The 230,686-nt window shown below is 32.9% G+C and carries 193 protein-coding genes, 3 pseudogenes and 1 other annotated feature (2 of these 197 cut by a window edge); of the genes and pseudogenes, 40 read left to right on the top strand and 156 right to left on the bottom strand.

Annotated elements, in window-relative coordinates:
- The 10 genes from AB1282_RS23755 to AB1282_RS23800 form a co-directional block, all read right to left on the bottom strand.
- A protein-coding gene (locus AB1282_RS23755; RefSeq protein WP_429900712.1) for an AAA domain-containing protein crosses the window boundary here: on the bottom strand, nt 1-4,445 show its 5' portion. It extends 424 nt beyond the left edge of the window; only the first 4,445 of its 4,869 coding nucleotides appear in the window; its start codon is at nt 4,443-4,445; the stop codon falls past the left edge of the window.
- Between the two features lie 533 nt (nt 4,446-4,978).
- A complete protein-coding gene (locus AB1282_RS23760; protein ID WP_429900714.1) occupies nt 4,979-6,181 on the bottom strand; it encodes a DGQHR domain-containing protein in 1,203 nt (400 codons plus the stop codon).
- Nucleotides 6,178-7,572, bottom strand: a complete 1,395-nt coding sequence (locus AB1282_RS23765; protein ID WP_429900716.1) for a hypothetical protein — start codon at nt 7,570-7,572, stop codon at nt 6,178-6,180. Before AB1282_RS23765 ends, AB1282_RS23760 begins: the two co-directional genes overlap by 4 nt.
- Before the next feature lie 372 nt (nt 7,573-7,944).
- Nucleotides 7,945-9,975 carry a protease Lon-related BREX system protein BrxL gene (gene brxL / locus AB1282_RS23770; protein WP_429900718.1) on the bottom strand — a complete coding sequence of 677 codons (2,031 nt, stop codon included), beginning with the start codon at nt 9,973-9,975 and terminating at the stop codon, nt 7,945-7,947.
- Nucleotides 9,976-9,993: 18 nt separating this feature from the next.
- Complete coding sequence (pglZ, locus tag AB1282_RS23775) at nt 9,994-12,543, bottom strand: BREX-1 system phosphatase PglZ type A (RefSeq protein WP_429900720.1); 2,550 nt, start codon at nt 12,541-12,543, stop codon at nt 9,994-9,996.
- 64 nt (nt 12,544-12,607) lie between these two features.
- On the bottom strand, nt 12,608-16,171 hold the full coding sequence (gene pglX, locus AB1282_RS23780; RefSeq protein WP_429900722.1) for a BREX-1 system adenine-specific DNA-methyltransferase PglX: 3,564 nt from the start codon (nt 16,169-16,171) through the stop codon (nt 12,608-12,610).
- 69 nt (nt 16,172-16,240) lie between these two features.
- On the bottom strand, nt 16,241-19,831 hold the full coding sequence (gene pglX, locus AB1282_RS23785) for a BREX-1 system adenine-specific DNA-methyltransferase PglX (RefSeq protein WP_429900724.1): 3,591 nt from the start codon (nt 19,829-19,831) through the stop codon (nt 16,241-16,243).
- Between the two features lie 55 nt (nt 19,832-19,886).
- Nucleotides 19,887-23,462, bottom strand: coding sequence for a BREX system P-loop protein BrxC (brxC, locus tag AB1282_RS23790; RefSeq protein WP_429900726.1), 3,576 nt, complete (start codon nt 23,460-23,462; stop codon nt 19,887-19,889).
- 16 nt (nt 23,463-23,478) lie between these two features.
- Nucleotides 23,479-24,072, bottom strand: a complete 594-nt coding sequence (locus AB1282_RS23795) for a DUF1788 domain-containing protein (RefSeq protein ID WP_429900728.1) — start codon at nt 24,070-24,072, stop codon at nt 23,479-23,481.
- A complete protein-coding gene (locus AB1282_RS23800; protein WP_429900730.1) occupies nt 24,069-24,677 on the bottom strand; it encodes a DUF1819 family protein in 609 nt (202 codons plus the stop codon). The genes AB1282_RS23795 and AB1282_RS23800 overlap by 4 nt, the downstream gene beginning before the upstream one ends.
- A 640-nt stretch (nt 24,678-25,317) precedes the next feature.
- Between AB1282_RS23800 and AB1282_RS23805 the strand changes: the two genes are divergently transcribed.
- Nucleotides 25,318-25,683 (top strand): hypothetical protein, encoded by a 366-nt coding sequence (locus tag AB1282_RS23805; RefSeq protein ID WP_429900731.1) that lies wholly within the window; start codon nt 25,318-25,320, stop codon nt 25,681-25,683.
- A 297-nt stretch (nt 25,684-25,980) separates the two neighbouring features.
- Here AB1282_RS23805 and mngB read toward each other — a convergent pair whose 3' ends face one another.
- The 16 genes from mngB to AB1282_RS23885 all read right to left on the bottom strand — a co-directional run bounded on the left by mngB (nt 25,981) and on the right by AB1282_RS23885 (nt 43,144).
- Nucleotides 25,981-28,581 carry a mannosylglycerate hydrolase gene (gene mngB / locus AB1282_RS23810; RefSeq protein WP_429900733.1) on the bottom strand — a complete coding sequence of 867 codons (2,601 nt, stop codon included), beginning with the start codon at nt 28,579-28,581 and terminating at the stop codon, nt 25,981-25,983.
- 15 nt (nt 28,582-28,596) lie between these two features.
- On the bottom strand, nt 28,597-30,534 hold the full coding sequence (gene mngA, locus AB1282_RS23815; protein ID WP_429900735.1) for a PTS 2-O-a-mannosyl-D-glycerate transporter subunit IIABC: 1,938 nt from the start codon (nt 30,532-30,534) through the stop codon (nt 28,597-28,599).
- Nucleotides 30,535-30,666: 132 nt separating this feature from the next.
- A complete protein-coding gene (locus AB1282_RS23820) occupies nt 30,667-31,410 on the bottom strand; it encodes a MurR/RpiR family transcriptional regulator (protein ID WP_429900737.1) in 744 nt (247 codons plus the stop codon).
- A gap of 90 nt (nt 31,411-31,500) precedes the next feature.
- Nucleotides 31,501-32,241 carry a rod shape-determining protein MreC gene (gene mreC / locus AB1282_RS23825; RefSeq protein WP_429900739.1) on the bottom strand — a complete coding sequence of 247 codons (741 nt, stop codon included), beginning with the start codon at nt 32,239-32,241 and terminating at the stop codon, nt 31,501-31,503.
- 271 nt (nt 32,242-32,512) lie between these two features.
- Entirely contained in the window at nt 32,513-32,908 is a 396-nt protein-coding gene (locus tag AB1282_RS23830; RefSeq protein WP_335474115.1) for a VOC family protein, read from the bottom strand.
- Nucleotides 32,909-33,112: 204 nt separating this feature from the next.
- The gene (gene mutT, locus AB1282_RS23835) at nt 33,113-33,502 is read right to left on the bottom strand and encodes an 8-oxo-dGTP diphosphatase MutT (protein ID WP_429900741.1); all 390 of its coding nucleotides are present in this window, start codon (nt 33,500-33,502) and stop codon (nt 33,113-33,115) included.
- Nucleotides 33,503-33,583: 81 nt separating this feature from the next.
- A complete protein-coding gene (locus AB1282_RS23840) occupies nt 33,584-33,706 on the bottom strand; it encodes a hypothetical protein (protein WP_429900743.1) in 123 nt (40 codons plus the stop codon).
- 190 nt (nt 33,707-33,896) lie between these two features.
- Nucleotides 33,897-34,679: an ABC transporter permease gene (locus AB1282_RS23845; protein WP_429900745.1), complete on the bottom strand. Its 783-nt coding sequence runs from the start codon at nt 34,677-34,679 to the stop codon at nt 33,897-33,899.
- Between the two features lie 6 nt (nt 34,680-34,685).
- Nucleotides 34,686-35,489, bottom strand: coding sequence for an ABC transporter permease (locus AB1282_RS23850; protein ID WP_429900747.1), 804 nt, complete (start codon nt 35,487-35,489; stop codon nt 34,686-34,688).
- The gene (locus tag AB1282_RS23855) at nt 35,486-36,463 is read right to left on the bottom strand and encodes an ABC transporter ATP-binding protein (protein WP_429900749.1); all 978 of its coding nucleotides are present in this window, start codon (nt 36,461-36,463) and stop codon (nt 35,486-35,488) included. Before AB1282_RS23855 ends, AB1282_RS23850 begins: the two co-directional genes overlap by 4 nt.
- Before the next feature lie 169 nt (nt 36,464-36,632).
- The gene (locus tag AB1282_RS23860) at nt 36,633-37,844 is read right to left on the bottom strand and encodes an exo-beta-N-acetylmuramidase NamZ family protein (RefSeq protein ID WP_429901218.1); all 1,212 of its coding nucleotides are present in this window, start codon (nt 37,842-37,844) and stop codon (nt 36,633-36,635) included.
- A 216-nt stretch (nt 37,845-38,060) separates the two neighbouring features.
- Nucleotides 38,061-39,431, bottom strand: a complete 1,371-nt coding sequence (locus AB1282_RS23865; protein WP_429900751.1) for a PTS transporter subunit EIIC — start codon at nt 39,429-39,431, stop codon at nt 38,061-38,063.
- A 436-nt stretch (nt 39,432-39,867) separates the two neighbouring features.
- Nucleotides 39,868-40,605, bottom strand: a complete 738-nt coding sequence (locus tag AB1282_RS23870) for an IclR family transcriptional regulator (RefSeq protein WP_429900753.1) — start codon at nt 40,603-40,605, stop codon at nt 39,868-39,870.
- A 244-nt stretch (nt 40,606-40,849) separates the two neighbouring features.
- Entirely contained in the window at nt 40,850-41,551 is a 702-nt protein-coding gene (locus tag AB1282_RS23875) for an amino acid ABC transporter permease (protein WP_056475896.1), read from the bottom strand.
- Nucleotides 41,552-41,611: 60 nt separating this feature from the next.
- Nucleotides 41,612-42,343, bottom strand: coding sequence for an ABC transporter substrate-binding protein (locus AB1282_RS23880; RefSeq protein WP_429901220.1), 732 nt, complete (start codon nt 42,341-42,343; stop codon nt 41,612-41,614).
- Between the two features lie 78 nt (nt 42,344-42,421).
- Complete coding sequence (locus tag AB1282_RS23885) at nt 42,422-43,144, bottom strand: amino acid ABC transporter ATP-binding protein (protein WP_429900755.1); 723 nt, start codon at nt 43,142-43,144, stop codon at nt 42,422-42,424.
- Nucleotides 43,145-43,376: 232 nt separating this feature from the next.
- Here AB1282_RS23885 and AB1282_RS23890 point away from each other — a divergent pair, with 232 nt between their 5' ends.
- Together AB1282_RS23890 and AB1282_RS23895 are read left to right on the top strand one after the other, a co-directional pair.
- Entirely contained in the window at nt 43,377-44,759 is a 1,383-nt protein-coding gene (locus tag AB1282_RS23890; RefSeq protein WP_429900757.1) for a hypothetical protein, read from the top strand.
- 308 nt (nt 44,760-45,067) lie between these two features.
- The gene (locus AB1282_RS23895) at nt 45,068-45,541 is read left to right on the top strand and encodes a hypothetical protein (RefSeq protein ID WP_429900759.1); all 474 of its coding nucleotides are present in this window, start codon (nt 45,068-45,070) and stop codon (nt 45,539-45,541) included.
- Between the two features lie 639 nt (nt 45,542-46,180).
- Here AB1282_RS23895 and AB1282_RS23900 read toward each other — a convergent pair.
- The 10 genes from AB1282_RS23900 to AB1282_RS23945 form a co-directional block, all read right to left on the bottom strand.
- Nucleotides 46,181-46,873, bottom strand: a complete 693-nt coding sequence (locus AB1282_RS23900) for a hypothetical protein (RefSeq protein ID WP_429900761.1) — start codon at nt 46,871-46,873, stop codon at nt 46,181-46,183.
- Between the two features lie 443 nt (nt 46,874-47,316).
- Nucleotides 47,317-47,757: an exosporium protein C gene (locus AB1282_RS23905; RefSeq protein ID WP_390312496.1), complete on the bottom strand. Its 441-nt coding sequence runs from the start codon at nt 47,755-47,757 to the stop codon at nt 47,317-47,319.
- Nucleotides 47,758-48,904: 1,147 nt separating this feature from the next.
- Entirely contained in the window at nt 48,905-49,423 is a 519-nt protein-coding gene (locus AB1282_RS23910) for a hypothetical protein (protein ID WP_429900763.1), read from the bottom strand.
- 15 nt (nt 49,424-49,438) lie between these two features.
- Entirely contained in the window at nt 49,439-49,843 is a 405-nt protein-coding gene (locus AB1282_RS23915; protein ID WP_429900765.1) for a hypothetical protein, read from the bottom strand.
- 217 nt (nt 49,844-50,060) lie between these two features.
- A complete protein-coding gene (locus AB1282_RS23920; protein WP_429900767.1) occupies nt 50,061-50,639 on the bottom strand; it encodes a hypothetical protein in 579 nt (192 codons plus the stop codon).
- Between the two features lie 1,127 nt (nt 50,640-51,766).
- Nucleotides 51,767-52,354, bottom strand: a complete 588-nt coding sequence (locus AB1282_RS23925) for an ATP-binding cassette domain-containing protein (RefSeq protein WP_429900769.1) — start codon at nt 52,352-52,354, stop codon at nt 51,767-51,769.
- Between the two features lie 1,506 nt (nt 52,355-53,860).
- On the bottom strand, nt 53,861-54,142 hold the full coding sequence (locus tag AB1282_RS23930) for an uberolysin/carnocyclin family circular bacteriocin (protein WP_429900771.1): 282 nt from the start codon (nt 54,140-54,142) through the stop codon (nt 53,861-53,863).
- A gap of 1,162 nt (nt 54,143-55,304) precedes the next feature.
- Nucleotides 55,305-55,541, bottom strand: coding sequence for a hypothetical protein (locus AB1282_RS23935; protein ID WP_429900773.1), 237 nt, complete (start codon nt 55,539-55,541; stop codon nt 55,305-55,307).
- On the bottom strand, nt 55,542-55,925 hold the full coding sequence (locus AB1282_RS23940; protein WP_429900775.1) for a hypothetical protein: 384 nt from the start codon (nt 55,923-55,925) through the stop codon (nt 55,542-55,544). It abuts the gene before it with no gap.
- 129 nt (nt 55,926-56,054) lie between these two features.
- Complete coding sequence (locus AB1282_RS23945) at nt 56,055-56,699, bottom strand: hypothetical protein (RefSeq protein WP_429900777.1); 645 nt, start codon at nt 56,697-56,699, stop codon at nt 56,055-56,057.
- Nucleotides 56,700-57,387: 688 nt separating this feature from the next.
- Here AB1282_RS23945 and AB1282_RS23950 point away from each other — a divergent pair.
- Both AB1282_RS23950 and AB1282_RS23955 read left to right on the top strand, forming a co-directional pair.
- Nucleotides 57,388-58,281, top strand: a complete 894-nt coding sequence (locus tag AB1282_RS23950) for a hypothetical protein (RefSeq protein ID WP_429900779.1) — start codon at nt 57,388-57,390, stop codon at nt 58,279-58,281.
- Nucleotides 58,282-59,609: 1,328 nt separating this feature from the next.
- Nucleotides 59,610-61,316 carry a hypothetical protein gene (locus tag AB1282_RS23955; protein WP_429900781.1) on the top strand — a complete coding sequence of 569 codons (1,707 nt, stop codon included), beginning with the start codon at nt 59,610-59,612 and terminating at the stop codon, nt 61,314-61,316.
- A 42-nt stretch (nt 61,317-61,358) separates the two neighbouring features.
- Here the strand turns inward: AB1282_RS23955 and AB1282_RS23960 are convergent, their stop codons facing one another.
- The 6 genes from AB1282_RS23960 to AB1282_RS23985 form a co-directional block, all read right to left on the bottom strand.
- The gene (locus tag AB1282_RS23960; RefSeq protein ID WP_056475972.1) at nt 61,359-61,835 is read right to left on the bottom strand and encodes a GNAT family N-acetyltransferase; all 477 of its coding nucleotides are present in this window, start codon (nt 61,833-61,835) and stop codon (nt 61,359-61,361) included.
- A 58-nt stretch (nt 61,836-61,893) separates the two neighbouring features.
- Nucleotides 61,894-62,241 (bottom strand): DUF6054 family protein, encoded by a 348-nt coding sequence (locus AB1282_RS23965; protein ID WP_056475975.1) that lies wholly within the window; start codon nt 62,239-62,241, stop codon nt 61,894-61,896.
- Nucleotides 62,242-62,280: 39 nt separating this feature from the next.
- The gene (gene pyrE / locus AB1282_RS23970; RefSeq protein WP_056475976.1) at nt 62,281-62,808 is read right to left on the bottom strand and encodes an orotate phosphoribosyltransferase; all 528 of its coding nucleotides are present in this window, start codon (nt 62,806-62,808) and stop codon (nt 62,281-62,283) included.
- A gap of 528 nt (nt 62,809-63,336) precedes the next feature.
- A complete protein-coding gene (locus AB1282_RS23975) occupies nt 63,337-63,864 on the bottom strand; it encodes a DUF3916 domain-containing protein (RefSeq protein ID WP_390312422.1) in 528 nt (175 codons plus the stop codon).
- Between the two features lie 171 nt (nt 63,865-64,035).
- Nucleotides 64,036-64,230 (bottom strand): hypothetical protein, encoded by a 195-nt coding sequence (locus AB1282_RS23980; RefSeq protein ID WP_429900784.1) that lies wholly within the window; start codon nt 64,228-64,230, stop codon nt 64,036-64,038.
- Between the two features lie 337 nt (nt 64,231-64,567).
- On the bottom strand, nt 64,568-65,080 hold the full coding sequence (locus AB1282_RS23985) for a DoxX family protein (protein ID WP_056475996.1): 513 nt from the start codon (nt 65,078-65,080) through the stop codon (nt 64,568-64,570).
- 229 nt (nt 65,081-65,309) lie between these two features.
- On the opposite strand from AB1282_RS23985, the gene AB1282_RS23990 reads away from it, so the two are divergent.
- Together AB1282_RS23990 and AB1282_RS23995 are read left to right on the top strand one after the other, a co-directional pair.
- Nucleotides 65,310-66,038, top strand: coding sequence for a TIGR02206 family membrane protein (locus tag AB1282_RS23990; RefSeq protein ID WP_056475999.1), 729 nt, complete (start codon nt 65,310-65,312; stop codon nt 66,036-66,038).
- Between the two features lie 158 nt (nt 66,039-66,196).
- Nucleotides 66,197-67,441 carry an NAD(P)/FAD-dependent oxidoreductase gene (locus AB1282_RS23995; RefSeq protein WP_429900786.1) on the top strand — a complete coding sequence of 415 codons (1,245 nt, stop codon included), beginning with the start codon at nt 66,197-66,199 and terminating at the stop codon, nt 67,439-67,441.
- A gap of 453 nt (nt 67,442-67,894) precedes the next feature.
- On the opposite strand, the gene AB1282_RS24000 is transcribed toward AB1282_RS23995, so the two are convergent.
- The 8 genes from AB1282_RS24000 to AB1282_RS24035 form a co-directional block, all read right to left on the bottom strand.
- A complete protein-coding gene (locus AB1282_RS24000; RefSeq protein ID WP_429900788.1) occupies nt 67,895-72,022 on the bottom strand; it encodes a S8 family serine peptidase in 4,128 nt (1,375 codons plus the stop codon).
- Nucleotides 72,023-72,710: 688 nt separating this feature from the next.
- Nucleotides 72,711-73,652 (bottom strand): IS3 family transposase, encoded by a 942-nt coding sequence (locus AB1282_RS24005; RefSeq protein ID WP_429901222.1) that lies wholly within the window; start codon nt 73,650-73,652, stop codon nt 72,711-72,713.
- The gene (locus tag AB1282_RS24010; RefSeq protein WP_429900790.1) at nt 73,574-73,903 is read right to left on the bottom strand and encodes a transposase; all 330 of its coding nucleotides are present in this window, start codon (nt 73,901-73,903) and stop codon (nt 73,574-73,576) included. The genes AB1282_RS24005 and AB1282_RS24010 overlap by 79 nt, the downstream gene beginning before the upstream one ends.
- A 153-nt stretch (nt 73,904-74,056) precedes the next feature.
- Entirely contained in the window at nt 74,057-74,566 is a 510-nt protein-coding gene (locus AB1282_RS24015) for a DinB family protein (protein WP_429900792.1), read from the bottom strand.
- 297 nt (nt 74,567-74,863) lie between these two features.
- Nucleotides 74,864-75,427, bottom strand: coding sequence for a GNAT family N-acetyltransferase (locus tag AB1282_RS24020; RefSeq protein ID WP_056474284.1), 564 nt, complete (start codon nt 75,425-75,427; stop codon nt 74,864-74,866).
- Between the two features lie 70 nt (nt 75,428-75,497).
- On the bottom strand, nt 75,498-75,860 hold the full coding sequence (locus tag AB1282_RS24025) for a hypothetical protein (protein WP_390312413.1): 363 nt from the start codon (nt 75,858-75,860) through the stop codon (nt 75,498-75,500).
- A 166-nt stretch (nt 75,861-76,026) separates the two neighbouring features.
- Nucleotides 76,027-76,485 (bottom strand): GNAT family N-acetyltransferase, encoded by a 459-nt coding sequence (locus AB1282_RS24030; protein WP_390312412.1) that lies wholly within the window; start codon nt 76,483-76,485, stop codon nt 76,027-76,029.
- A gap of 106 nt (nt 76,486-76,591) precedes the next feature.
- Nucleotides 76,592-77,122 (bottom strand): hypothetical protein, encoded by a 531-nt coding sequence (locus AB1282_RS24035; RefSeq protein WP_429900794.1) that lies wholly within the window; start codon nt 77,120-77,122, stop codon nt 76,592-76,594.
- A 479-nt stretch (nt 77,123-77,601) separates the two neighbouring features.
- Between AB1282_RS24035 and AB1282_RS24040 the strand changes: the two genes are divergently transcribed.
- The 4 genes from AB1282_RS24040 to AB1282_RS24055 all read left to right on the top strand — a co-directional run bounded on the left by AB1282_RS24040 (nt 77,602) and on the right by AB1282_RS24055 (nt 81,244).
- A complete protein-coding gene (locus AB1282_RS24040; protein WP_429900796.1) occupies nt 77,602-78,999 on the top strand; it encodes a tetratricopeptide repeat protein in 1,398 nt (465 codons plus the stop codon).
- A gap of 162 nt (nt 79,000-79,161) precedes the next feature.
- Nucleotides 79,162-80,346 carry a COG4705 family protein gene (locus AB1282_RS24045; protein WP_056474294.1) on the top strand — a complete coding sequence of 395 codons (1,185 nt, stop codon included), beginning with the start codon at nt 79,162-79,164 and terminating at the stop codon, nt 80,344-80,346.
- A 183-nt stretch (nt 80,347-80,529) separates the two neighbouring features.
- A complete protein-coding gene (locus AB1282_RS24050; RefSeq protein WP_056474297.1) occupies nt 80,530-81,015 on the top strand; it encodes a DUF2975 domain-containing protein in 486 nt (161 codons plus the stop codon).
- Between the two features lie 10 nt (nt 81,016-81,025).
- Nucleotides 81,026-81,244: a helix-turn-helix domain-containing protein gene (locus AB1282_RS24055; protein WP_429900798.1), complete on the top strand. Its 219-nt coding sequence runs from the start codon at nt 81,026-81,028 to the stop codon at nt 81,242-81,244.
- A 149-nt stretch (nt 81,245-81,393) separates the two neighbouring features.
- Here AB1282_RS24055 and AB1282_RS24060 read toward each other — a convergent pair whose 3' ends face one another.
- The 11 genes from AB1282_RS24060 to AB1282_RS24110 form a co-directional block, all read right to left on the bottom strand.
- Nucleotides 81,394-81,846: a GNAT family N-acetyltransferase gene (locus tag AB1282_RS24060; RefSeq protein WP_429900799.1), complete on the bottom strand. Its 453-nt coding sequence runs from the start codon at nt 81,844-81,846 to the stop codon at nt 81,394-81,396.
- 149 nt (nt 81,847-81,995) lie between these two features.
- A complete protein-coding gene (locus tag AB1282_RS24065; RefSeq protein WP_429900801.1) occupies nt 81,996-82,892 on the bottom strand; it encodes a LysR family transcriptional regulator in 897 nt (298 codons plus the stop codon).
- 334 nt (nt 82,893-83,226) lie between these two features.
- A complete protein-coding gene (locus tag AB1282_RS24070; RefSeq protein ID WP_429900803.1) occupies nt 83,227-86,343 on the bottom strand; it encodes an Ig-like domain-containing protein in 3,117 nt (1,038 codons plus the stop codon).
- A gap of 408 nt (nt 86,344-86,751) precedes the next feature.
- Nucleotides 86,752-87,990 (bottom strand): MFS transporter, encoded by a 1,239-nt coding sequence (locus AB1282_RS24075; protein WP_429900805.1) that lies wholly within the window; start codon nt 87,988-87,990, stop codon nt 86,752-86,754.
- Nucleotides 87,991-88,056: 66 nt separating this feature from the next.
- Nucleotides 88,057-88,307, bottom strand: a binding site (T-box leader).
- A gap of 139 nt (nt 88,308-88,446) precedes the next feature.
- Nucleotides 88,447-88,722, bottom strand: coding sequence for a hypothetical protein (locus tag AB1282_RS24080; protein WP_429900807.1), 276 nt, complete (start codon nt 88,720-88,722; stop codon nt 88,447-88,449).
- Between the two features lie 140 nt (nt 88,723-88,862).
- Nucleotides 88,863-89,378 (bottom strand): hypothetical protein, encoded by a 516-nt coding sequence (locus AB1282_RS24085; RefSeq protein WP_390312398.1) that lies wholly within the window; start codon nt 89,376-89,378, stop codon nt 88,863-88,865.
- A 646-nt stretch (nt 89,379-90,024) separates the two neighbouring features.
- On the bottom strand, nt 90,025-90,927 hold the full coding sequence (locus tag AB1282_RS24090; protein ID WP_429900808.1) for a PfkB family carbohydrate kinase: 903 nt from the start codon (nt 90,925-90,927) through the stop codon (nt 90,025-90,027).
- Nucleotides 90,928-90,942: 15 nt separating this feature from the next.
- Entirely contained in the window at nt 90,943-92,091 is a 1,149-nt protein-coding gene (locus AB1282_RS24095; RefSeq protein WP_429900809.1) for a hypothetical protein, read from the bottom strand.
- Nucleotides 92,092-92,110: 19 nt separating this feature from the next.
- Complete coding sequence (locus AB1282_RS24100) at nt 92,111-93,457, bottom strand: amino acid permease (RefSeq protein WP_429900810.1); 1,347 nt, start codon at nt 93,455-93,457, stop codon at nt 92,111-92,113.
- Nucleotides 93,458-93,711: 254 nt separating this feature from the next.
- A complete protein-coding gene (locus AB1282_RS24105) occupies nt 93,712-94,443 on the bottom strand; it encodes a GntR family transcriptional regulator (protein ID WP_429900812.1) in 732 nt (243 codons plus the stop codon).
- Nucleotides 94,444-94,550: 107 nt separating this feature from the next.
- Complete coding sequence (locus AB1282_RS24110) at nt 94,551-95,300, bottom strand: BtpA/SgcQ family protein (protein ID WP_429900814.1); 750 nt, start codon at nt 95,298-95,300, stop codon at nt 94,551-94,553.
- Nucleotides 95,301-95,656: 356 nt separating this feature from the next.
- Between AB1282_RS24110 and AB1282_RS24115 the strand changes: the two genes are divergently transcribed.
- Complete coding sequence (locus AB1282_RS24115) at nt 95,657-96,616, top strand: carbohydrate kinase family protein (RefSeq protein ID WP_429900816.1); 960 nt, start codon at nt 95,657-95,659, stop codon at nt 96,614-96,616.
- A gap of 22 nt (nt 96,617-96,638) precedes the next feature.
- The gene (locus AB1282_RS24120; protein ID WP_429900818.1) at nt 96,639-97,121 is read left to right on the top strand and encodes an ureidoglycolate lyase; all 483 of its coding nucleotides are present in this window, start codon (nt 96,639-96,641) and stop codon (nt 97,119-97,121) included.
- A gap of 210 nt (nt 97,122-97,331) precedes the next feature.
- On the opposite strand, the gene AB1282_RS24125 is transcribed toward AB1282_RS24120, so the two are convergent.
- The 3 genes from AB1282_RS24125 to AB1282_RS24135 form a co-directional block, all read right to left on the bottom strand.
- Entirely contained in the window at nt 97,332-97,802 is a 471-nt protein-coding gene (locus tag AB1282_RS24125) for an NUDIX domain-containing protein (protein ID WP_429900820.1), read from the bottom strand.
- Between the two features lie 112 nt (nt 97,803-97,914).
- On the bottom strand, nt 97,915-98,376 hold the full coding sequence (locus AB1282_RS24130; RefSeq protein ID WP_056474319.1) for a GNAT family N-acetyltransferase: 462 nt from the start codon (nt 98,374-98,376) through the stop codon (nt 97,915-97,917).
- Nucleotides 98,377-98,709: 333 nt separating this feature from the next.
- On the bottom strand, nt 98,710-99,516 hold the full coding sequence (locus tag AB1282_RS24135) for a protein phosphatase 2C domain-containing protein (RefSeq protein WP_429900822.1): 807 nt from the start codon (nt 99,514-99,516) through the stop codon (nt 98,710-98,712).
- A gap of 264 nt (nt 99,517-99,780) precedes the next feature.
- Here AB1282_RS24135 and AB1282_RS24140 point away from each other — a divergent pair, with 264 nt between their 5' ends.
- From AB1282_RS24140 to AB1282_RS24150, 3 genes are all read left to right on the top strand, one after another.
- Nucleotides 99,781-100,893 carry a zinc dependent phospholipase C family protein gene (locus tag AB1282_RS24140; protein ID WP_429900824.1) on the top strand — a complete coding sequence of 371 codons (1,113 nt, stop codon included), beginning with the start codon at nt 99,781-99,783 and terminating at the stop codon, nt 100,891-100,893.
- Nucleotides 100,894-101,009: 116 nt separating this feature from the next.
- Nucleotides 101,010-101,639, top strand: coding sequence for a hypothetical protein (locus AB1282_RS24145; protein WP_429900826.1), 630 nt, complete (start codon nt 101,010-101,012; stop codon nt 101,637-101,639).
- Between the two features lie 331 nt (nt 101,640-101,970).
- Entirely contained in the window at nt 101,971-102,513 is a 543-nt protein-coding gene (locus tag AB1282_RS24150) for a DUF1003 domain-containing protein (protein WP_056474329.1), read from the top strand.
- A gap of 463 nt (nt 102,514-102,976) precedes the next feature.
- Here the strand turns inward: AB1282_RS24150 and AB1282_RS24155 are convergent, their stop codons facing one another.
- The 4 genes from AB1282_RS24155 to AB1282_RS24170 are packed head-to-tail and all read right to left on the bottom strand — an operon-like array spanning nt 102,977 to nt 107,639.
- Complete coding sequence (locus AB1282_RS24155) at nt 102,977-104,557, bottom strand: hydantoinase/oxoprolinase N-terminal domain-containing protein (RefSeq protein WP_056474334.1); 1,581 nt, start codon at nt 104,555-104,557, stop codon at nt 102,977-102,979.
- On the bottom strand, nt 104,557-105,651 hold the full coding sequence (locus AB1282_RS24160; protein ID WP_056474338.1) for a DUF917 domain-containing protein: 1,095 nt from the start codon (nt 105,649-105,651) through the stop codon (nt 104,557-104,559). Before AB1282_RS24160 ends, AB1282_RS24155 begins: the two co-directional genes overlap by 1 nt.
- Nucleotides 105,652-105,680: 29 nt before the next feature.
- Nucleotides 105,681-107,000 carry a purine-cytosine permease family protein gene (locus tag AB1282_RS24165; protein WP_390312384.1) on the bottom strand — a complete coding sequence of 440 codons (1,320 nt, stop codon included), beginning with the start codon at nt 106,998-107,000 and terminating at the stop codon, nt 105,681-105,683.
- Between the two features lie 45 nt (nt 107,001-107,045).
- Nucleotides 107,046-107,639, bottom strand: a complete 594-nt coding sequence (locus tag AB1282_RS24170) for a TetR/AcrR family transcriptional regulator (RefSeq protein WP_056474343.1) — start codon at nt 107,637-107,639, stop codon at nt 107,046-107,048.
- Between the two features lie 697 nt (nt 107,640-108,336).
- On the opposite strand from AB1282_RS24170, the gene AB1282_RS24175 reads away from it, so the two are divergent.
- A complete protein-coding gene (locus AB1282_RS24175; protein WP_429900828.1) occupies nt 108,337-108,516 on the top strand; it encodes a hypothetical protein in 180 nt (59 codons plus the stop codon).
- A 136-nt stretch (nt 108,517-108,652) separates the two neighbouring features.
- Here AB1282_RS24175 and AB1282_RS24180 read toward each other — a convergent pair whose 3' ends face one another.
- Together AB1282_RS24180 and AB1282_RS24185 are read right to left on the bottom strand one after the other, a co-directional pair.
- Complete coding sequence (locus AB1282_RS24180; protein WP_429900830.1) at nt 108,653-112,414, bottom strand: S8 family serine peptidase; 3,762 nt, start codon at nt 112,412-112,414, stop codon at nt 108,653-108,655.
- A gap of 494 nt (nt 112,415-112,908) precedes the next feature.
- On the bottom strand, nt 112,909-113,439 hold the full coding sequence (locus AB1282_RS24185) for a hypothetical protein (protein WP_056474349.1): 531 nt from the start codon (nt 113,437-113,439) through the stop codon (nt 112,909-112,911).
- A 173-nt stretch (nt 113,440-113,612) separates the two neighbouring features.
- On the opposite strand from AB1282_RS24185, the gene AB1282_RS24190 reads away from it, so the two are divergent.
- A complete protein-coding gene (locus tag AB1282_RS24190) occupies nt 113,613-113,987 on the top strand; it encodes a hypothetical protein (protein WP_056474350.1) in 375 nt (124 codons plus the stop codon).
- A gap of 100 nt (nt 113,988-114,087) precedes the next feature.
- Here AB1282_RS24190 and AB1282_RS24195 read toward each other — a convergent pair whose 3' ends face one another.
- From AB1282_RS24195 to AB1282_RS24215, 5 genes are all read right to left on the bottom strand, one after another.
- Entirely contained in the window at nt 114,088-114,831 is a 744-nt protein-coding gene (locus tag AB1282_RS24195; RefSeq protein WP_056474354.1) for an AlbA family DNA-binding domain-containing protein, read from the bottom strand.
- 159 nt (nt 114,832-114,990) lie between these two features.
- Complete coding sequence (locus AB1282_RS24200) at nt 114,991-115,947, bottom strand: hypothetical protein (protein WP_056474357.1); 957 nt, start codon at nt 115,945-115,947, stop codon at nt 114,991-114,993.
- Nucleotides 115,948-116,136: 189 nt separating this feature from the next.
- A complete protein-coding gene (locus AB1282_RS24205) occupies nt 116,137-116,289 on the bottom strand; it encodes a hypothetical protein (RefSeq protein WP_156339722.1) in 153 nt (50 codons plus the stop codon).
- A gap of 1,023 nt (nt 116,290-117,312) precedes the next feature.
- On the bottom strand, nt 117,313-117,744 hold the full coding sequence (locus AB1282_RS24210) for an AbrB/MazE/SpoVT family DNA-binding domain-containing protein (RefSeq protein ID WP_286131747.1): 432 nt from the start codon (nt 117,742-117,744) through the stop codon (nt 117,313-117,315).
- A gap of 289 nt (nt 117,745-118,033) precedes the next feature.
- Complete coding sequence (locus tag AB1282_RS24215; protein ID WP_056474362.1) at nt 118,034-118,234, bottom strand: alpha/beta-type small acid-soluble spore protein; 201 nt, start codon at nt 118,232-118,234, stop codon at nt 118,034-118,036.
- Between the two features lie 311 nt (nt 118,235-118,545).
- On the opposite strand from AB1282_RS24215, the gene AB1282_RS24220 reads away from it, so the two are divergent.
- Entirely contained in the window at nt 118,546-119,484 is a 939-nt protein-coding gene (locus AB1282_RS24220) for a patatin-like phospholipase family protein (protein WP_429900833.1), read from the top strand.
- A gap of 86 nt (nt 119,485-119,570) precedes the next feature.
- Here the strand turns inward: AB1282_RS24220 and AB1282_RS24225 are convergent, their stop codons facing one another.
- The 3 genes from AB1282_RS24225 to AB1282_RS24235 all read right to left on the bottom strand — a co-directional run bounded on the left by AB1282_RS24225 (nt 119,571) and on the right by AB1282_RS24235 (nt 122,061).
- Complete coding sequence (locus tag AB1282_RS24225; protein ID WP_429900835.1) at nt 119,571-120,884, bottom strand: DUF4179 domain-containing protein; 1,314 nt, start codon at nt 120,882-120,884, stop codon at nt 119,571-119,573.
- Nucleotides 120,877-121,398 (bottom strand): sigma-70 family RNA polymerase sigma factor, encoded by a 522-nt coding sequence (locus AB1282_RS24230; protein ID WP_390312376.1) that lies wholly within the window; start codon nt 121,396-121,398, stop codon nt 120,877-120,879. Before AB1282_RS24230 ends, AB1282_RS24225 begins: the two co-directional genes overlap by 8 nt.
- A 192-nt stretch (nt 121,399-121,590) precedes the next feature.
- Nucleotides 121,591-122,061, bottom strand: a complete 471-nt coding sequence (locus AB1282_RS24235; protein ID WP_056474373.1) for a hypothetical protein — start codon at nt 122,059-122,061, stop codon at nt 121,591-121,593.
- 650 nt (nt 122,062-122,711) lie between these two features.
- Between AB1282_RS24235 and AB1282_RS24240 the strand changes: the two genes are divergently transcribed.
- A complete protein-coding gene (locus AB1282_RS24240; protein WP_056474376.1) occupies nt 122,712-122,921 on the top strand; it encodes a hypothetical protein in 210 nt (69 codons plus the stop codon).
- A 273-nt stretch (nt 122,922-123,194) separates the two neighbouring features.
- Here AB1282_RS24240 and AB1282_RS24245 read toward each other — a convergent pair whose 3' ends face one another.
- From AB1282_RS24245 to AB1282_RS24255, 3 genes are all read right to left on the bottom strand, one after another.
- Nucleotides 123,195-124,496, bottom strand: a complete 1,302-nt coding sequence (locus AB1282_RS24245; protein WP_429900837.1) for an ankyrin repeat domain-containing protein — start codon at nt 124,494-124,496, stop codon at nt 123,195-123,197.
- Between the two features lie 241 nt (nt 124,497-124,737).
- Nucleotides 124,738-124,965 (bottom strand): hypothetical protein, encoded by a 228-nt coding sequence (locus AB1282_RS24250; RefSeq protein ID WP_056474382.1) that lies wholly within the window; start codon nt 124,963-124,965, stop codon nt 124,738-124,740.
- Between the two features lie 46 nt (nt 124,966-125,011).
- Nucleotides 125,012-125,152 carry a DUF3953 domain-containing protein gene (locus AB1282_RS24255; protein ID WP_353611587.1) on the bottom strand — a complete coding sequence of 47 codons (141 nt, stop codon included), beginning with the start codon at nt 125,150-125,152 and terminating at the stop codon, nt 125,012-125,014.
- An 825-nt stretch (nt 125,153-125,977) separates the two neighbouring features.
- Here AB1282_RS24255 and AB1282_RS24260 point away from each other — a divergent pair.
- Complete coding sequence (locus AB1282_RS24260) at nt 125,978-126,463, top strand: DinB family protein (protein WP_429900839.1); 486 nt, start codon at nt 125,978-125,980, stop codon at nt 126,461-126,463.
- Between the two features lie 309 nt (nt 126,464-126,772).
- Here AB1282_RS24260 and AB1282_RS24265 read toward each other — a convergent pair whose 3' ends face one another.
- From AB1282_RS24265 to AB1282_RS24280, 4 genes are all read right to left on the bottom strand, one after another.
- Nucleotides 126,773-127,660: a virginiamycin B lyase family protein gene (locus tag AB1282_RS24265; RefSeq protein ID WP_056474386.1), complete on the bottom strand. Its 888-nt coding sequence runs from the start codon at nt 127,658-127,660 to the stop codon at nt 126,773-126,775.
- Between the two features lie 254 nt (nt 127,661-127,914).
- Nucleotides 127,915-128,406, bottom strand: a complete 492-nt coding sequence (locus AB1282_RS24270; protein WP_429900841.1) for a hypothetical protein — start codon at nt 128,404-128,406, stop codon at nt 127,915-127,917.
- A 159-nt stretch (nt 128,407-128,565) separates the two neighbouring features.
- Nucleotides 128,566-128,874, bottom strand: a complete 309-nt coding sequence (locus AB1282_RS24275) for a hypothetical protein (protein WP_390311766.1) — start codon at nt 128,872-128,874, stop codon at nt 128,566-128,568.
- 352 nt (nt 128,875-129,226) lie between these two features.
- Complete coding sequence (locus AB1282_RS24280; protein ID WP_429900843.1) at nt 129,227-129,373, bottom strand: PH domain-containing protein; 147 nt, start codon at nt 129,371-129,373, stop codon at nt 129,227-129,229.
- Between the two features lie 250 nt (nt 129,374-129,623).
- Between AB1282_RS24280 and AB1282_RS24285 the strand changes: the two genes are divergently transcribed.
- From AB1282_RS24285 to AB1282_RS24300, 4 genes are all read left to right on the top strand, one after another.
- On the top strand, nt 129,624-130,979 hold the full coding sequence (locus AB1282_RS24285; RefSeq protein WP_429900845.1) for an alpha/beta hydrolase family protein: 1,356 nt from the start codon (nt 129,624-129,626) through the stop codon (nt 130,977-130,979).
- A gap of 412 nt (nt 130,980-131,391) precedes the next feature.
- Nucleotides 131,392-131,721 carry a hypothetical protein gene (locus tag AB1282_RS24290; protein WP_429900847.1) on the top strand — a complete coding sequence of 110 codons (330 nt, stop codon included), beginning with the start codon at nt 131,392-131,394 and terminating at the stop codon, nt 131,719-131,721.
- 24 nt (nt 131,722-131,745) lie between these two features.
- Nucleotides 131,746-132,624: an ABC transporter permease subunit gene (locus tag AB1282_RS24295; RefSeq protein ID WP_429900849.1), complete on the top strand. Its 879-nt coding sequence runs from the start codon at nt 131,746-131,748 to the stop codon at nt 132,622-132,624.
- The gene (locus tag AB1282_RS24300) at nt 132,621-133,640 is read left to right on the top strand and encodes an ABC transporter permease (protein WP_429900851.1); all 1,020 of its coding nucleotides are present in this window, start codon (nt 132,621-132,623) and stop codon (nt 133,638-133,640) included. The genes AB1282_RS24295 and AB1282_RS24300 overlap by 4 nt, the downstream gene beginning before the upstream one ends.
- A 267-nt stretch (nt 133,641-133,907) precedes the next feature.
- Here the strand turns inward: AB1282_RS24300 and AB1282_RS24305 are convergent, their stop codons facing one another.
- Nucleotides 133,908-134,366 (bottom strand): hypothetical protein, encoded by a 459-nt coding sequence (locus AB1282_RS24305; RefSeq protein ID WP_429900853.1) that lies wholly within the window; start codon nt 134,364-134,366, stop codon nt 133,908-133,910.
- Nucleotides 134,367-135,166: 800 nt separating this feature from the next.
- On the bottom strand, nt 135,167-135,982 hold the full coding sequence (locus AB1282_RS24310; RefSeq protein WP_429900855.1) for a leucine-rich repeat domain-containing protein: 816 nt from the start codon (nt 135,980-135,982) through the stop codon (nt 135,167-135,169).
- Nucleotides 135,983-136,428: 446 nt separating this feature from the next.
- Between AB1282_RS24310 and AB1282_RS24315 the strand changes: the two genes are divergently transcribed.
- Nucleotides 136,429-137,664 (top strand): IS110 family transposase, encoded by a 1,236-nt coding sequence (locus tag AB1282_RS24315; protein ID WP_429899390.1) that lies wholly within the window; start codon nt 136,429-136,431, stop codon nt 137,662-137,664.
- A gap of 161 nt (nt 137,665-137,825) precedes the next feature.
- Here the strand turns inward: AB1282_RS24315 and AB1282_RS24320 are convergent, their stop codons facing one another.
- The 4 genes and pseudogenes from AB1282_RS24320 to ftsZ form a co-directional block, all read right to left on the bottom strand.
- The gene (locus tag AB1282_RS24320) at nt 137,826-138,230 is read right to left on the bottom strand and encodes a hypothetical protein (RefSeq protein WP_429900857.1); all 405 of its coding nucleotides are present in this window, start codon (nt 138,228-138,230) and stop codon (nt 137,826-137,828) included.
- 292 nt (nt 138,231-138,522) lie between these two features.
- Nucleotides 138,523-138,663 carry a hypothetical protein gene (locus AB1282_RS24325; RefSeq protein ID WP_286131720.1) on the bottom strand — a complete coding sequence of 47 codons (141 nt, stop codon included), beginning with the start codon at nt 138,661-138,663 and terminating at the stop codon, nt 138,523-138,525.
- 39 nt (nt 138,664-138,702) lie between these two features.
- Entirely contained in the window at nt 138,703-139,269 is a 567-nt protein-coding gene (locus tag AB1282_RS24330) for a hypothetical protein (RefSeq protein ID WP_056473063.1), read from the bottom strand.
- Between the two features lie 540 nt (nt 139,270-139,809).
- Nucleotides 139,810-140,874, bottom strand: a pseudogene (gene ftsZ, locus AB1282_RS24335) (cell division protein FtsZ); the annotation flags it as partial.
- A 598-nt stretch (nt 140,875-141,472) separates the two neighbouring features.
- Here ftsZ and AB1282_RS24340 point away from each other — a divergent pair.
- Both AB1282_RS24340 and AB1282_RS24345 read left to right on the top strand, forming a co-directional pair.
- Entirely contained in the window at nt 141,473-141,925 is a 453-nt protein-coding gene (locus AB1282_RS24340) for a matrixin family metalloprotease (RefSeq protein WP_429900859.1), read from the top strand.
- Nucleotides 141,926-141,938: 13 nt separating this feature from the next.
- The gene (locus AB1282_RS24345; RefSeq protein ID WP_429900861.1) at nt 141,939-142,730 is read left to right on the top strand and encodes a hypothetical protein; all 792 of its coding nucleotides are present in this window, start codon (nt 141,939-141,941) and stop codon (nt 142,728-142,730) included.
- 178 nt (nt 142,731-142,908) lie between these two features.
- On the opposite strand, the gene AB1282_RS24350 is transcribed toward AB1282_RS24345, so the two are convergent.
- The 20 genes and pseudogenes from AB1282_RS24350 to AB1282_RS24445 form a co-directional block, all read right to left on the bottom strand.
- Nucleotides 142,909-143,889: a cation diffusion facilitator family transporter gene (locus AB1282_RS24350; protein WP_056473055.1), complete on the bottom strand. Its 981-nt coding sequence runs from the start codon at nt 143,887-143,889 to the stop codon at nt 142,909-142,911.
- Nucleotides 143,890-144,433: 544 nt separating this feature from the next.
- On the bottom strand, nt 144,434-145,075 hold the full coding sequence (locus AB1282_RS24355; protein WP_056473053.1) for an FMN-binding negative transcriptional regulator: 642 nt from the start codon (nt 145,073-145,075) through the stop codon (nt 144,434-144,436).
- Between the two features lie 264 nt (nt 145,076-145,339).
- Nucleotides 145,340-145,702 (bottom strand): lipoprotein, encoded by a 363-nt coding sequence (locus AB1282_RS24360; RefSeq protein ID WP_056473050.1) that lies wholly within the window; start codon nt 145,700-145,702, stop codon nt 145,340-145,342.
- A gap of 461 nt (nt 145,703-146,163) precedes the next feature.
- Nucleotides 146,164-146,826: a hypothetical protein gene (locus AB1282_RS24365; RefSeq protein WP_056473047.1), complete on the bottom strand. Its 663-nt coding sequence runs from the start codon at nt 146,824-146,826 to the stop codon at nt 146,164-146,166.
- 308 nt (nt 146,827-147,134) lie between these two features.
- On the bottom strand, nt 147,135-148,403 hold the full coding sequence (gene pbp4b / locus AB1282_RS24370) for a penicillin binding protein PBP4B (RefSeq protein ID WP_286131722.1): 1,269 nt from the start codon (nt 148,401-148,403) through the stop codon (nt 147,135-147,137).
- A gap of 556 nt (nt 148,404-148,959) precedes the next feature.
- A complete protein-coding gene (locus tag AB1282_RS24375; RefSeq protein WP_429900863.1) occupies nt 148,960-153,012 on the bottom strand; it encodes a S8 family serine peptidase in 4,053 nt (1,350 codons plus the stop codon).
- A gap of 521 nt (nt 153,013-153,533) precedes the next feature.
- A pseudogene (locus AB1282_RS24380) lies at nt 153,534-153,680 on the bottom strand (GNAT family N-acetyltransferase); the annotation flags it as partial.
- 288 nt (nt 153,681-153,968) lie between these two features.
- Nucleotides 153,969-155,063, bottom strand: a complete 1,095-nt coding sequence (locus AB1282_RS24385; RefSeq protein ID WP_429900865.1) for a HupE/UreJ family protein — start codon at nt 155,061-155,063, stop codon at nt 153,969-153,971.
- A 308-nt stretch (nt 155,064-155,371) separates the two neighbouring features.
- Nucleotides 155,372-158,413: a LamG-like jellyroll fold domain-containing protein gene (locus AB1282_RS24390; protein ID WP_429900867.1), complete on the bottom strand. Its 3,042-nt coding sequence runs from the start codon at nt 158,411-158,413 to the stop codon at nt 155,372-155,374.
- Between the two features lie 484 nt (nt 158,414-158,897).
- Nucleotides 158,898-159,104: a hypothetical protein gene (locus tag AB1282_RS24395; RefSeq protein ID WP_056473036.1), complete on the bottom strand. Its 207-nt coding sequence runs from the start codon at nt 159,102-159,104 to the stop codon at nt 158,898-158,900.
- Nucleotides 159,105-159,519: 415 nt separating this feature from the next.
- On the bottom strand, nt 159,520-160,902 hold the full coding sequence (locus tag AB1282_RS24400; RefSeq protein WP_429900869.1) for an L-cystine transporter: 1,383 nt from the start codon (nt 160,900-160,902) through the stop codon (nt 159,520-159,522).
- A gap of 141 nt (nt 160,903-161,043) precedes the next feature.
- Nucleotides 161,044-161,511 carry a DUF3291 domain-containing protein gene (locus tag AB1282_RS24405; RefSeq protein ID WP_429900871.1) on the bottom strand — a complete coding sequence of 156 codons (468 nt, stop codon included), beginning with the start codon at nt 161,509-161,511 and terminating at the stop codon, nt 161,044-161,046.
- A gap of 250 nt (nt 161,512-161,761) precedes the next feature.
- On the bottom strand, nt 161,762-161,998 hold the full coding sequence (locus AB1282_RS24410) for a hypothetical protein (RefSeq protein WP_429900873.1): 237 nt from the start codon (nt 161,996-161,998) through the stop codon (nt 161,762-161,764).
- Between the two features lie 60 nt (nt 161,999-162,058).
- Nucleotides 162,059-162,442, bottom strand: coding sequence for a YkvA family protein (locus AB1282_RS24415; RefSeq protein WP_429900875.1), 384 nt, complete (start codon nt 162,440-162,442; stop codon nt 162,059-162,061).
- 90 nt (nt 162,443-162,532) lie between these two features.
- On the bottom strand, nt 162,533-162,871 hold the full coding sequence (locus AB1282_RS24420; RefSeq protein ID WP_056473024.1) for a DUF3147 family protein: 339 nt from the start codon (nt 162,869-162,871) through the stop codon (nt 162,533-162,535).
- Complete coding sequence (locus tag AB1282_RS24425; protein WP_429900877.1) at nt 162,855-163,280, bottom strand: MarR family winged helix-turn-helix transcriptional regulator; 426 nt, start codon at nt 163,278-163,280, stop codon at nt 162,855-162,857. Before AB1282_RS24425 ends, AB1282_RS24420 begins: the two co-directional genes overlap by 17 nt.
- Nucleotides 163,281-163,653: 373 nt before the next feature.
- Complete coding sequence (locus AB1282_RS24430; protein WP_429900879.1) at nt 163,654-164,109, bottom strand: SRPBCC family protein; 456 nt, start codon at nt 164,107-164,109, stop codon at nt 163,654-163,656.
- 98 nt (nt 164,110-164,207) lie between these two features.
- Entirely contained in the window at nt 164,208-165,764 is a 1,557-nt protein-coding gene (locus tag AB1282_RS24435; RefSeq protein ID WP_429900880.1) for an MFS transporter, read from the bottom strand.
- A gap of 64 nt (nt 165,765-165,828) precedes the next feature.
- On the bottom strand, nt 165,829-166,158 hold the full coding sequence (locus AB1282_RS24440) for an ArsR/SmtB family transcription factor (protein WP_390311740.1): 330 nt from the start codon (nt 166,156-166,158) through the stop codon (nt 165,829-165,831).
- Between the two features lie 167 nt (nt 166,159-166,325).
- Nucleotides 166,326-166,925 carry an MFS transporter gene (locus AB1282_RS24445; RefSeq protein WP_429900883.1) on the bottom strand — a complete coding sequence of 200 codons (600 nt, stop codon included), beginning with the start codon at nt 166,923-166,925 and terminating at the stop codon, nt 166,326-166,328.
- A gap of 1,203 nt (nt 166,926-168,128) precedes the next feature.
- Between AB1282_RS24445 and AB1282_RS24450 the strand changes: the two genes are divergently transcribed.
- On the top strand, nt 168,129-169,424 hold the full coding sequence (locus tag AB1282_RS24450; protein WP_429900885.1) for a purine-cytosine permease family protein: 1,296 nt from the start codon (nt 168,129-168,131) through the stop codon (nt 169,422-169,424).
- Nucleotides 169,425-169,879: 455 nt separating this feature from the next.
- On the opposite strand, the gene AB1282_RS24455 is transcribed toward AB1282_RS24450, so the two are convergent.
- From AB1282_RS24455 to AB1282_RS24560, 22 genes and pseudogenes are all read right to left on the bottom strand, one after another.
- Nucleotides 169,880-170,326, bottom strand: a complete 447-nt coding sequence (locus AB1282_RS24455) for a hypothetical protein (RefSeq protein ID WP_429900886.1) — start codon at nt 170,324-170,326, stop codon at nt 169,880-169,882.
- Between the two features lie 281 nt (nt 170,327-170,607).
- The gene (gene ltrA, locus AB1282_RS24460) at nt 170,608-171,936 is read right to left on the bottom strand and encodes a group II intron reverse transcriptase/maturase (RefSeq protein WP_429899052.1); all 1,329 of its coding nucleotides are present in this window, start codon (nt 171,934-171,936) and stop codon (nt 170,608-170,610) included.
- A 764-nt stretch (nt 171,937-172,700) separates the two neighbouring features.
- Nucleotides 172,701-173,486, bottom strand: coding sequence for a GNAT family N-acetyltransferase (locus AB1282_RS24465; RefSeq protein ID WP_390311736.1), 786 nt, complete (start codon nt 173,484-173,486; stop codon nt 172,701-172,703).
- 82 nt (nt 173,487-173,568) lie between these two features.
- Nucleotides 173,569-173,967, bottom strand: a complete 399-nt coding sequence (locus tag AB1282_RS24470; RefSeq protein WP_429900887.1) for a S26 family signal peptidase — start codon at nt 173,965-173,967, stop codon at nt 173,569-173,571.
- 713 nt (nt 173,968-174,680) lie between these two features.
- Nucleotides 174,681-175,043 carry a YciI family protein gene (locus AB1282_RS24475; protein WP_056472999.1) on the bottom strand — a complete coding sequence of 121 codons (363 nt, stop codon included), beginning with the start codon at nt 175,041-175,043 and terminating at the stop codon, nt 174,681-174,683.
- A 92-nt stretch (nt 175,044-175,135) separates the two neighbouring features.
- Nucleotides 175,136-175,486: pseudogene (locus AB1282_RS24480) on the bottom strand (GNAT family N-acetyltransferase); the annotation flags it as partial.
- Nucleotides 175,487-175,498: 12 nt separating this feature from the next.
- The gene (arsC, locus tag AB1282_RS24485) at nt 175,499-175,906 is read right to left on the bottom strand and encodes an arsenate reductase (thioredoxin) (protein ID WP_056472994.1); all 408 of its coding nucleotides are present in this window, start codon (nt 175,904-175,906) and stop codon (nt 175,499-175,501) included.
- 23 nt (nt 175,907-175,929) lie between these two features.
- Nucleotides 175,930-176,973: an ACR3 family arsenite efflux transporter gene (gene arsB, locus AB1282_RS24490; protein WP_429900888.1), complete on the bottom strand. Its 1,044-nt coding sequence runs from the start codon at nt 176,971-176,973 to the stop codon at nt 175,930-175,932.
- 19 nt (nt 176,974-176,992) lie between these two features.
- Nucleotides 176,993-177,430 (bottom strand): ArsI/CadI family heavy metal resistance metalloenzyme, encoded by a 438-nt coding sequence (locus AB1282_RS24495; protein WP_429900889.1) that lies wholly within the window; start codon nt 177,428-177,430, stop codon nt 176,993-176,995.
- Between the two features lie 58 nt (nt 177,431-177,488).
- Nucleotides 177,489-177,806 (bottom strand): ArsR/SmtB family transcription factor, encoded by a 318-nt coding sequence (locus AB1282_RS24500; RefSeq protein WP_429901224.1) that lies wholly within the window; start codon nt 177,804-177,806, stop codon nt 177,489-177,491.
- Between the two features lie 409 nt (nt 177,807-178,215).
- On the bottom strand, nt 178,216-179,523 hold the full coding sequence (locus AB1282_RS24505) for an MFS transporter (RefSeq protein WP_056472983.1): 1,308 nt from the start codon (nt 179,521-179,523) through the stop codon (nt 178,216-178,218).
- A 69-nt stretch (nt 179,524-179,592) separates the two neighbouring features.
- A complete protein-coding gene (gene hutI, locus AB1282_RS24510) occupies nt 179,593-180,849 on the bottom strand; it encodes an imidazolonepropionase (RefSeq protein WP_429900891.1) in 1,257 nt (418 codons plus the stop codon).
- Nucleotides 180,849-182,525: a urocanate hydratase gene (gene hutU / locus AB1282_RS24515; protein ID WP_390311726.1), complete on the bottom strand. Its 1,677-nt coding sequence runs from the start codon at nt 182,523-182,525 to the stop codon at nt 180,849-180,851. Before hutU ends, hutI begins: the two co-directional genes overlap by 1 nt.
- Before the next feature lie 260 nt (nt 182,526-182,785).
- Nucleotides 182,786-183,313: a DinB family protein gene (locus AB1282_RS24520; protein ID WP_056472973.1), complete on the bottom strand. Its 528-nt coding sequence runs from the start codon at nt 183,311-183,313 to the stop codon at nt 182,786-182,788.
- 73 nt (nt 183,314-183,386) lie between these two features.
- Nucleotides 183,387-183,911, bottom strand: coding sequence for a CbrC family protein (locus tag AB1282_RS24525; protein WP_056472970.1), 525 nt, complete (start codon nt 183,909-183,911; stop codon nt 183,387-183,389).
- 132 nt (nt 183,912-184,043) lie between these two features.
- On the bottom strand, nt 184,044-185,510 hold the full coding sequence (locus AB1282_RS24530; protein ID WP_056472968.1) for a response regulator transcription factor: 1,467 nt from the start codon (nt 185,508-185,510) through the stop codon (nt 184,044-184,046).
- A 190-nt stretch (nt 185,511-185,700) separates the two neighbouring features.
- Nucleotides 185,701-186,207 (bottom strand): protease inhibitor I9 family protein, encoded by a 507-nt coding sequence (locus AB1282_RS24535; protein WP_429900894.1) that lies wholly within the window; start codon nt 186,205-186,207, stop codon nt 185,701-185,703.
- 126 nt (nt 186,208-186,333) lie between these two features.
- Nucleotides 186,334-186,564 (bottom strand): hypothetical protein, encoded by a 231-nt coding sequence (locus AB1282_RS24540; RefSeq protein WP_056472965.1) that lies wholly within the window; start codon nt 186,562-186,564, stop codon nt 186,334-186,336.
- Nucleotides 186,565-186,854: 290 nt separating this feature from the next.
- A complete protein-coding gene (locus AB1282_RS24545) occupies nt 186,855-190,973 on the bottom strand; it encodes a S8 family serine peptidase (RefSeq protein ID WP_429900896.1) in 4,119 nt (1,372 codons plus the stop codon).
- A gap of 266 nt (nt 190,974-191,239) precedes the next feature.
- Nucleotides 191,240-191,422, bottom strand: a complete 183-nt coding sequence (locus tag AB1282_RS24550; protein ID WP_056472960.1) for a hypothetical protein — start codon at nt 191,420-191,422, stop codon at nt 191,240-191,242.
- Between the two features lie 55 nt (nt 191,423-191,477).
- The gene (locus tag AB1282_RS24555; protein ID WP_156339692.1) at nt 191,478-191,621 is read right to left on the bottom strand and encodes a hypothetical protein; all 144 of its coding nucleotides are present in this window, start codon (nt 191,619-191,621) and stop codon (nt 191,478-191,480) included.
- Nucleotides 191,605-192,165, bottom strand: a complete 561-nt coding sequence (locus tag AB1282_RS24560) for a hypothetical protein (RefSeq protein WP_156339691.1) — start codon at nt 192,163-192,165, stop codon at nt 191,605-191,607. Before AB1282_RS24560 ends, AB1282_RS24555 begins: the two co-directional genes overlap by 17 nt.
- 348 nt (nt 192,166-192,513) lie before the next feature.
- On the opposite strand from AB1282_RS24560, the gene AB1282_RS24565 reads away from it, so the two are divergent.
- On the top strand, nt 192,514-194,190 hold the full coding sequence (locus tag AB1282_RS24565) for a M4 family metallopeptidase (RefSeq protein WP_056472956.1): 1,677 nt from the start codon (nt 192,514-192,516) through the stop codon (nt 194,188-194,190).
- Nucleotides 194,191-194,417: 227 nt separating this feature from the next.
- On the opposite strand, the gene AB1282_RS24570 is transcribed toward AB1282_RS24565, so the two are convergent.
- The 9 genes from AB1282_RS24570 to AB1282_RS24610 all read right to left on the bottom strand — a co-directional run bounded on the left by AB1282_RS24570 (nt 194,418) and on the right by AB1282_RS24610 (nt 203,203).
- Complete coding sequence (locus AB1282_RS24570; RefSeq protein WP_056472950.1) at nt 194,418-195,188, bottom strand: Cof-type HAD-IIB family hydrolase; 771 nt, start codon at nt 195,186-195,188, stop codon at nt 194,418-194,420.
- Nucleotides 195,189-195,235: 47 nt separating this feature from the next.
- Entirely contained in the window at nt 195,236-196,183 is a 948-nt protein-coding gene (locus AB1282_RS24575; RefSeq protein ID WP_429900899.1) for a LacI family DNA-binding transcriptional regulator, read from the bottom strand.
- 35 nt (nt 196,184-196,218) lie between these two features.
- A complete protein-coding gene (locus AB1282_RS24580; protein ID WP_429900901.1) occupies nt 196,219-196,524 on the bottom strand; it encodes a hypothetical protein in 306 nt (101 codons plus the stop codon).
- A gap of 203 nt (nt 196,525-196,727) precedes the next feature.
- The gene (locus AB1282_RS24585) at nt 196,728-198,446 is read right to left on the bottom strand and encodes an alpha-keto acid decarboxylase family protein (RefSeq protein ID WP_429900903.1); all 1,719 of its coding nucleotides are present in this window, start codon (nt 198,444-198,446) and stop codon (nt 196,728-196,730) included.
- A 247-nt stretch (nt 198,447-198,693) separates the two neighbouring features.
- Complete coding sequence (locus AB1282_RS24590) at nt 198,694-199,455, bottom strand: SDR family oxidoreductase (protein WP_429900905.1); 762 nt, start codon at nt 199,453-199,455, stop codon at nt 198,694-198,696.
- A gap of 47 nt (nt 199,456-199,502) precedes the next feature.
- Entirely contained in the window at nt 199,503-199,868 is a 366-nt protein-coding gene (locus tag AB1282_RS24595; RefSeq protein WP_082459519.1) for a MerR family transcriptional regulator, read from the bottom strand.
- Nucleotides 199,869-200,021: 153 nt separating this feature from the next.
- Nucleotides 200,022-200,441, bottom strand: coding sequence for a hypothetical protein (locus AB1282_RS24600; protein ID WP_216600080.1), 420 nt, complete (start codon nt 200,439-200,441; stop codon nt 200,022-200,024).
- A gap of 41 nt (nt 200,442-200,482) precedes the next feature.
- Nucleotides 200,483-202,141 (bottom strand): FAD-binding dehydrogenase, encoded by a 1,659-nt coding sequence (locus AB1282_RS24605; protein ID WP_056472936.1) that lies wholly within the window; start codon nt 202,139-202,141, stop codon nt 200,483-200,485.
- Nucleotides 202,142-202,324: 183 nt separating this feature from the next.
- Nucleotides 202,325-203,203, bottom strand: coding sequence for a YitT family protein (locus AB1282_RS24610; protein ID WP_056472933.1), 879 nt, complete (start codon nt 203,201-203,203; stop codon nt 202,325-202,327).
- A 174-nt stretch (nt 203,204-203,377) separates the two neighbouring features.
- Here AB1282_RS24610 and AB1282_RS24615 point away from each other — a divergent pair, with 174 nt between their 5' ends.
- Together AB1282_RS24615 and AB1282_RS24620 are read left to right on the top strand one after the other, a co-directional pair.
- A complete protein-coding gene (locus AB1282_RS24615) occupies nt 203,378-203,821 on the top strand; it encodes a MarR family winged helix-turn-helix transcriptional regulator (RefSeq protein ID WP_056472930.1) in 444 nt (147 codons plus the stop codon).
- A 2-nt stretch (nt 203,822-203,823) separates the two neighbouring features.
- Nucleotides 203,824-205,008 (top strand): MFS transporter, encoded by a 1,185-nt coding sequence (locus AB1282_RS24620; protein ID WP_429900907.1) that lies wholly within the window; start codon nt 203,824-203,826, stop codon nt 205,006-205,008.
- 38 nt (nt 205,009-205,046) lie between these two features.
- Here AB1282_RS24620 and AB1282_RS24625 read toward each other — a convergent pair whose 3' ends face one another.
- From AB1282_RS24625 to AB1282_RS24635, 3 genes are read right to left on the bottom strand one after another with little or no spacing between them, the layout of a single operon-like run.
- Nucleotides 205,047-206,168, bottom strand: coding sequence for a Ger(x)C family spore germination protein (locus AB1282_RS24625; protein WP_056472926.1), 1,122 nt, complete (start codon nt 206,166-206,168; stop codon nt 205,047-205,049).
- Complete coding sequence (locus AB1282_RS24630; protein WP_056472923.1) at nt 206,165-207,262, bottom strand: GerAB/ArcD/ProY family transporter; 1,098 nt, start codon at nt 207,260-207,262, stop codon at nt 206,165-206,167. Before AB1282_RS24630 ends, AB1282_RS24625 begins: the two co-directional genes overlap by 4 nt.
- Before the next feature lie 20 nt (nt 207,263-207,282).
- On the bottom strand, nt 207,283-208,737 hold the full coding sequence (locus AB1282_RS24635; protein WP_429900909.1) for a spore germination protein: 1,455 nt from the start codon (nt 208,735-208,737) through the stop codon (nt 207,283-207,285).
- Between the two features lie 160 nt (nt 208,738-208,897).
- On the opposite strand from AB1282_RS24635, the gene AB1282_RS24640 reads away from it, so the two are divergent.
- On the top strand, nt 208,898-209,644 hold the full coding sequence (locus AB1282_RS24640) for a hypothetical protein (RefSeq protein WP_429900911.1): 747 nt from the start codon (nt 208,898-208,900) through the stop codon (nt 209,642-209,644).
- Between the two features lie 16 nt (nt 209,645-209,660).
- Complete coding sequence (locus AB1282_RS24645; RefSeq protein WP_429900913.1) at nt 209,661-210,008, top strand: DUF952 domain-containing protein; 348 nt, start codon at nt 209,661-209,663, stop codon at nt 210,006-210,008.
- 43 nt (nt 210,009-210,051) lie between these two features.
- Here AB1282_RS24645 and AB1282_RS24650 read toward each other — a convergent pair whose 3' ends face one another.
- Complete coding sequence (locus AB1282_RS24650; protein WP_429900915.1) at nt 210,052-210,786, bottom strand: AAA family ATPase; 735 nt, start codon at nt 210,784-210,786, stop codon at nt 210,052-210,054.
- Between the two features lie 205 nt (nt 210,787-210,991).
- Nucleotides 210,992-211,330, bottom strand: a complete 339-nt coding sequence (locus AB1282_RS24655; protein ID WP_156339690.1) for a hypothetical protein — start codon at nt 211,328-211,330, stop codon at nt 210,992-210,994.
- Between the two features lie 222 nt (nt 211,331-211,552).
- Here AB1282_RS24655 and AB1282_RS24660 point away from each other — a divergent pair, with 222 nt between their 5' ends.
- The gene (locus AB1282_RS24660) at nt 211,553-212,605 is read left to right on the top strand and encodes a GIY-YIG nuclease family protein (protein ID WP_429901226.1); all 1,053 of its coding nucleotides are present in this window, start codon (nt 211,553-211,555) and stop codon (nt 212,603-212,605) included.
- A gap of 217 nt (nt 212,606-212,822) precedes the next feature.
- Nucleotides 212,823-213,557, top strand: a complete 735-nt coding sequence (locus AB1282_RS24665) for an alpha/beta hydrolase (protein WP_056472902.1) — start codon at nt 212,823-212,825, stop codon at nt 213,555-213,557.
- Between the two features lie 160 nt (nt 213,558-213,717).
- Here AB1282_RS24665 and AB1282_RS24670 read toward each other — a convergent pair whose 3' ends face one another.
- The 9 genes from AB1282_RS24670 to AB1282_RS24710 all read right to left on the bottom strand — a co-directional run bounded on the left by AB1282_RS24670 (nt 213,718) and on the right by AB1282_RS24710 (nt 227,426).
- The gene (locus tag AB1282_RS24670; RefSeq protein WP_429900917.1) at nt 213,718-215,013 is read right to left on the bottom strand and encodes a uracil/xanthine transporter; all 1,296 of its coding nucleotides are present in this window, start codon (nt 215,011-215,013) and stop codon (nt 213,718-213,720) included.
- Between the two features lie 19 nt (nt 215,014-215,032).
- Nucleotides 215,033-215,938 carry a DMT family transporter gene (locus AB1282_RS24675; protein ID WP_056472899.1) on the bottom strand — a complete coding sequence of 302 codons (906 nt, stop codon included), beginning with the start codon at nt 215,936-215,938 and terminating at the stop codon, nt 215,033-215,035.
- 392 nt (nt 215,939-216,330) lie between these two features.
- A complete protein-coding gene (locus tag AB1282_RS24680) occupies nt 216,331-217,575 on the bottom strand; it encodes an amidohydrolase (protein WP_429900919.1) in 1,245 nt (414 codons plus the stop codon).
- Between the two features lie 33 nt (nt 217,576-217,608).
- Nucleotides 217,609-218,850 carry an amidohydrolase gene (locus tag AB1282_RS24685; RefSeq protein ID WP_429900921.1) on the bottom strand — a complete coding sequence of 414 codons (1,242 nt, stop codon included), beginning with the start codon at nt 218,848-218,850 and terminating at the stop codon, nt 217,609-217,611.
- A 23-nt stretch (nt 218,851-218,873) separates the two neighbouring features.
- Nucleotides 218,874-220,145, bottom strand: coding sequence for an amidohydrolase family protein (locus AB1282_RS24690; protein ID WP_429900923.1), 1,272 nt, complete (start codon nt 220,143-220,145; stop codon nt 218,874-218,876).
- A 929-nt stretch (nt 220,146-221,074) separates the two neighbouring features.
- Nucleotides 221,075-222,640, bottom strand: coding sequence for a glutathione ABC transporter substrate-binding protein (locus tag AB1282_RS24695; protein WP_429900925.1), 1,566 nt, complete (start codon nt 222,638-222,640; stop codon nt 221,075-221,077).
- A 125-nt stretch (nt 222,641-222,765) separates the two neighbouring features.
- A complete protein-coding gene (locus AB1282_RS24700) occupies nt 222,766-224,253 on the bottom strand; it encodes an amidohydrolase family protein (RefSeq protein WP_056473121.1) in 1,488 nt (495 codons plus the stop codon).
- Between the two features lie 31 nt (nt 224,254-224,284).
- Nucleotides 224,285-225,763, bottom strand: a complete 1,479-nt coding sequence (locus AB1282_RS24705; RefSeq protein ID WP_429900927.1) for an amidohydrolase family protein — start codon at nt 225,761-225,763, stop codon at nt 224,285-224,287.
- A gap of 106 nt (nt 225,764-225,869) precedes the next feature.
- Nucleotides 225,870-227,426: a glutathione ABC transporter substrate-binding protein gene (locus tag AB1282_RS24710; RefSeq protein WP_056472881.1), complete on the bottom strand. Its 1,557-nt coding sequence runs from the start codon at nt 227,424-227,426 to the stop codon at nt 225,870-225,872.
- Nucleotides 227,427-227,637: 211 nt separating this feature from the next.
- Here AB1282_RS24710 and nikC point away from each other — a divergent pair, with 211 nt between their 5' ends.
- The 4 genes in view from nikC to AB1282_RS24730 are tightly spaced (at most 12 nt apart) and all read left to right on the top strand, a layout consistent with a single transcriptional unit that may run on beyond the window.
- Nucleotides 227,638-228,540, top strand: coding sequence for a nickel transporter permease (nikC, locus tag AB1282_RS24715; protein WP_056472879.1), 903 nt, complete (start codon nt 227,638-227,640; stop codon nt 228,538-228,540).
- 12 nt (nt 228,541-228,552) lie between these two features.
- Nucleotides 228,553-229,473 (top strand): ABC transporter permease, encoded by a 921-nt coding sequence (locus tag AB1282_RS24720; RefSeq protein ID WP_429900930.1) that lies wholly within the window; start codon nt 228,553-228,555, stop codon nt 229,471-229,473.
- Nucleotides 229,474-229,485: 12 nt separating this feature from the next.
- Entirely contained in the window at nt 229,486-230,514 is a 1,029-nt protein-coding gene (locus tag AB1282_RS24725) for an ABC transporter ATP-binding protein (RefSeq protein WP_429900932.1), read from the top strand.
- Nucleotides 230,514-230,686, top strand: the 5' end (the start) of a protein-coding gene (locus tag AB1282_RS24730; protein ID WP_056472869.1) for an ABC transporter ATP-binding protein. The gene runs 814 nt beyond the window's last position; only the first 173 of its 987 coding nucleotides appear in the window; the start codon lies at nt 230,514-230,516; the stop codon falls past the right edge of the window. The genes AB1282_RS24725 and AB1282_RS24730 overlap by 1 nt, the downstream gene beginning before the upstream one ends.

Genomic DNA, 230,686 nt, shown 5'->3' on the forward strand with positions numbered 1-230,686 from the left:
TGCTCATGTTCATGAACTATATAACCCGTTTCTACTTTATCATTTTGAAAATTAAATGACTCATTTATTTCGGTAATACTAGTAACTGTTCCTTCGTCTTCCTGGTTTAAACCATACATATCCAATAAACGCCAAAGTGATTCCATTGCTTGTTCTGGATTAAAGTAATAATCACTACCTCGCACTCTCCAAAAAGTCCAACCACATCGCTCTAACATTCGCTGACGATTCATGTCATATTCATATCGATCTGGTCCATGCCAGTGATCTCCATCACATTCAACAGCAATGCGACCCTTTGTACCTTCGATTATCATATCAATTCTAAATCCAGATACTTCATATTGAGGAATTACTTTATATCCTCTGTTAACAATTTGATCAAAAACATCTTTCTCAAAGACAGACTCACATTTTTCACGATTGCTTATTAATTCTAATTGATCAGGATTTTCACAATAAGTAATTAATTGGTATCGTAAACATTCTTTATTTTTAAAATCGTTTACTGTAGGTGTATGGAACAACCATAATTGCTCCTTAGCACGACTTACAGCAACATTAAATCTTCTACGATCTTTTTCAGAAGTTAAGGCTCTCATTCCAGTATCACCTGGGGCCGCTACTAAACTAATGAAAATTACGTCCCTTTCATCACCTTGAAAAGCATAAGAATCACCACAAATTAAGCTTCTTTTTTCAAATTCTTCAGCACCTATTTGTTTTAATAGCATTGATTCAATTTTCTTAGCTTGACCTTCTCCCTGTAAACTAATAATCCCAAAAGTTTTTCCATCATATTCTGGTTTTGCTATGCAGTTTATTACTTCTTCTGTAATTGCTTTCGCTTCAGGCTCATTATATATTTTTTGTCCTTTACCAATTCGATTTCCATTTTGTATATGCCGAGTAATAATAGGTTCTAATCGATTTGGTGGATATTGTTTTAAAGGAATCAATGGTGTATTACTATAACTGATCTTATTAGAGAACCCTATTATTTCAGGCATACACCTAAAGTGCTCCCGCAATGTAATACGTCCACGGAAAAGTGAATTTGCTAGATCAAAAAACGAATTCTCTATATCTAATAAATCACCCAACTTAAAGTCAGAAATGTATTCCTTTCTTAAATATTCTACTTTATCTCTATTAATTCCCACATACTCTGGACTAATCTGTTTATCGTCACCCACAACAATTAATTTTTTGGCTAAATATTGTAATATTACAGCTTCTGGTCCAGATTGGCTCGCTTCATCTATTATTACTACATCAAATATGTTTGGTTTTATTTCAAAATTATCAAATACTTGATAAAGTGGCATTATCCAAGCAGGGATAGCATCTCGGCATTCATCCATATGTTTTCTTGCATCACGTAAATGTTTAGGAGCATTTTTTCCTGTTTGTTTTCCAGCTTTTCTTCTAGCAACTGACCAAGCGATTAAGTGTGTACTTTGTTTATCTGTCATTTTTGATAGAGAAGAATCCCAAGATTTTAATTCGCATAACTTTTTAATTGTATTACTTATTTTCTCTTCTGTTTCATTTAACTGACTAGATAAAGCCCACTCTGATCGATTTAAAAATTCTTTTAACCAAGTATTAGCTTTTCCATAATCAAATGCATCAGAAATATTATTAAGTCGACTTTCCCAAATTTGCGGTTCCGGGTTAATTAAGATAGATTCATATAATTTTGGCAATGATTCTTTTACTTTATTCATAAGCATTTCACATCTTTTACTTGATTGAACTAATTCATCCAATTCAACAAGCTTTGTTAGAGCTTTATTATATGAATTAAAATCTCTATTTTTGAAAGAGCTTAATAATTCCTGAACAACTTCATGAGAGGTATTATCAAATTGTTTAAGAAAATTTATTTGGCTATTAAAAATATTATTTAACTCATCAAGTTCTCTTTGTGAAATAATTAAATTTGCTTCATTAATAGTTTTTTTATAATTTAATGAATCTATTTTATTATTTTCAATTACTGTGTTTAATAGGTCCTGATTTTCATATGAATCAATAATATTTTTCAATTGAATAAGCTCAACAAATGGCTTTACTAATTCCCCAATATATACTAATGTTGTTAATCTTGATGGCTGTTCAGGTATTGTTATTTCCATTTGTTGTTGAATATATGTTTTACATGATTCAATATAATCATCTAACTCTAAGGTTCCGATTAGTTTTTCAAGAGTTTCGATTGTATCGCATTTAGCCCCATTTACCCTAACACTATCAATAATATAATGAGATTCTTTAATAACTTTATTTTTAAAAATCCAAAATCCAAAACCATTTCCTTCTAGTAAATGATTTTTAAGAGCATTCGCATCACTTATAACTTGTTGCCTTGGTCTATTTATACCTTGTATATCTATATTATTAAAATGTTCCATCAAAATTTCAGCTTGATTTATTTTATTATCTAATTCCTTATAAAAACTTTCCCATAATAGAAACTTGGAATCAACTAAATCAATTAAAGCATTATTTATCCACGAGACATTTTTACGTGTAAGATTATTTAATATTAACTGACATTCTATTGAAAAATTAACGAGATCATTTAATTCTGAAGTTGAATAATTATTAAAGAATGGATTATTAAAATGAGATAGCTCATTTTTCTTTTCAATTAAACTATTTTCTAGTTCTGTTAATTCTTCAAATTTTTCTTTAGGCAGCATTAAATCATAATCTGGAAAATCAGTCTCGATTTCTACTTTAATTTCATCGTTTAGTTTTTCTAATAATGTAATACTTTCAATTAATTCAGCCTTAGTTACTTTTAATTCCCTATCTATACCAATTGAATCTTTAAACCAAATATAATTCAAGCTATTTTTATGAAGTATATTAGCAATATTTTGAGCGGTTCCCTCATATTTATCTTTAACTATTTGATGTTTAAATGTTTCCTTTTCACGTATTGATCTTAGCTGGAATTGTATATTTGCTTGTTTCTCTCTTAATAATTGTAAATTTTCTTCTTCTGTTTTAATTTGTTTTTTTGCTTCATTACTAACCCAATATTCTTTCTTATTAGATATACCTTGAACTACTTCTTCTAAATCTTTAAATGATTTTGCATCACTACCTAATAAACTCACGCATAAAGCTCTAAGTTCTTCTGGTAAGTTGCCTTTTAATACCTTTAGTGCTCTTGCAGTCTGACTTGTAATTAAAACACGTTGTCCAGTTGCAAGAAGATGTGATACTAAATTAGCAATTGTATGCGTTTTACCAGTTCCTGGTGGTCCCTGTACTAGTACCCCATCTCTCGATTTAAAATTAGTAATAATTTGTTTTTGTTCATCATTCGCTAATAGTGGAAAATAAATTTCCTCATTTTCTAAATTAATATTTGAATTATGTTTATCTACTTCGATAAAATCATTTATTTCTTCAAAAATTCTAAAAATTCCTTGTGGCAAAATTGTGTTTTCTTGTTCTATTTGCTCTAATATTAAAGAACATGCTTTTTGAAAACCTTTTTCACTTCTTTTTCTAAGAATAAGTGCTGGAGAATAGTTAACTACAGGAAAATTTTCAAATTCTCTATAATTCCCTACAAACTCTTGATTAAATCCCCCCTCTGATGATATAGATTGAACAAATGATCGTAAAATTTTAAATTGAACATCTTCATCCCAGAAATTTTCTTCTAATTCTAATAAACTTTCCTTAATTTGAGTCATCATTTTTAAATCTAATCTATTATCAACTTCTAACATATCTTGTTCAATTTCTATTAATTCTCCACTAGAAGAAGGAACAACAGTAAAAATGCCTTTATCTGAATCAAAATGTAATTCCACTTTTTTTACTAATATATGACGATGAATTAACTGATTTCCACTTGTTTTCCAATTTAACAAACCAGTTGCCACAACTAATTCAATTTGTTCACCCATCTTTTTTACAGATTGATGAATTGAAAAAAGTTTATCGTAAATTTCTTGTACTACATTATATTTTTTTACTTCTTCATACCACTGTTCCCAAACAGAGTAATATTCTTCAAATATTTTGGTAATTTGAGGATAATCTGAAATATATAAAAGTTCAGGTTCTTCGTTATCATTATTTTCAATATTAAAAACTGGATTAGCTATTGTCTCTAATAATATAGGTTTTTCGTTCTCAATAAAATCATAATTCGCTAACCAACTTATCAGCTCTATAGGAGTAAATATTTTTTGAGGTTTACTGGGTTTCTTGATTTCTAGCCAAATATCTGTATTTGAATTATCTTTGCTGTGAAGAGGTGAATGACATTTTTCTTCATCTTGAACTTCATTAAAAAAAAGTACACTCTCATATTTGTTTAAGTCACGTACTAATGGTGTTTTGAGTTCTGATATTCCTTTTAAATATTCAAACAATCGCTTTGCTTTATCTTTTTGATCATTTGTTACTTTCATTTAGATATTCTTCCTTTCTAGGTAACAGTTCCAGGACAAGTATGCCACTATTTATTACTACTATATTAAGTATATTCATATACCATTCCATAAAAAATACTTTTATTGAATATGGGAATAACTACTAGATAAAATTAAATAATAAAAAAGCGCAGTCCCATAATCCAGTTAAACGGTCTTAGGGAAAGCACTTTTTTTAACTTATTTTGAAAAATTTATATATTGAATCCTTAACCTGAGCCCAACTTTCATTCATCTCAACTCTATACTTGTTTTTCTTAGTAACTTCTAATATCTTTTCAAATATTAAACTCATTTAAAATTCATTAGAAGGTTCATACACCCCAAAATATCGGGATTAAAAATTAATTAGATTAATTTATTGGTAAAGACTAGATTATCGATATTTAGTTTATTTCTTAGATATTTATTCTTAAAGAACGCTTATCATAACTCTATTTTATGACTCTTCTTTGTACTATTTTATACCAATCTAAAGTAATTATCACCTGTAAATATTGTTTGTCAAAATTCTATCTATCTTTTTTATTTAGTATTATATTTTCAATATGTTTAAAACCAGCCTCGGAACTTAAACCTTTGAATCTACCTGCTTTTTTCCAATCCTTACTACTTAAAGTAGAAAAATTAATTACGTTATTGAACTCCTCAAGTAAAACATCATAATTCAATTTACTACTTTCATTTTTTTTAATAATCTCTATCATTATATGATGTAATGGTCTTAACCCCATATTCTTTTGAATGTAGTAATCTTCGTCAAAATATACTTCATTCTCATAAGATAATTTGTTAATCGTAAAACACTCATTCCATTTATTACTAATAATATCCCACATTGGAATAAATAAATTAAAAGTTAACTGATCAGACAAATCATTCAATAAAGCATCTAAATATTCAAAAGTAACTTCATTCAAAATTTGGGATCTAATTTCTTCAACATAAAATTTACATATAGGTTCTATTGATTTATAAAATGCACTATAACCAATCACACCTATTTCATCATCATTATTAATATCAATTTTTATTGCATTTTTCCATACATTAGTCTTATTTTTGATAAAATCTAACTTTTCATTCTCATCATATGATCCGTTATCATTTAAACTAAATATTATTCTATTCGCTAAATGTTTTGAATAATCAATATTGGTTAACCTTTCTAACTCCTCATATCTAATTAAAGCTAATTTAGTAAGATCAGTTTTTAATGGTTTAGCTTTAGCATTTATAGATTGAAATACTTCAACTTCGCGTATTCGATTTTCTGTTCCGATTGGCATAATAATTACAGAAAATTTATACTCTTCAATTTCTTCTATATCTTTATAAAGATTTTTATCCATTAATTCTTGAATATATCTCTTTATGGACATTATTCTATGTTGACCGTCGATAATTCTGAATATGTTTTCATCTTGACTTTTAGTAAATTCTAACGAAATTGTATCATTATTAAACTGCTTAATATTAATATTATCTTGGTCAATCCCTAACAAAATTGAAGTTGGTGATATTGGACTTTCCTCCGTTTTTAAGGATAAGACTATTTTCTTTAGATGTCTTTCATTTAATGCCCTTTGATAACCTAGTCTATTTTCTCTAGAGTATATTGAAACTATGGAACTATTAATTATTTCTTTATAAGAAAAGACCGAAGAATAGAATACTTGATTCCCCTGTGTATAATGAAACGCCTCCTTAATCACTTGTTATTCCACCTTTCTGATATATACTCTTGAATTGTTTCGCTTAAATCAAGATCAATTAACTCTTCTTTTTCTTGAGTCTTAAAATACTCTTCAACCTTGGGACCAATACTCATTTTTAGTTCTGATCTATCTTTTACTAAACTTGGAATAACTAAACATGCAATTACAAAGTTTAATATATCTTCTTCTATTTCCTCATTATCCAATAAATCTTGAAATTTCTCATCAAAATGTTCAGTTAGATTAACAAATACTTCAAATATTTTTTTTATTTGCATATTTTTTTCTAATTGTAATGATTTAAAAATTTCAGTGTCACTTATATACTCCAAGCTTTTTAAATATCTTATTAAATAATCATCAATAAGATGTATTTTCTCATGATAAGATGGATCGTTCTTTAGTTCAGTATATAAATAATTTCTAAAAAAGTCTGATTCATCATCTAGGATCGTCGATATTACAAAATATGGTATAGAATCACTATACAAAAATTGTATTATCTTAAGATCTCTACATTCTGCCATTCCCTTTGGTGTTTTTGATTTATCGAACATTTCATCTTTTTCTTTATAATAGACATATAAAAGTTCTGTTGCCCTACTAAGAATAAAATTTAATCGTCCTCTATCCTGTTCTTCTTCAATAGAAAATATTTGTGACTTATTACCATTTAAATATTCATAAATTTCTGTCTTTAATAACTCTGATTTTATGTATTTTTTATCATGCGTATATATTCCATGTAAGATTTCCTCTAAATCTATTAAGATTGGTGCTAAAGAGTGCATAATCTTTTTATTATAACTTTTTAATTCATGAATATCATGGTCTTTATAAAACAAGGAATGATCAATGTCTGCAAAAGCACTTAAAAAAATACTTTTTATTTGAATTTCAACTGGATACCCATTATAGATTAATTTTATATGATAGTATCCTATTCTATCATTTTTAAATAGTGATTTCTTTTCATCACTACTACTTACCAATTTTATTGTTTCCTTATTTTCTTCGATAAAACTTTGTAGAAATTCCAGAGCTAAATCTTGGTATCCCATAGTTGTTGTGAGTATTGTTATTCCAATTAAATCATCAAATTTTTCCAAAATCACATTTTCATTGATGCTCTCCAATTTAATATCATTTCTAATTATTTTTTCCTCTATAGATAATTTTGACTTGATTCTTGTTTTATATGAGAAAGGAAGAATTGATTTATAAACAGAATTACTTAATACTTTATTCTCTTTTAAACATTTTTTTTCGAAGTACTTTTCTAAATCATTTATTAATATTTTTAATTGGTTTTTTAATTTGTCCTCTAAATTGGCTAAATAATATTCACCTAGTTCTTCTGACAAATTTAATAGATCAATTACTTTCAAAACAACACTACCTCCCTTGAATTAAACTAAAACATATCCATTATATTAATAATTTATTGTATAAACGTTTTCCCAATTTTTTCCCATTTATTATTATAAACTAAATTTAATAAGTAAGAAAACATAGATTTAGCTCACACTAAATTTAATAATTTTTTACTAAGTTTCTACTTTTAGGTCCAAAATTACAAATTAAACTCTGAATATCAAATTTTAGTATATTAAATACGCTAACTATTGTTAAATTAATTTTGTTTGGACCTATAAGATATTTAATATATAATGTATGCAAAAAGAAAAAGCACCCGAAAGTGCTTTGACAAATACCAAACTAAAGATAAGTATATCTACCTCTTATTACAAGTGTTAATTTCACTCAACGCCAAGAGCTTTAAAAACCGCATCTTCTGCCGACTGATAAAAACTAATTTGAAACTTTGCAAATAATTCTGCAGGTACAGTTTGAATATCTATGGCAGATGACATTGGAAGTAAAATTTTCTTTGCACCACTGTCGAAACAAACTTGAAGTACATTTGCTAATTCTTCTACTTTATTTATTGTTCCACTTATACTTATTGATCCAAGAACTACGAGTTGACTTTGAACAGGACGACTCATTGCTCCAGAACATAAACCCACAAATGATGCAAGTGATAATTCACTCGTTAAGCCTACTCCCTGCATATCTTGAATATGCATTAAATAATCCTTTGTTGTCGTACTTATTGTTCCGCTAATATTTTTATTATTGGCTTTGAAAAAACGGTATGAAGTATCAATGCTTTCTTTTGCTTCACGGTCCGTCCCTAATCCTGTTTTTTCAAACTTACCGTTACCACTTACTACTTCTATTTCTAGTTTATAAACACCGATCATACCTGATTTACCTCGTGCTACTGTATATACGTGACCAGGTTTACCCATTCCTTCTGGGATAAGTTTACCTCCCCCTTGTTCAGAGACTGAAACAAACTCTTCATTTAATGATCCATTATCAATATAAGAAAAATGGACATCATAGAATTCCATTCCACCAATTTTCTTCAGTTGTTCTTTTACTCGGCGACGACCTTCAAGTGCGTAGCGTAATACTTCTTCTACATCTTCTCGAGTAAACTCACCATTTGGATACAATAGTTTTATGAATCCCGATACCGTTTTACGAACTGCAATTACATCACGTTGATTTAAATTATTTCCTAACTTGAAATATTTGTCTAACGCATCTGAAAAAGAGCGTTTTCGCATTTCTCGTAAATATTCCGCCAAATAATCAGTGATAAAGCCATAATCATTTGTAAAAAACTCAGGACGCATCTTTGGAACTTCCCATCCTGGTAAATAATAATGCATACGATCAAAGAATGCTGAATCATTTGCTATTGCTTCAGGGAACGGATCAAATAAATGTGATGTTTTTAACAGTACATCTACACTTTGATTTATATTTCCTACAAATACCATTGATGCACTTGCATTTTTTTCTTCTCTGCCACGTGCAAATGATCCTGATGCCATGAAATCTTTCATAATCTGAATGCCATCTTTATCTTTAAAAGTAATACCTGCTACTTCATCAAATGCAACTGTATCCCACATTCCAACTAGTCCAATTTGCTTACTTGCCATGTTATAAAACAAGTTTGCTACAGTTGTTTGTCCACCTGAAACTAATATAGAATTTGGGGAAATCTCCTTATAGACATGAGATTTACCTGTACCACGGGGGCCTAACTCACATAAATTATAGTTATTTTCTGTTAAAGGTACTAATCGTAGAAGCATATGCCATTTTACTTTTTCATCTAGTTGCGTTGGTTCCATTCCAATAGAACGAATCAAAATATCAATCCATTCACCTTTAGTGAAATGTTGGCGTTGATTTAATAAATCTTGCAGGTCCATATTTGGCATTTGAATTGGGTCTAGTCCGGCGATAATAAATGGACTTACACCTTTTACTTCTTCATCAAAGAAATATTCCATTTTCAAAATGCACCATATACCCCCTGCTAGTAACTTTTCATATTTTTTTAAATAATGCGATGAGATAGGTACACTTTTTAGCCCTAAGTTAGAAAATTCAGCTTCATACACATCTTTTTTCTCATTTAACTTTACGTTAATTTTATCAATAATAGTATATTGACGTAGCTCTTTAATTTTAGACTTAATCTTTTCTGCTTCATCTGGGCGTACAAAATTATCGGACAGAATTTTTTTTACAATTTCTACTCCATCTTGTATGCTGCTTTCCTCATCTGTTGCACAATACATTCCAAGCAAATATTCAAGTACATATACTGGAACATTTGCCCCAGCTTTAATCTTTTTAGTTAAGTCTTTCCGTACAACTTTACCAGCAAAATGAGAGTTCAGTTTTTTATTTAAGTCTTCCATTCTCGCTTCTCCTCATGTCTAAAATCCGAAATCATTTGTAAATGTAATATCGATTGTAAATGGGTATTTGTTGTATACTTTTTCTACACTTTCTTCTTCATCCTCAAGTATTAGATAATAACGCTTCGTTTTATCATACGTCATACTCTTAAGTACAAATTTCTCTTTAAATGTACGATCGTCTGGCTTGTCTGAACGTTTATCTGCAATAATAATGTTCTCGTTTGATACTCGATTTCCCTCTTCATCTGAGATGTAAATTTTTAAGCGAAGTGGAACTTTTTTATCTTCTACTTTTTCTGTTTGGAAAAAATCTAAATAAGTTATACTATTTGTGATTTTACGGGTCAAGCTCGTTAGCTGAACATCAACCTTTTTAATATCATTCTTAGTGGTCTTACTACGATCATTTTTAAATTTTATTACTGGTATAACAATCTCTTGAAGCATTGCACCGCCATGAACATAATTAGCACCAGATCCCTGCTTAGCAAATCTCTCCGTCCCACGAGGAACAGTTACGTATGTATCACTATTATCACCTAAAATATAATTCATTGAATATGTTAATGTTCCTTGAATATCCTCTGCTTGTTTAGTTACTAAAAAGCGACGATTATCAATGATAGCATTATTTATTGTTTTAATAACTTTGTCATAAGATTCTAATGAACTACGTTGATATAAGAATCCATGATCTGCTGTAATATAAATTGTAGATGCACTTACATGATTAATTAAATTATTTACTAATTCACGTAATTCATTAAACGTTTCATTAACTGCATCGAATACTTTACGTTCTGTTACTGCATGATCACCATTAGCATCAATCGTATTGTGATAAATATAAATTACTTTCTTTCCAGTAAACACATCACGATATTGCTGACGATTATAATCAACCACATCTTTGTATTGAACTGCAATTGCATCACCAGCATGCCTATCTAATACTGAATTTCGATTTTCTGTATTAGAAGCCTTCAATCCGTCGATATATACACTATCCTCCACTAAATTTAGTTCTTGAAATGGTAAAAGGGAAGCCATTCCTAAATCTGTATATGACGGTAATACTCCTTGCTTAGCACTAATTTCCGTAGATCCTTTACGCTCTACATTTAATAACTCACTCAGTTCCTTAGCGGCTTCATAGCGAAGTGCATCAGAAATAATAACAAAAACACGTTCCCCTTTAATAACATGACTTTTTATTTGATTGTTAAAAAATTGATGTTGTTGCGGTAATCCTATTATTTCCCATTTATTATTCAGATTCTTTTCAATTGCTTTTGACCATTGAATAGATAACTCATTCAAGTACCAATTTGTATAAATATTTTCTATAACATCTCTTAAATCATGGAATTGTTCTTTTAAATTTACTTTATCAAGTGCTACATAGAATTTACGATATGCTTTATCTATAAATGAGTAACTATCACAATAAGATTTAAACATATCCTCTGCTTCTGCGTAAGGAATCGTTTGTTCAAGATCTTTAACCTTTTCTAAAAGAGAAATTGCCCAATATATCGCACCTAGCTCATACTTATAGATAGGATACCAATGTGATTTTCTCCTTTGATTTACAATTCCTTTATATGTTTCAAAATCTTCAAGACCTTCAACTAAATCTGTAGAAAGCTTATTAATTATATGAAAATCAAAATATCGGAATGTATCACAGCCAATAAATGAAGTAAGCTCCCAATTTGGTATATACTTTTCAACATTGATACGTTCCGCAATTTTGTCTGATAATACCTCGTATTCTTCTTTATTGTTCATAAAGTGATCGATAAATACAACACTATTTGTTACATTTCGTGCGACGAATGGTGTCCATGTTGAAGGAAGTTCTTCTTTGAAACTCTCAGAAAGATGTGAAATACTGAAGAATGTAAATAGATTCTTTAATGACTTTTCCGAAAGTTGGTATCCAAAGACTTTCTCCATTAACATCCAGAATGTTTCTTCATTACCAAACTTTAGAATACTTTCCCAATACTTATTTGTTTCTTTACATTCATTGCGGAATAATACCTTTAATACTTCTTCTAAGCTTACATATGTACACTTACAAAGAGCGGATAATACTGCAATATCAACAGTCTGCTCAGTATACTTTTCTACACAGTAGCTTGAAAAGAGTGCATAGCGGTCTTTATTATTAAAGAACTTCGCATACTTTTTAAACACAGAACGAAGACTATCATCTGCCACACCTAAATCACGCATAATAACTGTAATTTTATCTGTTGCAAACTCAAAACTATACTTATATGTATCTAACAACCAATCTTCTCTTGGAGATGGTTTTGCCATTACCGAATAGATTAAAAAGTGAGATGTTGGGTCAACTTTTTCAATTTCATATTTTGTAGCAAATAAATTATTCTGCTTCATTTCCCAAATCCGAACATTTTCAAATGAAAGTCCTTGTATATCTTCCTGAAACTCTCCTGCTTCATCATACCAAAAGACAATATGGCGTTGCTTTCCATCACCTAGTGGACGAGCAAACATCTCCATTAATGTTTGTTGCACTTCCTTCAAATTCATTATAATCTTCTCCTTCAAAAAATGGTTTAGCCGCTTTTGGCTAAACCATTTTTAATTGTACGACTTACAATTTAATTGGTGATAGTAGATTCGCCTTCAACGGCTTCTTCCCTTCACCTTGAGGTACTTCAACATTTTGAAACTTCATATAGTTTACCTTTACTCCATCATCTAAATCAATGCTAATACGTTGATTAGCAACATGTGCAATTACTTGGTCATACTCTCTACATTCTAATAATTGCTTCTGAATCTTTTCTTTTTTCTTCTTCGCATCTGTCTTATCACGAGCAGATACATTTGATGTACTTATCATTTCTTGACGAATCATCTCAGCTTCATACTTACGTTGTAGCATATGTAAATAATCCGTCCTAACCTTCGCTACCATGCTTTCATCATAACGATGCATGTAAATCAATGCTTTAAATCCATCCTGCTTGCCACTTTCAAACAACCAATAAATTGGGCGTTTTTGATATGTTTGCACATGATCTTTGTAGAAATCTTTCATAAAATAACGACGAATCGACTGACGTGATGTTTCATTCCCTTTACGACCTAACGCTTCAGCAATAAAATCAAGATTCTCTTCCAATGTCTCTTCACTGAATGTCATGCGCACAAAATTAATAAATCGACTGACAATATCATCTTCAAAATACTCATCATCTGTAATCGGAATCATGTTATCAATATCAATTTTGAATGTAACATACTTAGTTTCATCAAACTCCCCTCCAGCAAACACTAAACCTCGTTGATCAAGAGAGTATCGACCAAACATACATCCAACTGCATAGGAGATGAAAGATTTCAAATCACGTAATTGCTCGGCTTTTCGTACGGTCACTTCTTTATATTCCACTTCAGGTATTAATTCATTTTGCAAACCATACAAATCAATGAAAATACGATTTAACTCTTCTTCATTGATTTTCAATCGATTGAAACGTTTTTCTGCCTCTTTAGACCAAGTGTTGTATGAAGTTTTAATCGAATTTTGACCTTCTTGGTAAGTAAGAAATGGATGTTGTTCAAAATCCCATGAAGTTTCGAAAGAATTCCAATCGAATTTAGATATTTCAATATTTTCATTTACAATTGATTCAATTTGGACTTTTTCTACATTCCCTGTTTCAACATATGGTATTGCCAACATATTTCCTGGCTTAAAATGATAGGTTGAAGTGATCAGTTTTTCAAACATACTAATAGTTTTTGCGTTCAACAAACCCATGAAATATTTAATATCACTTTTAGGTAAAAACAACATATTTCCCACATCACTAAAAAACATTCCCTCTTTAGAGTATCTTACTGATAATGCGAGACTAGTTATATCACTCCAAGTAATCCCTTCCTTTAATTGATAACTTAAATTTCTCGGGTAAGATTTTGGTTTACCATTTTCATCTTTAAAATTTTTCAAAGCATAACCATTTTCTTCCCAATCAATTACATATTCATTGTTCCCATACCATTTACGATACGGACCACCTTTATTAATAGGTATCCATTTGATACTAAGCTGATTTAAAATACAATCCTCTTTTAACTCAAATGAAATATCCATAGAACACACTTCAAACCACAATTTTAAAAATCTATCTGTATCCCCAGATCCAATTCCTACTTTTGCCTCTCCAGCTTCAGAAATTTTCTTTTTACTGTGAAAGATTTGTAAAACCTGTTTACTTGCCCAATAAGCAATAGGGGAGCCCGGGATGTCAGAGAACCCATCTTGAGTAGTAATAAAATAGTGCTCTTTATTAAAGAATTCTTTTGCTTTTTCTTCAGCATTATTAATATCTGTCAACCGAATATATATGGTTTTGTAGTTATTAGTTTTTACTTTGCGTAATACAAATGTTGTATTCTGCACTACTTCCCCACCAATTTCTGCGAATGCTCGTGTACCTAAGTGAATCATATTGATGATTTCTTCTTCTTGAATCAATTTTGCACGTAATTTTTCATAGGAAGATAAAAACATCCAAGAATGTTGGTTAATCGTGGCTGTATAGTAGTATTCTTTAGTATAATTTTTAGTTACGTCCATAAATACTGCAAACAAATCAGCCTTAGCATCCGTATAATATTTCTTCACATAGTTAGTTAACTTTGGATTCATTCCCTTACTTCCCATATATGGTGGGTTTGTTGTTACAATTTCATATTTTTCACTCATTATTCTTGCTTGTTTAATAATAGTAGGAATTCTTTCTAGTAAAACATCTCTGTGCTGAAGATAAAATATATCTCCTATTTCCTCATTTTCATGAATTTCTTCCATTCTTCTTTCTAAAAATTCAAGATCAACTGCATTCACTTTTAGTATAGAACCATATTCTTTCGCATTTTCAAATGTTTTAATGAGATACACAACTTCTTCTCGATTTAAGACATCTCCTATAAAATAATCAATCGCTTCTTGAGATATTCCATTACTTTCCTGGATAGCAACTAAATTGGTTTCTATTGTTTGTTTAAAAATACGACGGTTATAACTACGTGCTTTCATCATAACTGCGAAATATGCTAATTGTGCTGCACGATCATCAATATCAAGACCATATAAATTCTTTTCAATGATTAATTTAGGAATATCACGCTCAGAATATCCTGCATCTTTGTAAATTTGATACAATACATCAAAAGCATAGACAAGGATATGTCCAGAACCCATGCAAGGATCTAATACCTTTATATCTTCAGGACTCAATTCTTTGTTTTTCAGCTTTTCTAATTGTTCCTGCACTTCTGTCTCTTGCTCTGCTTCTTCAAGGTAATATTTCCATTGCTGCTGTAGTTCTTCATTCGGATGTGCTTCTAGCCATAAACGTCCTAATGAGTTTTCAACCATATATTGTACAATCCATTTTGGAGTAAATAATTGAGTAGCTGCTGGAATGTTTTCTTTTGTGATTTTCTTATTTTTCTTTAAATCAGCAAATACTTTATCTTTTTTCTCAGAGATATAGTATTGATACAACCAACCAATAATTTCTACTTGCTCTGTCCAGCCTTCTTCTGGGATCATTGTAACTAAATCACGTACTACAGATCCTTCTTGAAGTAAGTTATCAGGTAACAATAATTCTGAGTAATTCTCAATCTTTTCAAACATGTATGGTAGTATATCATTTAGCTTATTACATTGTTTTACTATTATGTACTTGAATAATTCTTCTGAATTGTTTTCATCTTGTAAACGATATACAAGTTCAATATCTAATTCTAAGTCATCTGCAACATTTGTTACTTCTTGAATAACATCGGGTTCAATTTTCCCTTCTTGTTGAGAAGATAGGACACGAATGCCAATTGGTAAATATTCATTCACTTCCATGAAACGTATGGCAATAAAGCGGTTAAACCATGTATAAGCTACCTCTTCTACTACCTGTTCATAACCTTTTTCACGAATCTTTGCGACTAATGTATCGTATTGTTTCTTTTGATTTTTGTTAAATAATCGCTCTCCAATACGAAAGCCATCTTGATATATTTCAGGTTCTTTAATTTCATCTTTTGTTATGCCTAATTCATATGCCTTTTGCATGACATTTCCCATTAACTTCACGCGTGCAGAGATGGCGAAGTTTTTAATTGCCAATTTATTCATGCATTGTCCTCCCAAATGATTTACTGTTAATAGAATAAAAAAACTATTAACAGCAAATATTATTCTGAGTTAAAGTTTAATTTGGGAAAGTAAGTTCGCCTTCAACGGCTTCTTCCCTTCACTTTGTGGCACTTCAACACCTTGAAACTTCATATAGTTTACTTTTACGCCCGCATCTATATCAATACTTATTCGTTGATTCGCAACGTGTGCAATCACTTGATCATACTCTCTACATTCTAACAATTGCTTCTGAAGTTTTTCTTTCTTCTTCTTCGCTTCTGTTTTCTCACGAGGTGAAACATCCGAATCAATAATGGCATCTTGACGATTCATCTCAGCCTCATACTTACCTTGTAACTGATGGAGGTAATCAGTACGTACCTTTGCAACTGTACTTGCATCATAACGATGCATATATATTAATGCTTTAAAACCATCTTGTTTCCCACTTTCAAATAACCAATATATTGGACGTTTTTGATACGTTTGCACATGATCCTTATAGAAATCCTTTAAGAAATAACGACGAATTGCCTGTCTTGACGTTTCATTTTCTTTACGTTCCAATGCCTCAGCAATGAAATCAAGATTTGCTTCTAAAGTTACCTCACTAAACGTCACCTTCAAAAACTCCACAAAACGACTTACCATATCGTCTTCAAAATACTCATCATCTGTAATTGGTATTATATTATCAATGTCAACTTTGTAAGTCTCATACTTTCGTGAATCAAACTCTCCACCTGCAAATATTAAACCCTCTTGGTCGATTGAGTAACGACCAAACATACAACCTAGTGCATAAGAGATGAAAGACTTAATATCTCGTTCTTTATTAGCTTTTCGTATGGATACTTCTTTATTTTCCACTTCAGGTATCATCTCATCTTGCAACCCATATAAGTCAATAAAAATACGATTAATTTCTTCTTCATTCGCCTTCAACTGATTAAATCGTTCTGTGGCAACCACAGACCATTCATTAAATGTTTCCTCAATAGAAGAACTTCCATCACGATAAGTAATAAAGGGATGTTCCGCAAAGTCCCAAGACGCCTCGAATGCGTCCCAATCAGTTTTAGCCAAGTTAATATTTAATGCGGCCAACTGTATTAAATGGTTGTTATCAACATTTAAAATAATTGGTATTTTCTTAACGGCAACTAAATTAAAATCTAGTGTTGGTGCTAAAATATTCAAAAAAACTCTAATTACATTAGAATTCAACAAAGATAATAATAAATAATAATCTATATCTTTATTTTCCGTTTTGAATAACATAGGTCCCTTAGTATCAAAAATAAATCCTTTTTCACTATATCTGAATGATGTTTCCCCCGAAGTTAGTGCAGACCAAGTAATTCCAGGTTTAAAATAATACTCTTTACTTTTCAATCGCACGTTTGATCCTTGAGGAAGTTTAGACGTGAATTCTATCATCTCTTCACCATCATTTTTCCAATTGACTACATAATGATTATTACCGTACCATTTTCTATAAGCTCCACCCTTGTTATAAGGAAACCATTTTTTACCACTTTGTCTAGCTTGATCCCTGTTTACCATATTTAATCCTACATTATCTGTACCAACCTCATACCAAAAACGTAAAAATCTAGGATTATCTGATGTAGCCATCCCTTGTCTAGGCAAAACTTTACTATCTAACACATCTGCAAAATTAAATATATGCATAACTTGTTCACTTGCCCAATAAGCAATAGGCAGATCATCTATTAATTGAAAACTATCCTGCTTACCTCTATAAATTCCCAAGTCATTAAAGAACCAACTTTCTTTTTGCTCTAAGGAATCAACTGCACCTTGTTTTTTAAACAACCTTCTGAATGTTGATATATAATCCTTTGTACTAACATTTCTTAATACAAAAGCAACTGTTCCAAAATCCGATCCAAAAACCCCTCTACCTAGATGAAGCATGTTATAAAAAGTAGTATGTCTTAATAGTTGCTCTCTTAATTTTTTATATGTAGACAAAAACATCCACGATGGAATATTGAGCATCGAAATATATCCATCTCTCTTTGTGAAATTAACACATTTCTCCATAAACATTGTACTAAAATCCGTTTTTGTATTAGGATAGTGTTTTTTTCCATAATTAACTAACATTGATGACATTCCACTATTCCCCATATAAGGGGGGTTAGTAACAACTACATCAAACTCAAAGCTCATTATTTTTGCTTGTTTAAGCAAAAATGGAATTCGTTCTAAAATCAAGTCCCTATACTCCAAAAAGAACATATTTTCAACGCTTTCTTCTTCACGAATTTCTTCTAAGCGCTGCCCAATAGCCTCGAGATCAAATGTCTTTACATCAAGAATTGATCCATATTCTTTTGCATCCTTAAATACTTCAAGCAAATATTCCAAATCTCCATGATGAGCTGCTTTTTTCATTTCTAAAGTATCTTTATGGATAAAATAATCGATAGCATCTTTTGGAATTCCATTACTCTCTTGAATTGCCACTAAATTAGTTTCAATTTTATGTCTAAAAAATCGACGATTATAGCTTCTTCCTTTCATCATTAATGCAAAATAGGCTAATTGTGCAGCACGGTCATCTATATCAAGTCCAAACAAGTTCTTTTCAATGATTAACTTAGGAATATCACGTTCTGAATATCCTGCTTCTTTGTAGATTTGATACAATACATCAAATGCATAAACAAGGATATGTCCAGAACCCATGCAAGGATCTAATACCTTTATATCTTCAGGACTCCAATTTTGAGTCTTCTGTTGTTCTAGTTGCATTTGAACTTCGGACTCTTGCTCTGCCTCCTCAAGATAGTACTTCCACTCTGCTTTTAATTCTTCATTTGGATGAGATTCTAGCCATAGGCGCCCTAGTGAATTCTCAACCATATATTTTACAATCCACTTTGGTGTAAATAATTGCGTTGCAGCTGGGATGTTCTCTTTTGTGATTTTTTTATTTTTCTTTAAATCAGCAAACACTTCATCTTTTTTGTCAGAGATATAGTATTGATATAACCAACCAATAATTTCTACTTGCTCTGTCCAATCTTCTTCTGGAATCATTGTAACTAAATCACGTATGACTGAACCTTCTTGGAGTAATATCTCCGGTAACAATAATTCTGTATAATCCTCAATCTTTTCAAACATATATGGAAGAATTTCGTTTAGCTTATTGCATTGTTTTACTAATATGTACTTAAATAATTCTTCTGTATTGTTTTCATCTTGTAGACGATATACAAACTCAATGTCTAATTCTAAATCAGCTGTAATATTTGTTACTTCTTGAATAACATCGGGTTCAATTTTCCCTTCTTGTTGGGAAGATAATATGCGAACACCAGTCGGTAAGTAATCATTTACTTCCATAAAACGAATGGCAATAAAACGGTTAAACCATGTATAAGCAACTTCTTCCACTACTTGTTCATAGCCTTTTTCAATAATCTTTGCGATTAAAATATCGTATTGTTTCCTTTGATTTTTGTTAAATAATCGTTCTCCAATACGAAAGCCATCTTGATATATTTCAGGTTCTTTAATTTCATCTTTTGTTATGCCTAATTCATATGCCTTTTGCATGACATTTCCCATTAACTTTACACGTGTTGACGTCGCAAAGTTTTTAATTGCTGATTTATCCATCACGTAACTTCCCTTTGACTTTGGATTTTGAAAGAAAAGGGAGAAGTGTCTCCCTTTAGATTAGCTTGATAACTTTGTTCTCTTCTAATTTTGCTTCAAGCTTTTGACGAATATTATCAATAATTTTTTCAACATCGTCTTTTGATTTAATCTCTATTGTACCTGTAAGCAAACTACGCATACTAATATTTACGGTTTCTTTTAATGGTACAACAATAACGGGTGTTGTTTTATCATCGTCGTCTACTATATCTGGTTCAATCACTCGTGGCTTACTTCTTTCTTCTTCCAATGTAAATTCATTGAACAATCTAGTTTTAATACGATCACTTTCTTCTTTCATTGCAATTACTTGTGAGAACTCATTGGCAATTTCTAATTTTTCCAAAAGATTATCGAAAGCAACTTTTACTTTAGCGACAAATTTGTCTTTAAACTCATACTTCTCAAGTTCCTCCATTACTGTAGAGAAATCTCCTTTAATAATGTCACGAACGGGTTCAGATTCTTTTTCAAGTAATTCTGTATATTTTTCAACAAATTTGTTAACCAAAGCAGGTAACTTATGAATATCTGAATATGGCTCTGCTTTATTCAAAATAACTTTCATATCTTTTATTATCGTTCTTGCTTCTTGATCAGTTACATATGTTTGACTCTGTTCAAAAATAACTTCTTTTTCTTTTGCTTTATCATAGGTTTCTTTTTGATCTTTAAAGAAGCTTTTTACAACACCCACATCTTCTCCATAATCAAGGAAGTTGTCTCCTTCTTCTTTGAGTTTTGAATAGAATGTTGCAGTATCTTGAATAGGTAGTATCGTTTTAAATGCTTCTAACCCATTTTCTAATACTTGTTTTCCAGGATAATATCTCTTATATTGATAATTTACTAAAAGAGATTCTACTGCACTCTTTTCTTCACGAACTAAATCTTTTAAACGATTCATTAATCCATCTTCATCATTAGGTAAAGAAGAAATACCAAACACCTCTTTACAAATGCCTTTAGCTAAATTAATTAATGTATTTGAGATACGTTCACGCAGTTTGACAATCACTCTGTCAACTTGGTCACGTTTAGTTAAATAATTGATAAGATTTTTATCTGTAGGTGATAACATCTCACTTGCTAATTCGAGTTTGATTTCTTGGACCTTTAAAAGCTTAATTAGGATAGCTATAATATCAAGTTCATTCCATCCATAGGGTTCTTTACCAAATTGTGTTGTGATGAGTTTCACTGTTAGTTGTTGTTTACGTTCTTTTGCACGATTGATGAAACTATTTACTGCTTGAATTGCTAAGTGATTTGGTTCTTCATTAGCCACTTCTAATGACATTTGAACAGTTTTTTCATCCAACAATGCCTGCAATTCTCTAGGTGATTCCATAAACGACTTTACATAATTCAACTTGTTATAAAGGGAATCTATTAATAATTTAAATCCATCATTGATTTTTTCAATTGGATTCTTCTCTTTTGCTTCTTGTAATGTACCATTCACATATACATGCGCCTGACGAAGAGCTTCTTGTAACTGAACCGTTAAACGATGTTTACGTTCTGTTACTTCACGTCCTTTTCGGGATTTAATATCCTCAATAGTGGCAGATGATACTGTCCCACCTTTCTGCTTTAGGTAAGCTTGAATCTTCATGATTTCTTCCATTTCTTCTAAGTAAGAAGTATCAGGAGGAAGATGAATAATAACGTTCTTTTCTCTTGTAGACATTGAACGTAATTCTGACGTGTTCAAGTCACTACCGTTATCAAAATATGGTGTTAATATTTTCAGTCCAATCTCATTATTTTGTTGTCCACGAGTTCGGTCATCAATAATCGAATTGAATCCAAAATTATAACGTTTTGAATATCGATATCTCTTATCTGTAAGTATTGATTCGAAAATCTCCTCACCGATTTTTTGAATCAATTCACCGGAATCAATACTCATATTTTTGATTTCACGATTTACATCTTGTTCGTCATTTGTTAAAAAAATATACTCATCACCATTTTTTTGGACTAATGTTTCTTTCACAAGACGATTTAGCGATTTTTCAATTTCCTTTTTCAAGTCAATTTTATCTTCATCAATATGTTTAACCATTAGGGTTGCAATGTTTTCTAATGTAGATGGAACTTCTTTAACATACTTGATTAAGAATAATAGTTTTAATATTTCAACATCATCTGCATTTAAGCGTTCATTGATTTCAGCATGGATAATTACTGTACGGATTGCAGCATCTAAGAATGAATAGACTGTATCAAAGAAAGAAGCTACTGGGACTAACGAACCTACTACTTTGTCTGAATATCTCATTGCTGTTTCTTGGAATGCTGCTAGTAGCGAACGTTCTCCTTCAGATAAACTTTTTCCTGAAGCACCATGTGTACGGATACCATTAAAAATATGTTGTAATAAATTAAATTGATACGGCATGAATGGATATATGTCTACAAAATCATCTTCACTCTTGAACATTTTCATTTCAGCTGTATTATTTGAGAATGTAATTAAGTTCTTTAAGATAGAGCTCTTTTCTTTATAAAGCAATTCAAGTGTTTTCCTTGCGACGCCTGTTTTTTCAAGGATACGCTTTTTGATAACTTCATCGACATTTGCACTTGATAAGCTTAGACGAGTGTTAAAACGTCCTGTGATTTTAGAGAAGTCATTCCCTTTTACTTTTGTAACAGCATCAATGTCTTGTTGACTCGTGACAATGACCCACACTTTTCCTGCACATTGGACTCCTAATTCTTCAACGACTGTTTGGAGATTTAACATTAACTGAGAGTTATCACCAATATATTGTCCAATCTCATCGACTAAAAAGATGACATGGTGGTTCCTACCCTTGCTTTCCACATATTCTCGAACTTTTTGAGCAAAACGATCTACACTTAATGAATAATTCTCTTCTGCTTTGTTATACCAATTTCGTGCTGCTTCTTCACTCATTTTAGTTGTCTCAGCAAGAGCACCTACTACCCCGTCTTCTTCATAGTATATATCATATCGAGCTTCTTCCCATGAAGAACCAGATAACTCTTCAAATTTTGTTTTAAAGGCATCATATGTATTGTCCTTTACCATTTGTCGCTCTAATTCCGCAATCCATGGAATTGAGCCACAAAATCCTTGCATTTCATTGAATACTTTATTAAATACATTAACGATAGCATCTTTTTGATTCTTTGAGTCTGATTCACTCTTTGCATCAATATTAAAGAGAATTACATCACTTGTAACATCTCCTGCTTGCTTCATATTCGCGAGCACCATCGGATCACTGATTTTTTCTCTGAAGAAATCGATTGCTTTCTTAGTTTCTTGATCAATCATTACTGTTTTGTTTTCTAATAAATAAGAAAGGATTTTTAGGAAGTGAGATTTACCAGAACCGAAGAACCCAGATATCCAGACACCCATTTTATCAGTGTGTCCTACAATACCGTTTTGATATGAAGAATAAAAATCACCAATATGTCGTAATAATTCTTTCGTTACAACATATTCATCTAATTCCTGTGCAATATTTTCTTCATCTGCTTGACCTACTTTAATAACACCTTTAATGTCACGATCAATTGGCTTAACAAACATCTCTTTTAAAAACATATCCTAACCCTCTCCTTTAAAATCCTTTATACTTATCTATTAATTGAAATGCCCGATAATAGTTATCATCTTTTATCTCATTAAATAAAACTAGTTCTTGTCCATCATATGAACCAGGAAAAAACATAATGACAGGAACTGAATCAACTGCACTATGTAAATTATTTAATATTGTATGCGAACGAATAATTGGATAAACCTTACCAATCCCTGTAAGAAACACAACATCATTTTTTTGTACACTCTGCGATATATACTCAACAACTAAATCGCCATTTAAGGTTAATCGTAATGCTTTCTTTGTTGCATTGAGTACAAAATCGCTTCCACGTTTTTGTTCCATATCAAAGTTTTTCTGTAAATAACCTTTATTATCTAATATCTCTAATACTATTTCGTATAAATCAAACTCGCGAATATATATCGTTGAATTTGAGGTATTAATTCGTTGCTTTAAATAGCCAATATATTCACGAACCTTCATTTCTTCCTGCGGATCGTAATCAAAAATGTAATAGCCAATTTCATTTCCTAATCCTTTACTTTCACGAAATGAAGGATCTGAAATTTTATCTTTAATTTGATCTAATCGTGCTTGAATACTTATCATGCTGTTTCACCTACTAATAAATGAACGAAATGTTCATCACCAAATTCCTTTAAATGATTTTTTACATCTTCATTAAAGAATGGTACTTCGATTTCTCTTTCGTCTTTCTGATTCTTCAAAATGCCCACTTCAAATAAAATTCGTATATATACTTGTTGAAGCTTATAAAACGTATAGTCTTGCCACCTGCTCACTACTTCAGATTCCTCACGTTTTCTATGGAAAAAGATATTGAAATCTTTATCAGTTAACAGATAATCCTTCAAAGTGCGTTTGTCTTTTATAACCTCATCCAGAAATTCGAAAAACAATCGATCAGTTTTTAAAACTGAATATAAAACAAGTAATTTACTTGTTTCTACGTCAGCTTCAGCAATTTGTTGGATTAAATAATCATCTAATTTTTCCAATCGTCCTATCACTGTTGATGCAATTTCTTTTTTTCTAGCTTCTGTATTCACTTGAAAAATATTTTCATTAATTACTAGATCTTTTAATTGAGCTATACTAATACCTTTATTTACAAGAGATGCAGCCTTTTTCATCTCAAAAAAGAACAAAGGTCTAGACTTAATTGTTGAACGATATTTCAAATCTTTTACCATTATTTAACATTCCTTTGGTCCAGTTTTTTAATTATGTTTATTTTAGCATTTTCTTACTAAATTTGAAAATTCAACTGACTTTTTTCGGAAAATTATTCTAATTAAGATTTAAAATATTAGCTTAAAGTATATTAAATTTTAGGTATAGCAAATATTAATAACCCATTATTAGTAATTGATTTGTTTAGCATACCAGGACTCCTTATCAAATTTCTGCATAGGTCAAACTAAGGATGTCCTGTACTGCATCGATTTCAAAGAATTTAGCATTAACTGATCGTGTAGTGCATGAAGCATTGAATAGTACTTTAACACAGGTGAAAAGAAACCCACACCAAATTAATATCTTATAATATAAAAATTACTCGATTGCTTTTTGGGGATTTAGTTAATACATTATTAGTAAAAAAAGTATTTTTTAATGAACGAAATTATATTCGAGTTAAGAAAATGGTCCAACTGATTATGTTGAAGTACTTTTTCCGATTAATGCTAAAACTTATAACTTTAATGAAGTAGCAAACTTTTATACAAATATCCAACTCGGATCTCAATCAATTTTTCGATTTACTGTTACAACTTTTATGACTTCTTCTTTTATTATTTTAAGTATTATTTCATTATCGCGGCCTTTTTTACGATGAAAGATATATTTGTTCATTTAGACGGTGCATTAAAAAAGTTGGTGATTGTATATAACTGGATATTTAATGAGCGATTTTTATTTAAAAAACATAAAAATGATAATGTTGAGGACTTGAGAGAGCAAATTAATATCATCTTACATCGAGCGGAACGAGCAATTCTCTCTCAGAAACAAAGTGCACGTGAAATTACACACCAAATTCGAACACCACTAATGTCCATTCTGCAAAGAGTAGATTACTTTCATATGTATGGTTTCATAATGAAAAAGAGAGAGGAAATGTTGAACATTATTGAATCACGAGTTGACCGAATCACTTTTATCCTTTATGTAATATCCCTCAAAAAATGGATTCACTGATCGAAGATAATCGTCTGTTGAATCAAAAATTCATATCTTAGTAACAAATCGGAGAGTGGAAATACCAAAGATGAAATCAAAAAGATTTTTGAACATTCTTATCGAGCAAAATCATTTTTCTTATTTTTTGTAGCTCAATGCCTCCGTAACCTCCTCTTCACTATGCTCATCAGGGAATGAATAGCCAATGAGGAGAAATTTCTTTTATATGAATCTATCACAATTAATACATTCATAGTTCTACTTCCTTCCATATAAAAAAGACACTAAAAAGTTAGTGCCTTCTTTACTTCAGGTTTAAAATAAAATCGATTTAACTTGATTTGTTCTAACATTTATTCTTACTTGCTGATCATTTACAGAAACCTCTTCTTTTACTTTTTCATTTAAATTAACTGTGTATACCTGATCAATCTCATCATTAAATTGCAAAAAAGCATACTCTTCATTTTCCGATGAATTATACAACCGTATAATAAATTTATTGACTCTTTCAGCCTTTTTCAATGTACTTAAAACAACATTTTGGGAACGCTCTTTAAAAAAGCTAAACACCTCTGGAGTCTTCACACCCGATTCATTCAACTTCATAGCATCAAAAGGAATCTTATTATAAGCAACAATCGGAGTTAAATACTCCTTAGCAATCCTCGCAACATTCTCTTCCTTAATATATGTCGCAATTGCAAATTCCAACGACAACCTTCCAATCATCTGAGAATCCGGAGTAGGCAACTTAATCCCAGAAGGTCTCCCTGGTCTACGAACCATCTCTTCCTTCCCAAGAAAACCAACACTCCTAAACAGAGTAATAGCGATCGTATCAAACTTTTCACCAACAATCTCATACTCCCTCGTACTATTTGTTAAAACACTAACTCCGTATTCATCGTTTACTAAACCAACATAACTCAACATAGGATAAATCGAATCTGGGCGTTCGTCCCAACTTTCTTCCTCCCAGACATGAATTGCTGGATCTACAACATCTCGTTTTATTGAACCAAATTGGTTATCCGATACTGAAAAAGCTGAAGCAATACCCGTTGGAATTAATACTCTTAATCTATGATCCTTTGCTTGATTATTCACTTCTAATTTAATATCAAGTCTCGGTTTATGATTCGGAACGTTGACTACAATACAAATATCAACAGAACCATCCATTATTTGTTCTTTACGTTTTTCTATATTAGAAGGAACAGCCAAGGTATATTTAATATCAATCGTTGCGTCATATCTATTTTGCTGAACTTTAGTCTCGGCATGAACTGAATCACTATAAATTAACTCCTCATTTAGAAGTGGAGAGTAATCGTACTCATCTCCATCATCGCCACCATTTTCTAAAAGCAGGACATTAGTAAAACTTTGCTCATGTTGCTTATCAAAAATATTCAAAGTTCCATTTGAATTAACGCTAATCTTATAATAATCAGTTTCAATCTCATTCGTAGAATAAGTTATCTTCTTTAAACCTTCATCACTTTCTTCTACAAAATATGTTTTATAACCCATTGATGGAATCGTATCCTTTAGTTGGATTGTATACTCAATAAAAGGATCATAGTCCCCATAATGAACTATTTGACGATCGATTAACCCTGGATCAGTAATCTTACTTTCGATAATCTCAAAATCTACTTCATTAGACTTATGGTCTACTAACTTAAATGATTTTAATTTTGTCATAACACTAGTAGTCACAACTTCAGTTCGCTCATAAGGAAGTAAGTTAAATAGTGTCACACGATCATGTTCATTAGAAGTATCCATCGAGTCAACAATTTTACGTTTATAAAAGTTGATTAATTGATCAACTTTTTCTTCAGCTAAATAAAAACGGTTTAGAATTTCTCTATGTACTTTATCTGAACAGCAACAGCCAATACTATCATGCGCATGGTTTTTCATAATCTCTTTCCAAATTAATTCAATCAAACCATGGTGATACTCAAATCCTAAACGATAGGCGATTGATGCAAGTGGTTCTAAAATATTGGTGATTTTATTCTCAATTCTAGTATTCGCTGCTTTAATATCCATTCTAGTCGAGTAAATACTACGATGAACACGCATGTACTTCCCATCTAAAAATTCACCTTTCAATGTATCAAGGTCTTTTTGTGCTTCTAGATTTTCAAAAACATTTTCATATTTACTTAAGAAAAATTCACGCTCTGGATATAGTTTTTTTAGCTTTTCGATAACGGTAAGAATATTCTTTTGAATAGGCATTTGATCATGACCATTCGGTAAGATAATATGTTCCGTTGTTGCACCACGATCCAGTACCGTAAAATACTTATCAATTCTATTTTGCAGTGCTTCCTCATCCTCTGGTAAATACTTGCCAATCGCATAACCAAGCGGAAACAATTGAACTAACACTTTTGAACCATCATCTGTCTCCCAATAAAATTCTGTTTTGTCTGTACCATGACGTTCAGATGTCCCTCTCCAAAAAATTGAATACTTAATATCAAACCCGTTTAAAATCATCGGCATTTGAGCTGATTGTCCAAATGAATCTGGAAGATAACCAATTTTCATCGGTACTCCAAACTCTTCGCAATCCTTCATTCCATACAATAAATTACGAACGATTGACTCGCCACCAACAATCATTTCATCAGTTTGCGTATACCATGGTCCAATAATTAATCGACCTTCTTGAACTAGCTTTTTTACTCGCACTTTATTTTCTGGTTTTACCGCGAAATAATCTTCTAAAATCGCAGTTTGCCCATCTAATATATAGTAGGGATAATCTGAATTTGTTTCTAACATCTCCATAATTTCTTCCATATTATTAACTAGTAGAATTCTAGATTCTTCTGTTGTAAAATACCATTCTCTGTCCCAATGCATATGTGGAACGATATGAACTTTTTTCATTTTATGCCTCCACCCTTACGCTACATTTTGTTGTGATGATTTTACTTGTATGTCTTTAACGATTTTTTGTTTTCTTGTCATGATTAGTAAAATTGTAGAAATGACTGCTCCAATTAAGGCCGCTCCAAACCAAATACTTGCAGCTACTATAGCTGGTTTTCCTTGAAGTAAAGCTAATGAAAAAATCCCAGCACCTGGAACATTTAAACCAATATTAAAGTAAGCAACAATCGCCCCTGTTACTGATGAACCAGCAATTAATGAAGGAATCACTCGAAGTGGATCATTAATCATAAATGGAATTGCCCCTTCTGTTATTCCAGCTAATCCAAGTAACCAAGTTTGTTTACCAATTTCTTTTTCTTGTTCAGAAAATAGATGTTTACCTATTATCGTTGCTCCTGTTACCGAAAACGCTGAAACCATTTTGACAGATGCAAATGCTGCATAAGGTACGATATTTCCGCTCGCCATTGCACCAATACAGAATGTGTAAGCAGCTTTGTTTACTGGACCACCAAGGTCAAATGAAACCATAGCTCCCAAAATTGCTCCAAGTATGATCGCGTTTGTCCCACTCATTCCATTGAGCCAATCAATTAATCCTTCGTTTAAGAAAGCTAATGGTTTACCAATTACAAATAGCATAATTGAACCAACCACTAGTGTTCCTACTACAGGATAAAACCAGAAACTAACAAAGCCCGCAAAAGTCCCTTTAGGTTTAACTTTAACTTTTAAATATTTTAAGAAGTACCCTGCTAGTAATCCTCCAAGCATACCTCCTAAAAATCCACTGCCGATTAAATTAGCCGCGACCCCTGCTGCAAAACCTGGCCCTAATGCTGGTTTATCCGCAATCGAGTACGCCATGTACGCTGATAAAATCGGAATCATGATTTGTCCTAATAGAGAACCACCTAATTGGCGTAATAACCATAACCATGATCCTTCTGCGGCATATACATCTTGAAGTCCAAATGCTTGAGCAATAAAGACTGCCGCTGCTAATGTCATACCACCCGCTACAATGACAGGAATAATATGAGAGATTCCTGTTAAAAGAGAATCCTTAATTTCTATTTTAATAGATTTACTTTCAATTTCATGCGGTAGCTCTTCCATTTTACCCACTCCAGATTTAGGTGTAGTTTCAACTTTTTGGAGAGCTTGTTCTAAAATACCTTTTGCATTTCGAATTGGTGCAGCTACAGATGTTTTAACTTTTGGAAGATGCTTGAATCGCTCTTCATCTTTTACCGCAACATCCACCGCAAATACAATCGCATCAGCCTTTCTAATCAAATCAAACGAATGGCGATCTTCAATTCCATTTGCGCCTTGTTTTTCAACGAATACATTAATGCCTAATTCATTACCCGCTTTCACAAGTGCTTCCGCTGCCATATATGTATGTGCAATGCCAGCTGGACAAGCTGTAATAGCTAATACTGTTTTATCACCATTTGGAGAGACTTTCAGATTAGTAGGTTGTAAAGGTGCATCAAGACGATCAAATAGTTCTTTAGTTGTTCTTGCATGAAGTAAATTATTTTTATACCCTTCATCTGATAATCTTGTAACCAATTCAGCTAATAAAGTAAGATGCGTAGTGCCTTCCTCTTCTTTTGGAATCGCCAACAAAATAACTAATTCAACTTGATTACTTGGATCAATACTTACCCAATTATTCATTGGTTTCTCAAGCGTAACAACCGCAAACGAAGACTCTTTAACAGATGATGATTTGCCATGTGGAATTGCTAGCCCACCTTCAAATCCAGTAGGTGATAAATCTTCTCTTTCCATCACCGCATTGTAAAACTCTTCTTCAGAATGGATTTTCCCTTCTGTTGCCAACTTTTTAACTAAATATTTTATGATTTCTTCTTTAGATGAAAATGACATTTTTGTACTGATTAAAGCTTCTGAAGTTAACTTTTTTAATCGCATTCTTGTAACCCCTTTCATTAGTTAGTGGACTACTTTTGTTTCATCATAGCAAAAAAAAAATAAGAAGCCGGAAACTTCTTATTTTTACACAGTTTTTAGTAAATTTTTATTTTTAGTGTGTATTTATACACATCATTTTAATGTTTTCCAGTAATACTCTGATAAGGATCTAATAACGAACAATAAAGGTGTTTTATCCGTTACATTGTATTCATTCATTTTTTTATTAGGAGAATAACAATACAAGTTAACGTCAGCAATTTGTTGTAAAGGATTTTTACTAAAATGAGTAAGCGATATTAACTTTATTCCCTTAAACTTTGCTAATTCCGCAACATCTAATACTTGAGCTGTTTCTCCAGATAATGAAATTAAAAAAAGTAGATTATTCTCTTTAGAATCAAATTTAGAAAGCTCATATAAGACATCGTGTCGATGAATATAATACTCCGCCTGTTTACCGACTACTTTCAAATTTTTTATCATCATCTCACAAAATGGCGCAGTATCCCCTACACCAAAGAAGAGTACCCTACGTGCTTCCTGAATCATTTTTGTCGTAAGAGAAAGCGTTTTTTGGTCAATTAGTCCAATTGTTTTATGAATGTTGTATGTGGGACTATCTTCCTCTGAAAAATTATCTTGCTGAATTATTTCCTCTTTTAAACTATTCTTCATCTGAGAATATCCATCAAAACCTAATTTTTTGGATAATCTCGTAATCGTATTCGGAACCGTAAAAAGCTGAGCAGCTAAATATTGAATTGAAAAGCTAATAACTTCCTCTTTGTTATTAAGGATGAACTCGACTATTTGATCATCCGTATCGTTTAGCTTATATTCATATTTTTGAATCCTTTCCTGGAATTGTAACATTAACATACACCTACTTTTATGTACTGGAATTATTTATGCAAAAAAGAGAACAACTCTAACATTGTTCTCTTTTTCTATTGTTCTTCCTTTTTATTTTTTACTTAATAATAAAATTACGTACTCTATGTCGTTTAAATCAAATAAAGGTTCAATATACGCTGTTTGATTTAGACCTAAATTATCAATTTTAACTTCTTTTACTTTACCTATTTCAATACCAGGTAAATAGATTCCACCTAAACCAGAGGTAACAATAATTTCATCAGTCTTTAATTTATCATTTACATTGAAAAGAGTCATTTTTAAATTGCCAGTTTTCTCATCTGCTCCTTTAATTAGACCTTGTAATTGATGATTATTTTTTGGTTGGACTGAAATATATGAGTTATATTTCACCGCACTTAATAATTCTACTATTGAACTATTCTCTGAGACTCCGATTACTTTACCTACTAGGCCTTGAGATGTTATTACATTAGTATTTATTTTCACACCATTTTTAGAACCTTTATTAATTTCAACAAAGCTGTTCCAAGTATCAAAATCTCTTTTTGTGACGATCGCTACATCAGGTTTGTAACTTTGACTTTCTTTATTTAGTCTTTCTTTTAGCATTTTTAATTCTTTATTTTCAATATTAAATTCAGTTATATTTGCTTTTAAAGATGTTTCATTGCTCATTTTTTCTTTTAGATGATCATTTTCTTTTTTTAATTTGAGTAAATCACTTATATTGTTAGTGTAATTTTTGAATGTGTTGGTTTTTGAGAATAAATACACACTTGAAATAAGAATGACGATTAACACCGTAATAAAAATTAATTTTTTCATCGGATTATCCTTTTCTTACTTGTTATTAATATGAAGCAATGCAATTTAAATTTAAGAATACCATGAAAAATATCCTAAATAAGAAGGGGAATATGGCAATTTTGTGTTTGAACAATTTTAATAGAATCTGCTATTTATTATTCCCAATTGTTACCAAAATTTAAGAATTAAAAAATAAAAAGTCAACTGCCGACAGTTGACTTTTGTTGCTGTAAGTTATATAAATTATAGTTCAAATCAAACTTTTGAATTATCCAACACCCAAAAAAAATTACTTTGCATTAGCATCAGGTTGATGAATTCCAAAAATATTACCTTCAGTGTCAATGAAGTATCCTTGCCATGCCATTCCAGGAAGTGCATATTTAGGCATTGCTACTTTGCCACCATTTTCAACAATTTTAGCTTCCGTAACGTCGTAATTTTCTACTCCCATGGTACATGCATATCCATTTAATGGTTGGTTTGCTTCAGGAGGAGCACTTTGGCGCTGCATTAAGGCACCGTTAATTCCCATTTCGTCCTCATTGCCTGTCACTGCGCCAAAGTATGGCATCCCTGCATATTCACTCCAATCTTGAAACGTCCAACCAAATACCTCTCCATAAAACTTCTTTGCACGTTCCATGTTATCAACGTGAATTTCGAAATGAACTAATCTTCCCATATTTTCCTCCTATGTTTTACAAGAATTTTCCTTAACTCATCTAGTATGTACACTTTAGTTGCTTATTTATTATTATATGGGATATGGAAAAAAATTCAAATTCACATCGAGATATTTCTTTTATCATTTGTTCGACATCATTCTATATTACTTAGTTTTATCGTTAATCGATCAGCAATGACTTATATAATGGTAATTGATATTTTATATAATCAATTTTTCAACTGTAGGAAGGTCAGCTGGAGCCCATTCAAGTTTTTTTAACTCAGAAATTTCTTTCCATTCGATCTTCGCATGCTCATTAGCTACTGGCGTACCGCTTATAATCTTGGCTTCGTAAGTTATCAAATTTACAATTATATTTGGATACTCATGAATGACATTCTCAACTAATTCGGCTATAGATATTTCACAGCCTAATTCTTCATGTATTTCACGAACCAACGCCTCTTTAGGTTTCTCATCCTTCTCGATTTTTCCACCAGGAAATTCCCAGCTGTTTGGCATGCTCATTTCTGGTGAACGTAAGGCACATAGTATTTGGTTTTGATCGTTTCGAATGACTGCTCCGACTACTTTAATTTGTTTTTTCATTGTTTTCTAATTTCCTTTTTATTCAATTATATCTTATTATTCGCACAGTGCATTAGACAGCCTATCTAATTAATCATAATTCTATTTCTTTTCTAAAATTCGAATTACTTTTTCAATTTTAGCTAAAGTCTTACCCATTCCAAAATCTATTACTTTTGTGTGTGGCTGAGTGGATTTTCTTTTATTTTTTCGGTTTAATCCCATAATGCTCCTCCTTTCTTTATGATTTTTTTATATTTTAACAAAGAAGAAGTAAAGATTTATGCAAAAGTAAGGAGATAATGGGAACTTTTTAAACATCTTGTGTTTACTTTTAAAAGGTTATACTAGATTACTTACATTATTTCTTCCATTAAAAAACGCAATCCCCATAACTGGATTGCGTCCTCAATCTTTACGAACCTGTCGATCTATAATGTCTCACACCAATTTCCCATACTACTAAACAAGGTATGATAAAAATGATTCCTGCAACTGGAGCTAACATATATAAATATGCATTTCCCTCCGTTTTATCTAACAAATACATTAAAGGTAAGTAATTCACGCATCCAAAAGGAATAACAAATGTAAAAAACTTTGTTATCCATTTCTGATAAATATTTAATGGATATTGCGCCATCTCTCTTCCACCGTCTGTAAAAATATTAACCACTTCGAGACCTTGTATTGTCCAAAAGCACATCGTAGCAGCAAGGATAAAGATTCCGGTAAAAATAAAGACCCCGCTGATGATCATCAAAATAACAGTTACAACTTTCATTATGCTCCATTCAATGGAGAGATTATTTAATGCCCAAATCAAAACAATTAAACTCTGAAGCAATCTACCAATTCTAGTAAACTCGAATTTAGAACCCATAACCTGAACAATTGTACTTCTTGGACGAACAAGCACTCGATCAAAGCTACCGCTAGCTACTAGGCTAGAGAAATTATCAAATCCACGGGCAAAACATTCACTTAATGCAAAGGCCATATGGATAATCGCAAAACAAAGCGCAACCTCATAAAAAGTCCATCCTTTTATTTGTCCAAACCGTTCAAATAAAAAGTATAGACCAGCAAACATTGAGAAAGGGATTAAAAACTGACCAATTGTTAGTAGCCAAAAAGATGTGCGGTATTCCATTTGTGATTTAAAGAGAATAAGTAGATATTTAAAATATAGTCTCATATTTGGTCAACCTCCTTGGACCACGACTCTTCGTAAGGCTTTATTAAAGGCGATTCTTCCTAGCCAAACAAGTAAACATAGCCAAACAATTTGTACAACGATACCGATTAAAGCATCATTTTGTGGTATATTACCAGAGTACACTCGAAACGGAAAATCAGCTGTCCATCTAAACGGTAGGAAATTAGCTAAAGTTTGAAGCCACGTTGGCATTAATGGAATTGGAATTGTTAATCCAGAAAAAAATTCACCAATTACCCCAAACAGTAGCAAGGAGCCGATAGGAGACATTGTCACAAATACTGAAATATAAATGAACATAGAAATCGAAACAAGAAGAAGTAAGCCAAAAATAAGGGCAAACAAAAATAACACAAAGGTTAAAACACTTGGTGGTAACGTCATTTTATAAGGTTGAGGTAATAAGAATGCAACAAGTAGGATCGGGAAACACCGTAGAATTGCACTCGACAAGCGTTGGGCTAAAAGTTTTGAATACCAAAATCCGTATATTTCGCATGGTCTACAAAGCTCATATGCGATATTCCCAGTTGTAATTAGATCAAAAAGCTCATTATCACGAAACCACAGCATAATGAAAGCTAAAAAGGATTGTTGTAACCATAAGTATGTAATGATTTCTTTTAAGGAGAGTGGTTGAGATTGTACTGTTTGACTATAAAAAGCTTCAAAGATCATGATGTACATAAATCCCCAGAAAAACTGTGTTGCTACCCCCGCCAATGCTGCCGAACGATATTGCATTCCGTTCAATAATCGTAGTTTTAGTACGGATACGTATGGCTTCATATTTGAAACTCCTTATATAAATCTACGATAATTTCTTCAATCGGTTGTGCCTCAATTGTCACGTCAAGTAGATCAACCTTACTGGATAAACTGGAAATCACGTCAGATATTTTAACTTGTTCAATATCTAAACTTAAAATTGCCCTTTCAGGAGACCATGAAATCATTGTAGTTCCAGGAATTTTAAATGGATTTTGGTCCTCCTTATAATCTACCGTAATTGTTTTATGTGTCCCAAAATGTTTTCGTAATTCAGTCAAGTTACCATCGAATAATAGACTTCCTTTACCAATTAAGATTACCCGATCAGCTAAAGCTTCAATATCATTCATGTCGTGTGTTGTAAGGATAACGGTAACGCCCTTTTCTTTATTTATCCTTTTAATGAACTCGCGTACGGCAATTTTTGAAACGGCATCTAGCCCAATTGTCGGTTCATCCAAAAATAAAATTTTAGGACTATGTATCAATGATGCTGCGATTTCACAACGCATCCTTTGTCCTAAGCTTAATTGTCGTACAGGTGAGTGTATAAGACTTTTTAAATCGAGTGTTTCAATCAGTAGATCAAGATTTTCTTGATATTCGTTTTGAGGAATTTTATAAATATCACGGAGAAGCTCAAACGAGTCTATGACGGGTACATCCCACCACAATTGAGATCGTTGCCCAAAAACAACGCCAATATGTTTAACATAGGAAGCTCTTTCCTTCCATGGAGTGTATCCCATTATGTTACACGTCCCTCGATCTGGAACCAATATTCCGCTCATGATTTTTATCGTCGTTGACTTCCCTGCGCCATTCGGACCAATATAACCTACGATTTCCCCCGGTTCAATAGAGAAAGAAATATCATTCAACGCTTCAACAATCGTATGCTCACGATAAAAAAGCCCCTTCACTGCCTGCTTCAATCCAGATGAACGTTTCGCAACCTTGAAGGATTTACTTAAACCATCTACTGTAATCAATTTTTTCGCCTCCTAACATTTTTTGACTGGAAGAAAAATACTATCATCATAATATCGGCACGTCAATATTTTTTTCAGTTTATTCGGTAATTTTAGAAAAATAAATTTTTACAAGTAGATGGCAACAAAAAAAGCATGAAATCAATTAATCTCATCCTTTTTTAGGAAATCACTTATATATCAAATACTTTTTTCGAATCTTTTTAAATTGATCCAGTTCGCTTTGGTATTTATTCATGATGTCTGTAACGGAAGCTCCTTCATTAATCATTGGTCTAATCCAGTCGTTTCCGATTGATTTATCAAAGAAGTTGTTTGATAGAAATTCGAAGTCATTCGGGTACATGTCATGAATTGTTTTAATGATATGAAGTCCTGTTGAGGCCGCTTCAAATTTATCACGATCAGTGACAAAGATTTCAACACCATGGCTTAGTATTCCCGTATGTTTCGAGAATGTTGGTATAAATGAAGCCGCTCTGAATTTCACACCCGGAAGTATTAATGCGTTTAGCTTAGCTGCAAGGTCTGTTCCATTAATATATGGTGCGCCAATTATTTCAAACGGCTTGGTTGTTCCGCGTCCTTCTGACACATTTGTGCCTTCTATTAGACCTGTTGCTGGATAAATAAATGTTGTTGAAACTGTCGGCATATTAGGTGATGGTAAAACAAAAGGTAATCCTGTATCGTCGTAATCCATGAAACGTTTCCAGCCTTTCATTTTGACGACTTTTAAATCTGCTCCAATTTTATATTCTTTATTGAAGAAAGTAGCGAGTTCTCCAACTGTCATTCCATGCTTCGCTGGAATTGGGTACATCCCAATAAAGGATGAGGAGTCAGATTCGAGAACAGGACCATCAACTGAAAGTCCACCTAGTGGATTCGGACGATCAAGTACTACAATTGGAATGTTATTTTCTTTAGCCGCTTCTATTGCATAAGCCATAGTGTAGATATATGTGTAGAGGCGAGTACCTACGTCCTGTATATCAAAGAGAAGTAAGTCTACATTTTTAAGCATCTCAGCTGTTGGTTTATTTGTTTTTCCATAAAGACTGTAAACAGGTAGTCCTGTTTTATCGTCAATATACGATTCGACATAACTTCCAGCCTGGGCATTACCGCGAACGCCATGCTCAGGCCCGAATAAAGCTGTTAGTTCGATAGCAGGGTCCTCGTACAACAAATCAACAATGCTGTTTAGTTTTGAGTCAATACCCGTTGGATTGGTAATTAAGCCGACTTTCTTCCCTATTAAAAGTTCTTTCTGATCAGCTAAAAGGACTTCAATTCCAGGAGTTACTTTATTCTTTTTCTTATTTGCAGAAACATCTTTTTCGATAGGCCATGCACAAAGGGTAAGTACTAGAATCATAATCAGCAAATATACTCTTTTCAATCTCTCCCCTCCTTTACTTATCGGGTAACTGATATAGATTTTGATAAACTCAAATTTTTAATTATAGCTGTAGCTAACATTCTTCACTTTTTTCTCGTCTTTTATGACAAATAGGGCTGCTAAATCAGCAGCCCATTCTTTTTCAAATCATCTATAGTACCGTTAGTTCTCCTACTAACATGTTAGCTTAAATTACTTGAATTCAGCAGCCATCTCATCTTTAAATCCAAATAAGTAAGTAAAAATAAAGCCAGCTACATAAGAGATAATAACTCCTGTTAAGTATAGTAAAATTTGATTCGTATGAACTAAGAATGATAATGGAAGTCCTGAAACACCGACTGCAATTGTAGCGATATGGAAATGAGCCTGAAATGCTCCGCCAACTCCGGCACCTAAACATGCAGTTAAGAATGGACGTCCTAACGGAAGCGTTACACCAAAGATTAATGGTTCACCGATTCCAAGCATTCCTGATGGAAGTCCCCCGCCGATTGCACGTTTTAAGCTTTTTTTCTTCGTTTTAAAGTAGATTGCAAACGCTGCTCCTACTTGACCCGCTCCACCCATTGCAAGGATTGGAAGTAATGGGTCATCTCCAATTTTGTTGATTAATTCAAGATGAACTGGGGTTAAACCTTGATGAAGCCCTGTAACTACAAGAGGCAGGAACGTCGCGCCAAGCACAAATCCAGCTACTACTCCACCAAAATCAAGAACATGTAGCAAGCCTTTTGTGATTGTATCCGATACAAATCCGCCAACAGGCATAAACACTAGGTACGTAAGGATACCTGTAATTAATAGCGCTATGGTAGGTGTGAGAATAATATCTAAAGATTGCGGTACAAATTTTCTTACTTGCCTTTCAACTAAAGCAATGAAGATTGCAGCAAACAGCACTCCAATTAACCCTCCACGCCCAGGAATAAGATTGTGCCCAAATAAAGAGATAACCGCAACTCCAGGGTTAATGACAAGAATACCTGCCAATGCTCCAAGCGCAGGTGATCCACCAAATTCCTTTGCTGCGTTTATTCCGACTAAAATTCCAAGATAGGCAAACAGACCCGATCCGATAACAGTTAAAATAATAGCTAATTTTGAGTCTGCAGCAAGCCATTCTGCTTGAACAATTGCTTTTGTAATACCAGTTATTAAACCTGAAGCTACAAGAGCTGGAATTAACGGAATAAATATACTTGCGATTCTACGTAAAAACAATTTAAAAGGCTTTGCATTCTTTCTATCAATCTCTGATTTGTTTTTGGAAGCTACTTCATTCAAATCAAAATCATCAGCAGCTGCAAGCAGTTTATCAAACTCTGCTGCAACTTTATTTACAACACCAGGTCCAAGTATGATTTGAATCGTTTCTTCTTCTACAACTCCTAGAACTCCTTCTGTCTTTTTAATCGCCTCTATGTCTACCTTTGAATAATCTTTCGACGCTACGCGTAGTCTTGTCATACAATGAGTGGACGACGAAACATTCTCCGCTCCACCCAAATGCTCTAATAATAGTTCAGCAAGTAATAAATATTTGCTAATCCCCTTTGCCATCTTTACATCTCCTTTTAAATTAATAAGTCAATTAGTTTAAAAGATTTAATCTAACCCCTTAAATAGATATGAATTAATTATGACAATAGTCGATGTTGCTAGATTGATAGTCTTTCAAAAATCGTTTATCCCCTCTCTTTCTTATCAATTTTATTTGTTCCAATTAATACACCGTAAAAAGTAAGTTTCATAGGTTATTTACCATAAACAAAATTTCGAATTTTATATTAAAGATATTGAAATTTTATTTTAAATTTTACGCTATTGATATCGCTTTTATGACAAGTTATTAATAGGAAAAAATATTAAATGGAAGAATTGATCATTTGGAAGAGGGTGAATCTTATTTAGATGCTTAAGGTAGTTTCCGATGAAGTATTGTTTATAAAAAAATAAACGCAGCCCATGTTACTGGAATGCGTCTATAAGGTATCTTCTATATTTTCCCTATTTTCTTTGAAATTTCTTCGGCTGCTTTTATGACTTCTTCGATTAAGAACGGTATACGTTCCTGAGTAAAACGAAATCCTGGTACATTCACGCTTAAAGCAGCAAGTACTTTGTTGTTATATCCAGTAATTGGTGCCGCAATAGCTGCCGTATCTTCTGTTTTTTCACTTTGACTGATTGCATATCCATTTTGCCGGATTTCAACTAGTTGCTGTTTTAAAGTTGAGATTGAATTAGGTGAAAGATTTAGCTGATCTAGTACTTGTTGAATTTCATACTCTTTCATATAAGCAAGAATGGTTTTATTGGGAGCACCAATATGTAGTGGAATTCGGATACCCAGATTTTCAGCAATTCTAATTTTTAAAGGACTGTCAATTTTATCAATTACAATTCCATCGATACCACTCTCAATGTTTAAATAGATACTTTCCTCTACATGGTTCGCCAAACGCTCCATTACTGGTCTTGCAACTGATCTGAAATCCAGTTTATCCAATTGACGGAGGCCAAGTTCCATCCATTTATACCCTAATTTGTAATGCTTGGTTTCAGGTATTTGGACAACAAGTCCATGTTGGATTAAAGAGTTTAGTAACCGGTGAAGCGTACCAAGAGATAGAGATGTTTTTTCTGCTAATTCGGTGATTTGCCAATTACTTTTGGATTCATCCGAATTTAGGATATCAATAATAAGCATAGCTCGGTCAATTGATTGGACCATGATCATAACTCCTATGACTCTTCACTTCTTATCTTGGGGAGTCTGTTCAAAAATCTGGGAATATTCCTCGTTAGGTGGATTCCCGTTCATAACGTACTGGTAATATATGTTACGTTTATTAAAAGATGCGTTGACTTGAATATCTCAGCTCTTCTTGTTTTCATTTCGAACTTGCAAATGAATAATTGTGAGAGTAATTTTTTACATCTATCATACAAGTTTATCGTCTGATTTTCCAAGTAATTTACAGCTTTATTGATTCTAATGATGTATTAGACTTATTTTTTCTAGTTTTTCGTTTTTTACCACGACTCACATCCAAAGAATCTTCAAGCTTTTTAACTCCAAACGTAATAATTAGTACAAGCGCAAGATAATATAAACCTACTACAATATATGTATTCATCTGTTCAAAGTTAGAGGCAGCCTCACTTAGTCCTGCTCCCCATAAATCTTGCATCCCTACATATGCTACAAGTGAAGAATCTTTTAATCCAATGATAAATTGATTACCAAGAGTAGGAATCGCAATTTTAAATGCTTGAGGTAGTACGATTCTTCTCATTGCTAAAGGTTGGGACATCCCAAGAGAACGGGCTGCTTCCAATTGTCCTTTGTCAATTGATTGAATTGAACCACGAAAGATTTCAGCAATATATGCTCCACTATGCACACCTAGTGCAATTGCACCAGCCCAAAACTGCGAAAATGTAATAATACTAGAAAGTCCGAAATATAAAATTGCGATTTGAACAATAAGCGGTGTCCCACGAATGACCGTGATATAGAGATTTGCAATATAATTAAGCACTTTAATACGGGAGAGTCTGAAAAATGCAAAAATAAGTCCTATTCCACTTCCCAAAATAGTAGATACGATTGTCAATTTTAATGTTAATAAAGTTGCCACTAAAAATACATGAAATGTATTTAAAAGTATATGCATGATGAACCTCACCCCTCATCTTGTCCTAATAGGCTCTTATTTTACGCTAGTATTCTATTATTATTTATCTTCAAGAATATTGCGACCAAACCACTTTTGACTAATTTTTTCATAAGTTCCATCTTTAATAATTTCATCTAAAGCCTTATTAATTTTCTTCTCAAGTTCTTTATCATCTTTCCTTACAGCAATTGCTTGATTATCGTGAGTTAGTGGAGTGCCAACATCTTTAATCTTAGCCTTTCCTTCTTTAATGACTCTAAAGCCAACCATTTGATCCGTAATGACAGCATCTAGTCTACCAGTTGGAATATCCATAATAGCCGTTAGATCACTATCGTAATCAACTACATTTTCTTTACCAGTATATTTAATCGCTAAATCTTTATATGGACTTGCTTTTACAACGCCAATTTTCTTTCCTTTTAAATCCTCAGCAGATTTGATTTTCTGATTTTTATCAGCAACAAAAATCTGAGAACCTGAAATATAATATGGATTACTGAAATCAACCACTTTTAATCGTTCATCAGTGATCGTCATACTCCCCAAAATTGCATCATACTTATTTGATATTAATCCTTGTACAATTGTTTCCCATGGGTTTGTTACTGGTACAGCTTTCATTCCCATTTTATCTGAAAGTGCTTTACCAATTTCAACATCAAATCCAGTAAGCTTGCCATCTTCTTTAAAATTAAATGGTTTATATAAACCACTCATCGCATAATGAAATTCTTTTGAACTCGCTTGATTACTGGTTTTATCTGCCCCACATCCACTTAGAAACATTGCCCCTGCTATCACTGAAGATAATAAAACACCATGCCAATTCTTTTTCATTACACATACCTCCATTATTTTTTAAAATTATAAAATACTATTAAGAAATTGTTTTGTTCTTTCATTTTGTGGATTTTCAAAAAACTGTTTAGGTGTACCCTCCTCTAAAATTAAACCTTCCTCCATGAATAAAACTCGATCCGCTACACCTCGAGCAAAACCCATTTCGTGAGTGACGACAACCATTGTCATTCCTTCACTTGCTAACTGTTTCATAACCTGAAGAACCTCTCCAACCAGTTCAGGATCCAAGGCTGAGGTAGGCTCATCAAACAGCATCACCCTCGGGTTCATAGCAAGTGCACGTGCAATCGCAACCCTTTGTTTTTGTCCCCCTGATAACATTTCTGGATATTCATCAGCCTTATCTGTCAGCCCAACCTTCTCCAACAAAACATAAGCAATCTCTTTTGCTTCACTCTTTTTCATTCCTCTAACATAAATAGGAGCTTCAATTATATTTTCTAAAACAGTTTTATGCGGAAAGAGATTGAAGTGTTGAAAAACCATACCAACCTCCGACCGTATTTTATTCAAATCTGTTTTGCCAGGTTGAACCAACACACCTTCAAAATAAATTTCTCCCTTATCATTAATCTCTAAGAAGTTTAAACATCTCAAAAGGGTACTCTTTCCCGATCCGCTTGCTCCTAATAAAACAACCACTTCTTTTTCTTTAATCGTTAAATCAATTCCTTTTAATACTTGTAAAGGCCCAAATGATTTACTTACACTTTTGATCTGAATCATATTGTTTCAACCCTCCCATCGAGTAATTAACAACACTTTTTTCCACAATGCGGAAACCATTTCTATTTTATTAACATTATACATAATTCTGATTATTCCGTCATTAAGTAATTTTATTTCGACAATTTAGTACAATTTTCATAAGTAAATGTTACAAATCTTTCCAATCACCCTAATCTAGGCGAATGCATATATTGTTATCCAATATATGTATCGAAAGGAGGCTATTCTCATGCATGTCGATTTAACAGCCATACATTGGCTTTATGTAGCATTTATAGGTTTAATTATTTTATTTTTAATTCTTAGACGTGACACTAGCTTAGTCTGCCTCGCAGGCATTTTCCTTCTTGGCCTAGTAGCAACTGAGTCACTATCTAGTTCAGTCAGCATCTTGTTTTCAAGTTTTATATACGCCATAACTGAATTACTTTCTACTATATTAGTAATCTCGATTATCGTTTCTATGAGTAAAGCTTTAACTGATAGTGGAGTGCATCAGGCACTCATCAGTCCATTTACAAAGGTGATGAGAAACGCCACACTTGCTTATTGGACGATTGGTATTGTGATGATGGTTGTCTCTTGGTTTTTCTGGCCATCTCCTGCAGTAGCTTTAATAGGTGCGGTTTTACTTCCAGTTGCTTTAAGAGTTGGGTTACCTGCTTTAGGTGTTGCGATGGCAATGAATTTATTTGGTCATGGTATTGCTCTTTCAAGTGATTATGTAATTCAAGGTGCCCCGAAACTTACAGCTGATGCAGCTGGCATTCCAGTTTCAGATGTTATACACGCTAGTATTCCACTTGTGATCGTAATGGGTGTTGTGACAACTGTGGTTGCTTTTTACTTCTTAAAACGTGATATGAAAAGAGGACTTTTAACAGTAGAAATACCTGCAGAAGATACGAAAGCTGAGGAGTATTTACTTTCTTCTACGCAACAAAAATGGATGGCCGCTCTCGTTTTCATTTTTTTCGCAGTAGATATTTGGGCAATGGTTCATTTCAATTTACAAGGTGGAGATGCAACAGCATTAATCGGGGGTACTTCACTAATAATCCTTTCGATCCTATCCATGTTTGGACATAAGAATAAAGGCTTTGAAGAAGTAACAAATTATTTAATTCATGGATTTAAATTTGGGTTTAAAGTGTTTGGCCCAGTTATTCCAATTGCTGCTTTCTTCTATCTTGGGGATAGTGGATTTACGGCGATTATAGGGGATTACTTGCCAAAAGGGTCGAATGGAATTGTGAATGATTTAGGTTTTGCTTTGGCGCATGCAGTACCAGTAAACCCTGGAGTTGCGGGAGTGACATTGACTACGGTTGGGGCAATTACTGGGTTGGATGGATCTGGATTCTCTGGGATTTCTCTTGCAGGTTCCGTTGCATCGTTATTTGCTACGGCGATCGGTCATGGGATTGCAACTTTGACTGCTATGGGGCAAATTGCGGCGATTTGGGTTGGTGGTGGGACGTTGATTCCTTGGGCGTTGATTCCTGCGGCGGCTATTTGTAATGTTAGTCCGTTTGAGTTGGCTAGGCGGAATTTAGTGCCTGTTTTGATTGGGTTGGTTGCTACTACTGTTGTTGCGATTTTCTTGATATAAAAAGTCTAAAATATAGAGTATCGTTCTCTGTGCACTTAACAGTAGCTGTTAAGTGCTTCTTTTTACTTTTCTATCCCCGTTTTTCCAAAAGTAAAACCCCAATTATCTATGAAAAGAAAAATATGACAATTCTATGAAAATACTCTATAGTTTATCACTTTGACACAACTATCTGAATTATCCCTTCGATATTCATGTTAAATTTAAATTGTGATATTACCTCAAATTCGGTTAGATAGAATCGAAAGAACATGCAAATGCAAAACCACATAAATTCACTAAAATATTAAAGCTATTGAGGTGATTAAATGACAAACTATATTGAATTAGAAAACGAAGAGATAATGTATCATGTATATAATTTAAATTGGTTACTTCCAAAAGATATTCAAGAAGATTCATTTGAAATTTTATATCAAATTAACCCCGACAAGACACATTTATTAATACCTAAGTATGGTAAATCCTGTTGGTTAAATGGTGTGTTATTAATTAAAAAAATCGGTTACCCAAATAATAAAATGGCCTTACCAAAATTAGCTAATTTATTACAAGATCGTAATTGGCCAGGTGCATTAGAATCGATAGAAATTTTTAGAGAAATTGGTAAAGAAGTAAGCGCCCCTTATATTAAAGTAGAAATTGAAAATGCTCTACAATGTAATGACGCTGATTGGTTAGAGCATCTTTTTTTCGCTTGTAATAGTTTATGTATTGAAAGAGATGATTTTAAAAACAAGTTAAATTACGACCAGATTGTAGATTTAGTAAAAGAATTATAGTATAAGAAATAAAAAAAACGATGAATTAAAATCGCCTCTTTTATTGAAGAGTTATATAAAAGTTAATCGTGAACTATAATAAATCCTAATAAAATGGCTGAGGTAAGTCCTATTTCTAGGATGATTTCTACCAACTGTAAATGAAAGGTATGAAAAATATATGGAAAACAACAAAATAAAATATATATCCTCTACTCTTGTTTATTTACTATTAACTTCAATATCAATGGCTATTCCTTTTTCAATTTTAATCCAACTTGAGCCAAATCAGCCGGAAACAATAAGGCTAACCGCTTTCGAGAGCCTAATTTTTTTTCCATTCTACTTAACTTGTATATTATTCCCATATACTTTTTTGGTACATTTAGCATCTTATATTGTTAAATTAATAATTAATAGGTTTATTGAAAAGATGAGGTTTTTGTTTGATATATTAATATTTGGTACAATTTCGATATTTTCTATATTTTTCTTTCCATTCGAATTTCAAAATCTAATTATTAAAACAGAATATCATTATTTGATTAATCCATATTTATTTATTCCTTTGTTGGGTGCAATTATAATGTCTTTTTTAGAGAAGAAAAAGTACAGAAATTGGAAAATAAGTAATTTATTCCATCTTAAATCTAAATAATTTTAATTTTTATTAATTAAACGTATTATATTAAAAATATATCTTTCTTTACCTTTTTTGGTATATTCTTTACATTGCATAGATGTAGAGCCTGACCCATCTAGTACAATTGAGTTAGTTGAATTTAAACCTAAAGCTTTAATATAATTTTTTAAGCTTGGAATGCTTTGTGGAATTTCAGTAACAATTAAATATACATAGGTATTATCCCAGGCTAATACAGTTCGATTAATAGGTAACTTATATGCTCCCCCTCCCCATGAATCTGAAGAATAATCAGTTCCTCCAATTATTTGAGTATATGTGGGATATTTTGAACTAATATCTTTTCTTTGTTTTGCATACATATAAGCCATTTTTTTCTTTCCGCCTGAAGTATAAATCACCGCTGTTTTCCTAGAAATTAATTTAGAAGAAGTGCCGTTGTAATTATAATTTTTAGCAAACTTTTTCCCTTTTACATTTAAATTAACATTGTTCTCAGCTATATCTACACAAATTGACCGAGAACCTATAGGTATATTATTATAATTACTACTCTCAAAAAAACCTCCGTTTATTCCATAATAAGATGTGTCTGTAAGTGGTTTACAGATTGTCTCTGTGCAAATATTACTAATTTTAGTTTTGATTACATGAAGTGTTGGTCTTCCCATTATCATTAGTTCTTTTGAATACTTGTAATTTGTTGCCATAAGTTCGATCCCTCCAAATTTTTATATCTTACATTTTGTAAGTAAATAAATTAGGTAGGAATCTATTAAAATAATTATGAAAAATCTATGACACCTCTTCAAAGTTCAGTAAATCAAAAAAATAACTATATTATGTATCTCAAATAAATAGTTTTGTTTTATGTATTAATTATCTAGTTCATTATAGTTCTGATTAAAAAGACTTTGCTTAGTACTTACCAATGCATAAAAAATAAAGAACTAAAAATAGTCTTTTCCATTTGTTTTTCTGCTATTTTATTACTACGGCTATTTTGCAAACTATTCATAGGATAGGACGATTTAAAATTTCAATTGCGATATCGATTAAGAAATATAAATATAAATATAAAAAAATACCCCTTAACAAAAAGGGGTATTAGATGACCTTACGATTACGGGTAGTCTAAGGTTGCCTTGAAACTTTAATCATCACAGTCATCACGACCTACTGCTAAACCACTAAACGAGATTGGTCCTACAACAGCTGCTTCTGTGCCACTTGTAATATTCTCAGCTGTTACTTGATAACGATGTCTTCCCTCTCCTACATTCTTATCAATAGCTTGGAATGTCACAATATAATTAACCTCTGATGTAGGATCAGATTCAATTCCATTTTGAGCTCTAAAGATTTCTTTACCATCACGAAAGATTTTAAATAAAATTTGTGATGTTTCAATTAACCCTTGAACACCTACTGTCGCAATTAATTCCACATGATTTTTACATGCATTTCTACAAGGTATTTTTATATCGATAGATGCTAGTACAATACGTTTCGGAGAATGAGGAATAGCAATTGGTTTATCATTGTTAACCATGCGAATTGGTTCTGTTGCTTGATAATCAACAATACGAAACATTATATCACCCCCTTAATTCGTATGATATAAAGTATGTGGATAAGAGAGATTTAGATTGGACAAACAGGTAGTGATATATTTAAACCTTTCTTATCCTAAAAAATAAGTCTATTTGTTTATATGCAACAAAAATAGTTAGAGTGATGTCCTACCATTTCGGTATGTCAACCTAAGGGTGTATGGCTCCCCAAAACTGAGGTATCATATTTCGTACTCTATCTACTAGCGCTCCTTTATTGCTTCAGTTATTTTTTAAACTATAAATTCAGACATTACAAATCTATTATTCATTAGAGATAGTACTAGGGTAGCAAATGGTTCAACTGGTATTGCAGTAATTGCAGGATATTTTAGCGTTGGGATTAGTGCAGCCTTATGTGGTTTAAATGTTGCATACTATTATAATTTTGTTAATGATGAAGGCTACAGAAATTCAGAACATAGTCGTGGCATAATTCTAAATTGGACATGGCCTGGACCTTATTGGACAGAAAAACAGTAGAAATGAAGTGATAATATTGTTAAAAATTATTCTTATTTTATTAATGATATATGCAATATACTGGGCTAATAGTGGTAAACCAAAGCTTATCGATATATGTTCTAAAATAACTTTTAGATATGTTTTATTATTTTTACTTCTGTTTATAATTTTTATAAATCTTTCAATGTTTATTCAATTGTAAACAAAATTGAAGGGTTCTGTCTAAGTCAGCCCCTATGCGAATGCCCGTCCACAAAAAGAGCCTAATCCCAACCGGGTAGGCTCTTTTTAAATATAAATTGTATTAATGTTAACAACTGGACTTTAACAAACAATTTCTACCTCTCAAAGTAGATACCTATAACAACTTGAAGTAATGTAACCAACTAATGAATAATGAAAATGATATAAAATAAACAATATATAAATTTATAATTAAAATAATAATACAGATAATTTTATTACTTGTTAAAAATGCTGATATAAAGCCGATTAAAGGTAGGAATATCAATGCAATTTGTAGAGTAATATTTTCAAAATTATGCATTCCCCAAGGACTAACATGAAGCATTGAATTTTTAAAATACATAAAATAGTAAACTAACCAAGCTATCCAAATGGCCAAATTATAAATATATATGAAAAATGTTTTTTTCATAGTGATCACCAAGTTATGCTAGCGTGGGTATCCGGATGAAATGAAAACTTTTTAGCCGGTGATACAGAAAAACTAATCCCTGATAAAGCTATTGAAGGTGTTAAAGTATAAGTACTTTGTTCAGAGGTAGGAAACATTCCTTTGTCTTTAGTTGTCCATGTTGTTTCGTCTGCAGGAACATCCCAGTTGGAGTGCACAGAACCGTTAAATAATATAATTTGATACTTTGTAACCCCCTCAATTGGCTCCCAAGAAATATCTAAATATCCTGTCTCTGTACCATCTTCATTAGAATATGCTTCAACTGCAGGCATAGGCATCTGAGTATACTTAGTATTTACCACTCTACCTTGAATAATAGACGGTGCTGTTAAACTAGATTGTGTACTTACTTGATTAATAGTTTTTTCGTTTATTGATTTCGAAATCTCTTCAGCATGGGATTTCATGGGAATAATGGAACCTAATATCGTTGCAGCTATTGTTATAATAGTTACGCTTTTAATTTCCAACAAATAATTCATAGAAAATTGTCACCTTTAACTTTTATTCGAATGCAGGGATCTATTAATAGATTTATCTTTAATTAATTTCATTATGTGATTGTTATCACTTAATCCTGTAACAAAATTCCAATTAACGTAAAAGTAAATAATTTCATCATTTATTAATGACATCTTTATCGGTTTCGCTGATTCTAAGAAGAAAAGTCTAGATTGAGTCATGAATGAATTTGAACTAACTATTCTATCATTTTCTAATTTCAAATCAATAATATTGTGCCATTTAATAACTTTCCAATCTTTAAACTCAATTCCATCATCATGAATAACTAATTCTCCATGATGTGGAAGTAAGTTTTTTACATGAACTCTAGTCATTAATGATAATTTCTGTTTTTCAATTTCAATATTAGTTGCACCATGAAAGATTAATTTTTTCATTTTCTCAACTCCTAATACTTTTTTGATAAACCAATATATCAGATATCAGCCGTTTAACACGCTATTTTCTGGAGCAACATCTCTTAGATCTAAAGTAAAGTGTTATTAATATCCTTTATTATTAATCTAAAAAACTCTTCCTTGAGTCCATTTTGCTTAATCATATACTTGGCAAATATGTAACGATATTTAATCTATTTAACCTGAACTATATTAGTTAATTATTATACTCAATAGTCTTTTCTATTTGTTCTTCTTTAATTCCCAAGCCATACCATGTTGGTGGTGGAAGTAAAACTCTTTGTTTGTTTCCATCTGAATAATGTATTGATGGCCTTATCACCGTGACTGCATAAGGTGATTTTTGAAAATCAAATTTAATAGGAAATTCTTCATCTTTTTGTTTATTTGCATCAATAACAAATGGTTTAATATTTAATACTTGTTTACCATTTAGTTCCGAATCAAATTTGTTTATTACAATTTTATTGTTACTGTTATTTTGTAAACTATAGATGTAATTATTTTCTTCACCTCTAATAATAGGATAATTGTTACCTACTTCCAGCGGCTTATCCGAAGTATCTTTAATTACATTTATTCCTAATGCTCCGACATCATATTTTTTCAAACCACTCTTAGTTAATATGGTTATTTCCCTTATTGCTGTTTTTCCTTCAAACTTACCGACAATATTAAGCACCAAATTTTTCACATGATACTTTCCAATCTTAGCTCTTCCATTAACTTCAAAGCTTTCAATACTAATAGAATTTTCATTTTCATTACTTAACATGATTGAATCAATTTTAGTAAAAAAGTCTTTCTTATCACTTGAATAAATATAGGTAAAATTCAGTGGTGTTTCTTCTCCTACTCCAAGACTATATGACCCGTTAATAGGAAGAAATGTATTTGATATTGGTATAACTACATTAGCTGGGTATGATTTACTTTTCTTTTAAAAAAACATTATTTGACCTGTCAATAAAACTAGTAGAAAGATTGAGACAATAAATAATAAAATAATAAATAATATTTTTCTGCTATTCATGTTTTTTACTTAAATAGATCTCCTATTTTTTTAGTAAACGTTTACAAAACTATCTTAACATTATAAAAGGTAAAATTTACTAATACTCATTGTCATTATTGTGAACATTTTCACATCATATGACTATGGAACAAGACTTTAATTCTTTGAATAATGCTTCCTACAATATTCAATCTCATTTTTGTAATTTCACTACACATTTTATCTCTTCTATAAAATAAAAAAGTACTGATTAATCAGTACTTTCAGCTTTGATTAGAACTACTATTAAGTTATTTACTCAAATTATTCTCTTAATCAAAAGAATTTTTCATAATTTACATCTTTGATCAAAATTTATCCACTTTTGACATAATATCAACCATATTAATGAATCAATTAAAAAGATTTGATTATAAATAGGAAAAGTTTCTGGGAAATCAAAAGAAAAATATTTGCCGAAATTATCCCTACGTTGAAATATATTATATCTTTAATTTTTAATCCCAATAGAACAGAAAATAATAATGAAAAAATAATAGGTGTAATATATTTATAATCTTGTAAGGTAAAGAATAATTGATTATTAAATAGTAATAAAAGATACGTTATTAAAAATAATATTTCATTAACTAAGAAAATAGTATTTAAAACTTTTTCTTGATTTTTTTTATAATCTAAATTATATGATGTAAATCTGTCTAAAATAAAGTTAAACAAAATATTAATAAAAAGAATTAATATTAGCATGACAAATAATATAGCAAATATAGCTATTATTATATTTGTTTGTGACCACTGAATTTTATAAAAGTTCTTTATTTCTATAAATAATAGAAAAATGATCCCAAATAATAGAGAAAAGTTCATAAAAAATATTCGTTTTGAATTCATAATACTAATCTCTTAATGTCATATATATTACTTAATAATTGTTCTTTGTGATTTATAATAAACACAAAAGTTTCGCCATTGAAAATTCTTTCCTTTACCAGTTCGCAAGTAGCCATGTCTAAATGCTCAAAAGGTTCATCCACGAACAAATATTCCCAAGGATAATCAGTAAATAAAGCTGATATGATTATTTTTTGCTTAGTTCCTTTAGATAAGTCCTTGCAAGAAGTGTGTCGGTTACTCTCTAGTCCAAGTAGTTTTATTAATTCGTCAAGATTGATGAATTGATTTGGAATTTTCAACATCTTATTAAGGTAAAAAAGTAGAAAATCTTCTAAAAGCATATAAGGTTCGTAAAACGGGGTTGATGGAACAAAAAGGGTTTTACTTTTATTGTAATTTAAGTAGCAATTACCTTCATTGACCTTGTTTATTCCCAATATAATATTTAATAGTGTAGTTTTTCCTGATCCGTTTTTACCTTGTAACCAGTATTTTTTATTATCAAATAGGGTTAAACTAAAATCTTTAAAGATATAGTTTTCCTCATGATAGAAAAAATCAATATTTTTTAATTCAATCAAAAAAAACACCTCTCAGTAGCTTCAATTGTTGCAGATATAATTAAAAGAACAATAGAAAAAAAGATTAATTTAATATAATTAGTATAATTTAACTCTTTTTCTATAAAAATATCTCTGAATAAAACCCATGACATATAAACCCATATTGTCATAGCATATAATTCAAATAAAAAATGGGGAAGAAATAAAAATAATGTATTTTCAAAATTATATTGTAGAATGTAGATTTTTAATGATCCCACTGTAATATATAAGTCTAATAATAATTTTCCAACTCCTAGTATTGGTATTATATAGAAGATAACAGCCATTAAATTGTTGGAAAATATTTTAAACACATTTTCTGGTTTGCATGCAGCATTCTTATATACTGAATCAGAATTTATATTAGATGGTACATCCACTAAAATTAAAAATAGAATAAATAAGCAAATTATACATAAAAAATAGATATTTAATTTTTTAATAAAAATCACCCAATGTAAATTATGTTAAATGCAATAAAACCAAAAAACAATTCCATGAAAAAAAAGTAAAAGAAATAATTTTTTTGTCCTTTAAATGATTCATACATTACTATTTTATATGTAAATAGTAATAAAAGATAAAAAGCAAAGGCATTTACTGCAGTAAAAGTTAAAATGTGTATATGATAAAATCCTTTATTTATTAAAAAAAGAATAATAAAAATATTCATGCCTATAAAAGAATGGAAAGTATTCCTGTATAAAATTGTTTTCTTATAAATCTTTATAAAAGGAACTCTTAAATATTTGAATTGCATAAACAGTTGTCTGTAGTTAGCATTTGCATATATTAATTCCGAGTAAATAAATAAATTGGCACATAAATAAAATAATGGAATATTTATCACTGCGTATAGAGGAATACGTCCAAAGCCAGACCAATTAAAAGAAATGAATATCAGAAACATCCCAAATGCAAATAATAAGAAAAAGAGTTTTAAAACTTTTATAAAGTTCTTTTGATTTTTATTCTTTATATTTACAAGATAAAGTATGTTTAATGTGATAAATAATAATATAGATACAAGTGAGCTAAAAAAACTAGTTAAAGAAATGTAAGAGAAAACGTAGCTTAAAAAAACAAAGATTAGGACGATTATCATCCAAATAAATACCATAATTTTCTCTTTTAAATAAAAAAACAAAAATAAATATCTATCTCCGTAAAACTTATAGAAATCATACTGTAAGGTTGAAATAATATTCTTGTTCCCGCTAATCATTGTCACCAATGTAAACAAAAATAGTATATTAATATCCAATGATATAAAAAAGACATTAAATCTATTAAATAGATACAATAGCTCAACTGGATAACAAATAATAAGAAAAATACATAGGAATAGTAAAACTATCCCTATGAATTTAACTAATAATTTATTTATTTCAGATTTTATTAACAAGCTATTAAAAATAGTTTTAACCTCTTCACTTTTTAACTTTAAAATAGCTTTTAACATATATCTCTATTTAGCTACTTTTACCAAGTAGTTGCATAACCTTTTCCATATTTTGAAATAATTTTTTTAGCGGTAATAACAAGTGCGGTTGAAATAACTCCATATCCAACAATAATCGCAACTAGACTAATGATCGTTGTAATAGTACTAAATGTATCAATAACGGTTATAACTTTGCCAGCTACTGTAGTCGAGATACCCAAGTTAGCTGCAAGAAATGGCAAAGAAATAGTTAAAATTGAAAGCAATACAGCCATTCCTAATACATACAAAATTGTTTTTTTATTCATCACTAAAGACATGATAATGCCCCCTTTTTTAATTGGTAGAGTCTAATATCCCTGCTAGTGAAATTGATCCATATGTGAAAGACTATGGTATCAACTTCACCATTAACATGAGCAAGATCGAAATACAATTACCATTGCATCTATAAATGAACCTTGCTTGTCAAAGAGAATGCGGTGGGGTTAGTGCTTTGCGGGTGTATAGTAATATCCCCCTTACAAACTCAGTTGAAAATTTTCTTAAATGTAAAATGACGTCATAGCATAAACTAAAATGGTTATTTATTATACTCAATTGTCTTTTCTATTTATTCTTCTGTAATTCCCATACATGTTTTATTTCATATCATATCTCCTAATTTTTTTAGTAAACGTTTACGAATTTAGCTTAACACCTTAAAAGGTAAATTTTACTAAAATACAGTGTCATTTTTGTGAACGATTTCACACTTTTATCTACGGCTGAGTTTACTCCTATTGAAACCCCATGAAAATTCAACAACTATGAGCTATTAACATGCATTATTCCTATATTATTTTTAATCTTCACAAAGGTACTTTTAAAAGTAAAAATCTGTAACGTTTTACTAAAACATTCACAAAAATTCCACTAAATTTCATTCCGTAGATTACTATAATTGAAAACATTATATAGTACATAAAGAGGTGATCGATTTGATAGATAAGGTTTCTAATCAATTCAAAATATAGTAATGAAATATTTTGTTTTCTTTGGTAGATTAGACTAAAAAAGGAGTAATTGAAGATTATGGATGAGAATATTTTTCTAAAGGATGAGAAAGATTTTACTTTTTATAGAATACTATCTATTTCATCTGGGATGCAGTCTTTTTTTCTTATGTTAAATACTCGTTTTATGATTGAAAGTATCGTGAATGTAGTTGTAATATGTTTATTTTTTTTAAGTTACTTAATTATTTTTATAATAATGCCTAAAACTAAACGAAATTATCTATATATTATTTTTAGTTTTTTATTATTTGTATGTATTTCAATATTTGCTATTAAATAAAATAGCGGAGGTCAGCATTGAATAATTTGATGCTAACCTCCGCTATTTTAAATTGTTTCAGTCCAGTAAGATTTTATTAATTTTGTACGCGCTGAATCGCTGTATATATATATTGTATCTAAGAATACAAATTGGTAATCCATCCTATTGAGGCCGCTTAATCTGTATCATTGTTTTTATATATTCATTATGAGGTTTGTCTTTCTTATCAACCCAACTTACTTTTATAGAAATCTCATTTAATTTCGCTATTGTGTCTTCGAATGTCTCTTCAGGGAATAAGTTAAAACTTCTACCTGCCGAAATACCTCCTGGAGATTTAATAGATGGAGAAATTGTAAACTCCTTAGAAACTGCTTTATCTGAAAAAGATTTTTTCACTTAAATGTTCGTAATCAACAAATCGAGAGTATACAATACTTCATAAGCATTAATTGGTAATTGACCTGAGACGATGACATTTTTCATGTATGTTTTTGCTTTTGAAACTCTAACATCAATCTCTATTCTTCCCTCAGCAGAATGATAAGTTTCAGCTCCAACTTGAAAGTTTTTACTATTTGATAGGAAATCAGATGGATTTTTCTTCAAAATATCTGCGGATTCAACTTTCATCGTATTGTCACCATTTTTCTTTGTTAAAAAAGTTTGTTCTGTAGTGGTTGGTGTAGAAACAGGTTTCGATTCTAGAGGTTCTATTTTTTCACAAGCTGTGAAAATCGAGATAGTTAAAACTATAGCAATTAATATAACTAGTTTTTTCATTTTATGAGAACGATATAGGGTCCCCCTATTCCTCTCCTTCTTTTTTAGTTTTTGTCCTTTATAAAGATCTCCATTATAAATTAAAAGTTAAATTTAGCTTACAAATTCAGGTGTTTTATAATAGTTGTATCATTTATACCAGTTTGTCCAAGCCCGATCAGAAATAGCTTTATTATTTTTGTAGTAAGTTGAATAAGCAATTTTAATCGCAGAGTATCCTTTAGATGGTACATAATCAACGTGTACAGTTCTAGTTTCATTGTATTTTTTTGAACGATAAGCATTTAAAGCATGTTTAAATGTTTCTTCTTGTTCTGCTGTATAGTAAGTTCCCCAGCTCTTACTAGTTTTGTAGACTTGGCCATTTTTTTCTGTGTAACGGTATGATTTAAATGTTTGTACAGACGCCCCAGCAGTTTTATCAACTGAATCTAGCGCAAGTGATAATCCATCTTGAATAAAACAGTAAACAGTACCAACTAGTTTTCCTACGATATACATACTCACGTTCCATATTGAATTCGCAGTAACTCCACTCTTTTTCTCAACAAAATAAAGACTTCCGCTAACAGGATATTGGTAAGTAGTAACCCTTGTTGTTCCCGGTTCTATCGCTTTTGGTGTAACAACTGCATTTGTTTTAATTGTTGGAGCTGTAGTTGCTGAAGATGCTTTTAATTTCGCCTTTGATTCTTGCACATGAGAAGTGTCATAATACACGACAGACTGTACTGGTTTTTCCAGTTTGTATCCCTCTTTTTTAATGTAATTCAATTGTGAATTTTCCTTTTTAGCCTAATCGATTTTATACTGAACTGGGCTTGCTGCAAATGTAGGTGTTCCTCCACATAAAATCCCTGCTGTCAGTATGGCTACTCCTAACTTCTTAAATCCTAAGTACTTTTTCATTTTACCTCCCCTTTCTCCGTGTCCTTACTAAATCATTAGAAATTTTCTTAAATGAAGTAATCTTTTTTATATCGTAACTACTAGTTTTTTAGTAAACGTTTACGGAATTAGCTTAACTTTTTAAGAGGGAAATTTTACTATAACTCATTGTCATAATTATGAACGTTTTACACTTCATTGATTTTACTACTTCAATCGCTTCTATGGGAAGCCTATAAACGCTACGAAACTATGATTCCATTAACGATATTATTAATACTAAAAACTATATGAATTTTCACTATGGTACTTTTTTTAGTAAAAATATGTAAAGATTTACTAAAACTTTCACAAAAATTCCACTGTATATATTCTCCAGATAACTACAATTAAAGACATAAATAAAATATTTTCATAAGAGGTGATTGTTTCGGTAGTTAATCTAGTAAATTAGTTTTCTAATAAATTTAAAAAAATAATATAGGAGGGAAATTTACTATTCGGTTTTTAAAATGTTCTCATTTCTTAATTAAAAAATAAAATTTTTGTATTTTAAAAAAAAACGGAGGTCAATATGAATATTAAACGAAGATATAAACACAGTTTTTTATTACTATTAAGCACACTTTTATTTGTTGGAGGACTTTCAAATGTCTTTGCTAATGCTGAGGAAATTCAAAATAAATCCACCGAAGAAATACATATTTTATCTGAAGAACTAGTGAGTCCAGTTCAATTTAATACTTTAGAAAGCATAAAATTACAAAATTTAGGTTTTTCATCTGATGAAATTAATAGTATGTCAGTTGAAGAATATAATGGTTTCAAAGATTTATACGGATCAAATTTAACTACAGATGAAAACTACTATAAGATAACACAAGAGATTCCTTACTCCGAGCCTTCTGTTGAAGAAATCTCAAAAGCTCAAGCAATTAATGAGATTAATACAACAAAGTTAGCTCGAGGTACTTCCTCTAAAACAACTGGTTATTTAAAAATGACGACTTCTTCTTCAAAATTAAGTAATGGAAATACTCTATTAAAAAACTCGTTCACGTGGCTAAAATCCCCAAATATGAAATTAACTGATGTAGTTGCTATTACCCATTCTGCAAGTTCTGTAAAAATTCCAAATACCGATAAGTTTAGTTATAAATACACAGATGGTAAAGGAATACATTCAGTTGGAGCAACAAGTACCACAAAAAATAACAAAGGAATCGCAAAAAAATTCAAATTAAAAGATTTGGGGATTAATGTGGCACCATATAATCACAACGGTTATCTTTCAGTTGAGGTAACTAAAGGAAATAAAAATGATATAACTGCTAATGCTTATGGTCACTATACACATCTTACTTTGGGTGTAACATCATCAATAGACATTAAAACAGGAAGTATAGGAGTTGGGATATTTTGTACCAGTACTGATATGGATGAAACTATGATTAAATTCAATTATTAGTATTAAAGAGGTTACTCAAATGAAAAATATTTTTATTTTTGCAATTGCTTCACCTATTGTATTTTATCTTTTATCATTAATACTATTTTTACTTAATTTTGATGAAATAACCTCGTTCTTTATTACTCTATCTATATATTTAGGGGTAATAATTGGACTTTTATACAAAATTTATAAAAATATAAAATAGTTTCTAATTTAGTTTGGCGTGGTTACCCTTAATTAAGTAACTGGGTAAGTGCCTCAATAAGGGTAAAGCCGGTGAAGTATTAGAACTAGATTTTGAAAATAACAAAGAAGCATTACAACTGTTTTTAAATTAATAAAAGGACGCAAAATGCGTCCTTTAAAGTAAATAATCATTATAAACTTTTATCTTACAGTCTCCAATTTAGTATAACTCAAATTCTTCCCTAAAAATCCCTTAAGCTCACCAACTAACTCCTGAAACACAGGATGCTCATGATACATAAAATCATTATGCTTACCATCAATTATATACAACTCTTTTGGTTCTGCTGCCACCAAAAAAAACTGAACCGACTCATCAACCGGATGTAAAGATTATCCTTACCATGCGCTACAAACGATTCACAGTCAATATCCTGTGCAATCTTATCTGCATTCATATTAATAATCGAATCAGTAAACTGCAACTGAGTCAACTTACCAAACGGTGATAAAATAGCAAGCTCCTTCTGAACATAGAAATAGTTTACTAGTCATTAGAGGTCTTTGAAACATAAAAAAAGATTGTCCAATAATTAGACAATCTTAATCCCACTATTTAAGACTTCATTATACTAAACTATTAATATTCGGTTCTTCAGAAATCAATAGAATCCTAAAGGTGTACTCTAAGACATCAATAATAAGAAAGGTGAATTGAATGTTGAATGAGGAAAATAGAAGAATAAATAATTGTAAAAGAAATAAGGTGTTATGCAAACAATTCTACTGCTGCTGTCAAAACAACCATTGGTGATCGAACTTTTGTTGCAAAAGATAATTCACTCGAAAGTGTTATTGGCGAAGTACGAAAACAACGCCATGATCGATTAGCTCAAAGTAGAATTCAAACTGCAAGATTTATGGAAAAATTAAATAGTATTGGATGCAAATAGGAGTAATTTTAAAACTTCAACAACAATGATTTGATACACAAAAAAGCCTGAATTCACGATTATCAAGTAATCGATGATACAGGCTTTTATTTTATAACTCAGTATATTTTTCTACTATTTAACAGTGGCTATCTATCCGTATTTCAAATAAAATTAAAATATTGTTAGAAAGTATAACTTACAATTAGATATCGGAGGATTATTGTGTCAAATTATAAATCACAACTGAAACGCATCGTCGAAGGATTAAAACAAACAGATTCCACTATTCGCCATGATGCAATTTTTGAATTAATCGAACTATCAGAAGTCGATGACCTACAATTTAATTTATTAACTCTAGAATGGTTAGCAAAAGAAGCTGCTTATCCATATCCAACATCATTTAAAGGATGGGATGAACCTAGTTACCACTTGATCAAATTCATCTCTCATTTCGAAATACCTGAATTAACAGAAGCCTTAATCAAATATTACCCTGAATATAGTAAGGCTGCTAAAGAAGAAGTATTTCGATACATAACCTTATTTGATGGAGAAGAGCATGAACTAGCAATCTTGGAATTAATCGAACAAGATATCCAAAACAAACAAGTTGTCTTACCATTAGATGTGCTATACGACAATCCTGGCATCATTATTAAACTATTAGAAAAACATACTGAACTATTCGAAGTGGAAGAATATAAAACTACTTTTTATCGATTGTTATCATACTGTTTAGATAAAAATTATCTAGACCGCTTCAAAACAAAATACATCGCACCATTGTTATTAGTAGATTACCAAAAGCAAGTAGATGAATTTCTTCCTTATCAAAATGATTATGATATTAAGTTTGTGTATGGATCATGGAAAGAAACCTATTTACAAATCCGTTCAATTATGGCGATCTATCTATCTTTAATGGAGTATTACTTTAATGATGAAATGACACCTTTTATAAAAGAAGCAATGTCATTTACTGACCCGTTTATTCGAACTAACGCAATTATTGCCGCTCTTCAACGAGACATTGATGTACCAGAAGAACTATTGTTAGACTGTGCAACAAATATAGAATCCACAGAATATTTTTATTCGGAAATACTTAGAATCCGTAAAGAACACTTATTCCCTATTAAAGAGAATAAACAAGCATATTTTGCTAAAAGTCATCTGTTTCTATATATCGTCCAAGAACATGATTTTGTACCTGAAACAATCGAGTTAATCAAACATCTAGATATTGAAAACACATATAACCAACCAATCCGTTATTATTTAGCTTCCGTTTCCTATGATGATCAAGTCATCCCGGCCTGGGTAGGTGCTTATGCTCTTGAGGAAGAAGACGACTCGGTCCATATGTGGGAAGGAACTTATTTAGAAGATGGACAATTCAATGAAAAATCAATCGAAGAACATGTACAACTATTTATGGACAAAAGAGAGAATGAAAAAGAAGAAGATGCTTCAATTGTATACTACGAAGGCAAGCCAAAACTAAGTAAATGGTTCTACACTTGGTACGTCCTACTAGCTTTTAGAGGATATCAAGCATTCTCTACAAAGGATCCAGTATACATCACTTTAACAACTATATTTGCAGTTTTAATCGTTTCATATCATATCTACAAAACCAAACTATTAAAAAACAAAATCGAAATCGTCGGGAATGTTGTCCGATATTCCGAAAAGGACGCTCACTCCCAAATTTTACTAGAAGACATTAAAAAAATCACAATTCAAAAGTCTAACATGAAAACAAGAATGCTTGATCGACGTTCCAAAGTCGTAGCCATTTACAACAAACAAAATAAAGTTGCACTAGAATTCCCATTGGAATGTGTATCTTACGATGAATTCGCAATTGTTGTAGATGAACTGACTGATCATTTAAAAGAGCAACCACATATTCAGCAGCAATGATTTAATTAAAAATAGAGATGCCGTTATTGGCATCTCTTTTACTTAACCTAATCGAAACTCCATTTTTCTATTTTTTGTCGTCATTCCAATTGACTCATAAAAATGGATTGCTTTTTGATTACTCTCCGAAACTCCCAATTCAACACTATCAATGTTCAATTCTTTCGCGAAATCAATAATATATTGCATGAGTTTTCTTCCAATACCCTTTTTCCTACTCGCATCATCAACACATAAACTATTAAGCAATAAGATTTTCCTTGCATTAACAAAAGAGTTTTCAGGTATTTCCTCTTCCTTCAAAACAGCTACACCAAGTATTTTAGAAGCTAAGGTAGCCACAATTATATGTTGTTTATCATCTTTTAGTTGGTTATTAAATTCCTCTTCACCTACTGGAGTAGAGTTCTCTTTGTATAGGTCAGGTCGTTCAAGAACGTGTAAATCGTGAACTTGTCTAAATAATGGTATTAATGACTCGTAGTCTTCTTGATTGGCATTTCGAATTGTAATCTCCATGCATTTTCACCTCTTTAGGTTGTTTTAACTGTGCTGTAATTTTCACTCATACACTAAATTAATTATCCTCAATTATTTCCAATATATTAGCTGCCAACTTTAGTCTGATTGGTTTAATAAAACTTTTTCCTGCACCCCAACCAATATCGAATATTCCATCTCCATTACCAGATGAAATACACTTAACATACGTATCACCACTAAAGTTATCAATTGTAACGGTCAATGTTGCTGTACTATTGTTTCTAAAAAAGTATTTTTGAAATACTAGGATTACAATTTCTTTTTCTTCAGCAGCTTTATAATCTTGAAAGATCAAATTTGATTGTAAATCTGTGTCCTCTAAAATTAGTTGAGTTGCTTGAGTTGGCTTTATGTTTACAGTGAATTCCGTGTAATGTTTCATATGTTCCTCCTTTGAATGTGATAAATAGGTAGAATTAATTTATTTCGTAACCGCAACTAATTCATCCATTGTAAGTAATGAGTGTAAAATTAACCCTGCTTCGTATAAATTTTCTTTACCATTTTGTTGACGATCAATTACACATAAGACATCTTTTACATTGGCACCAACTTGTTTTAAATCTTCAGCGCTAAGTTTAATCTGTCCGCCAGTCGTCACTACGTCCTCAATAATACAAACCTTCTTATTTTGAATATCGATCCCTTCTGCAAGTTTGCAAGTTCCATAGGCTTTTGCTTCTTTTCGAACAAATACGACTGGTATTCCTGTTTTCAACGATAAAGCTGTGGCAATCGGAATACCGCCCATTTCTAAACCAGCTAATACTTCAGTTCCCTCTGGTATGTATTTTGATAGTTGATCAGCTATTTCTCTTAAAAGTGTTGGATTCGATTCAAACAAATACTTATCGAAATACTCATTTGATACTAATCCCGATCTTAATGTAAACTCACCTGTTAAGTGGGCAATATTATAAATTTCTTGTGCTAATTGATCTTTATTCATTATTAAGTCCCCCTAAAAGTTATCTAGTTCCCAACTAATTTTAACAATAATTTCCTTTAAGTTTCCAAAGCAAATTATCCTATTTAATTGTATTAAATTCCACTTTACGCAATAAAAAAAGTCGACTAAACAATCGATCAATACAACTGCGTTAGCCGAACCTAATCCCTAAAAATATCAAGCAACATTCTCAGTAAGATTTGATTTAATTAATTCCGGATGAAATGCAAATGTCTAAGCACTGATACCCCCCTCTATATTCATGAATTTATCATGAAAAAGACTTATACGTTTTACTCTTAAGATAGAGTAAGATTATTTGTTGACTAATCATCAAAGACGATCCTAAGAACAGTGTAAATACTGCTCTTGCAATTTTGTTTTTTGAAATTCAGTACTTGCTTGATCACATCCACAAAAAAAACTGCACCTTCAATAGTTAGTAATTTCTAACTTTTGGCGTGCAGTCTTATATCAGCTCTTTTGTATAAGTGTAAGCTTCAGAGTTTTCTCCTTACATCTCTATTCTTATGATAAATTTCCAATAAGCCACATCGTTTGATTTTTTCTAGCTTTAAAATTACAATGATAGCCTTTTACTTCTAAGTACGATGGAACATTTATTTGCCACTCTCTTTGTAAGTAATTCGGGTCGACAATTGGGATCATTTCTTTTTTGAATCTACCATTATGATAAAGTCCTCGATAGAAATCATCTAATCCTGCTTTTGTATAACCAATGGATACCACAATATACTCCATATGAGGAAGAAAGAAGAAACACATAATTCGGTATTCACTTTCTTTTATCGTTTTCAGATTATGTAAATTACTAACAAAATTAATAATCTCTTGTAAAAAATCTCTTTTTTTACGTCTTGGAATTAATTCAAACTCACCAATCAATTCGAACATACGAAAATGAAAAGCATCGTATCCCTTATACGTACTACTTGTTGAACGAGGAGTTGGTAGTTCTTTAGAAAGTTCATTTATTTCCCTTTTAAGGTTACGAATTCGTCTTCGTTCTCCTCTTAATTTCTTTTGTCTTGTCATAAATAAATACCTCTTTATTTCATCATTTTAATGCTTCATTGTACTCCTTACTTTTCCCCTTTCTTTTAAGTATCATCAAAGCTAATAATTAACTCTTGCTTTAGTTGAAGTATAGAATGAAGTAATAAATAAAATAGAAAAAACGATAGAATCATCTATCGCTCCTTTTAGCTATTTTTGATCTTCACTTTCATTTAAACGGTTTAATTTCTTTTGATTCTCTTTGATCCAAAAACTAATAATAACAACCGAAACATACATAAATGCTGTCATGTACATCAAATGGACTTCTTCTAATTGTTTTAATAAAGTAGTTAATACACCTGCAGCAATTGTTATTTGTAGCAACACAAAATGAAATCTCATATTTCCCATTCCTTTTTACTTACTTTTCTTATTAAAAAATATGTTTTAAAGTTTCAACAAACGTCTTTTTTTCCTATTGTTCACAATATTGTAACATATTAAAGCAAAAATCATAACGATTTTAAAATACCGATATTTCCCAAATAATTTATTATCAATTTTTTGCTAATATAGTTGTTGTATGTACGATCGTTTACACTAAAAAAAGGATAGAAATAGTAGAATTTACTTCTACATTTCTATCCTTTTTTATAAAAATTAAAATAATAATATGATTGCTTAAATGTTGAATTATTTATTTTATTTCAATGAAATAACGATGTTTTCTCTTTTTAACTTATGCTACTTTTTTTTCTACTCTATGATTTTGCTTTATTTCACCTAATTTGGGAACAAATTTAGTAATAAAATAATCTAAACCAAATCGACCTGCATTTGAGCCTGCTACAATAATGAATATACTTAATAAAACTAATTGTGGGTTAATGCTTGTCGTTCCACTAAACATGAATGCAAAGTTCATCATAAGTGCAAAGAATGTTGCTGTTTTTGTAAAGCAACCAATGATTAAACCAAGACCAATAGCAAATTCTCCGACTGGTACTAAGAAATTAAACAAGTCAACATGCGGGATAGCGAAATTTGTTAAAAAATCTGCCCACCAACTTTGAACAGCTGGGTGCTCGCCCGTTGCACTTTTTACGGCGAAAGCAAGGAAACCTGACGCGTCGAATCCTCCACTTGATAACTTGCCCCAACCTGCAGTGATAAACTCGTATCCGACGTACAGACGAAGAATGGTTAATACACCTGCAGCTATTTTATTGTTACGTAGGAAATTAATAAACATATAAACTCCTCCTGTTGATTTAATTAAATTTATGTGTGCTATGTTTACAGATTGATTATACAATACACTTTGTGAAGTTTTTCACATTATTAGTGAACAATTTGTGTCTTCACATAGCAAACAAATGGAAAACGCGTCAAAAACTCAACGCCTGTATAGAACTAGCAAAATTTGCCCCAAACTATCAATACTTGCTCATAAAAATCAAATCAATTAATGGGGTATTGTGTTGGAAAGATTTTTTCAATTTCATTCAAAATTAGGTCCGTTTCACCTTTTTTCATTAAATCACCTATTAACAATCGGAATCATATTGATACTCAGTATTCTTCTATTTGTCTTTAGAAAACAGATTCAAGAATCAGAGAAAAAACGCTTTTTTCGTTTCTCTTTAGCAATTCTCTTATTGGCTTCTGAGATTTTTTATCATATATGGCTTGTGTATGAGAATGCTTGGTCGCTTAAAACGGGTTTACCACTTGAACTTAGTGATATTACTGTCATTCTGGGAATTATAATGCTTCTGACAAATAGCTATAAAGTATTTCAATTCATGTATTTTGCTGGTTTAGCCAGTTCCATTCAAGCCATCTTGACACCTGATCTTGGGCATTATTCGTTTCCACATTTTCGATATTTCGAGTTTTTTGTTTCGCACGGAGGAGTGGTGCTTGCCTGCTTGATTATGGTAGTGGCCAGCAAATATCGACCGACCATAAAATCCATGTGGGTGACCGTTCTCATAGTTAACCTTTATGCAGCTTGCGTATTTTTCATTAATAAGTTGTTAAAAGCTAATTTTATGTATCTCATGAAAAAGCCCGAAAATGCTTCTCTATTAAATTATCTAGGACCTTGGCCATGGTATCTTCTCTCGGCTGAATTAGTGATGATTGTGAGCTTTTACATATTGTATAGCCCGTTTTGGTTAAAAAGGAAAATAGAAAGAGATCAATAATTTATGTTAGTGACGACATAGATAACTACAGCTATGGCTATGTTATTTGATTAATATTTGGAGTTAGTCATATCTGCACGTCAATGGGTTTTTCTTGCATACATAAAATTGAGGTTGGAAATAGTAACATTATACTTTTTAATAACAGGAGGATATAGATGAATTTACAATCTGGATCCTATTATTGGCCAACTACTTTTCCTGATGCTCCAACATATCCAACATTGGAAGAAGACCTATCATGTGATGTATTAATCATTGGGGGTGGAAGCTCAGGGGCACAATGTGCATATTATCTTTCCGATACTAATTTAGATGTGGCTGTAATTGAAAAATCAACCATTGGCAGCGGCAGTACTAGTACGAATACGGCCCTCCTTCAATATTCCGGTGAAAAAATGTTTACAGATCTGATTAACACCTTTGGAAAAGGTTACATCGAAAGGCATTTACTACTACTGAAAGAAGCCATAAATGAAATTGAAGTAGCCTCAAAGAAAGTCAACATTAATTGTGAATTCAACAGAAGGGATACTCTCTATTCCGCAAGCTGTGTAGATGATGTTAAAAGTCTAAAAAAGGAATATGAATTCTTAAAACAGCAAAACTGTGAACTTACTTTTTTAACAAAGGAAGATATTGAAGCAAAATATCCTTTTAGCAGGGATGCCGCTATTTATTCATTCAATGATGCAGAAATTAATCCTTTCAGATACACTCATGCACTTTTGGATTATGCCGCAAGCAAAGGAATCCGTATATTTGAACATACTGAAATGAATGGTCACCATTATGATAAAGAACAAGATAAGATGATTGCTTCTACAAAGAATGGTCATTCTATCAAAGCACGATATATTATTTTTGCAGCAGGTTATGAAGGAATAGAGATTAAAAAGGAGAAAAAAGCTTCCTTTGTAAGTACATATACGGTAACAACCCATCCAGTCAAAGATCTTTCCGATTGGTATAACAGAACCCTCATTTGGGAAACCGCTCGTCCTTATTTATTTATGCGTACAACTAGCGATAACCGGATTATCATTGGCGGACTTGATGATAATACTTCTTATTCTGAGGATCGTGATAGTAAACTGATTCACAAAAAGAAGAAACTGATTGAAGAGTTTAATAAAATGTTTCCAACTATTCAAGTACAGCCAGAATATTACTTAGCTGCATTTTATGGAGGAACAATCGATGGCATTCCAATTATCGGAAAATATGAAGCATTTCCAAATAGTTATTTCCTATTTGCCTTTGGAGATAACGGGACTGTTTACAGCCAGCTACTGTCGAAGCTTATTGCAAAGGAAATTGTTGAAGGTAACTGTCCAGATTTAGCTCTTTACTTGCAAGAACGACCTTTGCTAAACAATGGATTTTTTAATTCTTCCAATTGATTCTATTTAACATATAGGCTCTGTTTAACTTTAATGTTGATAATTACATAATAATAGAGGAAACTCCATTTGTGGGTTTCCTTGATTATTGTAATATTATTTCATATTTATTTCAGCTGAACGTGTGTAGTATTTGGTTCATTTTACTTATTACAGTGTAATCTATATAGTTTTTGGTTCGTTTTTCCTATTTCGGCAGAATCTGTATAGTGGGTCGGAGAAAAATGAGTAAAATTGTTTTTAATAGTTTTCAGTTAGAACAACTTGAAGTAAATAATAACTGAGTAAGCCAGTAAGGGTCTTTATGTTGGCTTAATTGAACATAGGATCTATTAAGTGCGGAGTTAGTTAAGGAAATGAAGGACTATTTAGGTTCTTTTTAACTATAGTTGTAGCTTAAAAATCTAAACGAAAAACGTCAGATTCAAAAAATCCGACGTTTTCTATTTTGCTTTATTGAATGTTTAACTCCTTCAAAATATTCTCTAAAGTTTTACCTTTAATTTTCTTTTTACCTTTTGGAACATCTTGGACATCAGGGTTTGGAGTTAAATAATTCTTTTGAACATAGCTCATATCTTTAGCGTCAACAATACCATCGAAATTGATATCTGCAGCTCGCTTGTTAGTGCCCCAGTATGTTTTAATATAATCGGCATCTAATACATCAATTACATCATCGTTATTTACGTCTCCGCCCATAACTGGTGCGTATAAAATATAAGATAAGCGACCAACAGTATCTCCATTCGTAATATCATATAAATCATTAACTGTCACATGACGGTCGAAATGTCCTGGAGTTTTAATTGTTAAATCGTAATTCTCATTTGAAGCTGGAAGATTTTTAACAAAGTAACGTGCACTACTGTTAAATTCTCCTGTATAAGTCTTACCACTTTTTGAAACTAATTTTAAACTCATACCGGCTCTCGAAAAGTCTTTCTTGTAATCTAGCCATATACCATTTTGATCTAAAAATCCATCGGCAAGAATACCACCTTCAAGTTGAGAGTATGTTGGAACAATGTTTATTCCTTGACCAAAACCTTGAATTGTCGCAGGTGCTTCATTCAAAGAAAATGCGTTAGCTTTTGTAATATCAATCGTTTGAATCCATTTTATATAGGTGCTTGGCGTTTCCTTCACTTTAAAAGTTAGATCGATTAATGGCATAGCAGCTTGAATCGGTTGGATTGATTCACCTGTTATTTGCGTATTAAGGGTTATTTTACTTGCAGTTTGTTCAGCTATGTTAAGATCTGCCTTTAAACCATGTGACTTAGCATAAGCAATAAAATCCTTATTTAAGGATACATTTGCAATGTCGTATGTTGTAGAAGGGAATGTTAATGTAAATTCTCCACCTGTTAAATTAATAATATTGTGTGCACTAAGTGATAGAGTGACATTTTCACCATATTTTACATCAGTTTTGTTAGCAACTAGTTTCGCATATGGAAGTCCTTTTTTAACAAGCGTGTATGAGAAATCAGGGTGATCTTGCATACCGTTTTGTGCATAGTCTTTGGCATCAAGTGTAATTTTTGTCACATTTTTACCGTCTAGAAGACCTGACTTAAATTCGAAGTCACCATTTTTTTCAATTTTTAAAGGGGTTGTAGAGAATTTTGTTTTATTCACTAAGTTAATCATATTAGAAGACTGATCCCAATTAAAACCGTTCTGATTCATTATAGCTACTTGTTGATCATAAATATTTCCTTTTACTGTCATACCATCTTCATTTACTTCGTATACTCCACCTGGTTGTTGCATTTTTACAATTGGAATAGAATTTTCAATATAAAATGTATCGGACTTTTTAAATGTTTTACCTTCTTTGTTTGTTGCGATTAGTTCTAATTCATACTTTCCTGGAGGTGCAAGCTTCTTGGCATAAGCAATTGGATGATCCTTATTTCCTGTAAAAGGAAAATATAATCCATTAAATGGGAATTCAGTTGCAAAAAGTATGTCTTCTGTAAACAGCCCTTCGTATGCATCAGTCAGGCCAAGCGCTTGTCCTGTTGTAGCATCTTTTAACACAAAATCGACCGTTTCCATTGAACTATTAAGTGCAAATTCAATACCTGTCCCGAATGGAAAACTATTATTTAAATCACGTCTCGTTGTGAATGCGTCTTCATAGGCGTTGATTTTATTAATGCCTTCTTGTAAATGCTTGAAGCCAAATGGCAATTGATAAACTTCATCAGGATTACTATTGTTTGTAATATAAATATATCCTTCGTAATTACCAAATTCAGCTGTAGTAGGAATGTGAATCGTTGGTTTAATTTTTATTGTTTTGTTTGCATTAAGTGTAAGAGTATCAGGTACATCTAACGTAATTTTGTTAGCAAAAGCATCTTTCGCTCCTTTTACGTTTTGATTAAACTTAACTTGAATATTATATGTTTTCTTTTTGTTACTAGTATTTGAAATAGAAACTACTCGAGAGTCTATTTTTTCTTTGTCCTCAGTAACTTGTGGTCCGAAGCTTAATGCTCCTGTAACGTCTGGTATTGTTATATCGTTACCATCTTTTGTACTAATCGTTTTATCTATTACTTTAATATGTAAGTCAGAATGCACTGCTTCATATACATCAATTCTTCCTGCACCTACTTCAAATACACTGTAATCTTTTTGTAGCTTATCGGCTGTATTCATTAAAGCGGCTTTTACATCTTCAGGTTTGTATTCTGGATGTTTTTGTAAAAGAAGGGCAGCAGCTCCAGCAACGTGTGGACTAGCCATAGATGTTCCTGATGCACTCATATATGCATTTGTATAATCATTTAAGTGATTCGGTCCATTTTGATAAGCAGGTACACTTGAAAATACAGCAACTCCTGGTGCGGTCATTTCTGGTTTAATATCATAAAATCTGTTTGAAGGACCACGTGAACTGAAATCAGCTAATGTATCTCCACTAGTTTTCATTTCACCTATAGAGTTTAATGTAAATGTCGCATTCCCTTGTTTTACTTGATCGACAACTTTTAATCCTTGTTCATTTGTAAGCGTAAATGAAGGGATAAAGTCAAAGTTGTTTCCAAGATAATGAGGAATTTGGCCTTCTGTTGGGTTATTATTATACATTAATACTGCTTTTGCTCCATGTTTCTTAGCAAGTACTACTTTTTCATTTAAAGAAAGTATGCCACGTTCAATCAGTGCGATTTTTCCATTAACATCCTTGCCGTTATAATCACTTTCACTGTTTCCTAACCCTACAAATACGATTGGGAGAGACTGGTTTTTTAATGTATTTAAGTCGTCATCATAGCTTTTTGCTAAAAGTTTTAAATTTGATAATGAAAGATTTTCATTTGAACTAACCGTACCAGTAGCTGTAGGGATTGTCATTGAAAAATCACTCGCGCCAACTGTAATAGCCAGTGGAGAAGTTCCAGGTGATCCAAGGCTATATAGGTCATTTCCTGCGTTTCCAGCTGCAACTACTGCAGTCGTACCAGCCAATGAAGCATTATTAATTGCAATCGCATTTGGATCAAGAGGGTCATTATAATCATTTCCAAGCGATAGATTAATAACATCCATTCCGTCGGCAACTGCTTTGTCAATCCCTGCGATAATATTACTTGTGAAGCCTGAACCATATGGACCTAGCACTTTATAAGCATATAGTTCAACTCCGGGTGCAACTCCAGTAACTGCATAATCCGTTTTATTTTTACCTTGACCAGCAATCGTTCCGGATACATGAGTTCCGTGGGAAGTATAGTAAGTAGTACCACCTAATGGACTAATTTCAGGTTGCCCTGATTTTTTCCATTCGTCGTAAGTTGTTTCCATTGGATCGGAATCGTTATTTACGAAATCATATCCGCCTTTATAAACATCTTTTAAATCAGGATGATTATAGTCAATTCCAGTATCGATTACAGCAACCTTCACACCTTGTCCAGTAACCCCTTCTTCATGAAGTTTGGTTGCACCGATCGTTTCAGTACTATCTACTGCAGGTGAATGACTAACTGACTCAGTTGCTTGAATCTCTAAGGGAGATGGATCTATTTTAATTACTTTATCCTCAAATATTGCTTTTACTTCATCCATCGCAAGAATAGTATGTACCTCATTAGCTGGTACTGTCATTGCAACACCGTTAAATGCTTGGCGGTATTCTTTACGTATTTGAATAGTTGAAATGGCCTTTTTGGCTTGACCAATTTTATTTTTAAAATTTTGATGAGATTTTTCCACTTTATTTTTTGCATCGTCTAAAGAGACTTCAATTCCGTTTTCTTCGTTGTTCTTAACTACTGTTTTAGCAGGATCTTGTGCAAATTGAACAATGATGTTTACAGGATTATTACCAGTCGTATCAAGCTTTGGTGATAAATATTTTTCTGAATCTGCCATTTCAATATTGTTATGTACGCGATTGCGATCCTCTTTTGATAAATCTTTTAAATATTGCTCAACATTTGATTCGCCACTATGAGAAGTAGAATCTACCGAAGCAAAAGTGTGACTAGAAAATAGCAAACTAGCTGCTATAAAACTAGTAGAAACAACTTTGAGTGGCTTTACTATATTACTTTCCAATTATAAAACACCCCTTCAAATTTATTGTTAGGAATTAACCTATATTCTGATTATTTACAAACTTCAATAAACAATCAATTGTGTTATTTATACACTATAAAATCAACGTTTTTCCCGATTAAAAATATAATTTTTTAAAATTAATAAGAAAATTGTTCTATAAAATCATTAAACATATCAAAGAAATAATTTTTTTGAATTTAAACATTTCTTAAGTTTTAAACGGAATAGGTAATTTTTACGTTAATTATTGGCTTATATGAAAACGGTAATAAATAGATTAATTTATCTACTTATAACAAGTTTTAAAATAGTAATAAACAAATAAATAATAGGTGCTTGATATGCAATTGGGGTATCCAGAGAGAAGTAAGTAATCAAGTGAAGTCTAGAGATTTTGAGGTTAGCGAAACCCAAAAATGAAAATGGCTTTAATCGTATATTTTTCTCTTTATTTCACGCAAAAAAGACCACAAAATTGTGATCTTTACTTTTTCTTATTGACCTAACGCACTATCGTTAGTTGAATTACATTTTCTCACTATCTTACCTTCATTACATCGGTAATAGCCGTTCCAACTTATGTATTTTTTCTAGTTTACATAAACACCGTTATCGGCAATAAAAAAGGACTTTCAACAGTGGTCTTACCCCTGTCAAGTAGACACTTAAATAAAAGGTACATTATCTAAGCAGCCTTAGCCCTATATTCTATAGGGCTAAGGTTATTTAATTTTTTCTGAAAACGTTTATTGTTATAAAACTTAATATATTTTTTTACTGCTATTTTAACCTCTTGCGAAGTCTCAAAATGATAACGGTAAAAACATTCGGTTTTAAAGTGACTAAAAAAGCTTTCAATACATGCGTTGTCTAAGCAATTCCCTTTTCTAGACATACTTCCCTTAATATTGTATTTATTTAAAAGTTGGTTATATCTTATTGAAGTGTACTGGAACCCTTGATCACTATGTAATATGAGACCTCTTACATCCTTATTCTTTATAGCTTCTTTTAAAGTATCAGCTACTAATTTCAGGTCATTTCTTTCACTTATTTTATAAGCGACAATCTCATTATTATATAGGTCTAATATAGAAGATAAATAGATTTTCTTCCCATTAAAAAGTAAGTAGGTAATATCTGTTACCCATTTTTCATTTGGACGTTTAGCTGAAAATTCTCTATTTAAATAGTTTCTTGAAAGGACAAATTTTTCTTTGCGTCCAAAGTGTTTCCATTTCTTTTTTCGTATCTTAGCTTGTATCTTATTTGATCTCATCAAACGATATATTTTCTTATGATTCACTTTTAGTCCGTACATTTTACTCAGCCAAGTTTTAATTCTTGGATAGCCATAACTCCAATTAATATCTGGATCTTGTTGGCATTCAATAATTTTTTTCACTATTGATTGATCTTCTAAATCTTTTTTAGTAGGGCTACTCTGACGTATTAACCATTTGTAGTACCCACTCTTTGAAACACCTGCTATCTTACATAAAGTAACAACCGTAAATTGATTCTTAAGCTCATGAATTATACTGTATTCTATTGATTTTTCTTTTCCTGTATCATCCTCCTTTTCGCAGCTAAGAGCTTTTTTAGATAAGCGTTCTCTGCTTCTAATCGGTTGATTTTTTCAGTATCATTTTCATCATCACCTTTGACTTTCCTTCTAAATAAAATGTCTGATTTCCCTCTTTTTTCTTCTAATCCTTGGATTCCTTCTCTTTTGTAATGTGTTATCCATCTTTGAATGGTCGTATATCCTATCTCGAGTTCTTTAGCTATTGTTCTAATCCCCATATCCTTCTCAAAGTACAAATCAATAGCTTTCAACTTAGTTTCTTCAGAATAAGTTTTTCTAATTTTCCCCATAAAAAAATCCCCTCCATAATAGACAGTACGATCCTTTTTTTTGACTGTCTACTATAAGGGGATAATAACAACAGGAAAGATCCTTTTTTTGCTGCTTCTTCAACTAACGCACCCTAAATGAGAAATTAGGTTTTTTCATTAATAGAAAAAGTCTTATAAGTATTTATCACTAATCACTTTCATATGGTGTAACTCGTGCCCGGCAATGCCATATGCAATGGTACCTATCGAAACTGGCCTGTTCATTACAGTTCCATTACGATTCCAAGCTGCATCATCAATGGTTGAAATAAGGCTTAACGTGTTGGAGCGTACCGTGTCTAAACCAGCTAGTAGCTGCTCCCAGGATAATTTGTTGAAGTTTGCCGCAGAAACGTATTGATCCTGATCCATTGCTGGGAGTGGTGCACTTTCATTTCGTGCAATGGCAAGCATTCGATACGACATCACACGTTCCGAGTCGGTCATATGCCCAATCACTTCTTTTAAAGTCCATTTCCCTGGTGCATACGCCTTCCTTGATGACTCCTCTGATACGCTACTTAAGAGGGTAATGGTCTCAGTTCGTTGCTTACTAAGTATTTCTTTAATATCTCCATCTGGCACAAGACTAACATACCTAGCATTCTCTGGATTTTCAATAAATAATGGTCGTGGACGCACAAGAATCCTCCTCATCGGAATAGTTAATTATATTTCTAGGCTAATATTCGACTGTCAAGAGGATATATCCTTTATTTGATATTTAATTTCATTACCGCAAAATAAATGCAAATTAAACAACTTTATTATCTCTAAACAACTGATTTATACAGTTAACATAATACAGATAATAATGGATTAATTCACTTTTTATTCCACTAATCTGCCATTTACTTCAAAAAAAAAAGCCACATATTTGCAGCTAATTCTTCAAACTATCCCATTCATTAGTTGTACAGGGATTTTAAAATTTTTAGTCTAATTTACCTTTGCATAAATGCAGGTATCAACTAATTTTTTACCGTCTGCTGAAAGATCTTCATTACGTAATATCCCTTCAAGCTCGAAACCTAGTTTTTCAGGGATTGATCGACTTTTAGTGTTATTAGATTCACATAGTATTGCAATCCTTCTAAATTTAAGTAGCTGAAAGCCAAGGTTTATTAACTCACTTACTGCTTCTGTCATATATCCATTGCCACTAAATTGCGTGTTAATCCAGTATCCAATTTCACATTTAGAAATCTTCCAATTAATTGCATGAAGGCTAGCAGTTCCAATAAAATCATTAGTTTCCTTTCGATAGATAAGATAGCGAAAGCTTTCTCTTTTCAAAAAATCTATATGGGCATTTCTCAGAATAATTTCCGTTTCTTCAACAGTAGGAATAGACTGGTATAAAGTCAACCATTGGTTTAACTCACTAATTGAATCCGTAATAGCTTGGTTTACTACTTTTCCTTCGCCAGCTTGAAGTGGTGCTCGAAGAATTAGTCTGTCTGTTTCTATTTCTAACGGAACATCTAATAAAATAGGATTCATATAATTTCCCCTCTCGGTCACTTAATATTATGACTTATTGATTGTTCAACGATCGCATTAGTTAGTTCTATTACTTCAACTCAAAAGATTCTTCATTTCCATCCCATTTAATCGTTACTTTAAAAACATCTGAATCCCTCGTAACTGAGCAACCCGAACAAGAGGTATTCATAGTAATGACAGTTTCATCATTTTCAGTTTCTTTTCGGTTACTGCTCCCAGTAGGGCCATCGACATTGATTTCTAAATTTTTTTTCTTTTGTTTACCATCTTTGAATTCAAATTCAAACTGACCATTTTCAGTAGTGCCATCGACATTTGTTGTATATTCGCCTTTCCAATGTTCGCTTTCACCTTTAAAATGAAGGGAATCATTTGAACAACCAACCAACATTAACAAAGTAACCAAAATCAGAAAGTAAATATTTCTCATAATGCCATCTCCTCTATTACCATAATATGTTAATTCTCGCCCTTAATGATATTTCCTTCTTCAGGAAGAAAGGAAGTATTCTTATGTAACTAAACTGCCAGTTAGGCTTAATAACTTCAACAAAAAAGCGTTAATTCTTCTTTGATTAACGCAACCCGTTTGTCATCTATAATGTTTTTTCCATTTTTATACTAGTTTCTACATATCCTAACTTTTCGTACAAGACTCGTGCTACTTTGTTGTGACCAAAGACGTGAAGCCGAATACTTTTCAATCCTATCTTTTTGGCTACGATTTCAATTTCTTTCATTGCTTGTTTACCATAACCCTTACCTTGGTTTCCTTCCCAAATGTTAATATCATAAATAAACCCTTTTTCATTTATTCCTTGTGCAAGCCAAATCATACCAACTACTTGGTTTTTGTCACGAATTGTAAATAAGTGATGATTTACCGTATTCTCACCTTCAGGTAATAATTTTTCGTGTTCTTGTCTTGATTTACTAATTGCCTCTTGTTGCTCCCAATTACCAGACTTAATTTGTTCGTCTGCAAAGTTTTTAATTGCATAACTGAGATATTGCTGGAATTCAACTGAATTCATTTTTTCTAATCTAACCGTCATTTTTCTTTCTCTCCTTATAAGCTTTAGCAAAGCCAATTAAAAATAGAGCCACAATCGTGACTCATGAACATAAACTAAAGAATAATTTGTTGAATCTGTGATGTTATTATTTTAATTTGTTGTGTAAAAATTTTTTCATTAACTCATTCGAAATAATTAAAGCTTTACTTTTGCTATTTGCTGGACCTGTAATCATCCATCCGTCTTTACCTGACCAACTTTTCCCATCGTGATTTTCTCGATATTCCCCAATCGTCACTTTCTTAAAATCATTGTTAGCAAAGAGAATACCATAGCTATCGATTTTTGGATGTCCATTTTTATAGTAACCATATTCAATTATCCCCATGCCATTTTGATCAAATGCTATTCCTAATTTACGATCTTTATTTGGATTAGGATAATTAGCACCTTTTACATCGATTAGCCCTACAAACTTTCTTTTTCCTAATAAAGATTGATGAAGTATGCCCTTTATTTTTATCGTCACAGAATTTACTTGATCATGATCTGAACCTAATTGAAATTCAACACCATTTATTGACTCATTTACATTCTTTGGAATGAAATAATAAACACCAAAACCCATAGCTACTAATAAGACAAGAAGTACGCAAGAAACAATGACTTTTTTCAAAAAAATCACCTACATTCGTTAACTTTCATGTGTTCCTACTTTTTAAACAACTCTATATAGATTTTTGAAAGTAATTAATTTATATATTTCTATAAACATTAATTTATTCCTTTTTATTCCAATACAGTTTGGCAACAAAAAATAGTCTGCCGAAACAGACCTAATTGCAGTTGAACTATTGGATGAAGAAGATTTTAATACACTTTTGGATTAACTATTTATTATCCATATCTCGTTTTTTCTCCTATTTTAATATCATATTTAAATTTTAACATTTATTAATGAACAACCTTTTCATTTATCTCAAGAAAAAAACCAATTCGTTTTGAGACTATGTTACTAGCTTAGTAATACAAAAAGTAGCATATAATCAAAACGGCGACTCAGATAATACAAAAAAATAAAGGAGAAGGCTGTTTTTTCTTAAGAATATCATCTTGCATTTATAAACAATTCTTTTATTCGAATTTATAGATTCAATGAAAGAGGTGAGTACAATAAAATCATTTTTAAAACTACTCTTAATATTAACTTTTGTCCTAGTTTTAGGCGGGTGTAGCCCTCTGGCAAATTACTATAATAATAAAGGCTATAAAGAAGAACAACAAGGGAAGTATGACGCGGCGATTTCTCATTTAAACAAGGCAATAAAAAATAATCCTAATATGTGGGAAGCTTATAATAATCGCGGGCTGTCGTATCATCACAAGAAAATGTACGATCAAGCCATTTCCGATTACAATAAGGCGATTGAATTGAATCCGAAAGAATCTAAGCCATATGCCAACCGCGGGCTTACCTTTTACGACCAACAAATGTATGATCAGGCCATTGCCGATTATAACAAAGCCATTGATTTGAATTCAAAAGATTACATTTTATACTATAACCGGGGGCTTGCCTACTACCATAAGCAGATGTATGATCAGGCTATTTCTGATTACGACAAGGTCATTGATTTAAATCCGAAAGATTATTTATCATATAACAATCGCGGATATACCTATTATGATAAGCAGATGTATGATCAAGCCATTTCTGACCTAAATCAGTCTATAAAATTAAAACCTGATTTTGCAACATCATATAGTAACCGTGGACTTGTCTATCTGGAAAAGCAAATGTACGATGTGGCTATTTCCGATTTTGACAAAGCAATTGAGTTAGATCCGAAACATTATAAGGCCTATAACAACCGCGGGCTTGCCTATTACTATAAGCAGATGTATGATCAGGCCATTGCCGATTTCAAAAAGACCATTGATTTGAATTCAAAATTTTACCTGGCTTATAACAACCTTGGGCTTGTCTATTACGATAAGCAAATGTATAAACAGGCCATTGCCGATTTCAATAAAGCTATTGATTTAAATCAAAAAGATTACCAGGTATATGACAACCGTGGGCTTACCTATTTTAATATGCGGATGTTCGACCAGGCCATTACTGATTTCAACAAGGCCATCGATTTGAATCAAAAAGATTACCTCGTATATAACGACCGAGGGCTTGCCTATCAAAACAAGCAGTTGTATGATCAGGCTATTTCTGATTACAACAAAGCCATTGATTTGAATTCAAAGGATTTCCAAGTATATGACAACCGTGGGTATGCCTATCTCAGTAAGCAGATGTACGATCAAGCTATTACCGATTTCAACAAGGCTATTGATTTGAATCCAAAAGATTACCTCGTATATGACGACCGCGGGCTTGCTTATTACTATAAGCAGATGTATGATCAGGCCATTGCCGATTTCAGCAAGTCAATTGAATTGAATCCTCACTTTAAACTTGCTTACAGTGACCGTGGAAATGCTTATTTGAAAAAAGGCATGAACAAAGAAGCGACACAGGATTTTAACAAGGCAAAGTAAACTTTGTTTATTCATTAAAAAAGGAGTAGGAATTTACCTACTCCTTTTTGTTGTAATTTAAATCCAATAAAATTGTACAATTCTCCTGTTTTTCATTTTCCTTTCATTATTATGTGTGAATATAAAAATGTACTTTAATTCAAATAGAAAGGAAAATCATTTATGGAGACAAAACAAAATAAAATAAATAGTCTGCTTAACAAGGTACCAGAAGTTACAATCTATTTCTGGATTATCAAAATTTTATGTACAACTGTTGGTGAAACATTTGCTGACTTCTTAAATTTTAACCTTGGTTTAGGATTAGGACTTACAACAGTCCTTATGGGTGTTGCATTTTTTATCTCTTTATTTTTTCAATTCAAAGCTAAAAAATATGTTCCAAGTATTTATTGGATCACCGTTGTACTAATAAGTGTATTTGGTACATTGGTAACCGATAATTTGACAGACGCAATTGGAGTACCTCTTGAAACAAGTACGATTGTATTCTCCGCGCTGCTAGCTTTAACGTTTCTTTTTTGGTTTCTTAGTGAAAAAACACTTTCTATCCATTCAATTTTCACAAGAAAAAGAGAAATATTCTATTGGTTAGCGATTCTTTTCACCTTTGCGCTAGGTACTGCTGTTGGGGATTTATATTCTGAACAACTTGGACTTGGGTATTTTAAAACTGGTGTAACGGTTATTGTGATCATCCTTTGTGTATTCTTAGCGTGGAAGTTTTTAAAACTTGATGGAATGTTAGGCTTTTGGATTGCGTACATTCTTACACGTCCACTTGGGGCATCACTAGGAGATTATTTATCACAACCGAAAGTGAATGGTGGTTTAGGTTTAGGAACAACAAGTACAAGTATCATTTTTCTGGTCGCAATTTTAGCAATCATTGTTTTCCTTGCTGTTTCAAAAATTGATATTTCATTATATATTGAAAAAACAGATGAAAATAGAAATAAAAATAATATAATGAAACAAACAATTTTAGCACTGTGTATTTTCTTAGCAGTTGGTATTGGCGGTTATCTTAAATTATCATCAAATGCTGCTTCTACTCAAACAACATTATCTGGTCAATTAACAGAATTTGCAACAATAGAAAATAAAATGTTATCAGATGTGAACTCAAAGAACTTTAATTTAGCTAAAAAAGATGCTGACAGTTTGGAACATCAATGGGATACTTCAGAGGCTAAACTTAGAAAAATAGATAGTACTTCTTGGACTAAAATTGATGGTACGATTGACGTTGTATTAGCTTCAGCTCGTACATCAAACCCAGATGCAAATAAGTGTAAATCGGCAATTAATCATTCACTTGATGTAATAAACGCTGCAAATAAATAAAATACATTTAACATTAGTAAAGAAAAAGCATTTCATTATATGAGAAATGCTTTTTCTTTTTGTCTAGATTAAAGGGATATTTCAATAACAATAATAACATAATAAAAAACAATATAAATTTATTGTAAAACAATAAATAATATGTTAAATTCATATTGTCATTAAATAAGTGAGGTACTTAATATGAATGTTAAAAGAGGTTCAACCACTTTCTTAAAGCTAATAATTTTTCTCGTTGGAATTGCAGTGCTTGCTTTATGTATATTTTTGGTACCAAATATTGCGAATTTCTCTTCAAATTTGTATCCAAATATTGCCGCAATGAAATATCTCGTTTTCATCGTGATGTATGGAGCTGCTTTGCCTTTTTATATTGCTCTGTATCAGGCTTTCAATCTTTTACGGTATATTGACAATAACACCGCATTCTCAGAATTATCTGTAAAGGCATTAATGAACATAAAATACTGTGCGATTGCAATCAGTAGTATATATGTATTAGGTATGCCACTCTTTCATTTTATAGCGAAGAAAGTTGATCCTCCTATTGGAATTTTGGGAGCGATCATCATATTTGCTTCATTGGTTATCGCCGTTTTTGCTGCTATCCTCCAACAGCTTCTACAAGAAGCGATTAACATAAAATCAGAAAATGATTTAACGGTCTGAGGTGGATGGTATGGCGATAATTATTAATATTGATGTGATGTTAGCAAAACGAAAAATGAGCGTAACGGAGCTTTCAGAGAAGGTTGGAATTACGATGGCCAATCTGTCCATTCTGAAAAACGGTAAAGCAAAAGCCGTTCGTTTTTCAACATTAGAAGCGATCTGTAAGACTTTGGATTGTCAGCCAGGTGATATTTTGGAGTATAAAATCGACGAAGAGCCTCAATAAATAAAGACAACAATTTTATTTAATTTACGGGAATCAATCGAGAATTTAAGGGATAGCTTAATAGCTATCCCTTCTTTACGTTTATTGATGTAATATTTAATATTAGTGACAAAAAATTTCTCTTTTAAAATCCTTTAGAACATTCATAGCTACTTTATATCTAATACTACTGCCATTTCTTTACCAAATCGATCGCCATGATCAATAAATCCTAAACTTGAATATAAATTATGTGCTCCTAAGTTTTCAGGGTGATATCCTACAACAATTCTTTTGGCATTTGGTAGTTTAATCATTTCATCGATCATTAACTGAGTTGCAATCTTACCAATTCCTTTTTGTTGAAAATTCTTATCAACCATTATTCTATATATCCAATAGCCATCTAGCTCTTCTTCCGTAGTATTAAACATTAAAAATCCAACCGCTTTACCTTCAAAATGAATAGCATATGGCCGTAGTGAAAATTTAAATTTCGATTGAGCAATCGAGATTGCATTCGGTTCGATGTGACTCTTTTGATCTTCAGATACCTCTAATAAACAGCATTCATACCAATTTTCTGCATTTAGTTCCACAAGTTCTACGTTTCTATTCTGCATGGTTTCCCCTTTGTTAAATTATTTGAGCTAAATTACTCTATCCTAAGTTTAACAAATTTTTCCAATAGTGTATTAGGACGTTTATCCTAATTCAACTATTCCATTAGTACATAGTAGAAAAAGATTCTTAAACAAAAAATAACCGCTCATCATTGAGTGGCTATTTCTTTAACGATTTCGATAAATTTTTTACTTATAATAGAAAGCTTTTTATTTTTTGGATAGATTACCCATAAATCCTTCACAACGTATTCATTATTTTCTTTGTATGGAATAGATCTTAAGGTTCCACTTTGAATGTATGGATGAAATTTAGCGCCTGACTCATGAGAATAGACAAATATATTATGTTCTCTAACAGCCTCTGTAAGAATATTCATACTGTTTGTCGTAACTTTGATTTTATTTTTATTCTCTTTAATTAATTTAGAATAATAATAATCAGAATAGATTGAATAGCACGCTGTATCCATCTCTAAAACATCATCTTTTGTTACGTAGTCAAGATGATAGAGCGGGGAGTTTTTTCCTACAATAGCGTGAACACGATCAGTCCGAATTAATTCATAGTTAATATTTTTTTCACTTTTCAGTATCTCTAAATCTTGAGGAAAAAAGCAAAAATCATATTCCGTGTGTTTAATTGTTTCCATTATTAGTGGTGGATCTTTTTCCTCGATTTCAATCGTTACATTCTGATGTTCATCTTTAATTCTGTTCAATGCACGTAAAAGTACAGCTGCAAAAGTAGGAGCAGCTACTATTTTCAAATGAACCTTTTTATTATTTTTATAATCAGACAGCTCTTCATTTAACTTACTGATAATTTCTAAAACTTCACTAGCTCTATTTATTAAAATCTTTCCTTCTTCTGTTGGAAATGTCCCTTTTCTTGAACGGTTAAAAATATTTATTCCCATTTCATGCTCTAATTGGGAGATCGACTGACTTAGTCCTGAACTTGTAATATGTAATTTTTCTGCAGCCTTAATGATCGATTTCTCGCTTGCAACTTTTACGATATATTCCATTTGCTCGAAATTCATAAATTATCCTCGAATAAGAGTATACACACTTATATTTTCTTTCAATTGAAGTTGTATTCATTCTAGCATGAAAAAGTAGTACAATTCAAAAACCTATCATCTGTGTGCGGCAGAGTAGGGGGAATTTAGACTCCCAAACTGTTTGAACAATCCTGCCATTTACTTCATCTACTTAAACCAACCATGAATTTTCTTAATCGTAATAAAGAGTAATTTAACAACCTATTTATTTCTTCTATTATCTTGGTAATAAAAGGATACTAGTCAACAAGAACAATTGTAGGTATAAACGCCAGTAATCATCCAATTCCCTAAATGATTACTGGCCTTTTTACTATTTTAAAACTGTTAATACTCTAGTAGCACTTACAAATCCTTTGGAATCTTTTGTATTTACATTTAACTTTGTTCCCGCTCGCTGTTTTGGAATATATACTTTGTAGTTTCCTGATACATTTGCTTTTGCTGTGTATGTTTTTGTCCCAATTTTGACAGTTACAATAGCATACTTCTCGGTTTTCCCTGTTACTGTTGTAGAATAGTATTTTACTGTATTTACAATTGGTATGTTCGGAGCTACTCTTACAACCTTAATACTTCTTGCTGCACTTATTTTTCCAGAACTGTCTTTTGCTGTAATTGATATACTTATTCCGGAATTTTGAATTGGAATGCCTACTTTATAATTCCCATATTTATCCGCTTTTGCACTATATACTTTCCCAGAGATTGTTACACCCACTGTTGCATTTACTTCTGTTTTACCAGTAACTGTGTTCGTTTTATTATTGACTGTATTGGCTAATGGGATATTTGGAGCTATTCTTACAACTTTAGTACTTCTTGCTGCACTTACTTTACCAGAACTGTCTTGTGCTGTAATAGATATACTTATTCCAGTATTCTGAATTGGTATAGTAACTTTATAATTTCCATACTGATCCGCTTTTGCACTGAATATTTTCCCTGAGAGTGCTACTACTACTGTTGCATATGCGTCGGTTTTTCCCGATACAATGTTCGTTTTATTATTGACTGTATTTACAGTTGGGATGTTGGGAGCCACTTTAACGACTTTAATAAATTTAGCAGAACTTACATTTCCGACACTATCCTTTGCTTCGACTGAAATTGTTGTTCCAGCGTTTTGGATTGGGATGGTTACTTTGTAATTTCCATAGCCATCTGCTTTTGCACTGTATTCTTTACCACCTATCATCAACCTTAAAGTTGCATTTGCTTCAGCTTTCCCCGATATTTCTGTCGATTTATTTGTAACAGTGTTTACCTGAGGTGGTTCAGGAGGATTTATATCATCAACTAGAATCCTATTTTCATTTATATTTCCCGAAGAATCTATTGCTTGAAACAAAAGTAGTGAATTGTTATTTAAATAACCTCTAGTTAATACAAAAATTCCTTGAGAGTCAGATTTAACTTCTTCTTTTAAAACTCCGTTAATAAAATACCTTACAAATAAATTCGGTTCTGTTTTCCCCGTAATGTATTTAGCATAAATAGTTTCAGGTTTTATAAATATCTCTGGTGGAGTAAGATCTTTAACAATTGTTAGTTTGATATCTGAATTTCCTGAAGCATCTGTTGAAGTTATTTTCAATGTTGTTCCAGCTTTTTGCATTGGGATTGAAACACTAAAATAACCGGATTTATCAGCAATTCCAGTACCAATTACTTTATCATTAGCGATTACCTCTATATTAGCAACTGGGTCTGTTGAATTTACTGATACTGTACCTCTGACTTGTTCTTCATTGTCACCGACTTCAATAATATTCAATATAGTTGGAGCCTTTGCATCTTTTACAATTAGCCTAACAGGTTGGCTAGTCATTCCATTTTTTACTGCGAATAATGTAAACTCAGTACCCTGTTTTTGTAAGTCAATATCAAACACAAAACTCCCTACACTATTAGCAGTAACCGATTTCACTTTTATTTCATCTTTATATAATTCGATAACTGCATTTGGATCAGCAGTTCCGGTAATTTGAAAGGATAAATTTGTTACCGTATTTACAATAGGAACTGCAGTAATTGGTGGATCCGTTACTTTGATTATAAGGGGTTCACTTATATTACCCGCATTATCTTTCACAGTAAATTCTAATTCGTCATCCACTGCTAGGTCGCTGACATCTATCTGGAAGGTACCACCTGCGTATACTATTCCTGTTTTGTAGAGAAGACCATTTTTCTTAAGTAAAATACTTGTCCCCTTCTCTGCCCTCCCCTTTACTTGGGTAGAATTTGTATAAACAGGTACATCTAAGATAGGAGTATCTGGAGGTGTTACATCTCTAACTACCATTAAAACTTGCGAGTAATTTCCTGCTTTATCAATTGCAGTAACTTGAATATATTCTGAAATTCGAGGAATGGGATTGAAATTATATTCGAAAATTCCTGATTCATCCGTATTTCCTTCCCCAATAAAACTTCCACCTTGATACTCTATTTTTATTTTTATACCAGGTTCAGAAAGCACATGAAGTTCACTTGTTGCATCATTTATGCCTCTTAGAGGTAGAAGATAAGGTTTTTTATTGTCTAAAACTTTTTGAATAATCGGCTCGCTACTGTTTCCTTGATCATCAAATGCATGTATAAATATTTCATCATCTTTACCAAGATTTGAATTGGAAACCGTAAATTGCTCGTCACTGTGTTCGTTTGGCTCGATGATGTAAATAATTTCATAATTTTTTCTAATTACTATTGTCGTGTTAGCTTCCGTTTTAAAGGAAATATCTTTTTGTTGCTCAAAAATAGGTTTTACTTCAATTTGTATCGATTTTTGTGTTGATTCTTCTTTAACAGTAAAATGAGTACTCTCACTTATCTCATTATGCTTAGATGCTGCAACAGAAAATGTAGTACCAACTTCTTGTTTTTCAATAGGAATCGTAAAACTTCCATCTTGATTAGCAATTCCTTCTGCATAAATCTGATTGTCTCTCCATACCTTAACTACCGCTTTCGGTTCAGAATATCCTGTAATTGACTCCGAATGTTCGTTTAGTGGTTTAACATAGGGTATGGATGGCGGTTTTTCTTCATTTTTATCTAGTAAAATAGATGGCTCATTTACTACTTGATAACCGTTGTTCCTATATACAATTAACATTTGTACAGTAGATCCATTCGGCTGATTTCCAATATCAAGCTTGAATTCACCTGTAACTGAATTAAAAGCAGCAAAAAACTGTATTTTCGTTCCTTTTGGTGTTGTCACATTTCCGATCAGTTTTTCTATTTTTTGCGGATCTTTTACGTATCCCTTGATATATTTATTTGTATATTCAGTAATATTAATATTCTCTACGGAAAGTTCTTCAGAAAAAGCCTTCATTGGATGGAAGAGCATAGATGTAGAAGTGAACAATAAAATTAACACTATCATGACAACTGAATATTTCTTCATTTTAATCATTTTTAATACTAACACTCCTTTTGGATGTTATATTCATATATGGTTTTTAATTTTTAAGGAATTTAATCTATTAATAATAATTTTTTTATAGTTTAGTAGAATCCATTTAAGTAGAAAAACCTCCTTAGTAATTTTTTAGAAGAGTTCCATCTTCTTCATTCTGTATACCCCTTAAAATGTATAACCTTCATTAAAACCTTCACTATTAAAAACATTCAAATATACTATTTTTAATGTAACATTTTTAGTGAGAATTTACTTAATTTAAATTAAGTTATTTTAATAATCATTTAACCGAATTCTAATTTTCACCAATAAAAAAAGCTGTTTCTAAACAGCTAATCTTCAACTATCGCACTGCATTAGTTGAAATAAAACGAAATTTTTTTTTACTAAATTCTAAAAACTTTATTTATATCCAATACTTCTGAAATAGTTTTCGCTTGAAGGTCGGATCATAAATACACTTAAAAATAACGCTAAAAATAACATAATAAAACTACCAGCGATTACAGACATTTTAATCGATACAAAGTGAGTAGAAAATCCGATTAGTATAGTTGAAACGATCACTAATATTGCTTCAACAAAACCATAGATACTACCAACTCTTCCCATTATTTTGACATCTACGTTGGATTGGTAAAATGTATCAAATCCCGTATTTGCAAAAGACAACGCAAATGATAATAAGAAAAATCCGTACCCACCCATTGTAAAAGAATTAGAAAATGAATATACGATATATCCTAATGATAAAAAAATTGTCCCAATCCCCATAAGCCAAGAAGGATGTAGTCTTTTTGCAAAAATTGTATTAATAATTGCGCCTATACCAATTCCTGCACCAGCAATACTTACAAGAACACCATATTCTGTATTGCTTAAATGAAGTACGCTCTTTGAAAACACTGCTTCTAAAGAATCAACAGCAGCCGTTAAAACTAATATACTATTAAACAAAAAATAAATTCTCATAACGTAACTTGATTTACGGCTGAATAGTAAAACCTCAGTAAAATCTTTCTTAATTAGTTTGAGTGAGAGCTTCTCATATTTTACATTTCGTATTGTTACCTTATCCAAATTAGGCAAACACGCTGTAACAATTCCTGAAATGATAAACGAGATCGCATTAATATTAATCGCGAACATAGGTGTGCCAATCATAAAAAGTAGACCTGCAATCGCTGGTCCAGTTAGGAATCCTCCAGATTGAACTAAACTTCGCAAAGCATTGAAGCGAATCCTCTGATTTACTGGAATTAATTTAGTTATATAAGTTGTTGATGTTGGATAAAACATTGAACTTCCCATATTGACGAAAAATACGATGACAAAGATTAGAAAGACGGAAGATATACTTGGTATTAGGAATATTAATAATCCCCTCAAAACATCTAAAGTTACCATTAAATTCCTTTTGTTAAATCGGTCAATTAAACTACCCGCCCATAGGTTCGTAAGTATCGTTGCTATTGGTTTCAAGACATAAAGAGTCGATACAGCCAAAACAGATTTCGTCATATCAAAAATAATTAAATTTAGTGCGATTAAATAAATCCAATCCCCAATATTTGAGACGCCTATTCCAATTAGTAAAAGCAAAGGTTTTTTCCAAGTAATATACATCCTATTTTTTTTCATTTTACCCCTCCAAATAAATATATTTAAATTGCACAAATAAAAAAACTCGCCCTCCAAGACCGTAGTCTTGGGGACGAGTTTACCTATCGTGTCGTGGTGCCACCCCAGTTTGTTAATATGTCATCACATTAACCTCATTAAGTACATTTCAAACATACTCATACTCTATAACAGGAGTGCCTGTCATACCATCGCCACTATTGGTTCCGATATGAAACTCAGAGTCTTGCTTCAATAGATCAATCATACTCCTTTTCAGCAACTGGAGCTCTCTAAGATGAATGAATTCTATTTACTCTTCTCTTCAAAGTCTTTTAATTTATTTTTATAATATTATAACTTTTCCGTCTTATTTGTCTACTGTTTTTTATTTATTCATTTTTGCACTATACTGCCATTTAGATCATGTTGTTAAACAATTACATCCCATAGTTACATATCAGTTATTACAATTTTTTAATTTTTAATCCAAGTTAGCATACGTACGATCAGAAAAGGTTCAAACCAAGTAATCAATAAAAATATGATAAAAAACGACGATACTGCAAAAAATTTAGTGTTTCCTCTTTCTCTTTTTGAAATTGCTATAAAGCTACATATCGCCCCAAATAATAACAATAAAAAACCAATTAAAGCAATAAGTTCGTTGAAGCCTAGAACCACATAAATTATTCCAAACAAAACCAATCCCATGATTAATAATATTAGTGAAATTTTACTGAAATTTTTCATCGATTCACCTCTTTTTATAATTATTATTTTATATGTTAGCTACTTAATATATTAACATATATTTCCACTTTCTTATTTTCCTTGTTCAACTAAAACATGCGTTAGTTAAATTTCAAAGACTTACCTAAGGAGACACAACTCTACTTTTCATAATTCAAGAGTTCTTTCAATTCTTTTGAAAGTTCTTTGTTCAACATGGCATAACTTTGTTTATTATTGTCTCCAATTAATACAGCTTTGTTGATATCACTCTGGAACCATATTCCATACTCATAGAGCCTTTCAGGCATGTTTTTATCTTCTTCATAGAATAATGTTGCTTTAATGTCTGCTAATCGTTTTCTTTTTACTGCTACGTTTTCTACCCATTTAATTTTACTGAAAATACGCTCTATTTTTTCAAGTTTCTTTTTATTTGTTACTATTTCTATATCCGAATATGTTCCATTTGTGCTCATTTGTATGTATTCAATTCTAGTTAAATTCTTATGTTTGTTACTACACCCCAATACAGTGCATACGAGTAAAATTAATATAAAACCTACTAAACACCATTTCCTAATAATATCCCTCCTGACTCTCATCTCGATTAAATCATAAATTTCGATTTTGGAATTTGAAAATTGGTTAGATGGTGTGTAGATAATATTCTGCAATACATCATCTCTACGATATTCGAAATACTCATATCAAATTCCTTCCTCTCAATCTGTCAAAATCATGTTTCACGTTGCCTAAACTTCAATTCCTTATGCAACTAAACTGCCATTTTGTTGAATTAGAAAAAGCCACCTCAATTGGCAGCTGCTATTCAATGCATGCGTTAGTTCAATAAGAATTTTCATTTTAACTGATTCTTTTTTTTCCAAGAATTTAATAAGGGTTTCGTGCATTTCTTTCATTTTTTCGATTATAAACCAGTCTATTTTACCATTATATCTCCAAAAAATATTTTTTAATTGGAGTTAATGTCTCAATCTAACTTGCCCTTGTTTATAAATGCTGAGGTAGATGTTAATCTTCCTCTCCCTTTAATGTTGTTATTTAGATAATTGTAATGTATCAGACCTCCAGATTTCATAATGATTGCCCTATTTGAGCTTCGTTGAGACTTCCTTGAATAGAAAAAGCATGTAGCGAATTTTTCTACATGCTTTTTCCATTTATTAAATATTTTCATTATATTATCATACGGTTCTCCGTAACGCATCTAAATGAGGTTTTCTAGTTTAATAGTGTAGTTATTCTCTATCTATTTTTTATCCTGCATGCATTACCAGTTACATGTCCAAATTTATTCATCTACTTTTCTAGCAACCTCATAGCTTCGGCCCTTGTTTCACTGGTGATAACAGGATATGGCCCAAACTGCAATAAGTTATATGCCGCTGCAATATTTGCCATAGCCGCAACTTTTTTTGGTGCATAGCCTTCACAATACGCATAAAGTGCAGCAGCAGTAGAACAGTTACCACATCCAGTAGCATCAACAACATCTCCAACAGTGATACTTGGAGCAAAATATGCCTGACCATCCGAAATCATGTACGAACCTCTACTACCAACTCTGAAAAAACATGGAACGCCAAAGGAAATAATTGCCTCAATCGTTGATTTTTCATCCTTTGTCTCAAATAACCTCATCGCCTCTGGCAAATTAATCGAGTACAGCCCAGCCTTGATAATCGTCTTTAAGACTTTTTCATTCCTATGCTTTTGCATCGCTGCAGAAGTAGGGATTTCCCACATGATCTTCGCGTTACAATTCATGTGAATCAAATGCAAGTTATCCCATAGAGGGTCCACTTCGGACGCTTCAATATAGATCCCTCTCGTTTCACTACCGCAATGAATGGCAATCTGCTCGGCAGTTCTTATATCTATCTCTGAGATTTTTTTTTCAATATCCTCGCTATAAATGGAGACCTCATCATGAAGTCCTTCATCCCCATATATAAGGTTCGTATATTCTGTATAGGGAAGATTATAATTGAGACCTTCATAGGAACAATGATTTGCATCCATCCAATCCCCATAATACTTCGAGAAATCTTCGCCTACATTTGATACATAGAGACAGTCGTCACTCCATATTTTTACCCCTTCCAGACAAAATATGGCTCCACCAATTTGCCCCTTGCTTATGCTGCCATCTGCAAATTGGATATCATTCACAATCGTGGGACCAACAATAATATATTTCATACACGGATCATCTCCTTATTTTAGGCTAAGTCGATCCAACTGCCTTATTAATGCTGCAGCCTGGTCAGTATTGTTTTTGAGTTCATGTAAAATGACCAAATCCGAATTTACAGCACGAATCTTGAGAATCATCTCTTTTATCGCTTTAGGGCTCAATATACCATCCCCCAATGGTATATGGGAATCATAGCAGGTGAGTACGATATTAACACCATAATCCTCCTGCTCTACCCAACTATCAAGAGCAACGATTTCGTCATAATATTGTCCGACCAACTTACCATTACGGAAAAACTCAATCGTTTTTAACGCACAGTCTGAAAGCTGTATACAACCAACACGATCGACCAACTCTGGGTCCATAATATTGTGCTCCAACCACTTCTGGGCAAATACCTGCGGCTCGTTGCCATAACGCTGTTGCAATTCAAACATTTGGGTGCTAATTTCACTTTCTGGCAGGAAGAATCGGGCACAATTTTGAGTCTCGTCAAAGCCAAGCGCATGTAACAAGTGATTAATATCCCAACCAATCTTGACTTTTTGGAGAGGATCGTAAAGCTGACAATACATTAACTTGTAGTCCTCTGCGGTCTGCAAACCATGCTCCAATCCCCACCCAGCATTTTCCACTTCAATCATTGGAGAATCTTCATTAATAAGATTCTGATTAATCAGATAATTTAAAAATTGCTGAATCATATATATCATCGCTTGACGAATATCTTCCTTGGAAATTGTGAACTCCCATTTCCCATCAATTGGCGCGTAATCGATTAGATGAAACGTATACGCCTGTGCTTTTAGCTCTGTGGCAATCTGATACTCATCTGCCCATCTTTTATACATATGATCACCTGTTAGGTCACCATAATAATTCACGACATCTTCCCAGCCTCCAAATCTCTCAACCAGTTCTTGAAAATTATTCTTTGTAAGAAAGCTGGTTGGATACGCCCAGTAAGAACAATGCACTCTTTTTACATGTAAAGTACGAAGTTTATCCAAGATTACTAGTTTCTCATCATTCAAATCTTGATCTCTTGAAAGCACGTCGTCCATAAAAACTTCCATACCATCAAGCCCAAATTCCGCACAGAATTCATCCATCTTATCATGTTGGTGTTCATCAAAAAGCTCCGCCTTGAAAGTTGAAAACTGCATCAGATTATCATCCTTTCAGTTATATTTTAATAGATTCTCCCTCTTTAATTTCTTCTTTTTTGTTTCGTTTCTCCCAAAAATAGAAGACAGGAAGGCCCGTAACAACAACGATGATAGCTGTAATAACACTTGGAATTGCTGCCCACATTAACGTGGAAACTACCAATATCAAACTAGATGCAATCGAAATAACAGCCATAAATTTCCAAGCTGGTGCTTTCCACAATGGGTTATAATCTGGCTTTTTTCGGTGCACGAAAATCGAAGCAAATGTAAGCGTATTCTTTAATAACAATACAAAGGTGAAATATCCAAGCAATTCAGTAATATTGGATAAGAAAATAAGAACAATAGCTAACATACACTGCGCCATTATAGAGAAATATGGAGTACCATATTTTTTGTGCACTTTACCAAAGTTTTTAAAGAAAAGTCCGTCTTTTGCCATTGCATATTCCAAGCGCGGTTGGAACATAACGGTTCCTGACAAAGCAGCTAGAATAACAATAATACCTGATATGGCTATAAACGTACCTGAGATATTTCCAATCAACGGAATTGCCGCACCAGCGTCAGCAAGTGGTGTTTTCGAATTGACCAATTGGTTGAACGGTATTACACCTGTAACAACAAAAGTTAAGCCCACATATAGAAGAATAATAATGATAACCGAGCTGATCAACGCTCTAGGCATGGTCTTTTTCGGATTTTTGATTTCGCCCGTCATGTATGTGCATGCACCCATACCGTCAAATGACCAGCTTGTTGCCGAAATACCTGCAAGCAATGCCATCAAACCAACTGGAGCAGTAGCTACTGCTGGAGTCATGACCATGTCTCCTCTTACAAAAAATAACCCCATACCAATCAGCAAAACAAAAGGCAGAATCTTAATAAAAGTAACGATGGCCTGGAATTTACCGCCGCCTTCTACCGAACGGATATGGATCATCATAAAAAGTATAATGAAGGCAACTGCAATAAATTTAATAGCGAGGCCATTCATTGGAAAAAGGTAAGCAATGTACTGTACTCCTGCTAAGGATACGATCGCGAGTGCACTTGAATCATTAGCCCAAAATGATGCCCACCCTGTCAAAAATGCAAGCTTTCGCCAACCCGCCTGTTTAATAAACACATAGTTCCCGCCATTTTCCGGATAAGCCGTCGCTAATTCGGCTAAAATTAAATTCTGCGGAATCATGATTAATCCACCGATTAAAAATGCCAATACTGTATAGAGTGCAGAACCGGAGGCCCCTGCGACCTCACTAATTGAAATAAAGATTCCCGCACCAAGGGTTGTTCCTACTGACAGAGCAATCGTTGGGGCTAGTCCCAATTTTCTTTCCATATTATTTGCCATCTATTTACACTCCCCATTTAATGAAGTCAAAATATTTTATTTAGTTGTCAGTAAAACCACTTTATATAATTCAACAATTCGTTTGTACAGTAACTCTTATCATTCCATTTTTTCACATAACAAATAGACAACTAATTAGCCGTCATTTTTTTAAAAAAATGACAAACGCTAATTACTTATTTCATAATAAATCGTATTTGCTTAAAAAAAGCATGTCTAACACTTTGTAAATTGAGAATCAAGAGCTTATGCAATCAGTAAGAACGGATTGCATATTTATATCGATCTGTTCTAATATATTCTTCGTTATAGTACAGGAGATTGAGTTTTTCAGTGAAAATCGTCTGGCTAACTCTTAGCAAAGGGCTTCCAGTCTTATATTCAAGAAATTCCGCCTGCTCCTTTGTCGCGGATTTCACTTCGAAAATATCATTAAATTCCTTTGCAACAATCCCTGTCTGATTACGGATAATTTCTAAAATAGACTTGTTGTCTAAATCCATTTCCAGTAGAAAATCATACTCCGGTAAAAAATAATCTTCTTCTAGAATTGCAGGAAGATCATTGACCAAACGTAAGCGCCTGATATGAATAATCTTTGAACCTTCCTCTACGTTCAATGAATTAGCAATTTTTTTATTGGCATTCACATAAAGCTTTGAAATAATTTTGGTGCCTGGAACTACATCTGTTTGTTGCCAAGATGCAGTAAAACTTCCACCCACCCCAATACTTTCCACATATTCTGGCATCGATACAAAGGTTCCTTTACCATGACGCTTTACAAGAATATTATCTTCTACTAATTTATTCAATGCGCTTCGAACAGTCACTCGACTAATATTGTAGATTTCAATAAGTTGGGCTTCCGATGGGATGCGGTCGCCAGGTTTGTATTCGCCAGATGCAATTTTTTCTCGAATTGTATTATAAAGCTGCTGGTAAAGAGGTACCATATGATCAGCTTCTAGTGATTTAATATCCATGACCAATTAATGCTCCTTTATTTCTCAAGATCAAATCGAATTTCAGCTACCGATATACCCTACTAGCTGATAAACTAATCATCCCATATTTGATCTTCCCCCGTCAATTACCTACAATCTATTACAGAATCCATAAAAAATCGTACATGAGAAGCATCCATATCACCGTTGTCGGTATAGGTATCCTTGAAGTAACTACCCACGATTGCTCCATCAGCAAATTCCAATTGCTCTGTACTATTTTCTGGAGTCATTCCTGCTCCGATAATTAACGGAAAGTCCTTAATCATCCTTCTGAATTCCTTGATTTTGTCGATTGGAGTCTGCATGCCAGTCCCATCCCCTGTTACAACAATCGCATCACATCTTGTCATTCCGATTTCCAAATCTTCTTCAAGAGAACGTCCAGAATTGTAAGGCTGATACTTAAATCGCACACCACCCAAAATAAATGCTGATGATTCCTTCCGCCATGTTTTCATTTTCTCATGGAAAATTGCATCTTCTTCTGGTGTGAGGTGTCCTGCAACTGAGTCTAATTGGATGAATTTTGCCCCGTATTTATTAGCAAATTCAAACGCTAGATCATCATGATCAAGTACGTTAACACCATAGACGATATGGTTCTTTTCACGTTGAAGATAATCTAGTACTGTTGCAACATCCTCTACTGAGCCAAAATAGTTCTCCACTATAACTGCATTCACACCATTTTCAACTAATAAATTAATCTCTTTTTTTGCGATTTCCAGCATGTTACCTTCATTGCCGCCTTTAAGGTGTAACATTCCCATAATTGGCTTTTCGCTTCTAAATAAATCTATGAAATTTACTTTACCACTCATCTTACTCTCCATTCCGCTGGTTTCCGCAGTTAATTTATTATCTACGGTGGATCGTGAATACAATAATATCCCTTCAATTCTAAATACTATTCCCAATCCAAGTTCCTTCGCCAGCTGACTAATCATTATGATTGAAATTAAGAAGAAACCGATTGCAATAACAATCTTAAGTCACTTCCAATAATAGGAGCCCTATTATTGTGAATTTCTTGCCCTCCTTTCTTAATACATGTTAACACGTCTTAATCTAGCTGTCTATCAATTTTCGCACAATTTGCATTAACATATTTTAAGTCGTATTAACACGTTGTATAAGATGTATTAACATGATATACTTTACTCAAAATTTTAAAAAAGGAGCTCTCTGTATGGATCATCAAGGATACACATTTTTTATTGGAGATATAGCTTTGGATGAATATTATAGTGCTGCGTACTTTCCAAACCTTCGCGATAAAGTAATCGTTCATACACTACCCGCACAAATGGGTGGAATGATTGCCAATGCAGCAAGTGTCTATGCTAGTTATCTACAACCTACCAAATTTTTATCAGCCTTGAATAACGGTTTCATTTCACAACAACTTTGTGAGAATTTACGAGATGCTGGAATTGATACTACTTATATTATTCGAGATGATACTTTACCAGATTCTAAGACTATTATTATTCTAGCAGAAAACGAACATACGGTATTTATTCCTACCATGGGTATCCAACGTCTTGAGATTACTCCGGAAACATTAGAGGCAATCTGTAATGCGGAATATATCTATTCCAACTTTTGCGAATTGAAACCACTTTGCTGTGGTGATCTGGATGCAGCAAGTATCCTCTCCAAAGCAAAAGCTAACGGATCAAAAATATGGTGTGATCTTGATGTTGCCGATCTCCAGCCTGGAGAAGATCAGCTTTTTGCGTATGTCGACACTCTTTTTGTAAATGAAACTGGATTCAACAATCTAATGCGCAATAAAACCGAAGAAGAAACAAAACAATTTTTATTCCAAAAAGGGATTCAGATGATCGTTGTTACCTATGCGGAAAAGGGATGCCGAATATTTACTACACATAACGAATTTACTGTAAAAGGTATTAACGTGCCAATTACGGACGTTACCGGAGCTGGAGATACCTTCTGCAGTTCTTTCCTTTATGCCTATAGACGTACTGAAAACATTCAACTTTCAGCGGAATTTGCTAACTTTGCAGCTGCTCGTGCAGTCACCATTATGGGTGGCAGAGCCGGTGCTTGCGGAACGGAGGCTGTATTCCAATTCATAAAGGAACACAGTGAAGACTTTGCACGTTTCGGCAACCTTAAATAACAATTAGAAAGGTTGAGTCAAAATGAAACCGGTTGAAATTACTTCTATTAATTTTCAAGAGTTTGGAATCCTATACAATATGACATCTCCTTCCAAAGGAACTGGCTGGGTTAACCAAAGTTCCGGTGATGGGTGGGAGGACACCAATACTGCAATTCCTGTTATTGACTCTCTAGCTAGCCTCGGTTACACATTCGGCAGCAGGGTTTCTTTTACTGCCTATGAAATGGAACGCCACATGCATACACAAGAAGCATTATTTTGTCAAGACGAACCAATTGTGTTCTTGGTTGCTCCCGCTACCAATGAAAACGCTCCAAATGCAAAAGAAATTCTTCCTGTCCTGCTTCGTCCTGGACAAGTTGCCGTTCTTCATCGTGGAGTATGGCACAGCTCGGCGCACAGACTGACAAAACCTACCTATTATTATTGGATGGCTCTATGTTATAAGAATGAACCAACTGAATGGCAACCTATCAATGGTGGACCTATTCACGTCGAATAAATATTCAATGTGATGAATATTGTTTTTTAAACTTTTCAGTTAACCGGACAAATTGCTATATCCAATAATTTAAGCATTCAAGACAAATTAGATAAGCTGGCTAAGATATGTCAAAAAATAAATAACTTGGCCAGTTTATTTTGAAGCTGAGAGATTCGCTTCGTACGTGATATGACAATGTTTATTGTAAACTAGTTGCATAAGCAAAAGTTAGTTTCTGTTCGAATCATCAATTTCTATGTTTAATGTACTCTCCCACCACACATCTTTATTTCCATTTAAATAATTATACATTAATTCCCTGAATGGATAAGGTTGTAAATTCATTTCCTCCAAATCTGCACCATCACACCATAAGAACTCAAGGTTTGATTCATTAGACTCTAAATTTGAGTTATAATGAAACTCATTACATTTAACCTCGAACACTTGATTTATCTCACAATGAAGTATCCCTTTTTTCTCCCATTTGTGTTCCACTACTCCAAGAAAATTTCCGACTGTACAATATATACCTAATTCTTCTTTAATTTCTCTTATTAATGCATCTCTAGCACTTTCTCCAAATTCAACGTGACCACCTGGTAAAAAAGAGTTTGTAAATCCTTTAGCTTGTGCAAGCAAAACTTTATTATCTTTTAAAAAAATTCCTCTTACTAAATGGTGAAAAGTTTTTTGCAAAGTATTTTTCCTCCTAATTACAATTTTATATGTACATATTTTCTATAAAAACAATAGAATACCTAACATTTTCTTATTAAACTATCTTGCCATTATGTTGAATAAAAACGGTCTATAAAAACAATTCCATTTCACTATTTTTTTTAGTAAAACCCATTTTTTTATATAGTGGCCGCCCATCTTCTGAAGCGTGCAACCAAACTCGCTTAACTCCACATTTTTTACATTCATCAATACATAATTCAAGCAATCTTCTAGCTAATCCCTTGCCACGAAACTCAGTGGCTGTGTACATATTTAAAATATAAGCTTCAATCCCTTGCAAATTCTCTAAATAAGGTGGTCTTTTAAATAAGACCATCCCACTAATACTTACTGGTACCCCATTATGTTCTACCATAAAGGATATAAATTCATTTTTTGAAAGTGCAGTATTCAAATATTCCCTAGTTGAGGTTTCAATTAGATACTCTTCATCAAGAGAGTTTAATTCTCCCAATTCATTTAAAAGCTTCAATCGTAAACTTATTACTTGCTCAATATGTTCATGAGTTACTTTAATAAAATTGAACAATTAAACACTTCCTTTTTTCTGATTTTTTATATGTATACCCTTTTTACCTTTCATACTAGCAAGCTATAAGGCTTCATAACATCTAATATAAAAAACAAAGCAAAAACAATTAAAAATGTCGGAAACATTACTACTCTGTACTTTTTAATATCCATTAGATATCTCCTCGTCAACTAAATGAGAATTATCAATTATTATTCAATTCCTCATAGCCGTTTCGAATTCGTAAAAACTTCTATCACCTGTATACTAACATTAGTTTGAAAAGTATTACTTTTATATTTGTTACAATATTTATACATAAAAAAAAGATACCCAATATGGCATCTAAAATTAAAAGCGAATATATATCCCAGTCTTATCATCAGAATGAATCTTACTTTTCAACTCTTCCATTTCTAATCGTTTTGAATATTCCTCCAATCCAATCTCTTTGATTACTTTAAAAGAATGGATCAAATCAAACGTCGGATGAAATAATCCATCACTGATTAGTAAAATTGACTTTAAATTATTTGTATCAATAGATCCCAATTGAATGTAGTTTGCGACAACTTCAGTTCCATTTGCAACTGAATAACCATCAACTGTATTAGCCATACTTCGATTATAAATAAGTTGATGTTTAATAGACTGGTAGTATGATTCATCTGGTAAAATCATCCCTTGCTTCCGTTCCTTTTCTCGTCTCATTTTTGCCCTTGTACTTATATTCTTCACAGTATCTTTTGTCAATATTTGAATTTCTCCATTATGGTATTCTGCTAATATCATACAATCCCCAAGTTGAGCAAATGATACCTTTTGCTTATCAAATTTTATAATAGCAACACATGTTGACCACAGTTCCTCTGGACGATTTATGTCTATGTTATTTACCTTCATTTCTTTCATCAGTCTTCTATTTGCTAGAATAATTCCCTCTGATAGAGTCATATCAGCTCTAAAATAATTTTTAAAATACTTCCTAAATAAATTTGAAGCAATATATGCTCCATTCATGCCATCAGCATTCTTAAATGGAGTAATTGGTGTTGCTCCATCAAAAACCCCATATACATTTATTTCATTGTTTACTACCATTGCATCCTCAGACACTTTTTTTGAAAGAGACATTCTAGCACTAGCACTAATCTCCATATTTTTCTCACCACCAAACAAATGAATTTGCAGGTCTTTAAATTAATATGGAACACAAAAAGGATTATGTACTTTTTCTATATAAATCCTAAAAATTTGGCTCTTTTTAAAAAACTGTATAGAACTAAGTACTTCCATAACTGGTAAATAGTTTCCAAAATTTAACAAATTTTCACATAACTGAAACCTCTTGTTAACAAAAACTTATTATACTTAAACATTGTTGCTTGTAAGACAACAAAAATTCAAAAAAGAAGGTGTATCATGAAAAAACGTATTCAATCAAAAAAGCTATTATCATTAGTTGCTGGAAGTGTACTTGCAATCACTTCATTATTCAGCAATGATCACAAAGCATTCGCATGGTCTGACGAGGATGTTCACAATCAAGATCATAGTACACATCATTTTATCGTAAATGGCAGTGTCAAACTTATAGCCGATAATACGAATCCCGCAATAAACAAGCCTACCACATTGCTTAATCAGTTTCGTGATCGTTGGGAACAAGGCTTATACGATGCGGATCATATTAATCCTTTTTATGATACGGGCACATTTATGTCTCACTTTTATGATCCAGACACACAAACAAATTATACGGGGGCTTCTTATCCAACAGCTCGTCAATCAGGCGCGAAGTATTTTAATCTAGCATCGGATTACTATAAAAAAGGCGATTTTAACAATGCATTCTACTACTTAGGGGTATCTTTGCACTATTTTACAGATGTAACACAGCCTCTACATGCTTCAAATATTTCAAATCTAGATCATAACGCACCGGGCTATCATTCGAAGTTTGAAACTTATGCCGAAAGTATTCAAAATGAAATGACAGTACCAAATTCAGGTTTATATAATTGGATTTCTTCGACTGATCCTGAAGCATGGATTCATCAAGCTGCGGTACAAGCAAAATCCGTTTTACCTCAAGTTTGGAATGATACGATCATTAATTACTTCTGGCAAGCAGCTTACAGTAATTATTATTCTGCCATGTGGAAGAACGAGGTAAAAAATCCGACTCTTGTTCAGTTAAATCAAGCAGAACGAGAGACTGCTGGATTCATAGATTTGTTTTTTCGCGTAAATGGTGTAGACATGCCTGTGACTGTATATAAGGAAAATGCTTTTGGCGGTGCATCAGAAATACTAGGATCAGGTAATTATGATTACGATCAGCTTGTAAAAGGTATTGGCAATGATACGATTTCTTCTATTCATATTGCACCAGGTTATCAAGTCACTTTATATTCAGATTCAAATTATAAAGGAGCATCGATTGTTCTTACAGAAGATGTTAATGATTTAGGCAATTTTAATCATCAAATTTCAAGCTTAAAAATCGTGAAAATCTCAGCAATTTCTAAGTAATCAGAGGCAATGCAGGCTGAGAGTTATTATATGATGAGAAGACTTACATAAAAGACCCAAAAATGGATAATGATGGTATAATTTATGTACATCTAGAAGTTAATCACGGAGGCTTTATGAAAAAAATTTTATTTATTATCTTGTTATTTATCGGTGCTTTTTGTTTAGGTCTATATAATGCACCAACTTATGTATTTGGAATCTTTTATGTTGCAGTTCTTTTCTTATTTTTTTGGACGATGTTTTATCCATTTTATTTTTCAAAAAATCTATCACATATCGAACGTTTTCTAAGTAAGCAATCAAAAAAATCAATCCTTTATTTTCTTTATTCAATTACTAACCATATACACGATGAAATCGAACAGTCGTATCAATCTGTTATGAAGAAACGAATTAACCCTTCAAAAAAAGCTGTTTATCAAGTTGTATACGGCTTTTCAAATAAAGATTTGCCATTTATTAAGGAACGAATTGATTTCATTAAAGTACCTGAGTGGAATTCATACTACAAAACACTTCTATTTATTGAAGAAAATGAATTAGAAAAGGCAAAAGCAACAAAGGACTCAATGCGTTCAAAGAAATTCAAAAACGTACTTGAGTTCGAACTTTTACTTAAGGAAAACAAACGTGATGAAGCGAAAACATTATTATCTCGTTTGATTTCAAATTCAAGAGGCTATCATTATTACATATTATCTAAGCGATATGAAGAAACATTTAATACAAAAGAGAAAATATAATCTTGCTAAACGGGGCGGTATTTCCTTCCCTTCTATTTAAACAAAATTCCTTGTCGCAGACGCGGCTTTTTTTATGGAATAAAAAATTATTTAAAAATAGTATAGTCCTATCGGATAAGTCATCATATAATAGTAAAGGTATTATTTTTACAAAAAAAAGTGAGGTGGAACATTTTTATGGGTAGTCCCAGTATAGGTGAGTCGGATAATTTACCGACGACATCAGAGGAAGTCATACAATTGAATATCCGAGTTGGATTACATCATAAAAATGTAATCCAACTTTTATAAGCTTTTGAAGGCTTCCTCTAGAAAAGAGGAGGTTGGAAACATGGTGCACAACATTTGGAAGCAAATTAACTTTAAAAAACAAGTTGAGAAACCAAAAAAAATTCAAGGGTTTGATATTGATTTAAACCAAGAAAACTTATCACGTATCGACCGATTAGTGGATCGTTATGAGTCAGAAATACTGCAACATTTAGATAGTGATTACACCCAACGAACAAAATTTGCTGATAGAATAGCAGATAAAATCGCAGAATTTGGTGGTAGTTGGAAATTTATTATTTGGTTTAGTTGTACACTTGCTGTCTGGATGATATGGAATAGCTTATCTTTCACGAAAGCTTTTCATTTTGACTCTTCACCTTTTATCTTGTTGAACTTATGTCTATCTTTTATTGCAGCATTTCAAGCACCAGTCATTATGATGAGTCAAAATCGTCAAGCAGTAAGGGATAAACATGAATCCGTTATCGATTTTGCAATCAATTATAAAGCAGAACAAGATATTGGTGACATGCAAAGTCGACTAAACAATATAGAAAATCAATTAGCAGAGATTAGAGATTTACTTAAACAAAAGAATTAAAGATATTGATATAAAAGAATAATTATAGTGAGAATTCCCTTATAGAAGACAGTCAAAAGAAAAGATTGTTCTGTCCTATGGAGGGGATTTTTTTTATGGGGATAGTAATATCTTGGAGACACTTCTCGAGTAAAATTTCCAATCATTATAAAGATAATTGGCCGTTCTTCTAGAAAGAATTAGGACAATTTTACAGTTTACCATTAGAAATTAACTAGTAATGCCTAATTTTTTTGGAATAATACCCAAACTGGTATGAGTATTATTTTAACTTATTTGCTGTTTTAGAAATTTTAATTGCAGTTATGTTGATTTTATTTGCACGTATGAGCCTCTTATTTGCAGAACCACAATACTTATTTGCAGTACAAACCCTAGCGCTATCCGTACTTTTCACAATTTTTTTTCATCCAATATTGTCAACCTACAAAAAAGCACCCTCAAAAAGAAGGTGCCTTATTCTTTATACTAATTCATTAACCTCAACCTGTGCCAAATCCCCAGCTGCTTTCACACGTACACGAGTTGCATTACCTGGCAAGTAAGCCAATGGCACGTCCTCAATATCAACAATGACAAGATTATTTGGATCAGCACCTGCCTTGATTGCTTCTTGTTTCGCCTCATCCTTTGCTATTTCCAGTGCTTGATCACGAGTTAATTCTACTAATTTATAAATTCGTTCTACTTGACCACTTACCTGTGAAATAGCTGCGCCAATTGCGTTGGCTACACCTGAATGTTGCGGTCGAATGACTTCTGAAGCTCCATTTAAATTTTCAGGAAGAAGGATGCTTCCACCCCCAACTAGAATAACCGGCACATCTTCTGCACTTGTTTTCATCTTGTCGATTGCTTCTTCAACTAACTCAACCATTTTCACATAAACTTTATTTAATAGCTCCTTATCTAGATGAGCTACTTTTGATGCATCTCCTAGCTCGACTTTTCCAAGAGCAACTGCTACGTCTGTTGTAGTTAATGTATCTCCACCGAAAATTAAGCTTTTTTCTGGAAGGCGATACCCGACACTATCAGGTCCAACTGTGAATTCTCCATTATCCTTGATTCGAATAATCGTTCCTCCGCCAAGTCCGATTGAAATTAGGTCAGGCATACGGAAGTTTGTTCGCGCTCCGCCTATTTCGACTGCAAGAGAAGATTCACGTGGGAATGATTGAATTAAAACGCCAACATCTGATGTTGTACCACCTACGTCTACAACAATTGCATCTGAACTTTTAGTCAGATAAGATGCTCCACGTAGTGAGTTCGTCGGACCGCAAGCGATTGTAAAAATAGGATATTTCACGGCATATTCTACAGACATTAACGTACCATCATTTTGTCCGAAAAATACCTTTGCTTCTATCCCTTCGTTTTTTAGTGCATTAATGAATCCATCAGCCGCTGTTTTTGCAACATTTACAACTGTAGCATTGATAATCGTAGCATTCTCTCTTTCTAGTAATCCTACAGAACCGATTTCCGAAGATAATGAAATCGCAACATCTTCTCCAAGAACTTCCTTAATAATTTCACTTGCTCTTTCTTCATGCTCCTTCGAAACAGGTGAAAATACAGAAGTAATCGCTACCGAATCAACTTTCCCTTCGATTTCATGCGCAATTTGGTATAAATGTGCTTCATCTAAAGAAACAATCTCTCTACCATCGAATTCATGACCACCGCGTACTAGATAGACATATTTACCAAGTGCTTCACGAAGATCATCAGGGACACCAACTAGAGGTTTTACCGCTAAAGTAGCTGGAGCTCCAATCCGAATCGCTGCGATTTTATTTAATCTCTTTCTTTCAACGATTGCATTTGTACAATGTGTAGTTCCTAGCATCGCGTATTTTATTTGTTCTCTTGGTACATTCGCATCGCCGATAATTTTCTTTAATGCTGTATAAATACCTGTTGCAACATCTTCTGTTGTAGGTGATTTCGTTTCAGATACTACTTGATTATTTTCATCTAAAAGCACTGCATCAGTATGCGTTCCACCAACGTCAATGCCAATTCTATATGTACTCATTATAACGTCACTCCTTTTTTAACAAGTTCTTCTACTGGAATATAATCAACGTCGTAGCCAAAGTATTTTGGCCCTACTGTTTCAATTCCTTTTTCTGTTCTCCATTTTGGATGACAAGGAATTCCGACTACTACGCATCTTGCGCCATATCGAATACCTTCTGTTGTAATTGGAAGTCCTGTTTCTGCATCAAGTACAGCAATTAAATCAGGTGTGACACAAAGTAAACGCTGATCTGTTTGTGCTAGTAAGTGCTCATTTTGGAAACGAACTTCTAATGTTTCCCCTTTATATTCATTAATGCCCTCAAATGTTGCGATCCCTTTAGCAAATCCGCTTTCAGTTTTTCTGTTAATATCTGTTACTTTTCCACGGAATAGTTCAAAGCCTTTCGCACATTTTAATGCTTCTTTAACTGGATCTGCATTGTTTTCTTTTGCAAGTCTGATTGCTTTTCCTAACTCTTCTTCGAGTTGAAGAATATTACGGATTCCACTATCTTTTAAATTTTTTCCTGTCATCGGATAAATGGCAGTCATGACAGAACCACCCATTTCGATCGTTGCTGCACGAGCTATCCGTTCAGTCCAAAGATTGTTAATTGTTGATAGAACAGAATTATTCCCTTTCTCATCAGCAAGAACCATTGGTGTTGCTGAAATGCCGTCTAAGTAAAATGTAACCATTTGTAATTCTGGAAATGCTCTTCCCATGCCGTCTACATCAACAACAGGTAATCCTAGCTTTGCTGCAAGAGCAAGAGGGATCATCGAATTCAGACCACCAGCCTCGATTGGCATCGTTGCATAAATTTTCTTTCCTAAATAAGATTCAAGGTTTTGAAATGCACTAAACATCTCTTCACCACTTGGAACTTTTTCAAGCAATACAGTTGGAGCACCCATCATCGCTGATGGAACAATTAATGCATCATCCGGCACTTCATCTACATCTAATAAAGTGATTTCGCCATATTCTTCAATCGCTTGTAAAGCCATTAACTTACCTATGTATGGGTCTCCCCCGCCTCCTGTACCTAGTAAAGCAGCACCTACAGCAATATCTTCAATTTCCTGTTTCCCTATTTTTCTCATTTTTAGAATACCTCCAATATTCAGAAATCTTACGCGGTAATTTTTTCATCCACTACTCTTTTATTTTTAATTGCTTTTAAAATTAAAACACCGAAGTAATAAACAATTCCACTTAATACAAGTGAGTTAATTGATGGAATACCAAATTTTATAAAATAACCAGCTGCAAATCCTGCTGCCCATGCGATTAATGTCACTGGATTAATCTTTTCAGGTTCCGCCGGTAAAGTTCCCTTTTCCTTACTTTCATCCAACGCTTTTCGATATGTTTTTAACACAAAGTAATCAATGACCATAATTCCGGCAATCGGTGGAATCATGACGCCAAGGAAAACTAGAAAATCTACAAAACGGTCAAGAATACCAAGAATCGATAATAAAGATCCGATTAATCCAATTACAAGTGTTACAATTCCACGATTTACTTTCATTTTAAAAATTGTATCGATAATATTCGTAAATCCTAAAGAAGAAGAATATAAGTTCAAGTTATTGATTTTTACAGTAGAGAAAACAACAACTGCTGCACCAATCCAACCAGATGTTTGTAGCATAATACTCACAACATCATTTGTTTTTGCAGCATGTGACATCAATACAGCGATCATGCTAACTCCTAATTCACCCACTAAAGTACCTATTGTCGTCATCCAAAAAACATCTTTACCACTTCGAGCAAAGCGACTAAAGTCTGGTGTAATAACAGCACCGATCATAAATCCTCCGGCAACCATTGTTGCACCAACTCCAATTGAAAGTGACTGACCTGGAGGAGGCGTTCCTATTAAACTAATAATCGAGTGATCACTAAGAACTTTATAAACTCCAAATCCTACTACGATCAGAAAAGCAGGTACTGCAATTTTCGCTGTTAAGCTTAATAGTTTAAATCCAAAAATAACTAAAACAGTTACGCCTATTCCGGTAATCGCAGCAGCCACGGGAAGGATCAATTTACCATTAGTTGCCTCGACTAAACCATTTGCAAAAACTGAGTTCTGTACGCCAAACCAACCAATACAACAAATGGAAACAACAAAGCCGATAATACTGGAGCCATATCTACCAAATCCGGTCCAACGAGACAATAGACTAGTAGAAAGTCCTTCGCGTGCCCCGGCATAACCTAATAGAAAACTAACAATTTGCAGCAGAACACTTCCGAACATCGTCGCCCAAAACGCCTGCCAAAAAGTCATACCATATCCTAATGAAGCACCCAACATAAACTGAGATAATGTTGCTAAAGCACCAACACGCACAAGCATAATATCCCACATCGGTAATCGAGCCGATTGAGGAACCCTTGATAGTGAGTAATCATCTCCAATACTTGACTTATTTTCCATTAATCTGACCTCCCCATTATTTTTCACCAGTTAATAAACCTTTATTTATTGTGAAATTCCATTCCAAAACTGATTAAATGTTAAATCCAATCTTGTATATATTTCCTCTTCACTATGTCGATGCATTTGCCAAAACAGCCCGTCCATTATACATTGGAACGATATAGCTAATGCATGACAATCGGAATCCTTCATTTCTCCTTTCTCGATCCCAAGTCTAAAAATTTCAGAAAGAATTTTATACTCATCTAGCTCCATTGAACCAAATCGTTTCATAATATCATCTTTTAAAAACTCTGGTGGAGATGTCATCAGACGAACTAGAATTTTAGCTTTTAAACCCTCTTGATATTGAAAATCGATCGCTGATTTTAAAATAGAGTAGAGTTGAACTTTAGTAGATTGATTGCTTTTACACTGTGATTCTACGATTGATAAATGCCCATCCAAAGTTTCCTTATATACAGCTAGAAAAATATCATCCTTTCCCTCAAAAAAAGCATAAACAGAAGGTGCCTTAATCCCAACTTCATTAGCTATTTCTCTAAGTGTCATTCCAGAATATCCTTTTTTTGCAAATAACTTTGTTGCTGCTTCTTTAATACTTTCTTTTGTTGATTTTGTCGTTTTAGTTGTCATCGTTATACAGATCCCCCTAATAAAACCTACCTAACACTTGTTAGGTAAAGAGTTAAAAAAATAAGATTGCTAATTTACCTTACTTTTCACTCAATCATTTATATTTTCTATTATTTATTTCTTAAAATACCTAACTAATGTACGTTAGATAACAGCTAAAAAAATAAGGTAGCAACTCCTACCTAACACTTGTTAAGTAAAAGGGTAAAAAAATATGATTGCTCTTTTTTTAGCATGGTGCCTATCTTACAACGTCTACCTAACACTTGTTAGGTAAAGGGTAAAAAAAATATGATTGCTCTTTTTTTAGCATAGTGCCTTTCTTGTAAAGTCTACCTAACACTTGTTAGGTAAGGGGTAAAAAAAATATATTACCTAAACTTAATATTTTGGCACTTTCTTAATTCCCTCCATTCACTAAAAAAATATATTGTAGCTATATTACCACCACAAAACACAGAATACAATGATTTTTCAGAAAATATTTTAAATAATTTATGAAAACTCTCAGGTCATCATTTTCTAAAAAGATGATCGCTTTTTTCAAGGCACTAATTTGTCTATTTAGGAATTAATTGAACTACAATTTTTTGTAAATTTTGTGTAATCATACTTCTTTCACAATGAAATTTGATTTATTTTTCCATATTAGTGATATACTTAAATTATTAAATCCCTATTATAGGAGGAATGAAAAATGAACGAACAAGAATTAAAAGAATATCGTACAAATGTCATTTCATCACTAGAGGAAGAAATCGCTTATTATCAAAATTTAATTAAACTAACAAGACACAGCAGACTGAAAGAAAGCCATTCATATAATCTTAAATTCATGCAAGAATTATTAGACGCTGAAAAAGCTGATCAAAAATAATTAATAATGGAGAGGTGCCTTCTAAGTGGAAGGTGCCTTTTTTGATGTTGAGAATAGATAATTTTCATTTATGTGCGACAAGTATTGGCAGTTTAAAAGGCACCTCCCTAAAGGAAGGTGCCCTCTCTTACTTTATTTACTTCAATCCAAAAGCTTTAATAATGTCTTGATTAATACTATTACCTGCATCGTCCCAAGCACTTGCTCTTAATGATACAGAAGATGCATTTTTACGGTTTTCAATTCTAGCTTTCCAGCCATCTTTTTCACGATTTAAATCAACAAGTTCCCAAGTCTTGCCTTCATCATATGAAACTTCTAATGTTGCACCTTTCATCTTACCGTTTCCTGGTGCACCAGCTACTTGAATAGCTTTCATTTCTAAATCGACCCAACGGCCTGATTTTGCATCACCATTCATGTCAGTTTCTACATTGTAATCAAGCGAGATTAATGGAAGTTCTGATTGATATTGTTCTTGTTCTTTAGACCAGAATGTCCACTCTGTATGTGTTTTTACAGAATTATCAAAGCGTTGTGGGTCGCGCCAAGCATCACTAACTACTTTATACTGCGTATTTGCAGTTGGGTATTCGTTAAATGAGTAGATCGCTTGTCCTTTTGCTTCTTTTACTAGTTTTGATCCTTGGTATAGTTTTAATGTTTGTGAACCTGGATAATTAGATTCTGAACCTGTGCTTCCTACCCCAGAATCAGCCCATGCAGGAATGTTGATGACTAAGTTGTTTCCTGTACGATAAGGTTTCCAGAAGCCATCACCTAAACGAGGACGAGCAACTGGTGAGAACCATTCTTCATCTAATGTTGTTCCTGGTTTGTATGTTGCTTTTGGTTGGCGTACTTCCCAAGCCGCATCTAGCACACTAGCTTGATGATACCAAGAAGTGCCTTTTTGAGCAGAAACCCATTCAGTTCGAACTGATGGTAAATTTAATTTCATTTGGTAACCTACTCCATTTGGTCGGTAAGATGGAATATCCCAACGGAATTCGCCACCTGCTGTAGCTTGATCTGATTTGTATTCAGCATTAATTTTTACAAGGTCGCTCGCTTTAGGTGAATAAGTTACGTCATTTGGAATTGCATTGTCATGGTTGTCAACAAGATCATAAACGTATTTCGTATTAGGAGTACCTACTACGTCAAGTTTTACTTTTTTGTCTTTTGCCTGCTCAATCAGTTTTTTACCTTCTGTTTGACTGATTGCTACAACCGAAATTGGAGAATCTGAAAGTGAATAATCATCATTTTCAATTCCAACATATTCACTAATTTCTTCTGGTCCATCATTTACAGTAATAACTAGTTTTGCACCTGCTGCATATGCTGCTGCTGAGCGCTCCATACCAGTTACTTCATCACTTCGATCAACGATAACAGCCTTACCTTTAACATTTAATCCCTTATAATCGGCTGGAGCCCCTTTACCTACATAAACAGCGTCTAAGTTGTATTTTCCATCTAGTAATGTACTTCCAGCTTGTGGAAGATCATCTAATTCATTGCCTTTGAAATTGATTGTCATATATGGTTCAATCAATCTCCATCGCGTGTTAAATGTAAATTTTCCATTTTTAACTTTCTTAGTTGGCTCAGCATACATCTTATCAACTGTAACAGGCATCACATAGATGTCACTAACATTGCTGCCATCAATTTCACGATAATATTCCATTTTTCTAAAACTTGCTTCTGCTTTATTTGGTACGTTTGCTGTAATTTCATTCGCTTTACGTGCATCCAATGTAACAGTTTGAGGACCATCTAAATTAATTTCAGGATTTCCTACAAGTGCAACGCCAGCGTGGTCAGTGTCTGTATCAACATCCATCATTGACATTGCAGAATAAGTTCCTGGTTTTAGGCGTAATTCAGTTGTACCATTAACTGCAATAAAATCTGGAACACCATCTGGGCCAAGTAGATTAATATACGCCAAGGCAGGGTTACCGTCGCGTCCAATTGCTTTTAACGTTAGTGGATATCTTTCCTCTTCTTTAATCATTGCCAAGGCAGTATGCACAACTGTTTTACCATCAACATTTGCAGAAATCTGACCTTGATATCGTTGTCCATTAGCACCTACGTTCGGATCAAGTGTTACAGTAACTTTTGCACTACCTTTTGCCGGTACAGTTACTTTGTTCGTTGAAAGTTTAAATAAACCAGCAGGTGCATCTGCATCGCTATTATCAGTAATTTTCGCTGATAAGTCTAATGTCACAGCCTTATCACTGTCGTTAGTGTACGTAATTGTTTTCTCTTTCGAAGCATCATTTTCATGAGGCCAAGCATAGAAACCAAAATCAAGTGAACCTGTCGCACGCAAATCACCGAGAGTCGCTGCTGCAACATCAAGACGTCCAGTCCCACCTTCTAACGGCTTAATATCATCTAATTTTTTAGTTGTACTCATTAATGCATCTTTCAGCTGTGCGCCTGTCCAATCAGGATGGCGTTGGGAAAGAATTGCAGCCGCTCCTGCCACATGTGGCGTAGCCATCGACGTACCACTCATCGAAAGATAAGATCCACTTCCTTGCGTTGAATATTGAGATCGTGCTGCAGTAATATTTACACCTGGTGCTGTTAGATCAGGCTTTAATCCCTCACTACCAAAACGAGGACCTTTTGATGAGAAATAAGCAAGATTATCTGATTTATCAACTGCACCAACTGTAAGTGCCGCATCTGCTGCTCCAGGAGAACCGATTCCTTCACGACCTGTATTACCAGCCGCAATAACGAACAGAGAGCCTGTCTCAGCACTTAAATTATTAACTGCTTGTGCCATCGGATCCGTTCCATCACTTGACTCATCGCTTCCTAAACTCATACTGACAATCTTGGCATTATGTGCAGCCCACTCCATACCATCAATAATCCATGAATCAAGTCCAAAGCCTTCATTGCTTAACACTTTTCCTACAATTAAGCTTGCTCCTGGTGCTACACCTTTATATTTTCCACCTGATGCTGCCCCTGTTCCTAGTACAGTAGATGCAACATGAGTACCATGTGCATGAAAATCGCGTACATCTTGATCTGGAACAAAGCTTTTTGTTTCTTTTATTTGACCAGCTACATCTGGATGCTGTGCATCGATCCCTGTGTCAAGAACTGCAACTTTTACGCCACTTCCGTTGTAACCAGCATTCCAAGCAGTCGGTGCCCCAATTTGTGGAACACTTTGCTCAAGCGTTGCCTTAACACGACCATCTAACCAAATTTTTTCAATTCCAGGTGTAACTATTGACTTTGTCGATTTTGTAGAATCCGCAGATTTTATATTTTTCTTAACATCTTGCCAAAACTCTTTCGAATCCTTCTTATCTGCAGAAAGCGCTGCCCCATTTATACTTTCAAGTTCATGTGTTTTCTCTGAAGCTTTTAACGTAGGCTTTGCACTTGAGCGAGTTTTAGACTCTGAATATTGTACGATAACAGGTAATGTCTTTTGAGAAGCATCATCGTATCCATCCGCTATTAGTTTCGTAATATTGAATAGATCTCGATCTAATGCACCAGAAGCTAAGTAAGGCATCGCTTGTTTTGGAATAACATATGTATCCTTATTAACTGTCATGATATGTGAACCACCTTCAGCTTTGTCCGCTGGCTCAACACTAATCACACTTTGTCCATCTGCAAACTCTGTTACAGTAACTACATCACCTGTAATAAGAGTAATCACATGCTTCCCTGTACTTGCTTTTGCGTTAATTCCTTGAAGATTCGTTTCTACAGCATTACTATTTGATAAATTTGAAACATTATTGCTTGTCCCAGCAGCTAACGCTTGAAAAGTCGGAACAGCAATAAGAGCTGTCGTCATCATCGCAGTAACATACTTATTTAACCTTGGCTTTCCTGTCATCTTACACTCTCCTATTCTGATAAAATAAATAAAGCGACTTCTCATATGAATCTATTAAAATCGATTTTAATCGTTCATATCCAAACCACTTTTTAAAAAGCACTCTACATTATCAAAATATAAAGAATATTCAATAATTGGTCAATTGGGTTATTTAAGCCCTGGTTTATCAGCGTTTCTTTAAAATGCACTAATTTTTCTAATCATTTTCAAATGAAATTAACCCACTTATCTTCACAAAATAAATGATTAGTTATTTACTTTTCAAATTATTGTCTAGTTAAATAAACCTATTAATCTGTCTCAGAAAAGCATCAAAAGAGAGAAAATACACCTATTAAAATATTGCTAAAAAATCGGGTTATTTGCTATATATAAAAGCACTTAACAACTTGTAATATTAAGTGCCCTTCCCCTTTTTTCTATGTGTTTAAATTAGGTGATACAAGTTTAATAACCTGGGTTATCCTTAAATTCTTAGACTTTCTAACAAATTACTTACCTTTAAAACTAAATCCTGTAGTTATCAAACAAGAAAGAAATGCAACAATCGAAACCATTAATCCAAACATCAATCCTAATGAACTCATAAACAGATCTTCACCTGGATATGAAGGTTCAAGATTTAATAACCAATATAGAAACAAAATCGATAATAAAATATAAAAACTACTTCCTAAAATACTCATTTTAATTCGGTTTGCGTTCGTACCTTGCCATGCCTTATTCACGATTATCCACAAAAAGAAACTTCCAAAGATGGCCAAAATCATTACCAACAAATGGAGAAATGGAATTAGTAGATACGTTAATAGATAAATTATCAGACAAGTAGTAAAAAACAACGTTGCATTCACAATAAACAAGAACATTCCTGACATCAAATGATTTTGAAACCAACTAGTATTATTTAATTTAAAAACAAGTTTGTTATTTTCACCAAGCATGAATGAGACTTTATCTCTTTTAAATAGAAATATGGAAACTACAATAAAAACGAACAATAAAAATAAAGTCAATGACACTTCACCTCCAAATTTAAGTCTTATTATAACTAATCATAAAATGAAATATATTCCAGTAGAGTAAGAAACTATGAAATTTATATGAAAAATAAATCTTTCACAAAATAATAACATTCATAAATCTTACTCTCTAATAATTTATCTATAATAAAAAATAATAAGGAGTGATATTTATGAGGGTGAAAATACTGGTTTTATTCGCTACAATACTTTTTATAGTTTCTCTTTCTGCTTGTATTAATAAAAATAAGTTTGATAATCAGTTAAATCAGGTTATAAAACTTGAAAAAGATTATTTAAAAAATAAAATGAAAGTAAATAATACTGAAAAAATTAAACGCTCTAGTATTGTTATTGCAGTCTATAAAAACGGTGACTATATCAACCTAACTTACGATCTAAATAATTCTTCTAATAAAATAGATTGCTTTTATATAAAAACGAAAGAATCAAAATATATTCGATACTTGAATACAGATAAAGAAATTGAAAAAGTAGAGAAGGACTTAAGACATGCTGATTATATAGAAAATACTTATTACAAGTAATTTTAAATATTAAATAAAAAATGGAATGCAAGATAAACCGATACTCCCGGTTTTATCTTCATTCCTATAATTTCTATGTTTTATTCTCTCCTCACACCAATCACTCAATATTACTAACCTCCAATACAATCTCAATCTTCCGCTTCTTCTTTTCAATCATTCTGGCAATAAATTCACTAAAATCATCTTTATGGCTCTTTTGGTTTTTACTTGTATCACCACTAATTGCAGCTATCCGATAAAGGATCTTTAATTGTTCCATATGCTCATTTAGACTCATATTTGATAAGTCCTCATATTGTTCAATGAGCCTTTTTCTAAAAATAATTTCTAAATCATCGTTTGTGGCGGTTTCGTTTGAAGTATTTTTTCGAATATAAATTTTATCTGTAAATAATTTATCGGAGCCTCTTTTAGCTATAAACGGGATATATCGATTTTGCTCGGGGATATAAATGATGAAGAAGGTTTTACCACTAAAATATCCATACATTTCATTCTCGTCGTAATCAATTTGTTGAAGATGATAAATTAGAAAAGAAGGTAAATAGCCATTTAATTTTCTTTGAAAATCGGTTGGATCCTTTAGCTCTTCTTTAAGGATTCCGACTGGGTGATTATCATCATTTACGCCAAAAATAATTGATCCTCCACCAGAATTCGCCATTGCAATTATTAATTTTGCAATTTGATCCTCTCTAACGAATGTTTCCTTAAAATCCAATGCATTATTTTCTCCAAAAGATTGTTCAATCAGATTTTTAAGAGAAGCAATATCAAAATTCTTGTCTGCATAATTAAATGTATTTAAAAATTCCTGCTTATAAATCGGCCTTTTAACCATGATTCCACCTAGTTTCATATTTTTTAAAATCTAAACTAGATCTGTTATTACATTTAATGTTAGAAAAAAAGAAATGGCACCTAAAAAATCGTAGAAATTTTTCTGGTAAAAAGTGCAAAAAAACCAAAGCATATAGCCTTGGCTTTTAATAACAGTTATCTAAAAATCGCTAGGAAATATTCTTCGTTTAAAGTGATATTCAACCGAGCGATTATTAAACAGATTACTATAATTTACTTTAATCTTTTTAACTTCTAATTGCTTAATCTTCTCTTCCAGTGACTTCTTATCTTCATCAGTTAATTTTCCATCCTCTGACAAACTAGAAATTTCATCTAATAATTCCTGAATCATTTCATCACGAAATTCTTTTTCTTCGTTTTGTTGATAAATTGTCATCTTTGTATGAAGGATTGAATTGACCAATTCGTCAGCCCCACCCGAAAGCCTATTTAAAATTAAAAGTTGTTCATTTAATATCTCATTATCTAAATCATAAGGATACCTTAGTTGATGATCTATTTCGCTCCAGCCTTCTTCAAATATCGTTCTTACTTGAATTTCAGCTAAATAATTTACTTTTGTCATTTGTGACTTAATTACATAATGCCATGATCGATATCCTGCATCATGAACTAAAAACTGGAACTTTTCTTCTTCGATATGTTGTTCACTCGTCATATCACCTAAGCGATGGTAAATAGTCGCTTTTTCATGTAAATTCCAATTTTGTCTAATTGTTTTATCTATATCTGCAGCTTGGTATTTATATAAATGCAATGCTCTTATACCAATTAGATCTGTAATTTCAGATTTATAATTCGAAACATTGATTTCATATTCTGAGTCTGATTTTTTGCCTTTTATCGTCTTTCGAATAATCTTTTCAATTAAATGATCAGGATACTTTATTCGCGATTTCACAGTATGAATTTCAGGATTTTTACGGAGTATTTCCGAAATAAAAGTAGCTACCGTTTCAAGATTCGGTATTTCTGATATGTATTCATTATAAATTTCAATATATTTTGACCAGTCTAAACAGTACTTTTCAAAATCCTGTTCATCGATTTTATATTTTTCAAAGAAGTACTTTTGATTCTCTATTAGGCCCATACGTTTTCTCCTTCTTACATTTCCATAACCATATCCTACCATATTTGTGGAAGAAACATACTTTTTCAGTACATTTACTTTGCAAGGCTATATTACTTCTCAGATGGTAGGAATATCTTTTTCTGTAATTTTCTTATTCTTTTTTGCGTATAGTGATTTGATCTGATTTAAGGGAACAATACGCTGATTTTATAGCTTGTCTACTACTCTCTTATTTATTTTCTCGCTAATCCCTACTTTACCAACTGGAATTTCTTTTGCAAAATCACTTGAAGTACGTACACCAGCCAACGATAATAGTCCAGCAGTTAACATTACTTTTCTTACCTTTTCATACCCCATCCTCCATATGGTATAATATGGAAATTGAAACACCATTGTAATATCCCTTGTAACATTAGTCAAACCAGTCTAAATATTAATAAAAGGGGTAACTTTATGAAAACATTCAGCTATTTAAGTTTTTTTCTACTTTATGTGCTAGGATTATTTTTATTGTTAGACTTCATTTTTAAGTTTCAAAACGCAACTTTTGACAATACTTATTACAGTGTTTTATTCCCATTTTTAGGACTATTTCTGATTGGTATTTATGCATCTTTACCAAAATTCGTAACCAAGATTACAAAGTCGAGTTCATCTTATATTTCTAATGAAAAATTGAAATGGTTTGTCTTACTAATTTCCCTGATTATACTTTCGTTAATTATTTTAATAAAGTTTAACATTTATCAAAATGTATTAGTCACTATATTAATTTTTATAGGTTATGTACTCTCATTAATTACAGGATATAAATTAGTAAGGTTCATAAATAAAAGTATAGAATAAAAGAAGAAGAGGCCACTAGTGGGCCTCTTTAATTATTTACACATATATTAAAGATTTTGAGCTGCTAAATCGCGGCTTTTCTTTTGAAAATAAATCAATTTTTAAAACAGCTTAACCTGAAATATAATTCAGGGCCTCTTAATACGAACAAATGACCTGATTGTACGTTCGCAAAAAATTTCATAAAATTTCTAAAAAACTACTTACATTAGAATGAGTGTTCGTGTATAATAAAAACATCCAAACAAAACAGAACATACAATCTTAAAAAATCAAGACAGTAATAGAATAAGAAAACTTAAAAGTAGAACAAAAAGGAGATGTAAAAAATGGAAATTATCATTTTATGTAGTGTCTTATTATCTTGGTGTATTTTAGAGGGTTTTAACAAATTTGTAGTAAATCGTTGAGAACTTGGAAAGTGCTTCTTTATATTACTTTAGAAAGGGTTAATTCTTATTCCTTACAACTTAATTCAAACAAAAAAAGTGCTCTTCTACTTTAAATAGATAAAAGAGCACTTTTAGAGATATTTTATTTAGCTATGTATTCCTGCAATTCCTTAATAAGGATTTCTGCACCGTTTTTACTTACTACAATCTTTCCACTATCAAATGAGAAATTATTTTCATCAATAACTCCTGTTACCATACAAGCATTACTCGAAACAAATTGTTTTAGGATAATCCTTTGCTCCTCAATAAATACTTCAAATGGTTCATATTTATTTAGATTTAACATTTTTCTTAATTCCTTTGGTAAAACAATTCTACCTAAGTCATCTAGTTTTCTTACAATTCCACTTAGACCGGAATTTTCATCATATTTTGTAAGAATAATCATACCTTCTTCAAAATGAATTTCAAATGGAGCATTATTCTCTAAATTCATTGTATTTCTTAATTCTTTCGGTAGAACAATTCTTCCAAGATCGTCTAGTTTTCTAATAATTCCAGTTGATTTCATACTTGCAACTCCCCATTTATTTCTATCTCTTTATATACTCAATATAATTCTCTCTATTTTTAAATTGAGTTTAGTATAATAATACCAAATTATTTTAATTTTCTCTCTACTTATATCGACTCATTTTTACTAATATTAATACAAATTAAAATAATTTTCTTGATTTTTTATATCTCTTGTTTTTTATTTTGGTAAATTATGTAAAATTTCTAAAAAGATTCAAAAAGAGATGAGTTAATCATTTGGTAACGAATTACCTTTAATTAACTCATCTCTCAATTTAAATCTATTATCTTGAATAGCCACCGAGACTTTGTTCAGCCATTTGAACTAAACGTTTTGTAATCTCTCCACCTACTGAACCATTTGCACGAGACGTTGAATCTGGACCTAAATGTACTCCAAATTCTGTTGCAATTTCATACTTCATCTGATCGATCGCAGATTCAGCATTTGGTGAAACATATTGATTTGAAGATCTGTTTGCCATGATATGTAGCCCCTTTAATAAAATTTTCTGATATAAACTATCAGATTGCTGTTAGTATTTCATTTTGAATTTAAAATATTCATCATATAAATATTTCTGCAACTTTTTGAATGTTTCATCCGAAAGTTTATAGCAAATAAAGTTTCTCTAGATTTTTGAAATACAATTTCAACTGCAAAGATTGTCAGATTATTTCCCAAAAAATAAATTAATTGATAAATATGATTGCATCAATAGCTAATCACACTTAAACAGAACTCCCATATATTATATTAGTATAATTCACTTTTCTGAAAGGTAGGTGTGACAAAATGAAAGTAGATGGTATTTTTGAAGGAGGAGGAGTTCGAGGAATCGGACATGTTGGAGCTATTTGCGCTTTAGAAGAAGAAGGTTATAAATGGGCACGTTTGGCAGGCACTTCTGCTGGTGCTATTGTTGCTGCTCTTCTAGCAAGTGGCTATACAGGGAAAGAATTAAAGGAAATTATGGATCATTTAGATTATAAGAAATTTATTACAAAAACATGGTTGCACTTTATTCCTTTAATCGGATTAGGATTAAATATCTTATTTAAAAATGGGTTATATAAAAATGAATTTGAAGAAGAATGGTTAGAAGCTTTATTATCAAAAAAAGGAATTCGCTATTTCGATGATTTAGAAGAAGGAAAATTAAAAATTATTATTTCAGATATTAGTAATGGTAAAATGGTCGTTTTACCTGATGACCTACCTGATTATGGCTTATCAGCAAAAGATATAACCATTTCTCAAGCCGTTAGAATGAGTGGTACAATTCCATTCTTCTTTCAACCAATTAAACTAAAAACTCCTAATTATAATTATCCAATTTTAATTGTTGATGGCGGAATCTTAAGCAATTTTCCAATTTGGATTTTCGATGATCACCAAGAATGGCCAACTTTTGGTTTTCGTTTAATAGATGATGAAATTATTGGAAAACCACTGGATGGTCATAATCCAATCTCATTCTATAAATCAATATTTATTACGATGAGACAAGCACACGACTTTCGACATCTAACAAAAGAAGTAAATGAACGAACAATAAAAATCCAAACTGGTGAAATATCAAGCACAGATTTCAATTTAACAAAAAAAGAAAAGGAACTACTTTTCACTAATGGATACCAAGCAGCAAAAAAATTCCTTGGAACTTGGGATTTTGAAAAGTTTAAGCATAACTATCCACCTGAACCGTACTGTCATAAGGTGGACAATCTGTAATAACTAAAAAAACGCAATCTTTTCTAGATATTCATAGAAAAGATTACGTTTTTTTGTTTTTCCTATTTTTAGTCCGTTAGGTTATCTCATTTAATCCTTATTTTCGCATCTCCTTGAATATATTCAGGATAAAACGCCAGCTTAAGCTTTAATGGATTAACGTAATCTTTAGTAGAAATTGTTATTCCTACTACTTGCTTACCACCATCATCATATTCTTGAGATTCTGAGCTAGTTTGAACTACTTTTCCATTAGCATCAAAAATTGATTCAACCAATGAGTAATGAAATTCTTTTTTTGTATTTAAGGTGAACTTCAATTCTGATTCTTCTTTTTTTAAGTCAGTTAAATAATTTCCTTTTGGCTGTTTAAGAATTTGTTGTTTTTCAGTATCAACTAATATATATTCTTCATCCTTATCAACTGCCTGTAGCTTATGAATAACCAAATATAATTCTTTTGGATCTTTAAAGAAATTACTCTGTAAATAGATAATTCGTTCATTATCGCTAAGAATATTGGCAGTAGTTCCATTTGTTATTTTAGACCATACTTCGCCATTTTGATCAAGAAGTTCAAAATCAGTAAAATCTAGTATTTTCTTAGTATTATTTGGATCCATTTTTACTTGTACAGCTACACGGAGAGGATAAACTGTAACTTTTTTAATTGTTATCTTTTGCCCTTCAATCGTTACTGTTTTATTTAGTTCGTATATTTGTTTTGTTTTTTCTAGATTTTTTAAAGAGAATGGAATAGAAAATTGCTCTGAAACCTCCTTACTCTTTATCTTTAAATCTAAGTTAAAGTCTTTTTGCTCGTTTGTTTTCTGAAAAAAATATTCAATCTTACTAGTATAAGTATTTAACTCATCTTCTACTGGAAGATCAAATGATGAAGAATGTTCTGGCAATTCTTCACCATTACTTGGTTTGAGACTCACTTCTTTTAAAGTAAAATTATGTTGTGTCTCTTTTGCATCAATCGTGTAAAAAATCACTATCCCTTGCTCATCAGCAATTACTGAATCAATCGTTACCTTAATTCCGCTTTTCTCTTGTGAAATATTAATTTCTTGAGCATATTTATTTTCTACAGCTGATATTAGTCCCTTATCATCACGAATAAGTTTAACGATTTTCTCCATACCTGGAATATTTGTTAAATAATCAGCAAAGGTTGGCGATACACGAATACTTGTAAGAAATCCCAATAGAAGAATAGCAGCTGCAACAATAGACCAGATCTTAGATTTCCGTCTCGGTTTAGTTACTAACTTAGTTTCTTTAGCTTTTTGAAATCCAATTTGTATAGCCTCATCAATTTCATCAATAGGTAACCCGATGTTTTCGTATTTTTCTTTCAACTTTTTTAGTTCATTTTCTTCTTTTTCAAACACGGCCTTTTTCTCCTTTCTCTTCAAGGATTCCTCTTAATGATTTCAATGCTTTATTCAACCAAGTCTTTACTGTACCTTCCGGACGATTCCACATAATTGCAATATCTTTGATTTTGATATCGTGAAAATATTTTAAATGTAATAGCTGTCGCTGTGTATCATCAAGCTGTGACATTGCTTCTTCTATTTCAATATAGTTATAGTCTTCGTTCGTACCTAGCTGTGAAATATATTCATCGTCGAAGGTTACTCTATTATTCTTCTTAATATAATCCTGACAGTAATTAATCATAATCCGAATAAGCCATGTTTTTACATAACTTGGTTCCCTCAATGTTTTTATGTTTTGATAAGCTCTAAAGGTTACTTCTTGAATTGCTTCAATTGCCTCATCTTTATTCTTCAAGTAAGCTAGTGCAGTTTTATATAATGACAATTTATGCTCATGCATAATTGATAAAAATGCTTGCTCATCTCCTTTGATAGCCCTTTTCACTAGACTATGATCCTGCAATCTCAATCCCTCCATCTCGGTGTTCTATACATTAGACTCCTGAGAGCTAAAAAAGTTTTAATATTTTTAATTTTCCCCATAAAAAATTCCCCCTATAGTAGACAGTACAGCACCCTTCTTTTAACTGTCTACTATAAGGGGATTATTAGAACTTTTATGACACCCTCTTTTTTAACTTTATTTTTTATTTAATTATATGGTTTCTTGCCAATAGGATTTTATCAATTTTGTCCTATTAGAATCTGAATATACATAAACATTATGGCGAATTACTCTCGTTTTTCCAGAATATCTTACTTGCATAATATCTTTTGTATAAAGAATAGGTCTAGAGCTTGAAAGAAATGATACAGGTGTTGCAGCAACACCTGCGAAAGCTGCTGGAGCAAAATATACTCCGAGAGATATAGAAGCGACTGAAGCTATTTGAATAGAAAAATCCAGTCCAGATTTATTTTGTATTTTTCCATAGGCCGTTCCAACATAACTATATTGTGTTCCTCCTGTTTCAATAGCAACACTTCGACTAGTTATAGGAGATGTTATTTGTTCAATAGGTGTAATTTGAATGTTGTCATTTGTATCAGTCGACTCTGCAAATGATACACTTGCTGAGCTGAGAGTAATAGCAGTTGCTAAAGTTGAAACTAAAATTTTTTTCATATCTAACACTCCTTATCTTTTAAAGATGTTCTTTTTTTGTTTATGAAAAAAATGCCAAATAAACAAATTACTCAACTTTCGTACATAGAGAAACCTAATGATCCCTTGAATCTCCTTAATTCTCTGAATTGATTAGAAAATAACTTAACAAATTATCTACCAAAACGATCACCTCTTTACATTATTATTAATGTCTTAAATTATAGTAATCTGAGGAATTAATTCAGTGGAATTTTTATGAATATTTTAGTAAAACTTTACAAATTTTCACCTTAAAAAGAACCTTTGGTGAAGATTGAATATTTTTCAGTATAATTTAAGAAAATACTTACTAATAGAATCATAGTTTGTTGCATTTTTATAAGTTCCAATAGCAGTAAATGCGACTATTTGAAAAAATGAAAAAAAGTTCACAATAATGACAATGAGTTTTGGTAAATTTTACTTTTTAAATGTTAAGATAATTTCGTAAACGTTTACTAAAAAAATTAGGACACAGTTATAAAAAAGTGTAATTCAATTTTAACTTCCGCGGTAACTGGTGTAGGGAGTGTGACCTTTCCTATAAAATTTAATAAATATTTAAAATGACTGGTGCTATTTTATTTAATGTCATAGCAACAACCAATTTGAAACAGGAGGATAATATTATGAAATTAGCAAAAAAATTATTAATCATAACTTCATACATAATGTTTACGGTATTGATTGTTGTTGGTCCAGAGTTTCCTAAGTATAAATTGTATGTTCTTTTGCTACAGGTATTATTTTTTTGTACAGGTCCATTATTATTAATATTTTTAGATTGGAAGAAAAAAAGAAATAAAGAGAAGGCTAATATCAAAGGTAAATCGGAGTGAAATGGAATGGTTATACGGTAGTGGATCCATGGAGTTAAATTAGAATTTATATAGTTGCAGCTTTCTCGTTATTTAAGTTTCCTGATGAAAATAGTACTATTGGGTTCGTCTGTTGCCACCCCACCAACAAGTAAGGACATAGGAATTACATATGCGTTAAAGCCGACCGCCATTTTGTTGTATAAAAAAAGCTACCGAAGCAGCTTAAAGGTGGTTCAACTATTGCATGCGTTAATTGCATTAGCATTCATAAAAGATCTGGAATTTTTATTTTTATTTGTCTAACTTAAGCAATTCCATAGAACGCTCTGAGGAAACTTCAAAAGCAGCATCATAAGGTGTTTTGCCATTGCTCTCAATCGTCTTATCAGCACCTTTTCCAAGTAAATATTCAACCATTTTTACTTCTTCTGTGGACCCTGCTGCATAATAAAGTGCTGTGTAGCCTTCTTTATCTTTTAGATTAATATCCATTTTCTTTTCCTCTATTAGATATTTTAACAAAGGTAAATTATTTTGACGGGCTGCAATTGTTAAGACATGTCCGTAATTTGTACTGACATTAAAATCTACATTAGGTAAAGTGTCTAAGAATCTAAAGATTTCAAGAACTCCTTCATTTGCCTCACTCTTTGGAATGGAACTCATGCTATTTGGTTGAGAATAAGCAAGTTCCAATATAGGCATCATTCCTTTAGGCGTTGCATCTGTCATTTGCTCAACATAATTTATATCTGCTCCTTGTTTAATCAACAATTTCGCCAATTCTAAATCATCTTTATTATAGTAAGCAAATACTTCTGTTAAAGGAGAATTGGCCGTCCCTTTTACTTGAACTGGTTTAGCACCATTTTCCAAAAGTAGTTTTACTATTTTTAGATTTGATTTTTCGCACGCAACATAGAGGGGGCTTTCAGGGAAAATTCCCCCTTCTTGTTGTGATGCTGTATCAGTTCTATTCAAGTTTATCCCAGAATCAATGTACCTTTTAATTTGTTTGATATTATTTTTCCGAATAGCTTCATTTAAATTTTCTATTTTCTTTGTATCCCCACCAGCTTTTTGATTGGTATTATAGCCAATCAGCGAGATCACAACAAGCGTAATGACTGTTCCAACTATTATTTTAGTAGGTGTTTTTGCATTTTGTAGTAGTTTTTTGTTTAAAAGGAGTACTTTTTGAATCTTCTTCATTTTCCTCATTTCTTTAAGACTAATAACAAGAAATACCATATGTGCAATTGCAAAAGTAATTGATACCAGTATAAAAAAATCTGGAACATTCTTTATCAATCCAAAAAAAGCATAAGATCCTTCAACATCACCAAAATCAGGAAGAATTATATTTGCGAGAAAATAAAATCCATTTGTTAAAATTAAAGGTTTCATGTTTTGAACAGAATTAATTTTAAAACACTTCGATACATATAAGAAGTTAATAATAGTTAATGCGATCGTATATGGTACGAATAATGTTAAGGCAAATACTCTTAACCAACCCATATTAAATAAGAATGATGACGCTACCAAAACTAAATTCACTAACAAACTGAAGTAAACAATTGTCTTTTTCATTTTTTCTTCTTTCCTTTTGTTTAATCATGGAGAGTAAATGAAATATAAGAAGTATTTCATTAATTATTATTATGCATGAAAACCCTATATTACGGAACAGAAACTATTCTCAATTTTAACAATATTCCTTCGTGATGCAATGTCAAAAGCAAAAATAATATTGAATTAAACTGCCACATAGATAAATAAAAATAGCAGCGAATGGCTGCTATTTTTATTCAACTAGTTTTGAAATATAATTTTATTTCCCTTCCTCAAAATTACTTAACTTTACGTACCAAGGATAAAGAAAAAGTCCAACAACCCCAACTATTGGAAATAGATCTGCGAGAGTCATTAAAATCTTTGTTTCGAAAGATATAAATTGTTTTTGACCACAATTTGTACAAATTGCACCGTTTTTTGAAAATCCTAGTTTCCATATCGATTTCTTTGTCCATTTATAATTACAATTTTGACATGTTGCCATAATAACCTCCTTCTTTATTTTATTTCTTTATGTATTTTCGCATGCGTTAGTTGAATAGGAATCCTTGTATTGATACTAAGAACACAAGCAAAGATACTATGAAACTAATAGTACCTATTTTATTTCGTTTCAGTTGAAATTCAGATATACTTGCCAACAAAAACGTTGCTCCTATGAATAAGAGCATATAAGGCGTTAATGAAAAATTCTTAGTTATTAAGCCATAAATAGCCAAAATTAAGCCTATCAAACTAATATTAATCTCAAATTTTTTAACAATCGAAATACCTCCGCACTATTTACTTAATCATAAATTCTTGTACAACTATCGCACAGCACAGTTCAATAAGTACTATGAATTTTTAAATTAATAATTATAGATAAAAATGAATATTAAAAATACTGGAAATGTAATAACACTTATCCATTTTGGAAATCGTATATTAAATTTACCTAGCATTTTTCTTATATTATCCTCACATAATACAGCTAGGTTTATCATAAAAAAACACGTTAATAGGAATAACTTAAAAGAAATTTTCATATGCGAAAGCAACGAAAAAAATATCAAAAGGAAAAACATCTCAGCTAGGAATTCAGCTAAATCATATTTTCTAACATTATTCTTAAAAAGCCATTTTATATATTTCTTTAATAATGACAGTTCTAATCCCTCCATAAATTTTTATTTATCTATACATCAAAATGTAAAAGCTTGATTAATTCATATGAAAAGAAAAATAAATAATATTGTTAATTACTCAATTATATATATAAATTCATTAACAGTAACTTGGGGGAATTTCTCCTTTTTTTCACAGGAATTAAATTATCCTTATGCATCTAACCTGTCATTTACTTGAATAAGCATAAGCGAGCCTCTATTGAAATTACTCTTACTTTTAGTTCAACAAGGAATTTAACTATTGCTTGTTGAACTACTCTTAGTTAGCAAATTTTGATAATATTCTTAATGAATTATTTTAAATGCTTAATTTAGGAGGGGTTATATTTGCAAATGTTTTTTAGATATAATTGGTCGGTAAGAGAAGAATGGTATAGGTGGTGTGAAGAGTTAAGTGAAGAAGAACTACTGTTGAACCGCTCTGGTGGAATGGGTAGTATTTTACATACACTTTTTCATATAGTTGATGTAGAGTGGAGCTGGATTCGAGTATTACAAGGCAAATCTGATTTTCAGGAGAATTTCAATGCTTATAAAAGCTTAGATAAAGTTCGTGAATTGGACGCTAAATTTCATATTGAAGTGAAAAATTTTGTAGACAACTGGGATAATGAAATGGAAAATCGTTTATTTTACGATATCTTACCAGATGGAAGAAATGTGACGGATACTTGGGGTGAAATCATTAGACATACCATTACTCATGAAATTCACCATATAGGACAATTATCAATTTGGGCAAGGGAAATCGGGAAACAACCTGTTTCTGCAAATCTAATTGGGCGAGGTCTTGCCACTCATTCGAATAATTAGTTAAGAAAGAAAATAATTTAATCAATTTCTTTTATAAGTATAAATTCTAGCTACCATCGACGGTAGCTTTTTTAGGTTAAGTAATTGGGATTATTTAGGACTTATTCAACTAAAACACATTGCAATAGTTAAATAACACTCAGGAGCAGGTGGAATAACTGCAATTATGCAGCTTGTAAGCTACAACATGTGGAATAGAGACCTAATAAAAAAAAATAAGGGATTTCTCATAAGATATAGGTATTTTATGAGAGTTCCCAATTCAGTTTTCATTTTAATATATCTAACAAGCCAAAAACATACCTCTTATTATATCAAGGTTAATTTTCCGATTTTGTTACATTCTAAGGCGAACCAAACGACTCCATCCTTGTCACATACAATTCCGTGAGGTTCTGCATTATGTGTTTTAATTGTATATTCCACAATTGCCTGGTCTCTTGTCAATCTTCCTATTTTATTTGCACCCCATTCAGTAAACCATAAATCAAATTCTTCTCCAACAGCAATAGCATGGGGGCGTGCATTTGGTGTAGGAATGTCATATTCTATTATCTCTCCAGAATAAGTGATTCTCCCTATCTTATTCCCAATTATTTCTACAAACCAAAGTGCATTATCATTTCCCCTTGTAATGCCTACAGGTCCTGATGCGGGTGTAGGAATTGGAAATTCCATTAATTCTCCAGATTCCGTTATTTTACCAATAGCATTGTTTTGGTTTTCAGTAAACCAAAGTGAGCTATCAGATCCTAGTGTAATAAAAGAAGGATATGAGCCTTTGTTAGGTAGTTCATATTCATGAATCTTCCCTTTTGTAGTCAATTTACCAATCCGATTTCCATTCATCTCAGTAAACCAGATATCCCCATTTTGTCCTTCTGTAATTCCATACGGGCCTGAATTTGGATGCGGCAAAGGAAATTCTGTAAATACACCACTTGTAGAGAGCTTTCCTATTTTGTTGGCTCCATTTTCCGTAAACCAAACATCCCCTTTTGAAGATACTGTTAAACACATCACTCTAGCATTAGGTGTGGGAACAGTATACTCTTGAATATGTCCTTCTTGATCAAAACAACTAATTTTGTTTGCTTTATGTTGAGTAAACCATATTTTCCCATCATGCGAAACAGCTATACCATATGGACCCGAATCAGAAAACGGAAGATTTATTTCTTGCAGATTAAAATTCATTTTAGCCCCTCCATTGAATATTAACTTCAACTTAATAAATTTATATTTTAAAACTTCTACACATTAATAAAATCTATTTTCCAGCTCAAAAGCTTTTCATATGGTATTTATATCCAATTATTTAAATTCAACAAATTATAAATTTTCCCTTTTACTTATTGAACTCTACTACCAATTAACGAAATAAAAAAATCGACTAAACAGTCGATCATGTTGTACAACTAATGCATGAGTTAGTTGCACAACATTATGGTTTATAAATAGCCCGTTTCTTCAAGGCACTCTAAATAATATCTAAATCTGTGATTGTCTATATTTTGTTCTTCCTGTTCTGTTCCGATAAAAACAACCAATTCACTTGAAATATATGAACAGCTACCTTGTAAAGTATAGCCACTTATTCGTTTGCCATCTTTACTTTCTAAAATGACATTTATTAATTTCCCCTCATTTAATCTAAGGTCTTCTCCTGGATATCTTGAAGCATATTTTTTAGTGAAATGCTGATGTTTTTCTTTTTCTTCTTTACAATACAAATCGTCTAATACTTTTTCATCGGTAATTTCATAACACTTAACGATGTTAGCGTAATCCACATATATATCCTTTTTTAAATCGATAAAGTTCGTTTTATCTAATTCATTCGCCTTATATTTTTCTTTGTATATTCGTTCAACTTCATCTAATAAAAAATAATCTGGTATATTTTTAGTTAGAAAATTTAAATATAGTTTATTAATTTCCATTTTATTTTCTCCATCGTCATCTTTTTTTACAGCACTATTATATCATCCCTTATACAACTAAACTGCCATTTAGCTCAATAAAAAAAACGACTAAACAGCCGATTGTGTTGTTCAACTAACGCTTGCGTTAGTTGCATAAATGTAAAATAATAATTCAAATTAGAATATACCTTTTTTTCTCATACTTACTAATTCAATAACCATTCTTGTTACAAAAAATATAATTCCTAACAATCCTAATACAATCCATAAATAGATACTATTAAAAAATAGTCCAATCAGTATTAATACACCAAATGTAGATAGAATAAATCTATCTAATTTATTAGGAACATTAACTATTGCGTGCGTTATAAGAATTAAAGCATATATAAAGCTGAAAATTTTTATCCAATAAAACTCAAAGTTTAGTGATACAGTAAAGAACACAGGACCTAAAATGACTAATATATTTAAAAGTTTTTTCATATCGTTTCTCCGTACTGTAATTTATTTAATTTTTCTAAAAGCATTGCTACTATTCTTATTTTAATTTAATCATTAAGTCAAAAAATATTAATCAATCAAATGACTCATTTTTTATACAACTAAACTGCCATTTACTCCAATAAAAAAAGCCCCATATTAGCAGCTTGCGATCTTCAACTATTGCATGCGATAGTTACATAACGATATTTAACCCGCAAATAAAAGGGCTTCGTTTTTTCTGAAGCTCTTTTCTCTGTATCCTTTTAAATTTAATTTAATTTTAATTAGTAAATTCACTCATCTTCGCATTTTGACAAAGTTTCTTTATTTCAGAAATAAAAGTTCATTGTCTTTAGGTGTAATTTTTACTTCTTAAATATCCAGATTTATAAATTATTTCAAGTGCATTTTTTGATAATAACAGCGGATAGCCTGTAAAGATTTCTGATGTAGGGGATATCTTTGTTATTTCCCTATATGCAATTCGACTTCTTATCAACCAAGATTTTAGCTAAAGTTCACAATGAAATATCAGATTAAGATATTTGAAGAATTTTTTGTAAAAAATAGAACGCGTTGCAGAATCGATAGCTCCACCTTTTTAGAAAGTGACAATTTTGTTAGATTAAATGCTTAATTTGTAAGACAATTAGATGTCTTTTTTAACTACATTCTTTTAAAATTACATCTGAATTAGTACGACAAACGCTTCAGTTTATTTGAACAATGTATAAGGAGGATGAAAGCAAATGAAGACATTATTACGTGTTATAACTGCTATGACCGTAATGCTATCAATAGTACCTTGGACTATTGACAGTGCATACGCAGCGCCTACTCTAAAGATTGGAGAAGTAGCTTCCGTAAACGACAAACTCTTGAAGGAGAATGCCAAGAAGTTTGTACATCTATTACAGATGGGGAATTTAGAAAAAGCCTTTCAATATACAAACCATACATTCACTGAAAAAAATATTCCCGATTTCATCATTTCATCCATGAAAAAATTATCTTCTTACCAACTCATACAATCAAATTTGTCTCGTAATAGCGTCCATTGTACAGTCACTTTAACATTTCAAAATCAACAGTCTATCATACCAATAGAAGTGAAATTCGATAAGAAAGGAAAGATTGATGATTTTTATGTTAATTTCCAATATTCTAAACAAAAATACCAGTTACCTAGTTATGTAAATCCTGATACCTATGATGAAAGGGAAGTGAGGATTGGAAGCAAAAATAATGCTGTACCTGGAACACTAACAATCCCAAAAGGAAAAGGTCCCTTCCCTGTTGTTATACTTGTTCAAGGAGATGGAGAATTAGATAGAGATTCCTCTATTTTCGCCTTAAAACCATTTAAAGATATTGCCCTAGGTTTAGCTAATCAAGGGATAGCCGTTCTTCGATACGAGAAAAAGACACGTGAACACTATATACATACTTATCGAACATACTCAGTGCAAGAAGAATTTGTAGAGGATGCTTTAGCATCTTTGCAACTTCTAAAATCCATGTCATTTATTGATAAAAATAGTATATTTGTTGCAGGACACAGTAGAGGAGGATTGATGGTTCCTCAAATTATAAGTAAGGCTCCCTCTGGTAGTTTTGCAGGTGGAATCATTCTTTCTTCTCCTAACCCTTCAACTACAGAGATCGAGTCCTATTTTGAAGAAGATTCAGGAGGAATGATACCAGAGGAAGAAATGGTATTTTACCGAAGTCAATTACGATTGCTTACCCAGCCAGATTTTGATCCAGGACACCCACCGGAGCAATTCGCTTTACTTCCAAATGCCTATTGGTGGTATAGTGTAAAAGATTATAGGCCAAGTTCAGTTGCAAGAAGCTTAAATATACCCTTGTTTGTCATGCAAGGAGGAGCAGATTTTCAAGTGCCTAATTCTCACTTAGAAAAATGGCGGTTAGCATTGCAAAATAATACAAATGTAACATTTAAACTGTATCCAGACCTGAATCACGGATATACAATAGCAGGTGAGACCAAAACTGTTCAAGACTATATGCAACCTAAGCATGTCCCCTTTTATGTGTTAAATGATATAAAACAGTGGGTAACTTCAAAGCCAAAAAATTAATTTTATAGAAAAGTATAAATTTATCATGAAACAATTGATAAAAGAATAAAAAATCAGTCTTACGTGAGGCTGATTTTTTGTTTACATTATGCGAGTTCTCAGAACTGTCTTATTGCGCATGAAAATGTTCTTTTTTTCTTATTCCTTATTGAACTAAACTGCTAAATACTGAAATAGGAGCTGATTGATCAATCAATCAGCCCCTATTTGTTATACAACTAATGCATGAGTTAGTTGCATAAGAAGCCGAGCATTTTTGTGGCTTATAAATTTCCAATCACAAACACTTTACGAAGTATCCTTTACCCTTTAATTATTTAACAACTCAATCTATTCTAATTTTTCTTACAATAATTTCCATTTTGGATTAAAATAAAGATAATTAGATTTTAAACTTGAAAGGAAGATGGACTTGAAAAAGCTTATTTTTGCAATCATTACACTAGGAGTTCTGTTTGGACTTACATGGATTGTTTCAGATTTTATGCATGGCAAAATGATTGATTATGCGTTTTTTGTAGGATTGGTAGTAACGATTATCATCCGTTTCTTCACAAGTAGTGGTGGATTTGCAACCAATAGCATTAATTTAAGTACTCAAACACAGACGGGAATGAAAGTTACGGGCGAGAATGCTAGTCCTTTTACAGTCACTCAAAAATCATTTTCATTACTGGTGTCTTTTACTTTTACAATCGTATCTTTGCTCGTTACACTAGCTTATTATTGGAAAGAATTTTGAAGTAAGGAATGAGGTTAAGATCAAATGAGCATACGCTTTTATCTATGGAAAAAATTCTACCAATTACTATTTACTATCATTTTGATTGGAATTATTGTAGCATTCTCAACTAGTTTACATGCGTCAAAACATGAACTATTTCATTCCGTTTTAGAACAACTTAAAATGTTTGGTCACAACTTTCTTCATTTAAACGAAATGACAATTCAAGTGGGTATCTTTTCAAAACAAACGCCATTATGGGGGTATCTAAAAGAACCTTTTGTCTATTCATTTATCATTCTATCAGCTTCTTTTATCTGCACTTTCACACTTGGTATCTTGTGTTCATATGTAACCTATCTTTTATCACTCAAGATGCAAAAAGTCGTTAAAGAATGCTTATTTCTCTTACAAAGTATTCCTGATGTGATGTTCATTTTCGCAGTTCAATTATTCATCATTTGGTTGTATAAAAAAACGAATATTCTCATTGTTGATCCTGTCGCGGGACTAGAGAAAGTCTATGTATTACCGATACTTGTGGTGTCTATTCTTCCTGGGATCATGTTATTTCAAATGACATTTTTAGCGATTGAGGAAGAGCGTAAAAAAACATATGTCGAATTTGCAAAAGCAAAAGGACTTTCCAGTGGGTGGATACTCTTCAAACATATCTTACGAAATGTAGTTGTAACGCTGTTTTCTCATTCGCACTATTTGTTTTGGCTACTTGTTTCAAATCTATTAGTCGTTGAATATTTATTTAATATTCATGGTTTTTTTCATTTGCTTTATTCTGTTTTAAATACACCAGATGCGTTTTTCGTCTGTTTAGTCGCTTTATTTTTACCATTCTTTTTTATTGAAGTGGTATTTAATCTATTAGCAATCAAAGTCACTGGAAAGGAGCAATCTGAATGAAAAAAGGCTGGACGAGATTCCCTTTCCTAGTTTCACTATTTTTTCTAATTGGTTTAGTTGCCTTCAGTTTTCTATCCAAGTATGTTTTAAAGGTTCAAATTATAATTCCAACAACACTTTTGCATGATATAAACGGAAATATGATAAAGGCTCTACCATTTCCACCAAGTTTTGATTTTCCTCTTGGTGTCGATCGACGTGGTAAAAACCTTTTTTGGGCAGTAATTGATGGAGCTAGGTACACAATATTAATTGGTTTGGCTGTCAGTTTATTACGAGTTGGTCTAGGTGTTTGTTTAGGAGTTTTTTACGGGATTTATTTGAAAAAGATGAGAACTTTTTTTACAACTTTTGAACGAGCATTCCGTTTTATACCTGCTATTCTACTTGTCATGTTGTTCTTTGATGTGAATCTATTTAGTGATGCTACAAAAGGCTTTACCTCTATCGTTTCAATCATTTTTTGGCTAACAGTTGTAGCGTTACCATCACTGGTTCATGTTGTGGGCAATGAAGTGAGTCATTTTAGCAAGGAAGATTTTATTACAGCATCAAGAGCAATGGGTTCAACGAAATTTCGGGTTATTCGGAAGCATGTAATGCCATTTCTACGTTCTAGAATCTTACACATGATTGTTCAACAAATGATTAGTATCTTACTATTACTTGTTCATTTAGGTGTATTCCGGGTGTTCGTAGGTGGTAGTACAAAATTTTGCTACGACACCGTAAACTGTACCAGAGTACCACATTCGAATGAATGGTCTGCGTTAATCGGCGTTTCGTATCAAGAGTTAATGCTCGATCAATGGATTGTCTTTGGACCGAGTATCGCATTTATTCTGACATTGTTGGCTTGTAATGTGATGAAAAGGATGTTAGAAGGTGCTGAAGAAAGAATTGTTATTCCAAAAACTGAGCAAACAACATTAAAAGAGATTAAACCGATAAAGAAATCGGACTTTGCGTTTGCTGAAGCCGTGGTAATTAATAAGGACATTAAAGAGTTTCAGTAAAAAATAAAAGGAACTTCGCCCGAAGTTCCTTTTCAATTTGTGAATTATCCCTTTATGCTAAAATTAGTAATTGTTCTCTAAGAGGTTTTCTTATACAACTAAACTGCCATTTAGTTTCACAAAAAAAATCGACTATTCAGCCGATCTTGTTCAACTAAAGCATGTTTAGTTGTATAAGTTTTGAATTATTATTTAATCTATTTCTAAAAAATAGAAAACTAACTTTTATAAGCCAAATAAACTGGATGCAAGTCCCGAGGATAAGTTTTATTCCACAATTATACCTTTATATTGAAATTCAGCTGAATACATTCCACGTTGCACATGCACTTGTAAATAATACGAACCTTTGCCTTTTTTTGTGTCGAGCTTCTCAATCTGCGTACCATCTCCAGGAATAGAGTAAACGATCTTGCTGTTAACCAACTTATCTTCTTTATACATTAAAATAGCCACTTCCGCTGTTTGATCAGAAAAATTTACAAGGTGGATTTCAACCGGCTGGTTACCATGAAGTACACCGTCAGCTACGTTAAACCTAATATGAGTATTTTCATATGATTCTTTATGAATTGGCAACGGTTGTTTTGTTTCTTTTTTTTCAACTGAACCGACAGTTGAGTTAGGTTTGGTTTTTGCATTTACTTTATTAATTTCTTCCTTTCCACAGCCAGTAAGGGAAAGACTAGCAATCAATCCTAAAACTAATAATCTATTTCTATTCATAATTCTACACTCCAATGTATTAACACAATCAGGTACTTTGAGTAACTTAATTTTAATAGTTTTTAATTATATCTTATCACTATTTTTTATCTACTTGTTCAAATAATTTAGTGTTTAGTGCAATAGGAGCTAAATTTCTCAGTGTTCCATGGTGTTGTACAACTAATGCATGCGTTAGCCATCCATGAATCCTCAGATTCACAACAGTGAATGGAAGTTTATATCGTACTCCCATAGTAGTTGAATAAGGAAGTTTAAATCACATATCTAAAAAGTACTTAACTTAATACCACTTCTTTACCAAAGTGATTCTTCTCTATTAATAAATGAAAATAAAAACGGCAAAAAAATTAAATAGGTTAAACCAGTGATTCCCAAAATCAGAACTGATACCTTTAATGGAACAGAAATTACTTGTAAAACAAAAACATCATTTCTGTTTTATTTTAATAAATATCGGATGAAATCCTTGATGATTATAGGATAAAGAATAAGTAAATAAAATAACATCAAAAAGTAATTTGATTTAATAATTTCTTTAAAAGTCATTTTATTCTTGAATCCATTTTAAAAAAGTTTTAACAAAATAAGTAATTGTAAATAACAACAAGATAACATCTATCAATATCGACCAAAGCATAATAACACCTCCGTTAATAGAACAAATCGTATTAGTTAAATTATAACTAACCTAACAGCTTTAGTAATTTGTGGGATTTTTATATTTTATATAAAAAAATCGACTAAACAGCCGATCATTTTGTACAACTAAAGCATGCGTTAGTTGAATAAGGAAAACCTTATTTTCTATATTTAATTTGAAAATCTTCAAATTGATCTTTATATTTTTGAATTCTCTTTGCATCATTTTTTGAATTTAAAAAAGGTTTTCTTTTTCCTATAACCATAATATCTTTATCGTCAATGGGATCTTCTAAAACTATATAGGGCTTAAAATAATCACATTTAGTATTAGGTAATAGAACAGATAGCCTTGCATATTCTTCCGTTGGAAACTGATTTGAAATTTCTAATATTTGTAGATTTTTTAGAAATGCAACCGGTTCTAATGATTCATCATTTGTTTTAATATTTGATAAACCAAGGTATTTAAGATTATTAAGTTTACTAAGATCATTAAGGTTATCTAATTTCAAAGAATTCCACATACCACCGGATAAATTCAAGTACTCCAAATCTAGATTATTATTTAATGAACTTAAGTTACTTAATTTTGAGAAATCTTCAATAAATAAACTTTTTAGTAATGGGTTTTTAGTGATATCCCATAAACTTTTTGCTTTAGTATTCCAAGAAAGAGATAGAATCTCAACTTTTTTTAAATTACTAATTAATGATAAATCCTCTACTCTCAGTTCATAAATATATAGCATTTTAGGATCAACTAATTCCAAAATAACCTCAAATTCCTTTTGATTAACTGTATATATCCATAATTTTTCTAATTCAGTAAAAAGTTTTAGTTTATGAAGATTCTTTGTTTTACCACGAATCACTAACTCTGTTAAAGTAACATCTAATCCATTCAAATCATCAATAAATTGAGGTCTTTCATTAATACTAAATATTAATTCAGGATCTTTTATGAATGACATTTCTATACTCCTAATTTTAAAATTAAAAACTACCTTTTGGTGAATAGTTTTTCAATAAATCAATAGATATAAACAACAATTAATTATACTTTAAATGAACATTATTTCCTTCTTTTCTTATGCAACTATACTGCCATTTAGTCAAATAAAAAAGACCACCGAAGCAGTCGACGTTGTACAACTAAAGCATCAGTTCGTATTATAAGGTCAACCAGTTAAATTTTCTGGTTGACCATTTTTTATATGGTTTTATGATTAAAGTAGTCGGGGCAGAACGAAGCATCAGTGGGGCTTAGACCCCGTCAACTAAACAGTTCACCCCCTACTTATAGAAACATGCTTTGGGCTGGTTGGGACAAAGATCCCGAATAACAAGCGAACCTATGACACTATAAGGGAGTATTAGGGGAACCGATAAATTTAATAGCTTTAGGAGGAGATAGTTTATGAATCCAGTAGTTGGTCTGGATGTCGCAAAAGGAGAAAGTCAAATACAAGCTTTTTTAGATAGAAAGACTCCTTTTAAAAAAAGTTTTAAGATTTCACATACAGTTGAAGGGTTTAAGCAGCTACATCAATTCTTACAGAGTATTGAAGAAAAAGCCAATACAAAACCAGTATTAATAATGGAATCGACAGGACATTACCATTCTCCAGTTATGCAGTTCTTAGATAGCTTAAATTATATTTACATCGTTATTAATCCATTAATCTCTTATCGAGCTAAAAGTTCGAGTTTAAGAAAGGTTAAGACTGATGTCATCGATGCGTACCACCTCTGCGAGCTGTATTACAAAGAAGAGTTAGAGCCACATAAAAAACGTGGTGCACAGTTACTGAACCTACGAAATTTAACGAGACAGCACGATCATTTAACGGGAATTAGTTCACAGACAAAACTACACTTTTTAGCGATTCTAGATCAAGTGTTTCCTGAATATCGAGGTGTTTTTGGCGACTTGTATTCTAATGTTTCGCTCTTAACTCTACTAGAGTTTCCTTCATCTGAAGCTGTGTTACAAGCAGGTGAAGAACAGCTAGCTAAACGAATCGCATCTTTATGTACTAGTCGTTCTAAACAATGGGCAAAGGAAAGATCTAAGCTTTTAATGACTGCGGCTGAAAAAAATCCGTTTCAAGTAAATCTTTATAGAAGCCTTATTATTTCGCTTGAGATGCATATTAAAATGGTTCTTCAATACAAAGAACATCTATCCAATTTAAAAGCAGAGATAGATGTCCTCGTAAAAGAAATTGAAGAATATACTATCATCCAATCGATTCCAGGTATCGGAAAAAAAATCGCGGCAACGATTATCTCTGAAATTGGTGAAATTGATCGGTTTGATAATCCTAAAAAACTTGTGGCTTACACTGGTGTTGACCCAAGTGTCTTTGAATCTGGTAAATTCACAGCCAGTAGAAACCGAATTACAAAACGTGGTTCTAGTCGATTGAGACATGCGTTATTTATGGCTGTTCGGTGTGCAATTCGTGATAATCGTAAGAGTAAGACAACAGACGAAATCATCCCACGAAATAAGCGAATGCGACAATTTTATGATAAAAAGCGTGAAGAAGGAAAACCATTTAGAGTAACAGTTATTGCTTGTGTGAACAAACTATTACATTGGATTTATGCCCTGTTAAAAAGCAAAACGACTTTCCAAGACCTAGCTTAAAATCTGAATCAGCTCAATTACCATAATCTTCCAATTTTTGAATAAGTGGAAGATTATTTGGCATGTCAAAAATAGTATAACATGAGTCACATATTTTTTTTATTGAAAATTATTGACAAACTATTAGCTGGTTTAGTTGCATAACAAACTCCACACTCTTCTTATTTTTTATGTAGTGGAATGATTTCACGTTTCGTTTTGTTTTTGAACTTGTATTCAACCATGACTTCTATTTTTTCATTTTTCTCAGGTTTGCTTGTCGCAATAACAAAACCCGTATCGTTTACGTTAGATACCCCTTGAGAACTACCTCCACCTGCTTCGGTTTTCCCATTGACGAGATAAGCACTGTTTAGGATAGTCGCATCATTTTTATCCCATATTTTACCCGCCAAATGGAACTCACCATCGTAAACTGTTGCACTTCCTTCTTGCGTCTCAAACAAAACTGCTTTAATATTTCCGTCTTTTGTTTTCCCTACCCATTTTGGAGACCTCAAAAAGCTAACTAAAATAATGATTAAGATAACGACTAAAATAGCTGATAAAGATAATACTTTTTTCATTTTACACCTCGAATTGCACTCAAATTTTTAAAATTATACTTTTTGGAAAATTATACCAATAAATAGGTGTTTGTAATCGAGGAATTTTACCTATTTTATTTACAAAAATTAAATTATTCTTCTTCAACTAATCTGCCATTATGTTGAATAAAAATAGAGCTGCCAAAGCAACTCTAGTAGTTCAACTAATGCAATGCGTTAGTTGAATAAGGTATTCGTTTAATCCGAAAATTCTTTGACCAAAACCTCTAATTCTTTTGCATCATAAAAGTTCCCATCACTTAGAAACTTTTCAATTTCTAACGTACCATCGTTGTCCAGGTACTGCTACTTCTACCATAATACTTTCATCTCTTGTTTTATTTAAGCGATAATATATGTTCTTTGTTTCTAATTCATTTAGAAACTCAATTAGTTCTTTTATAGTTTTCATACAGTTTTACACTTCCTTTTTATTGAACAAAAGCATGTGTTAGTTGCGTAAGTTTATTTTATTAATGAAATCAATTTCAAATTTTAAATCACTCTTTTTCGTTTCTTTATTTCCTAATATATTTGTAACTATTGGAAAACGTTTCTTGTTTTCCAAATAATGTTTTAACTCTAAAAACGTACTTAATGGGAATTCATTTTCACACCACATTTCTTTATATCCAACGATTCCAAACTCTAATAAAATAAGTTCGACTTCCCTTAGTACTTCTTTTAGAAAAACATCATAAGGACATTCTTGGTTTAATACTACTACACCATCTTCTTCATCATCTTCAAAGTAGATAAGATTAATGCGTATATTTTTATTATCTATATATTTAAAGTTCCAGTCTAATTTATCAGGTTCTGCATCCCAAAAGTAATACGAGCCACCCTCTTTATAGTCTCCTTCTGTATCAAATACTGGATGAATTACTTTTATTGCATTTAAAAGTCCACCTAATGCATCTGTAAGATAACCAGGACTAAAACTAAAACTTTGGGAATTAATCTGTATATTAAAATTTGCCCAACCAGCCCCTCGTAATTTATATTCAAACTTCATACTTTCAAACACCCTTCTAATCTATTTTGATACTAATTATATCATTCCTTATGCAACTAAACTGCCATTAGCTGAATAACCATTAATGATTATTCAGCTACTAGCAATAATTTCCTTACTACTATTTTATTTTATAAAAACCATAAAATTTACCAAAAGAGCCAAAATAAAAAGACATGAGCATCAACACTCATGTCCTTGTCTACATCTATAAATCTATCTATTTCTGTTTTTTCGATTACGTAAGAAAGCCGGAATATATGAAGTTGAATCTTCCTTCTCATTGTATCGGCCATATTCTTGTTGCTCATTATAGCGGTTGTAATCTTGTTGTTCTGTGTAACGATTATGATCTTGTCGTTCTGAGTAACGGTTATGATCTTGCTGTTCATTATATCGGCCGTAATCTTGTTGTTCATTATATCGACCATAATCTTGTTGTTCATTATATCGATTATGATCGTTTTGTTCATTGTAGCGTCCATAATTTTGCTGTTCTGTGAATCGACCAGAGTCTTGCTGATCATTATAGCGACCGTAATCTTGCTGTTGGTCTACACGATATCTCTGATCTTGTTGGAATCGTTGCTCTCTATTGTATAAGCTAGGTGCTTCTTCTATTGGTCTAGAAGGAGTTCTTACCATTTTATCTTCTTTATCCGCAAATCCTGTAGCAATAACCGTTACAATAATTTCATCTTTTAAGCTTTCGTCAATTACCGAACCGAAAATCATATTTAATTCTTCATGAGATGCAGAAGCAACGATATCTGCAGCTTCTTGTACTTCAAACAGACTTAAGTTACGTCCACCTGTAATATTCATAATTACACCATGAGCTCCATTAATAGAAGTTTCAAGTAACGGAGAGTTCAATGCCTTCTGAGCAGCGATTGTAGCGCGATCTTTACCTTTTGCAATACCGATTCCCATAAGGGCTGTCCCTTTATGAGACATGACCGTTTTCACATCAGCAAAGTCCAGATTGATTAATCCTGGTACTGCGATTAAGTCCGAAATCCCTTGAACCCCTTGTCGAAGTACATTATCCGCTTCACGGAATGCTTCGAGCATCGGTGTTTTTTTGTCAACTAGCTCCAATAATCGATCGTTTGGAATGATAATTAATGTATCAACTGCTTCTCTAAGTTCCTTAATTCCACCTTCAGCATTTGTTGCACGCTTTTTACCTTCAAATTTGAAAGGACGAGTTACTACTCCAATTGTTAAAGCACCAAGCTTTCGAGCAATTTTCGCAACTTCAGGTGCTGCCCCTGTACCTGTTCCGCCACCCATTCCAGCTGTAACGAAAACCATGTCTGCTCCTTTTAGTACTTCCTCAATTTGCGACTTACTTTCTTCTACAGCTCTTTTTCCAATTTCAGGATTTGCACCTGCTCCTAAACCACGCGTCAATGTCGCTCCAATTTGCATTGTAATTTCAGCTTTTGATTGTTTTAGTGCTTGAGCATCAGTATTAAAAGCAATGAATTCAACGCCCTCTACTCCATCTTCAATCATTCGGTTAACGGCATTATTTCCTCCGCCACCAACACCAATTACTTTTATTCTTGCAAACTGTTCTATATTTTCAAATTCAAACATGATCATTCCTCCTCGTCATACCGATTACATAATTTCACGTTTTCAAAGAACCCTTCATTTTCATTCTAAGATTTATCTTTTTATGTACGTTTTAGTAGATTAGAATTAAACAATTTACTTTAAGACATAGAATTGTCCTAATTCCCCTAACACTACTATACAAGAAAACTACCTGTTATCTTTTTGATAATTTTTCCTTAATATACCTTTAACTAAAACATGTATTTTAACATCTTAATGTAATATCTCTATCAACTTCGTAACAAACTTTCATTAAAAAGCTTGTACAATTAATATAATTCTTTTCTTTTTGATTGAATCCTTTAAGAATCTATTGATTTATGAGAAAACAAACACTACACATTTCTTTGTTAAAACATTCACAAATAATTCGTTTATTCGCACACTGCAACAAATATACTTTAGTAATATATACATGTAAAGGAAATAAATTCCACAACTATTTTAAAATAAATTTATAAAGAAGAAATTATGAAAAAATTATTTACAAGTTTAATTGTTATAGTTTCTATATTAACAAGTATTTCTATCCCGATCAAAAAGACGTATGCCTATAATACTTATGGTGTAGGTCATTATGGGCAACAGACAATATTATTTTTTAGATAGTTCATTAGGTTCAGAAAAACAAAAATTTAAAGATGCTATGAATAAATGGATCTATGGAACTATTACAACACCAATTTCTTTTAGAGAAACAACTACTAAATCATCTTCTGTTATAGATGTATATAAAAAAACATCAGTAAATAATACAGTAGCTGCTTACACATATTTTATGTATGGCAATAAAAACGTAAGTGCTTCAAAAACTGATTGGTACTGGGTAAAAATTGATATTCAATCTCTGACCTATAATAAATTAAGCGATTGGCAAAAAAGACTCGTTCATGCCCATGAAATTGGACATGCATTCGGTTTAGATCACACAAATATCTCCGGTAATTTAATGCACGCTAATGGTAACTCTTCAACTACGAATATTCCCCTAAAGGATCAATTCAATGGAATAAATTATATTTATCGATAAGGAGGAAAATAATTTGTTTAAGAAAAAAAATTTGTTTAAGATTTTTGTTATATTTTCAATATGCTTGATAATATTCTATTTTTATCAAAATCAGAAGTCTAATAAAGTAGTAGAGCCAATTCAGGGTTTAGTAAAAAATAATGATATAAAAAAAGAGTTTGATAATAACAATACTACAATATCGAGTAAGGATACAAAACTACAATCAAATAACATATCTATTAATAAAAATGATAATAATAAAGTAATTTCAAGTGCATTACTTTTTGGTGATTTTGATAGTACTGATGCATTAATGAAAGATTCTAATTTAGTCGTTAAAGGTACTGTTATCGCAACTGAACCATATGTGCATCTGGATGAGGAGAGCCATGGTACACCTTATACAAAATTAACATTTAAAATAAGGAATGTTCTATCTGGTGACAAAAAAATGAAAGGAAAAACAATAACAATCTTAGAATATGGTGGAGAAATCACAAAAAAAGATTTTGGCCTAGATGAAAAGTTTAATGATTTAACAGATACAGAATTACAAGAAAAACTTGAAATATCACTTGAAGGTATATCAAATTCAAAAGCTGGACAAAGTATTGTCGCTTTTTTAACAGATGATAAAGACACGATGGGTGCAGGTTTCAAGTTTTATTCATTTAGAGGAGAGTATAAAGGTCGATTTACTTATGATCAAAGAACCAAAAAATACAAAAGAGGTGAACCTTACCAGGTAACTAATAAGGAGAGAGAAATAGAATTAGAAATAAATAACGATGTTTCTGATTTAAGTGTTGATTTAGAAGGGTAACTTTAGAGTCTAGTTATTATAGAATGAAAAGGACTTTGAAATTACAAGTCCTTTTCATTCTATATAAATCTCACTTCAAAAGGATCTACAAATATGGACAATTTTTCAATAGATTTCAACAAGCATCTCCAATTAACAAAAGAAACGACAAAAATGATATTTGTCGTTTCAATCTTTACTATTTTTTGATTAATTCTGTTTTATCATCTTCAGTCCAATTTTGAACTCCGTCATCTTCGTCCAATTCGATAATAACGTCTGTTACACCTTTTTCTTTCATAATTTTTTCTTCTAATCGGTCTTTTATGTCATCAGCTTGAGCTACAGTTAAATTAGGGTCTAGTTCAATTTCTAATTCAACATGTAAATCTTCCCCCTCTTTTACAACCGTAAGAGCTTGAATATCTTTGACATCTGGATCTTCCATTACGATCTCACCAATCTTGTCTTCCATTTCTTCATCTGATTCACCAATTACACCTGCAGCATTATCAAGAAATACTTTTCCAACAACTAGGAACATCAAAACACCGATGATAACAGAAGCAATCCCCTCTGCTTGATGGAATGGTGTAAAGTAAGCTACGATTACAGCAATCATCGCTAATAATCCACCTAAAGTTGCAACTGTATCTTCTAAGAAAACTAATTTTGTAGCAGGTTTCGCTTTTCCTAAATTAGAAATTGCCTCGGTTACCACTCCAAAACCACTTGTTGTTATTCCCAATTCATGACTAATTTCTTTCATTGCTTTGAAAAGTACAAATGCTTCAAGCACCACCGAAACACCTAAAATAGTAAGTGTGATAGCCAGACCTGAAGAGTGAGTTGGATGAACAATATGCTGGATTCCTTCGACAATCGTTTCAAACGCCATAATTCCTACTATTAATACTGCTCCAAGTAAAACTAAATTAACGAGTCGACCAAATCCATTCGGAAACCGATCTGTTGGTGCTTTTTTACTTAAAGCTGAACCACTGAATACAAAAAGTTGGTTTGCAGTATCGGCAGCACTATGCATCATCTCAGCAAAAAGTGCAACACTTCCTGTCATACTAAACCCTATTCCTTTTATTATCGCTATTACAGCGTTCACTATAGCTGCTAATAAAGCAGATTTATTACCCTTTTTTAAAAGCTGTATAAATTCTTTCATTCTAAACTCCTCTTCACTAGTATTTTTATATTATGTATTTTTATATTTTTTATTAGCTAACACTAGAATGTACATTAATTTCTTGGTAATAACAGTTGATTTTTTACTAATTTGGAAAGATATGTAATTTAATATTAACACAGGTTCTAATCATTCTTTTGTCTACTCAACAAAAATATTTCTGTTCGACTATAATAATTTCATGAGTTGCAAATAAACTAATGTTCTTAAACGTAACGCATGAGCCACTAAAAACGAAAAAACAAATAGAAATTTAATAGATAAATGGCGATTATTATCAATGCTATTCCTATTATGAAATAAAATATCTTTTTTAAGAAAAGCTTATTTTTATTGAAAATTGAGACCCATATACTAATTAATCCTATTAATATAATTGGTACCGTAAGTAACAAAATCAACATCTACTTTCACTTCCTTAAACTTTTTTGAAACAAAAAAAGCTATCTAAAAAGACAGCTTTAAATAATTTATATGCAGTTAATGAAATGTATTAGTTCAATTTCATTTTTAAAAACCATATTTACTTCTTACTTTCCTTAAAAGATAAATGTTCTAATCTCTTTCCCATCAGTTCAGCCATTTGTTTTGAATGTGGATCTTCTTCTTTTTGTAATTTATCGATGATATTATTATAATCCTTTTCACTTCGGTTCTGACTTAATTTATATGAAGCTTGAATTTCTTCCACCTTAATCTTAAATCCAACAATGCCTTTTAGTTCACTTTCTAAAAGTTGTGGAGAAAGTTTATCCCACAATACTGGGTTTTCACGATTTTTCTCATATTTTTCTAGCATGATTGTTAATTCATCTACTAATTCATCTCTCTCTAAAATGCTTGCTTTTCCATAAACATGCACGGCTTGATAATTCCAAGTTGGAACTTCCTCAACTTCATACCAAGAAGATGAAATGTATGAGTGAGGTCCTTGAAACATAACAAGTACTTCTTCACTATTCTCAAATGTTCTCCATTGAGGATTTCCATATGCAATATGCCCAGTAATATAATAATCTTCACCTTTTTTACTTAGCCTTAGTGGTAAATGGGTCGCAATTGGTTTCCCCTGCTTTGTTGTGATAATCGTGCCAAAAGAGTTCTTTTGAACGAATTCCCAAATTTCTTCAGGATTTGTGACTTTATAATATTTTGGTATATACATAATCCAGAATCCCCCTTGTTTTTTGTTGCAAATGCAATAAAAATATCATACATTAAATCTAACTTAATTTTGTTGCATTTGCAATAAATTTTTTTAAAAATTCTAATACTTAATTTCTTAAAATTGAGGCTCAGTTAAATAAATGTTTAATTTTTGAACTTAAAAAAGTTGTCTAATTAGACAACTTTTAGGACCCTTATTAAGAATTAATTACAACCATCATCCACTTAACAGAATGAACTATATCTGCCTTTTTATTTACACTTATTCGTCAACTCGGTTATATGTTTGTTTTAAAAGTGTTATGGTTTTGTCAGTCACCTTTACCGTTAAAATGTTTGATGTCCCTTTTATTTTCAGCTTCACTTGTTTGTCGGTCGATGAGACGATTTTGTAATGTCGTTCCAATGTTTGGTTAAAAGCAGCCATTTTCGTAGTGGACCTCATAAGAACTCCGTGCTTTGTTTTTTTGTCTTCTTTAAATTCAATCTGATAATCAACATCTTCATTCGATTTCGTTGTTTTTGTGTGATAAGACCACTTTCCGAACAGTTTGTCTTCTGCAGCATGATGATTACATGCACTAAGGAAGACAACAAACGAAAAAGCTAGAACGATTTTTTTCAAGCTAGCACCTCCAAGAAATAGATTTATGATGTTCTGGCGAAGCTTGTTTCCGATTTATACTTTAGCCCCGACTACTCTTTTCTACCTAGTGTTAATTGATCCATTTCACACTCTCCCAGAGTTCAACTGTTTATAACACTATGATTTATCTTTTTCGTAATTCTTTTACAATTTGACTTAAATAATAAACTATCATAATCATGCAAATTGATACTACTAAATCCATACTCTATATCCTCCAAATCAATCGATACCATATATATTTGTAAGTTCATTTTTATTTTATCATCTAACCTAAAGGTATTAATCAATCAAAAGACTCATGAAAATCGGAATTTCTTATTTAACTAAACTGACATTTTGTTCAATAAAATACGGGCCACTTTTGTGACCCGTAATCTTCAAATATCGCACTGCCTTATTTACATAACATTATTTTATAATAAGTAAAATAATAAATTTTATAACTTCCACGTAATTCCAAGCTCTTCAAATGATCTTCTACTTTCACTTAGACCTTCTTCATCTTCTGACCCAATCATTTTTATTTCTTTTTCATTCAATACGATGTCTTTAGTCGGATTTTCAATTTTACGTTTGAAAATGGATTTTAATAGGCCTATTTGAATTTCAGACATTTCATATTCTTCTTTCCACTCATTTATAGCATTTTCCATATTATCTATTTGTCTCTCTATAAGAAAACAACCATTTTCAATAAAATCCTCATAAGTATCATTCGAGTATACGCCATCAAGATTTCCCCAAAATGCAGTTGTTATAACTGGGACTGTCTTTTCTTCAATCTCATCTAATAAATATAGAAGAGCCTCTTCTGATGCTACTTCTTTGGACTCTTCAGGAGCACCTATAAAATATTCGATAGCATTTTTGTAATCTACTGCCCTTTCGCTATGGTCATTTCTGAAAGCACCTACTAAAAAATTCGGATGAAATGTTATAGTGCCACGCGTACCAGAGCTATCTTGAACACTATAGTTAAACCCATCCCAAGATTGTTCATGAGAAATATCAGGATAATGAGCTACCATAATTGCATGGGCTATCGAAGCCAAAATACAACCTTCCCAAAGTTGATTTCTGTCCCAATTTAACTTATTCATTTATTGCATTCCCTTCACTTTTTCTATCATATTAAAACATTTTAACATATCTCTTATGTAACTTACTTGCCATTTATCCACTCATGAAGTTCAAGCGTTACACCACAACTTATGGCATTTATCTATTTATGAAGAAACTGATTTTCATAGAAGTTGAATAAGAAAATCAACAATCTACTTTAGCAAAGCCTAAATTGAAAAAGTATTTGACAAAAAAAGAGAAAAATCATTCAAGATAGACGATTTTTCTCTTTTCTGGGTAAGTATAAAAATCAACAATTGTAATGCATTTTATTCAATACTAACCTTTATTTTAATAATGCTTCATACACAGCAGTTGCTACCGCTTTATATTGTCCTGTAGCAAAGTCATCACCTGCAAATTTGTTCGGATTTGTGAGTGGATCAATTACAGGTGAATGTTTTTTATTGGTCAATAAGACAATCCCTAAATCATTATCTGGATCTATAATGGTCAGTGTGCCTACCCAACCGGTATGTCCAATCGCATTTGGACTTGCATATAATCCAAATGTAGACGACATACTCGGAGAGCCATTTCTTCTCCATCCTAAGCCATATGTTGGATTTAAATCGGAAGGTGCTGAAAACTGATCAATAGTCTTTTGATCAAATAGGTTTACTTTGCCATATCCACCTCCGTTTAACATTACTTGCAAAAGAACTGCTAAATCGCTTGTCGTCGAGAAAAGCCCTGCATGTCCGGATACGCCACCCATAGAGTAGTAGGCCTTCTCATCGTGCACTTCTCCCTGTATTGTGTATGTACGAATATTTGGGAAGGAGATGACTCCGTCACGTGAATTCCCCATTAGCTCTGTTGCTGCGAAATCTTTTGGTTTGAATCCTTTTTGTAACGGGTTAAACATTGTGTGTTTTAGACCTAATGGTTTATAAATCGTCTTTTCTACATAGTCATCTAGGCTTTGTCCAGTTACTTTCTCAATAATAAAACCGAGAATCATATAATCTACGTCACTATAAATATTTTTCGTTCCAGGTACGTATTCTAACGGTGTTTCAGCGATTTTCTCAAATGTTTCATTACGGTTTTGTGTATATAAAGAACCTGCTACAGTAGGATTGTGATATTGCGGATCAGCTGGAAAACCAGCAGTGTGGTGTAAAATATCAATTAAGCGTAGGGTATCTTTCCCTTTAATCATATCAGTTGATTTGTCTTTAAAATTTGGAAAATATGATTGTACAGTTGAATTCAAGTCTATTTTTCCTATACTAACAAGATGTTGCAAAGCGAAGTTAACTGCATACATTTTAGTGTTTGATGCCAAATCAAACATTGTATTAGTTTTCATTTTCTGAGGATGTTTCAGTGGTGACAGCCCATCGTATTTTTTTGAGTATCCATAAGCAGTGTTTTTTACGATTTTCCCATCTTTGATAATCATTAGAACTGCACCCGGAAAACCATTGTTTACATCCTGTTGGATCAATTCATCTACTTGTTTTAATTTCTCAGATGAAAATCCAACATCTTCAGGACGTTTTACTTTGCTCAAAACAGGAAAATTATCATTATGTTTAATTTGTTTCATTCCATTCACCTCTGACTGGATTGAGCTTTTCTCTGAATTTGTTTGAGCATAACTGACAGTTCCAGATGTAATGGCTAAAGCAAGCGTTAGCATTGATGTTACAATACTACGAGTTATTCGAGTCAAATAAGTTCTCCTCCTATTTAGATGATTATTCAAACTTACACTATTCTATTTGTTAGAAATTTCGATTCAATTACCGAAAATAAATTTCGATTTTTTTCTATTATAAATTGAAACAAAATTCCAACTATTCAAAGTATAAATTCGAGATTCGTAGTTTGTAAAGTCCGATTAATCGATCACTAAAGTGGGGATTTCTAAAGTACTACCTAACTGAACGAGGTTCTTCAAAGTATCGATTCTATAGTATGATTCAAAATCTATTGAAGCGATCACTTATGTATATTTAAGCCTATGTTGGTTTTGATTTTTTTAATCAGATCTAACTATTTTGGTAAATTAATAATTAAGGGTACTTTTTCCTTCCTCCAACTATTAAAAAACTAGTCCTAATAATAATCTACTTCTTAGGACTAGTTTCCCTTTTATACTATTAATTTAAACTGTCAATAATGTCTTGTAATGTTTTTCCATTGTCAGTTGATTTCGGTTTGTTTTGATGAGCCACTGTTAGATTTTCCTTAAGAAAGTTTTGTTTAATGTAATTCATGTCAGTCAGATCAATCTTACCATCAAAGTTAATATCTCCTTTGCGATCATTTGTACCCCAATGCTCTTGTAGATAGATTGCGTCTAAAATATCGATAACATTGTCCTTATTTACGTCTCCAGCACTCGCTAACTTTTTATCGATAAATTTCTTTTCACCAATCTTGCCATCTAGACCTATATAGAATGACTTTTGTACTGTAAAATGTCCAGGTATATCTAGTACTAACATGAATGAGTCACCAGATGGTAATGAATCCACTTGAAAATTAGGAGTATCTAATACTTTTCCTACATACTCCATACCATTTTGATCAATAACCTTTACGGTAGCACCCATTTTAGAGTAATCAAACAGCTTTACAGGGCCAGTAGCCGCTACTTTATAGACTGCTTCTCCATTCATTGTACCTACTATTTGAGAACTCATAGCATTAATTTTAACTGATGGATCAACACGTCCACTAGACGTTTTGACATCTGATAAGCTTGTAAAATTAGCTTTTGATAAAGTTACTTTTGTATAATCGTTAAAATACTTATCATTTTTCACTGTAGCTGTCAGCTTCAGCATTGATATTACATTTTCGGGACTCCAAGATGTGTCTTTTGCTTGTAAGTTAACTTTGATTGTACCATTTTCATTTGTTACATTGGCATCAAAGCGATTTTTCATATTATCAACCAAAGCGATATTGTTGAAGGATAGAACATTCGGGTCATACTTGAACTCTAATTCTGCATTTTTAAATACCCCTTGATTCATCGCATTTACATCAAATGTGATTGTGTCACCTTGAAAAACTTCTTTATGATTAGCAATACTTGTTACGTAAGGAGCTCCTTTTTTGACAAAATAGTATTGCAATGAATTAGATTTATTGCCAATATAATCCATAGCATACATTTCAATTGGTAATACAGTTAAGCTGCTAGGTATATTATTTCTGACAAAAGTAAAATTCCCATCTGTATCAAGGGGTTGGGTCGTCGGATAATTCGTGTTGTATTTATAATAAAGTTTGTTACTTCCTTGGGTCATTTCAGAACCTGTCGCAATTAATTCTTTTATTCCTTGATCCATAACATTCCCTTTTATTTCGATTGGATTATTTGGATCCACTTCAATGATGCCATCAGCTAAATTTGTATTCATTTCAGGCTTTGAATTATCAACAGAAATCGGCTTTTCGATAATAAGTTGTTTTCCACTTTCTTCTGTAAATACAAATTTTACTTTATAAGTACCTGGTTTTATTTGTGTAGGTTCCATACCTACAGCCTGCTCATTTGTTATTCCAATAGGATAATAATCTCCATCGAAGAAATTTGTTAATTTAATATCCTGATTTTCAGGTATCCCTACACCATCATAATATCCGAGGTATCCGAAATCTTTAGATTTAGTATCTGCTATGAAAATGTCGATAGAGCGAATATGAGAATTCAATTTTAAAGTAGCTGATGCCATACTGTTGTAATTTAAATTACCATTGTTAATTGTTGAAATCCCTGAGCTCGTATTTAAATATTCAATCCCTTCTTTAACTTTACGAGCACCAAATGGCATTTTGTATGTTTCATCTGGATTTAAAACATTTGTAAATGTGATAATGCCTTCATACATACCATATTTGGCAGATGCAGGGAGCTCTATTGATGCTTCTATATTTTGTTTACTTTTTCCTTTTAAGGTTACAAAGGTCCTACTCGTTCTTAACTTTACACCGTTTGCTGTCGCATCAAGGGAATCTCTTACTGTTTGATAACTTACTTTAATTTCAAATATTTTTTCCTTATTCTTATTATTTTGGAGTATGACGTTTCTTTTATCCTGTACTGCTTCTCCATTTGAATATAGACTACCGAAGCTTAATGCTCCTGTTAAATCATCTACTTGTACTTCTTCATTGTTATAAATATTCGTTGTTTTATCTTGAACTTGGATTAATGTTTCCGAGTTTATTGCCTTAAGTGCATTGATTCGTCCCGCTCCAACTTCAAATACACTATAATTACCATTCATGTCATCAGCAGTATTCATTAATGTCGTTTTAATGTCAGCAGGGGTTGCTTTAGGATTTTCCTCAAGTAATAGTGCTGCTACTCCAGTTACTTCCGGTGTAGCCATTGAAGTTCCAGATAAAGGAGCATATCCATATTGATATAATCCATCATACTTGTCACCATATACATATGGTGGAATAGTAGACATAATGCTCATGCCCGGTGCCGTCACCTCTGGTTTAATATCATATGTCACTAATGCAGGGCCGCGCGAGCTAAAAAAGGACAGTGAATCTTCTGTGTAAAACACCTTTTTTTGAATTGTTGTAAATGTATACTTTGCTTTTTCATTTTTCAAGATTTCTTTAAATGCTTTTCCTTGCTCACCACTCAAAATATATGCATATGTATTTTCAATCGCTACAGGGACTTGGTCCGCAACGAATCCATTCGAAGTACTATACATAAATACAGCAGCAGCCCCATATTTTTTTGCCAATCTAACCTTATCCTGGAGCGATGTAATACCAGTTGAAACAAGGGCTATTTTTCCATTTACGTTTTTACTATTAAAATCGGATTCTAGTCCTTGACCGACATCAACGATATCAAAACTTTTTCCTTCTAATTTTCTTGGATCTTCTAAAAAGCCATTTGTAGCGTAATGAATCTCAGAATCTACTGCTGTACTATTACTTTTAAATGTTCCAACATAATTATAATCAGCAACTTCTGGATTACTAGAACCAACTGTTATTCCAAGTGCTGATGCGGCTGGTGTGCCAAGAGTGTACATTTCGCCACCATCATTTCCAGCTGCTAACACACATGTAACACCTGATAATACGGCATTATTAATCCCAATTGCTAAAGGAGAATACGGATCGTTATAATTTGCACCTAAAGATAAATTAATAACATCCATTTTATCTTTTACCGATTGCTCTATACCAGCTAAAATATCTTCAGTTGAACCCGTACTGTACGGGCCAAGAACACGATAGACGTAAAGATTCGCGTCTGGTGCAACACCTTCCATTGCATATGCTGATTTAGCTTTATTTTGGCCAGCAATTATACCTGAAACATGAGTTCCATGATATGTAACATAACCCGAAGAAGTCCCTCCCGGTTTGCCAGCTTTTATCCAATCATCAACTGTTGTTTCCATTGGATCATTATCATTATCGACAAAATCATATCCTCCTTTGAACGCTCGTTTCAAATCAGGATGATTATAATCAATTCCTGTATCAAGGACACCAATCTTGACATTTTTTCCGGTAATTCCTTTTTTATGTAGTTTGTCCACTCCCATTATTTCAAGAGGTGATTTTCCGCTATAAACAGCTGATTCCTTTTCTTTAAGAGGAGAAATTGGTTCAATCAACTGAACCTTTTTATTTTCATAAACACTCTTTACAACGCCAGATTGAAGCAGACTTTTAACCTGATTCGCTGGTAATGTTATTGAAACACCATTAAATGCTTCCTTGTATGTATCTCTAACTTTGTATTTAACCTTTAGTTTTGATAAGTCCTTTTTAAATTGATCATGTGAAGCTTCTAATTTTTTATTCGCATCTTCATGTGTTAGGGCCTTTCCTTTAAGCTGTTCTAGCAAAATAGCAGTATTTGCTGTTTGTTGCTTGAATTCAACAATTACCGAAATTTCTTTTGAACTGTTTAAGTCTTTCGCTGATGATATGTTTAGTTTCTGTTTAGTTGTTGAGGTCAAGTCTTGGAGTGCTTTTCTTTGCTCAGGAGATAATTTGTTTAGAAACCTATCAATCTTTAATGAACTTTCCGATTGAAGAATATTTCTACCAGTCTTCTTAACTAAACCTAAATCAGCTGCATTTACTGTCGGTGCTGTTATTAAAGATGTAGCTAAAGCTGTTAAACTTAAAAACTTCCAAACTTTTTTCACACTAAATCCCTCCTTAGATTATGTCCCCAAATTTTATTTCAACTTATACAATGTAGGTGCTCGAGGGCTGTTCGATTTGATTAATTGCATTAATATAGGACTCGTTTGATTAATTTTTTCTAGTCTTTTCTTATATGCCATGATCAGCCTTATCAACTCCTTGCTAGAATTAATTTTCTGAAAATTACAATTACATTATATTGACAATTGATACAATTTGTATTTTGAAAATAACTTTCAACCTACTAAATATTAATTGATATATTTCAACAAATAATTTTAAAAAAATAGATAAAACTAGTAATTTATTTTATTGGAAAACAAAAAACGTCACCTAATTAAAGGGACGCTAAAAAGATCAACTACATCTATATCCATCTCTGTTTTCAAATACTGAAACAGCATCTCTACTTAAAACAATATCAAGGATCTCCTTGATTAAAAAACAAGAATAATAGACTTCTGAAGCAGTCCAAGTTGTTCAATTCTTGATTCCCTTAGTTAAAGGGTAAATTTTATACTTAATCTACCAAATACTTATAGAATATTTTATCGACATGTACTACTGGAAATTTTCCAGGTAAATCTGTACGTTTTATACTCGTAAATCCATTTTTTTCATAAAATCTATGAGCAGCTAAAAATTGTGGTGTTGACCCGAGATAGATTGCTATAATTGAATTTTCTCATTGCCAATTAGCAAGAAAATAGTCTACCGAAATAGCCTGTTCAACAGACTCATTGAACTCATTTATTCTTGAATTCAAGAATAATGCATCTACCCGGCTCCACAATAAGGAGCATTCAATTAAACATAGAAAAATATAAAATAATATATTAATAGTACCAATATATAATAAAAAACTTATTGCAATTAAATGTAACATGATGGAATTTAACATCGCACAAAATCATTTTCCCAATGTAAAAAATCAGAAATAGGAATCATCATGGACTTATTGTAGTCTTTGAACTAACCAATAAAATGCCACCGCAAAAATAAGGCAAGACGTTGAGACCATCATTTTACGATACCATGGGAAACGTTGCATCAATAGCAATAAAGGAAGTAATAGGCACAGGATCATGAGTTGTCCTGCTTCCACACCTAAATTAAACGTCAGGAGTGAGCCAAGTTGATTACTCTTTGGAAGTCCAGTTTCAGCCAAGGCCCCGGCAAAGCCCATGCCATGAATCAGGCCAAATAAGGCCGTCAATAGCCATCGCCATTTCGCTTTTTGAATAAATATGTTTTCCACTGCTACATAACAGATTGTCAGGGCAATCAAGGATTCGACCCAGTAAGGGATGACGTGAATGCGACCGGTTGCCACCAAGAACAGTGTAACGCTGTGGGCGATAGTAAAAGCAGTAACAATTTTCAACGCATCCTTGAATTTAGTTGCGATTAATACTAAGGATAACAAAAACAGCAAATGATCATATCCTGTCAAAATGTGTTCGATTCCAAGCTTAAAGTATTTCCACAAAACATCGCCAATCTTAGCCTTTGGAAGGTCCATGGAAAGGTCCTTGGGAGTGTCTTTGGGAAGGTTAATCAGAATATCTTTATTAGTGCTATTAATCATATCCTGCTGAAAATAGTCCCCTGCATGGACCATGAGTACACTCGTATGAGTAGGTACATCGTCAAACACCAGATCGTAATGCAGATTAAATTGTTTGATTTCTTCATCGGCGATAAACCTCAGTTGAAATTCCATGCCTCTTACGACACCCTTTTGCGCCATATTCATCGAAACCAATTCCATCTTTAATGGCTTCGAATCAGCATCTAATCGAAGACCATTCTGTAAATAGGATTCAATTTTTTGCGAGGCCAGTTCATCGTTCACCAGATTATCCAAGTTAGTACCTAAATGTGGAAACAAGTCTTTTTGTTCAATAAAAAGGTCATACAGAATCTCGTTTCCTTCAATGTTTAAATCCGAATAACTCATATCTATGGAATGCGCAAGTGAAGTTGTGGTAGTCCCAAAAAATAATAAGAACATGATGATGAACATGGACAGAAATGAACGCATCTTCATAGCGGAACCTCTTTTCATGAAATGTTAGTATTACAAATTGAAATATTGTATATCCTGTTACGAACGTTCATTCTGCAACCTGATCATGTTGCTCGACTTATTTCAAGCTGTGATGCAGATTTAGTACGCCTTTGGTACTATTAAGCGTTTAAATCGATAAGGGGGAGAAAATTGATCTCCCCCCGTTTCATTACCGATCCATCCTAAATTTCGCTAATGCGATGAAACCTGCGTGTATACTTTTGGTTTCAAACACTTGAATTGCTCTACTTTTGTGATGGCTGCAGGCACTGTTATGCTCTTTAACGTCACGGTTGAACGACTTGGAATGTCTTGCGATCCACTACCGTATAACCGTCATTGAGCAAAAAGAGTACATCATAAGTGCCAGGAGCCAGTCCATTGTTTAAACTAACTTTTCCAGATCCAGAATTTAAATAACTCCATCGCAAAGATGCACCGGCACCTGGAGGAACATCTCCGGTTTTGTATATGCCGACCCAATCTTTCCCGTTTAACGCTGCCCCAGTATAGGATAGGGTAATAGCTTCCCCTTGGTTGTACTGGGATTTGTCTAGTGTTATTGGGCCTGTAGCCACTCCAACTGCTTGAACAGTTACGTTAATGCTTGTTGTCAATTGAACGCTGTTCGGGTTTTCAACTCCGGAAGGCAGGGTTACGGTCCCTGGCACCGAGAAGGTCTGCACCGTCTTGATAGCCGGATTGTAGTTAACGCCGCTTAAATCCCAAGTCACACTTGCGTCCACATTTCCTTTATCGGTTGCAAGAATTACTTCTGTGGGCAATCCAAGAGCTTCCGCTGTCTTGGCCGTTCCGTTGTTCGCAGATAACGATGCAGGCGCAGTGATGCTGTTTAAATTAACTCTTTGAGCCTCAATTTCAATGTCCTGCGACGAACGATTGTACATGGAATCGTCAGCGAATACCCTGAGTATATATGGAGTAGTCGGCGACAAATTTGTAAACTTATAATGCCTGTATTCATCGAACGGCTTGTCTAGTGGAAGCGAAAGGCTGTTAAACGATTTGTCCACTTTCCCCGTGAGCTTGTTGATAAGCTGAATATTATATTCCAAAACGCGCACATTGTCATTTGCTTGCTTTATTGTAAAAGCAAGTTCGTTGTTTTTGTAGGAATCGACCGTAATACCCTCTTCAAACTCCGGAGCTATGAGTTCTCTTATATCGCTCCTACTATAGGTAAAGGCCTCTTTACCTTCACCAACGATTTTTACAGAAGGTATGCCTACATATTCATCTGTACTTAAGTTATACTGTTTGATGATAATTTTTGAACCGTAAACCTCTAAGAAATTCACAATGCGAGGTGTAGTTTTATAGTTGATATACGAGCCTTCTAAATATCCACCGTAAGGACCATCATCAATATAGCTTGAATATGAACTCGCACCGCTGTCGAGAAACGTAGCAGAACCTTGATAGTGAGAACGTTCGTCGGTCGGGTCGTATTGCGTATGACCTGACATATATACCACCTGCGACAAGTCATTGTCGGCAATATATTTACCTACATTATTACTTGCTGCGCTGCTCCATCTCCCTGACCACACTGTTCCACTTATAGGGTAGTGAGAAGATACAAATATGGGTTTGGTTGGATCGTAATCCGCTTCTGTTTTAATTTGGTTGAGTAAATCTTTGGTTTTTCCCACTGTATTGTCATTGTTATAATTTCCGTCAAAACCTACAATATTATATCCTTTTACCTTTACCCTATAAGCACTGTTAAAGAAATTGTTATCGTATGAATTCGTTGAAGCGTTCCACGCGCCCGCCGAACCGACAGGTATAAATTTTTCGGCGCCGCCCATATCATGGTTGCCTCTTACCATATAAAGCTTCGTATTGTCAAACAGACCCTCACCTTTAAGTTTATTGTAAATGTCTGTCAGATTTTTCATCCACACATATTCATTGGCGTTGTTTCCACCGGTAACGTCGCCAGGAATAAAGAGTACGTCGGCTTGTGGGAATAGTCTCAGTTCAGTTCTGTAATCTTTTTCAATACGCGCGATTGTTGCGGGATTAGCACTTACTTCCGGATCGCTGTCCACAATCATATTTAAACCGGCAGGAGTTAATGTTTTATTGCTTTTTTGATAGATGAATATGGCGTTGTTTAGTTCACGTTCGTAATAATTGATGGTTTCCTGTGTATATAATTTTACTTTTTGAGTTGTTGCAACCTTATTTGCCGTATTCAAAACCTTCTTCAAATAATCAAAATCGGTTTGGCTGAAGCCGTTACCGAGACCGTCTGCAGTTATTTTATTTGCTTCTGATATTTTGTCGTTAAGTGCTTTCATATCTACTTTATTTACAGCGTAACTATTATAATTAGCTTGAACCATATCACTGCTAAATGCACCTTTCCAAATATTTAGATCAGCTATATCGAATGAATTACCTCCATTTTCGCCCGACCCGTCGCTACCTATATTTAATGGGTTCGATGTATCTAAGGTTCCAACCCCCAGAGAAGTTTCAGTCATTTTATAACCATCAATATACAACGATCCAAGCATTTTATCTCTGTCTACAACAAATGTCACGTAACGCCAATGGGAAGCATTAAACGTGTCACGCCCAAATTTTATTGATGAGGTCGGGAATCCTAAATTCATATTGACCGAATTGGCTGATGTATAAATCGCCCAGCCTTCGTTAGTGCTCTTAGTAAAATCCTTGTTTGATAATATTACCTGATTATTGTTAGTGTCACCCTTATACCAGAAGGATGTGGTAAAACTGTCATTACCAAAATTCAAGCTATGCGTCGTACCGACGTAATTACCGTCTCCGCTTTCTAGGTGCAGAGCTTTGGCCCCAGGTAATACACTGTCTACATAACTATAATTTCCTTTCCCTTCCAATTTCTCTTGATTTGCATCGTCCTTTAAATTATTGTCGAATTTCACCGATGAAATAAGGGGGTTGGCATTTAATACTGCATTTGTGGGCAATGAAGTTTTTCTGTCACCATTTGATGGTAAACCAACTACAACGCGCAATTTTTTACCAATATCATTTAACGTTACTGTGTAGCTTTTGGAAGTCCCACCCGATTTTACATTAACATATTGATCGCTTATACGTGATTCCTGTACTTGCCATTGAAATGTTAGATTTTTGCCCATTGAACCATGACCCATGATTACATTGGCAGTGATCGTTTGACCGTATACCGGCTGCATATTGTCGATTTTTACAAGTTTGGTACCCGATTCGTTTGCAAGTGCATTCGTGGTGGTTGATAACATAACGAATATCATCGTTAATACGAGAGAAATAGATAAAATTCTTTTCATTACAGAAAACCTCCAGGAATTCTAATTTTCTACGATTACTGCTAATTACTCTAAAGTAAAGACCAACTTTTCTAAGAAATTATTACTTTTAGCTTGAATATGAATATCACTTATAACAGGGAAAACTAAATCGGGTTTATTTCCATCCGAATGTATAGAGATCTATGGATACATATTAACGTCGGCCCGGCACATCGAATTTTGTTGTCCCTCCCCTGTTGGACAGTTTTTTTTGCTAAATTCGGAAGCATCGATCTTTTACAACTCTTGCTACAAGGTTTCCACCCAATCTAACAGATCAACTCACTGAACTTTTTCCTGACTATTAAGTGAATTCAATGTAGTAAAGCAGATTACAACAATTTATAAACTGTGAAAAATAGTTAAATATCAATAAAATATTGTTCCTCCTTTTCCTAAATGAACTTAACTTTCCTTACGACTTCTTCTCCTAGTGAATTCAGCCACGCTTTAGAATTTTGATTTATTTTTTCAGTGAGAAGGTGAAAAATATCACACGGACAATTATATAATCACTATGTAAATTGAACATTAATTCTAAATTATCAATTATTAACACAACCATTTGTGTTAAGTAATCCGTAATGATAAAGACTTTTAACCAAATGCTTTCCTCAGGAAGTAAATCAAATAAGAAGAACCAAAGTCCTAAAAACTGTATACCCTTCATTCCTCTATCCTTTGGCCAGAATTGATCTTCAACGTCTAAATAAATACGAAAAAGTTCAAGAAAAACTACGTTCTTGAACTTAAGTAGTTGAATTTGAAATCATGTCTGTTAGCTATATTTTTCGGTGTCCTATCGATCTTAGATTCTTCTAGATTTAAAAAATTGTTATATAACTAGTAAAATTAGCCATTAATTATACACCTTAATTATTGACCATATGTAAAGTAAACTTAATTTTTATGTCTACCAATAAATACTATTAAGATATTTTTAATAATTCATAATGATTTTTTAATGTATGCATCTAGTTAAAGGACCTGCATACACAATGAATCGATTGATATTTCTATACAAAAAAGAGCCCCAAGTAAAAGCCATTTTCCTCGGGACTCTTTATTTTTAATTAGTTTTTCATTTATGCTTCCACAACATCCGTTTGCTGATAGACTTCACTTTCGAATTCTCCGGTAGCCTTACTTGTTAGGATACCGGATGTCATTGCTCCACTAACGTTTAGAGCTGTACGGCCCATGTCAATTAGCGGTTCAACTGAGATTAGTAGTCCAACGATTGCGATTGGAAGATTCATAACTGATAGTACGATAAGAGCTGCAAAAGTTGCTCCTCCACCGACACCAGCTACACCAAATGAACTGATTGCTACGATTAAAATTAGAGAGATAATAAATGATGCACTTGTTGGATCAACACCAGCTGCTGGAGCTACCATTACAGCTAACATTGCTGGGTAGATACCTGCGCATCCATTTTGACCGATTGAAAGACCAAACGAACCAGCGAAGTTTGCAATTCCTTCTGAAACACCGAAATCTTTTGTTTGTGTTTTGATTGTCATTGGTAAAGTTCCAGCACTTGTACGTGAAGTAAATGCAAATGATAAAGTTGGTAATGCTTTTTTCACATATCTTACTGGGCTTAGTTTTGCAAATGATAATAATAATAAATGCACGATAAACATTGCGATTAAAGCCACATAAGATGCTATTACAAACTTACCTAATTTTACGATTGCATCATAATCACTTGTTGCTGCTACTTTTGTAATGATTGCTAAGATTCCGTAAGGTGTTAAACGAAGAATTAACGATACGACTCTCATCGTTACTGTATAAAGTGTATCAATTATTTTTGCAAAAAACTCTGCAGTTTCAGGCTCTTTACGTTTTATACCAAGGTAGGCAATTCCCACAATTGCTGCAAAAATTACAACTGCAATTGTTGAAGTTGCACGTGCACCAGTTAAATCTAAAAATGGATTACTTGGAATTAATTCAAGGATTTGTTTTGGAATTGTCATAGCTTCGACACTTGGAACACGTCCTTGTAATTCTGTAATTCTAGCAGTCTCTGCAGCACCTGCTGATATTTTGATTCCATCAAGTCCAAATCCTAAAGCGGATCCAATTCCAATAGCTGCTGAAATTGCTGTTGTGCCCAGTAGAATCCCAATAACAAGGACACTAATTTTACCGATATTTTTAGTTAACTTTAATTTTGTAAACGCTCCGACAATTGAAACGAATACTAGTGGCATAACAATCATTTGTAATAGTTTTACATAACCACTACCAACAATGCTAAACCAGTCAATTGATCCGACTGTTACTTCATGTTCAGTTCCATAGATTAAATGAATAATATAACCAAAAATAATACCTAAACCTAAACCTGCGAATACACGTTTTGAAAAAGATACATGCTTTTTTTGCATAAAATACAAGCCATACATAAGTACTAATAAGATAACAACATTTACGCAGATAAGAAATGTATTCATTTTTCTCCCCCTTTTCTTTTAATAATATAATTTACGAAAATATTAATACAAGTATTCCTATAAATCAAGTAGGAATTATTATATTTTTGTAAAATTCCTACTTTTTTATCATTAAGATACAATTTATCTGGAAATCTATTACTACTTAATTAATAACGCTTCACCATATTGATCAAATGCATGCTTAAAATCAAAAGCAGTAGGAGTTGGTCCATTTTGAATGTAATAGTCATATCGTTTAAAGGCCTCTTCCCACGAAACATCACTTTGCTTCTCAGTCCACCACACAATATATGAAAAGTGCTTCTCTTTATAAGGTTCCATCCATTTACTTCGATCTTTCAACGCTTGCTTATGGTGTCCCGAGTAAGTAAAACGATATAAGGATTCAAGATTCCTCCATACCGTTAGTGTAAGTACAGGAAAACCGTCCCCCTTACTAACTTTTTCAGGGAGAGAGATTCCATCAGATGAAAACGCATCAATCATGTGCCCTGATTTTGTAGCCTGATGAAATACATCATTTCCTACAGAAAAAAATTGACGAGAGGCAGAGTCGTCATATGGGTGTTTTAGCCTACCAACTGTATAGATTGCAACAAAAGCCATAAATAGTCCTCCATAGACAGGTTTTATTAAATTTATATTCAAGTAAGCTTTTATTTCATAACTAATTCTTTTTTTCAATATTTTTATATTTTGTAGAGAATTGGATAAAGGTAGATCGTCAAAAAAAAAATGACTGCAATCCATAATAAAACACAAAAAACCACAAGGAATAATTACCTTGTAGATCTTCTTTTATTTCGTTCTTTTAAGACTCCTCAGTTATTTACTCAATATTTGTAAATATTTTTGTTCATGGTCTAATTTTATGTCTAAGTTTCCAGTAAATCATTAGGCACTTTCCATACCCTTTCGCTACACCTAGTCCTATTGCAGTTATAGCAACATCTAAGATTTCGTGTATTCCTTCTGTAATTTTATTTCTTGCACATTGATACATTGCATGTGAGAAACGGAATTTCAAATGCATTTCCTGTCTAAATGGCTCCTTACTTTTAGCCAATAATTTTTCAAAAAACAAAACATACAAAAACGACTGCCCTCTCAAAAGGACAGCCGTTTTACATTCAATCTGAATCTCTTTTTATACTTAACTTATTAATTGATAAACTTTGAAAATGACCCAAATAAAAATCACTAGCCAAATCAGCAAAATTAATGATCCGACTATCCAATTTTTAGGTTTACCATTTTTCATCATTTCTTCTGCTTTCATTTCACAGTCTACTATTACATTGTCTGGTATCAGCTTTAAAGAAATATAAATACCTATTGGAATGAGAATTACATCGTCTAAATAGCCTAAAATTGGAATAAAATCAGGGATTAAATCAATCGGACTAAAAGCATATGCTACTACACAAACTATGAATACTTTTGCATACCACGGAACACGTTCATCCTTGCAAGCAAAATAAAGTGTGAAGATTTGGCGCTTTAATTTCTTCGCCCATATTTTTAGTTTTTTAAGCATTTTCTCTCCTATAAATTAGCGTTTATTTTGAATAATTATATCAAAAATTATTTATCAAAATTGTAAAAAGTCGGAAAATCTACTCTTAAATTAAAACAAATGCTTTACTACTAAATCTTGGGCAAAAATATAAACAAGCCATCCTAAAATTCCAAGCCCGATTGAACTAATTAAGTGCATTGAATGCTGAAGAGCCAATCCAATAATTAACAGCATCACGACCGTACCCGGGATTCCTAATACGACTCCATAAGCAAACTTACTTAATGTTTGCACTTGTTCGCCTTGAACATTGAGCCATATTAGACTTAATAAACTAACAATAGGTAATGCCGCAATCAATCCACCCTGTGAAGGGAATCGACGTGCAATTTCGGTTATAACCCCGATTATAATTGCTGAAGTAAATATTTTAATAATCGCGTACATTTTGAGCCCTCTCTTTCATTAAATTAAAGGCTTCTAAAATCGTTTCTCTTTCCTGTTCGGTCATCTGTTCAAAAAGAAGCTGTTGAAGTTTTTCTTCATTTAAACTTGAATTTTGTAACAAAACTTCTTTCCCTAAATCAGTAAGCATTAGGATTACTTTTCGTTGATCAATCTCACCACGAGTTTTATATACATATTCTTTTTCTAGTAAACGTTTAACATGTTCTGATGCTGTATTGTGAGAGACTTTAATTCCTTCAGCAATGTCCTTTATCCCAACTTCATCTTCTTTATCGATAATTTGTAAAATCCTCACGCTTTGGTGAGTAATATTTTCTTTATGCTTATATCGTAAAAGATAGTAAATATCTGTCCATAATTGGTTCAATTGTTTAATTTCTTTATCCATATTGATTCTCCTTGTGTCGTATAATACGATTATATCTTATAATACGATATATGAAAACTATCTGGTTAAGGAAAGTCATGAAAAAACGATAGACTGCAAATAAAATCTGAGAATGGCAATTAAAATTGTTCAATCATTACTACTTTTAAATGGAAAACTAGCAAATATGCTCTCATTCTTTTCATATCGAATAAAAATTGATATTAATCTAATAATATTTTTTAAAAAATTTTAACTTATCAATTGAAATACCTCCCACTATGTATATCAACCTAGTTCAGAACTTTATAAAAATGTTCACAAATAAAAAAAGGGCGTCCCTGTGTCAGTTAACCTGACTTTTTGGACAGCCCCTTTTAATATAAAATGATTCTTAAATAGAAATTGGTGGCAATGTATTCCCTGTTTCAAGTAAGCTTTTTAAGTTACTTAAAATTGCTGGCCAGCCATTGTTTAATCCTTCAAACGTATCATCACGATCTACTAAGTCAGTAGGTTCAAGATTTTCATGTTTCAACTTTAATCTAACTGTTGACTCTAATTCTTTCAACACAAATGTAACGATTGATGGTTCTTTACGGTTCGTCGGATCATTTGTATGATTCCACGTGAAAGAAAGTAAACGAAATGGCTCACATTTTAAAATGGTTCCATAATCTGTAACTTCATCATTTCGTAAGTAAGAAACCGTTGAACCTACTTGCCAATCTGATTTAATTGCAGTCCCGAAAAAGTATTTTTCAGTATATCGAGAGTCCGTTAAAGCTTCCCATAGTTTTTCGGGTGTAGTTGCGATGTATGAAACATAAACAAATTGTGGTTTATTCATTGTTATAATCCTCCTCAAGTCCATTTTTTTTATACACGCGTTACTTTTGTACACGACTACTAATTCAGAAGCGTTATATTCTATTTTACATCATTGATTTATAACTCAGGTTTACTTTTCTCACGAATTAATAATGCACTTGCTAATGATCCAATAAGCAAAAAGATGGCAATCAACAAATCTACATCTTTGATACCAGCGTTGAAAGCACTAAAAACAATATTCTTAATGTGTTCATAGGCTGGCATTTGTTTGAATACTTCAGCTTGTTTACTATCAAAAATTAGCGATCCAGCAAAATCTCCAGATTTATGAAAAACTTCTAGCAATTGATGTTTAAATCCTAAATCAATATTATTAATCGCCATAATATGTTTATCCAATGAGTTGTTATATCCTTCTGTCAACTTAATTCCCAGCATTACTACACCAAATGAAATTCCGACTTGTCGGAATACGTTTAAAATACCGGAAGCCATACCAACCTGTTTTTTATCAACGGAACTCATTGCAGCATTAGATATTGGTGGATTTACTAAAGCATTACTAATTCCTAAAAGGACAAATCCAGGCATTAAATAGCTCCATTCAAAAGGAACTTTGATCATCTGACGCATAACAAGTATTCCAATTGCTCCAATAAATAGTGCACCACTAATCAACCAACGATTGCCGATTTTTCCAGAAATAATCCCAGCCAATGGGCCTAATATGGTGGTAAACCCACTAATTAGTAGCATTTTAACTCCAGTTTCAAACCCAGAGTAACCCATATAATTTTGCATAAGAATAGCTAAATAGGTGAATCCACCATATAGACCAGCCCCTAAAACAAAAGCCGCAATGTTGGCACCGTTAAATGACCAATTTCTAAAAATTGATAATTCTATCATAGGTTGTTTTACAATTCTTTCAGTAATAATAAATACAATTAATAAAATTATCGATAATCCTAATAAACTTAAAATATGCCAATCTGTCCACAAATAATTTTCATGCATTTCTTTTTGAATTAGAGCTAATACCGTCGTAAAAATCAATGCAGTGCTTAAAACAAATCCTAAAAAATCAATTTTTTCATTACTGTTCTTATTGCTTTCCTGAATGAAGAATAACCCTAATAGAATAGCTAAAATACCAAAAGGAATATTTACTAGGAAGATTGATCGCCATCCAAAACTATCAACTAAGGCACCGCCAATAAGTGGACCACCTGAGATAGCAACACCAACAACACTACTCCAAATACCTAATGCAAGACCTCTTTGTTTTTCAGGAAATGAAGCAGTAACAATAGTTAGTGATAAGGACATCATGGCTGCTCCACCAATTCCTTGAAAGCCTCGGAAAATGTTCAGCCAAAGATCACTACTTGCTAAACCACTAGCAAGGGAACCTATCACAAAGATGGCTAATCCCAATAAAAAAACTTTTTTACGTCCAATGATGTCTCCCAATTTCGAGATTGGCAATAACATCGCAGCATATACTAAAGTATAAGCATTCAAAACCCATTGTAAATTTGAAAAATCAGATGAAAAATTTTTTTGAATCTCAGGTAATGCTACATTCACAATTGTAATATCAAGCATTGCCATTAATACAGCTAAACTAACCGTAATTAAAACCAACCATTTTCTATTCGTTTTTTCCAAAATAAAAACTCCTTTCGTGTTTTTGTGCACACAAATGCATATATTAAGCAAAATGAAAAGCACCCTACTTTTCCAAATTCATGAGTGCTTTTATATTATTCGTTGTCTCTTCAAAAGTATCGACAATAAATTCTTTATTTGCTTTGTAGTAAATCTCCCGACCTTCTTTCCTTCTCTGTACAGAATTAAATCGATTCATTAAATCTAGATGACGTGAAATCACTGAACGATTTTGAGGAAAATGCTCCGCTATTTCTCCAATAGTCATTTCCCCATAAATAGAGAGGAATATCAACAGTTCGCTTCGGACTGGGTCTAAAATTGCCCTGAAAAATTCAATATTAATATTGTCTTCAATCATTTTTTTACACTTATTTGGATCATGAATTCCCATAATCTCACCACCTAATTTCTATTATATGCATCCGTGCGCACATGTCAACAAATTGATTTTTAAGAAGAATTCTTCATTCCATGTTTATTAGTTAAGGAATTTAAAGTGGAATGTTTTACGCTGGCACAAAAAAAATTACTTTCAGTTAGTCCTTGATCATTATAATATCAATAATTAATTGATGCAGTTTGTAAGGTATTTTCCGCAATATCCTCTTCATTTAAACTATATAACTTTGAGCTTATGAAAATTAGGCACACCACTCCAAGTACACATCCTGCAAGTAACAAGTAAAAAGATGTTCCAAAAAATTCTGATAAAACACCTGCTATTGTTGTACCCAACGGAATAGTTACCCAAGCAATCATTCTGAATAGACTCGTACACCTACCTAAAAGATGATTGGGAACAATTAACTGTCTTAAAGTCACTGTTTGAATATTCCATGCAATAAGTAAAAATCCAACAATAAATTGAGTAAATAAAATTACGAGAGGCTCTTTGGAAACTATTATTATAAATGGCGGAATAACTTGTCCGATTGTTGAAATAGCAAGTAAAAATCCCATACTGAAACGGTTTTTTATTCTCCCGGTAGCAATCGCACCAATGACCATACCACAACTTAAACCTGCCATAATAATTCCAGCCCAATTTGAATCAAGATGAATTTCATTTTTAATACGGAAAAGTAATGCTATATCTATTCCAGGTCCAACCAAATTTACTAGCATTGAAAATAATGCTAACACAGCAATGCTTGCCAAGTATTATTCTTTGCACAATAATCTAATTCATGTTTAGCTTCGACAATTAGGAAGTAAAGTAATCTATTAATTGTCATTAATTTGTAACATTTTTCACAAACTAACAATTAAAAATAATGATATTATTCTTATGAAAAGAATTTGATTACAAATCTTTTCCCCTTTAAACCTTTTAAATCTTTAAGTCCCTTTTAAAATCTTTAAAATCTATAATTTCCCTATTAGCCCTATTGACTTGACACTCTCAAATAGGGCTCTTTTTTTATTTAAACAGATATTTTAACTTGAAAAAGACTAACTTTAAGTAACGCTTTTTCAACTAAAGCATTAGTTAGTTCAATATGAATCTATTTTTCAACCTCAAGTTGTAATCTTTTTAAAGCTGTTTCTCTCGCTTTGTATTCATAATAACCTTTTTTAACATTTAAGCTTCCCAAGTTTTCAATTGCTTCAATGTTTCCAAATCTTCCTAGCCCTTCGATTGTATGACCTCGTACTGTTTCATCTTCTAGACATCGACTAATATCTTATATGCTTCTGGCGTTTTACTTCTAGCTAATGTTCCCATTAACGTCTGTCTTGCACTTCCAAATGTTACGTTTTTACAGATTTCTTTCACCATCTCCATTATTACTAAATTAACCCTTTATTTTTATTCATACTGCCTAATAGAAAACCCACATTTTTGGTTATTTTATATAATTACATTAAATGAAATACCCCATACAATAATCTTGCAAGGTCAAATGAAAGCGCTTAATTAAAGATACACCTCGCAAATTAAAGAGGGGGGAATCACAAACGACAAATCATACATAGCTCCACCATGTTTCGCTTCTTTGCTCACCAATGAACAAATTAGTTTGTCAAATGCGGTCAATCATGAAATTGGTCTAATGAGCCTAAATACAAGGGATACGCCCTCTTGAGATGACTTTTTTATTATTCACCTTTTATTTGCCTAATTGCCCATGTGACTCGTTAACAGTATTTCACTAAAAGGTAAGCTTTTTACTATTGATATCTGCTACATGACCTTAAAAATGGCGTTATTAGGTAAAGTATGCATCAAGTTTTCGTTCCGACTTTCAGCTTTAAAGTACGTATTAAAAAATAGAGTTTTATCCAAATCAGGCTTTTCTCTTGGCCTTGTTATCGGATTGGAGACTCACAAAAAAATTGTTTCACTAGGAGGAAACATTCATGTCAACCAGCGTTGATGAAAAGAAGTTACTGGATCCAGAGTTTGAACACACTCCTGTTCCCAAAGAATACCGCAAAAAATTATCATCCGTTGCAGCTGTTTGGTTTGGTTTTCCAATGGTATTAACCAGTGCAGTAATCGGCGGACTTATCACTGCACAGCTTGGCTTTAAAGCCGGCGCCTTAGCAATGCTGCTTGGTAATCTCCTCCTTTTCGTCATGGTAGGCTTACTAAGCTATGATGCCGGCCGTTCGGGATTGAACTTTTCTCTGACCGCACAAAAGACATTTGGACGCTCGGGTTATTATATTATTTCCGGATTACTTTCTACAGTTGTAATCGGCTGGTTTGCTCTTCAAGTCGGACTTACTGGCGCTACAATGCATGGGTCATTTGGTGCTAATTTGTTAATAATGACCGTCATCGGTGGAATTCTCTATGTTGCAGTAACTTATATCGGTATTAAGGCTTTATCTTTCTTAGGGTGGATTGCAGCACCATTTTATTTTCTAATTGCCATTATTGCAATTGTTATGGCAATGAAAACCGGTAACTCTGATATTTTAAACTATCATCCTCAAGTTTCAAATGCAATGTCATTTGGAGCTGCTGTAACGTTAGTATTCGCCGGGTTTGCCGATTCAGGTACAATGACAGCGGACTTTACTCGTTGGGCAAAAAGTGGCCGTGAAGGGATTTTATCAACCATTTTCGCCTTTCCAATCGGGAACTTGATTGCCGAGCTTGTTGGAGGAATTATTGTAGCAACTGGAGTTATCCCAAATCCAGCTTCAACCGGTGGGGACTTCATGTCAGTATTAGCGGGACATGGTCCATTGCTTACCATCTTGTCTATCCTTTTTGTCTTTATCAATTTGGGTTCTGTCGGTACACATTGCTTATACAATGGCGCTGTAGGCTGGTCACATATGACTGGTAAAAAAATGAGACCTATCACGCTTATAATTGGTATAGTCGGTTTAATCGTTGCAGTTTCTGGAATTTATAATCACTTTTTCAACTGGCTCGTTCTTCTTGGGGTAATCATTCCGCCTATCGGAGCAATTATGATTATGGATCGCTTGGTTCTTCGAAAGAATGATTCGGCAAATTTAGTAAACTGGAGACCACTGGCATTCTTTGTCTGGATTTTGTCTTCGGTCATCGCATTATACTGTAACTTCTACGCACCACATCTTTCAGTAGCTTTTGTTGGCCTTGTATCTGCAGCCATTTTCTATGGGATAGGCAGCAAGTTAGTCAAAGGTCCCGACTCTATCCCTGAAATGAAATAGGTTGTATGAAATAAAAAGATATGAAAAAGCCGTCTCCTTTTTATAAAAGGTGAACTGCCCCCCAATTGTTAGATACGTCGAACAATTGGAGGTGCAGTTTTTTTATGGTGAAATTTTCTCCAGAAAAAAATTGCTAAATCCAGTGATGTTCATCCTAGTATTCTTCACAATTTCCCAAACCAATTATAAAGAGTTATTCTTACATAAAGAAAGAGCACAATTCTTGCTACAGAATTGCGCCCGATTGTGGAAGATTTCTTTTGGTAATATTCTCACCCTTTGTGACCGCTTAGAAAAGCTCAAACAATTACAAAAATCTCATTTACTTATGATACGGCTCCCAGATATTAATACTAAACTACATCCTTTACAATATGACCATCTGCCATTTAGGACAATAAAAAAAACCTACTATTTAGCAGATTTTTTATTCAACATACGCATGCGTTAGTTTATTAAGATTTATTTCTTTTCATTTTCTTTTGAACTAAAAAAATTAAAGCACCTAGCATTATAAGAAAGACAATTCCTGCTACAATTAAATTAAAGGGACTGTATTTCCATCCGGCATACTCACCTTTTCTAATAGCTTTTATATATTTACCATCAGCTTCAACTGCTATTGCTTTTTTCGTACTAACACCTTTTATTGAATAATATTTTGTACCCCTTTCATAAACATTGGAAAAATTACCATAATAATTACCTTCAACATCTGAATACTTTGTAACTGACCCTATTTCTCTTCCGATTTCTGTTACATACTCATCGCTAATAACATAAGTGTAATCATTAAAAACAACAAACTTATATGCCCACTTCGCTAAAGTATTGTTTGGGTATAAAAATAAAATCATTAATGCCATAAATGTGATAAAGATTGGCAAGTACTTTCCTCTCACACTATCACTCCTAAAATATGTAATCAGTACTTGTTTTTAATTATCTACTCCGATAAATATGGAAATAGCATCCTTATTTCTTATTCAATAATTCACCCGAAATACCTTTAATCTTATTCCAAAAGACTCTAATTAGCACAAAAAAAAACGACTATACAGTCGATCATGTTGTACAACTAGTCGAGTAGAATGGAGTCTCTTTACCTTACGGTAAATTGCACTCCAAACCCTCTCAGAACCGTGCTTGCACTATTAATGCACACGGCTCCTCCAGTAATCATTTACAGAATATAGCTAATTTCTTTTCTTAAATCATAAATATTCACCTTAGCCCTTGGTGTGGGTAGTGGAAATTTGCTAAGGAAGAGTCTGTATTTCTCCCATTTAAAGGATTTTCTTTGACTTCTTCTATTGAGCCACTTAAATATTAGGTTCTCGATTTTAACTTTGAAAATGTTAACATTTGGGATATTATCAGTGATGCAATAGTAGTTGAAGTAGCCAATAAGAGAGCGTTTGAATCTGTCCATAATTATATGAATATTATTATTTCTATTCTTCTTCAACCATTCTTTAGACTCTTTTAATTTGCTTTGTACTTTCTTCCTACTTGATTTGCGTTTCACTCGAAATTTTCCTTGTTTACTTTTTCCACAATAGTGCGTAAAACCTAGAAAATCGAAGGTTTCTGGTTTTCCATTTCCTTGGTGCTTTTCAAGTTTCTCCGCAAGTCGTCCGAAAGGGATAATTTTGGTTTTATCTTCGGCTATTTCCAGATTGAACTTCTTGAGTCTTAATTTTAGAGATTGAAAGAATTCCTGAGCCTCATTCTTAAATTGAAAACAGCACACAAAATCATCTGCATACCTTACCAGGTATGCTTGTCCCTCGCACTGTTTCTTGACACTTTTCTCGAACCATAAATCAAGTACATAATGAAGATAGACATTAGCTAATACAGGAGATATTACTCCACCTTGCGGTGTACCATTATCTGTTTTGTATTTCTTTCCTTCTTCCATATATCCACCTTTAAGAAACCTACCGATTATTCTCAGTAAGCTCGGGTCAGTGATTCGAAGTTTTAAAAATTCTATCATCCATTTGTGGTCAACATTGTCAAAGAATCCTTTTATGTCTACATCTACAACATAGTTTACTGACCTCTTTTCTATATAGAAGTTCAGTATTTTCAAAGCATCGTGGCAACTACGATTTGGGCGAAATCCGAACGAACAGTCCAAAAAGTCAATTTCATAGATGGAGTTTAATATTTTCGTAACACCTTTTTGAACAATCTTATCTTCATGTTCCGGTATACCTAATGGTCTTTTCTTTTTCGAATTGAGCTTCGGAATATACAGTCTCCTAACTGGAACAGGACGATAGCTTTTGCCTTTAAGTCTCATTACTAAATCTTCTATGTTTTCCTCGAGATTTGCACTGTATTGTTCTTTAGTTGTGCCATTTATCCCAGTTGCTTTCTTATTTGGTAATTCAATGTGACATTGAACTAGTGACTGCTTATCTAGTAAATATGCAAGAGATGTAAATTGCATTTTAGGATCAGATTTTGCTAATTCTGCTATCCTTAGTAGTTTTGTTTCCATTTGTTATACCTACCTCTGTGTGTAGTAAATGTGTCCCTATTAAGGGTGATAAACTGGTAGTAGCCTTTCCTCCATCGGCATTACCCAACTTCATAGGTACTACGCTACTATCCGACTCCCAACATCGGCATTTGGCTTCCTTACTTTTTATCGCTTGTACACCATACTCTTCTAAAAAAAAAAGAAAAGACCGGTTGGGTCTCCCGAGTTGCCGTATCATATCAATGTATGACGTGCCAAGGTCTCTGACTCCAGAGAGGCTTTACCATTCTTGCCTTACCGAAAGGTAAAGTGTAGCTTTCTGCTATGCGTAAAGCATCAGCCCTCTCGATTTACTAACATTATGGAGCTCAATCCCTTCAACCATTTGGCTTTCGGCCCGCCACCTAACTGTCTACGCTTAAAGATTAAAGTTACCTTTAATCCTCCAAGACTCGCTACGAGCGAATGGCTAGTTCTTACTCGACGGGAATCCCACCCGTTATATGATACGACCTATGCTCGGCCGCACACGCATCCGTTAGTTTAATAAGATTGATTTAATAAGCTTCATCCTTTTTCAGTAGAACGATTTTTTATAGCGACTAAGCATTCGCACGTATATTCAACTAACGCGCCAGTTAATATGGTTGAACCCGATAACATAACCACCAACTACATTAGCGATATTCTTAGGAACGCCTAAATCAATCAATTTATCAGTATCAGTTTTAGCTTCTTTTTGGCATCCACCAAGTATTAAATTAAACAACAAGATGTGAAAATTACTCTTTATAATATACTGCATAGTGAATAGGTTCTTCAAACCCTAACTTTTCTGCTAATCGTATTGAGCCAAAATTATCAATATCACATTCCCAACGAGGAGCTAAACCTTTATTTATACAATCTTGTATATACATTTTTGCAGCAATAAAGGCCAAACCCTTCCCTCTATATTCTTCTTTAGTTGCAATGTCTATTTCGGAGAATAATTCATTAGCAAATACAGATGTACACTCACATACAGACACTTCTTTATGTAAAACACAAATTCCAAAACCATTTTCTAAATAATTTGAAACAGAATCCCAGTAATGCTTATAGTAAATTGGTTTAAATCCAACATTTGACTGAAGTACATTTTCATCAATTTTTTTTAATGAGTAGTCTTGAGGTAATTCATAATTATCTAGTATTCCTTCTTTAAATTTAAACGTAAAAGAATATCGATCCAACTTAGTTAATTTGTTATTTAAAAGGTCATTAATTAATTGATTCCAAGAACCTGATGAAGAAAATAAAATAAAAGGTAATTTCTTCTCTTCTACTCTATCAATATAAAATTCCTTTAACCAATAGTTAAAAGAAATATTTGAAGTTTCTCCAATTACACAGTAGAATCCTGATTTCGTACCAATAAAAATGGAATTTGGAGTTTCGATATGATCAACAAATACCTCACCATCTACTATCTCTTGCAAAACTGAATAAACAAACGTAGGTATATAATTTATTGAAATAATTAATGGAAAAATATTTTTATATTCTTTATTATTTAATTTAATCATTGATTCACCTTTCTTTATCGTCGTTTTTAAATTTCATTCATGCCAACAGTTGCTTTATGCCCATGCCATTAGTTTTGTTATCCTATTCGGCTAACAGAGTAAAATAATTCTTCCATTCTATTTCATTAATGATATCGTTACCACTTTTTTTCAAACTCTTTTTATAAGTAGTAAGATTAGAAATACCATTGTTCATGGCTTTAGCATAAAATGCATCTAAAATCTTGTCATCAATATACAGTTGCCCTTTTTTGATTTCTATTATTTCTCCAGGTAATCCTACAACCCTTGCAACATTCTTGTTACCATTTTTAGGTGAAACATAATAAACAACTTCACCACGCTGAAATTTATGTTGTTTATAATAGGTTGTATCGACTACTAATGTACCTGCATACTCATGATTTCCTCGGTACATTTCATCGTATAAGTGTTCAATTTCTTTAAAACCTTTCGATTCAACAATTGGAACAGTTTCCAAGGTAGTCTTATCTTTAATTGTTTCTATTACAGTAGTCTTATCTTGAGATTGACACCCTACAAGAATGAGACACATTTCGATTATAAAAAGTAAATGCTTGATAATCCCCTCCTCTATTTAGAATATTCAATAAAATGGTATTATTTTCCTTTTATTTTTCCTACGAAGGAAATTTATAAAGCAATTAATCAGTAAATGAACTTAAAAGTGATAATAAAAATAATGATGAAAATTTTCAACTCTTCTAAAGTTCAATATTTCACTTACATTATTCGTGTCTATTATTTAATTTCTTATACAACTAAACTGCCAAATACTTAAAAAGGAATCGATTTTCATCGATTCCGGAAATTTTGCTATTACTTATGAGTTAAGTGTTAATTACTTCTAATAAATGATAAAATAAATTTCTCCCCTACATTAATAATTTCTCTAATCGTAGAAAAACGCGGATGAATTTAGGGTTTACAAATATTAAAATACGTACCTGTTTGTGAAATATATCACTTAAACTATACTGCCATTTTGTTGAATAAGAATCTTTTCAGCAATTGATTTATTTCTAACTATTTACGATAAAAAACCAGAAAAGCCTTCTAACAGGTTTTCTGGTTTTTCACTTTTTTACTGAATATTAGTTTACCTGTACAGGATAAACCCGTTGATATGACTTTTTTATTCGGTCATATTAATCTAATATTTAGCCTATCGGTCTATTCAAATACTTGGCGTAGTTCAATCTGTCCTTCACCAAGACCATGTGGATCTGGTGCGCGCATCGCCCACTCAATGGCTTCCTCGCGAGATTTCACATCTATGAACCAGTATCCTGCAATCAACTCATTGACTTCAGCGAAAGGTCCATCTGTAATGATCGGTGGTTCTCCAGGAACAGGGTATGTTATACGAATACCGTTGGAGCTTGGATGAAGTCCACCGACTGACACCAGAACTCCAGCTTTCTTCAGTTCTTCATTATATTTCTTCATCTCAGCAAACATCAGATCCATCTGCTCACTTGGCATTGTCCCTGCTTCAGAATCCTTTGAGGCCTTCACAACCATCATAAATTTCATTAGTAACTCCTCCTCTGGCTTAGCTCAATAAAAAAATCGACTTTTCAACCGACCAAGTTATTCAACAAACGCATTAGTTAGTTGAATAAGATTTATATCGAATTTATGTAATATACCAGATGATCAGTCCATTCACCAAATTCAAAAATAAACCCTTTTCTTGTACATTCAAACTCCATTCCAACGCTTTCTGCTAATTTTATTGAAGATATATTATCGATGTTAATATGAACTTCAATACGATGGAAATTCAAGTCTCTAACCGCAATATTAAGTGCCTCTTTCACTGCTTCTTTAGCATAACCTTTTCTCCAATACTGATTATGAATGGTGTATCCAATTCTTCCCCATTGAAAATCGTTTCTTGCTAATGTAGAAAAGTCGATCATTCCCAAATGTGTACCATCATCTTTTCGAAAAACACCAAATACGTGAGCTGTATCATTGCTCTTTTATTATTCTCCAGTTTCAGCAAACTGTTTAATACGAAGTCCAATTTGTTCACGAACTTCTTGGAACACATCCCATTCTTGACCAGCTGGATCATCAAATCCCCAATGAACACGTTTCACATGTGGTGGCGTTACTGGACATACATCATTCGCATGTCCACATAAAGTCACAACTAAGTCTGCATTGTTTAAGATGTTATTATCGATTAAGTCTGATGTTTGATTACGGATATCAATTCCAACTTCATCCATTGCCTTGACTGCATTCGGATTTACACCATGAGCCTCAATTCCAGCTGATAGGACGTTCCATTTATCTCCTAAATATTGTTTCCCCCAAGCTTCTGCCATTTGGCTACGGCAGGAGTTTCCAGTACATAAGAAGTAAATTGTTTTTTTATTATCTGCCATGTGTATTCCACCTTAGTTTAAATTTATATTGTTGTTTCTTTTGCAAAATATTTTCTTCTCATCCACAAGGCTGCGTTAACCAACGCAATCATTACGGGTACTTCAACCAAAGGACCAATTACTGCTGCAAATGCTGCTCCTGAATTAATTCCAAATACTGCAACTGCAACTGCAATTGCTAATTCAAAGTTATTACTTCCAGCTGTGAAAGCTAAAGTTGTTGAAACTCCATAACTTGCTCCGGATTTCTTCCCTAAGAAGAAAGAAACAAAGAACATAATAATGAAATAGATTAATAAAGGAATTGCGATACGAACAACATCTAAAGGTAGCTCTACAATTACTTCTCCTTTTAATGAGAACATTACAATGATTGTAAAAAGTAATGCGATAAGTGTTATCGGACTAATTTTAGGAATAAATTCTTTTTCATACCATTCTCTACCTTTGGCTCTTACAAGAATTAACCTTGTAAATAGACCTGCTAAGAATGGAATTCCTAAATAGATGAAAACTGATTTTGCCACTTCGGGCATTGTAATATCGATTGACATACCTTCTAAACCAAAAACTTTTGGTAATACTGTTACGAAGAAATATGCGTAAACAGAGAAGAAGATCATTTGAAAAATGGAGTTAAAGGCTACTAATCCGGCCGCATATTCACGATCACCATCAGCTAAATCATTCCATATGATAACCATCGCAATGCATCGTGCTAAACCGATCATGATTAAACCAACCATATACTCTGGATAATCTCTTAAAAAGATAATTGCTAATAAAAACATTAATACTGGTCCAATCAGCCAGTTTTGAATTAATGATAGAAATAATACTTTTACGTCTTTAAATACTTTTCCAATCTCTTCATAACGAACTTTAGCCAGTGGCGGATACATCATTAAAATCAATCCAATAGCTAAAGGTATTGAAGTCATTCCAACTTGTAATTTGTTTAGGTTATCTACAAATCCAGGTGTTGAAATGCCAAGAATTATCCCAATTGCCATTGCTACGAATATCCAAAGGGTTAAATATCTGTCTAAAAATGATAATTGTTTCATTCTCTTCTCCTTTTACACACTAACAACAAGAATTAACTTTAGATTCAGTGGAAGTTTTACAACAAGACGTATTTTCTATTTTTTGAACTTCACTATCTGCTTTGGTATAGAAGAATTCCCACTCATTTCCGTCTGGATCTGTTACCCAAAACTTATCTTGTACCGCGTAACAACAAGTTGTATCCATTTCTTCTCGTGCGAAGAAACCTTCTTTTTCTAGTCTTTCCTTATGAGTTAAGATTTCTTCAGCTGTTTCAACTTGGAAACCAAAGTGATTTACTTGATTACCCACAACTTGATCACGAACATTTATCGTGAAATTAAGACCTGGATTTTCTAACAGAAACTTCGCATAACCTTCCTTCACTTTAACGGGTGATAAACCAAATACCTTTTGATAAAAAGCGATTGATGCCTCTAAATTTGTCACGTTAACCCCTACATGAACATATTTCATACAGAATTCCCCCCTTAATTTATAAATCAAAAAAAATTGATTTAATGATTAAAAAAAATTAACAACAATTACTGCTACGGTTACCGTTATCTGATTTTCGGAAAATACAACAAAGCTCTTCTGATAGCAAACTGTTAACTTCTGTGTCGTTTAAATCGTAATAGCTCCATGTACCTTTCGTCTCTTTGACAATGAGCCCTGCGTCCAACAAGATTTTCAAATGATAAGAAAGCTTTGATTGTGTCATATCAAACGTTTCGGTTAAATCGCATACACATGTACTTCCTCTTTGGCAGAGCTCATACATGATTTCTAGACGCTTCTGATCAGCTAACGCTTTAAATTTCTGCTCATATTTCTGGAACTGTTGTGTCATCTCAGTCATATGCTTTCTCCTTCATCAAATTTTCTTGATGAATTTAGTATATGTTAATTTACCAAATAAATGCAATATATTAATCAAAAAAAATTGATTTAATTAAAATTCCTTGTTCAACTAGACTGCCAGTTAGTTTAATAAGAAAATCAAAATTCTACTATAAAGTCCAATAAAAGTTAAAACGCTAAAAATAGAGAAAGATGCCTAAGCTAAAAACGTAAAATATGGAGGATTACGCCTTCTTTTTTTCAACTATAATCCCCCCTATTTTTAAAGTATTACTATTTTAATAAGCTATAAAAATAGTTAGAACTTTAAGTACTTTATGTTGCATACCAATTTTGGAAAGTAGTATCAAAAAGCAAAAAAAGAGAAATTGCCGAAACAATTTCTCTTTTTCATTCTATTAACCTGCAAGATCATTCGAAGGTCTAGCAGTTTGTTCTCTTTTCCCTGGTTTAACAAAGACCATTGCAACCATTCCTAGTGTTACTGCGATTGATGCTGCGATAAACATTGCACTATATCCGTGTTTTGCTACTAGGCTACCTGTTAAGGTTGGTGCAATAATTGTTGCTAGGTTTGCGATGAAATGTGTTACACCACCAAATGTTCCAGCTTTTTTTGGTTCTGTATCTAATACGACTGTCCAATAAATCGAGTTTGGTAGATAGTTAAATGCATTACCAATACACATTAAGATTAGGACTGCTGTAGCACTTTGAACGGTTGGAATTAGCATGAAACAAATTGCTGTAAAGAATAAAGAAATAACTGTAAACCATGATCTAGCAATACGTAAATTTCCTGTTTTTCTAAGAAGTGAATCTGATATTTTTCCGCCTAGTAATCCTGTGAAAATAGCTCCAATCCATGGAATCATTCCAACAAATCCTAGTGATGCTAATGAAAAACCGAATTCATCTTGTAAATATTTTGGCGTCCAAGTAAGTAATAATATATTTACATATAAAAAGGCAAAATATCCAATTGCATTCATTACTAGATTAGGATTTTTGAAAAAATAGTACCATGGTGTAGATTCTTGTTCACTTTTTCCACTAACTGGATTATTCAAACGGATGGTCTCAAGTTCTTGTTTTGTGACATTTGGATTTTCTTCTGGTAAGTTTGTAAATACTTTAGACCAAATAAATGCCCAAATTAGACCAACTACCCCAAGAATAATAAATGTCACTTTCCAATTTGCAACTGATAATAGAGCAACTACGATTGGTGCAGTAATAAGTGCCCCTACAGGTGTACCTACTAAACCAAGTGCAACTGCAAACCCTCTTTCTTTCGGAGAAACCCAGTTGGCCATAGTTTTATTCATTGTTGAAAGGGTAGGTCCTTCTGCAAATCCGAATAAAACTCGGAAAACTGCGAAACCAGCTAAAGCTGATCCACCAAATAATGTTGCACCTAAATGACCAGCAAATACAGTACCTAATTCAAAAATTGACCAGGCAGTTGCGGCAAGTAGCCACATAAATCTTGGTCCTTTTTTGTCAGCGAAAGCTCCTCCAAATAATGCACCGAAAATATAGCCATATCCAAAGTAACCTAAGATTTCACCCCAGCTAACTGGACTTAATCCAAACTCTTTAATGATTTCTGCCTGTGCATATGAAATTGCACCTCGGTCAATATAATTAACAATCGTGATCATAATGATCATAAAAATGATAAAGAATCTATAATTATTTTTCATTAAAAGATAGTTCCTCCTATTAATTTTTTTATTAGAAGAACCCGCCATTTATTTATCATTTTCTACTACTTACACAATCTTTTTACCTTTTTTCCAAACAGATTTCACATGGTTAACACCGAATAAATATTGTAATTCTTGATAGTTTTTAACATTCCATAATACAATGTCTGCTTGCTTTCCAACTTCAAGTGATCCGATTTGATCTTGGCGATTAATAGCACACGCAGCGTTGTATGTTGCTGCAGTTAAGCTTTCAGCTGGAGTAAGTCGCATCGAAATACATGCTAAGTTCATTACAAGCGGCATTGAAGTTGTTGGTGAAGAACCTGGATTGCAGTCAGTTGAAATAGCTACTGCTACTCCTTCATCAACCATTTTTCTTCCTTTTGCAGCATCTTCACGTAAATAAAGTGCTGTTGCAGGAAGAAGACAAGCAATTGTTCCTGATTTAGCCATTGCAGCAATGCCTTCATCAGAAGCTTTTAATAAATGCTCGGCTGAAATAGCACCAACTTTTGCTGCTAATTCCGCTCCGCCATACGGTTCAATTTCATCAGCATGAATTTTTGGAATTAGATCATATTTTTTACCTGCTTCTAAAATTCGCTCTGATTGTTCTGGCGTAAATACACCTTTTTCGCAGAATACGTCATTAAATTCAGCTAATTTTTCCTCTGCAATGATTGGTAGCATGTCGTTAATTAAGTGATCAACAAAATCGTCTTCTCGTCCTTTAAACTCTTTCGGCACTGCATGAGCACCCATAAAAGTAGGAACTAATTCAACTGCATGCATATATTTTAATTTTTTCATAACTCTTAACTGCTTTAGCTCGGTTTCTAAATCCATACCATAACCGCTCTTACTTTCTACAGTAGTCACGCCATGTGTTATGAATGAATCTAGACGTCGCATCGTTTGTGCCATCAATTCTTCTTCAGTTGCTTCACGAGTCATGCGGGCAGTCGCATGAATTCCGCCACCCGCATTCATAATATCCATATATGTTGCACCTTCAAGACGCATTTCAAATTCACGTTCTCGGCTTCCACCATACACAACATGTGTATGTGGATCCACTAGACCAGGAGTAACAAGTTGGTTTGATGCATCTACTACTTCTGCTTCATGAATTTTTTCTGCATAGCGATCTTGAATTTCTTTTGTTGTACCAACAGCTTGAATTACTCCATCTTCAATCCATAAGCTACCGTCTTCAATTAAACCAAGCTCTGACATTGCTTCCTTTGAGCGAGGTCCTTTCACTTCAGAAGCTAGCGTTGCTAATTGAGCTGCATTTTTAATCCAAATTGGTTTTGTCATTACTTATCAGTCCCTTTATCAAGCATTGGAATATTTACTCCTCTTTCACGAGCAGTTTGTTTAGCTAGCTCATAACCTGCATCAGCGTGACGAACTACACCCATTCCAGGGTCTGTTGTTAATACGCGCTCAATACGTGCTTCTGCTTCTTTTGTACCATCTGCAACAATTACGACACCAGCGTGTAATGAGTAACCCATTCCTACTCCACCACCGTGGTGAACTGATACCCAAGTAGCGCCACCAACTGCATTAATCATTGCATTTAAGATTGGCCAGTCTGCTACTGCATCTGATCCATCCATCATGCTTTCAGTTTCACGGTTTGGAGATGCTACAGAACCTGAGTCTAAGTGGTCACGTCCAATTACGATTGGAGCTTTTAATTCGCCACTTGCAACCATGTCATTTAAGATTTTACCGAAACGAGCGCGCTCTCCATAACCTAACCAGCAAATACGAGAAGGTAAGCCTTGGAATTGAACTTTTTCTTGTGCCATACGAATCCAGTTACATAAATGCTCATTATCAGCAAATTCACGTAAAATAGCTTGGTCAGTTTTGTAAATATCTTCAGGATCACCTGATAATGCTACCCAACGGAAAGGTCCTTTACCTTCACAGAATTGTGGTCGGATATAAGCTGGAACGAATCCTGGGAAATCAAATGCATTTTCTACGCCTTCATCCTTCGCAACTTGACGGATGTTATTACCGTAATCAAATGTCACAGATCCTTTTTCCATCATTTCAAGCATTGCTTTAACATGAGTTGCCATTGAAGCTTTTGAACGAGCAACATAAAGTTCTGGATTTGAAGCTCTTAATTCTGCAGCTTCTTCTAATGACATCCCTGATGGAGTATAACCGTTTAATGGATCATGTGCTGACGTTTGGTCAGTTAATACTTCTGGAATAAAGTTTCTAGCAATCATCTCTGGTAAAATATCAGCTGCATTACCTACAAGACCGATTGATAATGCTTTACCTTCTTTTTTCGCTTCTTCAGCAAGACGAATAGCTTCATCTAATGAATCTGTTTTAACATCTGTATATCTAGTTTCAATACGACGATCGATTCTTGTTTCATCTACATCAATACCGATACAAACTCCGCCATTCATTGTAACAGCAAGTGGTTGAGCTCCACCCATTCCACCAAGACCAGCAGTAACAGTAATTGTACCTGCAAGTGTGCCATTGAAATGTTGTTTCGCTAATTCTGCAAATGTTTCGTAAGTTCCTTGAACAATACCTTGAGAACCGATATAAATCCAGCTACCAGCTGTCATTTGTCCGTACATCATTAAACCTTTTTTATCTAATTCGTGGAAAGTATCCCAATTAGCAAAAGCAGGTACTAAATTTGAGTTAGCAATTAAAACACGTGGCGCATCAGTATGAGATTTAAAAATCGCAACTGGTTTACCAGATTGAACTAATAATGTTTCATCATTTTCTAAATTCTTTAATGAATCAACAATCGCATCGAAGCACTCCCAGTTACGAGCTGCTTTACCAATTCCACCATATACAACAAGATCCTCCGGACGCTCCGCTACATCTTGATCTAAATTATTCATTAACATACGAAGAACTGCTTCTTGTTGCCAACCTTTTGTATTTAATTCCGTACCTCTATATCTAACTACTTTATCAACTGTAACCGTATTCATAATTTAATACCCCCTTGATGTGATATTTTCAGTCTAACACGAATTTTCCGATATTTTATTATAAAATAATGATTATTTTATAATTTATTTCACTTCACTTAACTTTAAGTTGTATTTTTATAAATTATCTCAAATCAGATTAATTATTTAGTCTATTTTACGATTTAGATCGGAATGCACGAATGATTTGTAATAAATAATAAACCCAAAATTTAAGCCCGCATCATCGATTAATGAATAATCGTCGATACAGGCTACTATTAACTATTTTTATATAATTTACGAATCATTCTGATTTGGCCACGGTGATTGATTTCGTCCTCAAAAACATGAAACCATTTAAAGTAATTTGTAGCTTTATCTCTACCAAACTCTGTCTGCTCATATAGCCACTCATCTGAAAGTGTATTAAATTTTGCATAAGTTTCTTCTCGAACTGAGTTTAAAAGATTAATATAATAGTCTGCATCATTACCTTTAATTGTCTTCCTAGCATGATCATCTAAGTCTAAACCAGGTAACCATTTCTCTTCTTCTTCAGAATTTAAATCTCGATTTTCAAATGTATTAAGTTGATACCAATATTCAACTCCTGCCATATGAGTTAACAACATCCCAATTGTATTACCTGTTGGAGTGTGCAGGTAATCTAACTCCTCCACTTTAATATCTATAATAGCTTCAAGAGTTGTATATCTTACATAATTCATCATTGAAATTAGAGTATTAAAATCTCCTTTTACGCCTTCTTGTTCGCCAACTAATAGTAATTTGTTCCATTCGTACATAGTTGCAACCCCTTTCATTTTTTTCTACTTAAAAATTTAATTTTATAATAATTTATTAATAGAAAAAAGTTAATTATGATGCATCTGCATGAAGACGATGCTTTTTGCAACAATTACATTGAAATAAATAACCTTGTAATTTACCATCATTTTTTAAAGCATCTTTAAATTCTTGAATTGATAAGCCATATTCTTCACTTAGCCTGTTTAAGTCTGTCTCTAATTCTTTTTCTAAATGTTTAACTTCTTCCCATCCAACATAATCAATAATCGAACAGAAATCTCCACAATGACTAAGCCAGTATTCTTGTTGCCACCCCGTATAACCAGGAGTTCGATAAATCAATTCATCTATAAATTCATCACTGTCAACTTCATCACAAGAATCAAAATCTTGAAACTCACCATCATATTTTTTAGCTGCTGAACCATCTGCGATACACCATGGACAAATTCCTTCAACATCTTCTTCTGAGTAAAATGAACCATCGTAAACAAAATTCCGTTTCTGCTCGCAAACAGGACAAACTGTCTCTTCTTCAACTATGACACCTAATTTTATTGGATTTGGATTGTATTTAAAAATTGGTAGATTCACTTATTTTCACCGCCTATTCTCTGTAATTATCGATCAAATTTATTATGGTTACATTATACTAATATGACAAAAAAAGACTACTATAGCAATAGCAGTCAATTTTGGGAATACTATAGTCTTTTAAACCAATTCCTACAAACCAGATCGATAAACTAAAGGAGTACATCCCTCAAGTTGTTTGAACTTTGCATTAAAATATGATTGGTGAGAATAGCCAATTAATCTTGAAATTTCATCTAGTGGTAAGTCTGTTTCATCTAATAATCGTTTTGCTTCTCGAATTCTCACTTCATGGAGCGTCTCTCTAAATGATTGATTGGATTCGGCCGCAAAGCGACGACTAAGTGTACTTTTATTAATTCGGAGTGCATCAGCACAATCCGTTAAACTCCATCCGGCATCCCAATAATTCGATTCAATTAATTCCCTTGTTTTCTCAACTAATGTACGATGTCCTTCTTGGGAAGAATCATGACCTTGTAGCAATAGACTTGTTGTAAAATCATGCAGTTCTTGAACAATTTGATAAATGATCGGTCCATGTACAATTTTTTGGAAAATATCATAATAGGTACCTTCCCAAGATGCAGTTTGAAGATTATTTGATTTCATATATCTTCTTATTTGTGCAAGTACACTTGTTAATCGGATTCGAACAATTTCTGGATCTGGGTATGGCTGCTGAAAGGTTAAAAATTCTCGTTCCATCCAGTCTCGAATTGCTTTTGCATCTCTTCTTTCTAACATTTCAATCCATTGGCGTTGCTCTAGAGGTGTAAGGAATGGATCCTTCTCTTGATATGTCATTGGTTCGTTTTCTGCCAAAATAATATCATAACCTTCAAAGAAGATTCTCCGTGTTAACTGAAGTGTTTGCTCGAAAATTTCTTTTAATGTTTCTTGCTGAGAACCGACTTTCATTACGATTGCAAGAGGCTCATCCATCATTTCTTTCCAACGAGCAAGAAATGCATTATATTCGTCCTGCAATAACACTTCATCAACTTCATGTACACATAAAATAAAGTCAGATCCTACAAATAAACGATTTTTCCCTGTAAATGGATTTCGTTCTAACGCTTTATAGACAAGAGGAAGTGTCCCAGAATTCGGTGTCAAAAATGCAACCATCGTAATCGGACCATCATACATGCGTTCATTCAAAAAAAGGTCAGGATAATCTATATTAAATGAGCTTATTTCTTCATTTTTGTTTCTAGTAAAATAACGTTCTTTGTTACGAATTTGATAGCGTAATTGTTGAATATGCTTAATTAAATCAGTAGGAGAAAATGGGCGAAACAATACATCCTCCGCTCGATATTGTAGTGCAAGATAGGCAGTTTGAAAAATTCGCTCGGATGAAATACCTAACCAACGAATTGAAAATTTTTGGATTAAATCACCAAATCTTTCACTCTCATTTTTCCAATGGTCCATATCAAATATGACAAGGTCCGGCTGCTGCTTTTGAATAGCCTTTTCAAATTCCCCCATCGTTTTCCAAGAAACAAGGTTAATACCAGTAAAGTGCGATTCCACGACCCACCTAATCCCTGAAGCTTCTAACTCATCTTTTGCAACTAAATGAATTTCCATCGTGTTTCACCTTCACTTCTAACTTTTTTATATCATAATAGCAAATTTTTTTTGTTTTTGTAGATTAAAAACGCTTAATTAATCTTTTTTAATGAAATAGTATTTGAAGTGATTGTTGGATTTTAAATTTTCATTCTAAAAAAAGTGCCTCAAAAGCGTGTAAACTTTTGAGGCACTCACAAATGAATTATTATTTCTGATTAAACGGTGTAACAGGAGGCATAATATGTACTTTTTTATTTGGATAGATTCTTGCAATCACTGTTGATTGTGATAATCGTTTAATATCCTTGCCAGGTAGCTCCATTGATACACCATTCAGTGCAGTCTTATAAACATGCCTAATCGTATAAGGAACATTTTGGTCTTCTAAGAGAGTTTTTATTTCTTCTTGAAATTTTGCATGACTTTCTTCTACTTGCTTAGTCGCTTCTTCTAAAGTAAGTTGTTTTCCAGCTGCCTCAGCTTCCTTTACAGCCACCACAGCAGGCTTCGTCTTGAATTCAATAATAATTGAAGTCATTTGGTTAGTTGAAAAATCAATTGATGGATCTACATAAAAAGAAGGGTTCATTGTAACATTCGCCACCTTTGTCTCATCTGAATTTTTAGTTGTATTAAGTGTATTCCCATTACATCCGCTCATAATAAAAAGCATTAAAATAAATAATATACTTCCTCTATAAAAATTCTTCATATTTACTACATCCCCTTCAAAAACTGTTTAATAAAAAAAGACAACCTATCAGGATTTTATCCTTTAGAGTGTCCTTTCAAACATTATTTTACGTAGGTAAACAAAGTGTAGAAGAATGGGCATTAGTTACATCCTATAATTATCATTCAAAAATTCAATATGATAATTAATAGTCCTTAAATATTGTTTTGTTGTATCTTTAGAAAGACTTTTAATCCTCTTTAGCATATGAACACTTAATACTTTTTCATTGTTATAAATTCTATATTTTTTTAAAGTTGAAAGTCTATAATTATATTGACTCGCTTTTACTTCATTTAGTTTTTTTACATTTATTAGATAATCTGTAAAGTTCATAATTGCCCCTCCTACTTGTATAGAACAACGATTTTTCGTAAAAAGAACTAGTCCTATTATTAAAACCTACTTAGGACTAGTTCTTTGTATCATTCTATTTGGCATGTCTACTAATTATACCTCTAAAGTTTTATTTGTTTGATGTTTCAAGATTCATTAGTACTATGAGAAAATAAAAGAAAAAAAGGAGAGCAAAATTCACTCCCCCTATTTATCATCACACTACCTAAAATACCCATCCAAACTGACTACTATAGCGTATACTAGAAGGCTTTGTCTCAATTATTCATTTAATTAATCCCTAACTCTAGTTTAATCTCATCAATCGTTTTTCCCTTATATTTTTTAACCGGTTTTGGTGCATCCCCAACCGTTGGATTTTGCATTAAGTAATTTTTCTCAAAAAAAGTAAAATCTTTTGCATCAACGATATTATCAAAATTAATGTCTGCGCTTCGTTTATTCGTACCCCAATATGTTTGGATGAATAATGCATCCTTTATGTCAATTACATTGTCTTTATTTACATCTCCTGCAATTGGTGCTTTAAAGTTTATTTCTGGATTCCAATGTGCAGTTGGCATTCCTTCGTCATTTAAAAAGCCCACATGGAATGGAACATACATTGTAAAATGACCTGGTAGATCAAGTGACGCTTCCAATTCTTCAATTGTAACTGGTAGTTTTTCTACAGTTGGTGAGCCGTATGTATTGATTACCCCTGGATATATATTTCCACTTTGGTCTTTTACAGATAGCACTGCACCGATTTTAGATGGATCTACCCTCCAACTTTCCCTCCCTTCTCTTTTTAATGATTCTGGGATTCCAAAACCTCCAGTAATTTTGGAATAGGTTGGTTGGCTCCAAATTGGAGTAATCGCCGAAAACATCGAGATAGTTTGGTTCGCATCATTCTCATACGATGCTGTTGGTGATCTGAAAGTTGATAGCATATTATATGAGTCATTTTTTACTTTTAATGTGAGTTCTGCAAAAGATACATCACCAGTTACTTTACCTTCTGTCATTTCTACATTTACATTTAAATTTGTATATGAACCAGATTGAGCTGTGGTCGTTGAGATTTTAGCAGTTCCGAATTTTTCAATAGCTGGATTCAGTTTTACATCTACTAACTCCAGTTGGCCAGTAGTAAAACCGAAGCTTGTTATTATTTTCTTCGCATCTGTTAGATTACTAGCTTTTAAAGTTACCTTAACACTTTCACCTTGATTCACAATTTTTTTATTTACACTTCCATATACAATTGGAGTGCCTTCTGGGATAAAAGTATAGTACTTATAACGGTCACCGATTGCCGCTGAATTATATCCCGCAAGTTCTACATTAAAGCTTTTCGCACTTATTGGAATATTGTATGCGAAGTCTCCTTTTCCATCGACGTAAAATCCGTTTGTAAACAATGAACTATTATTTTTCTCCATAACAAAATTGCCAGATTGATCTATTGAGATTCCTTGCCTTTTATAGTCATCTTGTGTTTTATCAAACACTCTACCTTTAATTGGAAATGATGTCTTGCCAGGCTTATACTCAATTACTCCTTCTTCTAAATCTGTCGTAAATTTAGGAGGTGTAATATCAATCATCGTATGGTCAACCATCGTAAACGTTTTTCCTTCTCGATTTGTACCAATTATTTTTACTTTATAATGACCTGGACCATACGGTACCTTTTCCTTTATAGTTGAAATTGGTTGCTTCGGATTTCCAGTAAACGGTAAGTAGTACCCTGTAAAAACACCATCAATATAATAATCTGTATTTTCATTGTACTGAGATGTATTTAGTGTTCCTAAATAGCCAATCTCTTTATCAGTTTCGCTGTCTAATAAAACAAAATCAATTGTTTCCATACTCGATCTAGCATTAAAAACTACACCTGTCGCGTAGTTTAATAAAGGATAGAAATTATTGTAATCTGAAGTCTGCATCTTATTGTATGTTGCCATCGAATTAAATCCATCTTCTACATAATGGACACCAAATGGAAGTTGATATTTTTCAGTTGGATCCGCATTATTTGTAAATACAATATAACCTTCGTATATTCCTTTTTCCGCAGATTTTGGAATGTTTAAATTCATTTTTATTGATTTTGAACTAATGCCATTTAACTTAACGGATGTAGGCCCTGCAATTGTTAATTTATTTTTTGCAGCATCTTTTGAACCTCTAAGTCCAGTTTGAAATTTGGCTTCAATACTAAAGATTTTCGCTTTTTCACTTCTATTCTTCATAGTAATATTTCGTGTTGAAGTTTGATCTAAATCATTAAAACTAATTGAACCAAAGCTCATTGCACCCGTTAACTCGTTAATAGATTTTTCTTTTCCATCAATAATCATTGGTGTTTTATCAACAACACTAATTTCAACATTTGAATGAATAGCTTCATAAGCATCTACTCTTCCACTACCAATCTCATAAACACTATAATCTTTCGATAATGAATCAGCCGTATTCATTAAGATTGATTTTACGTCTGCTGGTTGTAAATCTTTATTAGATTGGAGTAATAATGCTGAAACTCCTGCAACATAAGGGGTTGCCATCGATGTTCCTGATAAACGTTCATAGGCTATTTTATAGTCTTCCGATCTAGTTCCATCTGCTGTTTTATTATTAACATAAAACGGAACAGTTGAAAGTACAGCAACACCAGGTCCGGTAATCTCTGGTTTGATATCATAATTTACCCTCGAAGGACCTCTTGAGCTAAATACCGCTAATTCATCATCTGCCGTTTTTACTTTTGTAAATTCACCAAATGTAAAATCAGTATCCCCGGCTTTCATCGCTGTTGAAATTGCCATTCCGTCTTCATATGAAACTGAAAAACTAGGAATTGAATTGACCGATTCACCTAAATACGCTTGGATTAGTCCTTCAGCTTTATTCACTTCATTGTTATAAATAATTACGCCAGCTGCGCCTTTACTTTTAGCTAGTTTAATTTTATCTACAAATACAGTGTCTCCACGAGAGATAAAAGCTATTTTTCCATTTACATCTTTACCGTTATAATCTGTTGCCTTACCAAGCCCAACGTCTACTAATTTAAACGTTTTTCCTTTTAAAGTTGTTAAATCATCTGAATAATTTCTTGCCATCTCTCTAACAGCATAATTTTTGCCATTTTCTAATCCAGTAAACTGAAACATATTAATTGCAGTTGAGGAAGCTCCAACAGTTAATGCTAAAGCTGATGAACCTGGAGAACCAAGAGTATACATTTGGTCTCCACTATTACCTGCAGCAACTACAGTTGTTACACCACTTAAAACTGCATTGTTAACAGCAACTGATGTAGCATAAAGAGGATCATTAATTGATGCCCCTAACGACATGTTTATAATATCCATTCCATCTGCAACAGCTTTATCTAATGCAGCAATAATATTAGCAGTTGTCCCACTACCATATGGTCCTAATACTCTATAAGCATAAAGATCTGCTTCGGGAGCAGCGCCAAGTGTTTTATACTCACTATTAGCAACACCACGACCGCCTATTATTCCAGCAACGTGCGTACCGTGTTCTGTATAATATGTATTTGAGCCAGAAAGCTCAGGCTGACCAGATTTTTTCCAATCCGCATACGTTGTTTCCATCGGATCATTATCATTGTTAACAAAATCATATCCACCTTTATATGCGTCCTTTAAATCAGGGTGATTATAATCAATTCCTGTATCAAGTATACCGATTTTGATACCTTTTCCTGTATAACCCTCTTCATGTAAACGATCTAATCCATCATACGGTGTATAATTAGTGACATTAAACTCATCAGCTTTTAACTGCTCATTATTTTCTGCTTGTTTTGGTGGATCAATTGAAAACTTTTCATTTTTCCAAACGGCTTTAACAACTTTTGATTTCAAAAGATTTTTAATTTGATTTGCTGGCAAGCTCATCGCTACACCATTGAACGCATGCTTATAAGAGCGATTAATTTTAAAATTTACTTTTGATTTATTTCCATCAATTAAAACCTTATTTACATCTGTCTGGAAATCCTCATGATCTTGATCTACTAGTTTAGAAGCTTCCGTTTTAGAAAGCTGCTTTCCTTCTGCATTTAATTCAAGTTGTGCAACCTTTTCGGGTTTATTGGAAAACTCAACGATTACATCTGTTTGTTCATTGGAATTTAAATCCATATGTGATATTTGAAGACCTTTCGACTCATTAGATGATAGCTCTTTTAAAGCTACCCTTTGTGTTGGTGTTAATTTTGTAAGAATTTCTTCTGCTTTTGAATAACTATCAGCTTTTGAAACATGACCTACATTTCCTAAAGAGGCCAAAATTAAGCTTGATGATAACGCTACGATTGTTATACCTTTTAGAAAATCTCCTTTGTGTAAATTACTCCCCATCTTCTTCCTCCTATTTTCCGACTACCTTCTCAATTATTCTGAAAATTCAATCGGAGGTCAAACGGGTTATTTTAATGTAGTAAAATCAACACTTCTAAAAAAAACAGACTATTTTCGACTATTTTCGATAGAAAATGAGCAAGAATTTGTGTAAGTTTGAAGATTAAGTCGTTAAACTAAAAAAATCCTATTGAAATTTAAATTTCAATAGGACTTAAATAACTAGATTTAAAACAAAAAAACAAATTAGGTCTATTTATAATACTTTAATTTAATTGATTCATCGTTACAGAAAAGATATAGCTTTGATACTTATCACAGCCTTCATACCTAAATCTCTTTCCGTCTTTTTTATATTCTCTACCATCTTCTTGAAAACCTAAATCTTGTAAAGCGTCTTTAATTGAACCATTTTCGTAATCTTTTCCGACTTGGAATTCGATACTCAAATTACTCACCCTTTTACTAGTTTTTATTATTTATTTTGGTAATTTTAGGGTGATTTTATACTTGAGAGTAATCATCTAATAATACTACTTTTGCTACGAAATCATGTTCAGAGTTTAGTGAATTACTTATTTCTAGAATGATATCATCATAATCTCTTTCGATACGTGGCCAACTAGTCGGTCTATAACCCGTACTCATCGTGCAACCTCTTTCTAAAATATCTCCAAACAGAAGCATCTGATTCTTCCATTGATGTCATATCTGAAAGTGGCTTTGATCCTAGTGTATCTTCATATGGACCCTTATATTTAATTTCAAAAGCTGCGTTTTGATTTATCAAAAATACTTTTTCATCTTGGTCCGTACCATTAGATTCTGGATTACTATTTTCCCATTCATTTACTATTTCTTGAACTGGATAGACTTTCCCAGTCCTTGATTTCCAAAGAGTGTTACTTTTTATTCTAGCTTGCTCGTTAGTTTCTTTTCTTTGATAGCCAATAAATCGTCCGTCATTAATCCAGTTATTTATAGTAGTAATACTTACTCCAAAATAAATAGATAATTGTCCTGTTGTATATTCACTTACAGACTCATCTTGATTTGAGGCCACATCTGCTAACAAAATTAGTATTTCTCTGTAATAAGTTTTTAACAACTCTGAATCAGATAAAATCTGTTCGCTAAGCTTGCTATATTGTAGCTTGTTACCTTCCCTCTTATCTACATAGTTCACCAACACTTTTGTATTTCCGACTTTACCTTCTAACTAAATTAAAAAATAATCATTTACTAATATAATAATTTCCATACTTTTTCTCTTTTTAGACTCCTTTTTCTTGAGTTAATTTTAACCAAAAAAATACATATTCTTAATAAAATTCGATTTTTTATTTACCATTTTTTAACTAAAATCAATACTTTTTAACTATTTTAAAGATTCTGAATTAATATTTCCTCGATATTTCCGCTTATTTTTTTCTCTCATAACGCAAGAATTGACGAATTTTGTAGTTTGATAAACCAGTTTTTCGGATGATACGATGAATTCCTCAATACCACATTTGTTAACCAAGGGGAGGAATTTTTAATGAACAAAAAAGTTTTAGCGGTTGGATTATCTGTAGGTTTGGCGGCAAGTAGTTTAGCGGTAACTAATACATATGCTGCACCAAAAAATGTATTGTCAAATTACAAGTACAACAAATCAGTAGGATCTCCTGAATTCGTTTCTGGACAGCTGACAAAACCATCAGCTAAGAATGCTGAAAGCGTTGTAAAAGCTTATGTAAATGCTAACAAAGATAAGTTCAAACTAGGTTCAAAGTCTGCAAATGAGTCGTTCATTGTTAAGTCTAGCAAAAAAGATACTTATGGTACCGCACTTCACTTACAACAAGTTTATAATGGTGTTCCTGTATGGGGATCTACTCAAACGGCTGTAGTTGGAGATAATGGTGCTCTAAATGTTTTCTCTGGTACAGTAATTCCAAACTTAGATACTAAAAAAGGGTTAAAATCTACTAAAAAAGTTAACGCTAATAAATCTATCAAAATCGCAGAAACAGACCTTGGATATACTCCTGTCTATGAAAAAGACCCTACAGCTCAACTAGTAGTTTATACAAGTGGTGATGATGCTACATATGCTTATCAAGTAAACTTAAACTTCCTTTCTCCAAAACCAGGAAACTATAATTATTTCATTGAAGCTTCAACAGGAAAAATTTTAAATAAATATAATAGTATTGATACAATGGACAGCATCCATGCTGCTAGTAAATCAGCTGGAGCATCAGTTGCTAAACCATCAGTTACTGGTACAAATGTAACTGCAACAGGAAAAGGTGTACTTGGTGATACAAAAACATTAAATATGACTCAATCTGGTTCAACTTATTATTTACAAGACAATACAAGAGGAAACGGTATTTTCACATATAATGGAGCTAATCGTACTACTCTTCCTGGTACACTATTGACAAGCACTGACACACTACTAAATAGTACAAGTGAAGCTGCAGCAGTTGATGCACATTATTATGCTGGAAAAACATACGACTATTACAAAACTGTTTTTGGACGTAATTCATTTGATGGTAATGGTGCTGCCTTAAAATCAACTGTCCATTATAGCCGTAGTTATAACAATGCATTTTGGAACGGTTCTCAAATGGTTTATGGTGATGGTGATGGAACAACATTCACTTACTTATCAGGTGGACTTGACGTAGTAGCGCATGAGTTAACTCACGCTGTTACTGAAAGAAGTTCTAACTTAATCTATCAAAATGAATCTGGTGCATTAAACGAAGCTATTTCGGATATTTTTGGAACTGTAATTGAGTTCTATAATAATAACAATCCAGATTACGAGATTGGTGAAGATATCTATACACCTGGTATTGCTGGTGACGCTCTTCGTTCAATGAGTGATCCAACTAAATATGGTGATCCAGATCATTACTCAAAACGTTACACTGGAACATCTGATAATGGTGGCGTTCACACAAATAGCAGTATTATCAATAAAGCTGCTTACTTAATTTCAGCAGGTGGAACTCATTATGGTGTAACTGTTTCAGGCATCGGTATTGATAAATTAGGAAAAATTTTCTATCGTGCAAATACTGTTTACTTAACTTCTTCAGCAACTTTTAGTCAAGCACGTGCAGCACTTGTACAATCTGCTGCTGACCTATATGGTGCAAGTTCTGCTGAAGTAACAGCTGTTAATAATGCATTTGATGCAGTTGGTGTAAAATAAAGTTTGATTTATAAAGAAAAAGATGCCTCATAAGTGTAAGTACTTATGAGGTTCTTTTTTGGGTGAATGGAGGCAGCGAATTCCAATGCTTTTTATTGAGAAACTTTCGTACCGTTCAAGAAATTGAGTAATTCATTAAATGTATTTGGGGCAGCTTTCGTATTCATTTGGAACTGGTATTCATGAGTGTTCGCGCTTTTCTATGTTAATCTAATTTCGTTCACGTATTAGATTAATAACATTTTCTTAAGCGCATTGTAAATACCATGTTCATTGCAACTATCTGTGATTAAATTAGCTTTCTCTTTTACCGCAGTTTCAGCATTTCCCATTGCAACGCCAATTCCTGAATGTTCCATTAGTTCGATGTCGTTCATTCCATCACCGAAGAAGACAATATCTTCTTGCTTAAATCCATTTTCTTTAGCGATTTTCAAAATTGTCTTTGCTTTCGAACCCTCTCTAGGAATGACATCTGAGCCATATTGGTGCCAACTCACATATCGGAATTCGCTGATATCATATTTATGAAGATCTTCAGTCTTACAAAAAAGCATAGCTTGAATAATGGAATTTTCTTTCCAATACATTTCATCAAAATCAGGGATAATCAAACCTAAACTTTCATAAGAACTTGTTAATGACTCTCCAGGTTCTTCAAAATGTCTTTTTACTCCGTCCAATGTTTGGAACACAATCTGGTCATTATTTTCCTTCGCAATATTAATTAGTTTCATAATCGATTCTTTTGAAAATACTTCCTCATGTGCTAATTCATGGCGGACATACCCTACTGACCCATTGCATAAAACATAAGTATCAATTTCGAGTTCGTCGACAATTGATATTGCAGAAGTGTAGTCTCTTCCTGTTGCGATTACGATTTCATGTCCATTTTCTTTAAGAGAAACTAAAGCTTGTTTCGTACTATCTAGAAACTTCATTTCAGTCGTTAATAATGTTCCATCAATGTCAAAAACTATAAATTTTTTACTCATTTTCTTTCCCCACATTTTTCTCTATTTTTTTTATCTTTAATTATGCTTTAAACAGAATCTCTTTCTACAATTCGATAAGGTATTTTTATTTTTTCTCTAGATTTCTTTATGACAAGGCTACAAGCTTTTTCACCGATTTTCGTTAATTGGTGATCCACTGTAGAAATTCCCATCCCGATACCAATTGGTTGATTTTCTTGACCAATGATTGCTAAATCAGTAGGGATTTTCACTTGTTGTGACTTTGCGTATAAAAACATGCCCCCTGCCACTTCGTCTCCATTTGCATAGATAGCAGTTGGCTTTTTTTGTAATTCCAGGAATTTCTTTGCAGCTTCATATCCGTCTTCTAAGCAATGACAATCTGATAGATGGTATTCAGGTTGAAGTTCACCAAAAATCTCATTGTAAGCAGTAATCATTTGTTTCGTGCTATTACTTTCCAGCCTAGCTGTTGTGAATGCTACCACAGCATGCCCTTTGTTTTTTAAAAGTTGGAAAGCATCTAGATAAGAAGAATAGCGGTCCATATAAGAACAACCAATTTCTTTGTGTTGTGTATATTCACAAGCAACAATTGAACCATATTCGCTAAACGGAATGATTGTTTCCCAATCATTTGCTCGTGAAGTGATAATGATGCCATCATACAGCTTGCTTTTTAACTTTTGCAAATACTCCACTTCTTTTTCTTTACGATAATTTGAAGGAAGTACCGTTATCAAAAAATCTTTCTCTAATGCCTTGTTCAGTATTCCGTTTAATATTTGATCAAATGCTGGATTGTTGTTATATGGGAGAATAACACCAATTGTCCTTGTTTCTCCTCGAATTAAATCAATTGCATTTTTATTTGGTGTATAGTTCATTTCTTCAATAACTTTTAGAACTGCCTCTCGTTTATCACTAGCAACATACTTATAATTGTTTAAGACTCTAGAAACAGTAGAGACAGATACACCTGCTAATCTTGCAATATCGTTAATATTTGCCATCACACACCTCCAACACATATGAATTTTTAGGATTTTTATGTTTTAACATTCATTTTGGAAAAAGCGTTTATAAAGGAAACAAGGTTTCCACTGTATGCCCATCTTACCGTAATCCTGTGTTCTCCTACAATGAATGTAGAATGTTCAAACTCTCTTCTTTCTCCTTCAAACCAGAAGGATTTTTCCAAATTTAATAGCTTATTGCTTACAATATATAATCTTTTATTGGTTAAATACAAATCTCCAAAGTAAATATTCTGTGTTCCATCAAAGATATCCAATAAACCTCTAACGGTAGACAATAGATGTTCATCGTATTTAAAATCAATTTTACTGTTCATCTTTTTTCTCCCTTCGTTGAAAATCGGCTTACTTTCAATCTAATTTATGAAATGGATTTCAAGTCAAGAGAAAAAATCAAACTAAATTTCAAGCCAGCTATCTGGAAGTAGATTAAGGTTAATAGCCATAAGAAATAGAGAGAACAATCAAAAAAAAAGTTGGAATCATCTTTTTTATTGATTCCAACTTTTTTATATACTGACTATTTTTGGCTGTTGTGTATCGCCTGCTTTTCCAAATACTTGTACATCTTTTTCATATTTTCTGGTGCGTCCAATGGGTCTTTTACAATCATTTCAATAATACAGAGTCTTTCAGAACATTCAATTTCAGCTTGGTTAATTGCCTGTTCAAGCTCTCCATTGGTACTGACAATCGCAGTAAACGCATTGCCCCCAAAGGCTTCAGCCAGCTTAGTATAAGACCACCTAGGGATTTTGTTGTATTTTTGATTTTTAGTTTTGACATTTAAATATTTTTCAATCGTATAACCGTCATTGTTTAAGACGAAAATGATAGGTTTACAGCCGTAATAGAGCATCGAGCTGATTTCTTGAGCAGTTAACTGTAGTGATCCATCACCTGTGAACAGTAACACCCGACGTTCTGGAGCCGCGATACTTGCACCGAACGTCGAGGGGGTTGCATATCCAATGGATCCCCAGCCTCCTTGCCCAATATATGTAACATTACTCGGCAGCCTCACCTCCGCCATACCATTGAAGAGTGTACCAATCTCAACAATCAAAATGTCATCCTTTTTCAGCATACGTTGAAAAAGTGGATAATAGCCGGCCGCTTTAAGTGGTTCATCATTACTTACATTGTTTTGATTGTATGGAAATGACACCTGTTTGAGTAATCCTTGACCTTTATAACCAACATTTTGTACTGCTTGAAGCATGTCGGTAGCAAGAACGTTTGGATATACTGCACCTGCAATTTTAACTAGGTCTGATTGGATATCGATTGTCACCATTGAATTCAGTTTTGCGGTAAAATTCGCTGTGTTGGTGTCCGCGGGTACCAAGCCAATCGCAATGATACAGTCTGCATTTTCTACCGTACTTTGAACTTCAGAACATCCAAACGAGCCTAAGTACATTCCGATATAATTAGAATGGGTTTCATCGAATGCCCCTTTACCAAACATCATGGAAACAACGGGTATATTCATTGCGTCAACTAGCTGCTTAACTGCAGCCTGAAGGCCAAAACGTATGGTTTTCACATCCACTAGGATGACTGGCCGCTTTGCACAATCTAGCAACTGCCGGACATGTTCTGCTGCTGCCTGAAGAGATATTAAGTTAGACGTTTTTTGTTGTGGTGTTGGTTCTATCCGGTTCATAATCGGCTGATCAACTAAATCATCGGCCACAACGAGGTAAACAGGCTGTTTCTTTTCTTTTGCAATGCGAATAGCAGCCGGAATTTCAATCATGGCATTTTCAGGTGTGATAACGGCATTATAGGCCGTTATCTGTTTATACATATTGCGAAATACATTAAAATCTCCATCCATTAAAGTGTGGTGCATCAGTTTGTGTTCTTTTTGATCTTTTTCTTTTGGCGAACCAACAATATGAATTATCGGAACATGTTCACTATATGCTCCTGCTATCGGATTACATGCGTTCAACTCCCCAACCCCAAACGTCGTAATAAGAGCGGAAATCCCCTTGATTCTTGCGTAACCATCTGAAGCATAACCCGCGTTTAGTTCGTTCCGACCTTCGATAAACTGGATTCCGTTATATCGCTCCAAAGTATCAAGTAGTGAAAAATTATAGTCTCCTGCGACGCCAAAAATTTTTGTAATGCCTTCTAGCTTCAAGCAATCAAACAAAAACTGTCCAACTGTTTTTTGGGCCATTCCAGAAAGCGTGTCGGGATTAACCGTATTCTTCATTTTATCCATTACACACTCACTCCTTTACCAGTGTTTATAGCTTGTTCATTTTTCTAGTACCCTTTTTATTCGTACCCTTTCATTGAAGAGGCTATACGGATGTTTGGAATAAGGAATACTGTAAAGCCAATACAAAACAACAAAAGGACAAATTCGAATTAACAAATTTGCCCTTTTTTATTTTTTTCCACTTCAGATATTATGATCAACAAATAAAGTGATTTTTATTGAAAATTATACTGCTGAAAAAAGATGGTTATTGAATTGTATTTTTCAACATATTGTACATATTTGTAACATGTTCATCGACTTGATCTCGTGACATACGAAGTCGTTCAACTGATGTTCCATATCCAATTTCTTGTTTCCCTTCTTTTAATCCCTTGAAAATACCATCTGCGAATTCATCTAAAGGTTCGCCGTGAGTATGCAATCCTGTTCCTCCTAAATCAGTATTAACTGCCGGAGGAGCAACTTCAATTACTTCTACAGATGTTTCGGAAAGTTGATGACGTAAACTCATTGTAAAGGAATGAATTGCTGCTTTTGTAGCTGAATAGATTGGAGCAATGACCAAAGGAGTAAAAGCTAATCCCGATGAAACATTCATAATCGTTGCCGCTTCTTTTGTAGCAAAATATGGAGCAAACATCATAGATAGATGGAATGGTGCTTCAATGTTTGTTGTGATTTCTTTATTGAAATAATGCCAATCGTTCTGAGCATCTGCTTTTAAAACATTAAAACGTTGTTGAATCCCTGCATTGTTCACTAGCACATTCACTTCTGGATAATTCTTTGTTACCCAATTAAACAATGATACACGTTCAGACTCAGAACTCAAATCACTAACATATGTAATAAGATCTGGAAATTTTTCTTTCGCATTTTTAAGGACATTTTCACGTCGTCCAGTCACTATGACTTTATTTCCCGATTTAATAAACCGTTCTGCAAAAGCTAATCCGATCCCAGTACTTCCACCTGTAATAAGGATTGTATTTCCTGAAAGTTTCATTTTAATTCCTCTTTTCCATATATTTTCCACTTGATATTATACTTTTTTCAAAAATCCGATTGATTTGTATAACGATTAATTTTCAAATCAATCCCCTCTAACGATTTGGTCATTAACGAAATTTCTTCAAGAACTGCCTGCTTATGATTCCTCATCATTTCAAGTCTGAGATCAACCGTTTTATCTCCTTCTACGACCCAATCAATATATTGCTTAATACTACTAATGGACATATGCGTATTTTTTAAACAAATAACGGTTTCAAGGAGTGACATTTGATTTTCTGAAAATAGCCTTCTACCTGCTTGATCACGCTCAATCAGTGGTAATAGCCCTTTTTTTTCATAATAACGTAAGGTTGATTCAGTAATATTGAACTTTGCTGCAGCTTCACTAATTGAACAATATTTCATTGGGACCCCCAAAAATATAGCTTTCATTGTCGACAAGAATATCATACGACTTAAACTATGGTTTAAGTCAACAAAAGAAAAAATAAGATCGACTAGTTTGTCGATCAAATTTGTTTAATATACTCATGTGTGGATGAATACGACTTTACATTTTCATCCTAAACTATTAAGCCATTCTTTATAGAATCTTTGTTGTTCATCAATGCTAACAAAATTCAAATTAAAGTCACAATCAAATAGATCGACTAGATCCTCTGATTTGGCTTGTTTACCGGACTGTAATTTATAAGCTAAACGTCCATTCCCCATAGATAATGACATTGGAGATGGATAAACATCTAATGCAGCTCCATTGCAATGAATTTGAATGTTCATTTCTTCTAAATCTTGTCTCAGCATTAATAATGCATCAAAAAAGTTTTCGTTAATATAACAAAAGTCTTGGCCGTTTAATCCTATTCTTAACATAACCATATCTTCATTGTTTGGTGCTTCTTCAAATATTTCTAGTATTTCCTCGGATTGCTTCTTTCCTTGTGAAACAAATTTAATTATTTTCTCCTCTTTTATCAATTAAAACACCTCTAGTATATGGCACTGAGTTCTCCAATATTTCATTCTAAATCTCTACCAATCGCTCTTCCTGCTTGTCTACCTGAAAATAAACAACCACCTAAAAATGTTCCTTCCATCGCGCGGTAACCATGTACACCACCACCTCCAAATCCAGCAACTTCACCTGCTGCATACAATCCAGGAATTGTATCTCCTGAAGAATTTAATACATTACCATCTAAATTTGTTTGAAGCCCACCTAGTGTTTTACGACTCACAATATTTAAACGGACAGCAATTAATGGACCGTTTTTAGGGTCTAAAATTTTATGAGGAGATGCAACACGAATTAATTTATCACCAATATAATTTCGCGCTCCTCTTAAGGCAGTGATTTGTAAATCTTTCGTAAATTTATTATCCATTTCACGATCACGTGCGATTAGTTGACGTTCGATTTCATCATAGTTTAGTAAATTTTCCCCGGTTATTTTATTCATGCCTTCGACAAGCTCTTCTAATGTGTCTGCAACGACAAAGTCCTCTCCTTTTTCCATAAAAGCTTTTACAGGTGCTGGTATCCCTGAAGTTGCCCTTTTCATCACTTGTTTTATGCTCTTTCCTGTTAAATCAGGATTTTGTTCCGAACCTGAAAGTGCAAACTCTTTTTGAATGATTTTTTTCGTTAAAATAAACCAGGAGTAATCATAACCAGTTTGTTGAATAGTTTCTAATGTACCTAAAGTATCAAAACCAGGAAAATTAGGTGCAGGAAATCGTTGTCCACGTGCATCTAACCAAATTGATGATGGTCCAGGAAGAATACGGATTCCATGATTGCTCCATACTGGATTCCAGTTTTTTATGCCTTCAGTATAGTGCCACATTCGATCACGATTAACAATTCGACCACCTGCATTCTCAGTAATAGCAAGCATTCGACCATCAACATGTGCTGGTACACCAGATATCATCCTTTTCGGCGGGGTACCTAGTCGACTTGGCCAATTTTGGCGTATTAATTCAAAGTTCGCTCCAATACCGCCACTTGATACTAAAACGGCTTTTGCCCCATATTGAAAGTCACCAATTATTTCACGAGAGCTATCTTCTCCTCGCTCTGATTTACTTGGTTCTAATAAAGAACCACTTACCCCGACTACTGCTCCATCTTGTGTTAATAGTTGATCTACACGATGACGGGACCTAAATTCTACTAAACCTTTTTTCATATGCTCGCGAACTCTTCGTTCGAAAGGAGCAACAATTCCTGGCCCTGTGCCCCATACTATGTGAAATCGTGGCACGGAATTCCCATGTCCCTCTGCAAGATATCCACCACGTTCAGCCCAACCGACGATTGGAAAAAATCTCACACCCAGGTCATAGAGCCATTGCCTTTTCTCACCTGATGCAAACTCGACATATGCCTCTGCCCATTTCTTTCCCCAATAATCCTCATCATCTTCTCGATCAAATCCCGCTGTTCCAAGCCAATCCTGCCAAGCTAATTCCTTCGAATCCTTAATTCCTAATCTACGTTGTTCAGGAGAATCTACTAAAAATAACCCACCAAATGACCACCAAGCCTGACCACCTATTGATGTTTTCGGTTCCTGGTCTAATAACAATACACTTTTCCCAGCATCAGCCATCTCAGCAGTTGCAACTAAACCAGCCAATCCTGCGCCAACAACAATCACATCGAACTTCTCCATCCAACTCCCCCTCCTTTTAAGCCTTCTAATCTATAAAATGATGAATTTTTCGGTACAAAAACAGTTTTCTAAATTTTCAGTTATCATTTAAATAATACAGCAAATAGTAAGATAATAAAAGGAAAGAAGGTTCATCAATCGTGAACCTTCCTCCTTATTTCTATGCTTTTGTTGACCATAAACCTAATGTACATTTTTCTTTTTAAATCTTCCACCACGTACTTCTGCAATATCTGAAATAGCTAAAAAGGCAGATGGGTCAATGTCATCAACAATTGTTTTTAATTCTGCTTCCTCTAATCGAGTGATAACACAATAGATAACCTTTGTAGTTTCACCTGAGTATGCTCCAGTACCATTTATATATGTAACACCACGGCCCATTCTAAAAAGAATCGCTTCTCCAATATCATCATTTTTATCACTAATGATCCATGCTGATTTTGATTGTTCCAATCCTTCAACTACGATATCAATTGTTTTAAATGCGACTAAATATGCAATAATTGAGTACATTGCGCGATCCCAAGAGAAGATAAATCCAGCAGCTCCTAAAATAAATAAGTTGAAGACCATAATGATTTCACCAACGGAAAAAGGAATCTTACTATTAATAATAATCGCTAGAATCTCAATTCCGTCCAGTGCGCCACCAAATCGTATGGCTAATCCTACTCCTACACCTACGACCATTCCTCCAAAAATTGTTGCAAGTAGAATATCTTCCGTAAAAGCAGAGATATGGTGAAATCTGCTTGTTAAATAAGAAAGAACAGTGATACCAAGAATGGTGGAAATTGCAAATGTTTTCCCAATTTGCTTATAACCCAAATAAAAAAAAGGTAGGTTTAGTACAAATAGAAATACCCCAAGTGGAAGTCCTGTAAGATGGGAAAACATAATTGAAATGCCTGTTATTCCACCATCAATAACATCATTTGGAACTAAAAAAATTTCAAGACCAGTTGCTACAAGTAAAGCACCTACTAGCATTGCGATTGCTCTTTGTACAATCTTCATTTTGTGAGATTTACCGTTTGTTGCATGTATTGCTCCTGCCATCTCAAATACCGTCCTAACTGTTTTGTAAAATTTTTCTACATTTAATATTTGCTCTTATGCTCAATTTATACTAATTAAGTTCATTCACTGGACATTCACAATTTGTTCAAATATAATTAGCTAGACAACTATTTTAATTAGCTAGCTAACTAATTTTCTCAAGGAGACTTTTTTATGCGCAAAAAGCAGCCTTTCTTTTTTTTATTAAATCAAACTACACGTCAGTTTTCGAAATCATTTAATGAGCATCTCGTTCCTACTGGATTGTATTTAGCACAATGGTCCGTGATTCATTATATCCATTTACATGGACCATGTACTCAACGAACAATTTGTTCGAATTTGAATATTGAGCCACCTACATTGACACGTACACTACGTAGAATGGAAACTTTAGACTTAATCGTTCGCAAAGAAGGAACGGATAAAAGAGAAAAAATGATTCATCTAACTGATAAATCTATAAATCAATTTGATAGTTGGAAAGAACAAATCATCTCATTTGAGAATGATGTTATTAAAGATATACCCGATGAAGAGCTTGATATTGCACTTCAAGTTTTTCAAAAAATGATGAACAATATGAAAGCGTCGGAGGTTACTAAACAGGGGGAATAAGTTTGAAAAACGAGCGTTTATGGACAAAGGATTTTCTAAGTGTAAGCTTAAGTGGATTTTTTGTGTTTTTAGTATTTTATACGTTGATGGCGACATTGCCGATTTTTGTGATTGATAATTTAGGCCAAGAAGATAGTAAAGTTGGTCTTGTAGTAACATGCTTTCTTATCGCCTCAGTTGCAATTCGTCCATTTGCAGGTATCTGGCTTGATACAATTGGTCGCAGAAAAATATTAATCATTTCATTAGTTTTCTTTACATTAACAACATTTTTATATCCTTTTATAAATAATTTTGCATTATTACTATTATTGCGTTTTGCACAAGGGATTGCTTTTGGCCTAGGAACAACCGCAACGGGTACAATAGTTGCTGAAATAGTTCCTGTATCACGTAGGGGCGAAGGTATGAGTTATTATAGTTCATCCATGATCCTTGCAATGGTATTTGGTCCTTATCTTGGTATAAATTTAATGAATCATTTCACCTTCCACATTTTGTTTTTTGTTTGTGGATTCTTCGCAATTATTTCACTTATATTCGGTCTATTCATTGCGATTCCTAAACAAACATTGAAAGCAAAAACTCGAATAAAACCATCACAATTAATTGAGCATTCAGCATTACCAATCTCAATTACTTCAGCAATTATCTCTTTTGGTTACAGTGGTATCATTTCATTTATCACATTATACGCAAAGAAATTAGGTTTTGTAGATGTTGCGAGTTTCTTTTTTATTGTATATGCAGTTTTCATTTTAGGTTCAAGACCTTTCACTGGTAAACTATTTGATCGTAAAGGAGCAAATATAATCGTTTACCCTGGGATCATTTTATTTACGATTGGTCTAGTTGTATTGAGTTTTTCAACAGTACAAACAATCTTTTTATTTTCCGCTGCATTAATCGGTCTAGGCTATGGTTCAATCGTACCTAGTTTCCAAACGTTAGCGATTAACACGGCTGCCCCTGCTAAAAAGGGAATGGCAACAGCGACATTTTTTATGTTTTTTGACACCGGTATGGGGATTGGCTCTTACGTTCTTGGAATTATATCTGCAAAAAGTTCCTTCCATATTATGTACGTAATAACGGCAATTGCTGTATTATCGACGAGTGTCATTTACTATTTATTGCATGACCGTAAACAAAGAAAAGCAACAGCTATTGAAAATGTAGCTGCATAAGCTTAAACCCACCAATTTTTTTGGTGGGTTTTCTACATTTACATCGTTATTCCTTTATCGATAACAATAACTTTTACTTTTACCTTTATATTCGATTTTTGGAATGTATCAAGCCAATGATTCTCATTTTTCTCCCAATCAGAATATTGAAATGAATGAGCAAGAATGCCAAATCCGACTGGATCAACTTTATCTTTTTGAAAAGATTGGACTAAATCATTTAAATCTTTTTGTAATTTTTTTTGTATTGCATTTTTCAATTCTTTTTCTGTTGCATTTGTCAATCCTATTGGGGATTCTGTAATCATAATCGGCATTGTCAAGTTTACATTAAAGGTATAGCGACCATTTGAATATTTTTTATCGATTTTCCGCTTTACATCTTTAATATAAAAACTAGTTTCTTCTTCAGTAAAAACATCATCTTGATCTCTTTTAAATTTTTTAAGATCCAATGCAACAACTAATTGCCCTACTAAATGATCTTTTAAAATTTTTAGCATTTGTGTTTCATTCATTGATAGGGTTCGATTATACAAATTATTTTTGGTTAATATTGTCGTTCCATTGACTACTAAATGGTCACCTTGTACTGTAAGTTCAGGTGCAAAAGGTGTTATTCCCTTCTCATAATACATTTGATGAAACATTCGTAAAGACGTTCTGAAAGCAACATTTCGAAAATCAGCAGTTTGTATTAATTGAGGAATATAGATTGGCAACTCTGGTTTATCCTTTGGTTTTAAATTAAAAACATCGGAAAGTGGACCATCTACAAAAATAAGATCGGCATTTAATCGAAACTTTGGATCTCGATAAAACATATCCATTATTGAAAACCAATTTTTATGTTCAAGAACCTTCGATCCAATTAAGATTGCTTGAATTTTACCACCACCAGTAACACCATTAGCTCGGGTATCAAAATAATTTCTTGATTCTTTAATAGAAAGAGTTTGTACACTAAAATGTTCAGTTTTCTCTTTTGTTTCTTCACTAAAGACTGGGCTTGCCATATATATTTCTACTTTATTTTCATCATTTACATCGATTCCTAAAATCATCGATAATGTGACATCTTCTATATTAATTTTCCCTCTGCAACCTGAAACGCCGATTACTAAAAAAATACTAAGCAAACATACTTGAAAATATTTCAATTGATTTTCACCTTACTTAACCTATTTTTTATTAAACCGCCCACCAATAAGAGGATTGGAATACCGATTATTATGCATGTTCCAGAAACCATTATATAATGTAAATGAATAGTCGTATTTGTAAACGTCGGTACTTGAATAAACGTAAGTATGAAAATTACGATAAAAAGAAAAATAATGATAAAAGGTTTTAGTTTAAATTTAAATAACTCTGAAAACCCATTCATCCCGGCCCAAATATACGTAACCCATGTTTTCGATATAATCATTAAAAATAATGAGAATAAAATGAAATCTAATCGCTCAACATATTGGAATTCCATTATACTTAAAATATCGATTACGGGCTCAAACGTCATTTTGATTTCATAAGGACTATAAATAACAAAGCAAATAATTGTTACAAAAATATATGTAAATGTTGTTAATGCATTTCCAATAATAACACCTTTAATTGCTTTTTCTTTCGACTTTAAATAGGGATAAAAAACTAGGATTAACTCAATTCCTAGAAATGAAGTTGTCGTTAATGGAATTGTCTTAAAAATCGGCATCCAGCCATTCTTTATAATTGGTAAAATAAAATTTAGATCAGCATCTTTAAGCGTGAAAAGTAGCATGAATAAAGTAAAAAAAGCAATTGGAAAAATTGCTTCTATATATTTTCCAATTAAATGAATTCCACCTATTATCAGCTGATAAGTTGGAAAAAGAAATAACACTAATAAAATATACCCTTTTGTTTCTTGAAGAATGTAGGATTGAATATATAAGATGGCTCTACATAATACGAGATACCCAGCATAAAGGAAATAGATCGCTTGTAAAAGGACTACAATTGATCCGATTATTTTTCCTAGATAAAAAGTAAAAAAACTTACGTAATTTAAATTAGGAGCCTTCTCTCTTAATTTAACAAATAAAATGCTAATAAAAGTAGAAATGATCCCCCCAAAAAGAATTGCGATCCAACTACTTGTACCTCCTTTTAGAGCTAGTTCTCTAGGAAGTGACAACATTCCAATCCCTACTTGAATACCAAAAATCATTAAAATAAATTGAAACTGTGTAATTTTTGACTTCGTAATAACCATGAAAGAATCCCTTCTAACATTCATTCTTCATTACGTTTATTTTGTTTTTTCCAAAGATAGTTTAAAGGTACCCTTATGAATGTATCTTTAAATGCATCAAGATTGATTGGGGAAAATGGTAATGTATAAGGTTTGTTATAGCTAGATAAACTCAATCCATGGATCATGAGAACCATAGTACTTACAATCAAACCAATTAAACCAAATAATGAAGCCATAATCATAATTGGAAATCGAATGACTCGTAAACTAGATGCCATTTCATAGTTTGGAATAATGAATGATGAAATAGCAGTTAGAGCTACAACGATTACCATAATATTACTAACGATTCCTGCTTGAACAGCTGCTTGCCCGATTACAATCCCGCCTACAATGCCAACTGTTGTACTAATAGGTGCTGGTAGCCTAATAGCTGCTTCTCTTAACATTTCTAAAGTTATCTCCATAACAATGGCTTCAAATAAAGGATCAAATGGAACCTTTGCCCTAGATTCCCCGATGGATAGAAGTAATTTTAAAGGAACGATTTCATAATTGAATGAAATAATTGCAATATAGATTCCTGGCAAAAAAATTGTTAAAAAAAATGCAACTACTCTAAGTAAACGATTAAATGACGCCACCATCGCTCTTGCAGCATAATCATCAATCGTTTTAAAAAATATTGCAAAATTAATCGGTAAAATAATAACTTCAGAGGATCGGTCTACGATTAAAACTACTTTCCCCTCAAGTAATGTCGTAGCTGCAACATCGGGTCTTTCAGTCGTAAAATATTGCGGAAAAGGCGAAAATGGGTTCCTTTCCATCAATTGCCCTAAATGGTTTGCATTTAAAACAGAATCAAGTTTTATCTTTGAGATATTTTGTTCTACGCCAGATAGTAAATCTTCATCTACTAATCCATCGATATACGCAATTGATACAATACTTTTATTTTCACTTCCGATTTCAATCCGCTTAATTTGAAAATCTCTGCTTTTAATAAATCTACGAAGTAACGCAATATTTGCTTGATCAGTTTCAACAAAGGATATTTTTGAACCTCTTAAAGAATTATCAATACTTGGAGGCGTATACGCTCTTTGTGGTAATTTTTCAGTCGAATAAACAAATGCGACTGGATCACCTTCTACTAGTAAAATACTTTTACCATCCAATATTGCTGTTTCAATATCTAAGATTTGATTAGTCCGAACAGTATTATTCGTTATGAATAATTCAATTTCTTCTGTATTTGAACTTATTGTATTAATAAATTGGGATATTCTTTCTTCATTGACTATACTAGACAAATAGCAAAGCGTAGCCTGTTTATTTCGAATTATCAAGTCTTTCGTTACTAAATCAGAGGTAGGAAAGATTCTTTGAATAATGTTAAGATTTTCTCTTAAATTTCCTTCAGTATGAATAACGGAAGAACGTAAATTAAATTTTCTTAAACGCTTTTTTTGTTCACTAGGATAATCCACTTAATCTTCCAGCCTTTCATAAATTTCCAACTTACTTTCAGCTAATCAGTTTTATCATAAATCACCTATTTTATACTTGAAAGGCTAGTTGGGAGATAGTTGGATTTCACGGAGAACTTTCTATACAATGAACTATAAATAGATGTGATGGAGGAAAAATATGGCGATTTTAGCCAATTCAAAATTTACCAAATATAAAAAGTTAATATCTTCTTTATCTCCTTCACTTGAAACTAGTACATTAAAAAGTGAAAAATTTCTAATAGATAAAGATGAAAAGAAAAATTTAGAAATTTATTATGCTCCTTTTGAGTACATTAATGAGCGAGCTAAAGTCATCATAGTAGGGATTACACCCGGCTTACATCAAATGAAACAATCTTATTCTACTGTGATCAGGCTTAAGGATAAGGAGATGGATGACGAAGAAATTTTACATGAAGTTAAAAAGAATGCTAGCTTTGAAGGACCGATGCGAAAAAATTTAATTGCTATGTTAGATGAATTAGAATTACATCATTATCTTGGATTAAATTCAACTAGCGAACTCTTTAGTACAGCAAGTCATTTAGTCCAAACAACATCCGTTATTAAATATCCTGTTTTTTATAAAGGGAAAAATTACAACGGATCAACACCAAATATTTTAAAAACGGACATACTTAAGAAGTACATTATTGAAACCTTTGCACCGGAAATCATAAGACTAGAACATCCCCTCATTATTCCATTAGGAGTTAATGTATCAAAAGTTTTATCCTATCTAACAACGAATGATTATTTAAATTCGGACTCAATTTTATACGGATTCCCACATACTTCTGGTGGAAACGGGCATCGACATAAACAATTTGCTGAAAACAAAGAAGACATGAAACAAAAAATTAAATACTACTTTGAGAAATGATTAAAGGAGAACCAAAATGATTTTACATATTATCGAAAATAAAGATTGGCAAAACGCGATTAAAATAGGTGAATATTTACCTGCTAGTTTAAATACCGATGGGTTTATCCACTGCTCTACGCTAGAACAAACTGTAGAAATCGCAAACTTATTCTTCAAAGGAGTAACCGATTTAAAAATTCTATGCATCGATGAAGAAAAAACAAAATCAAAAATCGTTTATGAAGATACCGAAAACTTTGGTAAACTATTCCCTCATCTATATGGGCCATTAAACTTAGATGCTGTTTTTAAAGTTATTGAACTTAACAGTGATGAAAATAGGAATTTTATTTTACCTCATGAATTGGTAGAGCAAGAATAGCAAAAAAACTCAGTTTCACATAGGTGAACTGAGTTTTTTTGCTTCACTCATCTTCTCGTAACAAATCACTTAAAAACTTTTCCCTGTTTTGTAAGAAATATTTAGTAATTTGATAGTGATCTGTATTTTCATAATCAATTCTAGAAATTTCTCCATGATCAAAGCTTAAAATATCTGCATTTGGATAACCAAGAAGAATTGGAGAATGCGTAGCAATAATGAACTGCGAATTTTCGTTTTCTACTAAATCATATATTATTTTTAAAAATGATAATTGTCTAGCTGGCGATAATGCTGCCTCAGGCTCATCTAACAAATAGATTGCCGTTTCATTAAATCGATTTAAAAACAGGGTCAAAAATGATTCCCCGTGTGATTGATGATGGAGAGACTGTCCGCCATAGCTGTTATATTTTTCATTTTTTGGATCTTCTAATTCATCTAAATAAGTAGCAAAATTGTAAAATGATTCCGCTCGTAAGAAAAATCCATTCGAAATTTTCGGCAACCAAGAAAGTCTTATGTAATTTCCAAGTTGTGACTCCGATGCAAAAACTTCATAATTATTATTACGTCCTCCACCTGCTGTATTAAAATCACATTTATCAGCAATTGCCTCCAATAAAGTAGACTTTCCAGAACCATTTTCACCTACAAAAAAGGTTACATTACTTCTTAGGTCCAAATCATCAAAAGATTTAATCGAAGGAATTGAAAACGGATATTGGCTAAAGGAATTGATATCATCGCGCAAAAGTGTAATTTTTTTTAGAAACATTTTCATCACCTATAAAGATTATACAGTAATTATGATCCTGATCTAAAACTTTATTGTGAGGAAGTACGTTTATTGATGAATTCCTGTACTCTAAGACTTATTTGCAGCTCAATCCTTTTTGCTATTAAAATAAAAAAAGAGGGTTATCCTAAGTAGTTAGACTACTAGGATTCCCTCGTTTTTTATGAAGGTCAATGAGATTAGATCAAAATACATTACTAAGGGCATCTCTATAAATCACAATTGCTCTTACTACGTGAAAAATAGCTACTAGAATAATCGTTACTTCATAAGCAGATACATTAACTAATTCGAAATTTTTGCGGAGTACAAATTTCCGAAAAAGTGCTGGGAATCCTTCATTCAGTTTTAAACAAATAAGATAGAAAACTAGAATGACAAAGTATAGGAAGAATCCCATGTCAGCATACTTCCAGTTGACTAAATCAGCAAATAAACTACATAACCAAATTATGAATACATTAACAACACAAGCTAGAATCCAATTGGAGAAAGAGGATGTCGTATAGATCGTTTTCATCAAAATCACTTCTCCTTTAAATCATCTGTAGTCAATTTTTACGCGTCTAGTCGTTCTTTTATGCGTGTATTATAGACTTTAAATATTGTTTTTTTATTAAGTTTTGTTAAAGATATTCCACATAATTGTTCCGACTTTTAATTCCTTTCTCATGTTAAAATGAGATTATACTTACTACATGAAAAGGGATGAACTACTATTAATCTACTAGAAAAAGTAAAAAATCTGCCGTTATCTCCTGGCGTTTATTTAATGAAGGATTCAAAAGGGCAAATCCTTTATGTCGGAAAAGCAAAAAGCTTAAAAAAACGAGTTCAATCTTATTTTCAAAATTCCAAAGGACATTCACCAAAAGTGAAAAAACTGGTAACCCATTTAAAGGATTTTGATTATTTATTGACTGATACTGAATTTGATGCTTTTATGCTTGAGTGTCATCTAATTAAAGAAATTAAACCAATGTATAATCGTATGATGAAAAGTCCGCAATCATTTATTTACTTAGTCATCAACTTAAATAAAAAAGTTCCTTCATTTGAAATTAACTACGAGCCGATTGAAAGCGAAAACGTATTAATATTTGGTCCTTTTACAAGTAGAAGTACTGTTGAAAGAGCAGTTACTGGTATTAAGGAATGCTTTAAAATTAATTGTGGCCATCTGGCAGTAAAAAATAGCGCATGTTTAAATTATTCATTAGGGACATGTAATGGAGTTTGTTTAGGCGGATCAGCGCTTGAAGAGTACAATCTAATAATTGATAAAGTTATTCGATTTCTTAATCGTACTGATATGAGTATTCTTGAAGAAATGGATCAGCGTATGTTAACAGCATCTGAACAATTTGATTTTGAGGCTGCAGCAAAATACAGAGATTGGATTGAGATGGTTAAGTCTTTAACTAATAAAGAAAAACTAATCGAATTTACTGAACAAAATCATAATATTATTACACTTGAACAATTAGAAAACAACAAATTCAAGTACTTCCTAATCCATCGGACACAAATATTACATTGTGAATTGGTAGATATTGAAGACGATTCATTTGATCAGCTGATTGAACAAATGTATTCAAATTCACTTGATTACTTCAAAAATAATCATGTTCAATCTTCTAAAGATGTAAGCCGTGATGAAATCGACGAAGCTCAAATTATATACAGCTATTTAAATAGTAAGAATTGCAAACATCTAATTGTTCCAAAAAGATGGCTTAATCTTACAAGTACAAAATTAAAAAAAGAACTTCAAAAATTAGTTAACTTCTATATTTAAGACTCTGTTAAAGTACAATCGTGACGCTTGGAGAACAAATGTTAGGATAGTGCGACCAAGTATATAATCTGGTGGATAGGATATTATATTATCAATAAAAAGTGCTGAAACATCCCCCTATTAAACTAGATAATTTGCGGCAAAAATGATTAATTTATAAACATCCAGCCTTCTAATTTTTCCAAATGAACAACAAATAACAAAAATGGAGTCATTAATGAAAACTATTTTAAAGTACGGCATAATTAGTTTAGTTATATTACTATTACTCGCATTTACAGGATTTTATATTTGGTCTCAACAGTCGTATAAGCCTTCAAAGGAGATGTACTCATTAGTCGGTAACGTGGATACTGATCAAAAACACCATTGGGATATTTTTAAACCTCAGGAAAATAAAGAAACTGGAATCATTTTATATCCTGGAGCTAAGGTTGAGCCTGAAGCTTACAGTTATTTTGCAAAAGGACTAGCAAAAGATGGCTATACTGTTATTATTCCAAGTGTTAAGTTTAATTTTGCTATTTTTGATGTGAATAAAGCTGAAGAAGTAATGGAAAGTTATCCATCTATAAAGAAATGGTATATTGGTGGGCATTCCCTTGGCGGAGCCGCGGCTGCTTCTTATGCCTATAAGAATATGAACAAGATAGGAGGTATAATCTTTCTAGGGTCGTATCCAAGTAATTCTAATGACTTTTCAAACTTTAATGTACCAATGTTATCGTTATACGCAGAACGTGATGGATTATCTACATTGTCAAAAATTAATGAAACGAAACATTTATTATCAAAAGACGCAACCATGTATGAGGTGCTAGGTGGCAACCATGCACAATTTGGGATGTACGGTAAGCAAAAAGGAGATAAAAACGCTACAATAACAGCGAAGCAACAACAAGATAAAATGATTGAAGTCACAACCAAGTGGCTGGATGAGCAAGGAAAATAAAATGACTTTATCGTCATGATCATGCTAGAGAGTAAGTTAAAGAATCTTCAATATAAGAAGGTTCTTTTTTCATTACTTGAAAAGTTAAGACCTCTTAGGTGGTAAAATTGACAGGCCTTAAATAAAAATAGGCCCGAGGAAATTTTCCTCGAGCCGTTTTCTATCCTTTTACCTTCTCAAACTGATTCCAGTTAATCGATTTCTCTAATAAAATTGAAAGTATTACACCCATAATTAGTCCATTTGTTAAAAATGGTTGAACAATCGTTGGAAGATTTCCAAATGTTCCAGGGGCAATATTCATTAAGCTTACCCCTACTAAAACTGGGGCTGCCAGTCTAAAAATTGTATCTGATGTAAATACTTTTCCATTCGTACTACTAAATGCTGTTCCAAACAATTGAAGATATGCGACAAATAATACCGCATTTCCAACTGTTACAGGCATAGTTGCTAAAAATGAAATTAATGGTGGAAGTACGCCAATTATTGCTAGCAGTGCTCCCCCGTATATAAATGGTTTTCTTTCATATATTTGTGTACTTTGCAAAAATCCAAGTGATGATGTAAATGGAGTGTATGGAACAATTCCAAATAATGCAGCAATAATTGTAAAGCCGCCAGTGAATAATAGTGAGAAACGATATTGTTTTGTACTCGCTTCTTCTTTTAGCAAATCAGATGCAGCTTTAATTGATGCAAATGTATTACTTAAATTCATAATTCCTGCAAAAAATGAGATCGCAATAATGCCTATTTCTAAATTTGGTGCACCTAATGGGAATAAAGAAAAGTGAGCACTTGCCGCCCCTACCTCTTTTGCATCTGATCCAAATAAAATCGAGTAGAATAACCACCCTACGATAATGCCAATTAATATTGAAAAATTGCTAATTATACGAGAACCTTTTAATTTTAAAATACTAACAAATAATACGATGCATAAAGAAAGTATACTGATTGATATACTGATTTGACCTTTACTCGTAATTCCAAGCATTCCTTTAAAGAATACAAATATAAGTTGAAATGAAAGTAAAAATAAATAAACTGTCATAACCATTGGAGTAAATATTTTTTGAAGAAATGAAATCAAATTAAATGCAGATAAAAGTAATATAACAATACCTGCTGCAATAAATCCAGTTGCCATTCCCCCTCCAATTTCTGTATAACTTAACCCAAAAGAAGAGGCTGATAATCCTAGATTTAGCATAACTCCCCACAATAAACCAGAATGCCCCTCCATGACTGGATATTTATGGCCAATCCATCCTTGTAAAACGGATGCAATACCAGTGAAGATCAGTGAACTTCTGATCGTACTTTCAATAACATCTGAAGGCAAATGAAATGCAGCTCCTATTGATATAGGGACTACAATCGTATTCGCAAAAATAAAAAATAGCCATTGAACCGATGAAAAAAGAGTAGTAGAAACCCTCGCGTTTTTCATAGTTTCCTCCTCCTCTTGCTTAAAAATTCTTTGTGTCTTTTATATAGACTGGGTCTTTAATCACCTTTCTCCATTTTAATGAAGTTGAAAGAAAAACACCAATAATAATGAGTGCTCCACCTAAAAGTTGTGATACAGTAATATGATTTTTTAAGACAATCAATCCAACTAGCATTGCCACAAAAGGTTCTAAGTTTAGAAACATAGCCGCTTTTGATGCTCCGACTATTTGAATTTGATGATTCCAAATTAAAGTACAAATTCCATGCATAACAATAGCTGTTACAATTAATAGGATCCAAGGCATCGCTTCCCTACTCAAAGCCCCTGAAGTATCTGATAAAAGTGCAATCGGTAGTAAACCTCCAAAACCAATAAAATTGGAGTAAAGTGTGATTGTGGCGGATTCATAGTTAGCTGTTAGCTTTTTTATCATAATAATTGAGATTGAAAAAGTGAGCATAGTTAGAAAAATCCAAATCAAGCCAATTGTAATTTGAAGCTTTTGTCCGTTTGTAATCACAAAAAAAACACCTATAAAAGCTATAATTGAACCTAATACAAAACCTTTTGTTAGTCTTTCCTTTAAAAATATTGAAGCTAAAAAAGATGTAGTAAGAGGAGCAAGCGCAAGTATTAATGCAGAAGTTGTAGGATGGGTTGTTTCTAAAGCGGAATAAAATGACCATTGATTAATACAAGTACCAATTAACCCTAGTAAAACAATCATAAACCAATCTTTTGTCTTAATCTTTTTCCACTTTTTCTTCATTAACGCATAGAAAGCCATAAATAGTAATATAAAGCACAATCTTAACGCTGACAATAATATTGGTGGAAATTCTTTTACTAATATTGAACCAAAAACAAAATTACTTCCCCAACAGATTACACAAAAAAGTAATAATAGGTAAGAACGAACCATTTTACAGCCTGCTTTCTCGAATTATTTTAAAGTAAACCCGTCGATTGACGAGCCTTCAGGAGAAGACAGAGGCGTAGTTGCACTTATACTTAATTCCTGAAATTGACTACGACGTCGAATAATCTTCCTAGTTCCCGATTTATCATTTCTTAATGTGAAAAAATGAAAAAGGAAATCTAGAAAATTCTAGAGATCCTTTTTCTTCTAATATTTAGGCTTTTTTCTAAGCTTTGTTACTATTTTTTCGGACAGGTTAAGTAGTTTATAGTCTATTGTTTGGATGTTTATTTTCCTTGGGGAGGCTTTTTGGCATCCTTTTTTAACATTAGCTAAATGAGATTAGCAAAAAGCCCACTTAGCTTTTCCCTATCCTATACTTCTAATTGTTCTATTTATTTACGAATCAATTTTTCTTCACTTAATGAACCACTAACGATTTTCCCATTATATATTACTGCTTTACGATTTGCGCGTCTTGCAACAGCCTCTGCTGAACAGCTTGCATCAACTAATACTAGATTTGCTGAATCTCCTATTTTTGGCCACACTTGGTTTCCATCAATATCTAGTGGAGTTTTTCCACCTGTAATATATTTTAATGTTTGTGCTAAAGATACTTCATCAATCCATCTAAAGCGTTCAGCTAGTCTTCCCGCTCTTTCAAGAATATCGCCATTTCCTAGTGGAGACCAAACATCAAAAATATTGTCATTACCTACTGCTACTTCGACACCTCGCTCATTTAGTAAATCCACTGGAGGCATTTGTCTATTAATTGGAACACTTGTAACGATCGAAATTCCAGCGTCTCTAAAACTATTTGCCAGTTCGTACGCTTCTTCCCTTGGGATATCACCGATTCCAAATGCATGACTGATGGCTACTCTTCCTTCCCAGCCTGCTTGTTTAGTAAATTCTACTATACGCTTCATCGTAAATGAGCCTAGATGACCTGGATCGTGTAAATGTATATCAATATCTGCATCAGCTTCAACTGCTAAATTATAAAGTTGGTATAACGACTCCTCAATATTTTGGTCTACAATAGCAGGATCAACTGAGCCAACAATTCCTGCTCCATTTCTTAAGGCTTCTCTGACATAATTGAAAGCATTTGATCTTAATAATCCATGTTGAGCAAATGCTACAACCTCGGAGCTAAGTCGGTTCGAATAATTAGCTAATGCTTGTTCGACTTGCTCTAAATTTCTTATTCCAACCTCTGGGTAAATATCAACATGCGTTCTCACATGTGTAGAGCCTGAAGCTAAAAGGTTTTCAAGTAAAGCTTCTGCACGCTCCTTCGTACTTGAAGCAATTGTTGGTAAAACCATTTTTTCATATTCAAAACGTTCTATAACACTTGAAGTTGGAGTGCAAGCTCTCCATACATCTCCCATTAACGTTTTATCTAGATGTACATGTTTTTCAATAAAAGAAGGTAAAACTAGTAATCCTTCTGCATCTTGAACTGTAAATTCACTTGTAATAGCCGTTTCATCTTTTGTTATTCGCGTGATTTTTCCATTTTCTATAAATAGATGGAATAATTCAGTTGCAGTACCAATCACTTTTCCGTCTTCTTTTTCAAAACCAATTTCTAATCGAGCATTTTTTAACCAATAGCTAGATTTCATGAATTTCACCCCTTCTTGTAATCAATTGTTCCTTTACTTCAAAGCTGCTTCGTAATTCAGTCCACCATAAACAATATTTCCTTTAGCCATAACAGCAGCACGTTTTGCGCGTCTTGCAACGGCCTCTGCAGAACATGATGCATCTACTAAAACCATACTTGCTTCATCTCCAACCTTTGGCCATAACTGGGTACCCTTTTCATCAAGAGTCCTTATACCACCAGTAATAAATTGTAATGTTTGAGATAGCCCGTATTCATTATTCCAATTGTATCTCTCAGCTAATCTTCCAGCTTTTTCTAACATGTCTCCAGTTCCATGTGGAGACCAAGAATCATAGAAACCATCACAACCTAAAGCAACTTGTACACCTTTTGAATGTAGTAAATCAACAGGAGGCATTATTCTATTGATTGGAACAGTCGACATAATCGATACGCCTAAGTTTGCTAGTTTGCTAGCCATTTCAACTGATTCATTTTTCGATACGTCACCTAGCGCAAATGCATGACTTACTGCTACGCGATTATACCAACCAGCTTGTTCTATAAATGAAACTAGTTTTTGTATTGTATAAAAACCAAGATGGCCTGGGTCATGAATATGAATATCTATATCAGCATCAAACTGTACTGCTAGATCAACCATTTCAAATAATGAAAGTTCTATATTTTGATCAATACCACCAGGATCTAATCCTCCGACAATCGTTGCTCCCTCTCTCATCGCAGTTTTCATGAAAGATTTACTATTTGTACGAAGTAATCCGTGCTGAGGAAAGGCAACAATTTCGTGAGTCATCTTATCTTTATACGTATAAAGTGCTTTTTTAATTTCTTCTAAATTTTTCAAGCCAATAAACGGATCAATATTAACATGTGTTCGAACATGGGTCGCGCCACCTTTTAATAATAGATGAAGCATTTGTTCAGCACGATGTTGACCTGTTTCAGCTAGTTCAACAAGTTCGGCTGCTTCCAAATTTAATCTCTCTACTAAATTTGCTGCAGGAATACAAGCCTTCCATGGAAGTCCAAGATAAGTCTTATCTAAATGATTATGCATTTCTTTAAAAGCAGGTAAAGCTAGTAAATTTTTTGCGTCCTGGACTGGTAGATCTGTTTGTATTGGTAAATTAGCCAATTGTAATTGTTCAATTTTCCCATCATTAATTAGTAAATTGTAAAGAGTAGTCTCAGTACGATCAATTTTTCCATTTTCAAATACAAATCCGCTATCAAGTTTTACATTCTTAAGCCAATATGATTGATTCATCTCATCACTCTCTTTAATAAAACTTAAACTGTTGTTGATTCAAGATTTGAAATTGAACCACTTACAACATTACCTTTAAAAATAACTGCAGCTCGTTTTGCTCGTCTCGCAACTGCTTCAGCTGAGCAAGTAGCTTCTACAAGTACGATGTTTGCTTCATCTCCTACATTTGGCCATGCTCTTTCGCCTTCATTATTTAAAGGAGTTACTCCGCCTGTAATAAATCCAAGACTATTAGCAAGTGATTTTTCTTCAATATATCTAAATCTTTCAGCAAGTCGTCCAACTTTTTCAAGATTATCTCCAATTCCAAATGGAGTCCAATGATCTGTAATGCTGTCATTCCCTAATTCGACTTTTACGCCTTTTTCACTTAGTAAAGGAATTGGAATTGTTCTAAAAATTGGAACCGTAGAAGTAATCGAAATTCCTAAATCAGCAAATCTCTCAGCAATCGCAGTAGCATCTGGAACAGAAAGATCTGCTAAACCACTTGCATGACTTACTGTAACTCTTCCTTGCCATCCTGCTTTTTCAGTTAATGTTGCTAATCTTTGCATTGTAAATAAACCAAGATGATCTGGGTCATGTAAATGAACATCGATATCAGAATTTGATTCAACTGCTATCTCCATAATCGTCTCAAGAGAACGTTCGATGTTTTCATCGATTGAAGCTGGGTCAACTCCACCTACTAGATTTGCTCCATATTTCATCGCTTCTCTTACTAGTTCGACAGAGTGACTTCTTAAAAGTCCGTGTTGTGGAAATGCAACAATTTCATGTGTTAATTTATCTTTATATCCTTCTAAAGCTTGCAGTGTTGCTTCTAAGTTTTTTAATCCGATAACTGGATCAATATTACAGTGTGTACGAATGTGAGTCGTACCGTAACTTAATAATAGATCTAGCATTTTTTCTGCTCTTTCTTTAGCAGTTGGTAATAATTTTGGTAATAAAATTTGCTCTTCTTCAATACGTGTTTTCACACCATTTGTTGCTGGCATACACGCTTTCCATGGTCCACCATAATAAGTTTTATCAATATGAATATGCATTTCTTTAAATGAAGGAACCATTAGAAGGCCTTGCACATCATATTGTGGCAATTGATCAGCAATTAAATCACTAACTAATTGAATAGAAGCAATTTTTCCATTTTCAATTTTAACGTTGTACTTTCCAGTTGCAGTTCCGTTGATTACTTCATTGTCATTATAAGTAAAACCATTTTCCAGACTTACATTTGTTAACCAATACGATTTTGACAATATACTCACCCTTCCATCCCACATTAAATTTTGATTCTATTTTAATTATAAGTCTGTTTGAAATATTTTGATTTTAGTATATTTACATATTTTTAAGTTATTTTTACTAATTGCTATTTCAACATTAGTTTTGTTGTTAATTAATTGTTCGTTGGTTGATTTCCACTACAGGATGCTCGCTTTCCATGGGGTGAGACCTGACACTCCTCGGCGCACCTGTGGGGTCTTTGGCTTCCCGCATCTCCCATAAGAGTCGAGCAAAATTCGTTCCAATCAACTTATTCATCACGTAAAAGTTTATCTTTAAGGCTCTGTTTTACTTCCCCATGAAACCTCTATGAGGAAGTTATTTTCTTCTTTTTGCTGTTTTACTTCCTCATGAACCCTTTATGAGGAAGCTATTTTCTTTTTTTTGCTGTTTTACTTCCTCATGAACTCTTTATGAGGACGTTATTTTCATTTTTTTGCTGTTTTACTTACTCATGAACCCTTTATGAGGACGTTATTTTCTTCTTATTGCTGTTTTGCTTCCTCATGAACCCTTTATGAGGACGTTATTTTCTTCTTTTTGCTGTTTTACTTCCTCATGAACCCTTTATGAGGAAGCTATTTTCTTTTTTTTGCTGTTTTACTTCCCCATGAACCCTCTATGAGGAAGTTATTTTCTTTTTTTTCCTGTTTTACTTACTCATGAACCTGTTATAAGTAAGCTATTTTCTTCCTTTTGCTGTTTTACTTACTCATGAACCTTCTATGAGTAAGCTATTTTCTTTTTTTTGCTGTTTTACTTACTCATGAACCCTCTATGAGTAAGTTATTTTCTTTTTTTGCTGTTTCACTTCCTCATGAACCCGTTACTCAAATACCTGTCTGAGTAAGTTTTAGTTTTACTTCTACACGCAAGAAAGTTCACCCCTAAATCAGGATGAACCTTCACTTGCAGAAAAATCAGATTATTTAATTGTTACGTCATTAATCTCTAGATAGCCTGAAGGGCTGATTGAGAAGCCTTTTACATTTTTCGAGATGGCTGCGACATTTTCAATTACTCTTACAGGAATATAAGGTGAATCTCCCATTTCAATTTCTTGTGCTTGAGCGTAAATTTCTTTACGTTTTGCTTCGTCTTTTTCTTTTCTTCCAGCATTAATTAAGTCATCTACTTTTGGGTTGCTATAGAAGAATGTGTTTCCAGCAGCGCCGCGTGAGTCTGAGTGGAATAGATTGTACTGGTTGTAATCAGCATCTCCTGTTGCGTTTCTCCAGCTAATAATAAACATTTCTGATTGACCTTTATTAACTTTCTCAACGAACGAGCCGTATTCCATCACTTGTACTTTTAAATTAATGCCAATTCCTTTTAATTGTGATTGAAGAACTTCTGCTAAATTTACTCTTTCTTTACTATCCATCGTTAGGATCGTTGCATCAAATCCATCAGGATAACCAGCTTCTGTTAATAGTTTCTTCGCTTCTTTTAAATTGTAATTGTATGCTTTTAATTGTTCATCGTATCCAAATACTTTTGAGCCCATTGCTGAATTTGCTTTTTTACCGACATTGTTAAATACACCTTTAATAATCGAATCCATTTCAACTGCATGAGCGATCGCTTTACGGACACGTACGTCATTAAACGGTTTTTTCGTTACATTGAATCCGATATACTCTGTTCCGTATCCTTCACTTCGGTACACTTCCATAGCCGAGGATGATTCAACTTGTTTCATAACTGCTATTGGGAGTGGTTCTGCGATTTGAGCTTCTCCTGTTTCTATCATTGAAATTCTTGTTGAGTCTTCTGGAACAACCTTGAAGTCAACCTTGTCAATCTTTGGTTTTTTCCCCCAGTAATCTTCATTTTTAACTAGTATAATATCCTGACCTGGAGACCATGATTTAAATTTAAATGGACCTGTTCCGTTTGGTTCTTGAATAATGTTCTTACCATATTTATCAATTGTTTTAGGACTTATAATTCCACCTTCATGATTTGCTAAAATTGATAGAAGTGGTGAGAATGGCTCGCTTAAAATAAATTGAACAGTATATTCATCGACTACTTTAACTTCTTTTACCATTTTGAAGACTACAGCTCTTGGTGAAGCAACTTTAGGATCTAATAAACGATCAAATGTTTTCTTTACAGCCTCTGCATTAAATGGTGTACCATCGTGAAACTTCACATCATGTCGTAGTTTAAATTCCCAAGTTTTATCATTGATTTGATTCCATGACTCTGCTAGCATCGGTTGAATTTCATTATTTTCATCTCGTTGGACTAGACCTTCATAAATTTTATGATGGGTAACACTCGCAGCATTTATTGTAGACATAAATTGCTGATCTAAATTTTCGGCATCTGATAACCGAGCGATTACTAGCGTGCTTCCTCCTTTGGAATCATTTGCTTGTCCATTTGCTTTCGTACCTACGTCTTGATTAGATGAACATCCTGTAATTGTGATAGCAGAAAATAATACTAGAAAACATTTACCTATTCCTGATTTTAGTTTCAATGGCACTGCCTCCCTGTTTAAAGTTTGTCTTACAAATATTTATCTAATTATATAAAATATTCTGATAATTATTTTTGAATATCTTTACCTGTTTTTTCAGTTTCTTTACTTCTTTTTCAATCATTTTACTTTGTTTCTAGTTCTTTAATTGATTCAAGCCTTTTAAAAGATGTTGAGAATAGCTCATTTTCAGGAAGTTGTTCGTAATCTCTTTCCATATATCCTCTTCTCATCTTATTAAAATACACTTGACCTTTTTCTTTTAATACCTCCATATCAAGATTAGGAATTACTTGATCTTGCATCACAATTCTTCCATTTATAATTGATAGTTTTACATCTCTACCTGAACCACTTACAAACATAGTACGAATTGGATCATCAATAACGCCCATATGGAATCCATTTAAATCAATCGCAATGATATCCGCCTTTGCTCCGACGGCAATGCGACCTAAATCTTCACGATTTAGAAATGCCGCTGCACCTAGAGTGATAGAATTGAAGAAATCAGCGTATGTAGATCCTTCAACTTCTTTTTCTACAAGTCTTGAAAGCATACTACCAGTACGTACATTTTGAAAAATATCTGGAGGGAAAGTATCAGTACCTAATGCAATATTAATTCCTTCTTTTCTATATTTTGCATATGATTCAAGCCCTTCTCCATGTCTTCCTATAATAAGTGGACAATGGATAACAGTCGTATTTGTTTCTTTTAGAAGTGAAATGTCATTATCAATATTGTAATTCGCTCCACTATAGCCCGATACAAAATGAGCGTGTGGTATTCCTGTATTTGGACCTAAGAATCCAAGATTATATAAATATTTAATTGGTGTAACTCCGTGCTCTTTTAAAATTGTATTAAATTCAAAACTTCCTTGCGCTGCATGGAGCTTGATTGGAACGTTTAATTTTTCACTGTAATATTTTGTTTTTACTAAAATTTCTTCAGTCTGTGATTCTATTCTTTCTGGAGCTAACATCCCTCTGACCAATCCATCAAATGCACCATCGAAAGTTTCAACAAACTTTACTGCTCTTTCTAACCCATCCTCACCCGCTTTTTCATCCCAATGAATTTTAATATTCCCATCAGGTTCGACTACTCTAATTCCCGCTTGATAGCTTGGTCCAAGATAAATTCTCAATCCTAGTTTTCCCGCATGATTTGCTGCAGCTACTAACTCTTCAAATGTTTCAGCCCAATTTTTATAAAAAACGGATGTAATCGGCATAGCAGTAGTAATTCCATTTAAAATAAGCTGAGAATATGCATATAAAGATTTAAATGCTTCATCCTCCTCACTCATTAGCTCATGATGCCCATTCTTTACAAACTCCTCAGACCAAAGAAGATTTTTTTGTCTATTTGGTTTCGCTTCTAAATGCAAAATATCATGATCAATATCACCTAGAGCATTTAAATCAATAAAACCAGGACTAAGGATCGCGTTTCCAACGTCAATTACTTGATCTACTTCTTCTGTATAGTTTTTTCCAACAAACAAAATTGTATCTTTTTCATATACGATTTCTGCATTTTCCAATATGACATGTTCTCTTCCGTCAAATCCAATTACATATCTTCCCTTTAGCTTCGTTTTCATTTTTTCTCCCTTCGAATTTGAAAATTTTATTTTATTTTTCAACATACCTCATCTCGTCAACATAGGCGCGGGCATGACCCCAGAAATACTTTGTAGGTTGCATATATTTTTCTAATCCAGCGCGTTTAATCGTTGCAAAAGCTTCTTCATTTGCTTCATTTAAAACAGTGCTTTCATGAACGGTATGTACATTTCTACCTTCCATAATAAGTTTTCCATCTACAATTACGTGGTGTACATCATTTGCTACTGCTTGAAATACTAAGCGATGAACATGCATATACTCTGGCGTCAAATGTGGTTGATGAAGATTAACTGTGATGACATCTGCTTTTTTCCCAATTTCAAGTGAACCAATTTCATCATCCCAGCCAATACATTTTGCTGCATCAATCGTGATCATTTCTAAAAGCTTGCCAGGTGGTAAATAATAATAGTCTCTAAGCGCTGCTTGATGTACAAACTGTGTTTTCCTCATTGCTTGGAATAAATCAAAGCTCGTAGATGGTGAGGTACCATCTGTAGAAATCGCAACAGTTGCTCCCATTTCAATTAATTCTGTAATTGGTGTACGTGCATTAATTTGTCCAAAGCCTGGAGAAGCACTAATATTTGTACCAGTTTCAGCTAATATTTTGGCTTCATCGAATGAAATTCCTCGACAATGCTGAAGATGAACATCAGGACCTAATAACGCATTTTCTTTATCTTGAATTGCTAAATGAATCATTCCACCAAATGCATCTGAGTGAATTCTTGTATTATATTTCCTAGCAATCTCTCTTATTTTTTTAGCTTGATAAAGATCATGTTTTGTTAACCCGTAAAGTCGATCTGGAGAAGTCGGGTATGAAGGATCAACAGACGTTACAATAACAAATGGTGTAATAAAAGCTCTTGTTCGATCATCATTTGCATGATTTAACGCTTCAATAACAGCTTCTGCTCCTTTTAGTACTTCTTCATAAGTAACTTCTTTCTCAATTCTTTTCCCATCAACCCATCTACTAAATGAATGTGGCCAAGGTGGGTTACACGGACCAGTACAAACTACTTCACGCACACCTACTTCGTTGTATGCTTTTGCATGGTTTATTGCAAAGATTGGATCATCCGATCTCGGTTCTGAGCCTAAAACGCTAACTCCCGTTGTTGTGCCTGCTTTTAAACGTTCAAGTGCTGATAACTTTCCTTCGTAATACCAAAAATCATCAGTCACATAATGCTTGTATGTATTCGTCATAATCGGCATCCAAAAATCGATATTTTCCATCGCAATTGTTTTAAACATCGAATGACCACCATGGCCATGAACATCTATTAATCCTGGTAAAATACATTGATGACTACAATCAATTACTTTCTTAGCCTCATACTTAGTATTCAAGTTTTCAGTTAAATCAACGTCTACAATTCTCCCATTATGAATTGCAACTGCACCATTTTGGATAATTCTTCTTTGTGCATCCATTGTGATAACAGTTCCATTAACTAATAGCAAATCAATCATTTTTTCTCCTCCTATTCTGTAGGCTGATCTTCATCAATTTGTGATATTCTCAAAAAAACAGCATAATACGATTATGCTGTCAGTTTGTAGACAAAGTTCTAAAATTTTATTTCACTGTTACATCATCAAGCATTAAATAACTTGCTGGGTTTAACCAAAGTCCTTTAACTGATGAGGCAGTAACTGCTAAATGCTCATAGTTACGAATAGGTACATATGGTACATCTTTGTTTTCAATTTCCTGTGCTTGAGCATAAAGTTCTTTACGTTTTTCGCTATCCGATTCTTGACGAGCTGATTCAATTAGTTTATCAACTTCTGGGTTACTATAGAATGAACTATTTCCTGCTGCACCTTGGGATTTACTATCAAATAAGTTAAATTGGTTATAGTCGCCATCACCAGTAGCATTTCCCCATCCACCAATTGAAACTTGATGTTGACCTTTTGCAATTGCATCAATATAAGCTCCGTATTCAAGTACTTGAATTTTCACATTAATACCAATCCCTTTTAATTGAGATTGAATAACTTCAGCCATATTTATTCTTTCTTTACGGTCACTAGTTGTAAGTGTAAATGATAGGCCGTCTTTAATTCCTGCTTCTTTTAATAGCTTTTTAGATTCATTAATATCGTAATTATAGCCTTTAATATTCGGATCATATCCAAATACTTTTGGACTCATTGTTGAATTTGCTTTTGTTCCAACATCGTTATATACACCTTTAATAATTGAATCTACTTCAATTGCATGTGCAATCGCTTGACGGACACGAACATCATTAAATGGTTTTTTCTTTGTATTGAAGCTTAAATATTCTACAGCTAGTCCATCTGTGCGGTATAAATCCATTGTGTCAGAAGCTTCAATTCGATCGATTTCTGTTACAGGCACTTGATCAGTTACATGTGCTTCACCAGTTTCGATCATTGCTAATCTTGTAGCATCTTCAGGAACTACTTTAAAGACTACACCATCAATTTTAGGCTTATTACCCCAGTAATCTTTATTTTTTTCAATTTTAATTTCTTCCCCTGATTTCCAAGATTTAAATACATAAGGACCAGTTCCAACTGGATTTCGTCCAATTTTATCACTGTTTTCTTTAATCGATTTTGGACTAATAATATCTCCTTCATTACTCATTAAAATTGATAAAAGTGGAGCATATGGGTATTTCAAAATAAATTGAACAGTTGAATCATCTACCACTTTAACTTCTTTTATCATTTCAAATTTACCAGCTTGTGGTGATGCAGTTTTTGGGTCAAGTACTCGATCAAAATTTGTTTTAACTGCATCTGCATTAAATGGTGATCCATCCTGGAACTTAACGCCTTTGCGTAATTTGAACTCCCAAGTCACGTTATCAATTTGCTTCCATTCTGTTGCTAAAAGAGGTTTTGGCTCCATATTTTTATCTGGTTCAACTAATGTTTCATATACCTTTTCATAAACAACGTTTGCTGATGGTATATCAGTAATAAAATGTGGATCTAATGTAGTCGCATCAGATAGTCTAGCTACAACCAATGTTCCCCCTGCTTTTGCCTTTGTTCCTGTTGCACTACTGCTTGTTTGGTCTGATGTACAACCTGCAAGCGCAGTAGAAACTGTTAATAATGATGCAAATAATACTCCAGCTGTCTTTTTCTTCATTTTTTTCTTCCTCCTCTTATACTTGCCCCCATGATTCTCTTGTTCACCATTTTTCCTGAGTACGTAGGCTTATTCAAATTATAAAAAAAAATAAAATTTTATATTTTCAGAATCTTTACTCGTTTTTTAATTATCTTTACTGCTTTTCCGCATTATATTTACTTCAATTCCAATTTTGAATAAATTTAAACAAAGAAAAGGGGGAAAAAGAATGAAAACAGAGATTGTATTGAATAACAATGAAATCAAATTAGAAAAAAAAGAATCTCAAAAACTAAAAAGATGGAAAGTATTTTATAAGAAGTTTAAAAAAAATAAATTGGCACTAGTTGGTGGATATATCGTACTTTTTTATATTTTAGTAGCTTTTTTGGCACCACTCATTTCACCGAAGGATCCTTTTGCGATTGATTTAATGCACAAACTGCAACCTCCATCGCTGGAACATTGGATGGGAACAGATGATAAAGGAAGAGATATTTTAAGTAGAATCATTTATGGAAGTCGTCTTTCAATTTCTGTTGGTTTCGTATCTGTCCTATTTGGAGCAATTTTCGGTATCACTCTTGGGTTGATTGCAGGTTATTACGGAAAATGGGTTGATACGATTATTATGAGGGTTGTTGATGTTTTACTAGCATTCCCAGGTATTCTACTAGCACTTGCGATCATTAGTGCACTAGGTCCTAGTCTAATTAATGTAATGGTTGCTGTCGGTATCTTTTCAATCCCAACGTTTGCACGAATCGTTAGAGGATCTACGTTATCCGTCAGAAAGCTTGAGTATATAGACGCAATTCGTGCATTAGGTGCAACTGATTCAACAATTATTTTCAAACATATTTTCCCGAATATTCTTTCACCAATAATTGTCCAAGCTACGTTAAAACTTGCTACAGCTATTCTTTCAGCAGCAGGCTTATCCTATCTAGGATTAGGTGCTCAGCCTCCATCACCAGAATGGGGAGCGATGTTGAGCAGTGGACGTGATTACTTATTTACGGCACCCCACATTGCCTTATTCCCAGGTATTGCGATTTCAACACTTGTATTAGGATTTAATATTTTCGGAGATGGACTAAGAGATGCTCTTGATCCAAGAATGAAAAAATAAGGAGGAAAGTCAATGTTTCTATTTATTGTCAGAAGAATTATACAAACTATTCCGGTTTTACTTGGTGTAAGTTTAGTCGTTTTTTTAATCATGCAGATGGTTCCTGGTGATCCAGCAACACTACTTGCTGGTGAAGGTGCTACAAAACACACAATCGAAATGGTTCGTCATTCACTTGGACTTGATCGTCCTGTCATTATTCAGTATTTCGACTATGTTGTTCATGTATTACAAGGAGATTTTGGTGAATCACTTCGAAATAATCGTCCAGTATTAGATGAGATTATGATTCGTTTGCCTATTACAATTGAACTTGCACTGGCTAGTATTTTCATTACAGTTGTACTTGGTATGCTAGCAGGAATTATATCAGCGACTAAACAGTACTCTGCAGCTGATATTACAATTATGATTGTCGCTTTACTAGGAATCTCTTTACCAAGTTTCTGGTTTGGTTTAATGCTGATCTACTTCTTTTCAGTTAATCTTCATATATTCCCAGTTGCTGGCTGGGGAACGTTTAAACATATGGTCCTACCAGCATTAACATTAGGTGCAGGTGGTGCGGCAATTGTAGCTAGAATGACTAGATCAAGTATGCTTGAGGTTGTTCGTCAAGACTATATGCGTACAGCAAGAGCAAAAGGATTAAAAGAGCATGTCATTATTTATAAACATGGTTTAAAGAATGCTCTTATTCCTGTTATTACTGTTGTTGGACTTCAGTTTGGTGCATTACTAGGTGGTACCGTTTTAACAGAGTCAGTTTTTGCAATTAATGGACTTGGTAGATTAATTGTTGATGCAATTAGAACGAGAGATTTACCGATGGTTCAAGGTGGAGTTTTAATCGCTTCAGTTATCTTTGTATTTATGAATCTAGCTGTTGATATTCTTTACCGTTACTTTAATAAACGAGTTGACTTGAATTAAGGAGGTCCTACTATGAAAAAACAATTTGATGAAACAATTCTTGAGGTTAAAAATCTACAAACCTACTTTTATACAGATGAAGGAACAAGTAAAGCAGTTAATGGAATTAGCTTTACATTAAAAAAAGGTGAAACACTTGGAATAGTAGGAGAATCCGGAAGTGGTAAAAGTATTACATCATTATCCCTTTTAGGATTAATCCCCTCTCCTCCAGGAAAAATAGCTGGTGGTAGTATTCTTTTTAAAGGTGAAGACTTACTAGCAAAAACGGAAAAGCAAATGCGTTCCATTCGAGGAAATGAAATTTCAATGATCTTTCAAGAGCCGATGACATCTCTAAATCCTGTTTATTCGGCTGGCGAACAAATTGCAGAGGCGATTCGTCTTCACCAAAAATTAGGCAAAAAGGAAGCTTGGGAGAAAGCAGTTGAAATGCTTCGACTTGTAGGGATCCCATCTCCTGAAAAACGTGCAAAGCAAGAGCCACATGAGCTTAGTGGTGGAATGAGACAAAGGGTTATGATTGCAATGGCACTTGCTTGTCACCCAGAAGTATTAATCGCAGATGAACCGACTACCGCTCTTGATGTGACAATTCAAGCTCAAATTCTGGAATTAATTAAATCACTTCAAAAAGATTTAGGTACAGCCGTAATATTAATCACGCATGATTTAGGCGTTGTTTATGAGACTTGTGATCGAGTGGCTGTTATGTACGCTGGAAGAATTGTTGAATATACTTCAGCAAAAGAACTTTTTAATAGCCCTAAACACCCATACACAATCGGGTTATTAAACTCTCTTCCACGTCTCGATATGGATCAAGATGAATTAACAACAATACCTGGTACTGTACCTAGTCCATATAATATGCCTAAAGGCTGTAGTTTTGCGCCACGCTGCGCACACGCAAGGGAAATGTGCCATCAGTCAGTGCCCGATTTACAAACAATCGACAAAAATACTGAAGTCAGCTGTTGGATGTACACATCGCAATGGGAAGCAGACTATACCATCAAAGAGAAAGTTGGGATTGAATAATGTCATTACAACTAGTGGATAAAAAAATACTACTTAATGTAGATCATTTAAAACAATACTTTCCAATCAAAGGTGGCATTTTAGGAAGAACGGTCAATCACGTAAAAGCTGTAGACGATATTAGCTTCAACATTTATGAGGGAGAAACTTTAAGCATTGTTGGAGAATCCGG

The organism is Gottfriedia sp. S16(2024) (assembly GCF_050473765.1).
Classification (GTDB): Bacteria; Bacillota; Bacilli; order Bacillales; family Bacillaceae_G; genus Gottfriedia.

Coding starts and splice junctions, on each gene's coding strand:
- brxL (WP_429900718.1), bottom strand. CDS start 9,975: ATGGAAGACTTAAATAAAAAACTGAACTCTCATTTTGCTGGTAAAGTT.
- pglZ (WP_429900720.1), bottom strand. CDS start 12,543: ATGAATTTGAAGGAAGTGCAACAAACATTAATGGAGATGTTTGCTCGT.
- pglX (WP_429900722.1), bottom strand. CDS start 16,171: ATGAATAAATTGGCAATTAAAAACTTCGCCATCTCTGCACGCGTGAAG.
- pglX (WP_429900724.1), bottom strand. CDS start 19,831: ATGGATAAATCAGCAATTAAAAACTTTGCGACGTCAACACGTGTAAAG.
- brxC (WP_429900726.1), bottom strand. CDS start 23,462: ATGTTTTTAAAAGAGATGTTTGTTAAGCCAATTGATCGTGACATTAAA.
- AB1282_RS23795 (WP_429900728.1), bottom strand. CDS start 24,072: ATGATAAGTATTCAAGCACGATTAGATCAAATTAAAGATAAAATTTCA.
- AB1282_RS23800 (WP_429900730.1), bottom strand. CDS start 24,677: ATGGTAAAAGATTTGAAATATCGTTCAACAATTAAGTCTAGACCTTTG.
- AB1282_RS23805 (WP_429900731.1), top strand. CDS start 25,318: ATGAAAGATATATTTGTTCATTTAGACGGTGCATTAAAAAAGTTGGTG.
- mngB (WP_429900733.1), bottom strand. CDS start 28,581: ATGAAAAAAGTTCATATCGTTCCACATATGCATTGGGACAGAGAATGG.
- mngA (WP_429900735.1), bottom strand. CDS start 30,534: ATGCGATTAAAAAAGTTAACTTCAGAAGCTTTAATCAGTACAAAAATG.
- AB1282_RS23820 (WP_429900737.1), bottom strand. CDS start 31,410: ATGTTACAATTCCAGGAAAGGATTCAAAAATATGAATATAAGCTAAAC.
- mreC (WP_429900739.1), bottom strand. CDS start 32,241: ATGAAAAAATTAATTTTTATTACGGTGTTAATCGTCATTCTTATTTCA.
- AB1282_RS23830 (WP_335474115.1), bottom strand. CDS start 32,908: ATGGGAAGATTAGTTCATTTCGAAATTCACGTTGATAACATGGAACGT.
- mutT (WP_429900741.1), bottom strand. CDS start 33,502: ATGAAAAAACAAATTAAAGTAGTCGGAGCAGTCATTCGAAACGATCAA.
- AB1282_RS23840 (WP_429900743.1), bottom strand. CDS start 33,706: ATGGGATTAAACCGAAAAAATAAAAGAAAATCCACTCAGCCACACACA.
- AB1282_RS23845 (WP_429900745.1), bottom strand. CDS start 34,679: ATGAGACTATATTTTAAATATCTACTTATTCTCTTTAAATCACAAATG.
- AB1282_RS23850 (WP_429900747.1), bottom strand. CDS start 35,489: ATGAAGCCATACGTATCCGTACTAAAACTACGATTATTGAACGGAATG.
- AB1282_RS23860 (WP_429901218.1), bottom strand. CDS start 37,844: ATGATTCTAGTACTTACCCTTTGTGCATGGCCTATCGAAAAAGATGTT.
- AB1282_RS23865 (WP_429900751.1), bottom strand. CDS start 39,431: ATGGCAAAGGGGATTAGCAAATATTTATTACTTGCTGAACTATTATTA.
- AB1282_RS23870 (WP_429900753.1), bottom strand. CDS start 40,605: ATGGTCCAATCAATTGACCGAGCTATGCTTATTATTGATATCCTAAAT.
- AB1282_RS23875 (WP_056475896.1), bottom strand. CDS start 41,551: ATGCATATACTTTTAAATACATTTCATGTATTTTTAGTGGCAACTTTA.
- AB1282_RS23880 (WP_429901220.1), bottom strand. CDS start 42,343: ATGTTTCTAAGTGGATGTGGGGCAGATAAAACCAGTAATCAAGCGAGT.
- AB1282_RS23885 (WP_429900755.1), bottom strand. CDS start 43,144: ATGATTCAGATCAAAAGTGTAAGTAAATCATTTGGGCCTTTACAAGTA.
- AB1282_RS23890 (WP_429900757.1), top strand. CDS start 43,377: ATGCATGTCGATTTAACAGCCATACATTGGCTTTATGTAGCATTTATA.
- AB1282_RS23895 (WP_429900759.1), top strand. CDS start 45,068: ATGACAAACTATATTGAATTAGAAAACGAAGAGATAATGTATCATGTA.
- AB1282_RS23900 (WP_429900761.1), bottom strand. CDS start 46,873: ATGGCAACAAATTACAAGTATTCAAAAGAACTAATGATAATGGGAAGA.
- AB1282_RS23905 (WP_390312496.1), bottom strand. CDS start 47,757: ATGTTTCGTATTGTTGATTATCAAGCAACAGAACCAATTCGCATGGTT.
- AB1282_RS23910 (WP_429900763.1), bottom strand. CDS start 49,423: ATGAATTATTTGTTGGAAATTAAAAGCGTAACTATTATAACAATAGCT.
- AB1282_RS23915 (WP_429900765.1), bottom strand. CDS start 49,843: ATGAAAAAATTAATCTTTCATGGTGCAACTAATATTGAAATTGAAAAA.
- AB1282_RS23920 (WP_429900767.1), bottom strand. CDS start 50,639: ATGTTAAGTAATGAAAATGAAAATTCTATTAGTATTGAAAGCTTTGAA.
- AB1282_RS23930 (WP_429900771.1), bottom strand. CDS start 54,142: ATGTCTTTAGTGATGAATAAAAAAACAATTTTGTATGTATTAGGAATG.
- AB1282_RS23940 (WP_429900775.1), bottom strand. CDS start 55,925: ATGAAAAAACTAGTTATATTAATTGCTATAGTTTTAACTATCTCGATT.
- AB1282_RS23950 (WP_429900779.1), top strand. CDS start 57,388: ATGAATATTAAACGAAGATATAAACACAGTTTTTTATTACTATTAAGC.
- AB1282_RS23960 (WP_056475972.1), bottom strand. CDS start 61,835: ATGGAGATTACAATTCGAAATGCCAATCAAGAAGACTACGAGTCATTA.
- AB1282_RS23965 (WP_056475975.1), bottom strand. CDS start 62,241: ATGAAACATTACACGGAATTCACTGTAAACATAAAGCCAACTCAAGCA.
- pyrE (WP_056475976.1), bottom strand. CDS start 62,808: ATGAATAAAGATCAATTAGCACAAGAAATTTATAATATTGCCCACTTA.
- AB1282_RS23975 (WP_390312422.1), bottom strand. CDS start 63,864: ATGACAAGACAAAAGAAATTAAGAGGAGAACGAAGACGAATTCGTAAC.
- AB1282_RS23980 (WP_429900784.1), bottom strand. CDS start 64,230: ATGAGATTTCATTTTGTGTTGCTACAAATAACAATTGCTGCAGGTGTA.
- AB1282_RS23985 (WP_056475996.1), bottom strand. CDS start 65,080: ATGTTTATTAATTTCCTACGTAACAATAAAATAGCTGCAGGTGTATTA.
- AB1282_RS23995 (WP_429900786.1), top strand. CDS start 66,197: ATGAATTTACAATCTGGATCCTATTATTGGCCAACTACTTTTCCTGAT.
- AB1282_RS24010 (WP_429900790.1), bottom strand. CDS start 73,903: ATGGGGAAAATTAGAAAAACTTATTCTGAAGAAACTAAGTTGAAAGCT.
- AB1282_RS24020 (WP_056474284.1), bottom strand. CDS start 75,427: ATGAATCCTATTTTATTAGATGTTCCGTTAGAAATAGAAACAGACAGA.
- AB1282_RS24025 (WP_390312413.1), bottom strand. CDS start 75,860: ATGAGAAATATTTACTTTCTGATTTTGGTTACTTTGTTAATGTTGGTT.
- AB1282_RS24030 (WP_390312412.1), bottom strand. CDS start 76,485: ATGACGGTTAGATTAGAAAAAATGAATTCAGTTGAATTCCAGCAATAT.
- AB1282_RS24040 (WP_429900796.1), top strand. CDS start 77,602: ATGAAAGAGGTGAGTACAATAAAATCATTTTTAAAACTACTCTTAATA.
- AB1282_RS24045 (WP_056474294.1), top strand. CDS start 79,162: ATGGAGACAAAACAAAATAAAATAAATAGTCTGCTTAACAAGGTACCA.
- AB1282_RS24050 (WP_056474297.1), top strand. CDS start 80,530: ATGAATGTTAAAAGAGGTTCAACCACTTTCTTAAAGCTAATAATTTTT.
- AB1282_RS24055 (WP_429900798.1), top strand. CDS start 81,026: ATGGCGATAATTATTAATATTGATGTGATGTTAGCAAAACGAAAAATG.
- AB1282_RS24060 (WP_429900799.1), bottom strand. CDS start 81,846: ATGCAGAATAGAAACGTAGAACTTGTGGAACTAAATGCAGAAAATTGG.
- AB1282_RS24065 (WP_429900801.1), bottom strand. CDS start 82,892: ATGAATTTCGAGCAAATGGAATATATCGTAAAAGTTGCAAGCGAGAAA.
- AB1282_RS24070 (WP_429900803.1), bottom strand. CDS start 86,343: ATGATTAAAATGAAGAAATATTCAGTTGTCATGATAGTGTTAATTTTA.
- AB1282_RS24075 (WP_429900805.1), bottom strand. CDS start 87,990: ATGAAAAAAAATAGGATGTATATTACTTGGAAAAAACCTTTGCTTTTA.
- AB1282_RS24080 (WP_429900807.1), bottom strand. CDS start 88,722: ATGAAAAATTTCAGTAAAATTTCACTAATATTATTAATCATGGGATTG.
- AB1282_RS24090 (WP_429900808.1), bottom strand. CDS start 90,927: ATGAAATATATTATTGTTGGTCCCACGATTGTGAATGATATCCAATTT.
- AB1282_RS24095 (WP_429900809.1), bottom strand. CDS start 92,091: ATGCAGTTTTCAACTTTCAAGGCGGAGCTTTTTGATGAACACCAACAT.
- AB1282_RS24100 (WP_429900810.1), bottom strand. CDS start 93,457: ATGGCAAATAATATGGAAAGAAAATTGGGACTAGCCCCAACGATTGCT.
- AB1282_RS24105 (WP_429900812.1), bottom strand. CDS start 94,443: ATGGATATTAAATCACTAGAAGCTGATCATATGGTACCTCTTTACCAG.
- AB1282_RS24110 (WP_429900814.1), bottom strand. CDS start 95,300: ATGGAGAGTAAGATGAGTGGTAAAGTAAATTTCATAGATTTATTTAGA.
- AB1282_RS24115 (WP_429900816.1), top strand. CDS start 95,657: ATGGATCATCAAGGATACACATTTTTTATTGGAGATATAGCTTTGGAT.
- AB1282_RS24120 (WP_429900818.1), top strand. CDS start 96,639: ATGAAACCGGTTGAAATTACTTCTATTAATTTTCAAGAGTTTGGAATC.
- AB1282_RS24135 (WP_429900822.1), bottom strand. CDS start 99,516: ATGGAGATTAGTGCTAGTGCTAGAATGTCTCTTTCAAAAAAAGTGTCT.
- AB1282_RS24140 (WP_429900824.1), top strand. CDS start 99,781: ATGAAAAAACGTATTCAATCAAAAAAGCTATTATCATTAGTTGCTGGA.
- AB1282_RS24145 (WP_429900826.1), top strand. CDS start 101,010: ATGAAAAAAATTTTATTTATTATCTTGTTATTTATCGGTGCTTTTTGT.
- AB1282_RS24150 (WP_056474329.1), top strand. CDS start 101,971: ATGGTGCACAACATTTGGAAGCAAATTAACTTTAAAAAACAAGTTGAG.
- AB1282_RS24155 (WP_056474334.1), bottom strand. CDS start 104,557: ATGAGTACATATAGAATTGGCATTGACGTTGGTGGAACGCATACTGAT.
- AB1282_RS24160 (WP_056474338.1), bottom strand. CDS start 105,651: ATGAGAAAAATAGGGAAACAGGAAATTGAAGATATTGCTGTAGGTGCT.
- AB1282_RS24165 (WP_390312384.1), bottom strand. CDS start 107,000: ATGGAAAATAAGTCAAGTATTGGAGATGATTACTCACTATCAAGGGTT.
- AB1282_RS24170 (WP_056474343.1), bottom strand. CDS start 107,639: ATGACAACTAAAACGACAAAATCAACAAAAGAAAGTATTAAAGAAGCA.
- AB1282_RS24175 (WP_429900828.1), top strand. CDS start 108,337: ATGAACGAACAAGAATTAAAAGAATATCGTACAAATGTCATTTCATCA.
- AB1282_RS24180 (WP_429900830.1), bottom strand. CDS start 112,414: ATGACAGGAAAGCCAAGGTTAAATAAGTATGTTACTGCGATGATGACG.
- AB1282_RS24190 (WP_056474350.1), top strand. CDS start 113,613: ATGAGGGTGAAAATACTGGTTTTATTCGCTACAATACTTTTTATAGTT.
- AB1282_RS24195 (WP_056474354.1), bottom strand. CDS start 114,831: ATGGTTAAAAGGCCGATTTATAAGCAGGAATTTTTAAATACATTTAAT.
- AB1282_RS24200 (WP_056474357.1), bottom strand. CDS start 115,947: ATGGGCCTAATAGAGAATCAAAAGTACTTCTTTGAAAAATATAAAATC.
- AB1282_RS24205 (WP_156339722.1), bottom strand. CDS start 116,289: ATGGGGTATGAAAAGGTAAGAAAAGTAATGTTAACTGCTGGACTATTA.
- AB1282_RS24210 (WP_286131747.1), bottom strand. CDS start 117,744: ATGAAATCAACTGGAATTATTAGAAAACTAGACGATCTTGGAAGAATT.
- AB1282_RS24215 (WP_056474362.1), bottom strand. CDS start 118,234: ATGGCAAACAGATCTTCAAATCAATATGTTTCACCAAATGCTGAATCT.
- AB1282_RS24220 (WP_429900833.1), top strand. CDS start 118,546: ATGAAAGTAGATGGTATTTTTGAAGGAGGAGGAGTTCGAGGAATCGGA.
- AB1282_RS24235 (WP_056474373.1), bottom strand. CDS start 122,061: ATGAAAAAAATTTTAGTTTCAACTTTAGCAACTGCTATTACTCTCAGC.
- AB1282_RS24240 (WP_056474376.1), top strand. CDS start 122,712: ATGAAATTAGCAAAAAAATTATTAATCATAACTTCATACATAATGTTT.
- AB1282_RS24245 (WP_429900837.1), bottom strand. CDS start 124,496: ATGAAAAAGACAATTGTTTACTTCAGTTTGTTAGTGAATTTAGTTTTG.
- AB1282_RS24250 (WP_056474382.1), bottom strand. CDS start 124,965: ATGGCAACATGTCAAAATTGTAATTATAAATGGACAAAGAAATCGATA.
- AB1282_RS24255 (WP_353611587.1), bottom strand. CDS start 125,152: ATGCTCTTATTCATAGGAGCAACGTTTTTGTTGGCAAGTATATCTGAA.
- AB1282_RS24265 (WP_056474386.1), bottom strand. CDS start 127,660: ATGAATTTTAATCTGCAAGAAATAAATCTTCCGTTTTCTGATTCGGGT.
- AB1282_RS24270 (WP_429900841.1), bottom strand. CDS start 128,406: ATGGAAATTAATAAACTATATTTAAATTTTCTAACTAAAAATATACCA.
- AB1282_RS24275 (WP_390311766.1), bottom strand. CDS start 128,874: ATGAAAAAACTTTTAAATATATTAGTCATTTTAGGTCCTGTGTTCTTT.
- AB1282_RS24285 (WP_429900845.1), top strand. CDS start 129,624: ATGAAGACATTATTACGTGTTATAACTGCTATGACCGTAATGCTATCA.
- AB1282_RS24295 (WP_429900849.1), top strand. CDS start 131,746: ATGAGCATACGCTTTTATCTATGGAAAAAATTCTACCAATTACTATTT.
- AB1282_RS24300 (WP_429900851.1), top strand. CDS start 132,621: ATGAAAAAAGGCTGGACGAGATTCCCTTTCCTAGTTTCACTATTTTTT.
- AB1282_RS24305 (WP_429900853.1), bottom strand. CDS start 134,366: ATGAATAGAAATAGATTATTAGTTTTAGGATTGATTGCTAGTCTTTCC.
- AB1282_RS24310 (WP_429900855.1), bottom strand. CDS start 135,982: ATGTCATTCATAAAAGATCCTGAATTAATATTTAGTATTAATGAAAGA.
- AB1282_RS24315 (WP_429899390.1), top strand. CDS start 136,429: ATGAATCCAGTAGTTGGTCTGGATGTCGCAAAAGGAGAAAGTCAAATA.
- AB1282_RS24320 (WP_429900857.1), bottom strand. CDS start 138,230: ATGAAAAAAGTATTATCTTTATCAGCTATTTTAGTCGTTATCTTAATC.
- AB1282_RS24325 (WP_286131720.1), bottom strand. CDS start 138,663: ATGAAAACTATAAAAGAACTAATTGAGTTTCTAAATGAATTAGAAACA.
- AB1282_RS24330 (WP_056473063.1), bottom strand. CDS start 139,269: ATGAAGTTTGAATATAAATTACGAGGGGCTGGTTGGGCAAATTTTAAT.
- AB1282_RS24340 (WP_429900859.1), top strand. CDS start 141,473: ATGGGCAACAGACAATATTATTTTTTAGATAGTTCATTAGGTTCAGAA.
- AB1282_RS24350 (WP_056473055.1), bottom strand. CDS start 143,889: ATGAAAGAATTTATACAGCTTTTAAAAAAGGGTAATAAATCTGCTTTA.
- AB1282_RS24355 (WP_056473053.1), bottom strand. CDS start 145,075: ATGTATATACCAAAATATTATAAAGTCACAAATCCTGAAGAAATTTGG.
- AB1282_RS24365 (WP_056473047.1), bottom strand. CDS start 146,826: ATGAATAAGTTAAATTGGGACAGAAATCAACTTTGGGAAGGTTGTATT.
- pbp4b (WP_286131722.1), bottom strand. CDS start 148,403: ATGAAACAAATTAAACATAATGATAATTTTCCTGTTTTGAGCAAAGTA.
- AB1282_RS24385 (WP_429900865.1), bottom strand. CDS start 155,063: ATGAAGATGCGTTCATTTCTGTCCATGTTCATCATCATGTTCTTATTA.
- AB1282_RS24390 (WP_429900867.1), bottom strand. CDS start 158,413: ATGAAAAGAATTTTATCTATTTCTCTCGTATTAACGATGATATTCGTT.
- AB1282_RS24395 (WP_056473036.1), bottom strand. CDS start 159,104: ATGAAGGGTATACAGTTTTTAGGACTTTGGTTCTTCTTATTTGATTTA.
- AB1282_RS24400 (WP_429900869.1), bottom strand. CDS start 160,902: ATGAATACATTTCTTATCTGCGTAAATGTTGTTATCTTATTAGTACTT.
- AB1282_RS24405 (WP_429900871.1), bottom strand. CDS start 161,511: ATGGCTTTTGTTGCAATCTATACAGTTGGTAGGCTAAAACACCCATAT.
- AB1282_RS24415 (WP_429900875.1), bottom strand. CDS start 162,442: ATGCTTAAAAAACTAAAAATATGGGCGAAGAAATTAAAGCGCCAAATC.
- AB1282_RS24420 (WP_056473024.1), bottom strand. CDS start 162,871: ATGTACGCGATTATTAAAATATTTACTTCAGCAATTATAATCGGGGTT.
- AB1282_RS24425 (WP_429900877.1), bottom strand. CDS start 163,280: ATGGATAAAGAAATTAAACAATTGAACCAATTATGGACAGATATTTAC.
- AB1282_RS24430 (WP_429900879.1), bottom strand. CDS start 164,109: ATGAATAAACCACAATTTGTTTATGTTTCATACATCGCAACTACACCC.
- AB1282_RS24440 (WP_390311740.1), bottom strand. CDS start 166,158: ATGGGAATTCATGATCCAAATAAGTGTAAAAAAATGATTGAAGACAAT.
- AB1282_RS24450 (WP_429900885.1), top strand. CDS start 168,129: ATGTCAACCAGCGTTGATGAAAAGAAGTTACTGGATCCAGAGTTTGAA.
- ltrA (WP_429899052.1), bottom strand. CDS start 171,936: ATGGAAACAAAACTACTAAGGATAGCAGAATTAGCAAAATCTGATCCT.
- AB1282_RS24465 (WP_390311736.1), bottom strand. CDS start 173,486: ATGATTAAATTAAATAATAAAGAATATAAAAATATTTTTCCATTAATT.
- AB1282_RS24475 (WP_056472999.1), bottom strand. CDS start 175,043: ATGAAATTTATGATGGTTGTGAAGGCCTCAAAGGATTCTGAAGCAGGG.
- arsC (WP_056472994.1), bottom strand. CDS start 175,906: ATGGCAGATAATAAAAAAACAATTTACTTCTTATGTACTGGAAACTCC.
- arsB (WP_429900888.1), bottom strand. CDS start 176,973: ATGAAACAATTATCATTTTTAGACAGATATTTAACCCTTTGGATATTC.
- AB1282_RS24495 (WP_429900889.1), bottom strand. CDS start 177,430: ATGAAATATGTTCATGTAGGGGTTAACGTGACAAATTTAGAGGCATCA.
- AB1282_RS24500 (WP_429901224.1), bottom strand. CDS start 177,806: ATGACACAACAGTTCCAGAAATATGAGCAGAAATTTAAAGCGTTAGCT.
- AB1282_RS24505 (WP_056472983.1), bottom strand. CDS start 179,523: ATGAAAAATAATTATAGATTCTTTATCATTTTTATGATCATTATGATC.
- hutI (WP_429900891.1), bottom strand. CDS start 180,849: ATGACAAAACCAATTTGGATTAAAAATGCAGCTCAATTAGCAACGCTA.
- hutU (WP_390311726.1), bottom strand. CDS start 182,525: ATGAATACGGTTACAGTTGATAAAGTAGTTAGATATAGAGGTACGGAA.
- AB1282_RS24520 (WP_056472973.1), bottom strand. CDS start 183,313: ATGTACGAATGGAACAAATTACTATTAGTTGGCGAACAAGAAGGCGTA.
- AB1282_RS24530 (WP_056472968.1), bottom strand. CDS start 185,510: ATGGAAATTCATTTAGTTGCAAAAGATGAGTTAGAAGCTTCAGGGATT.
- AB1282_RS24535 (WP_429900894.1), bottom strand. CDS start 186,207: ATGAAGAATTTTTATAGAGGAAGTATATTATTTATTTTAATGCTTTTT.
- AB1282_RS24540 (WP_056472965.1), bottom strand. CDS start 186,564: ATGAACTTTACAGATTATCTAATAAATGTAAAAAAACTAAATGAAGTA.
- AB1282_RS24545 (WP_429900896.1), bottom strand. CDS start 190,973: ATGGGGAGTAATTTACACAAAGGAGATTTTCTAAAAGGTATAACAATC.
- AB1282_RS24555 (WP_156339692.1), bottom strand. CDS start 191,621: ATGAGTACGGGTTATAGACCGACTAGTTGGCCACGTATCGAAAGAGAT.
- AB1282_RS24565 (WP_056472956.1), top strand. CDS start 192,514: ATGAACAAAAAAGTTTTAGCGGTTGGATTATCTGTAGGTTTGGCGGCA.
- AB1282_RS24570 (WP_056472950.1), bottom strand. CDS start 195,188: ATGAGTAAAAAATTTATAGTTTTTGACATTGATGGAACATTATTAACG.
- AB1282_RS24575 (WP_429900899.1), bottom strand. CDS start 196,183: ATGGCAAATATTAACGATATTGCAAGATTAGCAGGTGTATCTGTCTCT.
- AB1282_RS24580 (WP_429900901.1), bottom strand. CDS start 196,524: ATGAACAGTAAAATTGATTTTAAATACGATGAACATCTATTGTCTACC.
- AB1282_RS24585 (WP_429900903.1), bottom strand. CDS start 198,446: ATGGATAAAATGAAGAATACGGTTAATCCCGACACGCTTTCTGGAATG.
- AB1282_RS24590 (WP_429900905.1), bottom strand. CDS start 199,455: ATGAAACTTTCAGGAAATACAATCCTTATTACAGGTGGAAGTACTGGG.
- AB1282_RS24595 (WP_082459519.1), bottom strand. CDS start 199,868: ATGAAATATTGTTCAATTAGTGAAGCTGCAGCAAAGTTCAATATTACT.
- AB1282_RS24605 (WP_056472936.1), bottom strand. CDS start 202,141: ATGGAGAAGTTCGATGTGATTGTTGTTGGCGCAGGATTGGCTGGTTTA.
- AB1282_RS24610 (WP_056472933.1), bottom strand. CDS start 203,203: ATGGCAGGAGCAATACATGCAACAAACGGTAAATCTCACAAAATGAAG.
- AB1282_RS24615 (WP_056472930.1), top strand. CDS start 203,378: ATGCGCAAAAAGCAGCCTTTCTTTTTTTTATTAAATCAAACTACACGT.
- AB1282_RS24630 (WP_056472923.1), bottom strand. CDS start 207,262: ATGGTTATTACGAAGTCAAAAATTACACAGTTTCAATTTATTTTAATG.
- AB1282_RS24640 (WP_429900911.1), top strand. CDS start 208,898: ATGGCGATTTTAGCCAATTCAAAATTTACCAAATATAAAAAGTTAATA.
- AB1282_RS24645 (WP_429900913.1), top strand. CDS start 209,661: ATGATTTTACATATTATCGAAAATAAAGATTGGCAAAACGCGATTAAA.
- AB1282_RS24650 (WP_429900915.1), bottom strand. CDS start 210,786: ATGTTTCTAAAAAAAATTACACTTTTGCGCGATGATATCAATTCCTTT.
- AB1282_RS24665 (WP_056472902.1), top strand. CDS start 212,823: ATGAAAACTATTTTAAAGTACGGCATAATTAGTTTAGTTATATTACTA.
- AB1282_RS24670 (WP_429900917.1), bottom strand. CDS start 215,013: ATGAAAAACGCGAGGGTTTCTACTACTCTTTTTTCATCGGTTCAATGG.
- AB1282_RS24675 (WP_056472899.1), bottom strand. CDS start 215,938: ATGGTTCGTTCTTACCTATTATTACTTTTTTGTGTAATCTGTTGGGGA.
- AB1282_RS24680 (WP_429900919.1), bottom strand. CDS start 217,575: ATGAAATCTAGCTATTGGTTAAAAAATGCTCGATTAGAAATTGGTTTT.
- AB1282_RS24685 (WP_429900921.1), bottom strand. CDS start 218,850: ATGAATCAATCATATTGGCTTAAGAATGTAAAACTTGATAGCGGATTT.
- AB1282_RS24690 (WP_429900923.1), bottom strand. CDS start 220,145: ATGTGGGATGGAAGGGTGAGTATATTGTCAAAATCGTATTGGTTAACA.
- AB1282_RS24700 (WP_056473121.1), bottom strand. CDS start 224,253: ATGAAAACGAAGCTAAAGGGAAGATATGTAATTGGATTTGACGGAAGA.
- AB1282_RS24705 (WP_429900927.1), bottom strand. CDS start 225,763: ATGATTGATTTGCTATTAGTTAATGGAACTGTTATCACAATGGATGCA.
- AB1282_RS24710 (WP_056472881.1), bottom strand. CDS start 227,426: ATGAAGAAAAAGACAGCTGGAGTATTATTTGCATCATTATTAACAGTT.
- nikC (WP_056472879.1), top strand. CDS start 227,638: ATGAAAACAGAGATTGTATTGAATAACAATGAAATCAAATTAGAAAAA.
- AB1282_RS24720 (WP_429900930.1), top strand. CDS start 228,553: ATGTTTCTATTTATTGTCAGAAGAATTATACAAACTATTCCGGTTTTA.
- AB1282_RS24725 (WP_429900932.1), top strand. CDS start 229,486: ATGAAAAAACAATTTGATGAAACAATTCTTGAGGTTAAAAATCTACAA.